This is a genomic window from Mesorhizobium sp. M0159, assembly GCF_040322295.1.
GTDB lineage: Bacteria > Pseudomonadota > Alphaproteobacteria > Rhizobiales > Rhizobiaceae > Mesorhizobium.
In genome coordinates this window covers 54,640-277,094 of sequence record NZ_JAMYTF010000002.1, presented here as the reverse complement: position 1 = coordinate 277,094, position 222,455 = coordinate 54,640, and the positions used below count along the sequence as shown (strand labels likewise).

Here is a 222,455-nt window from a genome sequence, read left to right as displayed (position 1 = left end):
GCGCGCCGCGCAACGCAGTAATCTGCATGTCCTTGGAGAACGGATTGTCGAGCTGCCGGTCGCGGGCGCGGATTTCGCGCTCAACCTGCGCCAGTTCGAGCAGCGGCTCGCCGCCGGCCACTGCGTTCATGCGGGCGACCAGCGCCGGCAAATCAGGCTCGACGATGAAATCCTCGCCCTTCTCCATGAACGCCTTGACCGGCGCGGGCACGCCGCTGGTGGCGCGGCCGAGCACCTGGCGCCAGCTCTTCCCCGTCAGATCGGGGTTCTGCTCGGAGCCCGACAGCGCGAACTCCTTCTGGATGATCTTTTTGGTCAGGATGAACCAGGAATGATCGAAGCCGGTGCTCATGATGTGGCTGAGCGTGGCCAACGTGTCGAAGCCGGGATAGAGCGGGACCGGCAGGCGCTTGCCGCGCGCATCGAGCCACAGCGATGACGGGCCGGGCAGGATGCGGATCGCATGATCGGTCCAGATCGGTGCCCAGTTCCTGACGCCCTCGACATAGTGCCACATGCGGTCGCGGTTGATCAGCCGGCCGCCGGCGGCTTCGGCGATCGCCAGCATGCGGCCGTCGACATGATCGGGAACGCCAGTGATCATGCGTTTCGGCGGCGCGCCCATCCGCTTCGGCCAATTCTCCCGGACCAGCTGGTGATTGGCGCCGATGCCGCCGGAGGCGACGATGACGGCCTGCGCCTTCAGCTCGAAATCGCCGGTGATCTCGCGCGAGCTCTTGCGGCCGCGCTCGGCATCGCTCGCCGCCAATAGGTCGCCGCGCACGCCGTCGACGACGCCGCCCGTCCGCGTCAATTCGTTGACCCGGTGACGGAATTTGAAGCGGATCAGCCCGCGCTTCTCGGCCTCGCGTACGCGCTGCGCGAACGGTTCGAGCACGCCAGGGCCGGTGCCCCAGGTGATGTGGAAGCGCGGCACCGAATTGCCGTGGCCGACGGCATTGCCGCCGCCGCGCTCGGCCCAGCCGACCACCGGAAAGAATTTCAGGCCGCGCTGCATGAGCCAGGAGCGCTTCTCGCCGGCGGCGAAGCCGAGATAGGCCTCGGCCCAGCGGCGCGGCCAGAGATCTTCCGTGCGGTCGAAGGCTGCGGTGCCCAGCCAGTCCTCGAGCGCCAGCTCATACGAATCGCGGATGCGCATGCGCCGTTGTTCGGGCGAATCGACAAGGAAGATGCCGCCGAGCGACCAGAATGCCTGGCCGCCAAGCGACTGTTCCGGCTCCTGCTCGACGATGATGGTCTTCTTGCCGGCCGCAGTCAGTTCGGCCGCAGCGACAAGGCCGGTAAGGCCGGCGCCGACAATGATCACATCCGCATCGTCGGACATCTATTTGGCCATGATCTTGTCCAAAAACCGGTCCCCACTTTTTGGGATCATGGCCGGCCTAGACTGTTTCCCAGCCTTCCTTCTCGCCGGCGCGGAAGATGGCATCGATGACCTTCTGGTTGAGCACCGATTCTTCCAGAGTGAAGACGCGGTCCTTGCCGCCCTGGGCCGCCCGCGCAAAGGCCTCGACTTCCAGCCGGTATTGCTGCGTGCCGGGAAAGCGGAACACCTGCGCCTCGCTGTGGTTCTGGTTGTGCAGCTCGACGCGGTGATGGTCGTAGAGCCCGGCGTTGAACGGTGAGAACACCTCGATGAAGCCCTTCTCGCCGTGCAAGACCATCACCTGGCGTGCCGCCATCTGCGTCGACAGGTAAAACGACAGCTCGAAGTCGCCGAAATCGGCGCGGATCGAGGAATAGATGTCGGTGCCGAATGTCTTGTCGCGCTCGATCGTCGCCTGGACGCGCAGAGGCTCCTTGCCGGTCGAAAAGCGCGTCGATACCGTCGGATAGACGCCGATGTCGGGCAGCGCGCCGCCGCCGAGATCGAGCTTGTTGCGCATGTTGTTGGGGTCGACATTGTAATAGGAGAACGCGCCCTGGACATGGCGCAGCCGGCCGATGGCGCCGTTGGCGATCAGGTCGCGCACCTTGATCCACTGCGGATGGTAGACGACCATGAAGGCTTCGCAGACCAGCACCTTCCTGGCATCGCGCAGCTTGATCAGCGGCGGAATGTCCTTGGCATCGAGCGCCAGCGGTTTTTCGACCAGGACATGCTTGCCGGCCTCGATCGCCTTGGCCGTCCATTCGACATGCTGCGAGGTCGGCAGCGGAATGTAGACGCCGTCGATGTCGCTGGAGGCGAGCAGCTCCTCATAGGAGCCGAACGCGTGGCGCGCACCGAAGCGTTCGCCCAGCGCCCGCGCTTTCGACAGATCGCGGCTGGCAATCGCGGACAGCACGCCGTTCTCCGCCTCGACGATTGCCGGCAAAAGCTGCTCGCGGCCGATCTTGGCCGTCGACAAAACACCCCATCGGAACATCAGATTTCTCCTCTCGATTGCAGGCCTGGAGGTTTGCCTGAAATCGGCGGAAAAGCCAATGCAGGAGCATGGCGGCGAACAGGGCGATCATCTGCGGCTTGTCCGGATGCCGGCGCTGCCCTTGCGGAACCTGGGTCCTGCAAAGGCTATCCCCGCTTGCCGGTCAGCGTCATGTCGAAGTCGACGACGTTGGAATAAATCGGCGTGCCGACATCCATGCCGTAGCGCGACCGCAGCACCTTGCCGGTGACGTGGAATTTTATCGTACCCGCCTTGAGGCCACCGAGATCGGCCGTGAACTTTTCCTGAAAGGTCTTGCCGCGCGCCGTCAGCCGGCCGGTGACAAGGGCTGACGTGTCGCCGGTCCGTTTGACGCTGGTCGAACGGAACTGGATCTCCGGATTGTTGGCCGCGTCGAAGACTGCGTCCGAGCGGAGAAAGGCATCGATGCGGCTTTGGCCGGTACCGACGCTTTCGGGGAAGATGGTGAAATTGACCTGGGACCGGCCGACATCGCTGTTGTCGATGAGGATACTGCCCTTGAAGCGGGAGAAAGCGCCGTCGAGCCCGCCGCCGCCGAGCTTGCCGATGGAGAAGTGGATGCTGGAACTCCCCGGGCGGATGATGTAGCTGCCGGCCGCGTCGCCGAGGGCAACGGCGGCGAAAACAGGCATGGCAAAACAAGCGGCGGCGGCCGCAAATCCGAAGATGCGCGCGTACATGGAAATGGTCCTCTTGGCAGGCAACGCTTTCTTGCGTCCTCGCCCCATCAACGAATGAGCGGTCCGCTCTATTCCCTGTCGTGATGTGACGAAGCCTTGATCATGCGCGTCAGCACGGTATCCCTCAGCCAGAAATGATGGCGCAGCGCTGCGGCGAGATGCAAAGCGACAAGTCCGATGCCGGCATAGGCGAGATACCAGTGCGTCGCTGCCCAGAAGCTTTCTGCCGTGTCCGATTCACCGAGCGGCAGATTGGGCATGACGAACAGATTGAACGGCACGCTCGGGATCTCCAGCACCGAGACCGAGACCAGCGCCCAACCGGACAACGGCAGAGCGAGCTGAAACGCATAAAGCGCGAGATGGACCAGCGGCGCCATCCGGCGCTCGAACGGGCCGACCGAGCGCGGCAGCGGCGGGGCCGGTCTGCCAAGGCGCCAGGCGATGCGCAGGATGACCAGTCCAAGCAGCAGGAAGCCGAAGGATTTATGCAGCTGGATCAGCTCGAAGGCGGTGCGCTGGCTGGACAGCCGCACCATGACGAAGCCGAGCACGAACTGGCCGATAAAGAGCGCCGCGATCAGCCAGTGAAGGATGATCGCCGTCCAGCCGTAGCCGGCCGTCTGGTTTTTGGGCAGTGCTGACATGGTCGGTGAACGAATGCCAGGTCGGCTTTCTTCCACCCTCACCCCTGTGTAGGGTTGGCTTACTCGCCGACCTTGAAAAAATCGACAAAGGCCCTGAGCGCCGGCCGCATCTGGCGGCGGCTGGGGTAATAGACGAAGAAGCCGTCGAAGCGCGGGCACCAGTCCTCCAGCACGCGAACGAGCTTGCCGGCGGCGAGCGCGTCGCGGACATAGTCCTCGAACACGAAGGCGAGCCCGGCGCCGTCGACCGCGGCGTTGGCAATCAGATGGTCCTCGTCGAGGATCAGCGGCCCTTGCACCGGTATCTCGATCTCCTCGCTGTTTTGCTCGAATTCCCAGCGGTAGAGAACGCCGCTGGAAAAGCGGAAACGGATGCAGCGGTGAGCGGCGAGATCGTGCGGATGCTGCGGCTTGGGCACGGTCTCGAAATAGGATGGCGCGCCGACCACGGCGCCGCGAAGGTCTGGTCCGATGCGCACCGCGATCATGTCGCGTTGCAGGCTCTCGCCCAGTCGCACACCGGCATCGAAGCCGCCCTCGACGACGTCGGTGAAGCGGTCCTCGATGACGATCTCCAGCACGATGTCGGGATAGGCAGCAGCAAAGGCGCCGAGCCTTGGCGTCAGCGCCAGGTGGGCGGCGGTGCGCGGCACGGTCAGCCGGAGATTGCCCGCCGGCCGGTCGCGCGCCTCGATCGCCGATTCCAGCGCCAGGTCGATTTCCGACAGCGCCGGCCTGAGGCGCTCGAGCAGTTGCGCGCCCTCCTCGGTCGGAGCGACGCTGCGCGTGCTGCGCGCCAGCAGGCGAACGCCAAGACACGCTTCCAGGCTGGACACCGCATGGCTGACCGCCGATGGCGCGATTGCCAGTTCCTTGGCGGCGCCACGAAAACTGCCGCACTGGGCGACGGTTGCCAGCACCGCGAGCTGTGAAAGATGGGTTCGCTGCATTGATCTATTTCTTGGAACAGCCCGTACACATGAGAGCCGATTATCGAACTCAGTGCAAGACGCTATCTCTGCGGCATCACAACCATCACAACAAGGAGACACGTGATGCAAACCCGCAAGCTTGGCAATAAACTTGACGTCTACCCGGTCGGCCTCGGCTGCATGGGGATGAGCTTTGCCTATGGTGGCCAGCCGGAGGCGGAGGCGATTGCCACGCTGCGCCATGCCGTCGAGATCGGGGTCAATTTCTTCGACACGGCCGAGGTCTATGGCCCTTACGAGAACGAGATCCTGGTCGGCAAGGCGCTGAAGCCGGTGCGTGACAAGGTGACGATCGCAACCAAATTCGGCTTCAAGATCCTCGAAGAAGGCAGCGGCATGGAGCGCATGGCCGGTGTCGATAGCCGCCCGGAGCATGTCAAGGCGGTGGCCGAAGCGTCATTGAAGCGGTTGGATACGGAGGTGATCGATCTCTATTACCAGCACCGCGTCGACCCCAACGTGCCGATCGAGGATACGGTCGGCGCCATGGCCGAGCTGGTGCGCGAGGGCAAGGTGCGGGCGCTCGGCCTGTCGGAGGCGAGTGCGGCGACCATCCGCCGGGCGCATGCCGTGCACCCGATCGCCGCCGTGCAGAGCGAGTATTCACTGTGGAGCCGCGATCCGGAGGGGGAAGTGTTTGCCGTCTGCCGCGAGCTCGGCATCGGCTTTGTCCCCTATAGCCCGCTCGGCCGCGGCCTGCTCACCGGCACGATCGCCAAGCCCGATGTTCTCGGCGCCGACGACTGGCGCCGCGGGTTGCCGCGCTTCCAGGCCGACGCCATGGCGGCCAATGCGGCGGTCGTCGCCGTGCTGGAAAAGATGGCCGCCGGGAAGGGCGTGACGCCGGCGCAGCTGGCGCTCGCCTGGGTGCTGCATCAGGGCGACTTCATTGTCCCGATCCCTGGTGCGCGAAAAATGCGCCATCTGGAGCAGAATACGGCGGCAGCCGATATCGTGCTGAGCCAGGCCGAGGTGGCATCCATCGGCGACGCCCTGTCGCCGGAAAAGGTGGTCGGCAAGCGCTATACCGAGGAGCTGCTGGCGCTGGTTAACGGGTGAACGGCAATCGACGGCCTAATCGAAACGGGGCGTTTCGGCACCCCTTTTTGACTAATGCGGTGCGATGCAAAGCGTTGTGAGACCTCGGCGCGAGGCACCCCCCTCTGTCCTGCCGGACATCTCCCCCTCAAGGGGGGAGATTGGCAGTTCCCGCGCCCTGCCCGCCCTTCCGGCGCCGGTGATTGGCGAAAGCCGAGGCGACATCCGATCTCCCCCCTTGAGGGGGAGATGCCTGGCAGGGCAGAGGGGGGTGCCTCGCGCCGACATTTCCTACCAAGGCACGACACTGATCTCCGGCCAGTTCTCCCTGGCACGCGCGCCCTTCATCTCGTGCGTCTGCCGATTATCCAGTGTACGGTTCGGGGTAACGCGAAACGAGAAGATGTCGTCGAGCCCGAACGGCGCCACGGGCGCGAGTTGCCCATCGGTGCCGAATCTAACCCCGACCGCATGGGTTTTCGAAGCGAAATAGGACAGCGCCTCGGCGGACGACGACAGTCTGGGATAGGAACCGCCAAAGCGCGCCTCAAACCACAGATGCACCCGCGCCTGGTTGCGCACTTCGACCGGCAGCGTCAGTCCTTCAAACTGCTTCGCCGCCCGGCGGATGACCGTGTCCTCGGCTTCATAGGACAGATCGCTCTCATCGAAATAGAACAGGTCGACATCCCGGATGCCGTACCCCGAGGGCTTTCCGGTCAGATGATTCCAGACGCTGTTGTAAAGCGCGCCGGAAACGACCAGCCAGTCGGGGAGGTCGAGACCGCGTACCCGCGACAGCGTCTCACTGACCAGCGGATCGGCTGAGACGATATCGAGAAAGACTGCACGCTGTTCCTCAAAGGGCAGCCCTGAATAGCGCAGATGGTCCATCGCCCTTTGGAGGGCGATTCGCCATATGTCCGCAAGCTCAGCCGCGCAGCACGCCGCCGGTCTGCTTGCCGACATTCTCGACGATGCGCTTGGCCAGCGCCTCGAAATCGTCGTCGGTCAGCGTCTTTTCGACCGGCTGGATCGACACTTCGATAGCGATCGATTTCTTCGCCGCGCCGAGCGCTGCACCCTCGAAAACATCGAACACCGAGACGCCGGAAATCAGCTTTCGGTCGGCGGCAAGGGCGGCGCGAACGAGTGTGCCGGCTTCGACCGCCTTGTCGACGACGAAGGCGAAATCGCGCTTGACCGCCTGGAAGGCGGACAGATCCAGCCTCGGCTTTGTTCGCGTCGGCTTGGCCTTCGGCTCAGGCACGGTATCGATGAACACTTCGAAGCCGCAGAGCGGGCCGGAGACGTCCAGCCCCTCCAGCGTCTTCGGGTGGAACTCGCCAAACGTGCCAAGGATTACCTTCGGCCCAAGCTTGATCGTGCCGGAGCGGCCGGGATGATACCAGGCCGGGCCGCCAGCCTCGATCTGCAGCCGCTCGACCGGCGCGCCGCAGGCTTCGAGTGCTGCGATCGCATCGGCCTTGGCATCGAAGACGCCGACGGCGCCGGCATTGCCGGCCCAATGGCGGCCGGAGCCCTCGAGCCTGGCGGTGCCGCGCCGCACGCCGGCGGCAACACGCCGCTGCTGGTCGGCGCCGTCGCCCTCGTAAGTGCCCGACACTTCGAACAGCGCGACATCGCCGATGCCCCTGTCGGCATTGCGCTGTGCTGCCGCAATCAGCCCCGGCAGCAGCGACGGCCGCATGTCCGACATATCGGCGGCGATCGGGTTGGCAAGCTTCAGCGCCTGCTGGCCGCCGCCGAACAATTCGGCGTGTTTTGCCGGAACGAACGACCAGGTGACGGCCTCCATCATGCCGCGCACGGCAAGCGCCCGCTTGGCGGCGCGGGTGCGGATCTGCAGCACAGTCAGGATCCTGGCGTTGACCGCATCGTGCGAACCAAGCGGCTGCGGCGCGATATTGTCGACGCCGTGGATGCGCATGACCTCCTCGACCAGGTCGGCCTTGCCGTCGACATCCGGCCGCCAGGACGGGACCGCCACATTGACGACATCGCCCGTGCCCTCCGGCTTGAAGCCGAGGCGGGCTAGAATGTCGAGGCTCGTCGCGCGCGGCACTTCGATGCCGGTCAGCCGCTTCACTTCCGACAATGGGAACGAGACGATCTTCGGCTGATGGCCGGCATAGCCGACGACTTCGGTTTGCGCCGGCGTACCGCCGCAGAAATCGAGCACCAGCTTCGTTGCCAGCTCCAAGCCGGGAACCATCATTTCCGGGTCGACGCCACGCTCGAAGCGGTAGCGTGCGTCGGTGATGATGCCGAGCGCGCGGCCGGTGCGGGCGGTGGTGATCGGGTCCCAAAGCGCCGACTCGATCAGCACGTCGGTGGTGTTCTCGTCGCAGCCGGAATGCTCGCCGCCCATGATGCCGGCAATCGATTCGATGCCGTCCTGGTCGGCGATGACGCACATCTCCGGCGTCAGCGTGTATTCGCGGCCGTCGAGCGACAGCACCTTTTCGCCATCACGCGCCCGGCGCACGGCGAGATTGCCGGTGACCTTCGCAGCGTCGAAGACATGCAGCGGCCGGCCGCGGTCGAAGGTGACGTAATTGGTGATATCGACGAGCGCGCTGATCGGCCTCAAGCCGATGGCGAGAAGCCTTTGCTGCAGCCATTTCGGCGACGGTCCGTTCTTGACGCCGCGCACCAGGCGCAGCGCAAAGCCGGGACAGAGCTCCGGCGCTTCGATCGTCACCTTGACCGGCGTCTCGCCCTTGCCGGGGATCGGCTCTATCGGCGCGCTCTTCAGCGTGCCGAGCCCGCTCGCCGCCAGATCGCGGGCGATGCCATGGACACTGGTCGCATCCGGCCGGTTCGGCGTCAGATTGATCTCGATCAGCGGGTCGTCGAGATGGGCATAGGCGGCGAAGCTGGTACCGACCGGCGCATCGGCCGGAAGGTCGATGATGCCGTCATGCTCCTCGGACAATTCGAGCTCGCGCTCGGAGCACATCATGCCGTGGCTTTCAACGCCGCGGATCTTGCCGACGGTCAGCGTCACGTCGATGCCGGGAATATAGGTGCCCGGTGCTGCAAAGGCGCCGACCAGGCCCGCGCGGGCGTTCGGCGCTCCACACACGACCTGCACCGGCGGCTTGCCGTCGCCGGTGTCGACGGTCAGCACGCGAAGCCGGTCGGCGTCGGGATGCTGGACCGCCGTCACCACCTTGGCGATGACGAAGGGAGCCAGGCTCGCCCGGTCGTCGACATGCTCGACCTCGAGGCCGATCGAGGTGAGACGCTCGACGATTTCCGCCAGCGAGGCGTCGGTCTCGAGATGATCCTTGAGCCAGGAGAGGGTGAGTTTCATGACTGTGTTCCGTCTGGTCTGGGCACGCTGCACTTGAAGCTATGCGGCCGCGCGTCGGACATGTGCAGGAAGGCGAGCTGCCCGCGGATTTGCTGGGGCCCGGTCGTCACGCGCTCAAGCCCCCGAACAGCGTCGGCATGTCAAGCGGCCTAAAACCGTAATGCGACAGCCAGCGCACATCGGCGTCGAAGAAGGCGCGCAGATCCGGCATGCCGTATTTCAACATGGCGATGCGGTCGATGCCCATGCCCCAGGCGAAGCCCTGGTATTCGTCGGGATCGAGCCCGCCGTAACGGAGCACATTGGGGTGGACCATGCCGCAGCCGAGGATCTCCATCCAGTCCGAGCCCTCGCCGAAGCGCACCTCGCCGGGCCGCGAACGGTCGCACTGGATGTCGACCTCGAGGCTGGGCTCGGTGAACGGGAAGAAGGACGGCCGGAAGCGCATCTTGACGCTCGGCACTTCGAAGAAGGCCTTGCAGAACTCCTCCAGCACCCATTTCATGTTGGCGACGTTGGCCGATTTGTCGATCACCAGCCCCTCGACCTGATGGAACATCGGCGAGTGGGTGGCATCGGAATCCTGCCGGTAGGTCTTGCCGGGAATGACGATGCGGATCGGCGGCTTCTGCATCTCCATGGTGCGGATCTGCACCGGCGAGGTGTGGGTGCGCAAAAGCTTGCGCTCGCCCTGCGCGTCCGGCTGGAAGAAGAAGGTGTCGTGCATCTCGCGCGCCGGGTGGCCTTCCGGGAAGTTCAGCGAGGTGAAATTGTAATAGTCGGTCTCGATGTCCGGACCTTCGGCGATGGCAAAGCCGAGATCGCCGAAAATCGCCGCGATCTCGTCGATAACCTGGCTGATCGGATGGATGCGGCCGCGCTCGGCCGGCGATTGCCTGACCGGCAAGCTGACGTCGACCTTCTCGGCGGCAAGCCGTGCCGTGATCGCCACATCTTTCAGCTCGGCGCGGCGCGCCGAAAGTGCCTCGGTGACGCGGTTCTTGAGGCCGTTGATTGCCGGGCCTTTGACCTGTCGCTCCTCGGCGCTCATCGAGCCGAGTGTCTTCAGCATCTCGGAAACCGAGCCCTTCTTGCCAAGGGCAGAGACACGCACCGCCTCGATCGCCTGCTCGTCGGCGGCCGAGGCGATCTCGGCCATCAGGGAATTTTCGAGAGTTTCCATGTCACTCATGTTCCAGATCCGATTGGAAGCAAAGAAAAACCCGCGCCAGCCCTGCCAGCGCGGGTTTCCCAAATCAAGTGTCGAATAGCTTGGGAAGCGCTGGTCTTAAGCGACAGCGCTTTCAAAAGCATTCGGCGTGGTATTCTTCAGGTATTCGAGCGCGACCTTGGCCTTGCCCACGAGTGCGGCGAAGGCCTGCGGCTCGTGGATGGCCATGTCCGACAGGATCTTGCGATCGATCTCGATGCCGGCCTTGTTGAGACCGTCGATGAAACGGCCGTAGGTCAGGCCATGCTCATGCGTCGCCGCATTGATGCGCTGGATCCACAGCGCGCGGAACGAGCGCTTGCGGTTCTTGCGGTCGCGATAGGCGTACTGCAGCGACTTTTCCACCGCCTGCTTGGCGATGCGGATGGTGTTCTTGCGACGGCCGTAAAAACCCTTGGCGGCTTTCAGGACCTTCTTGTGCTTGGCGTGCGAGGTGACGCCTCTCTTTACGCGTGCCATGTCATGATCTCCTTAAAAGCAATTCCAGGAAAAGTGCCTGGCGGTTTTCCGTTCGGAATTGCGTAAAACAAATGCGTGCCCAGACCGAATGCTCTTATTTTGGCGCATGATGTTTCCAAAAAGTCTGCAACTTTTTGGCATCATGCCCTAGAGGCCGTTCGGCAGAAAATTCTTGATGACCTTCTTGCCATCCGGTTCAGCCAGAACCATCGTGCCGCGGGCATTTCGAATGAACTTGTTGGAACGCTTGATCATGCCGTGACGCTTGCCGGCCGCAGCCGACAGAACTTTACCCGTACCTGTGATCTTGAACCGCTTCTTGGCGGCCGATTTGGTCTTCATCTTGGGCATTTTGCTACTCCGTTTATATGCGCACCAATGCGCTTTTTGTTCGCTTCAGGCCGACCAAAGCCCGAAAAGCAAATGAAACCGCCACGGCATGCCCTGCCGGGCGGTTTTTTGGGAACGGCGGTCCTATACGTCAAAGCGGGCTGGCGCGCAACACCCCGTGCCCAGCAACACTGTACTCAGCAACACTGCACTCAGGGGAAACGGAACAGCACCGGCAATATGCCGGACTGCTGGGCGCCGTCGATCAGTTCGAAAGCCGGCAAGGCAACCAGGAAGACCAGACCGTCCAGCAGCGTGGTTCGCAGCAGGCGCGGCTTGAAGCTGCCGGTGTCGCCTTCCTGATACAGCGATAGTTTCGGGAAGAAGCGCGGCACTTTCGCCAGGTAGGCCTGGTATGGCGCGCCGAGAACCTGCTTGAGGAATTTCTCCTCGCGCAGGATAACGATGTAAAAGGCACCCGCGCAGAGCGCTCCAAAGCCGATCGTGGCGGAGATGGAGCCGATCTGTGCGCCGACACCGGCGGCAGCTAAAGTGGAGAAAAGGTAGAGTGGGTTGCGCGTAATCGAATACGGTCCGCCGGTCACCACTTCTGAGGATTTGCGTCCACCGATGTAGAGCGTCGACCACAAGCGTCCGACGACGCCGAGAAAGATCAGCACGACGCCGACCATTTCGATCGTTTCATGCACTGGCGTATCGGGCGGGAAAACCGACTGGCCGAACAGCAGCGCCGCAAACATCACCACGATCAGAACGGCAAGTACCATCCTGCGCGTGTGCTGATAGCTGCCCAGTCCATATCTGGCTTCCGAATGCTTGACTTCATTGACCATGTCGGGAATCCGATCGTCGAGGGAACCAGAGCGTCTTTGCTCTCGCCGGCGATCGCAGCGTCTGGCCAAGAAAACAGGCGCCCCGCCGATCGCCGGGACGCCTTGCAACATGATTCAGGCGGATTTTATGCACGTCGCCCAAAAGTGCGCAGCGGTTTTGCGACAACGACATGCACAAAACAGAACTAAAGCGCAACGCGCTTTAGCGGGGCGCCAGCACCATCATCATCTGGCGGCCTTCGAGCTTCGGTTCGGCTTCGACCTTGGCGATGGGCGCCACTTCCTCGCGAACCTTGTTCAGAAGCTGCATGCCGAGTTCCATATGCGCCATCTCGCGACCGCGGAAGCGCAATGTCAGCTTGACCTTGTCGCCTTCCTCGAAAAAGCGCCGGACGGCCTTCATCTTGGTCTCATAGTCGTGGCTGTCGATGTTCGGGCGCATCTTGATCTCCTTGATCTCGATGACCTTCTGGTTCTTGCGCGCCTCGGCCGCCTTCTTCTGGTTGGCGTATTTCAGCTTGCCGAGATCGAGGATCTTTACGACGGGCGGCACTGCATTGGGCGATATCTCGACCAGATCGAGCCCCGCCTCTTCGGCGAGCAGCAATGCATCGTTGATGGAGACATCGCCGCGGTTCTGGCCTTCGGCGTCGATTAGCTGGACCCGGGGAACCCGGATGTCACGGTTGGAGCGCGGGCCTTCCTTGGTGGGCGCCGCTGCTTTGAAAGGTCTGCGAATGGTCGTGGTCTCCTTGAGCCGTTTCGTTAAGGGGTTCTTCAGTTCAGAATTGCGAACGCGCAATGTGGTGAGCGCGCGGTCGGAGTCAATAGCACAGCATTCTCAGGAAATCACCTGCTCGATGGAATGCTCCTCTGCACCAAGCGAAGAAAGTGGCGGAGCACTTTTCGTTGAACCCCCGCTTGTGCCAAAAGACCGGCGTGAGGGAATACACCATGACCACCACCCCGATCTTCCTGGACGTCGACGGGACGAGCATCGCCGTCAGGCATGCGGCAGGTGCCGAGCCCGGCATCGTCTGGCTCGGCGGCTACAAATCCGACATGCTGGGCACCAAGGCCGAAACGCTGTCGGAATGGGCGCGCAAAGAAGGTCGCGCCTTTCTGCGCCACGATTATTCCGGCCACGGCGAATCGGGTGGCGCCTTTGCCGACGGCACCATCTCGAAATGGCTGGGCGAGAGCCTGGCGATTTTCCGCCGCTTCACCCAGGGCAGGCAGATCCTGGTCGGCTCCTCGATGGGCGCCTGGATCGCGCTGCGCATGGTGCAGGAATTGCGCAAGGCGGGCGAAAACAGCATCGCAGGTCTTGTGCTGCTGGCCCCGGCGCCCGATTTCACCGCTGAACTGATCGAGCCGGTGCTGACCGGAGCGCAAAAGCGCGACCTCAGGAAAAAGGGCTTTTTCGAGGAGCCGTCGGACTATTCAGCCGAGCCTTACATCTACACGCGCGCGCTGATCGAGGACGGCCGCAACAACCGGGTGATGACCGGGCCGATCGACACGCACTGTCCGGTCCACATCCTGCAAGGCCTTGCCGATCCCGACGTGCCGTCGAGCCATGCGTTGAAGCTGGTCAGCCTGCTGCCGGCCGACGACGTCACGCTGTCGCTCATTCCCGACGGCGACCACCGCCTGTCGCGGCCGCAGGATCTCGACATGCTGGTGCGGGCGGTGGACGCCATGGTGCGGCAGGCGGGATAGATTCAGCCGTTGCGGAACGCATAAGCATATCCGTTGATGGCCGGAGCGCCGCCAAGGTGGGCGTAGAGCACTTTCGATCCCTTGGGAAAATAACCCTTGCTCACGAGATCGATCATGCCCTGCATGGATTTTCCCTCATAGACCGGATCCGTGATCATGCCTTCAAGACGCGCGCAGAGACGGATTGCTTCCTTCGTCTCCTGCGAGGGGACGCCGTAGACCGGATAGGCATAATCTTCGATCAGGACGACATCGTTCTCATCGAGCTCCTTGCCGAGTTCGACCAGCGTCGCGGTGCTCTGCGCGATCTTGAGCACTTGCGCCTTGGTCTGCGCCGGGGTGCAGGATGCGTCGATGCCGATCACCTTGCGCTCGCGGCCGTCCTTGGCGAAGCCGACCAGCATGCCGGCGTGAGTCGAACCGGTGACGGTACAAACGACGATGTAGTCGAAGGCAAAGCCGAGCTCCTTCTCCTGCGCGCGGACCTCCTCGGCAAAGCCGACATAGCCCAGGCCGCCATATTTGTGTACCGAAGCCCCGGCCGGAATTGGATAGGGTTTGCCACCCTTGGCCTTCACATCCGCGATTGCCTGTTCCCAGCTTTCCCTAATCCCGATGTCGAAACCCTCATCGACCATCTGGACATCAGCGCCCATGATCCGGCTCAAAAGGATATTGCCGACGCGATCGTAGACGGCGTCCTCGTGGGGCACCCAGCTTTCCTGCACGAGGCGGCACTTCATGCCGATCTTCGCCGCGACGGCCGCCACCATGCGCGTATGGTTGGATTGGACGCCGCCGATCGACACCAGTGTGTCGGCGTTTGAGGCGATCGCGTCCGGGACGATATATTCGAGCTTGCGCAGTTTATTGCCACCGAAGGCAAGGCCGGAATTGCAATCCTCCCGCTTGGCATAGAGATCGACCTTCCCGCCGAGATGACCACCAAGCCGCTCCAGTTTCTCGATATGGGTCGGCCCGAATGTGAGCGGATAACGTTCGAATTTCTCGAGCATGAGAGTGCCCTCGCTTGTTCCATTCATTGCGGTGTGGTGCGATGAACACTATCAGCTCTGCCTTGAAATGTGCTCTCAAAGATCGAGCCCAGAATATCCAAAATATCGCTTCATGGCATTGAAATGTCATATATATTCGATTCTTAATCCGAATAACGGAAGAATCTTTCATGCGCGCAGCGCTCGACCGGATCGACCTGAAAATGTTGCGCCTGCTCCAGGGCAATGGGCGACTGACCAATGCGGAGCTGGCGCAGTCGGTCGCTGTTAGCCCGGCGACGTGCCACCGCCGGACGCAACGCCTGTTCGATGAAGGCTACATCAGCCATGTCAGGTCGATGGTGACCCCGCAGAAGGTCGACAGAGGCGCGTTGGTGATGGTTGGCGTCGTACTCGACCGTTCGACCCCGGAGAGTTTCGCGGAATTCGAAAAGGCCGTCGCCAAGCTGAAATTCATCCTCGACTGCCATCTGGTGGCAGGCGACTTCGATTATTTTCTGAAGATCAGGGTTGGTGACATGGCGGATTTCAACCGAATCCACGGGGACCAATTGATCGCACTGCCTGGCGTTCGCCAGACCAGAACCTTCTTCGTGATGAAAGAGGTCGTCGACAATGCGCCTCTGGATTTTTGAACGGACGGCTTCGAAGCGTCAAACCATTGCACTCAGCCAGCAGACGCGATCGGCGCTGGATTTTCACTACAGAACCGTCGGCGGCATTGCCCCCTTACGGGGCCTGACTGCTCTTTTCCTCGAAATGCTCAAAAAGCGATAATCATTTCAGCCGCTTGTCCGGTTTTGGCGGTCGCTGTCTTGAATCGCCGTTTTCTCCATCCCATTTCGATTTCACGCAGCCGGATTTGGCTGTCTCCAACTGAAGGATTGGGAGAAATGAACACATCTGCATTGATCCGTCCGGCCTGGACGCCGGCGACCATCGCGTTGATGGTGATCGGGTTCATGGTGTTCTGGCCGCTCGGCTTCGCCATGCTCGCCTACATCATCTGGGGCGACCGGCTCGAGGGCTTCAAGCGTGACGTCAATCGCGCCACAGACGGCATCTTCGCCGGCTGCCGCCGCGGGTCCGACAAGGCCGCGCGCTGGGGCCATGGCTCCGCCCGCACCGGCAACGTCGCTTTCGACGACTGGCGCGAAAAGGAACTCGAGCGGCTTGCCGAGGAACGCCGCAAGCTCGACGAGATGCTGAGCGAGTTCGACGAATATGCCCGCGAATTGCGCCGCGCCAAGGACCAGGAAGAGTTCGACCGCTTCATGGCCAACCGCAACAAGTCGACGTCGCCCACGACCGGTGGGTCAACCGGCTCGACGACGAACAACAAACGCGGCGGTAATTCCACGCCAGGCCTGCTCGACGAGTAAAGGTCCTTGCCCCGATAAATAATTCAAAAACGGCGTCGCGTCAGCGGCGCCGTTTCTTTTTTGTTCTATTCGTTTCCCTCGAATCGCGTATCGTCCCGGCATGTCATTCGGCTTCTTCCGCACCCCGGCGAAACCCAAGCCCACGCCCGTCGTGGAGCGCGAGCATTGCGTTGCCGGCCGCACGCTGCCGCTCAAGATCGTCGAGAACGACCGCGCCCGCCGCCTGACGCTGCGCATCGACTCCGGCGGCCGCGGCCTGCGCATCACCGTGCCGCCGGGGCTGCGCCGCGGCGAGGTGGAAAAATTCCTCGACCGCCATCAGGACTGGCTGGAGCAAAGGCTGGCCAAGGTACCCAACCGGCCACAGGTGCGGCCCGGCATCAAGGTACCGGTGCGCGGTGTGCCGCATCGCATCGTCCATGAACCGTCGAAACGCGGAACCGTCACGCTGTCGCGCGACGAGCGCGGACCGCTGATGATCGTGCATGGCGAACGCGTGCATCTGCCGCGCCGCATCGCCGATTTCCTGAAGCGCGAAGCCAAGCGCGAGATCGAGGCGCTGGTGACGAAGCACAGCGCGGCGATTGGCAAGCGGGCCAAGGCGATCCGCTTCAAGGATACGTCGAGCCGCTGGGGGTCCTGCACGTCGGACGGCAATCTGTCGTTTTCCTGGCGCATCATGATGGCGCCGCGGCCGGTGATAAACTACCTCGTCGCGCATGAGGTGGCGCACCTCAAGGAGATGAACCACGGCCCGAAATTCTGGAAATTATGCGAGCAGCTTTGCCCGGATACCGAGCGCTGCAAGGACTGGCTCAAGCGCAATGGCGGCGCGCTGCAGGCGATCGCGTTCGAGTGATTGATGCCTGCGCGGATCGAATACCGGCTGATTGGAGCGGGCTGGGCGATGTGCGATGTCACGGTCGGGGACCTTCAGGCGACCGTGGCGGCGTCTTATCTGGGCGATGCCCTCAACGAGCTGCTTGGCGCTACGCTGAACGCGCTGAAAGGCACCAGGTATTCGGTCGCACGCTTCTGTGATGAACCCGGTGAGTATCGCTTCGTACTGGTGCCGGAAGGCGCTTTTGTCAGAGTGCAGATACTGGAATTTTCAGAAATCTGGTCTGACGAGCCAGACGACTTCGGCGAGGTGAAACTTGAAGCCACATGCGGGCTGCGAGAGTTCGCAGAAGCAGTTCTCAGTGCCGCGCGTGAGGTTTTGAACACACATGGCCTCGAAGGTTACAAGGAAAACTGGCGCAAACATGACTTTCCGTTGGAGGCCATGAACAACCTAAGTCGCGCGTTGAGAGGAGGAACACTCCATTGACAGTGTGCGCTTTTGATCAGGGCTCAATTGCTCAATCGTCATTCGCCGCGTTCAACTCCTCCGGCCGCAACCCCTCATCGACATGGCGCGGCCAGGGCAAGAAATCCTTCTCGAAGCCATCGTTGCTGAAATAAGCCAGCGCCCGGTGCGCCTCGGCGCCGTTGAAGGCTGCCTTGTCCATCAAATGAGCGATGACCTCATGGGCCTGCGCCAGCTTTTGCCTGAGTTCCGCGACGGTCTTTTCCGGCATGATCTTTGTTCTCCCGCCTTTGTGCCTGAGCAAGGTAGCGCGTTGCGCTCTTATATTAGCAAGGTAGCGCGTTCCGCGCTTACATTAGCAAGGTAGCGCGTTCCGCGCTGGCGGCAAACGGGATGCTTTTTCTCGACTCTTTGGCCGTTTCGTGCCAATCCCGCGCCATGGCGCTAGACATCAAGATATGCGGGTTGAAGACCGACAAGGCACTGGCCGCGGCATTGGCCGGCGGCGCCAGCCATGTCGGCTTCATTTTCTTTGCCAAAAGCCCGCGTTATATCGAGCCGGCGGAAGCCGGCCGCCTGCGCGAAGCGGCGCGCGGCAGGGCCAAGGCGGTTGCGGTGACGGTCGACGCCGGCGACGCGTTTCTGGATGAGATCGTCGAAAAAATGCAGCCCGACATGCTGCAGCTTCACGGCGCCGAAACCCCTGAGCGGGTGGCCGAGGTGAAGGCCCGCTACGGCTTGCCGGTGATGAAGGCGCTGCCGGTCAGCGAGGCCGCCGATCTCGGGCGGGTCAAACCCTTCATCGGCATTGCCGACCGCTTCCTGTTCGATGCCAAGCCGCCTAAGGGTTCGGAATTGCCGGGCGGCAACGGTCTTGCCTTCGACTGGCGCATTCTGGCTGGCCTTGACGCCGGCGTTGATTACATGCTTTCCGGTGGGCTCAATGCCGGCAATATCGGCGACGCCCTTCGGCTGGCGAACCCGCCCGGAATAGATGTTTCCTCGGGCGTGGAGAGCGCGCCGGGCGTCAAGGAACCGGCGCTGATCGAACAATTTTTCCGGGCCGTCGGGGCAGCACGCGACAACCGCGCCGCCTGACCGCGTTTCAAACCACAGACCAGGAGATCGGCGATGGATAAGCCGGCGATACCGAATTCCTTCCGCACCGGCCCCGACGAGCAGGGCATGTTCGGCATTTTTGGCGGTCGTTTCGTTGCCGAAACGCTGATGCCGCTGATCCTCGAGCTGGAGCGGCACTGGAACGAGGTCAAGAACGATCCGGATTTCAAGGCCGAACTGACCGATCTCTCGACGCATTACGCCGGGCGGCCGTCGAAGCTCTATTTCGCCGAAGGCCTGACCCGGCATCTTCGCGGGGTTTCCGCGGCTAAGGGCCTCGGGGGCGGCGCAAAAGTCTATTTCAAGCGCGAGGACCTGAACCACACCGGCTCGCACAAGATCAACAACTGCCTCGGCCAGATCCTGCTCGCCAAGCGCATGGGCAAGACGAGGATCATCGCGGAGACCGGCGCCGGCCAGCATGGCGTCGCGTCCGCTACAGTGGCGGCGCGCTTCGGCCTTCCTTGTATCGTCTATATGGGTGCAACCGACGTCGCCCGGCAAAGCCCCAACGTCTTTCGCATGAAGCTTCTGGGCGCCGAGGTGCGGCCGGTGACCGCCGGCCACGGCACGCTGAAGGACGCCATGAACGAGGCGCTGCGCGATTGGGTGACCAATGTCGAGGATACCTATTACCTGATCGGCACCGCCGCCGGCCCGCACCCCTATCCGGAGCTGGTGCGCGACTTCCAGTCGGTGATCGGCACCGAGGCGCGTGCCCAGATCCTCGAGCAGGAAGGCCGGCTGCCGGACACCATCATCGCTTGTGTCGGCGGCGGCTCGAACGCCATCGGCCTGTTCCATCCCTTCCTGGATGACAGGCAGGTGCGCATCATCGGCGTCGAAGCCGGCGGCCGCGGGCTCGACGGCATCGAGCATTGCGCCTCGATGAGTGCCGGCGCGCCCGGCGTGCTGCATGGCAACCGCACCTACCTCCTGCAGAACGCCGACGGCCAGATCATGGACGGCCACTCGATCTCGGCCGGCCTCGACTATCCCGGCGTCGGGCCGGAGCACTCATGGCTGCGCGATTCCGGCCGCGTCGACTATGTGCCGATCCTCGACGACGAGGCGCTGGAGGCGTTCCAGCTGACGACACGCGTCGAGGGCATCATTCCGGCGCTGGAATCGGCCCATGCCATCGCGCAGGCGGTGAAGATCGTGCCTGATATGGACAAGGACCAGATCGTCATCGTCAACCTGTCCGGCCGTGGCGACAAGGACGTGCACACAGTGGCCAATATGCTGGGCATGGAGATCTGATCATGGCCACTCGCATCGATCGCCGCATGGCAAAGCTGAAGGCCGAAGGCCGACCGGCGCTCGTCACCTATTTCATGGGCGGCGACCCCGACTACGACACGTCCCTGTCGATCATGAAGGCGCTGCCTGGCGCCGGCAGCGACATCATCGAGCTCGGCATGCCGTTTTCCGATCCAATGGCCGACGGTCCGGCGATCCAGGCGGCCGGCCTGCGGGCACTGAAGGGCGGCCAGACTCTCGTCAAGACGCTGAAGATGGCCTCGGAATTCCGCGCCGGCGACAATGAGACGCCGATCGTCTTGATGGGCTATTACAATCCGATCTACATCTACGGCGTCGAGCGCTTCCTGAGCGACGCGCTGGCCAGCGGTATAGACGGGCTGATCGTCGTCGACCTGCCGCCTGAGATGGACGAGGAGCTTTGCATCCCGGCGCTCAAGGCCGGCATCAATTTCATCCGGCTGGCGACGCCGACCACCGACGACAAGCGCCTGCCCAAGGTGCTGCAGAACACGTCGGGTTTCGTCTACTACGTCTCGATGACCGGCATTACCGGTTCGGCGCTGGCCGATACCGGCAAGGTGGCGGCAGCGGTCAAGCGCATCAAGAGCCATACCGACCTGCCGGTCTGCGTCGGCTTCGGCGTCAAGACCGCCGAGCAGGCGCGCATCATCGGCGCGTCGGCCGACGGCGTCGTCGTCGGCACCGCGATCGTCAATGCCGTCGCCAACGTGCTCGGGCCGAAAGGCGAAAAGACTGCCGATCCGGCCGAGGCCGTCGCCACGCTGGTCAGCGGGCTGTCGCAAGGGGTTCGAGCGGCTCGCCTTGCTGCCGCCGAATAATCTTCCTACGTCTTCGTAAGGACAGGAGCCGAAGCGATGAACTGGATCACCAATTACGTCCGCCCGAAGATCAATTCGATGCTCGGCCGGCGCACCGACATGCCGGAAAACCTGTGGATCAAGGATCCCGAGACCGGCGAAATGGTGTTCCACAAGGATCTGGAGCAGAACCAGTTCGTCATCCCGTCCTCCGGCCACCACATGAAGATCTCGGCCAAGGAACGGCTGAAATTCTTCCTCGACGACGGCAAATACGAGACGCTGGAAAACCCCAAGGTGGTGCAGGATCCACTCAAGTTCCGCGACGAAAAGCGCTACATTGACCGGCTGAAGGATGCCAAGGCCAAGACCGGCCTGGAAGATGCCATCATCAATGCGCTGGGTACGGTCGAAGGCCTGCCGGTGGTGGTGACGGTGCAGGATTTTGCCTTCATGGGCGGCTCGCTCGGCATGGCGGCCGGCGACGCCATCGTGCATGGTTTCGAGGTCGCCTTGCAGCGCAAGCGGCCGCTGATCCTGTTTGCGGCCTCCGGCGGCGCCCGAATGCAGGAAGGCATCCTGTCGCTGATGCAGCTGCCACGGACCACGATCGGCGTTGACAGGCTGAAGGAGGCCAGCCTTCCCTATATCGTCGTCCTGACCAACCCGACAACCGGCGGCGTCACCGCCTCCTACGCCATGCTGGGTGACGTGCATATTGCCGAGCCCGGCGCCCTGATCGGCTTTGCCGGACCGCGCGTCATCGAGCAGACGATCAGGGAAAAGCTGCCCGACGGCTTCCAGCGTGCCGAATATCTGATGGAACACGGCATGGTCGACATGGTGGTGTCACGGCTGGAGATGCGCCAGACGATTGCGCGGCTGCTGAGAATGCTGCTCAAGCTGCCGGAAGAGCAAAAACCGCAGGAGCCGGAAATCCTGCCGCCGTCGGTGATCCCGGTCGAAGCCCGGCCGCACGCCTGACGCATTCGCCACGAACTGCGATTGCGCGCCGTCCGTGGCGCGCCTAGGATTCGCCATGACCACGCTTGCCGCCGACCGCGAAATCGAAAGCCTGATGGCGCTTCACCCGAAGGGCTTCGACCTTTCGCTCGACCGCATTTCGCGGCTTCTCGAGCGGCTCGGCAATCCGCAAGACCAGCTGCCGCCGGTCATCCACATCGCCGGCACCAACGGCAAGGGCTCCTGTGCTGCTTTTTCACGGGCGCTGCTCGAAGCCGCCGGCTACCGCGTCCACGTCCACACCTCGCCACATCTGGTGAACTGGCACGAGCGCTACCGGCTGGCCGCAGATGGCGGCGGCAGGCTGGTGGACGACAAGGTCTTCGCCGAAGCCATCGCCCGCGTCGCCAAAGCCAATCAAGGCCAGAAGATCACCGTCTTCGAAATCCTCACCGCCGTCACCTTCCTGCTGTTTTCCGAACATCCGGCCGATGCCGTCATCCTCGAGGTTGGCCTTGGCGGCCGCTTCGACGCCACCAATGTCATCGCCGAGCCGGCCGTGTCGGTGATCATGCCGGTGTCGCTCGACCACGAAGCCTATCTCGGCGACCGCGTCGAGCTGATCGCCGCCGAAAAGGCCGGCATCATCAAGCGCGGATGCCCGGTCGTCATCGGCGCGCAGGAAAGCGAGACGGCCCAGCAGGTGCTCATCGAAACCGCCGAGCGGCTCGGCTGCCCCGCCTTCGTCTATGGCCAGGATTTCCTTGCCTATGAGGAAAACGGCCGCATGGTCTATCAGGACGAAGACGGATTGATGGACCTGCCGCCGCCGCGCCTGCCGGGGCGCCATCAATTCGCCAATGCGGCGGCGGCGATCGCGGCGGTCAAGGCGGCGGGCTTCGAAATCAGCCACCGCGCTGCCGAGAAGGCGATGGCGAATGTTGCCTGGCCGGGCCGCATGCAAAAGCTGCCGCAAGGGCGGCTGAGCGAACTGGCGCCGAAGGGCGCCGACATCTGGCTCGACGGCGGCCATAATCCCGGCGCCGGCGTGGTCGTCGCTGAGGCCCTGGCCGAGCAGGAGGAAAAGAACCCGCGGCCGCTGTTCCTGATCTCGGGCATGATCAACACCAAGGACCAAAGCGGCTATTTCCGCGCCTTCAAAGGGCTGGTGCGGCACGTCTACACCGTGCCGGTGAGCCTGAGCGACGCCGGCGTGCCGAACGACGAGCTGGCGACCCGCGCCATTGAGGCAGGCTTGTCGGCCGAACCGGTTAGTTCCGTTGCAAACGCACTGATGCTGCTGCGCGACACATGGGACGGACCGCCGCCGCGCATCCTGATTGGCGGGTCACTTTACCTGGCCGGCGCGGTATTGGCCGAAAACGGCACGCCGCCGGTTTGAGGCGTGCTTCAGCCGGGCCACGGTGACGCCACACTTATCAGACCACCGCGAGGAGCCAATCATGATCAAGGTAAAGCAGCTCGCTCACGTTTGCATTTTCGCGAATGACCTGGAGATGACGCGAAGCTTCTATCGGGACGTCCTCGGCATGGACACCCAGTTCAATTTCCTGCGCGACGGGAAGATTTTCGGCTTCTACCTCAATTGCGGCAGCCGTAGCCATGTCGAGGTGTTCCAGAAAGACGGCGCCAGCTATGGCGACTTGAACCAGATCAACCACTTCTGCCTCGAAGTGGAAAACATCGACGCCGCGATCGCCCATCTGAGGTCAAAGGGGGTTGATGTCACTTCAAAGAAACGCGCGTGCGATGACACCTACCAGGCTTGGATCCGCGAGCCCAACGGCGTGAAGATCGAACTGTTCGAATATACTGAGAAAAGCGCACAATTCGTCGGTGGCGATCGTATCGCGGATTGGTGATCGCGCCTCGCCGGGACAATTGTAGCGGCGCAGCCGATGGTTGGTGGACTACTTCAGCTCGACCTCGATGAAGGCGAATTCGCCATCGTTTGCGCTGATGACATCATGTTCGACGCCCTCGTTGCGGAAATACGGCGCGCCCTTCTTCATCTCGGCAAAGGATTCGCCGTCCTTGGTCAGGAGCTTCACCTTGCCGTCGGTCAACGGCACGATCACATAGTCGTGGCCATGGCGATGCCAGCCGGTGTTGTCTCCCGGGGCGAAGCGGTATTCGGTGACGATGACGCGCTCATTGTCGATGAAGACGGTGGCCTTGGCGGATCCGGTCATATCGCTTCTCCTTTGAATTCAGAAGAGAAGAATACCGGGCGGCAAGCCGCGAGTGCCAGAGCGGCCCACCAATGACGCCAGCAAAAGAAGGCCCGGCGCGAGGCCGGGCTTTTCTGCAAAATTTTGATCGGATCAGGCGAGGCTGCCGTTGATCCAGTGCGACAATGCCGTTTTCGGCGCAGCACCGACCTTCATGTCGGCGACTTCGCCGCCCTTGAAGATCATCAGCGTCGGGATCGAGCGTACGCCGAACTGCGCGGCCAGCTCAGGATTCTCGTCGATGTTGAGCTTGGCGATCTTTATCTTACTGCCGAGTTCGATGGCGATGTCCTCGAGCGCCGGGGCGATCATCTTGCACGGGCCGCACCATTCCGCCCAGAAATCGACCACGACCGGCTCCTTGGCGTTGAGCACGTCGGCCTGGAAATTGCTCTTGTCGACCTTGACGGTGGCCATGCTGAGATCCTTTCGATTTGTTCGTCGCACCAAATGTGGTGGTGATCGCGTCCGTCTTCAAGCAAGTGTTGTGTCACGCTCCCGTGAGTCTAGCAAGCGCATCGTCCAAGGCCGCCGCCGGCAGCTCGATCAGCCGCGGCGCCTCGGTGAACAGCAGCGCCGCCGAGACCTCGCGTCCCGGATAGAGCGGCTGAAGCAGCGCGCGATAAAGTGCGAGCTGCAGAACATAGGCTTGCGGCACTTCGGCGAGCGTAGCTGGCGCTGGCCGATTGGTCTTGTAGTCGACGATCGAAACCTTGTCCGGCGTTACTGCCAGCCGGTCGATCTTGCCGGAAATCGAGCGCAGTTTGCCCCTTACCTCCAGGCTGCCCATGATGGCGACTTCGGCGCGCGAGTTTGGCGCAAACAGCGGCGCGAAGCGGCTGTCGGCAAGAATTCTGAAAACGCCAGCCAAGGCCTTGTCGTGCTCGTCGTCGAGCCATTCCGCGCCGGCTCTTGCCAGATAGCGTTCGGCGGCATCCCGGCGTTTTCCGTCGGCGATGCCGGGCAGCATCTGCAGCAATTTGTGCAGCGCCAGCCCGCGCATGACGGCAAAGCCGGGCTCGGCGTCGGCATCCAGTACCGGCGAACGCGTGTCGGCCACCGCTTGCCGCGCCTCCTCGATCAGCACCGAGGCGCCGGACGGCGAGAGCGGCCGCGGCAATTCCTCGAAGGGCGGCAGAGGCCGGAACAGGGTTTCAAGCAGTGGTGCAAAGCGTTCCGCCTGTCGTGCCTCATTCACTGCCGCCAGTGGCATGGGCGGCAGTTTCGTCACCTGGAAACGATGCACGGTCTCGCCAGTGGCGGGATGCCGGCGTTCTTTGCTCTCCGCGGCACCGACCAGTGCGCGGCTGACGATCGAATGCCAGGTGCCGGTATTCGGCGCCCGCTTGCCATGGTAGCCGCAGACGATCAGCCGATCCTCGGCGCGGGTCATGCCGACATAGAGCAGCCGGCGGTATTCGTCGTCGGCGAGCTCGCGGGCGCGGGCCGATGCGGCGCGTGAAAACCCATTGGCGACATCGCTGGCCGAACGCCAGAGATAGCCCTTGCCCTCCCAGCAGTCGCCCGAGCCTTCGAACGGCATCAATCTCGGCAGATGCTGGTCGCTGAACGGCGCGGAGCCGCCATCGACAAGGAATACCACCGGCGCTTCCAGGCCTTTGGCGGCATGCACGGTCATGACGCGAACCTCGTCGCGGGTCTGGTCCATTTCGCGCTTGATCTCGGGGCCGGCGTTTTCCAGCGTCGACAGGAAGGATTCCAGCCCTGGCAGGCCGGTTCGCTCCTCGGCCAGGCAGAAATTCAGGAATTCGTCGAGGATATCGCCGGCCTCCGGACCGAGCCGCGCGATCATCTTCTTGCGCAGGCCGTCGCGGGCGAGAGCTGCGGCATAGAATTCGAACACCGGCTTGAATGCGGCCTCGTTCGACCATGTGTCGAGCCGGCTGACGACGGCGGCCAACGCCTCGCTTTCGCCGACATGCCGGCGCAGCGAGGCGATCAGCGAGACGCCCGACGGCCTCTGGGCAGCAAGCGCGAAAAGCTGCTCTTCCGAAACATCGAAGATCGGGCTGCGCAGCACGGCGGCCAGCGACAGATCGTCCTCGGGCTGGATGAGAAAATGGCCAAGTGCGATCAGGTCTTTCACCGCGACGTGGCCGGGCAGGCTGAGCCGGTCGGCGCCGGCCACCGGAATGTCGCGGCGCTTCAGCGCCCGCGTCAGCGCATGGACGAAGCGATCGCGCTTGCGCACCAGCACCAGCACGTCGCCGGGGCGGAGTTTCTTGCCGCGGCCTTCGATGACCTCACCGTTGCCGATCCAGCCGGCAATCGTTGCGGCGACGTTTTCAGCGACGCGGACTGCCGGCGCGTGGGCATGGTCGACCGCTTGCGTCCAATCGTCTGGTTCGTCGACGACGTTGGCGCCGATCGACGGCCAGACCTCGACATGACCCGGCGCATCGGTGCGGATCGCCTTGTGGTCGAGCGGATCAGGATCGTGGCTGATGCCGCGCCGCACGTTCGGGTCGGCAAAGACCCGGTCGACGGCGGCAAGAACATCTTCGGTCGAGCGGAACGACCAGGTCAGCTTGAGATCGGCGAAGGCGGCGGCGGCGGATCTAACTTTGCCGGCAAACAAAAGCCGGCTGTCGGCAAAGGAATCCGGGGCGGCTCCCTGGAAGGAATAGATCGACTGCTTTTCGTCGCCGACAGCAAAGATGGTGCGGTGGACCGCGTCGCGTGCGCCGAGCCCGGCAAAGAACTCCTCTGCCAGCCGCTTGACCACCTCCCACTGGTCGGGACTGGTGTCCTGCGCCTCATCGAGCAGGATGTGGTCGATGCCCTGGTCGAGCTTGTACTGCACCCAAGGGCCGGCATCGGGCCGTGCCAAAAGGTTGACCGTACGGGTGATCAGGTCGTTAAAGTCGAGGAAGCCGCGGGCGCGCTTCAATTGCTCGTAACGGGCGATCAGCCAGTCGGCGATGGTCAGCGCCGCACGCGTGCCTTCCAGCATCCTGAACAAGGCCAGCCGGTCGGAGATTTCGAGAATGGCGTCGACCGCCGCCAGATAACGTTCGGCAAGATCGGGTAGCCGGTCAAGCAATGCCCTTTTAAATGTCTTTGCCGGATCGTAAGGCTCGCCGTCGGCCCTCAGGAAAGCCTTGGAGAGCAAATTCAGGCGACGTACCGGATCCTCCTCGGCAAAGGCAAGGCGGGCGTATGGCAGCAGATTGTTCAGCACGATGCGCGCATCGGCGGCCTCGGCCGCCCGTGAAAAGATGACGAGATAATCCGGCAGGAAGCCGGGCAGCGGCCAGACCGAGGCGGCTATACCTTCGGCCGTCTGGCCGGCGCGGAAATGGAACTCGTCGAACAGCGCCTGAAAACCATCGCCGCCGGCCGCGGTGATGAACGCACGCAAACCATCGCGCTTGCGCACGATCTCGGCCAGCAATGCGTCGAGCCCATGCTCGCCGCCGCGCTCCAGCACGGTGGCGAAGGCGTCGGACAATGCCGCATCGCCTGCAACGCCGCCCGAAATCATGTCGCGGCGGGCGGCGGCAAACAGCGATGCCTCCATTTGCGGATCGAGCATTTCGAAATGCGCAGGGATATTGGCTTCCAGCGGGAACTGATGCAGCACCGATTCGCAGAAGGCGTGGATGGTCTGGATCTTCAGCCCGCCCGGTGTTTCCAGAGCCTCGGCAAACAACCGCCGCGCCCGGCGCATGGTTTCGCGGTCGGGCTGGCGGCCGTCCAGCGCCTCTATCCGTGTCGAGAGCTCGGCATCGCCCAGGGCCGTCCATTGCGACAGGGTCGAAAACACCCGGTTCGACATGTTGGCGGCGGCGGCACGCGTATAGGTCAGGCACAGGATCTTGGACGGATCGGTGCCGCGCAGCAACAGCCGGATAACGCGCTGGGCGAGTACATGGGTCTTGCCGGATCCGGCATTGGCCGACACCCATGCGGAATTGCGCGGATCGGAGGCGCTTGCCTGACTGGCGACAGTGTCGCTTGGAATGGGATAGGCCTTTTTCATGCCTCCCCTCCCTCGTCGTCGGCATCGCCGCCGGCCGACCATTCGAGCACGCGGGCGAGATGGTCGTAATCGCCGTCGGTCTCACCCTCGCGGAACGGCAACGCCCGCGACAAATACCCGGTCGTCGGGTCGGCATAGTGGATCAGCAGCTTTTCCAACCTCGCCCAGGCCTCTTCGGCGAGATCGGCGGCGGTTCGCGGCTTGCGGTTGTATTCGAGGATCGATTCTTCGAACACCTCGCCATTCGGCCTCAGCCGCACGAAAGCCAGTTGCGACGGCTCACAGGCGCCAAGCTCCTTGAAGGCGCCGCGACGCAGCAGCGCGCCCTCCAGCGCCAGTTGCGGCGCGAGCAGCGTGTGCGCCTGCGCTTTGGATGGCGAGGAGCCGGTCTTGTAGTCGAGGATGTCGGCCATGCCGCCAGCCAGCAGATCGATTCGATCAGCGTAGCCGGACAGGGTCACGCCGGATCGGCCGACACCGGTCTTTTCGGCGCGTTCCTCGGCGTGCCGCCGTGCCACGGCGGCGGCCCGGCCGCGCTCCCATTCGATGATGCCGGCGGCAAGCTTTTCAAAACGCGGCCACCACACCGCCTCGACATCGGCCGGCAGGGCCGCCTCGGCAAAGCAGGAGCGGCCTGCGGCGATGAGCCCGTCCAGCGCCTCCGGCGCGCGCGGGTCGGCCACCCTCGCCGAGAAGAGGTGCAGAATGGCGTGAAACAGCGTGCCACGCTCGGCGGCGCCCGGATCGCGAATGACCGGATCGAGCGGCATCAGGCCGAGTATCCTTCTGGCATAGACCGCATAGGGATCGCGGCGTAGCGTTTCGATCTCGGTGACCGAGAAGTGGTGCGGCCGCGCGGCGAGCGGCGGTTTCGGCTGCGGCCTCGGCGCAAAGTCCTGCTTTTCGCCGGCATCGAGCGCACGCGCCCAGGCAAGCAGTTCGTCGCCGCGCCGGCGAAGTGCAGCAGCGTGGTCCTCGCCGACGAATGTAAGGATGCGCTGCAGCCAGCGCGAAGGTACCGACGGTCCGTCGCCGGAGCGGCCGGAGCGAGCCAGCACCACTTTTTTGGCGCCCATGGCCATCTGGAAATCATGGGCGGCAAGGCCGATGCGCCGCTCGGGCGGTTCAAGATCGATGCCGGTCTTCATCAGCCGCGACATGAAGCGGTCGCTCTCCGGCTTGCGCGGCCACACGCCTTCGTTGAGCCCGCCGACGACCAGCGTGTCGACATCCTGAAGCCGCGCTTCCAGCACACCCCAGATGGCGATGTTCCTGTCGGTGCCCTGCGCCGGCTTGACCGTCTCGGGCGCGATCAGCGCCTCCATGACGTCAGGCCATTCGTCAGCGGCGAAGGAGAACGACACCGAGGCCGCGACCAGCCCGCGCAAGAGCTCGGCGAGCTTTTCGCCGGCATCGCCCGCATAGAGTTCGCTCAGGCTGCCGTCAGCGGCGCGGCCGAGACTTTCGAGCGCAACGACGCTGGCGCGCACAAGGGTGGCAAGATCGGCATTCTCGTCGCCGCGAAAAGCAACCAGCGGCGCCAGCGCGGCCGTTAGCCGGATCAGCAGGTCGCGCGCCTGTTCGATGCGCCTGACCGAAAGCCGCGGCCACCAGAAGGGTGGGCGGCGATTGCCGCCGCCGTCGAATTCGAGGAGCCGGGTGTCGAAGAGCTGCGGCAGCGACGCCACGTCCGGACGCCCTGTGCCGCCGCGCAGCCCCACGAGTTCGACGATTTCGGCCGCATAGCGCACGCTTGCCCGCTCCAGGCCGAGGCCAAGCAGGGGATGCTTGAGCAGCGACAGCAGGGCGACGGGGTCGCCCGGGCGGAAGGCTGCCTGAAGCGCCAGCCTGAGCAGGCTGGCGGCTGGTGTGTTGATCAGCGGCGTGCCGCCGGAATCGTCGGCGGCAACGCCGAAGCGCAGCAGCTCGACTGAGACGCGCCGCGCCAGAGCGCGGTCGCCGGTGACGAGTGCGGCGCGCTGGCCGGGCCATTCGACGGCCTGTTTGAGCGCGACGGCGATCGCCACGGCTTCGTCGCGTTCGCTGGCGGCTTCGAGAAGCGTCACATCGGCGAAGGCCTCGGCAATATCGCCGGCCCTAAAGCGAGCGCGCGTCTCGGCCCAGAGCTCGGTGGTCTCCGCCGGGCGCAGCGCTTCGCCGACAAGTGCGGCGCGCAGCGCAAGCGGTCGCGGCGCAACAGCAATCTCCTCGACATCGGCGCGCGGCACGCCGATCTTGCCGATCAACTTTGCCAGGCCGTATTGCGGGTGGCCAAGCACGGCTGGGCGCGCGCCCGGTGTGGTGATCGCGACAAAGGACGGCTCGTCCAACGCCCGGTCGAGCCCGGGCAGCACGACGGCGCCATTGGGCAGACCGGCGATCACGGCAAGCAGCTCGGCCGTGGCGGGAATGGAGCCGGTGGAACCGGCGGCGATCACCGGTCCGGCTGGCGGATTACGCTTCAGCCGCGCCGCCTCCAGCCTTATCAGGGCATTACGATGCGCGGCCGGATTGGAACGATGGCGTTCCTCGAGCAGGTTCGGCCAGTTCTCCGTCACGATGGTCAGGAAGTCGAGTGTCACCTGCCACCAGCCTGCAAGATTGCCGGTTACAAGGTCGGCGAGCCTTGCCCAATCCGTGCCTTCGGTGTCGATCTCATCCATCAGGCGTGCAAGGTCGCGCGCCAGCCAGATGGCGTCGGCGGCGGAGGCCGGTATGACAATCTCCTCGTCGAACAATGCCGCGACATGTGCCGGCAGGCGGCGTTTCCACGCCCGCACCAGCGGCGCAAGCAGCAGAAGACGCTCGACCGCGGCGATCGGCGGCGCAAGGTCGATGGCGACCGAAGCTCCTGCCTCGAAGGCGGCTTCATCTTCATCGAACTCACCAAGCGGGCGGATGACCGGCAGGATCGCCGAGCGGCTTCCCGAGCGCGAGAGAGCATCGACGAAGACGCCGCGAAGCGCCCGCGCCGCACGGCGCGTCGGCACATAGATGGTGAGATCGGCCAGCGCCAGCGGATCGCCGTCATAGGCGAAGCCGGGAACCAAGCGCCCCGCAAGCAGCGCCTCGGCCAGCGTCGGCAGGAACGGCGCTCCGGGCGGGATCGAGAAAACGCGGCGGGAGCCGCTCATTTCGACTCGGTAAGAGCGCCGGGTGCCTCAGCAACAGCATTGGGCGTGCCGGCAAGCGCGGCGGCGACCGCTGCTTCCGCCCGCGAGATCGCGTCAGGTGTGCCGACAGTAATCCAGTGGCCCTGCATTTTCATGCCGAACAGGCGGCCGGCGGCGATTGCCGCATCGAAATAGGCGTTGAGAGAGTGTGGACCGGCCGGCGCATCCTTGAAGATGCGCGGATGGACGATTGCGGCGCCGGCATAGATCAGGCCGGCGGGATCGTTGTTCGCACGCCGCAAGGCGCCGTCCGGCGCCACCAGGAAATCGGTGCCGCCGCTATGTCCGGTTGCCGACTGGAGATCCGCAAGCATCAGCAGAATGTCCATTGTCGCGCCCTCCCATGCAAGCGCAAGACGCCTGAGATTGGAGACGCCGCTGTCGATCCAGAAGGTGTCGGCGTTGAGTACGTAGAAGGGCACCCCTAAACTGGGCAATGCCTTGACGATACCACCGGCGGAGTCAAGCAAGCCCCTACTCTCATCCGAGATGACGATTCTCGGCGCACTGCGGCGGGCTACATGGTCCACGATCTGTTGCGGGAGGTAATGGACGTTGACGACGGCCTTGGCGACGCCGGCTTCGGCTAGGCAGTCCAGCCCCCAGTCGAGCAATGTCTTGCCGGCGACCTTGACCAGCGGCTTCGGCATGGTGTCGGTGATCGGCCGCATGCGCTTGCCGAGCCCGGCGGCGAGCACCATGGCGGTCGTCGGCATCGGCTGCTCATCCGACGCCCTCGGGCCCAAATCCTTAGCCGTCAAATCGAGCGTTCCTCCAGCAAGCCGTGGGCGATGTAGAAATCCTGCAGCCCGGCCAGCGCCGGATGCGCCAGTGCCCGGCGAAGATAGTCGCGGATGCGCGGCAGATGCTTCAGATAATAAGGCTTGCCGTCGCGTTTTTCGAGCCGCACGAAGATGCCGAGGATCTTGGAATTGCGCTGTGCGGCCATGATTGCATAGGTTTCGCGGAATTCGTTCTCATCGAAGGCACCGGCAGCGCGTCGCGCGGCGATGTAGGCGGCGAGCGTGTGCTTTTCGATTTCGGGTGAGATAGTGACGCGCGCGTCCATGGCGAGCGAGGCGACGTCGTAGGCGGACGGCCCGATCAGCGCGTCCTGGACATCGACGACGCCGAGGCGATCGTGACCGGAACGGTCAGCGCGCCAGATCAGGTTGGGTGAATGGAAATCGCGCAGCATCAGCGTGTATTCGCGCCCCTCCAGCCGATCGAGCACCGCACTCCATTCGCTGCGGTAACCGGCGCGCAGCGCCTCTCTAGGCGGAGCGCCTGATATCGCCGGGACATACCAGTCGACCAACAATTCGGCCTCGATCATCATGGCGTCGCGGTCGAAAGGCGGCACCTCATGGAAGACGCCGGGGCCGGCCTGCATGCGGGCCGGCCATGTTTTGCCGTGCATCATGGCAAGCAGTTCGGCCGCCGCAGCGTAGCGCTCGGCCACCGGCTGGCCGCGCTTGTCGAGAAACCCTTGGGAACCGAGATGCTCCAGCAGGAGAAAACCCTGGTCGAGATCCTGGGCATAGATTTCCGGGACGCTGACGCCGCCGGCCCGCAAGGCCCGGTCGATGGCGACGAACGCCGAAACGGATTGCGCGGTGTGAGCGATCTCGGCATAGGGTTTGCCGTCGCGGACTGGCGGTCCGAGCACCAGCCTTGGCGAGTTCATCAGCACCCGCGGCGGAAATCTGGCGAGCGTGACGATCTCGTAGGAGCGAGCCGAGGCATCACCGATGAAATGTCGTCGCTGCGCTTCGCCCCAACCGGCCTGCCCGAGAAAATCGCGCATTGCCAGCGATCGCGCCGCGCGCTCGAAGGCGGCGCCCTCTCCCGATAGTCTCGCCAGTCGGCCGTCGCCCTGCTGGAGAAGTTCGACCAGCACCGAGGTTTTCGGCAGATATGCCTCTGCCCGCTCCGGCCATTCGACCAGCGCGGCGCCTTGCGTCAGCGCCTCGTCGAAGCCCAGCTCGTCCAGCTCGGATGCCGTGCCCAAGCGGTAGAGATCGAAATGATGAACCGGCACACGCGTGTCGTAGCTCTGGACCAGCGTGAAGGTCGGGCTCGGCACGTCGAGTCCGGCATCGTCGGCCAGTGCCTTGATCAGCGCCCGTGCCAAGGTCGATTTGCCGGCGCCGAGATCGCCCTTGAGGGCGAGCACGTCGCCAATGCGCAGCGACATGGCGAGATCCTCGCCGAACCTTGCCGTCGCAGCCTCGTCGGCGAGAAAACGCTCCAGCACCAATACCGCCATCGAACGCGCTACTCGGCCGCCGCGCGGATGCCGGACGGCGTGTCGGGAAAGGCGCAAACAACCGTGGTGCCCTTATCCCTGCCGGTCTCGATGCGGACGCTGCCGCCATGCAGTTCGACAAAGCTCTTGACGATCGACAGGCCGAGCCCGGCGCCACGGCGGCGGCCGCCATTGGTGCGCGGCTCGAAGCGCCGGAACACTGAGTCAAGCAGGTCCGGCGGCATGCCGGGGCCGTCATCGTGAACGGAAAATTCCACGCCGTCGGCAAGTTGGCGGCAGGCGAGCGTTATGGTGCTCGCCTCCGGCGCGTAATTGGCGGCATTGCTGAGCAGATTGTAGAGGATCTGGCGGACGCGGATCTCGTCGCCGTGGAAGGTTTTCGGCGCGGCCGCCGCGTCGATCCTAAGCTTGATCGCATGTTCCTCCAGCCGGTCGGCGACCAGTTCGGCGGCAGCCGTAATGGTTCGATCGATGTGAACTTCGGAAATGTCGAGTTCCATGATGCCGGCATCCACCGTCGCCAGGTCGAGGATGTCGTTGACGATGGTGAGCAGGACCGAGGAAGACGAGCCGACATGCCCGATATATTCGCGTTGCTTCTGGTTCAGCGGACCAGTCGACGGCAGTGAAAGAAGCTCGGTAAAGCCGATGATGTTGGTGAGTGGCGAGCGCAGCTCATAGGAGACGTGCTGCACGAATTCGTTCTTGATCTGGTCGGACTTTTGCAGCGCCTCATTCTTGTCCTTCAGCGCCCGCTCGACATTGACGCTGTCGGTAACGTCGACGAAGGTCATCATCACCTGGCCGTTGGGCAAAGGGATGACGGCGTAGCGCAAAACGGTGCCGTTGTTCAATTCGGTTTGGCCGTGGCGGTCGCGGCGCTCGTCGTCGAAGCCGGTGATGGCGGCAACGAACCCGCCCCACGGACTGTCGACGGCACGGCGGTCGCAAAGGTTGCGGATCGTCGAGACATGGACGTTGGGTTTTGAGGCATCGGCATCCAGCCCCCACAATGCCGCGAACGCCGGGTTCGACAATCTCAGCTTGCCGTCGGGGCCGAACACAGCGACGCCTTCGGCGAGGTTGTCGAGCGTCTCGCCCTGGACCCGGACGGCGGTCTGGTAGCGGCTTTCAAGGTCCATCTTCTCGGTCAGGTTCTCGAACACCCAGGTGACGCCGCCCTTGGGCTGCGGATTGGCGACGACGCGAATGGTCTTGCCGTCCGGCAGATGCCACCAATGCTCCTGCGATTCAACCGCGCGGTAAGCGCCGAGCAGGCTCTCTTTCCAGCGCCGCCATTCGGGCTGCTCGGCGATCCTGCCTTCGCTGCGCAGGCGGTCAAGCAGCAAGGCGTTGTCCGGCGCGCTGTGCAGGAAGCCGCTGTCGAGGCCCCATAGCTTCTGGAACGCCTGATTGAAAAACCGCAATTTCTCGTCGGTGTCGAAAATCGCCACGGCGGTGTTGAGCTGATCGAGCGTGTCGGCGTGGCTCTGCATGGTCCGCTCATATTCGGCGCGAATGGCCTCGATAGCGCTGATGTCGCAGGCAAGACCAGCCGAACCATCCGCCCCGGCAAAATCGGTCACGGCAAACATACGGCGGTCGCCTTCGATGACCGTGGAGAGCGTCTGTTCAAAGACCGCGCGCGACTTGTGCTGCGCAGCGATCGTGTCGCGCGCCTGGCCGCCGAGGAATTCCTTGCCATCGCGGACCGCCGCTTCGGCATTCTCGGCCTCGACCGCTTCGGCATAGGCGCGGTTGACCCATTTCAGCCGCCCGTCGACAGTACGCAGCCATGACGGCATCTTGAGCGCATCCAGAAGACCGATCAGCGTCTCATGGTCGGCGGCTAAGCGTTGGTTCTCGATCTTCAGCCTGGCCTGGCTTCGCTGTGTCTCCGAAAGCGAGACGAAGCGAACCAGCACATGCGCCGCACTCTTGCGGCCGTGAACCTCGAGCGGCTGGCCGGCCTGCGATTCGATGACCAGATCGAACGGCTTTGCCTTGTCCCGCAGTGCCGCTACGGCATGTTCGAGTGCGGCCGCCGAACGCGGCATCAGCCAGCGGCCGAAAGCCAGGAAGGCCGCCCGGTCCTCCGGCGCGCCGCTCTCGATCGGCAATGTCCCGACAAGTTCGGGCTTCTTGTTCTCGGCCGCCCATACCACCACGCGCTGATCGCGAGAATGGAGCAGCGCCTCCGAGCGCTGCAGCGCGGCATTGACGTCGGCGATGCGGGTCCTGAGCTCGGCATTTTCCGCCGCGGTGCGCGCCCGTTCGCGGATCAGAAAGATGGCCGACAGCAATGCCGCCCCCATGACGCCGACGAACATGGCGAGTTGCATGACCTCGACCGTGCTGACCGACAGCCCGGCCTTTTGCGCCACGCGGGTTTGGGCATGTGCAGTAAAGCCAAGCAGCGGACCAACCAGCGCGGAAGAAGCAAGCAGCACACCGACACGGCTGCCGGCGCGCCATAGAAGGCTGCCGCCTCTGGCAGCGGAGCCCGTGATCGAATCGTTATGGCCGCCGGAAACGGCCTGTCCCGCGCAAGGCGGGTTATCCCCCGGCATGTCTTGGTCCTCTTCGCCGCCTGAATGCAAGACCGCCCTGATGCGTGCGCCCGGGCCTCGTCCCCGGACCGCGAATCAGCACCATAGCGCTTGCGCGAATCGGCGTGAAGAATCAATCAGCGCAAAAATAAAGCCGGGCGAAAAGTCAATTGCCCGGCTTCAATATCTAGTGGCAAGTTTCGCCGTGGTTAATAGCGGTAGTGTTCCGGCTTGAACGGTCCCTGCGGAGTGACGCCGATATAGGCGGCCTGTTCGCCGGACAGTTCGGTCAGGCGGGCACCGAGCTTGTCGAGATGCAGGCGCGCGACCTTTTCGTCGAGATGCTTCGGCAGGACATAGACCTGGTTCTCGTACTGACCGGGCTTGGTGTACAACTCGATCTGGGCCAACACCTGGTTGGTGAAGGACGCCGACATGACGAAGCTCGGATGGCCGGTGGCGTTGCCGAGGTTGAGCAGACGGCCCTCCGACAAAAGGATCATCCGCTTGCCGTCCGGGAAGGTGATCATGTCCACCTGAGGCTTGATGTTGGTCCACTTCAGATTGCGCAGCGAGGCCACCTGGATCTCGTTGTCGAAGTGACCGATGTTGCCGACGATCACCATGTCCTTCATCAGGCGCATGTGGTCGAGGGTAACGACGTCCTTGTTGCCGGTGGTGGTGATGACGATGTCGGCCGTCGGCGCCGCGTCCTCGAGCGTGACCACCTCGAAACCGTCCATCGCCGCCTGCAGCGCGCAGATCGGATCGACCTCGGTGACCTTGACGCGGGCGCCGGCGCCCTTGAGCGAAGCCGACGAGCCTTTGCCGACGTCGCCATAGCCGCAGACAACCGCGACCTTGCCGGCCATCATCGTGTCGGTGCCGCGGCGAATGCCGTCGACAAGCGATTCCTTGCAGCCATATTTGTTGTCGAATTTCGACTTGGTGACGGAATCATTGACGTTGATCGCCGGGAACGGCAGCAAGCCTTTTTTCTGCAGCTGATAGAGCCGGTTGACGCCGGTCGTCGTCTCTTCAGTGACGCCGCGGATCGCTTCCTTCTGCTTGGTGAAGAAGCCGGGCGATGCCTGCATGCGCTTTTTGATCTGGGCAAACAGGATCTCTTCCTCTTCGCTGCCCGGATTGGACAGCACATCCTCGCCGGCCTCCGCGCGGGCGCCGATCAGGATGTACATGGTGGCATCGCCACCGTCGTCGAGGATCATGTTGGAGGTGCCGCCATCGGCCCACTGGAAGATCTTGTCGGTGTAGACCCAATAGTCCTCCAGCGTCTCGCCCTTGACGGCAAACACCGGAATTCCGGCCTCGGCAATGGCCGCGGCGGCGTGGTCCTGGGTCGAGAAGATGTTGCAGGAAGCCCAGCGGATATCGGCGCCGAGCGCCTTAAGCGTTTCGATCAGCACCGCCGTCTGGATGGTCATGTGCAGCGAGCCGGTGATGCGCGCGCCCTTGAGCGGCTTCTTGTCGCCGAATTCCTCGCGGCAGGCCATCAGGCCCGGCATTTCGGTTTCGGCGATCTCGATCTCCTTGCGGCCCCAGCCGGCAAGCGCGATGTCTGCGACCACATAGTCCTTGCTACCCGTCATGGCAGTGCTCCGATGCGAATTGATTGCGGGACGCGCCCGCCCCGAAGGCGTGTCGGAGGGCGCGAGTTGCCGGCCTGACTAGCAGATCGGGAGTCGGACGACAATGGGATATAAAGAAATCTTTATCCGTGCATGTCTTCAGCTACGGCGGCCATGAGAGCGCGCAGAAGGGGTGCTGTCCAAGGTGGCCGTCCCTCAGACCTCAGATCGGCAACACTTTCAAAGCCGGAAACAAAAAACCCGCCTCGGCGGGCGGGTCTTCGGGGCCAATTGGCACCATAGCGAGATTAGTAGCATAGCTGCCGGCACAAAGCAAGAACAAAATACGCGACGGTCGCGCAAAAATGCGATTTCCTTCACCGCCGCAAGGTTGCGCCCGAACATGCCGCAGCAGGTGCCGTCGGCGAAGCCGTCAGCACTCCTCGCCGAAACGGGAAGCAACCAGTTGCTCCAGCGCATCGATGACCTCTTCGGCCTCCGGGCCGGTGGCGGTGACGCGGATCGAATAACCGGGGCTCGCCGCCAGCATCATCAGGCCCATGATCGAGGTGCCGCCGACCTTGACGCCGTCCTTCTCGACCTGGACCGTGGCGTTGAAGCCGCTGGCGATTTGAACGAACTTGGCCGAGGCGCGCGCATGCAGGCCGCGCTGGTTGACGATCGGAAAGTCGCGAACGATCTTGTCCTTTTCCGGCAACAGGGCACTCATTTGCTGCTCAGGAGCTGACTGGCGACATTGATGTATTTACGGCCGGCAGCCTGCGCCTCATCCAGCGCGGCCGTCATGTTGTCGCCTTTGCGAACGCTGGACAGCTTGATCAGCATCGGCAGGTTCATGCCGGCAATGACCTCGATGCGCCCGGATTCCATCACGGAAATGGCGAGGTTGGAGGGCGTGCCGCCGAACATATCGGTCAAAACGATGACGCCTGATCCCGTATCGACGCGGCCGACCGCGTCGATAATGTCGCGGCGGCGCTGTTCCATATCGTCGTCGGCACCGATCGCCACGGTCTCGAAATTGTCTTGTGGCCCAACGACATGTTCCACGGCATTGCGGAACTCGGCGGCCAGTTGACCGTGCGTTACAAGCACGAGTCCGATCATTCTTTGGTGGCTCCCGTCATCGCCGCTTCACAGGCGCATTTTATGCTCGCCGACCGTTCCAGGTGGCGGGAGCGCTATCTTGTCGACGCAAGGCCTGTTGACAAGCCCAAAATTGCGCCGGCCCAAGCCAATTTGACGCATTGCAGCAAAAAATCGAAATCGGATCACAGGAAAGGCGCAATCGACAGGCGCGACATCACTGCCGGCAAGGCCGCCGCTACATTGCGCCCGGCAAGATCAATGCGCGGCACTGGTACGCCGACAACGAGTTCGCTGCAGTCTTCCTGGAAGCGGGCCATTTTGCCGGCTGGCACCAGCCGGATAATGAGGTCGATCACGCAGCTTGGCTCGAACCGTATCGGTTTGGGGCCGAATCCCGGCACCTCGACGAGGCCGGCTATGCTGGCTGGTGCGCGGCAGACCAGCCGCCCGTCGCAATCTGCAGCATAGAGCTGGTCATCGCCGATCAGCCGGGAAAACAGCCCACGCTGGCTGCAATGATCGATCAAGGCGAGCGCCAGCGTCGTCTTGCCCAAGCCGGACGGTCCGGTGATGAGAATGCCGCGATCACCTATCAGGATCGCGGTGCCGTGAATATTTTCAGGCTGCACAATAGGACCAGGCGTGATTGGAATTCATCCGTCAGCCTTCCGCCGGCAGCGTCACCACGAAGCGCGCGCCCTTGATCTCGCCAGGCTTGGTGCCCGGGATGTTCTCGGCGCTCAGCGTGCCGCCATGGGCTTCAACGATCTGCCTGGATATCGACAGGCCAAGGCCCGAGTTCTGACCGAACGCCTCGCCGGCCGGCCGATCGGTATAGAACCGCTCGAAAATGCGGTCGATGTTATCGGCACGGATACCGGGTCCATTGTCGTCGATGGTGACGATGTTGAACTTGCCGGCGCGCGCCAGCGATATGGTGATGTGGCCACGTTCCTCGGGAACGAACGAGCGGGCATTCTCGATCAGGTTGGTGATCACCTGGCCGATCCTCAGGTCATGACCGACGACGAAGTAGCCTTTCACGCCCTGTGGCAGTTTGGCGACCTTGAATTCGATCTCGACCGCCTTCTTGTTGCGCGTGGCCTCGCGCGAGACGGCGACCAGATCGGTGATGAACTTCTTGAGGTCGACGGTTCCCGCATCTTCCCGCGCCAGCTCGGCATCGAGACGGGAGGCATCGGAAATATCGGTGATGAGACGGTCAAGCCGCCTCACATCGTGCTGGATGATATCCATCAGCCGGCTGCGCGAATTGTCGTTCCTGGCCAGCGGCAATGTCTCCACCGCGCTGCGCAGCGAGGTAAGCGGGTTCTTCAACTCGTGCGAGACATCCGCGGCAAAACTTTCGATCGCCTCGATGCGGGCGTAGAGCGCATTGGTCATGTCGCGCACGGCGATCGACAGATTGCCGATCTCGTCCTGGCGGTCGGAGAAGTCGGGGATTTCCTCGCGGTTCTTGACGCCGCGGCGAACCCTGACCGCCGCCGCGGAAAGCCGGCGCAGCGGGTTGGCGATGGTGGAGGCCAGCAGCATCGACAGGATGGCGGTAACCAGGGCGGCAATGCCGAACACGCGCAGGATCGCCTTGCGCTCGGCCGCGACGATCTTGTCGATGTCGCCGCCTTCGGTCGACAGCATCAGCACGCCGAGAACGGCACGGAAGCGCTGGATCGGCACCGCCACAGAAACGATCTGCTCGCCCTGCTCCGAGATCCGCACGATCGTCGACGGGCTGCCGGTAAGCGCCTTGACCACTTCCGGAAACGCGGCGCCGTTGCCACCCGGCTGCTCGCGATAGACGGGCAGCTGCTTGTTGCGGAAGAAATCGAAGACGAATTTCTGGATGCGCTCCAGAAGGTCTGGCTGTTCCTCTTCGACCGGCGGCAGGTCGTAGCGAAGGATCTGGCCGCGCGAATAGAGATGGCGGGAATCGAGCAGCAGGTTGGCGTCGCGGTCGTAAATGCGGGCGCGGGTGCGCGTCGGCGAGATCAACCGCCTGAGCACCGGCGCCACGCGCTCCGGATTGATCGGGAAATCGAGGTTATCGAGCTGATCGGAGCCCGGGCCGAGGCTTTCGCCGGCCTGTAACTCGAGCAGCTTCTCCGGATCGATGCTGATCGAATCGGTCTCGACCGTCGCCGAGGCGGCGATCGCGCCGGCGATGATCTCGCCTTGAGTCATCAGGCTCTCGACACGGGCGTCGATCAGCCCGTCGCGAAAGGTATTGAGATAGAGAATGCCGGTGACCAGGACGGCAAGGCCGGCAAGGTTGAGAAAGAGGATACGCCGCGTCAGGCTGGAAAAGATGTGATGGCCGAGAAACCGGCGCATCGGCACCGTAATTTTCGACACGAAGGCGGGCAGAATCCGCGGCGGGCGCCTGGCGGCGCCCGACCGTCTCACTCGCTCTACTTGCACTGCCATCGAATAGCAGCTCCCGCTCGACTCAAGCTTCGCGGAACCGATATCCGACTCCGTAAAGGGTTTCGATCATTTCGAAGTCATCATCAACGGCCTTGAACTTTTTGCGTAGCCGCTTGATGTGACTGTCGATGGTGCGGTCATCGACATAGACCTGCTCATCATAAGCCGAATCCATCAGCGCATCACGGCTTTTTACAACGCCCGGACGCTGGGCCAGCGAATGCAGGATGAGGAACTCGGTGACGGTCAGCGTCACCGGCTCGCCCTTCCAGGTGCAGGTGTGGCGCTCCTGGTCCATGACAAGCTGGCCGCGCTCAAGCGACCGGGCCTGCTGGTTGGGCGCCTTGGCAGCCGCCTCGCGGGTGCTGGCGCGTCGCAGCACGGCGCGGACGCGTTCGACAAGAAGACGCTGCGAGAAGGGTTTGCGGATGAAGTCGTCGGCGCCCATCTTGAGGCCGAACAGTTCATCGATCTCATCGTCCTTGGAGGTCAGGAAGATCACCGGCAGGTCGGATTTCTGACGCATCCGGCGCAGCAACTCCATGCCGTCCATGCGCGGCATCTTGATGTCGAGGATGGCGAGGTTCGGCGGGCGCGCCGCCAGTCCCTCCAGCGCCGATGCCCCATCCGTGTAGGTTTCGACCCGATAACCCTCGGATTCGAGGGCGATCGAAACCGAAGTCAGAATGTTGCGATCGTCGTCGACAAGCGCGATTGTTGCCATTTCAAGCGGCTCCCTCATGAGCTGTCCCTTCTTTCGTCGAGAAGGGGCTTTTGCAGGACAAATTAGGTACAAAATGTGGCATAGGCTGTATCCGCTGTCACGCACGGCATGTCGACGGCCACAATTGTACCTCGATATGGATTGGACGAATGAACATCGCCAATCCTTTGGGCAACCATCAGTGTTTTTGCACATATAAACGATTTAAACAACTTTCAAAATATTTAAATCGATTAATGATTTGATATCATTCGCCTTTTCTGGTTTTGACGTTTTTAGCTCCTGCAATGGGAGTTCCGGAATTCGCCGGTAAAGACGCGGTAAATCGAAGAAGGGACACCCATGTCGGAAGCCGGCAAACGCAATCCTGCATGTGCAATCGATCGGATCGGCCTAAGAACCACGGGCGTGGTGCGCTATAATTTCGGCGCGGCCGCGCTCTACGAGGAGGCAATCCGCCGTGGCGAGGCCCGACTCACCGCGCATGGCGCGCTTGCCGCCGAGACCGGGCAGCACACCGGCCGCTCGCCCAGGGACAAATTCGTGGTGCGCGACGAAAGCACCGCGCCGCATGTATGGTGGGACAACAACAAAGCGATTTCGCCGATCCAGTTCGATACGCTGCTTGCCGATTTTCGCGCCCACGCGGCTGGAAAGGACCTTTATGTGCAGGACCTGGTCGGCGGCGCCGACGAGGAGCTGAAGCTGCCGACCAGGGTGATCACGGAGCTTGCCTGGCACTCCTTGTTCATCCGCAATCTGCTCATCCGACCGGCCGCCGCCGAACTCGAGCATTTCATGCCCGATTTGACGATCATCGACCTGCCGTCGTTCCGCGCCGATCCCACCCGCCACGGCACGCGCGGCGAAACGGTGATTGCCGTCGATCTTTCGCACATGATCGTGTTGATCGGCGGTACCTCGTATGCCGGCGAGATGAAGAAGTCGGTGTTCACCGTGCTCAACTATCTGCTGCCGGCAAAAGGTGTGATGCCGATGCACTGCTCGGCCAATGAAGGGCCCGTCGGCGACGCGGCCGTTTTCTTCGGCCTTTCCGGGACCGGCAAGACGACGTTGTCGGCCGACCCGTCGCGCACGCTGGTCGGCGACGACGAGCATGGCTGGGGACCGCACGGCATCTTCAATTTCGAGGGCGGCTGCTATGCCAAGACGATCAAGCTTTCGGCCGAAGCCGAGCCGGAGATCTTCGCCACCACCCAGCGCTTCGGCACGGTGCTGGAGAATGTGGCGCTCGACGCAGGCCGCGTGCCGGATTTCGACGACGGCGGGCTGACCGAAAACACACGCTGCGCCTACCCGCTCCACTTCATCCCCAACGCCAGCAAGACGGGGCGCGCCAGCCACCCGAAGAACATCATCATGCTGACCGCCGACGCATTCGGTGTGATGCCGCCGATCGCGCGGCTGACCCCGGCGCAGGCCATGTACCATTTCCTCTCCGGCTATACCGCCAAGGTGGCGGGGACCGAGAAGGGCGTTACGGAACCCGAAGCGACATTTTCGACATGCTTCGGCGCACCGTTCATGCCGCGGCATCCGTCGGAATACGGCAATCTGCTGCGCGAGCTCATCGCCCGCCACGGCGTCGATTGCTGGCTGGTCAACACCGGCTGGACCGGCGGCGCCTACGGCACCGGCAAGCGAATGCCGATCAAAGCAACGCGGGCGCTGCTTGCGGCGGCGCTCGACGGCTCGCTGAAAGCGGCCGACTTCCGCACCGACGCCAATTTCGGTTTCGACGTACCGGTGACGGTTGCCGGCGTCGACCGCGCCATTCTCGACCCTAGATCGACCTGGATCGACAAGCCCGCCTACGACCGGCAGGCGGCAAGGCTGGTCGGTATGTTCGTCGACAATTTCGAAAAGTTCGAAGCCCATGTCGACGCCACCGTGCTCGGCGCCGCACCACGCATGCAGATAGCGGCTGAATAGCCGTCGCCCCTGGTGATGCTTCAAGGCCCGGCTTCGATCGGGCCTTTTCTTTTTTCGCCTGCCGCGCCATGAGTGCGGCATGAACGCCGACGACAAGATCATCATTACCGACGATGCGGTGATTAATCCGGGCGACCTGCACGAGGACTTCATCCGTTCGTCCGGCCCGGGCGGCCAGAACGTCAACAAGGTGGCGACGGCAGTGCAATTGCGCTTCGATGCCGCCAATGCGGCCGGCCTGTCGGAGCGGGTGCGCGAACGGACCATCAAGCTTGCCGGCCAGCGCGCCACCAAGGACGGCGTCATCGTCATCGAAGCTGGACGCTTCCGCACCCAGGAGCAGAACCGGGCGGACGCCCGGGCGCGGCTGACGGCACTGGTCGCCAAGGCCGCCGAACCACCACCACCGCCGCGCAAGAAGACCAGGCCGTCCAAAGGCGCGGTCGAAAGACGACTCAAGAGCAAGGCCGGGCGCGGCTCGATCAAGAAACTGCGCGGCCGGGTCGGGGATGAGTGACAGCCGAAGCGGCTTCGGATCTCAGATCGCCGGTTAAAGCGCGCAGCCACCGTCGGAGGCGGCTTTCAGGTCGCCGTTTTCATTTGACGGTGGCATTCTGATTTCTCCAGACCAACGGATTAAGCGACGCGATGCTCGTACTGCCCAAAGGCGTCCGCCATATGCCCGGCTACCTGTCGCGCGCCATGCAGGAAGTGCTGGTGGAAGATATCAGGCAGGTCGTGCAGAAGGCGCCGCTGTTCGTGCCGGCGATGCCGCGTACCGGCAAGGAGATGAGCGTGCGCATGACCAATTGCGGTCCGCTGGGCTGGGTCACCGACAAGGAGCACGGCTATCGCTACCAGCCGACCCACCCGGTGACCGGAAGGCTTTGGCCGCCGATCCCGGAGATGCTGCTCGAACTGTGGCGGGATGTATCTGCCTATGCGCACCCGCCGGAAGCCTGCCTGGTCAATTCCTATTCGCAGGATGCCAAGATGGGTCTTCACCAGGACCGCGACGAGAGCGATTTCTCCGCGCCTGTCGTCTCGGTGTCGCTCGGCGACGATTGCCTGTTCCGGGTCGGCCAGACGACGCGCGACGGCGCCACCAAATCGTTCAGGCTGAGGAGCGGCGACGTCGTCGTGCTTGGCGGCGAAGGGCGGCTCTGCTTTCACGGCGTCGACCGTATCTACCCGTCGACCTCGGCATTGCTCAGGAGTGGCGGCCGCATCAATCTGACGCTGCGACGGGTGACGATGCCGAAATAGGCTGTTCGGGTGGCCGGTGGCCCGGGCGGACATAATCGTCGCGCAAATAGATGCGCTCGGTCTCGTCCTCGATAAGAATGCGGTAGTGCGCCAGGATGGCGTCAAAGCCAAAACGCCCCATCAGTTGGCTTGTCCACATTGTGTTGTTTTTCTTGAAGACGACGATATCCGGGCGCAGACGCGCGAACTCTTCGCGTTTGCTTTCGACGTAGCGCGCCATGATGGCCTGGTAACGCGTGGCTTCGGCGGTGTCACCCGAGAGGGCTGCGTGCCGGGACAGGGAAAGTGCGAACGCTCCAAGCCAATCGCTGACGTGGGTCGAAACGAACTGCCCATCGATCATACGGTTCAACGGATGTCCCGAGGAAATATCCGAACTGACCAACGCTACGGTCGGCCGATCGGTGGCGGCGCGAATTGCGGCAACCAGCGCCGGCCCTGGTTTCTGGGTGCTCCAGTACGGCAAGAAAGCGATTGCCACCGCCGCCAATGCCCAAGCTCGCGAAGGAGCCGTCACGAACGTCAACAGCTTCGACGGCTGCTGCACGATCCTGGGCAGTGCCAGCAGGCAGAAAATGGCTGCCACAGCGCAAAAGATCGCGGGATAGGCATGATAAGACCAGCCTTTGGCTTGGTAGAACAGGGGAAACATGCCAGCGATCGATGCCGCCAACGCTACCGCCGCCAGCTCTGGAAACCGCCTGGCAGGCCACAGCCACCAGATCAGGAAGACAAGGAAACACCACGAGAAACCGTAGCCGATCACAATCGGCCAAAAGATGCCGATCTTTGCATAAACGTCCGCCAAGAGGGGATAGATGTCGCGCATGAATTCCGGATGGATCAGCGTGACCGTGCTGAGATAGACAACGCAGATGCCGCCAATGACCCAGTGTTCCAGGGCGAAGATCGATTTCAGACTGCGCCGGCGCACTGCAACGACCAGTGCCGGCGCCAACACCATGATCGCATAGTAGGGCTTGACCAGCAGCAGAATGCTGCCCGACAGGCCGGCGAGTACGGCGAGCCCGGGGTCTGGTTGGGCAGCTGCATCTCTGCGCGCGCGCCAGGCATGAAGCGCAAGCAGCGGCATGAAAAGTGCCATGCCGATATGCTCCCGCTCGCTGAAGGCATTTCCGGGGAAGACCACCAACATTGCGCAAAACGCTGGCCCCAGTGCAAACAATGATGCAGTTTCGGTGAAACCCGCACGCTTGACGATCACGCCCGAGAGCGAAAGTCCGATAAGCACGGCAAGGTATGTCCAGGCCTCAACCAGGATTTCCGGGGCGGTGCCCAGCAATCTGGCCGCAGCCACTGGCGGCAGATAGAGCCAGACGCTGAATGGGGGATTGGTCTCATAGATTTGCGAGTAAAGCCGCTCACCGGACAGCATACGCTCGCAGACCGTGATCAGCCAGCTAGTGTCGGGAACAGTCCCCCAACGTCGCTGCCAGAAGATCGAGAAGACGGTGACTGCGGCAATGGCCAGGACATTGCGGCTAGGAAGCAGCGACGCCGCAATATCCCGGTCGCGCCAGCGGCTCAAGCCGCCAATGTCGTTCGAGACGCTCATGCTGTTGCACCGAGGCTCTCGAGATCGAGCCATATGTCGTCCAGCGGAGCGATTGGATCCAGCCGTGTCATGGGTTTCCGGGGGCTCCTGCTCAATCGGTTTGGAGCGGCGCAGGCGCCGTGTAACGCAGATAGACAGTGATTTCCGGCTCGGCGTGCAGCAGACGATAGTCGGCCAAGGCAACCTGGATCCGCTTGTCCTGCAGCATCAGGGCAGTCCACGCGGGCGAGCCTGACAGCACGATATCGGGCTTCTTCGCTGATATCTCGGCGGCGTTTTCGCCGATCACCCGATCGCGGATGCTTTCAAGTTCCGGTCTCCGTTCGAGATCGCCGGTGACGCGGGCGAGCGTGTCCGCGTTGGAGACCGCCCAGGCGCTCGGATGGCGTGATATGAACCTGCCGCCGACCAGCCTGGCGAGGGGATGGGCAACCTGCATCTGGTCGGCAATAGACATGATGGTCGGGGTTTCGACCGTTGCGCGGATCGCGGCGACAGACCGGGCGATCGGGCCGTTATCCGTCGTCAGCGCCGCGTACTGTGCCCTGACCGCTATTTGCAGCACCAGCACGCAGCCGAAGATCAGGGCGGCCTTGCGAACGAAGCCTGCACTGCCGAATGTGCCGAACCGCACAAGCTGGATGCCAAATGCAAGTGTCGCAACAACGACCATCGGCAGCGCGTGATTGGGCCAACCCTTGCCCATGACGATGAAGGCCGGAATGAACCCCAGGGCGGTCAGGAGCGGAATCCTGACGTCCCAGTTCGTCTTTCTCAGGCCGCCGGCCGCAAGCACGGTGGCGGCGGCCAGAAGCAGCACCACTTTCGGCCAGTTTGCCAGCATATCGGCGGCAGAGGCCCTCAACGGAAGATAGACCTCCCTGACCAAGGGCAGGACGTCGCTGACGTAAGCGCGGTCGAAGAGCGCGATGGACGCGATATAGGCGGCCACGATCGCAGCGCCCACCAGGTTCTCTGCGACGAAGAGCGGTTTCAGCGACCGCCTTTCAAGCGCAAGACAGAGCGACGGCAACATGAAGGCCAGCACAAAATAGGGCGGCTTGACCATGACCACGACCGCCGCGCCGAAGCCCGCGACCATGTGCTCCAGGCGCGAGCCGGCGCTGAAATCCAGGTTCCGCTGACGTGTGCATTGCAACGCCACCCAAGGCAGAATGGCAACCAATGCGAAGTGCTCGCGTTGGCCGAATTGATCCGGCATGAAACACAGGATCAAAAACAGGGCCGCCGCTGCCGCCCACAGCGCATGGGGCTGCCGATAGACCGGTTCATCGCGCGCGAGAATGCGGACGGAAACGGAAAGACTGGCCAGGCTCAGGCAAACGACGCCAAGCGTCAGCCAGAATTCCGCACGCATGCCAGTGAGCTTTTCCAGGAGCATGAACGGCATGTAGAGCCAGATCGAGAAAGGGGGGTTGGTCTCCACGATGTCGGTGTTGAGCCGCTCTCCGCCAAGCAGGCGGTCGCAGACGACCAGAAGCCACGACACGTCAACATTGGTCGGAATTGCAACGGTCGATAGCCAGACGGCGTATGTGACGACCAGACTGGCCAGCAGCAACGGAGCACCCGCTACGCCCACAAAGGGCGAGAAGCGGTTGGCGCCGGGCAGCAGTTCACTGAGGGATCGCGCGCTAGAGACCACGAAACACCCACCGCCCGAGGACGACATAGTTGATGACCGGCACGGCAATGCAGGTGAGCAGGATCGGGATTGCGGCAGGGACGCCGAGCATCTGGGTCAAAAGCCCCGGCAGGGCGATCGCGACGGCGAGGCCGGAAGCGGTGAGCAGGAGGAAGCGGGGCAATTCCATAGCGTGGCTGCCGCCCGAGGTGAACGTGAAATATTTATGCCCGGTGTAGGAGAACAGCGCGGCGACGGCGTAGGCCGCAAACGATGTGAGCGCCGCCGGCAGGGCCGCCGTTGCCTGTCCACGCGACAGCAGAAAAGCGCAAACGGCGTAGATCAGCGTCGACGCGATGCCAATCAGCGCAAAGCGCGATAGTCGACGATACGAGCCGGTGCCCATGACGCGGTCAAGCTGCCAATTTCTCGTCGAGGCGAGCGGTTTCGACGGCGCTGTCCTTGCGGAATACCGCCAGCAGCGAAACCCCGAAGGGCAAGCTTGCATTTGGTATGATGCGGCCTTCCGCCGAAAAGACTGCCTTCATCGCCGCATTCAGTGGTTTTGGCGGCGTGGCATGGCCGGCTGGCAAGGCCGACTTGCGCAACCTGTCCACCAGTCGTGCCAGCGCCGCTACCGGGAAGAGCGCGGCATTTGTGTAGCTCAGCCGGTCGATCGCGAAACCAGCCCTTTCGATTCGTTCACGCAGCAGATTGCGTGAATAGCGCCGCATATGATGCAGCCCCACATCATGCGTGCTCCACAACCATTGGTGTGCGGGCACAGTGAGGACCACGCTGCCGCCCGGTTTCAGCACTTGGCGGATCGCGGCAAGCGACGCCTCGTCTTCGGCGACATGCTCCAGCACGTCGAACAGGCAGACGAGGTCGCAGCTTTGCGGCGCGACAGGAATGTTGTCCGGCAGATGTCCGGCGAGGAAGTCGCGGCCGGTCTTTTCCCAGGCAATCCTGCGCGCGAGATCGCTCATCTCGACTGCCGTCACTGCGCCGAACTGCTCCAGCATCCGGATGTTGCCGCCGGTGCCGGCGCCGATCTCGACGATGCGCGCGTTTTCAGGCAGGCCGATGCTGCGAATGACCGCCTCGGCGATGGCGCGACGCCCGCAGAACCACCAATGCTCGTCTTCGGTGGCGGCCATCTGTCGGTAGGCGTCGATCTCCATCAGCTCATTCCCTCATATTTGCGGCGCACGATGTAGATCGGACGCTGCTTGATCTCGGCGTAGACCCTGCCGAGGTATTGTCCGATGATGCCGATGCCGAGTAACTGGATGCCGCCAAGGAAAAGAACACTGACCAGCAGGGAGGCGTAGCCGGGCACATCAACGCCAAAGATCATTGTCTTGGCGACGATCAGCAGGCCGTAGAGGAACGACAGCGCGGAAATCGTCGCGCCGACATAGGTCCAGATTTCAAGCGGAGCGGTGGAGAAGCTGGTGATGCCTTCGAGCGCGAAGTTCCACAGCTTCCAGCCGGAGAATTTCGACTGGCCGGCGATGCGCTGATCGCGGACATATTCGACGCTTGCGGTGCGGAACCCGACCCAGGCGAACAGGCCCTTCATGAAACGACGGCGTTCGGGCAAAGACCGCAGCGCCTGGATGACCTGGCGGTCGATCAAACGGAAGTCGCCGACATCGTGCGGGATCTTCTGCTGCGCGATCCAGTTGTGAACGCGGTAGAACATCGAGGCGGAGCGCTGCTTGAGAAAGCTGTCGCTCGACCGATTGGCTCGCTTGGCCAGAACAACCTCAAAACCCTCGCGCCACTTTTCCACAAGCAGCGGAATGACATGCGGCGGATCCTGCATATCGACATCCATCGGAATCGCTGCATCGGCATCGCAGCTGTCGAGCCCCGCGGTCATCGCGGCTTCCTTGCCGAAATTGCGTGAAAGGTCGATTACGTGGATGCGTGGATCGGTTTGTTGGGCTTCGATCAGCTTTTCGAGCGTCGTATCGCTGCTGCCGTCGTTGACGAAGATGAACTCGAGGGCAACGCCTTTGTCCTTCAGCGGCGCGGTGCTTTCGCATACCGCCTTCAGGAATGGAGCAATTGCGCCTTCCTCATTGTGGACAGGCACGATCAGGGCAATCGTTGCGCCGCCGCTGCCCGGACGTGCGATGCGGTCAGCTGCCGGCTGATCGATGTTTAGGAATGGCGCATTCATTTGTTTGCCGAGCCCGCAGATCAGGCCCGACAATAGAAAGACTGGGTTAAGATGACTTTAAGGAATGTCCCGGGATTTCACAGTTTCCTAAGCGCCACTTCCTCGACCAGATGGTTGGCGCCCTTGCGCAGGATGAGATCGGCACGGGCGCGGGTCGGCAATATATTCTCGCGCAGATTCTTCAGGTTGATGTTGGTCCACAGGCCCTCGGCGATGGCGCGGGCCGCATCCTCGGAAAGTTGCGAATAGCGGTGGAAGAAGGAGGCCGGGTCGCGGAAGGCGGTTTCGCGCAGCCGCATGAAGCGGGCGATATACCAGTGATGGATCAGCGCCTCCTCGGCATCGATATAGATGGCGAAGTCGAAGAAATCCGACAGGAAAGGCACGATCTTGCCGTCCTTGGGCAGCTTGCCCGGCTGCAGGACATTGATGCCTTCGAAGATCAGGATGTCGGGCCGGTCGATGGTCTGGAACTCGCCCGGAATGACGTCATAGGTCAGGTGCGAATAGACCGGCGCGCGGACGTTGCGCTGCGCCGATTTGATGCCAGACAGGAAGCGCAGCAGCGCGCCGACGTCGTAGCTGTCCGGAAAGCCCTTGCGCTCCATCAAATTGTTGCGGCGCAGGATTTCGTTCGGCAGCAGGAAACCGTCGGTGGTGACCAGGTCGACCTTGGGACTCGACGGCCAGCGCGCCAGCAGCTCCTTTAGCACGCGCGCCGTGGTCGATTTGCCGACCGCCACGGAACCGGCAATGCCGATGATGAACGGTGTCTTGGCCGCGTCCAGCGCGTTGAAGAAGGCCTGGCGCTGCCTGAACAGGAGTTGACTGGCTTCGACATGAGCCGACAACAGCCGCGACATCGAAAGATAGATGCGCTCGACCTCGTGGAGATCGACCGGATCGTTCAGCGACCGCAGACGACGGACCTCGTCCTCGGTGAGCGTCATCGGCGTATCGGCGCGGAACCGCGACCATTGCTCGGCCGAGAAGAAACGATAGGGTGAATACTTCTCGGTAGGAGCGAGCTGGTCCATCGAGTTCCTCCGCAGCGATCAGCCCCGGTCCAGCCGAGACGCCTTTTCGGCGATGCCCGAACGACCGGTGCGGCGTTCAAGCTCGTTGAGCACATCGCTCAGCGGAATGTCCGCTATGCCGAGAACGACAAGCCAATGATAAATGAGATCGGCGCTTTCCGAAACAAGCGCGTCCCGGTCGGCGCTGACGGCTGCGATCACCGTTTCGACCGCCTCTTCGCCGAGTTTCTGCGCTGCCTTGCTCATGCCGCGCTGAAAGAGCTTGGCCGTCCACGAATCCGGATCGCCGGAACGTGCGCGTTCGCCAATGATCTTCTCCAGATCGGAGAGCGAGAACTCGGTCATGACGGCGTTTACAGCCTCTTCTTAGCCGGAAAGGCTCTAGGACCGATTACCCGGCGAGTCCAGCCGCATCGGCAGTCCGGCCTGAGCCATGTGCAGCTTGGCTTCGGCGATGCTGTAGGTGCCGAAATGGAAGATCGACGCCGCCAGCACCGCGCCGGCATGGCCGTCGCGAATGCCTTCGACAAGGTGGTCGAGCGTGCCGACGCCACCGGAAGCGATGACCGGCACGCGTACGGCATCGGCGACCGCGCGGGTAAGGGCTATGTCATAGCCGGCCTTGGTGCCGTCGCGGTCCATCGATGTTAGCAGGATCTCGCCGGCGCCGAGATCGACCACCCGCCGAGCGAACTCGACGGCGTCGATGCCGGTCTTCTCGCGGCCGCCATGGGTGAATATCTCCCAGCGATCAGCCTCGCTCGCAGCGGACACTTTCTTGGCATCGATGGCGACGACGATGCACTGGTTGCCGAATTTGTCGGCAGCCTCGGCGACAAAATTTGGGGTCTTCACCGCCGCCGTGTTGATCGACACCTTGTCGGCGCCGGCCAGTAGCAGCTTCCTGATGTCGGCGATCTGACGGACGCCACCGCCAACGGTCAGCGGCATGAAACATTGTTCGGCGGTGCGGGCGATGACATCGAAAATGGTCTCGCGGTTTTCCGACGAGGCGGTGATGTCGAGAAAGCAGAGCTCGTCGGCGCCGGCCGCGTCATAGGCTTTTGCCGCTTCGACGGGATCGCCGGCATCGACCAGGTCGACGAAATTGACGCCCTTGACGACACGGCCGTTCTTGACGTCGAGACAGGGGATGACGCGGGCTTTCAGCATCAGATCCTCTCGATCGCCGCAAGAAAGTCGACAAGCAGCTGGCCGACGACGGGCGGAACTTCGGACTGGGAATCAAAGGCCGGGTCGTAGGCCGAGAGCGTCACGCCGACGATTGGGATTGACCTGGCCAGTCCGCAGGCAAGCTGCCGTAGCTGTTCCGGACTCGGGCCGCCCGGGTGCGCGTAGCGGTTCACCTGCAACACATCCGGATCGAGGACATCCAGGTCGAGATGCAGATGCGCCCGCACAGTCCCTGTCGCCGTGAGCTTTCCGATCATATCGAGTGCACCGGCACATTCGGTGCGCACGATCGGCAAAGTTTCCAGCAGTCGCTTTTCGTCGGGATCGAGGTCGCGGGCATCGACCAGCATGCAGCGCGCCGGGTCTATCGGCCGGAACCCCGGAATTGCTGCCGCCATCGGATGCCAGCAGAGCCCGAGCGTCGCCGCCAGCGCCATGCCGTCGAGAAAGCCGTAGGAGGACGTCTCCGGCGTGTTGAGATCGCCATGCTGGTCGATCCAGATGATCGAATCCGCAACTTCGCCGGCGACCGCACCGGCGGCGGTCAGGCAATTTCCAGCAAGGATAATGGGGAAGCGTCCTCCATCGCGGGCGAGGTTAACCTTGGTCGCGATGGCGTTGCAGACGGCGAAGCCGGTTGCAATTTCGCGCCCCTGCTCGTCTCCGACCTTGCCGATATCTTCGACGGCGACGTCATGGCCAGCCACGGTCAGGGCTTCGACCAGCCCACCGCCGATGATGGCGTCCGGCCCCTGGCCGCACCCTTCGTGATAGTGCCCGCTGTCGTAGGGAGCAACGATAATCGAGACCTTCACGTTTCACACCCCTGCCATCGGTTTGCCACGCAGGATCGCCAATGCCTCGGCCGGGTCGATGCGGCCGTCGTAGAGGGCGCGTCCGGAGATCGCACCTTCGAGCTTGCGGGCATCGGGCATGGTCATGCGCACGATGTCGGCGATCGAGGCGAGCCCGCCCGAGGCGATAACCGGGATCGACACCGCGTCGGCGAGATCGATGGTGGCGTCCCAGTTGATGCCGGTCAGCACACCGTCGCGGTCGATATCGGTGTAGATGATGGCGGCGACGCCGGCACCCTCGAATTTCCTCGCCAGTTCAATGACGCCGAGGCTCGAGGCTTCAGCCCAGCCTTCGACCGCGACCTTGCCGCCCTTGGCGTCGATGCCGACGGCGATCTTGCCCGGGAATGCCTTGCAGGCCTGCCTGACCAGATCCGGATCGCGCACCGCCACGGTGCCAAGAATGACGCGGGCCAGCCCACGGTCGAGCCAGTCCTCGATCTGCGCCAGGGTGCGGATGCCGCCGCCGAGCTGCACCGGATTGCTCGTCGCCTTCAGGATGGCGCCGACCGCGGCGCTGTTGACGCTCTGGCCCTTGAAGGCGCCGTTGAGGTCGACGACGTGCAACCATTCGAAGCCCTGCTCTTCGAAAGTGCGCGCCTGAGCGGCGGGATCGTCATTGTAGATGGTGGCGGTCGCCATGTCGCCATGCCTGAGGCGCACGCATTTGCCGTCCTTGAGGTCTATCGCCGGAAACAGAAACACCTTCAGGCGCCTTCGACGATGACAAAGTGGCCGGTCGAGCCGGCGAGCCTGTACTTCAAGGCCTCCTGGTATTCAGGCGAGCCGTAGCATTCCAGCGCCTTTTCATAGGATTCGAATTCCACCAGCACGTGGCGATTGCCTGCCGGTCCTTCCGGGCTGGTGTACCGCCCGGCGCGCACCGGGAACTTCGCGCCGTATTTCGCGAAAGCCGCGGCATTGGCCTCGATGTACTGCTTGTAGATCTCGGGATCGTGGACATCGACCATTGCCATCCAATAGCCCTTCTTGCTCATGGTTCAGGGCCTCCAGCCTAGGAAATTGGTGATCAGCGCCAGGCCCAGCGCCTGGCTCTTCTCGGGGTGGAACTGCGTTCCGGCTAGGTTGTCGCGGGCGACAGCGGCCGTTACCGGGCCGCCATAGTCGGCAACCGCCAGCACCTCATCCTCCTTCCGTGCATCGAGATGGTAGGAGTGGACGAAATAGGCGTGCAGTCCCTTGCCACCCGTCGCAATGCCGGAAAACAGCGGATGCTTGCGCTTCAGGTCAATCGTGTTCCAGCCGATCTGCGGGATCTTCAGTGTCGGATCGGCCGGCGTGATCTCCTTGACGTCGCCGGCGATCCAGCCAAAGCCCTTTGTGACGGTCTTTTCCAGGCCTCGCTCCGACATCAGCTGCATGCCGACGCAGATGCCGAGGAACGGCCGAGCCTTGGCGATCGCCACCTCCTCGACCGCTTCCCACATGCCGGCGACCGCACGCAGTCCAGCGGCGCAATCGGCATAGGCACCGACGCCGGGCAGGACGATGCGGTCGGCGGTCCTGACCCGCTCGGCATCGGCGGTGAGTTCGATCGCGGCGGCAATGCCGGCTTCATGCGCGGCACGCTCGAAGGCCTTGGTGGCCGAGCGCAGATTGCCCGACCCGTAATCGATGATCGCCACCCTCATCTCAGGGCTTTCCCGGAATATGGTTCAGCCCCAGCGCCAGGCCCATCTGCGCCGACCGGGCATGTGCTGCGTCTGGGACGATGCGTTGCACCGTCGGTTGTTCAGCCGACTGAGCATCGGCTTCCAATGCATAGCGGACGTCTGCGTCGTCGAGCCTGTCGGCCTCGACCACGCCCCATTCATGCCAGCCGCGACGGCGCAGGGCTGCGATCCGCAAGCCCTGCCCTTCCAGTCCGACAAAGAGCATGACAAGCAGGGATAAAAGCGAGCCGGCTGTTTCCAGGTCCAGCCTTTCGCCCAGCATCGAGAGCAGGCCCATGGCGACAAACGCCAATGCCGCCTCGACCCACAGCCGGTGCCAGGCCAGCCACAGCGGCGGCACCAAGAAGCCGAGCCAGGCAAAGCCGTCACGGATAAAGGTAGTGTCCACGCTTTCGCTGCGGCCTGGCGGCTCCATCACGACATAGATGGCCATGACGCTATCCTTTCAGGGATCCCTTGGTGGAGGGAACCGCGTCCGGCTGGCGCGGGTCGCGCTCAAGCGCCGAACGCAGCGCACGCGCCACGGCCTTGAAGCAGGTCTCGGCGACGTGGTGGTTGTTGGCGCCGTAATGATTGGTGACATGCAGCGTGATGCCGGCATTCTGCGCCAGCGCGTGGAAGAATTCGCGCACCAGCTCGGTGTCGAACGTACCGATCTTCGGCGACGAGAATGAAACATTCCAGACCAGAAAAGGCCGGCCGGAGACATCGATTGCCGCCCGCGTCAGTGTCTCGTCCATGGCGAGATCGATCGAGGCGTAGCGCATGATGCCGCGCCGCTCGCCCAATGCCTTGGCCAGCGCCTGGCCGAGCGCAATGCCCGTATCCTCGACCGTGTGGTGGTCGTCTATGTGCAGGTCGCCCTTGGCCTTCACGGTCATGTCGATCAGCGAATGGCGCGACAACTGGTCCAGCATATGGTCGAAGAAGCCGACGCCCGTCGAAATGTCGGATTTGCCCGAGCCGTCGACCTGAACCGATACGGCGATGTCGGTTTCCCTGGTCTTGCGACTTATCTCGGCGGAACGGGGCGCCATGACCTCATCCTTGTCTCAGATTTTGCACGATTCAGGCGTTCACATGCCTGAAAACGAAAGCCTTCTAGCAGCATGATCCGGCGATTGCCAGTTACCGCTGCGGAGCCCGATCCGACCCGGTGGATGGCCGGTTTGCAATCATCCGGCCTATACATACATATGGCCGATCAAATCACTCGTAACGCGCCAATCGCCTTGATGGGATCGGTGCTGATCGGAGCAGAAAATGTCGAATGAACTGACCATGCATGCCACGACCATCCTGACCGTGCGCAAGGGCGGCAAAGTGGTGATCGCCGGCGACGGCCAGGTCAGCCTCGGCCAGACCATCATGAAGGGCAACGCCAAGAAGGTGCGCCGCATCGGCAAGGGCGGCAACGTCATTGCCGGTTTCGCCGGCGCCACCGCCGATGCCTTCACTCTGCTCGAGCGGCTTGAAGCCAAGCTCGAACAATATCCCGACCAGCTGACACGCGCCTGCGTCGAGCTTGCCAAGGACTGGCGCACCGACCGCTATTTGCGGCGGCTGGAAGCGATGATGCTGGTGGCCGACAAGTCGGTGTCGCTGGCGCTGACCGGCACCGGCGACGTGCTGGAGCCCGAATTTGGCGTCATGGCCATCGGCTCGGGCGGCAATTACGCGCTGGCAGCGGCACGCGCGCTGGTGGACAGCGACAAGGGCGCAGAGGAGATCGCCCGCAAGGCGATGCAGATCGCGTCAGACATTTGCGTCTACACCAACAACAACTTCGTCGTCGAAACCCTCGATGCCGCCTGAGCGGAGCCTCCGCTATGGTTTTCGGCCGGTGACCCAGAGGGACCTGCCGATGATCGCCGGCTGGCTTGCCGAGCCGCATGTCGCCGAATGGTGGAACGACCCAGAGACCGAGATTGCGGAGATCCGCGAGCATATCGACAGCATTTCGGTCGAGCCGCTGATTATCGAGCTCGACGGAAAGCCCATCGGCTATTTGCAGAGCTACGATCCGCATCTGGAGGACGGCCATCCCTATAGCGACCAGCCGTTCGGCACGCTCGGCATCGATCTGTCGATCGGCGTGCCGGAGCTTGTCGGGGTCGGCCACGGCTCGGCGATCGTCCGGCAGTTCGTCGAGCAGCTTTTCGAGGAAGGTACGCCGCGCGTCATCATCGACCCGGAACCCGCCAATGCACGGGCTATCCGTGCCTATGAAAAGGCCGGTTTCACGGCTATCGATCGCAGGAAGTCGGAATATGGCGATGCCGTGCTGATGGCGATTGATGCCCCAGAGGGTGATGCCGGACAGGGTGACGCAGAAGAGGGGCAATAGCAGCATGAGCGTATCCAGCGACAAAACCGTCTCGGCCTACTACGACAGTTGGCGAATGGGGCTTCTGCTGGTTCTCGGCCTGGTCATCTTCCAGGCCGGGGTCCTCTACGGCATGGGGCGGACGCCGATCTGTACCTGCGGCTACGTCAAGCTGTGGCACGGCATTGTGCAAAGCTCGGAGAATTCCCAGCATATTTCGGACTGGTACAGCTTCTCGCACATCATTCACGGCTTCCTGTTCTATGCGCTGGCGTGGTTCGTTTTCCCGCGCTCGCCGATCGGGCTCAGGCTGGCCTTTGCGGTGGTTATAGAGGGCGGCTGGGAGCTGCTCGAGAACAGCCCTTTCATCATCGATCGCTATCGCGCCGGCACGATCTCGCTCGACTATTATGGCGACAGCATCATCAATTCGGTGTCGGATACGCTGGCCATGGTGCTGGGGTTTGTCATGGCGCGAAGGCTTCCTATATGGGTGGTCGTAACCCTCGCCCTCATCTTCGAATTCGGTGTCGGCTATCTCATCCGGGACAATCTGACACTCAACGTGATCATGCTGCTGCATCCGTTCGAGTTCATTCGGCAGTGGCAAAGTGGAATTTAGTGACATGAGCACCTTCTCTCCTCGCGAAATCGTTTCGGAACTCGACCGCTTCATCATCGGCCAGAAAGACGCCAAGCGTGCCGTGGCGATTGCCTTGCGCAACCGCTGGCGCCGCCAGCAGCTCGAGGGCCAGATGCGCGAAGAGGTGATGCCGAAGAATATCCTGATGATCGGCCCGACCGGCGTCGGCAAGACCGAGATTTCGCGCCGCCTGGCACGCCTTGCCGGTGCGCCTTTCGTCAAGGTCGAAGCCACCAAGTTCACCGAGGTCGGTTATGTCGGCCGCGATGTCGAGCAGATCATCCGCGACCTGGTCGAGATCGCCATCGGGCTGGTGCGCGGGAAGATGCGCGAGGACGTCAAGGCGCGTGCCCACATCAACGCCGAGGAACGGGTGCTCGAAGCGCTTGTCGGCAAGACGGCGAGCCCGGCCACCCGTGACAGTTTCCGCAAGAAGCTGCGCGACGGCGAGCTCGACGACAAGGAGATTGAGATCGAAGTGGCCGATACCGGCAATGGCGGCATGCCCGGCTTCGAGATCCCCGGCATGCCGGGCGCCAATATCGGCGTGCTCAACATCAACGACATGCTGTCGAAGGCAATGGGCGGCCAGAAGACCAAGATGCGCAAGACGACCGTCAAGGAGTCCTACGGGCTGTTGATCAGCGACGAGTCCGACAAGCTGCTCGACCAGGACGAGGTGGTGCGCAGGGCACTCGAATCGACCGAGAACGACGGCATTGTCTTCCTTGACGAGATCGACAAGATCGCCTCGCGCGAAGGCGGCATCGGTGCCGGTGTTTCGCGTGAAGGTGTGCAGCGCGACCTGCTGCCGCTGGTCGAAGGCACCACGGTTGCGACCAAATACGGACCGGTGAAGACCGACCACATCCTGTTCATCGCCTCGGGTGCGTTCCACGTCGCCAAGCCCTCCGATCTGCTGCCGGAATTGCAGGGCCGCCTGCCGATCCGCGTCGAGCTGCGGGCGCTGGAGAAGGGCGATTTCGTCCGCATCCTCACCGAGACCGAAGCCAGCCTGATCAAGCAGTATATTGCGCTGATGAAGACCGAAGGCGTCGATCTGGTCTTCACCGACGACGCCATCGATTCGTTGGCCGGCATCGCCGTGGACCTCAACGCCAGCGTCGAGAATATTGGCGCCAGGCGGCTGCAGACGGTGATGGAACGGGTGCTGGACGAAATCTCCTATGACGCGCCGGACCGCAACGGCACCTCGGTGACAATCGATGCCGCCTATGTCGAGAAGCATGTCGGCGACCTCTCCAGAAACACGGACTTGTCGCGTTTCATCCTGTAGGAGACGCTTCATTCTCGAAGAGGGTCGGGGAATTGCTCCCGGCCTCCCCAATTTGGCCCAGCATTCCCGATGTGTGGCCAAATGGAAGCATCCGGCAAGCTTTCGTCCCGTCGGGTGCAGGCGTCTCTCGACTCCCGGTGGAGCATTACCTAGTTTGCCGGCGACTATTTGGGCGGCGGCGCATGAAAAAACTAATCCTCGTCATTTTGGGGCTGACGCTGGCGGCAGCCATGTTCGCCGCACAAGCGGCAACGATGGTGCCGCCGGGCAACCGCAACACCGAGCAGCCCGACATACCGGGCGCTTCGAGCCGGCGCACCCAGGCGACCAACACCACCTTCCAGGCGAAATACCGCAAAGTCTTTGCGCTGCTCCAGAACGATGCCGAGCTGCGCGGTAAGATCAAGCAGGCAGCCGCGGCCTATGACATCGACCCAATGCATATCGTTGGAGCCATCGTCGGCGAGCATACCTATAATGTCGATGCCTATGACCGGCTGCAGACCTATTACGTCAAGGCGATCTCGTATCTGTCGAGCAAGCTCTCCTTTGCCTACGATGGCGAGGACATCACCGATTTCGTGCAACGGCCGCAATTTGCGAAATGCGCAGGGAAGTCCGACAGCTACGATCTGTGGGAGTGCCGCGAACAGGTGTGGAACCGGTCGTTCCGCGGCAAAACCGTCAACGGCGAGAGCTTTCCCAACGACCGCTTCGGCGCCACTTTCTTCCAGCCTTATTATGCCGGCCAGACTTTTGGCCTTGGCCAGCTCAATCCGCTGACGGCACTGCAGATGAGCGATCTCGTGCACAAGGTTTCCGGCCTGCCGGAACTCGACGTCGGTGACCCCAATGCGGTCTACAAGACGATCATGGACCCTGACCTGACACTGCCTTATGTCGCGGCGACGATAAGGAAGTCGATCGACGCCTATAGAAGCATTGCCGGCTTCGACATCTCAGGCAATCCCGGCATCACGTCGACGCTCTACAATGTCGGCAACCCCGAACAGCGCGCCTATGCGCTGAAGGCCGAGAACGACAAGCGCCGCGCTGCGGGCGAGCCGGAAAAACTGCCCGAGGAAAATTACTATGGCTGGCTGGTCAACGACAAGCTGCCGGAGCTGAAAGCGCTGTTTTAGCCGAACGCGTTCGGCCAATTATCCACGCGGCGGATCAAGCCGCCAGCAGCGATTTTAATTTGACCGCCTGCGAGACTAGCGCTTCCGGCGCCGGCCTTGCCTGCTTTGCAATCAGCATCTCGGCCAGCCTTATGTCGCGGGCGACCGCGTTGCCTGGGCCGATGCCGCTTGCCGCAACCAGCCTGCCGTCCTCGGCGAGGTGGAACAGGATGAAGGCGCCGTAGCCGAGGTCGCGGCGCACGATGCTGCGGCCTTCGTCCGACAGGCCGGCGATCTGCAAGGTCAGGCCGTACTGATCCGACCAGAACCACGGCACCGCCGCATGGGACTCGCCGGCGCCAAGCATATTCCTTGCGGCGAGCGCGCCCTGCTCCTGTGCATTGCGCCAAGCTTCGAGCCGCACGCGCCGGCCGCCATAGATGGCGAGCGGAAACGAACAGCAATCGCCGGCGGCAAAGATATCCCGGTCGCTGGTGCGAAGCTCGGCGTCGACGGCGACACCATTGTCGACGGTCAGCCCCGCCTCCGCGGCAAGTCCGGTCACCGGCACGGCGCCGATGCCGATCACGGCAAGATCGGCGACAATGTCGTGTCCACCGGCGAGCGCGATGCGCACTTCGGCGCCATCATCGGCAATGGCGGCGATGCCCTCGCCGCACAGGATTTTCACGCCTTCGGCTTCATGCGCCTGATGGATGATCTCAGCGATCTCGGCCGGCACGCCGCGCATCAAGATGCGCGGCTGCGCCTCGATAACTGTGACCGCCGCACCCAGTCTGCGTGCCGCCGCGGCAAGCTCAAGCCCGATGAAGCCGCCGCCAATGATGGCGATGCGATTTCCGGCGCTGAGATGGGCGCGAATGGCCAGCGCGTCGTTGAAGGTCCGGAGGTAGACGCAGCGCCCGCCAAGGCCCGGCATCGGCAGCTTGCGCGGCACCGAACCGGTCGCCAGCAGGAGCTTGTCGTAGGCCAGGACGGAACCGTCCGAGAGGCGCACGACATGCGCCGCGCGGTCGATCGCCACCGCCTGAACCGAATGGATATGCCTGATCGATCTTTCGGCCAGGATCGCGTCGGTGGCGATTGCCTTGAGCAGCGGCGCGTCGGCAACCATCGCGTCTTTCGACAGCGGCGGCCGCTCATAGGGAAGATGCGGCTCGTCGCCGACCAGCGTCACCGGGCCATCATAGCCGAGCTCGCGCAGCGCAAGGGCGGCGCGCCCGCCGCATTCGCCGGCGCCAATGATGACCATTCCCTTCGTCATCATCAACCAATCCGGACAAGGACTTTGCCGGCGTCGACTTTGACCGGATAAGTTCTTAGATCGACGCAGACCGGCGCGCCCCTGGCAGCCCCTGTCTTGTAGTTGAAGCGGCCATTGTGCTTCGGGCATTCGATGATATCGTCCATCACCAGCCCGTCGGCCAGATGCACCTTCTCATGCGTGCAAAGCCCGTCGGTGGCGAAATACCCGTCGTCGGGGCTGCGATAGATGGCAAAGGTGCGGCCGCCATGGTCGAAGCGCATCACGTCCTCTTCGTCGATGTCCTCGGCGTCACAGGCCTCGACCCAGTCGCTCATTTACGGGTCCCTCGATGTTTGATGCCTTGGCATGGGCTTGTCATTCAGCAGCCACCGCAACAGCAGCGTTATCGCTGTGGAAATCCTCGCGATAGGGCCTCGCCGTCGGCGGCAGTTCGCGCTTGATGAAATAATCCTCATTGCGCAGCTGGCGCAGGAAAGCCGGTATCATCTCGCGGTAGCCGGCCAGGATGGACGGTGTCGGCGCCGGCAGATCGTGCTTGATCAGTTCGTGCAGCCTGGGCAGCGCATGATAGGGCACCATGGGAAACATGTGATGCTCGACATGGTAGTTCATGTTCCAGTAGATGAAGCGGCTTATCGGGTTCATGTAGACGGTGCGGCTGTTGAGCCGGTGATCGGTGACGTTTTCAGCCAGGCCGCCATGCTGCAGCAGGCCGACCATGACATGGTGCCAGGCACCGTAAAGCCTGGGCAGACCGACCAGCATCAGCGGCAGGAACGAGCCGGTATAGAGCGCCAGCGCAATGGTCGCGGCATAGATTGTCGTCCAGATGCGGGCAATGCGAATTGCCTTCGGCTGCTCCTGGTCGGGAATGAAGGTTCTTTCGGCCGGACTGACGATACCGGCTGCATTGCGCAGCATGTCGCTCATCGCATGCCAGGCGTCGAGAATGCCGACGAAGTTGAGCACCACGCGCAGCAGATCGGGCGGACGCATCACCGAGATCTCCGGATCGCGGCCGACGATGATGGTATCGGTATGATGGCGCGTGTGGCTCCAGCGCCAGGTCACCGGGTTGCGCATGATCATGAAGCAGGCGATCTGATAGACCACGTCGTTCATCCACTGCGTCCTGAAAGCGGTGCCGTGGCCGCATTCGTGCCAGCGTGAATCGGTGGAGGAACCGTAGAGGACGCCGTAGACGAAGAAGAACGGCACGCACCACCAGCTGCCCCAGAACCAGGCGGCGCCGGCGCCGCTGAGGATCATGGCGCCGAGCCAGACGATGGTATCGCGGATCGCCGGGCCGTCGGAGCGCTGCATCAGCTCCTTCATCTGCTTGCGCGGCACGTCGGTGTGATACCACTCGGCCGCCGCCAGCCCGCTCTCGACGGCAAGCTTCGCGTCGCGGCCGATCAGGCTATAGTCGCGTCGGGACGCCGCTGCGGAGCTCGTATTCCCGGTTCGGAGTCCAATATCCACCATAGCGGAGGCCTCGATCATATTCGGTCAGCGTTCAAAATAACGCCGAGCCCTGATAGGCTCAATATCACAAAGATAGTTTCTATCATTTTCCATCAGAATGGTGTAAAAGGGCCAAACAGTGGAATGAGGCAGCGATGGCGAAACGGCCGACGATCACCGACCTGGCGCGCATTTCGGGGGTCAGCGTTGCCACCGTCGACCGGGTGCTGAACAACCGCTTGCCGGTGCGCGAGGAAACCGCGCGCCGCGTCTATGAGGCCGCGACCAGCATCGGTTATCACGCAGCCGGATTGATCAAGCAGCGGATGCGCCATGAATTGCCCGAATACCGGCTCGGGTTCCTGCTGTTGAGACGGGAGGACGTCTTCTACAGTGAATTTGCCCGCGAGCTTGAACTGGCGGTATCGCAGTCGCCGCGCTTTCGCGGCGTGGCCACCATCGACTTCGCCGCTTCGCTGGCGCCGGACGAGATCGTCGAGCGGATGCGCAAGCTGGCCGCCAAATCCAGGGCCGTCGCCCTGGTCGGGCCTGATCACCCGACGCTGACGGTCGCCGTCGAGGCTCTCAAAGCCAATGGCGTACCGGTGTTCTCCCTGCTTTCCGACTTTGCGTCCGGTATTCGCGAGGGCTATGTTGGCCTGGACAATCGCAAGGTCGGCCGCACCGCTGCCTGGATGATCTCGAAGGCCGCGAAGAGACCTGGCAAGGTTGCCCTGTTCGTCGGCAGCCATCGCTTCCATGGCCATGAGCTTCGCGAGATCGGTTTTCGCTCCTTCTTTCGCGAGCAGGCGCCGGAATTCACTCTCCTCGAGACGTTGGTCAATCTGGAAGCGAACCAGATCACGCATGATGCAATGATCGAGCTTCTGGCCCGCCACCCTGATCTCGCCGGTTGCTATGTCGCCGGTGGCGGCATGGAAGGCGCGATCTCGGCGCTGAGGGAGGCAAAGCCGGCTGAGATGCCGGCGGTCGTCTGCAACGAGATCACGCCCGACTCCCGCGCGGCGCTGGCAGATAATTTCCTGACCATGGTGATCTCGACGCCACTGGCGGCGCTTTGCCGCGAGCTTGTCGGGCTGATGGCGCATGCCATCGAGACCGGCGCTGCGAATGCGCCGGGCCAGACCTTTCTGCCCTTCGACATTTATCTGCCGGAAAACATCTGACGTCGCGGTCATCGGCGGCAGACATGATGTAATCTATCAGAACGCTTTCAGGCCTGGCTTGCGTTAGCGTCCGTCTAAAAGCGCTCGAAATGCCGAAAATCCATTCCTCATGGCGAAATCTCGCTTGACGCCCAAGCGAAATGGAATAAATATTTCACCAACTGAGAATTTTGGTTCTTTCGTTCCGGAAGATCTGTTTCAGGCAAATGCCTCCGGAACTAAAAATGGCAATCGGGAGAGAATTCCCTGCGAGATCGGGGATTCCGGGTAGATCGGTGCAGCCGGACACCAATGTGGAGGAGAAATAAAATGAAAAAACTGCTTTTGGGCGTCGCGTTCGCGGCGCTGATGAGTTCGTCCGCCTTTGCTGCCAAGATCGGCGTGTCGATGGCGTTGTTCGACGACAATTTTCTCACAGTGCTGCGCAACGGCATGATTGAACAGGCCAAGGGCATGGACGGCGTCGAGCTGCAGGTGGAGGATGCGCAGAACGACGTCGCCAAGCAACTCGACCAGATCAAGAACTTCGCCGCCTCAGGCGTCGACGCCATCATCGTCAACCCGGTCGACACCTCGGCGACTCAGGCGATGTCGGACGCAGCCGCCGCTGCCAAGATTCCACTGGTCTATGTCAATCGCGAGCCGGTCAACGTCGACACGCTGCCCGAAAACCAGGCCTTCGTCGCCTCGAACGAAGCCGATTCCGGCACGCTCGAGACCAAGGAGGTCTGCCGCCTGTTCAAGGAGGCCGGCAAGACTGAAGCCAACGTCTATGTGATCATGGGCGAGCTGTCGAATCAGGCAGCGGTGCAGCGCACCAAGGACATTGACGACGTGATCGCCACGCCGGAGTGCAGCTTCATCAAGATCATCGACAAGCAGACGTCGAACTGGAAGCGCGAAGAAGCGCAGAACCTGATGACCAACTGGCTGTCGACCGGCAAGCCGTTCGACGGCGTCATCGCCAATAATGACGAAAGCGCCATCGGCGCCATCCAGGCGATGAAGGCCGCCAACATCGACATGAAGTCGGTTGTCGTCGGCGGGGTCGACGCTACCCAGGATGCGCTTGCCGCGATGCAGGCGGGCGACCTCGATGCGACGGTGTTCCAGGACGCGGCCGGCCAGGGTGCCGGCGCGCTTGACGCAGCGCTCAAGCTGGCGAAGGGCGAGAAGGTCGAGCACAAGGTCTACATCCCGTTCCAGCTGGTCACGCCGGCAAATATCGACAAGTTCCTGAAGAAGAACTGAGGCGGACCTGTCCGATACGGAGCGGCGCGCCAAGGTAAGACAGCGCCGCTCCGCTTTTTCCCTCTCGGCCTGAACAGCGCCGAGTGGAGACCGTGGCTGACGGAGGAAGCACGATTGGCACAGACATCTCACGGCGTCGGCGGGCTCAGCTATGATGCGAAGCGGCGCGCATGGCCGGCCGAATTCAACGTCTTCCTGGCGCTCGTCATCCTGGTCGGCGCTTTCGAGCTGATCGGCCGGGTTTTCCTGGGCGACAGCTTCCTGTTCAACACCCGCGACAATATCGATGCGATCTTCAACGAAGCGCGCCTGCAGATCATCATCCTGCAGGTGTCGATAGTCGGCATCATTGCCATCGGCGTGACGCAGGTGATCATTACCGGCGGCATCGACCTGTCCTCAGGTTCGATCGTCGGCGCCACGGCGATGATAGCCATGAGCTTCGCCCAGGTGGCGACCGTCAATGGCAACCCGAACCCGAAGGCGATGTTCATCGCGCAGGGCTGGACCGACCTGCCGGTGATCGTGCCCGTGCTGGTCGCGATCGGCTGCGGCCTGCTGGCCGGCCTGGTCAACGGCGCTTTGATCGCCTACACGCGCATCCCGCCGTTCATCGCCACGCTCGGCATGATGGTCACCGCGCGCGGCATCGCCAAATGGTGGTCAAAGGGGCAGCCGATCTCGTTTCCGACCGAGAGTTTCGCCGCCATTGGCAAGGGGCTGATGCCGGTCATCATTTTCATATCGCTCGCAGTGCTGTTCCAGCTGATCCTGAGTTACACCAAATATGGCAAGCACTGCTATGCAATCGGCTCCAATGAGGACGCCGCGCGCATGTCCGGCATCAACATCGCCAACCACAAGATCCTCGTCTACGTCATTGCCGGCGTCCTCGCCGCGCTCGCCGCCGTGGTGCTGAGCTCCAAGAATCTCACCGCCCAGGCCGGCATGGGTGTAATGTACGAGCTCGACGCGATCGCCATGGCGGTTATCGGCGGCGTCTCGCTGTCGGGCGGCCGCGGTTCGATTATCGGGACAGTGATCGGCTCGCTGATCTTCGGCGTCATCATCTCCGGCTTCACCTTTCTGCGCCTCGACGCCTATTATCAGGAGATGGTCAAAGGCGTGATCATCGTCGGCGCAGTCGTACTCGACCAGTGGCGCCAACGCCTGCGGGCGATGAGGGCTTGATCATGTCAGACATCGTCCTGAAGACCGAAAACCTGACCAAGTATTATGGCGGCGTCCATGCGCTGGAGGGTGCCAACTTCGAGCTGCGCAAGGGCGAGCATGTCGCCATCATGGGCGACAACGGCGCTGGCAAATCGACCTTCGTACGCCAGATCACCGGCGTCGAGCAGCGCACCAGCGGCAGGATGTGGTTCGACGGCAAGGAAGTGAATTTTGCCGGCCCCATCGAAGCCCGCGAGGCGGGCATCGAGACGGTGTTCCAGAACCTGGCGCTCGCCGACGACCTCGACGTGCCGTCGAACCTGTTCCTCGGCCGCGAGCGGGTGCTTTTCAATCTCGGGCCCTTCTCGATCCTCGATCGCAAGTTCATGCGCAAGGCGACCGAGGCAGCCTTGGTCCGGACAGCGGTCAAGATCCCCAATCTTTCCAATACTATCCGCCACATGTCGGGCGGCCAGCGCCAGTGCGTAGCAATTGCCAGAACCGCGACCTTTGCTTCCAAGCTCATCATCATGGATGAGCCGACGGCGGCACTCGGCGTGCAGGAGACGATGCAGGTCGAAAACATCATCCGCACGCTGAAGGAGAATGGCGAACCGCTGATCCTGATCTCTCACAACATGCGCCAGGTGTTCGACCTGGTCGACCGCATCGTCGTTTTCCGGCGCGGCCGCATCGTCGCCAATTTGCGCAAGCAGGACACCGACGGCAACGATATCGTCTCCTACATCACCGGCGCCAAGACCGGGCAGGCGGAACTTGCGGCGTAACGGCCAACGCCGAGCACAGGCGCTGACACGCCCTCCCTTCCGAACCATCCTCAAAGGAAAACTCTTCATGCCTCTTCGCTTTGCTCTTCTCGGTGCCGGCCGTATCGGCAAGGTCCATGCTCGCGCCGTCGGTTCCAATCCTGAGGCCAGGCTGGTCGCAGTTGCCGACGCCTTCGAGAAGGCGGCGACCGATCTGGCCTCTGCCTATGGCGCCGAAGTGCGCAGCATCGATGCCATCGAGAAGGCCGGCGATATCGATGCGGTCGTCATCTGCACGCCGACCGATACCCATGCCGATCTGATCGAACGCTTCGCCAAAGCGGGTAAAGCGATTTTCTGCGAAAAGCCGATCGACCTCGACGCCGCCAGGGTGGAACGTTGCCTGGCCGTCGTCGACAAGGCCGGCGCCACCCTGATGGTCGGCTTCAACCGCCGCTTCGATCCGCATTTTGCCGCCGTGCGCAAGGCGATCGACGACGGCGCCATCGGCACTGTCGAAATGGTGACAATCACCTCGCGCGATCCCGGCCCGCCGCCGCTCGACTATATCGGCCGCTCGGGCGGCATCTTCCGCGACATGACCATTCATGATTTCGACATGGCGCGCTTCCTGCTCGGCGAGGAGCCGGTGGCGGTCAGCGCGCATGCTTCGGTGCTGGTCGACAAGAAGATCGGCGAGGCCGGCGACTTCGACAGCGTCAGCGTCATCCTCGAAACTGCCTCCGGCAAGCAATGCGTTATCTCCAACTCACGCCGCGCCACCTACGGCTACGACCAGCGCATCGAGGTGCATGGCTCGAAAGGCATGATTGCGGCCGAGAACCAGCGGCCGGTGTCGATCGAACTGGCCAATGAGAAAGGCTATACGCGGCCGCCGCTGCACGATTTCTTCATGACCCGTTATCTCGACGCCTATGCCAACGAGATCGCTGCCTTCATCGCGGCAGCGACGTCAGGCAAGAAGGCGGCGCCGAGCGGCAAGGACGGGCTGGTGGCGCTCAGGCTGGCGGATGCGGCGCTGAAATCGGCCAAGAAAGGCAAGACCGTCCGCCTCGACAAAACAATCTGACTATCAAGCACAGGAGCAAGGCGATGAACGGTTCAGCCGGTCGCAATTCCGAAACACGCGCCATCGTCACCGGCGGCGCACAAGGCATCGGCTTTGCCGTCGCCGAAGCGCTGGCCGATGAGGGCTGCCGGGCGCTGGCGCTGATCGGCCGCTCGCAGGAGAAGGGCGACAAGGCTGTCGCCATCCTCAAGGGGGCAGGCGTCGATGCCATCTTCATCAGCGCCGACGTCTCAAAAGTGGCCGACTGCAAGCGTGCGGTCGAAACGGCGATTGGCCATTTTGGTACCGTCAACGCGCTGGTCAACGCCGCTGCCACCTCGGCTCGCGGCTCGCTGGTCGAGACCTCCGAGGATCTGTTCGACCAGATATTCCAGACCAATGTGCGCGGCCCGTTTTTCCTGATGCAGGGCGTGGTGGCGCATTTGCTGGCGCGCCAGGTACCGGGCTCGATCGTCAACGTGCTGTCGATGTCGGCGCATTGCGGCCAGTCGTTCCTGGCGCCCTATTCGTCGAGCAAGGGAGCGCTGGCGACACTCACCAAGAATGTCGCCAATGCCTATCGCGGCAATCGCATCCGCTGCAATGCGGTGCTGCCCGGCTGGATGGACACCGAGGGCGAGGCGATCGTGCAGAAGAAATGGCACGACGCGCCGGAGGACTGGTTGGAGAAGGCCGAAGCCGCGCAGCCGATGGGCCAATTGGTGAAACCGGCGCAGCTTGCCCGGTTGATCAGCTATATGATCAGCCCGCAGTCCGGCGTCATGACCGGGTCGCTGGTCGACTACGATCAGAGCATCGCCGGGGCGTCACCGGAATAACGCCGGCAAGTCTAGCGGAACGCCGCCCATCACTTCGTCATCCACGGGCAGAGCAAGGAGCGCAGCGACGCGGCGCAGACCCGAGGATCCATGCCGTGACATCTAGGCGTCGCTACAATGCAGAATTTAGTTCCGCAGCACTCCTTGGCCAAGGCAACGGCATGGATCCCAGGGTCTCCGCGACGGAGCTCCGCTCCTGCTTCGCCCTGGGATGACGAAGTTCGGGGGGCTTCAGCCAATCGCGAATGGGCTGGAGTAAACCTCCTCCTCACCAGGCACGTGACAAGCGCATCCGCATCGACTATATCAGCCCTCATGATCAACCTGACCGCCACATATTGGTACTTTATGAGCTCGCTGGCGGCGGGAGGATTGCGCTCGATCTGAAGATTGCAGCAATAACATCCGAACAGCCGCCAGACCTGGCGGCTTTTTTGTTTCAGCCGGCAGGTCTCCCAATCAGGAGCAGAAGCCGTGTTGACGACCACAGACGATCTTCGGGTCAAGGAAATCAGAGAACTGAGCACACCCGACGAGGTGATGCGGGAAATACCGCGCACGCTGACGGCGACGCGCACCGTTGCCGCATCACGCAATGCCATCCACGCCGTGCTGACCGGCGCCGACGATCGGCTGGTGGTCGTCGTCGGCCCCTGTTCGATCCACGACCCGGCCGCCGCCGTAGACTATGCCAGCCGTTTGGCATCGCTGCGTGAAAGCCTGTCGGACCGGCTGGAGATCGTGATGCGGGTTTATTTCGAGAAACCGCGCACGACGGTCGGCTGGAAGGGCCTGATCAACGATCCCGACCTCGACGGCAGCTTCAACATCGACAAGGGGTTGCGGATGGCCCGCAACGTGCTCTCCGCCGTCAACAATCTCGGCCTTCCGGCGGCCACCGAATTCCTCGACATGGCCACCCCGCAATATATTGCCGACCTCGTCGCCTGGGGCGCGATCGGCGCACGCACGACAGAGAGCCAGATCCATCGCGAGCTGGCGTCAGGCCTGTCCTGCCCGGTCGGCTTCAAGAACGGCACCGACGGCAATCTGCGGATTGCCGCCGAAGCGGTGAAGTCCGCCGCCCAGCCGCATCATTTCATGGCGGTGACAAAGGGCGGGCGCAGCGCCATCGCGACGACCACCGGCAACGAGGACTGCCACGTCATCCTGCGCGGCGGTATTGTGCCGAATTATGACGCGGCAAGCATTGCTGCTGCCTGCGCTGAGCTCGGCCGGATCGGCGTGGCGCCGCGGCTGATGATCGATGTCAGCCACGCCAACAGCAGCAAGAAGCCGGGAAACCAGCCGCTGGTGGCGGCTGACATGGCGGGCCAGATCGCGGCGGGCGACGAGCGCATCGTCGGCATCATGATCGAGAGCAACCTCGTCGCCGGCCGGCAGGACGTCGTGCCCGGCAAGCCGCTCGTCTATGGCCAGAGCATCACCGATGGCTGCATCGACTGGGCAACCACCGAGACGGTGCTTTACGGCCTTGCCGACGCCGTCGAGCGGCGCCGGTCGGCGAGACGTGCCATGATCGCCGATCGCCCGGGAGCCGCCTGAGGCAGCCAATGCCGGCCCTGTCCCTTCTCCCCTTGTGGGAGAAGGTGGATCGGCGCGCAGGGCCGAGCCGGATGAGGGGTGCCGGAAGGATCTCGGCGTGAAAATTTGAGGGATTTGAAGCGCTTATTTCTTTGCTGTAGCGATCCGTCCAACACCCCTCATCCGACCGAGCTTCGCTCGGCCACCTTCTCCCACAAGGGGAGAAGGGGCTTACTACCGCACCTCCATCCAGCGCTGTTCCGCGAACGAGCGCGCCATCGCGTGCACCGTGCGCTCGATCTCCAGGCCTTCGTCGAAATCGATGATCCGCGCCGGCTTGCCGGCAAGCCGCGTCAACAGCTCCCGGCATTCGATGATCTTGAGATCATTAAAGCCAAGGCCGTGACCGGGCGCCGGCAGGAAGGCGTCATAAGGCTTATGATGCGGCGCCACCAGGATGGTGCGGTAGCCTTGCTCGGTCGGCCGGTCGGCCGTCAGATAGAGTTGGAACTCATTCATCCGCTCCTGGTCGTACAGGATCGAGCCCTTCGAGCCAAAAATCTGGATGGCGATCCGGCCTTTGCGGCCCCAAGCCGAACGGTTGACCAGCAGCGTGCCGGCGATGCCGTTTTCGAGATGCATCAGGATGCTGGCGATGTCGTAGGTCTCGACCGCGCGGCGCCCGCCCGAGGCGACGCGGCGGTCGGCATAGGGTTTGGCCATGTCGCACATGACGCGGGCAACGCGGCCGAACAGTACGGCGATGAGCGACAGCGGGTGCACGGCGAAATCGTCGAGCGCGCCGTAGCCGGACGCCGCCTCGTGCTTCCAGAAGAACAGCGCCTCCGGATCGGCCATGAAGTCCTCGTCCATCTCGATACGCAGATGGTTGACCTCGCCGATGATCTTCTCGTCGAGCAGCGCGCCGATATGGCGGATCGCTGGGTTCTGAATATAGTTATAGCCGAGCGCGGCCACCTTGCCGGACTTTTGGGCCGCCGCAGCCATTGCTTGCGCCTCGGCGAAGCTCGGCGCCATCGGTTTTTCACACCACAGATGCTTGCCGGCTTCGAGGATGGCGATGGCCATTTCCGGGTGGAACTGGTTCGGCGTGGTCAGCGAGATGACATCGACTTCCGGGTCGTCGACGACAGCGCGCCAATCGCCGGAGGCCTTGGCGAAGCCGAATTCGCTGGCACGGCGTTTGGCAAGATCCTCGTTGACCTCGCCCAGATGGACCAGCCTTGGCTTGGCCACTTCGGGAAAGACGGTGCCGACCGCGTTCCAGGCAATGGCGTGGCACTTGCCCATGAAACCCGTGCCGATAAGACCTACCCCGACCATCCGCTTGCCTCCCTGTGTGCAAAATTTGTGTGGATGAATTAGTCCATTTTGTCTGCAGATGGAACGCTTGTCTCATTTTTTATGGTGTTCTTGCACAGGCCCGCTATGATGGGGCACAGAGGGAACCAGACGATGAGCCTGGGCGGAGCGACGATGGACGAACGGGTGCCGCGCGATTTCGAGACGCTGCGGGCGACGATCCTGGAGCGGCGCCACAGCTTGCCGAAACGTATCGCCCAGATCGCCGCCTATGCGCTCGACAACCCAGACGATATCGCCTTCGGCACCGCTGCCAGCATTGCCGCTTCCGCCGGTGTCCAGCCTTCGACCCTGATCCGCTTTGCCCAGCAGCTTGGTTTTGATGGTTTCACCAGCCTGCAGTTGGTGTTTCGCGAGCGCCTGCGCGAGCGCAACTCATCCTATGATGAAAGGCTGGCGGCATTGCGCGCCAAGGCCGAGGAAGGCGCCGGCCACCGCGCGATTTTCGACGGTTTTGTTGCCGCAGCCAGTACCTCGCTCAACGACATTTCGCGCACGCTGAATGAAGACCATTTCGAAGATGCAATCACCGTGTTGGCCAAGGCCGAAACCATTTACGTGCTGGCCAAGCGGCGCTCCTACCCGGTCGCCTCCTATATCGCCTATGCATTGGGCAAGCTCAAGATCCGCAACCAGCTGATCGAATCGGCCGCCGGCCTCAATGCAGAGATGATCGGCTTTGCCTCTCCAAGGGACGCCGTGATCGCCATCAGCTTTTCGCCCTATGCCCCGGCCACCATTGAGGAGGCGCGCGTCATTTCGGAGCAAGGCGTGCCGATCGTGGCGATTACCGACAGCTCCTTTTCGCCACTCGCCCAATTCGCCAGGGTCTGGTTCGAGGTCGCCGAGGCCGATTTCGCCGGCTTCCGCTCGCTGTCGGCGACGATGGCTTTGGCTATGGCGCTGACCGTCGCGGTCGGCGAGAAGCGGCGCGATACTGGCAAGAAGCGCAAGCCTTAGATCACCTCTATTGCGGTTTCGCCTTCTGCCGAAAGCCGCGCTGCGTCGCGGGCAGGCGGCGACCCGAACTGGCGGGCATACTCCCGGCTGAACTGGGAAGCACTCTCATAGCCGACGGCGAAGGCGACACGTGCGACGTTGCCCGGCTGGGCAATCAGCAGATGGCGGGCTTCCAGCAAGCGGATTTGCTTTTGATACTGGATTGGGCTCATGGCCGTCGCCGCCTTGAAGTGACGATAAAACGCAGCGCTGCTCATACGGGCAATCTCGGCCAGATCGCCGACCCGGACCGGCTGATGGGGATGCGAACGGATCCAGGCGATCGCCCGGCCAATCCGGGACAGATGGCCATCGGCGCGCGCAAGTTCACGAAGCTTTCCGCCTTGGGGGCCTTGCAGGAGCCGAAACAGCATCTCTCGCTCGATCATGGTCGCGAGCACGGGAATCTCCGCTGGCCGGTCAAGCAGCCGCATCATTCGACGCAACGCGTCGAGCAGATCGTCATCAGCGGGAGAGGTGGAGAAACTGTCGCCACTGAGGGCCGGCGCGTGCTCGACGAGGAGCGCGGCGACGGCCTGCAGGTCAAGGGTCAAGCCAATGGCCAGGTAAGGACGCGCCGCGCTCGCTTCGATTATCTGGCTGATGGTGGGCGTCTCGACAGTATAGATGAAATAGCTGGCCGGATTGTAACGAAGAGCTCGGTCGCCGATCAGAACCGTCTTCGCGCCCTGCAGTACGAATAAGATCCCCGACCCCCACACCCCTGACAATGGCGGCGTGGCGACTTCGCTGCGGCCGATCGAAACGCGGGGAACCGCCGTTCTTGTTCGTCGCCCGCGCGCATGGCGGCCGGCGATCTCGATCAACTCCTGCAGCGCCTTGCTCATTGCGCCAGCATCGCGCATTCGCACCGGCGGCGCAACAGCGTGAGAGGATTAGGCAAGAGCCGGAGAATTTCCGGCGCGCAACGCCCGCTGCCTCGCACCATTTGTGGGTCTTCCACAAGAAAAATGGAGACACCGATTATGAGAACATCGAAAAGCGCGCTGGTGACCGGCGCCAACAAGGGTATAGGCCATGAAATCGCCCGGCGACTGGCGACCATGGGCTTCAAGGTCTGGCTCGGCGCCAGGAGCGCCGAACGCGGCATGGCGGCGGCGCAGGCATTGCGCGCCGAAGGCCTCGACGTGGAGTGGCTTGAGCTGGACGTCACGCGGGATGACAGGGTGAAGGCGGCAGCCGAGGCATTCAGGCAGGCCAGCCCCTGCCTCGACGTGCTGGTGAACAACGCCGGCGTCGCCATCAATTACGACCTGCCGCCGAGCCAGCAGCGGATCGCCGACATCCAGGCCACCTACGACGTCAATGTCTTCGGCCCGATCCGCGTGACCCAGGCATTCCTGCCGCTGCTGCTAGCAGCACCTGCTGCCCGGATCGTGATGGTGAGCAGCTCCACCGGGTCCATCGGCCGGGCGCTCGATCCCGCCACTGCGAACCACGCCGTTAACATGATGGGCTACGGCAGCTCCAAGACAGCCTTGAATGCCATCACGGTGGCGTTCGCCAGGGAGCTCGCGCCCCAAGGCATCAATGTCAACGCCGCGGCGCCCGGCTACACTGCCACCGATCTCAACGGGTATAAAGGTCACCGCACGGTGCAGCAGGCGGCCGAGATCGTCATTCACCTGGCGACCTTGGACGCCGATGGCCCGACCGCCGGGTTCTTCAACGATGATGGCCCGCTTCCTTGGTAAATCAGCTGGTTTCAGCGGTAGATACTTGACGTTCGTCTGACTTCAAAGTTTCTGAACGCGCGAGCCTTGCACAGCACTTTTCAGCTTTGGGAATGCTCGTTCCATATTGACTATGGATTGGAATTATTATTTCATATTGCTGGCGCCACGCTGCCGCTCGCGCGTGTTACCCAAGACAACAAAGCCGATGGGAGGTTCGAATGGGCGAAGCCGTGGAAGCGAAATATTCGCCGCTCGACATTATCACGATCGGCCGCGCTTCCGTCGATCTCTACGGCCAGCAGATCGGCTCGCGCCTCGAGGACATTACTTCCTTTGCCAAGTCGGTCGGCGGCTGTCCGGCCAATATCGCGGTCGGTACTGCCAGGCTCGGCCTGCGCTCGGCGCTGCTCACCCGCGTCGGCAATGAGCAGATGGGCCGCTTCATCCGCGAGCAGCTGACCCGCGAGGGCGTTTCGGTCCAAGGCCTCAAGACCGATCCGGAGCGGCTGACCGCCCTGGTGCTGCTGTCGGTCGAGGATGAAGGCGTCTCGCCGATGATCTTCTATCGCAGCGATTGCGCCGACATGGCGCTTTCGAAAGACGATATCGATGAGGCGTTTATCGCTTCGGCACGCGCGGTCGTCGTCACCGGCACGCATTTTTCACGGCCCAACAGCGACGCCGCCCAGCGCAAGGCGATCCGTGTCATGAAAGCCAAGGGCGGCAAGGTGGTGTTCGACATCGACTACCGCCCCAACCTCTGGGGTCTCGCCGGCCACGCCGAAGGCTTCGAGCGCTATGTGAAATCCGACCGCGTCTCGGCGCAGTTGAAGACGGTGCTGCCCGATTGCGATCTCATCGTCGGCACCGAAGAGGAAATCATGATCGCCTCGGGCGCAGACGATTGCCTGAGCGCGCTGAAAACCATCCGCTCGCTGTCGGCGGCAACCATCGTGCTGAAACGCGGCGCCATGGGCTGCATCGTCTATGACGGGCCGATCAGCGACGACCTCGAGGACGGTATCGTCGGCAAGGGATTTCCAATCGAGGTCTACAATGTGCTCGGCGCCGGCGACGCCTTCATGTCGGGCTTCCTGCGCGGCTGGCTCGGCGAGGAAAGCCTGGCGACGGCGGCGACCTGGGCCAATGCCTGCGGCGCCTTTGCCGTGTCGCGGCTGCTCTGCGCACCGGAATACCCGACTTTCGAGGAATTGCAGTTCTTCCTGAAAAACGGCAGCAAGCATCTGGCGCTGCGCAAGGACGAGGCGATCAATCACATCCATTGGGCGACCACGCGCCGGCGCGACATCCCCTCGCTGATGGCGTTCGCCTGCGACCACCGCGTCCAGCTGGAGGATGTCGCGGCAAAAGCCGGCGCCGATCCGTCGCGAATCCCAGCTTTCAAGGTGCTGACGGTCAAGGCTGCGGCCAAGGTTGCGGCTGGCCGCGCCGGCTACGGCATGCTGCTCGACGAAAAATACGGACGCGAGGCGATGTTCGAATTCGCCCACCATTCCTTCGCCTGGCTCGGCCGGCCGGTCGAGTTGCCGGGTTCGCGGCCGCTTCGCTTCGAGTTCTCGCAAGACATAGGTTCGCAACTGACCGAATGGCCGGTCGACCACTGCATCAAGTGCCTGTGCTTCTATCATCCCGACGATCCCGCGGCGCTGAAGAGCGAACAGCAGCAGAAACTGCGCGCTTTGTTCGAGGCCGCGCGGAAAGTGGGCAGAGAACTTCTGGTCGAGATCATCGCCGGCAAGCACGGCAGGCTCGACGACATGACCATCCCGCGCGCGCTTGAGGAACTCTACGCACTCGGCATCAAGCCCGATTGGTGGAAGCTCGAACCGCAGGCATCGGCCGGCGCATGGGCAAAGATCGAGGCGGTGATCCTGAAGAACGATCCGTGGTGCCGCGGGATTGTGCTGCTTGGCCTCGAAGCGCCGCAGGACGAATTGGAAGCGGCCTTTGCTGCCACCGCCAAGGCGTCTATCGTCAAGGGCTTTGCCGTCGGCCGCACCATCTTCATCAACGCGGCCGAACAATGGCTTGCCGGCAAGATGTCAGACGATGAAGCGGTTGCCGACATGGCATCTCGCTTCGAGAGACTGACCGAGGCATGGCTTGCGGCGCGCGGCCGCAAAGCGGCATAAGAAGGCGCGGCATAAGGACTGCGGAGGAACCGACATGACCAAGACAATCCGCCTGACGATGGCGCAGGCGCTGACCCGCTTTCTTGCTCGACAGATGACCGAGATGGACGGGAGGAAAGTGCCGATCTTCGGCGGCGTCTGGGCGATCTTCGGCCACGGCAATGTCGCCGGCGTCGGCGAGGCGCTCTACCAGGTTGGCGACGAACTGCCGACCTTCCGTGCCCATAACGAGCAGGCAATGGCGCATGCGGCGATCGCCTACGCCAAGGCCAATTTCCGCCGTCGCTTCATGGCCGCGACCAGTTCGATCGGCCCCGGCGCGCTCAACATGGTGACCGCTGCGGCACTTGCGCATGTAAACAGGTTGCCTGTCCTGTTTCTGCCCGGCGACGTCTTCGCCAATCGCATTCCCGATCCCGTCCTGCAGCAGGCCGAGGATTTTTCCGACGGCACGGCGACGGTCAATGACTGCCTCCGCCCGGTGTCGCGCTATTTCGACCGCATCACGCGGCCGGAGCAGATCATGCCGGCGCTCAACCGCGCCATGCAGGTGCTGACCGATCCCGCCGAATGCGGCCCGGTGACGCTGGCGCTGTGCCAGGACGTGCAGGCCGAGGCCTATGACTACCCCGAGAGTTTCTTTGCCGAGCGACTCTGGACGCCGCGACGGCAGCGCCCGGACCGCAACGAACTGGCGGCCGCAGTCGCGGTACTCAAAGCGGCGAAAAAGCCGCTGGTGATCGCGGGCGGCGGCGTACTCTATTCGCAGGCATCCGAGGAGTTGGCAAAACTGGTGCAAGGCGCCGGCGTTCCAGTTTGTGAGACGCAAGGCGGCAAATCCTCGCTCCCGGACGATCATCCGTTGAACATGGGCGCGGTCGGCGTTACCGGCACTTCGGCGGCCAACAGGCTGGCCGAAGAGGCCGACGTCGTGCTTGCCGTCGGCACCAGACTGCAGGATTTCACCACCGGCTCCTGGGCATTGTTCAAGCATGCCGGCAGGACCATCATCGGGCTCAACGTGCAGCCTTTTGACGCCGGAAAGCACCAGGCGCTGCCGCTGGTCGCCGATGCGGCGGAAGGGCTCGCCGAACTCGCTGCGGCGCTGAAAGGCTGGAAAGCCCCTTCAGGCTGGACCGACAATGCGATCACGGGCAAGAAGAACTGGCAAGCGGATGCCGACAAGGTGACGGCGTCGACCAATGCCGCCTATCCGTCCGACGCGCAAGTGATCGGCGCAGTACAGCGCGCCATGGGCTCCGGCGTGGTACTGCTTCATGCCGCCGGCGGCTTGCCCGGCGAATTGCACAAGCTATGGCAGGCGGGCGCGCCCGGCTCCTATCACGCAGAATACGGCTTCTCGACAATGGGCTACGAAATCGCCGGCGGGCTTGGCGTCAAGATGGCCAAGCCGGACGAAGAGGTCGTGGTGATGATCGGCGACGGCTCTTACCTGATGCTCAATTCCGAGATCGCGACCTCGGTGATGCTCGGCCTCAAGCTGACCATCGTGCTGCTCGACAACCGCGGCTATGGCTGCATCAACCGGTTGCAGATGGCGACCGGCGGCGCCAACTTCAACAATCTGCTGAAGGACGCCCGTCACGAAACCTTGCCCGAGATCGACTTCGCCGCGCATGCTGCGAGCATGGGTGCGATTGCCGAAAAAGTGCCATCGATCGCCGGGCTGGAAACGGCGCTGGCGCAAGCGAAGAAGAACACGCGAACGACCGTGCTGGTCATCGACACCGACCCGCTGGTTTCGACCGAGGCCGGTGGAAGCTGGTGGGATGTCGCAGTGCCGGAAGTCTCGGCACGGCCGCAAGTGAATGCGGCGCGCAAGAAATATGAGGAAGCGCTGAGCGGGCGGGTTCTTTAGCCATCCGCGAACGCGCCTCGAATGTCTGAAACTGGAGCGACGACTTGAAAGCCAAACTGGGCATGTCCCCCATTGCATGGTGGAACGACGATCTTGCCGAACTCAGCGATGATGTGTCGCTGGAGGAGTGCCTGCGCCAGTCGCGCTCGGCTGGCTTTACCGGAATGGAAATGGGCCGCCGCTTTCCCAACGATCCGCAAATCATGCTGCCGATCCTGAAAGAGGCCGACGTGACGCTTTGCGGCGGCTGGTTCTCTGGGACGCTGGTCGACGAAGACATGGCGAAGAACAAGGATCGTATCCAGCCGATGATCGACCTGTTCAAGGCGGTGAACGCGCCATGCATCGTCTATGGTGAAGTCGGCCGCTCCATCCAGGGCGACCGCTCGAAGCCGCTCGCCAGCAAGCCCAGGCTTTCGGACGAGGAAATGAAAGCCTACGCCCGGCGGCTCACGCAGTTCGGCGAATGGTGTGCAGAGCAAGGCATGCCGCTCTCCTACCATCATCATATGGCGGCAGTAGTTGAGACCGAGCCAGAGCTAGATGCCTTCATGCGCTATTCGGGAGAAGGCATTCCATTGCTGCTCGACGCGGGTCACCTGGCCTTTGCCGGCGGCGATGTGCTGCGCGCTATTGATAACCACCACCCGCGCATCAACCATGTGCATGTGAAAGATGTGCGCATGGAGGTGATCGCGGGACTGGATCGCGAGAAGCAATCGTTCCTCGACGCGGTGGCACTTGGCGCCTTCACCGTGCCGGGAGATGGCTCGCTGGATTTTGGCGCCATCGTCCAGAGGCTCGCCGACCATGGCTATGAAGGCTGGTTCGTGGTCGAGGCCGAGCAGGATCCGAAGAAGAACCCGCCGCTCAAGATGGCGCAGGTCGGCTACAAGGAATTGATGCGGGCTATGACGGCGGCCGGCTATACGGTGGAGACACAGGGCTTTCCCAATGCTTGAGAGTTCGCAAGGAAAGGTGTTGATCCGATGAAAGACTCCGAGCACCCGTTTTTCCGGCCGCTGTGGCGGCGCGTCGCCGTTGTCGCGGTCTGCCTGGTCTGGTCGGTGATCGAATTCGCCACCGGCACGCCGTTCTGGGGCGTGATCGCGCTCGGCTTCGCCGGCTATGCCGTCTGGCAGTTTTTCTACCTCTACAAGCCGGCTGACGAGGACGAGCCATCGGCAGACGCCAAACCGAAGGAATGACCATGTCGAAACTGCTCGTCAAAGCCAATAAGGGCCACGGCCGCATCGCCCATGTGACGCCGCAAAGCGCCGGCTGGACCTATGTCGGCTTCGATCTGCATCGGCTCAGGCCCGGCGAGAGCGCTTCCGGGCAAACCGCGGATCGTGAGGTCTGCCTGGTGTTCGTCACCGGCAAGGGCAAGGCCAAGGCCGGCGGCAAGGATCTCGGCTTGCTCGGCGAACGCATGTCGCCCTTCGACGGCAAACCTTGGTCGGTCTATGTGCCGCAGGGCTCGGAGTGGTCGGTGAGCGCCGATACCGATCTCGAACTTGCCGTCTGCTCGGCGCCGGGACTGGGCGGCGGTCTGCCGGTCCGTGTCATCGGGCCCGACGATCTCGGCCAGGAGGTTCGCGGCAAAAGCACCAACACGCGCTATGTCACCAACATCCTGCCGGAAGGCAAGCCGGCCGATTCCTTGCTGGTGGTTGAGGTTATCACACCCGGCGGCCACACATCGAGCTATCCGCCGCACAAGCACGACCAGGACAATCTGCCGGCTGAATCCTATCTCGAGGAGACCTATTACCACCGTCTCAACCCGCCACAGGGCTTTGCTTTCCAGCGCGTCTACACCGATGCCGACGAGAACGGTGCTCGTTCGCTCGACGAGACGATGGCGATCGAGGACGGCGACGTCGTGCTGGTCCCCAAGGGTTATCACCCCTGCGCAGCCTGCCACGGCTATGATCTCTATTATCTCAACGTCATGGCCGGACCGAAGCGGACGTGGAAATTCCACAACGCGCCCGAGCACGAATGGCTGATGAAGGCCTAACCACTTCCCCTTCGCCCCAACCGCTGGTCCAAGCGAAAAATCGTCGGCTAACGACCCGGCTGTGTGGTTTTGTTACCGAAAACGCCGCAAAGCTTCGTCAATTCGTCATGGAAATCACCTATGGCAGCGGGGCTGACGAGGACTTTCGATGCGCTACGCGATCTATTTCACCCCCCGACAAGACGAACCGCTGGCACGGATCGCCGCCAACTGGCTCGGCCGCGACCCATTCGGTGCCGCCACAAAGCCGGTCGAGGCTGCGGGCGAGTTGTCGGCGGCAGAAGTTGCCTTCCATACCGCCTCGGCGCGCCGCTATGGCTTTCATGCGACACTGAAGGCGCCCTTCAGACTGGCCTCCACCGAGACGGAAACCTCGCTTCGTGCAGCACTCGACGATTTTGCCGAGGCGACGCCGGTGGTTACGATCCCGCGCCTCGTCGTCAGCCAGATCGACGGCTTCTTCGCGCTGTTGCCGGAAGCACCGCTGCCGGCGCTCAACCGCTTCGCCGACGACGTGGTGCGCGACTTCGACCGCTTCCGCGCGCCGTTGACGGAAGTCGAGATCGAACGGCGCAGCCCCGATTCGCTGAAGCCCGACGAGTTCCGCAATCTCTGCCAGTGGGGCTATCCCTATGTCTTCGAGACGTTTCGCTTCCATATGACGCTGTCCGGCCGGGTGTCGTCACAGGAAAGCCCTCGTCTTCGCCTAGCAATCGACAGCCTGTTTGCGGACGTGCTGCAACGGCCGGTGGCGGTGGACGCGCTGACGCTGTTTGTGGAAACTGAACCGGGCGCACCGTTCATGGTGCTGTCCCATCACGCGCTCGGGCGCCGCCCGGCCAGAAGAACTGCCTGACCAGAAGAACTGCCTAAATGACTATTTGTTCTAACCGCATTTGTACGACGCCAATTGGTTCCAGTTGGCTGCAAAATCCTGCAAGGACTGCTTGAAATGACCGCCGAGACTGTTCTTGACAACGCCCGGATCGTGCTCGCCGACCAGATCGTCGAAGGGTCGATCGTGCTGCGCGACGGCATGATCGCCGCCATCGATGCCGGACCCGGCCGCAGCGGCGAGGACATGGGCGGCGACTTCATCATCCCTGGCCTGGTCGAGCTCCACACCGATCATCTCGAAGGCCATTACGCGCCGCGGCCGAAAGTGCGCTGGAACCCGATCGCAGCTGTGCTCGCGCATGACGCGCAGGTGGCGACCGCCGGCATCACCACCGTGCTCGACGCTTTGCGTGTCGGCATGGACGAGGATGCCGACCTGACGGCCGCCGACATACGCAAGCTGGCCGACGCGATCGAGGACAGCGTGCAGCAGGACCGGCTCAGGGCCGACCATTTCCTCCATCTGCGTTGCGAGGTTTCGGCGCCGGACTGCCTCACGGCCTTCGCCAATTTCGACGGCGACGAGCGGGTCAGGCTGGCGTCGCTGATGGACCATGCGCCCGGACAGCGGCAATTCGTCGATCTCGAAACCTATGCCTATTATTACCAGCGCAAGCTGAAGCTGACCGATCGCGATTTCCAGAAATTCTGCGAAAAGCGGATGGCGGAATCGGCGAAGAACTCGAGCCCGAATCGCAGCTTCATCGCCGCTGCCTGCCAAGAGCGCGGCATCGTGCTCGCCAGCCATGACGACGCGACCGTCGGCCATGTCGACGAAGCGATCGAGCAAGGCGTCCGTGTCGCCGAGTTCCCAACCACCGAGGAGGCGGCTCGGGCTTCGAAAAAGGCAGGGCTCGGCGTTTTGATGGGCGCGCCGAATGTCATGCGCGGCGCTTCGCATTCGGGCAATGTCTCGGCCCGCACGCTGGCCGGCGATGGCCTGCTCGATATCCTGTCGTCGGACTACATTCCCTTCAGTCTGATCCAGTCAGCCTTCTTCCTCGGCGACGTGGTCGAGGGCATTTCCTTGCCACAGGCGGTGGCGATGGTCTCGAAGAACCCGGCCGAGGCGGTCGGCCTCACCGATCGCGGTGTCATCGAGCCCGGCCGGCGCGCCGATCTGGTTCGCGTGCGCGTCGACGACCATGTCCCGGTCGTCCGCACCGTCTGGCGGCAGGGACGCCGAGTCGCATGATGGTGTCGGCATCGGTCGAGCGTGAATTGTCCGCTACGGGATTTCCGATCCGCGACGGTGTCTTCGTCGCCGTCGTCGGGCCGAGCGGTGCCGGCAAGGACACGGTGATCGGCTATGCGCGCGCCGTGTTTGCCGACGAGAGCCGGCTGGAGTTCGTGCGCCGGGTGATCACCCGGCCGAGCGATGCGGCCACCGAGGATCACGACACGCTCGCCGACGTTGCCTTCGTCGAGGCCGAAGCGGATGGCGCCTTCGCGATTTCCTGGGAGGCGCATGGCCTGCGCTATGGCATCCCGGCCGAAGTCGATTGGTCGGTCTCAAACGGCCGTGTCGCGATCGCCAACGTCTCGCGCGCGATCATCCCGGCGCTGCGGGAACGCTACGCCAATCTGGCTGTCGTCGAAATCACGGCTACACCGGATATCCTGGCCGAGCGGCTGGCGTTGCGCGGTCGCGAATCGCGCGGCGAAGTGCTGGCACGGCTGGCGCGCAGCGCCAATGTGGCGCTGTCCGGACCGGGTGTCACCTCGATCGACAATAGCGGCCCTCGTGAAGCGGCCGGCGAGCGCTTCGCCGAGATGCTGCGCAAGGCCATGGCCTTCTCCGACATGTCGGGCCTTATCTAAAATAGCGCCCACCCGATGCATTCGGTATGGGCGCTACTTGTCTAACCGATATCTTTTTGGAAACCGGTATCCACTTTTCTGGATTATGGCCTCATGCGGCGTGCCGGTCCCGACCAGCATGACGAGTATCCGTGGCAGTGGTTGTCGAAGGCTTCGCTGGCGCATCCGCTGGTGTATCCAGAACTGCAACGTGATGCCGATAGACCATCTCCCAGCCCTTCCAGCCGGTGAACAGCAGTATGCAGACCACTATGAACGACAAGAGCGCGCCCCATGGTCGGACCGCCGCTTCGGCGCCTTGAGCATAGCGAAGGTAGAAATTGATCAGTGCCACAACGACTGCGGTCAAGTTGCCCAGCATGTGGTACCAGGCGTCGGACAAGGCGCGAATGCGCGGCTCGTTGAGGAAGTCGATAAAACCGGCTGTCGCAGCGATAAGGGCCATTACTATGGCTGCCCCGATCAGCCACATCGATGCTCGTGCCCAGAAGGCATCGGCAGTCCCCCAGAAAACCAGGTCGGTGACAAACGCACCGACAAGAAACGCGACAGGAAAAGGTATCAGCATCGGGTGGAGGGGGTGAGTTCCTACTTTGGCGGTACTAACTGGATTCGTGGGCATGGAACGCCTCCGCGTAGCAAAGCTTAAATAAACGCTCAGATACGGGTTTTCGTTCCAAATAGAGACCGACCTGAACTGCTGTCGCGAAGCTCCGGTTGACTCTTTCACGCCACCTGCCATGGCAGTCGGCGTATTTCATCCAGCTATTTTTGCGTCACTCAGCGGCAGCACCCGCCACGCCCTTGCGTGTGGCTTCCAGCATCCGCCGCCGCGCCCTGAACACGCCCCATTGCTGGTCAACCAGCACGCCGATGAGGATCACCCCGCCCATGACGGCGAAGTTGAGCGAGGACGGGATGCCGAGCAGGTTGACGAGGTTCTGCAGCTCCTGCAGCAGCACCGTGCCGAGCAGGACGCCGATCAGCGAGCCTTCGCCGCCACGCAGCGAGAAGCCGCCGAGCACCGCGGCCGCGATGGCATAGAGCTCGTAGAACTGGCCGTGGCTCGCCGGCGAGATCGAGCGTGTGTACATGGCGAAATAGATAGCTGACAGCGCCGTCAGCACGCCGCAGATGACATAGGCGGCCATGACGATGCGGCCGGTGCGGATGCCGGAATATTTTGCCGCTTCCTCGTTCTTGCCGATGGCATAGAGATAGCGCCCGAACACCGACCGGTGCAGCACCACCCACATGACGACGGCGATGACGATCAGCGCGATGAAGCTGTTCGGCACGCCCCAGGACCGCCCCGCCGTCAGGAACTCGAGTTCCGGGAAGTTCTGTCCGAAGGCAAAGCCGGCGGTGCCGTCGGCGGTGTAGAAGCGCGCCACGCCGCGATAGATCAACAGGCCGCACAAAGTCACCACGAAAGGCTGCAATTTGAGCCGGGTGATCAGCCAGCCATGCGCCAGCCCGATGATGCCGCCGAGCACCAGGATCAGCGGCAGGGCGACCGGCCAGGCCATGCCGCGCGTGGCGATGAAGTCGATAAACAGCACGCCGAGCAGCGCAACCACCGAGCCGACCGACAATTCGATGCCACCGGTGATGATGACGAAGGCTTGGCCAATCGACAGGATGCCGAACAACCCGATCAGGTTCGAGGTGTTGGCGAGATTGATCGGCAGCAGGAAGCGCGGGTTGATGATCGCCACCACCGCACCGACCACCAGGATCAGGATCAGCAGGCCGAGATCTTTCTTGCTCATCGTCTTCTCCCAGTGCCTGCGAACTACTTCGGCTGCTTGCCGACCGCCAGCAGCAGCACGTTTTCCTGGCTGAACCGGTCCTTATCGAGAATGCCCGAGATCTGGCCTTCATGCATGACGGCAATGCGGTCGGAAACGCCGATCACCTCCTCCATGTCGCTGGAGATCATCAGCACGGCGACGCCGGCATCGGCCAGCGCCCGCATCAGTCCGTAGATCTCGGCCTTGGCGCCGATGTCGATACCGCGGGTCGGTTCGTCGAGAATCATCACCTTCGGCTTCATCGCCAGCCATTTGGCCAGCACGACCTTTTGCTGGTTGCCGCCCGACAGCGTACCGGTACGCGTCTGCACGGAGGGCGCCCTGATGCCGAGATCGGTCTTCTGCTTCTCGGCGGTGGCGGCCTCGGCGCTGGCCGAGACCAGCGAGCGCCGCGAATGTGCCGGCAGATTGGGCAGCGAGATGTTCTGGGCGATCGAAAGGTCGAGCAGGATGCCGGTCAGCTTGCGATCCTCGGGGACGAGGAAAATACCGTTGGCCACTGCGTCCGCGGCCGAACCAAGAACCAGATCTTTTCCGTCAAGCTGGAACGAGCGGCCAAAGCTCTTGTCGATGCCAAACAGGACGCGCGCCAGCTCCGTCCGACCGGAGCCGACGAGACCGGCGAGGCCGAGGATCTCGCCATGCCTGACATCGAGGTCGACGGGCCGGTCGGGATAGGCAGCGGTGCGAATGGCCTTGACCGACAGCGCGACAGAGCCCGGCGGGCGCGCCGATTCTGCGGCCTTCTCCCTCTCCTTCAGCATGCGGCCGATCATCAGCTTGACCATCTGGTCGTGATTGATGGCGCTCTTCGGCAAGGTTCCGGCGAGCATGCCGTCCCTGAGCACGACGACGCGGTCGGCGACGCGCTCGACCTCGTGCAGGCGGTGCGAGATGAAAATGACGCTGATGCCGTCTGCCTTCAGCGCCTTGATGACACCGAGCAGCTTGTCGGTTTCTGCGATCGGCAGGCTCGATGTCGGTTCGTCGAGGATGACCAGCCGCGCCTCGATCGACAGCGCCTTGGCGATCTCGACCATTTGCTGCTGGGCCAGCGACAGCGCCGACACCGGCGTATCGGCCGAGAAATTGGCGCCCACGCGTTTGAGCAGCGGCGCCGCCAGCGCTCGCAGCCTGGCGCGGTCGACCAGCCTGAACGGGCCGGCGCGCAGCGGTTCGCGGCCGAAGAAAATATTGGCGGCGACGTCGAGGTTCTCGAACAGGTTGAGTTCCTGGTGGACGAAGGCGATGCCCGAACCGATGCTGGCTTCGACGGTCAGACTGTCATGGGCGACGCCATCGACGGTGATGGTGCCGGTGTCCGGCCGGGTCACGCCGCCGAGGATCTTCATCAGCGTCGATTTGCCGGCGCCGTTTTCGCCGACCAGGCCGATGACCTCGCCGGGCCTGACCTCGATCGAGAACCCGTCCAGCGCGACAACGCCGGGATAAGTCTTGCGCACGCCGTCGAGGCTCAGGAACGGAGCGGCCGTGGATGCAACGATGGATGGGTCGGAATAATTCATCACGCCTGACAGCAGCCGGTGAGCCGTTTTGGCCTCAGACTGACGGGCCTTGCGAGGCGCGTCAATAGAATCGCCGGCTCAGGGCGAACCCTTGAGCCGGCGCAACTTATTCGCTCAATTTCCCGACATCGCCTTGAGGTTGGCGGCGTAGGCGTCGACATCGTCCTTGCCGATGATCTTGGTCGGCACGATGATCAGGCCATCGGCGGGAACGCCCGACTTGTCGCCCTCGAGATAGGCAGCCATCAGCTTCATGCCCTGATAGGCCCATTCGAAGGGTTGCTGCACGACGGTGGCGGCGACGGTACCTTCCTTGACGCCGCCCAGCGTGATCGGATCGTCGTCGAAGCCGACGACGGTGATCTGGCCGAGCTTGCCGGCATCGCGCAGCGCTTCATAGATGCGCGGCGTGTTGTAGGAGTAGAAGCCGACCATGCAGGTGACGTCGGGGCTGGCGACCAGCGCGTCCTCGACGTTCTTCTTGGCGCGGGCCTGATCGATGTCGTCGCCACGCACGTCGACCAATTCGATCTTGGTGCCCGCGAGGCCGTCCTTCATGCCCTGGATGCGCTCCTTGGCATTGTCGGCGCCGAGCAGGCCAACGAAGCCGAGGCACTTGCCGCCGTCGGGCATTGCCTTCTTGGCGATCTCGGCCGCCTGCTTGCCGGCATCGACATTGGACGAGCCGATATAGGCGACACGCTTGGTCTGCGGCGCGTCGCTGTCGGTGGTGAACAATGCCGTCTCCGAGGCGATCTTGTTCAGCCCGTCGGTCGACGTCTTGGGGTCCACCGCCGAAACCATGATCCCCTTCACGCCGGCCGTCACCAGATCGTCCATCAGGCGCTGCTGTATGGCGACCGAGGACTGTTCCGGATATTTGAGCTCCAGACTATAGTTGGGCAGTTCGCCTTGAGCCTTCTTGACGCCGGCTTCGGCCGCCTTCCAGAAATCGGAAGCGCCGTTGACGACGAAGGCCAGCGTCGGCTTGTCGTCGGCGCGCGCAATTGCCGTGACGGACAGGCCGAGCAGCAGGGCCGCGGCGGCGACGGACGTATTTCGTATCACAGATTTCATGTTCAACCTCCCATTTGAATCAGTCGTGTCGCTGATGTGAATTTGCGGATTGCGGCTTGGACGCCCCTCCTCCTCAAGGGTTCCGGCAGCGAAAGAACGGCGCCAATCCAGCCACGATGCAAACTCTAGACACTCGTTTGCGGTTAGTAAATAGTCCGATTTGTCTGACATTTTCGTGATTGCGCGACGCATTTACGCCGGCCCGAGAGCCGCCAGACATCGCGTCGCACGCTCGATTTGCCGCGCCCAGCATGATCCATGCCGGGCATGACAAATTGACTTTAGAACGTTGCGAGTTATTAGTAAACAGTATTAGTTTCTTGGTTGGAACGTCGCTTGCCATGAGCGGCAAGGCCTTGGCCGCCGCGTGGAGCAGAGAGACGCCAGGGGATCGAGCGGACCGTCGATGGCTTGCGCAGCGGCAGAAATCCGCGAGAAATCAAGCTTTGTGGCGAGATTGTCGTTTGCGCCGCCGTATGGCGGGCGATGGGATTCGATTGATAATAATGATAAATTTGATTTCCGTTTATAAACGCGGCATGTCGGACCGGCTTGCCGCCCGCGACGCGATCCGGTTAGACGGGCCGGGGTGGGAAACATGAAACCATGAGCGAACCGACGGATCTCAGCGATCCCGATGTCTCCAGGCGGCGCAAGCCGTCGGGGAAAAACCCCAAGGGCCGCGTTACCATGACCGACATCGCCAGGGCGGCAGGCTGTTCGCAGGCGACGGTTTCGTTCGTGCTCAACAACACGCCGGGCATCAGGCTGTCGCAGCAAACCCGAGAGCGGGTGATCGAGACGGCGCGAACGCTGGGCTATTCGCCGCCCGTGTTTTCTGCCTTGCGAGCCCCGGTTGCAGCATTCGACGGGCTGGATGGCGTGATCGGCTTCGCCGTCGACCAGTTGGCGACCAGCCCGGAGGCGGTCGTCGCCATTGAAGGGGCGCGGCAAGCCTCGTGGAACGCCGGCAATGTAGTGTTGGTGGCGCAGACCATGGGCGACGAGGTGATGGAGCCCCGGGCCATCGCGGCACTGACCAAGCGGGGCATTTCGGCACTGATCTACATGACCATTTTCACCCGCGAGATCGTCGCGCCGGACTATCTCTACGGCCTCGACATTCCGGTCATCCTGCTCAACTGCTACACCGCCGACTATGCCTTCCCCGCCGTGGTGCCGAGCGAGATCGCCGGCGGCCAGAGCTCCACCCGCCACTTGATCGGCCATGGCCACCGGCGCATCGCCACCATCACCGGCGAGCCCTGGATGCAAGCGGCGCAGGACCGGCTGAAGGGCTACCGCCGGGCGCTGGCGACGGCCGACATTCCGCTCGACCCGGCGCTGGTCGTCGAAGGCGACTGGTCGGCGAGCGCCGGCTATGCCGCGACCGTCAAGCTCTTGGCGCTGAAGGACCGGCCGACCGCGATCTTCTGCCAGAACGACCGCACCGCGATCGGCTGCTACGAGGCGCTGAAGGAGGCCGGCCTGCACATCCCCCGGGATATTTCGGTGATCGGTTATGACGACGAGGAGATCGCGCGGCATCTGTTCCCGCCGCTGACGACGTCGATCCTGCCGCATATGGCGATGGGACAATGGGCGATCGAGCAGCTCGAAGTCCCCGCTGCTCCCGGTCGTGGCCGCTATCCCATCACCAAGCTCGAATGCCCGCTGGTGGAGCGGGAGTCGGTTGGCGCTCTGGCGGGCTGAGGCGAGAGCGCCGGCGATCGACAATGGCACAGGCTTGACATCGGGCCCGGCATATACCCGATTGATTTCATGAGATTGCAAAGCTGCTACAATTTTCAGGACTTCCGCCGGCTGGCAAAACAGCGCCTGCCAGGTCCGATCTTCAATTATATCGATGGCGGCGCGGACGACGAGACGACGCTGCGGCGCAACACGGCGGCGTTCGAGGACTGCGATCTCGTCCCCAACGTCCTTGCCGGCGTCGGACAGGTCGACATGTCGGTCACCGTCATGGGCCAGAAGCTGGCGATGCCGGTCTATTGTTCGCCGACGGCTCTCCAGCGACTGTTTCACCATAGCGGCGAGCGCGCCGTCGCCGCGGCGGCGGAGAAGTTCGGCACGATGTTCGGCGTCTCGTCGCTCGGCACGGTCAGCCTGGAGGAAGTCCGCAAGCACAGGACGCCGCAGGTCTATCAGTTCTATTTCCACAGGGATCGCGGCCTGAACCGCGCCATGATGGAGCGCGCCAAGACGTCCGGCGTCGACGTGATGATGCTGACGGTCGACAGCGTCACCGGCGGAAACCGCGAGCGTGACCTGCGGACCGGCTTTTCCATCCCCTTTCGGCTTACGCTCGGCGGCATGATGCAGTTCGCGATCAAGCCGAGATGGGCTATCGACTATTTGACGCACGAAAAGTTCAGCCTGCCGCAGTTGGACGGCCATATCGATCTCGGCGGCGGCGCGCTTTCCATCAGCCGCTATTTCACCGAGATCCTCGAGCCGTCGCTGGATTGGAAGGACGTCGAAGACATGGTCCGCTTCTGGAACGGCCAGTTTTGCCTGAAGGGGATCATGAGCGTCGCCGATGCCAGAAAGGCGGTCGACATCGGCTGCACCGGTATCGTTCTGTCAAATCATGGCGGCAGACAGCTGGACGGCTCGCGCAGCCCCTTCGACCAACTGTCGGAGATTGCCGACGCGGTGGGCGACAAGATAGACGTGATCATCGACAGCGGCGTCCAGCGCGGCACGCATGTGCTGAAGGCCCTGTCGTTGGGCGCCAAGGCCGTCGGCGTCGGGCGCTACTATCTCTTCCCGCTGGCAGCCGCCGGACAGGCCGGCGTCGAACGGGCGCTCGGCCTGATGCGAACCGAGATCGAACGCGACATGCGGCTGATGGGATGCAGGTCGGTGGCAGAGCTTTCCAGGGGGAATGTGCGGTTTAGGTAATAGAGCCGGGAAGTGGCGCACGGCATAAGCTTTTCGAAGTGCGAAACTATACCGACCTGCCGCTGCTCCTGCCGTCCGTTTCGAAGACAGCCTCGCCGGAAACAGCATCCGTATATCCGCCCTCAAGCTGCTGCAACGTATGGCGGAACCGATCAAGATTGCCCAGCATTTTGTGCCTGGCATCGACCATGTGCTGAAAAGTGTCCCACTCTCCAATCGAGAAGAAGGCGCCATCTCCCGATTTGATGAGAGCCATTTTTCGCAATCCCTCGAAATTGCGCGGAGCGCTGCTGAACAGTTCGACGAATTCGTCTTCACTACCCGGCTTGACCCAGAAGCGGACGCTGTTGAATGCCGTCATGTACGTTCCCCCGTGAAAGAACTGAAAACCTCGAATATGCGAGGCCCTAACGCACCTCGAACCCTTCGAACAGGTGTACAGGAAAATCGGAAGGTTGGCTTCAGTCACCTCTGGCCGAAAGCCCCGTTTCTGGCGCTATTTTGCCAGGAAGAGGACGACGCTCGATCTCAATCGGTACGCCCTTCCGACCGGCAATGAAACGCGCTGTTAACGCCGTTCGCGGGTGACAGGATGTTGGCCGCAGTTCGAAGGTATAATCTGCGTCTCGCTGTCAGTTGCGGAGGCGAAAATGAATTTGCTTCGGATTGCGCTCTTGTGCACGGCCATGATCGACGTTGGAATGCCGGCCGTTCGCGCTGAGGATCGGCCTGTGCCGCAGAACAATAAAGCCGCAACAACGCAGCCGCCCGTTCATTGTGAAGGCCAAAATTGTCTCCCGCCGGCGAAAGATCCCGTGCAGGAATGCACTGGCCAGGATTGCACGCCAGGCCCGCCGACTGAACCGGGCCCGGAGATTAAGCAGGCCGACTGAGCAGCATTAGCTGACGATCCCCTTTTTGGCATGGATGGCGCTCAGCCCTCGCGACTTTCCGGCCACCGGTGGTAGATTCTGTTACTTATGTTCCCGGGGGTAGGCATGAGTTTATTGGCGCGCCCGAAGAGATTCGAACTCCTGACCCCCAGATTCGTAGTCTGGTGCTCTATCCAGCTGAGCTACGGGCGCGCAACAGGCCATGCTTTGCATAGCCCCGCGATCCGATCCTGGCGACCGGCCGCGAATGTGAGCTGTTCCCTAGCGACTGAATTTGCGAAAAGCAAGCCGATCCTGGCCAAAAGTTTTGCCGTCATGTTTTGCCGTCATGCGCCGGCCGGCGAAGGCAAGATCGCGTCACGCGGCGGCCGAGCCGATAGGTCGTCGTCTTGGATCAGTCATTTGCCAATCGGAACGGCCCGTAACGAAAGACGCCGTTGCACGGCGGCCGAGCCGATGGCTCGTAGCCTCGGACCAACCATTTGCGAATTGAAACGGTCCGTAACGAAACGGTTCGTTACGCCGGGCGGCGCAGTCCGTTGCGGGCCTGGTCGAGCCGGACCGGCTGGTCGGGAATGGTGACCGCGAATGTGGTGCGGCCGCCGATGCTTTCGACCAGCTCCACCGTGCCGCCATGGGCGCGGATCAATTCATGGGCGATCGCCAGGCCAAGGCCGGTGCCGCCGCTGCGGGCCGAGCCGCGGAATGCCGCGAACAGGTTTTCTCGCGCCTTTGGCGGCAGGCCGGGGCCGGTGTCGGTGACGACGATGCGGCTGACGCTGCCGATGCGCTCGGCCGATATGGTCAGGCGGCGCACCACGGCGCTCTCGGTGTCGGCCGCCATCGCCTGCACGGCGTTGCGGCTAAGATTGGTGAGCACGCGGAACAGCTGGTCGGAATCGGCGTCGACCTCGAGCACCGGATCGACGGCGTTGACGAATTCGATGCCGCATTCGATGTCGAGCAGGCCCTGGACGTCCTCGACCAGCTGGCGCAGCCGCAGCCTGCGGCGCGACGGCGGCGGCTCCTGGGTGCGGCCATAGGCCAGCACGCCCTCCGAGTAGGACACCGCACGGTCGAGCGCGCGCAGCAGTTTTGGTGCGAAGGCCTGCACGGTCGGGTCCTTGACCTGGCGCAGGCGGTCCGACATCAGTTGCGCCGAGGCGAGGATGTTGCGCATGTCGTGGTTGATCTTCGACACGGCCAGGCCGAGATCGGCCAGGTGCTTCTGCTCGGTCAGCATCTTCTGCAGCCGCTCCTGCATCTGCGACAGCTCGCGTTCGGCGACGCCGATCTCGTCGGCCCGGGCGGCGGGGTGAATGATGCGGCCGGGGTCGTCGGGCGCCTCGGAAAAGGACAGCATCGAGCGTGTCATCGTCCTGATCGGGCCGATCATGATCAGGTCTATCGCGGCGTAGACCAGCATGGCGGTGAACAGCGAGATCAGCAGCGAGACGAAGGCGACGTTGCGCGAATAGATCAGCATGGCATTGCGCAGGCGGTGGTCGGGCATGATCAGCTCGAATTCTTTGTCGCTGTCGCCGACCGGCCCGAAAACGCGCAGCATCCGCTTGCCGCCGAAAAACAGCGTGTCCAGCGCGCCGGTCATACCCTCGATCATGCCGACATTGGCGATATCGATATGCTCGTCGACCTGCGGCGGCATTTCGGCCACGACCAGAAGCCGCGAGACGCCGCCGTCGCGCACGGCGATCGCCTTGGCGCCGATCGCCATCAGTACGTCGTTCTGGGCGGCACGCGACAGCGAGGCAGGTTCGCCCTGCACTAGGACGATGGAAACCGCGGCGGCGGTGCTCAGCCTCTCCTTCAGCCAACTCAGCCTGTAGCTGGCGATCCAGGGCACGAAGATGAGGATTTCGGCCAAGAGCACGAAGACGATGGTGAGCAGCAGCAACTTGGTCGACAGGCCGCGCGCCAGCGGCACCCTGCGGGTGGCCGCCTTCGCCTGGGCGATGCTTTCGTCGGTTGCTGGGACTTCACTCATGCTCGTCGTCACGGCTGCCTGTCATCACGGCTGCTTGTCTTAGGGACTGCTCGTCTTCACGATCGCTTGATCGGGTGAGATTAGGCGATTGCGGCTTTTTTGCCAAATTCATCCTTGGTCGAAGCCGGACAAAGGGCCGCAAGACTTCGATGCCGGTCCGACAATGCCGGCCCGACACGCTGGATTGACTTCCAAAACCCTTCTTTCTATAAGCCCGCTCACGCTCGGGCCATTCGTCCCGGCGCGGTTTCGATCGCGCCTAAACCGGCCCGGCAAAGCTCCTGTTACAAAGTGACAGAATCAAGAAGGGCCGCACCCCGCGGTATTTAAACAAATGAAGCGTACTTACCAGCCGTCCAAACTCGTCCGCAAACGCAGGCACGGTTTCCGCGCCCGCATGGCCACCAAAGGTGGCCGCGGCGTCGTCGCAGCCCGCCGCAACCGCGGCCGCAAGCGTCTCAGCGCCTGAGCACCAAGCGAGAGACAAGATCGTTGCCCGCAACCGGCAAGCCAACGGGTGCCCATCCCAAGCGGCTTCTGAAGCGCGCGGAATTCCTGGCTGTCCGCCGCGGCGAAAAGCGCCGCGGGCGGCTTTTCCTCGTCGAGGTCCTGGGCCGCGGCGACAGCGAGGCGCCGCGCGTCGGCTACACCGTCACTAGGAAGGTCGGCAACGCCGTCGTTCGCAACCGCATCCGGCGGCGGCTCAGAGAGGCCGTGCGCACGCATGCCGCGGATGACATGGCGCCGGGCAATGATTATGTCATCGTCGGGCGCGAAGACGTGCTTACCACTCCGTTCGGCCAGTTGAAGGCCGAACTCTCCCGCAGATTGCGTGGAACACGATAGGCCAAGGGCTTCGATGGAAAACAACCGCAACTTCTTCATCACCATCGCACTGTCGGTGCTGATCCTGGCGCTTTGGCAATATTTCTATGTGATGCCGCGCAGCGAGATGCAGCGCGAAGCCGCCCGCATCGAAGAGCAGCGCGTGGCGGAGCAGAAGAAGGCCGCCCAAGGCACCAGTCCGGGCGCCAGCGAAACACCGGTGCAGCCCGGCGCCATTCCGAGCGCGCCTGGCGGCGAAGCCGTCACCGCGGCTAGCCGCGACCAGGCGATCGCCTCGACCAAGCGCGTCAAGATCGACACGCCGAGCCTCGAAGGCTCGATCAACCTCACCGGCGCACGTCTCGACGATCTCAAGCTCAAGCATTACAGGGAGACGGTCGACAAGACCTCGCCCGAGATCGCGTTGCTCAACCCGGCGTCCCTGCCGAACGGCTATTTCGCCGAGATTGGTTTTTCCGGCACGCCGGATGTGGGCAGGCTGCCGGGTCCCGACACCGTCTGGCAGACCGACGGCAATGCGACGCTGACACCGGCGACGCCGGTGACACTGACCTTCACCAACGACAAGGGCCTGACCTTCAAACGCACCTTCTCGGTCGACGCCCAGTATATGTTCACCGTGTCCGACACGGTCCAGAACGGCGGCTCGGCGCCCGCGACGCTGTCGAACTATGGCCGCGTCACCCGTTTCGACAAGCCGGCTATCGCCAGTACCTATGTGCTGCACGAAGGCCTGATCGGCGTTACCGGAAGCGAGGGCCTGCAGGAGTACAAATACTCCAGCGTCGAATCGGAAAGGGAATACAAGCCAGGCAAGTCGACCGACGGCTGGCTAGGCATCACCGATAAATATTGGGCGGTGACCCTGGTGCCGCCTGGCGGCGGCGAATTTCAGCCCAAATTCTCTTATTTCGAGTTCAAAAGCGGGCCCCATCCGCACAGCTACCAGTCCGATTTCCTGTCCGATCCGGTCACAATCGCTCCCGGGCAATCGACGACCGTGGAGTCGGAGATATTCGCCGGCGCCAAGGAAGTTTCGACGATCAACGCCTATGAAAAGGACCGTCATATCCGTCAGTTCGACCTCCTGATCGACTGGGGCTGGTTCTATTTCATCACCAAGCCGATGTTCTGGCTGATCGACACGCTTTACAAATTCTTCGGCAATTTCGGTCTGGCGATCCTCGCCACCACCGTCATCGTCAAGGCGCTGTTCTTCCCGCTTGCCAACAAGTCCTATGCGTCGATGGCGAACATGAAGAAGGTGCAGCCCAAGATGCTCGAGATCCGCGAGAAATACGCGGACGACAAGATGAAGCAGCAGCAGGCGATGATGGAGCTCTACAAGACCGAGAAGATCAATCCGCTCGCCGGCTGCTGGCCGGTGGCATTGCAGATCCCGGTGTTCTTCTCGCTCTACAAGGTGCTCTACATCACCATCGAAATGCGGCACGCGCCGTTCTTCGGCTGGATCCAGGATCTGGCGGCGCCGGACCCGACATCGATTTTCAACCTGTTCGGGCTGATCCCCGTTACCTTGCCGCACATGCTGATGATCGGCGTCTGGCCGCTGATCATGGGCGTGACGATGTTCCTGCAGATGCGCATGAACCCGACGCCGCCGGACCCGACGCAGGCGGCGATCTTCACGTGGATGCCCGTGATCTTCACCTTCATGATGGCGGGTTTTCCGGCCGGCCTCGTCATCTACTGGGCCTGGAACAACACGCTGTCGATCCTGCAGCAGGGCGTGATCATGAAGCGGCAAGGCGCCAAGATCGAATTGTGGGACAATCTGGTCGCGCTGTTCCGCAAGAAACCGTCGCCGGCGGAATAGCCGGCGCTCCGACGATGCGAGACCAAAAAGCCCCGGTTCGTCCGGGGCTTTTTGCACAAGCTGCCCGCCTGGATTAAGCGATTGGTACTGCCGGACGGATCGCGCTATTTTGACCTGCCTGGCAGTTGCTCGACGGAGCTCGATATGACCGGACCCAATCCATCGATCAAGCATCCGATCCCGTTGCACACACGCGTCGGCTTTCTGAAACCGCTGGTGACGGCGCCGAATATCGAGATCGGCGACTTCACCTATTATGACGACCCTGACGGACCCGACAAATTCGCCGAAAAATGCGTGCTGCATCATTATCCGTTCATCGGCGACAGGCTGGTCATCGGCAAGTTCTGCGCCATCGCCGAGGGTGCGCGCTTCATCATGAACGGCGCCAATCACGCCATGTCCGGCTTTTCGACCTATCCGTTCAACATCTTTGGTCACGGCTGGGAGGAAGGTTTCGACCCGGCGACATGGTCGAAGGAGGTGCGTGGCGACACAATCGTCGGCAACGACGTCTGGATCGGCATGGAAGCGGTGATGCTGCCGGGCGTGAAAATCGGCGACGGCGCTATCGTCGCGGCAAAGTCGGTGGTGACGCACGATGTGCCAGCCTATGCGATTGTCGCCGGTAATCCGGCCAAGGTGGTGAAGATGCGCTTCGACGACAGGACCATCCGGCGGCTGCTGGCGCTAGCGTGGTGGCACTGGCCGGTGGAAAAGATCAGCCGCAATCTCGATGCCATTCGTGGCAGCAACATTTTTCTTCTGGAGGCAGCGGTTTGAACGCGTTGAACAAGACCACGATCGGCATCGAATTGTTCACGCGAGCCTGGATCTTCATCCGCGGCGTGCCGGCGATGAAATTCCTGCCGCCGGAGGGTCCACCCGAGATCGCCTTTGCCGGCCGCTCCAATGTCGGCAAATCGTCGCTGATCAACGCGCTGGTCAACCAGAAGGGGCTGGCGCGCACCTCCAACACGCCGGGCCGGACGCAAGAGCTCAACTATTTCGTGCCTGGCGGATTTTCGGGAGAAGGCGCCGATCTGCCGCCGATGGCGCTGGTCGACATGCCAGGCTATGGCTACGCCACTGCGCCGAAGGAAAAGGTCGACGAGTGGACGAAGCTCGTCTTCGACTATCTCAAGGGCCGGGTGACGCTGAAGCGCGTCTACGTGCTGATCGATGCCCGCCACGGCATCAAGGCCAAGGACGACGAGGTGCTGTCGCTGCTCGACAAGGCGGCGGTGTCGTATCAGATCGTGCTGACCAAGACCGACAAGATCAAAGCGGCGGGGGTACCGCGGCTGATCGAGGAAACGCTCCAGAAGATCAAGAAACGCCCGGCGGCATTTCCCTTCGTGCTCGCCACGTCGTCGGAAAAGAGCGAGGGCCTCGAGGAATTGCGTGCGGCGATCGTGCTCGCCGCCAACGGCGGATAGGCAACGGACTCCGACGGCTGGTCAGGCGGGGCTGGAGGCCCGTTCCTGCTCTGCAAGCTGTTCGGTGCCGTAGGCCTTCAGGAACACATCGACGCCCGACCTGACGATGTGTTCGATCTCGGCCGCACTTGGCGCCTTGGTGCGATAGGCGAAAATGCACTGGCGGAAAAGACCGGCCAGACACAGCTCGGTGAACTGATAGGCGGCAAGCTCGACGTCGTCGATCTTCAGCAGGCCGCGTTCGATAGCCATGTTGAGGAAAACGACGACCCTGTCATGGCCACGCTTCGGGCCGCGTTCGTAGAACCGGGCACCAAGCTCCGGGATGCGTTCCGACGCGCCGATCACCGTCCGCTGCGCCAGGATGACCCTCGCCGAAGTGATCTTCATGGACAGCACGATGCCGAACTTCACCAGCGTCTGGCGAAGGTCGCCAATCTGGTCGAGCACTTCGTACATGTTCTTGAAAATCGTGCCGCGCTCTTCCTCGATCAGCGCTTCGAACAGCTCTTCCTTGTTGGCGAAGTAGACATAGATCGTGCCCTTGGACACGCCGGCCTCGCGCGTAATGTCGTTCATCGACGCGGCTTCGAAGCCCTTGTCGATGAAGACACGGCGCGCACCGTCGATGATCTGGCTGCGCTTGACCGGGTCTTGCCCCGCGGCCGGGCGGCCGCGCGGCAGACTGTCCAGCAGATCGCACTGGTCCTTGCCGGCGCTGGGCAATGGGCCTGAATCAGGCAAAGGAGCGGCCTTGGGGGCTTCGGCCATAATGTCACACCTCGTAAAATAATTCGAACCATCCGGTTCGATTGCTCTTGATATGGTCCTCTTTAAGCGCTAAGTCAACGTCGAGATCGAACCGAACGGTTCAGTCTGACAAAATTCAGCGCCAGTTAATTTAGAGAGATATCATGTCCTCGAACGCGCCCACCAGTGCCGAAGTCCGCCCCTTCCCCAGTGCCAAGGTCCAGCCTGCGATCGAAGCGCCGGAGGCCCCTCTCAAGCCCGCCGACGTCACCCCGCTGGCTCCCGCCAAGAAGAAGCGCTCAATGCGCTCGATGTTGCTGCCCATCATCGGCCTGGCCCTGCTGGGCGCCGGCGCCTGGTATGGCTATGATTACTGGACCGACGGGCGCTTCATGATCACGACCGACGACGCCTATGTCCAGGCCGACACGGCGTTCATCTCGCCAAAAATCTCGGGTTATGTCGATCAGGTCAAAGTGACCGAGAACCAGCAGGTGAAGGCCGGCGACCCGCTGCTGATCGTCGATGACGGCGACTACAAGATAGCCGTTGCCCAGGCCGAGGCGCAGATCGCCACGTTGAGCAAGACGCTCGACCGCATCGATGCCCAGACCGAGGCGGCGCGCGCCTCGCTCAAGCAGGCGCAGGCGGAGAAGACCGCCGATCAGGCCGCGGCCGATAATGCGAAGCGAGCTCAGGTTCGTGCCGCCCAGTTGCTCAAGACCCGCGTCGGTACCCAGGCCCAGTTGGACGATGCCCAGACGGCGGTCGAGCAAGCCAATGCCGCACTAGCCGGCGCCGACGCGCAGATCGCGGCGGCTCAGGCCAATATCGGCGTGCTCCAGGCGCAGCGGGCGGAATCGGCAAGCACGCTGGCCTCGCTGCAGCTTGCCCACGACAAGGCGGTGCGGGATCTGTCCTTCACCGTGCTGCGCGCACCCTATGACGGCGTGGTCGGCAACCGCTCGGTCGAGCAGGGCGACCTGATCAGCCCCGGACAGAAGCTCGCCGTCATCGTGCCAATGGACAAGCTCTACATCGTCGCCAACTTCAAGGAGACCCAGCTTGCCCGGCTGGTGCCTGGTGAAAAGGTCAGAGTGTCGGTCGACGCGATCGACGGTCAGGACATCGAGGGTACCGTGTCGTCGCTGGCCCCGGCTTCGGGAGCAGTGTTCTCGCTGCTGCCGCCGGAGAACGCCACAGGCAATTTCACCAAGGTGGTGCAGCGCGTTCCGGTTCGCATCGACGTGCCCGCGGATGTGCTGAAGACGGGCAAGCTGCGCGCCGGCCTGAGCGTCGTCGTCGCCGTCGACAGCCGCACGGCGCCTTCGGCATCGAAGTAAAGCGGAACCGGGAGCAAAGGTCATGGCGACCGCAACCCTAACTGCAGGATCGGCGCCGACGCCAGCCATGCCGGTGCCGGTTGACCACATCTCGACACGCCGCGTCATCGCCTTCCTGGCAATGGTGTTCGGCATGTTCATGGCCATCCTGGACATCCAGATCGTCTCGGCCTCGCTGGCCGAGATCCAGGCGGGCCTGAGCGCCAGTTCGGACGAGATTCCGTGGGTGCAGACGGCGTATCTGATTGCCGAGGTGGTGATGATCCCGCTGTCGGGCTTCCTCAGCCGGATGCTGTCGACGCGGGTGCTGTTCACAATCTCGGCGGCAGGTTTCACCGCGGCCAGCGCGATGGCGGCGACCGCAACCAATATCGACCAGATGATCGTCTACCGCGCCGTGCAGGGCTTCATCGGCGGCGGCATGATCCCGAGCGTCTTTGCAGCCGCCTTCACCATCTTCCCGCCGTCGCGTCGCGCCATCGTCTCGCCGATGATCGGCCTGGTAGCGACGCTGGCGCCAACCATCGGCCCGACCGTCGGCGGCTATATCAGCCATGCCATGTCCTGGCACTGGCTGTTCCTGGTCAACGTCGTGCCCGGCATTCTGGTGACGACGGCCGCCTGGTCGCTGATCGACTTCGACAAACCCAATCTCAAGCTGTTCAGCAAGTTCGACTGGTGGGGGCTTGCCGGCATGGCCGCCTTCCTCGGCTGCATGGAATATGTGCTGGAGGAAGGTCCCAACAACGACTGGCTGCAGGATCAGGCGGTGTTCATCTGCGCCGTCATCATGACCTTCGGCGCGGTGCTGTTCTTCTGGCGCGTGTTCACCGCCGAGGAGCCGATTGTCGATCTGAGGGCTTTCAGCAATATCAATTTTGCCTTCGGCTCGCTGTTCTCCTTCGTCGTCGGCATCGGCCTCTACGGTCTGACCTATCTTTATCCGGTGTTCCTGGGGCGGATCCGCGGCTACGATTCGATGATGATCGGCGAGGCGCTGTTCGTCAGCGGCCTGGCCATGTTCTTCACTGCGCCGATCTCCGGCATCCTATCGAACAAGATGGACCCGCGCATCATGATGATGATCGGCTTCTTCGGCTTCGCCACGGGGACCTGGTGGATGACGCATCTCACCGCCGACTGGGATTTCTATGAACTGCTGATCCCGCAGATCCTGCGGGGCTGCTCGATGATGCTTTGCATGGTGCCAATCAACAACATTGCGCTCGGAACCTTGCCGCCGGAGCGGCTGAAGAATGCGTCTGGCCTGTTCAACCTGACCCGCAATCTCGGCGGCGCCGTCGGCCTGGCAGTCATCAACACCGTGCTGATCGACCGCAATGCCTTCCACTACGCCAGGCTCTCCGAGCACGTGCAATGGGGAAGTGCCGCTGCGCAGCAGAAGCTGCAGAACATGACGCTCAACTTCGAGCAGACCGCCGGGCTCGACGCCTCCAAGGCGGCCATCTCCAAACTGTCAGGCATGGTCCAGCAGCAGGCGTCGCTGCTGTCGTTCATGGACGTATTCTTCATGCTGACGGTTTTGTTCGCGACGCTTGGGCTCTTCACCCTGGTGATCCGCAAGCCAGCCGCTCAGGGCGGCGGTGGCGGAGGCCATTGAGGCGCGCTGGATCCCCCGCCTGGCGCCCTCGCGCATGACCCCGAAAAGCGATTTTCGGGGTCATGCGCAAAATCAACCATTACGAAGTCCTCTCGCGCTCCGACAAAGTCAGGGTCGCAGCCGTCCTCACGTCGTCGCCGGCTTGAAGGTCAAGGCAACACCATTGATGCAGTGTCGCAACCCGGTCGGCGGCGGACCGTCGTCGAATACGTGGCCGAGATGGCCGCCGCAGCGGCGACAATGGACCTCCGTGCGGGTCATGCCCAAAGACCTGTCCACGGTCTTGCCGACGGAATTCGGGATTTCCTGCCAGAAGCTCGGCCAGCCTGTGCCGGAATCGAACTTGGTCTCTGACGAATAGACCGGCAGGCCGCAGCCGGCGCAAGCGAAGATGCCTTTGCGGTGCTCGTTGAGCAGCGGACTGGTGCCCGGGTATTCCGTGCCCTCCTTGCGCAGCACATTGAAGGCCGCGTCGGACAGGATGGCGCGCCACTCGGCTTCGGTCTTGGTAACCTCGAAAGTCTCAGCCGCGCGTGCATCCTGGGCTCCGCCCATGCGCAGCGCGGTGGCGCCTGCGACAACGCCAATGGCTGCCGCACCACTCAAAAGAAGCTCGCGACGGTTCATGGCCATTCCTCCTGTCATTGCTTGTGCCAAATTCGACCGCCGCACGGAAATCAAAAGCCGGTGACGATCGCTGTCCTCAAAGCGGGACTCCGCGCCTATCCACATCTTGCGTGAACGGCGCGGAGTGTACGCAGGGAGGCCCTTAGCGATATCTTCGCCGGCAGCGTGCGTTTGTTACATCTTCGGCAGGAGAACCTTGTCGACGACGTGGATGACGCCGTTGGACTGCTCGACATCGGCGATCGTCACATTGGCGACGTTGCCGTTCTCGTCGGTCACGGTGACCTTGCCGCCGTCGGCCTTGAGCGACAGTTCGCAACCACCGACCGTCTTGACCTTGTGGGTGCCGCCGTCGTTCTTGACCATCTTGGCGACGTCGGCGGCCATCGCTTTGGCGCCGATGACATGGCAAGTCAGGATCTTGACGAGCTTGTCCTTGTTTTCAGGCCTGAGCAGCGTCTCCACCGTGCCGGCTGGAAGTGCCGCAAAGGCCTCGTTGGTCGGCGCGAACACAGTGAAGGGGCCAGCGCTTTGCAGCGTATCGACCAGGCCGCCTGCCTTGACGGCAGCGACCAGCGTCGTGTGGTCCTTCGAGTTGACAGCATTTTCGACGATGTTTTTCTGGGCATACATGGCGGCGCCGCCGACCATCGGATTTTGAGCATAGGCAATGGTGGCGAGCGCGGAAATGGCGACCGTTCCGGCAAGCAAAAGGGTGGCGGATTTACGCATGATTTCAATCTCCTCGGGTTATCGTTCCCCTCATTTGGGAACGCAAGGAGATACGCGATAGAAATGCTGGAGTTTCGTCCTCTCCGCAAAAAAATATTTGTCGCTGCAATTTGCCCGGCGCGGATCGACAGCCGCCAACAAGCTTTGCAGGCGTTTCAATCGCGGGAGATAGATTTCAGGTCTGCTTCCGGAGATGAGAAGCGGTCAGATGCTCTTCAGATCGCCCGCTGCGACCACCGGTCCAGTCGGCTGGCCGGTCGGTGAACCGCCGGCAGGCTCAACGCTGACCGCAAGCACGGCGCCTTTCGCCAATTTCTCCTGGACGGCGGGCGGGATGGCCAAATGCGCGGTCGCACCGGCCGGGATGACGCCCATCGACACCGGCGCCTTCTTGCCTTCGATCATCCACAGCTCGAAGTCGTTGCCGGCGGCCCGCTCGCCGGAAACGTGGGAAAGACCGACCTCGTGACGGGCGGCATCGTAGACGACGAGATATTTGACGTCGCTGCCTTCGGCCGCCAGCGAGGCGACAAGCCGCGCCTGCGGCGGTTCGGTGGACGGGCGGAAGTAAGGCACGGCGATGTAGATCGCCAGCGCCGCAATGGCGGCGGCGGCAAGACCGCGCCAGAAGCCAAGGCTCGACCACAGGCCGGCGCGCGGCTCTGCAGCGAACAGCCGGCGGTCCAATGCTTCCTTGACCCTGATCGGAGGCTCTGTCTCCGGATAGGCGGCGGCCATCGGCGAAAGATGCGCCTCCCAGGCATCGACAAGGCGCGCGAAGGCGGCGTCCGCATCGATGCGGCGCGACGCGATCTCGCGTTCATCGGCGGCCAGAACGCCAAGAACGTATTCGGCGGCGAACAGGTCGTCGCCCCCACGTTCCGGTCCATTGTCGTCAGCCAGCGTCATCTTTCCAGGCATTCTCTCAGTTTCAACAGGCTGCGGCGCAGCCAGGTCCGCATCGTGTTCAGCGGTACGCCATAGCGCTCCGCCAGTTCGGCATAGCTTTTGCCATCCAGATAGGCGCCCCGGACGGCCGCCGCCCGGTCCTTCTCCAATTCCTTGAGACAATGGTAGATGCGTTCGGACTCACCGCCCGCCACGGCCATGGCCTCCGGCCCCGGCGCCGGATCGGCCACGTCGAGCGCGGCATCGATATAGGCGGCAGGCTCTCGCCGCGCCCTGATCCGATCGATCGCATGATTGCGCGCAATGGCCACCAGCCAGGAGATCGGGCTCAGATCCGAAACGGCGAAACGGTCCGCCTTCGTCCATATCTTGACGAAGACCTCTTGAAGCGCCTCTTCTGCATCTCCCCGATCCTTCAATACACGAAGGCAGACGCCGAAAAGTTTCGCGCTGGTCTGCCGGTAGAGCAGATCGAACGCAGCCCGGTCCTTCATCGAAGTCCGGACAATCAGGTTGCTGATGTCCTGCGGCGTCATCCGCCGCCAAATTAGGCGATTGCAATGTATTTGCAACGACTGAAATGGTCTTGCGCACCGGCAGCGCCAGCGTCGATTGCCAATGAAATCGCCGCCCGCTAGCTTGCAATGAGCGGGAGGGCGACCATGTCGATCGAGCGGGTTCTGTGGGAGCATGACGCAACCGGCCAGGTCGCACTCGTGCACAAGGGAGAGATTACACCGCAAGATCTCGTCGATGCGGCGATCGCCCGGGCCGAGGCCACCCACCCGGAGATCAACGCCATCGCCGAACCGCTCTATGAGGCGGCGCGGGCGCGGGCGAAAACCGTCGACCGCAAGCTGCCGTTTGCCGGAGTGCCCTTTGCGCTGAAGGATCTTGGCATCGCTATGAAGGGCGTGCCGACGCATGGCGGCAGCCGCATCCCGGCCTTCACCCCCGATTTCAGCTCGGTGATGACGGAGCGCTATCTGGCCGCCGGCCTGATTCCGATCGCCACCAGCACCGCACCCGAACACGGGCTGAGGCTGGTGACCGAGTCGGTGGCTTACGGCGTCACCCGCAATCCATGGAACACCGCGCACACGACCGGCGGTTCCTCGGGCGGTGCGGCTGCGCTGGTCGCGGCCGGCGTCGTGCCGGTGGCACATGCCTCGGATGGCGGCGGCTCGATCAGGGTGCCTGCGGCTTGTACCGGGCTGATCGGGCTGAAAACCTCGCGAGGCCGCGTACCCTTGACGCCGCTCGTCACCGAAAGCTGGTACGGCTTCGTCGTCGACCATGCGTTGGCCCGCTCGGTGCGCGATACGGCCCTGCTGCTCGACCTGACCCACGGGCCTGACCCGCTGTCGCCCTACGCGGCACCCTCGCCGAACGGCAGTTTCACTGCGGCGGCTGGGCGCGATCCGGGCAAGCTCAAGCTCGCCTTCTATCGAAAATCGCCGCTCGGTCTGCCGATATCGGAAGAGACGTTGAAAGCTCTGGATGCTGCGATCGGGCTGGCGCGCGAAGGCGGACACAGCGTCGAGGAGATCGACCTGCCCTATATCGATCGCGATTTCATCGCCGATTTCGCCAGAACCGTCGCTGCGGCGGTGGCCGGCACGATGCGTGGCGAGGCCTTGCGCGTCGGCCGCTCCATCTCAGGCGACATCGAACGCGCCACGCGCGTGATGAGCCGGTTCGGTGAAATTCTCTCGGCCGGCGAAATCAATGCCGGCCTGCAGCGGCTGCACGCCACTTCGCGCCGGCTTATCGCCGAAACCGCGCACTATGATGCTGTGCTGATGCCAGTTATCGCGCACCCGCCGGTCGCCTGCGGCACCATGGACCCGAAAGGCGCCGACGAATTCATCGAGAATGTCCTGGACAGACTGCGCCTCGCCGGCCTGCTGAAGTTCAAGCCGCTATTCGGCCAGCTGATGGACAAGAGCCTGTGGTTCACCCACTGGCCGGCGATCCAGAACGTCAGCGGGCAACCGTCGATCACGCTTCCGGTTTACGTCACCGATGCCGGCCTGCCGCTCGGCGTCCAGGCCGCCGGCCGCCCCGGCGACGAGGAAACGCTTTTGTCGTTCGCTGCGCAGATGGAAAGGATCTCGGGCTGGCTGGGCCGACGGGCGCCGCTCCAGCGGCCGGCATAGGCGGTGATTTGATCGATCGTGACAGCAAAGCCGTTTGCCCCCTCGTCCAATTCCCGCTAAGACGCCGCCGTTCATGCCAAGCTGGGAACCACGCCGATGACGGATGTCGCCGCCACCGCCGAAATGCAGGCCGCGCTGCTTTCAAGGGCGCTGCCCTACATGCAGCGCTACGAGAACAAGACGGTCGTGGTGAAATATGGCGGCCACGCGATGGGCGACATCGCGCTCGGCAAGGCTTTCGCCCGCGACATCGCACTTTTGAAACAATCCGGCGTCAACCCGATCGTCGTGCATGGCGGCGGGCCGCAGATCGGCGCCATGCTCAGCAAGATGGGCATCGAATCCAAATTCGAGGGCGGCTTGCGCGTCACCGACCAGAAGACCGTCGAGATTGTCGAGATGGTGCTGGCCGGGTCGATCAACAAGGAGATCGTCGCGCTGATCAATGCCGAGGGCGAGTGGGCGATCGGCCTGTGCGGCAAGGACGGCAACATGGTGTTTGCCGAAAAGGCGCGCAAGACCATGATCGATCCGGATTCCAACATCGAACGGGTGCTCGACCTGGGCTTCGTTGGTGAGCCTGTCGAGGTCGACCGCACATTGCTCGACCTCCTGGCGCGGTCCGAAATGATCCCGGTGCTGGCGCCGGTGGCGCCCGGCCGCGACGGCCATACCTACAACATCAACGCCGACACTTTTGCCGGCGCCATCGCCGGCGCCTGCCAGGCGACGCGCCTGCTGTTCCTTACCGACGTGCCCGGCGTGCTCGACAAGGACAAGAAGCTGATCGACGAGTTGACCGTGGCCGAGGCCAAGGCCTTGATCAAGGACGGCACGGTCTCGGGCGGCATGATCCCCAAAGTCGAGACCTGCATCGAGGCAATCGAGCGCGGCGTCGCAGGCGTCGTCATCCTTAACGGCAAGACGCCGCATGCGGTGCTGCTCGAGCTGTTCACCGAACACGGCGCCGGCACGCTGATCGTGCCGTGAGGCCGGGTGTCTGAGGGGCTCAAGCGTTTGGCGAAATAGCGGTCACGGACTGACGCGACAGGCGTTCGACAACCATCGATTCTTCTTCCTCGTCTTGCGGCGCGCCCCAGAATTCGGCGAGCGTCGGGCCATTTTTCAGGCGGCGGTCGCGGACCAGAAAGCCCCAGACTTCGCGGAACCAGACGCGGCGGCCCATTTTGGTGTACCAGCGCATCGAATGCCGTTGCTCCGGATCCTTGTGGAACAGGATGCGCGCCAGCGCCTTGGGCCGCGACTGCACGGCCAGTTCGATCAGCTTGACGGCGAAGAACAACATCCACGGCTTGAGGCGCGTCATCCGCAGCACCTGGTGCTTGTAGTCCCACAGGCGGGCGTCCAGTTGGATCACCTTGCGGTCCCTGGCAATCCTGAAGAACGGCGTCCAGCGGTGGGGCGTTACATAGAGCGCCTGGATCTGGTCGGGGTCATAAGCGATCAGCTGGCGGAAGCCGCGCCAGAGGTCGCGCAAACTTTCGTCCTCGAAACCGGCCACCCAGGTCGCCATCGACAAGATGCCGTTGAGGCGCAGCAGCCGTATCGCCTCGCGGTCGGACGAGGTGCTGCCGCCCTTGCGGATCAATGCAAGCGTCTGCTCGTCGGTATTTTCCATGCCAAGCAGCCAGCGGATGACGCCGGCCTGGCGATAGAGATGCAGGCTGTCGGCGTCGCGGACGATGTCGTCGGCGCGGGTGGAGCCGACGATCAGCACCGGCACATTCTCGGCGATCATCGCGTCGAGAAAGGCACGCCAGGCTTTTTTGGAGGATGTCGGGTTCTCGTCGGCGAGGTTGATCAGCTCGACGCCATGCTCGCGGTGCAGCCAGGCGATCTCTTGCGCGAATTTCACGGGGTCGCGATGCCGCCATCGCGTCCAGAAGCCGCGCTGGCCGCAATAATTGCACAGATGTGGGCAGCCTCGCGAGAACTGCATGACCACCGCACGCTTGCCTCCCCAATAGCTGTAGCGACTGAAATCGATCAGTTCCCAGCCGATGCGGTAGACGTCGAGGTTGGCGATCGTTCTTGCCGGCTTGGTGGCAAAGGGCTGGCGCAAATCGTCAGGAAAAGCGATCCCCGCCACGTCCGACAGCGGCTTGCGTTTCTCAAGCGCTTCGACCAGCGCGACGATTGTCGCCTCGCCCTCGCCGCGCACGATGAAGTCGAAGGCATGCGTTTCGGCCAGTATGTCGCGCCAGTGATAGGTCGGAAACACGCCGCCATAAATCAGGATTGTCGCTGGCTCGATGTCCTTGACCATGCCGGCGATCAGCAGGGCTGTCGGATGCGCAGAGGTCGAGCCGGAATGGCCGATCAGAATGCAGTCGGGATGATCGCTCAAGGCGTCCCGGACCAGCGTGGCAAGCGGCATCGGCCCGAATTCGGCATCGACGAGCCGCACCTCGTGTCCCGCGTCGATCAGCGGACCGCCCAGTGTCAGCAAGCCGAGCGGCGGCAGATGGTCGTCCGGCACACGGCTGCCGATGGCGGTATGCGGCGGGTTGATCAGGACGATTTTCATGGCGGGCCTTATGCAATGGCGGTCCGCATGTCGTAGTCGGCGATCTAGTTCCGGAGATTGGCTCGCTTCAGCAGTTTGTGTGCAGCTTTTCCGCAGAAATGCCTATCGTCTGAGATGTGCAAGCGGGACATGGCCGGGCCCCTTGATGTTCTGCAGCACAAGCTGAGTGTGTACGTCGCGCACGCCTTCGAGCCGCATCAGCCGGTGCATGACGAAGGCATTGAGCTCGTCGACCGACGGCACCATGACATGCAGCAGGAAATCGTAGTCTCCAGTCATCGTCCAGCACGACGACACCTCGTCCATGCGCTGCACGGCGGCGATAAAGGTTTCGGGCGAGCCGTCGCTGTGGGTTACGAGGCGCACCTGGATGAACACTTCGACCATCAGCCCGACGGCGCGGCGGCTGAGCACCGCAGCAAAGCCCTTTATGATGCCCGCCTGCTGAAGGGCCTCGAAGCGCCGCGCGCAAGGTGTCGTCGACAGCCCAATCTCCTGCGCCAATTCGGAGACCGGCTTGCGCCCGTCGCGCTGCAGGATGTCGAGCATCTTGATCTCGAATTCATCAAACTGAGGCATTTTCACTCTCCCAAAGCTCGATCGTGGAGTCTTTTACCTCCAACCCCGCATTTGAGCCACCATCAAAGCTGATTTGCCTCGCGCCATCCCGCTAGAATTTCCGGCAATCCGTTGATCATGATTTCCAGGGAGAGCAAGCCATGACAATGAACGTTGCCGACTATGCCCGCGAATGCGCGGCGCGAGGCCTTCGCGGCGATTATTCGGTCTGCCGTGCCGATTTCACCGTGGCGCAGGGCTACAATTACAGCGACGAAGAACAGGCGGTGTGGCGCACGCTGTGCGACCGCCAGACGAAGCTGACCAGGAAGCTCGCCCACCACTCCTACCTCGACGGCGTCGCGGCGCTCGGTCTTCTCGACAAGATCCCGGATTTCGGTGCGGTCAGCGAGAAGCTGCGCAAGTTCACCGGCTGGGAGATCGTCGCCGTGCCGGGGCTCATCCCCGCCCAGCCGTTCTTCGACCACCTCGCCAACCGCCGGTTCCCGGTCACCAACTGGCTGCGAACCCAAAAGGAGCTCGACTACATCGTCGAGCCCGACATGTTCCACGATTTCTTCGGTCACGTGCCGATCCTGACGCAGCCGGTCTTTGCCGACTTCATGCAGATGTATGGCAAAAAGGCCGACAGCGTGATTGCGCTCGGCGGCGACGAGATGATCACCAGGCTTTACTGGTACACCGTCGAATACGGGCTGATACGCGAGCCGGGGCAGCCGCTGAAGGCTTTCGGTGCCGGGCTGATGTCATCCTTCACCGAGCTTCAGTTCGCGGTCGAAGGCGGCGAGGCGCACCATGTCCCCTTCGACCTGGAAACCGTAATGCGCACCGGCTACGAGATCGACAAGTTCCAGCGTGCCTATTTCGTGCTGCCGTCGTTCGACGCCCTGCGTGATGCTTTCGAGACCGCCGATCTTGCGGCGATCGTGGCGCGCCGCAAAGGCGAGCCAGCGCTCGACCCGGCGAGCCTATAGGCTGTCGGCTGTTTCCAACGCCTCGGCCTTCAGCCGGGCCAGTTGGTCGCGCTGAAGGTCGAGGGACGCCGTGACGAAGCGCAGGATCGTGGCGAGCTCAGTGTCGCTGAATGTGGCGATCACCTTTTCCCCCTCCTGCGCGATCGCGCCATAATAGCGCGTCGATAGTTCTCGCGTGAGTTCCGTCGCCTCTATGACCACCTTGCGCCTGTCCTCAAGGCTGCGCGTTCGTGTCAGCAGGCCGCGCGCCTCCAGCCGGTCGATCAGCGCGGTGACCGCGGCCGGCGTCAATCCTGTTGCGGCCGCGACCTCGCCAGCCGATCGCGGGCCGCCATAGAGCAGCGCCAGGCAATGGCGTTCCGCCATACTCAGCCCAAGCCTATCGCCCACTGCCTCGTCATAAGCCTGCGTCGCGTCCTGCCAGCCCATAATGGCAAGGCTGATGGCGGTCTTCATGTCGGCCCGATTCATGCTTGACGAATTTATTTCGACCATCTAACTATCAATCTGCCTAACATTACGTCCATTATAGTAATATGCTGCATCAGGCGCAAGGCAAGGCCTGTCGCAGCCTGCAAGGAGTGAAACATGAATCAGACCCCAACGCGCGGCCTACTCACACCGGCCGAGGAGTTCAAATATGCCAAGCTGGCGATGGAGTGGTATGGCTGGGGCTCTCCCATTGGCCTTGGCATCGCTCTGGTCGCGCTGGCGGCGGCCGCCCTGCTGTTCCGCATCGCCATCTTCGGATTTTGACAGTCTGGCAGCGGCGCGGTTGAATGCAGCAGAAGGCTTAGGACCGAGCTCAGGCGGCTTCGGAAATATCGCGGTCGATGATCGACAGATTGCGGCCGCGATGCTTGGCCTCGTAGAGCCGCTGGTCGGCGGCGCGCATTAGCTCCGACACTGCGGCGTCTCTGCCGCAGGTGATGCCGCCAATACTGACTGTCAGCGGAACCGTTCGTTCGTCGACGGGCCGGAAACGGATACGCTCGACTTCACGGCGGATGCGCTCGGCGACGCGCCTGGCCTCGTGTTCGGTGGCACCAATCAGAAGGGCGCAGAATTCCTCGCCGCCGATGCGGCCAAGCACGTCGCCGCTGCGCACGCCACGCTCTATCGCGTTTGCGATCAGCAGCAGCGCATCGTCGCCGATCAGATGGCCGTAGCTGTCGTTGATGGTCTTGAAATGGTCGGCATCGACGATCAGCAATGCCCCGCGATCGGATTTGCGCCGGGAGCCGTCGAGAGCGGCAAAGAAACTTTCGCGGTTGAGCATGCCGGTCATGTCGTCGCGGCTCGCCTTTTCCGCCAAGCGCCTGTGCGCGGCGGCGAGTTGGGCATGGGCGCGGGCGAGCTCGCGATGCGCGGTCTGCAACCTTTCGCCCTGCCAGAACGTATAGGCGCCGATGCTCCAGGCAAGCGCGAGCGGGCACACGGTGGATGTCAGCCAGATGGTGCGATTGATCGGAAACCCCATTGCCGGCACGACAATCAGCGTCAGCAAAAGCGAGACCGCGACGGAGGCGAAAGCGATGGCGGCAGACTTTAGAAATATGCGATTCATCGCTTGCTCCCACTGGTCCGTCTTGGTTCCAGCAAAGCGCTGAATGTCACCTTTCGGCGATGCTTAAGATTTTAATCATGGCGCCATTTTTACCACCCAGGGCGCGCATAGGTTGTGGATAAACCTCCTGTTAGAAAGATCGTTTCGTGCCATAAGGACGTATGACCACACTTCCCGACCCCGCCCGCTTTGCCCATGTCACCGACTGGGTGTTCGATCTCGACAACACGCTTTATCCGCATCATTCGAATCTGTTCTCGCAGATCGATGTGAAGATGACCGCCTACGTCGGAGAATTGCTGACACTGCCGCGCGAGGAAGCACGCAAGCTGCAAAAGGAGCTCTACCGCGAATACGGCACGACGCTGAACGGATTGATGACGCGCCACGGCATCGACCCCGATGATTTTCTTGAGAAGGTGCACGACATCGATTATTCCTGGCTGGTTCCAGATCCCGTCCTCGGCACCGCCATTCGCCAGCTTCCCGGCCGTAAATTCATCTTCACCAACGGGGATCGCCGGCATGCCGAACGCACCGCGCGGCAGCTGGGCATTCTCGAGCATTTCGATGATATTTTCGATATCGTCGCAGCCGGACTGAACCCCAAGCCGGCGCGGCAATCCTATGAGAAATTTGCCGAACTCCACGCCGTTACCGGGCAAAATGCGGTGATGTTCGAAGATCTCGCCCGCAACCTGTCGGTGCCGAAATCGCTGGGCATGACCACGGTGCTGGTGGTGCCGCGCAATTTCGAGCCGACCTTCTCGGAAATCTGGGAACGCGACTCGGCCAACGAGGACGATGTGGACTTCGTCACCGACGATCTCGCCGGCTTTCTCACGGCGATCGTCGAAGTCCCTGCTTGAGGCAGCCGGCGCGCTTCAAGTCCTTGCTTGCATGTCAAAGTTTATAGAAGCGGCTGACGATCCCCCAGGCCTCGTCGGCAGTGTCGACGAAATCGATGATATCCTGGTCGCCGGGCGTGATCGTGCCTTGCTCGGCGAGGAAATCGAGGTCGATCGCCCTTGCCCAGAAAGCCTTGCCGAACAGGATGACCGGCACGCGTTCCATGCGGCCGGTCTGGATCAGGGTCAGCGTTTCGAAGAACTCGTCCATCGTGCCGAAGCCGCCTGGAAACACCGCAACGGCCTTGGCACGCATGACGAAATGCATCTTGCGGACCGCGAAATAGTGGAAGTTGAAGCAGAGTTCCGGCGTCACGTAGGCGTTTGGCGCCTGCTCGTGCGGCAGCACGATGTTGAGACCGATCGACGGCGCGCCAACATCGTCGGCGCCACGATTGCCGGCCTCCATGACGCCCGGCCCGCCGCCGGTCACCACGACGAATTCGCGAAAGTACGAGGTGGCCGATTGCTGCGAGCAGAGGCGGGCGAATTTGCGCGCCTCCTCGTAATATTTGCTGTTTTGCTCGAGGTTCTTCTTCTGCGTCTCGTTCTTGGCCGCCCAGGCTTCGCCGCCGGGCTCGGGAATGCGGGCGCCGCCGAACAGGATGACGGTCGATTGGATGCCGCGCTCGGCCAGGATCATCTCCGGTTTCAGCAGTTCGAGCTGCAGCCTGACCGCGCGCAACTCGCGCCGCGTCATGAAATCGGGATCGTTCCAGGCCAGCCGGTATGTCTCCGCGCGCGTTTGCGGCGTGTCCGGCACGCTTCTCGACCGCTCCAGATCCTCGTCCGAATGCGGCAGCGGCGTCCATCCCGCCTTTTCCATGGGAGTCATATTTGCTTTACCCGTCCAATCATTCACTTGCGCCGTCCCGTGACGCTGCCGCGATTGACCCTCCCCAAGCCTTCACATAGGGTCCGCGCGACTTTCAAACAGGTTAAGGCGCCGGCCCTTAACAGCTTGGTAATGGAGCGAATTCATGTCGAAGCCCGATCTCGCGAGCCTCGAGGAGATTATCGAGAACGCCTTCGAGGAACGCGACACGATTTCGACCGCAACCCGCGGCGAGACGCGCGAGGCCATCCAATCGGCGCTCGACCTGCTCGACCGGGGCGTCGCCCGCGTCGCCGAGCGGCAGGCCGACGGCAAATGGCACGTCAACCAGTGGCTGAAGAAAGCGGTGCTGCTGTCCTTCCGGCTCACCCCGATGGAGATCATAAAGGGTGGTCCCGGTCAGGCGGTATGGTGGGACAAGGTGCCCTCGAAATTCGACGGCTGGAGCGCCGTCGATTTCGAGAAGGCGGGCTTCCGCGCCGTGCCGTCGTCGATCGTGCGCCGCTCCGCCTATGTCGCGCCCGGCGCCGTGCTGATGCCGTCCTTCGTCAATGTCGGCGCCTATGTCGACAGCGGCACCATGGTCGACACCTGGGCTTCGGTCGGCTCCTGTGCCCAGATCGGCAAGAATGTGCATCTGTCGGGCGGTGTCGGCATCGGCGGTGTGCTGGAGCCGATGCAGGCCGGCCCAACCATCATCGAGGACAATTGCTTCATCGGCGCCCGTTCCGAAGTGGTCGAAGGCTGCATCGTGCGCGAAGGCTCGGTGCTCGGCATGGGCGTCTTCATCGGCCAGTCGACCAAGATCGTCGACCGCGCCACCGGCGAGATCTTCTACGGCGAGGTGCCGCCTAATTCCGTCGTCGTCGCCGGCTCGCTGCCGGGCAAACCTTTTCCAAACAACGAGCCCGGCCCCAGCCTCTACTGCGCCGTCATCGTCAAGCGGGTCGACGCCAGAACCCGTTCCAAGACATCGATCAACGAATTGCTGCGCGATTGATCTTTCTCAACGAATACGGACGGAATTCGCTTGCCTGACAGATCAGACCTCATCTGGCTTTTCTTCAGAACTTCGGGCCGCGTCAGCCGCGCGGCCTATTTTCTGGGAGGACTGCTGGTGGCCATCATACAGGCCCTCCCACTCTACCGTTTCACGCTGGTTCCGGAAGGCACTACCGAGAGCAACATGTGGTCGTTCATTTTCTTCATCGCCTTCATTGCCTCGCTTTGGTCGAACGTGGTGCTGGCGGTGAAGCGGTTGCATGACCTCGACAAGCCGGGCGTTGCGGCGCTGGTGCTGTTCGTGCCGGTTGTCTCGATTATCGCTTTCCTCGTGCTTTGCCTGTTTCCCGGGCAGCCGGGACCCAACCGCTACGGCAAGCGCACCAACGCACCGGCCGAACCCTGAGCGCCGATCGGATATTTCGTCATGCGCTACCGCTCGCTTGATTCGAAACTGATCCTCGAAACCGCCGAACGGCTGGAAGAGCGCGTCGCCGAGCGTTTTCCCGATGCCGGCTTGCGCGGCGTCGCCGCCGAGCTCGTGTCGCTGTCGCGCGATCTGGCAAAGGCAGCCAAGGCGCTGGAGGCGCCGATCTGGTGGCTGCGCGGCCTCATCATCGCCGCCTTCGTCGTCGGAGCGCTGATGTTCCTGTTCGTCGGCACAATCCTGCCGCTCGGCCGCATCTCGGGAAACCACGATGCCTTCCAGTCGGTGCAAGGCATCGAAGCCTCCCTCAACATGATCATCCTCGCGGTGCTGGGCTTTCTGGCCCTGATTCGCTCCGAGGAGCGGATCAAGCGCAAGCGGGTGTTTCGCCAGCTCCACGGGCTGCGTTCGCTGATCCACGTCATCGACATGCACCAGCTGACCAAGGATCCGGCAACGCTTTCAGCCAGTTTCAAGCCGACTGCGCATTCGCCAGCCCGCATCACCAACGCCGCCGACCTTGCCCGCTATCTCGACTACTGCTCCGAGATGCTGTCGATCACCGGCAAGATCGCCGCGCTGTTTGCGCAGTCGGTCAATGACGCCGTGGTCATCGACGGCGTCAACGACATCGAGAACCTGGCTTCGAACCTCTCGCGAAAGATCTGGCAGAAGATCACGCTGATCGAAACCCCTCATGGGCAGCCGGCACGTGCGGCGAAGACCGATCCCGAGCCGGGTCCGCCGCGTCGGCCTGCAGTCCGCAGACAACCGGGGCCGGCAAGCTAAAACCGGCCATCCGGCGGCAGATCCGCTAGACCGGTTCATCGTTTCGCAGAAACGCCGAACCGCTCTATCTTTTTGTTTTGACGCAATTCCGGACGGAAAACCGCTTCACACTTTTCCTGGAATTGCTCCAGAGCGGCGGAACGGGGAGTTCCGAAAGCCCGGTTTTGCGCCGGATGCTCTAAGCGAATGTTAATCACCCTGGCCCAGCATGCCGGCGAAGACTGTGTCGACCGGCACGGAGCGCTCGACTGGCAAGCGACCTATCCCTGACCACCAAGGAGCCGCGCAAAACGTGGAGCGCCGCCGCTCGCCTGTTTGCCTGGTTCTCTTCGCCGATGAAATTGGAACCGGAAGCTGTCCGCGCCCGGCTTCTCGACACCACCTTCGAGCGCAAATTCGCGGTCCTGTTCGGCACCATCAGCGTTCTGTTGGTTGCGGTCAGCGCCGCTCTTGCCACCGGGGATTGGTGGCCCTACGCCTGGATTGCCGCCGACCTGATGCTTTTCACCGTCCGCGTTCTGCTGATGCGGGAATGCGAGCAGGCCCGCAGGCGCGGCTCGAAAGGGCCGCTGGCGGGCCTGATGGCAGCCAGCGGCGTCTGGTCGGTCGTTTTCGGCCTCGGCTGCTATGGCTGTGTTGCCAGCGGGAATATGGCGCTTTCCGTACTTGCCGCCTTGAATGTCGCAGGCGTCGTCGGCGTGGTGTCGTCACGCAATGCGGCGACCCCGCGCTTCGCCATATTCGTCATGTTGGCCGTAAGCCTGCCTTACGTGGTCGGTGCATTGTTTTCTGCGGCGCCCGGAATGCCGATCGTCGGAATTCAAACGCCGTTCTATGTGGCCGGCGTCATCATCGTGCTGCTTCAGAACCACGCAATCAATGCCCGCATGATCCGCGCCGAACTGGACAATCGCGACCTGGCCATCAAGGACGCGCTGACCGGCCTGCCAAACCGCATCTTCCTGCAGGAGAAATTGCGCGACATGTGCCGCGACCTTGCGGCGCCGGCCGCCAATGGCGGCAAGCCGTTTGCAGTGCTCAGCATGGATCTCGACGGTTTCAAACAGGTCAACGACCGTTTTGGCCACGCCGTCGGCGACGTGCTGCTGCGCAAGGTGGCCGAACGATTGAAGCGCGGCTTCCGTCCGGGGGACGTGGTCTTCCGTATCGGCGGAGACGAATTCGTCATTCTTTTGCCCGCAACCTCGGAGATCGAGGCCACCTACCTGGCAAAGCGGGCCATCGAAAAGGTCTCGGTGCCCTTCGACCTCGGAGTCGGCTCCGCCATCCATGTCGGCTTGAGCGTCGGCAGCGCATGCGCACCCGCCGACGGAGGCGATCCGGAAATCCTGCTCACCTGTTCCGACCATGCGCTCTACGAAGCCAAGCGCACCGGCAAGGGCCGTTACTGGGCGCCTGTGCGGGCTACGATCTGACGGTCGCGACAACGGCTTCCGGCGTCTGGCAGGGCGATCCGCGCCTCTTCTGCTCGGCCGCGCGCACCAGTGCCGTGACATGCTTCAGCAACGGCGCCGGCGTGCCGGCCTTTTCGGCCAAACGCAGGACCGCGCCTTGCAGTTCGCCGATCTCCGTCGGCCGGCGGCGCTGAAGGTCATCCCACATCGACGAACGCGCGGCAGGGTCGATGGCAAGCATCCGCCGCGCCAAGAACTTGAACAGCCAGTCGGGCAGGCGAAGCACTTTCGGCAGCAGCGCGGGACGCAGGCCGGCGATGCGAGCGGGTTCGATGCCCGTCGCCATCATTGCCGCCAATGCTTCGTCGATCTGGCCGGCCAGGATCAGCCGCCAGCGGCGATCGGCAAGCTCTGCCGCCAGCGGCAGGCCGGAAAGCGCCACCAGCGCGTTGTTGAGGTTGAGCAGCAGCTTGCCCCATAGCACCGCTTCGATGTCACCATGCGTGGCGACGGCAAAGCCCTCAACGTCAAGCAGTTCGTCAAGGCCTGTCGGACCCTGTTCGATCATCACCTGCCGCCGCTGGCGCGGTGCAGACGAAGCGGCAATTCGCCCTCCGCCGATTGGACCACGTTGAACGGCACCATGCCCGCGAGCACCCGCCGGGCGGCGAGATGGGCTCGCAACTTATCGGCATTGTCGACGCCGTTCTGCAGACTGAGTACCACCGCATCCGGTCGGGCATGGGCCGCAATAAGCCCGGCCATGTCCTGCGTCGCGCCGCTCTTGACCGTTAGCAGGATGACATCGGCACCGGGGAATGCCGCGGCCGGATCGGCGGTGACCGACAATGCCTCCGGCTTGACGGATCGGTCGCGGCCATCACGGTCGGTGATGTGCAATCCACCTTTTTGCAGCACCTTCTCGATGCGCGGCCGCGCCAGCAGAACCACCCTTCGCCCGGCAAGTATCAGGCAGCCGCCGGCGTAGCATCCGATACTGCCGGCACCGGCGATTACGATCGTCCTGCCATGCGTGATCATGCGATGGCCCTGTCCTGGTCGAGAGGCCTTGCCGCAACTATACGGCATGAAAACCATAATGTCGGCGGCATGGCTGGCCCTTATGTCTGGCCGTGACAGGCCTTGCGCTTTCGACTATCGCTTTTGCCCATGACGCTGCCTACCAATCCGACCAGAAATCTGGCTGCTCTCATCCGCTGCGCTTCCGTGACGCCCGCCGAAGGCGGTGCGCTGAGCGCGCTGGAAGAAATGTTGAAGCCGCTCGGCTTTGCCGTCGAGCGCCCGGTGTTTTCCGAATCCGGCACACCTGACATAGAGAACCTTTACGCGCGGCGTTCCGGCAACGGCCCGCATCTGATGTTTGCCGGCCATACCGATGTCGTGCCGGTGGGCGATGAAACAGCCTGGACGCACCCGCCCTTTGCCGCCGACATCGCCAATGGCGAGATGTTCGGCCGCGGCGCCGTCGACATGAAGGGCGGCATTGCTTGTTTCGTCGCGGCGGTAGGGCGACATATTGCGCAGAAGGGCGGCCCGAAGGGGTCGGTCTCGCTGCTGATCACCGGCGATGAGGAAGGGCCGGCGATTAACGGCACGACGAAGCTGCTCGAATGGGCGGCCGCCAAGGGCGAGAAATGGGATGCCTCGATCGTCGGCGAGCCGACCAATCCCGACGCGCTCGGCGATATGATCAAGATCGGCCGGCGCGGCTCGCTATCGGGCACGGTCGTCGTCAACGGCCGCCAGGGACACGCCGCCTATCCGCAGCTAGCCGACAACCCGGTGCGCGGCCTGGTGACGCTGGTCGACGCCTTGCTTGACCCCGTCTTCGACAACGGAACAAGGGATTTCCAGCCGACCAATCTTGAGGTCACCTCCATCGATGTCGGCAATCCTGCCACCAACGTCATCCCGGCGAAGGCGGCGGCTACCTTCAATATTCGCTTCAATGACACATGGACCGCCGAGACGATCCAGGCCGAGATCCACAACCGCCTCGACCGGGCGGCGAAACGCAAGAAATACCGCGCCGGCAAGAAGACGCCGGTCGACTACGAGATCGTCTGGCGCGACGGGCCGAGCCATGTTTTCCTGACACGCGACGACAGGTTGATCGAGACGCTTGGCGGCTCGATCAAGGCGGTGACCGGCAGGAAGCCGGCGCTCTCCACCTCCGGCGGCACCTCCGATGCCCGCTTCATCAAGGATTATTGTCCGGTGGTCGAATTCGGACTGGTCGGCAAGACCATGCACATGGTCGACGAACGCGTGGCGATTGCCGACCTCGAGACGCTGACGCAGATTTATCTGCGCTTCGTTGAAGACTGGTTTGCGCAGGACATATCCTAGTGATGCTTTCAGCGGATGAAACCTACGCTTCGCTTGCCGGTGCCTGGCGGCTGATGCTCGGCAAGGCCGACGGATTTCGCCTGCTCGACCTTTCGGCGGACGGATTCTGGAACTCCTTTTTTGCCATCGTTGTCGCGGCGCCGGCACTGATCGTCGGCTGGGTCGGTATTGCCAACGAAATCGGCGATCCCAACGCATTCGTCGGCCGTTTCAGCATGTTGATCCGCCTGGCAACCGTCGATATCGGCGCCTGGGTGCTGCCGCTCATAGGCCTCGCCCTGGTGGCGCCGCGGGTCGGCGTCGGCGGCCGTTTCGTCCATTATGTCGTGGCCAGCAATTGGGCCTCGGCGATCATCGCCTGGATGATGCTGCCATCGGCGTTGATCCGGCTTTTCCTGACGTCGGCCAACGAAGTCTCCGGACTCGTGTCGCTGCTGTTGTTCGCGCTGTCGATGGTCTTGACCTGGCGGATGACCAACGTTGCGATCGGCAGGGGTGCGGCCGCCGGCAGCGCCGTTTTTGCCGGCATGTTCGTGGCGTCGCTGATCGTCCTGTTCGGCCTGCAGGCGCTGCTCGGGATCAGCGTTCCGGATCAGCCAGGCGTCGGATAATCGACGCCGACGAGAAACAGCCCGTCGGGCGGCGCCACCTGACCGCAGGCGGCACGGTCGCGCGCCTCAAGCGCCGCCTTGAGGTCGGCAACAGTCCAGCCGCCTTCGCCGACACGTTTGAGCGAGCCGACCATCGAGCGCACCTGGTTGTGCAGGAATGACCGCGCCGAAGCGCGGACCTCAATGAAATCGCCCGCCCGGCTGACATCCAGCCGGTCGAGCGTGCGGACGGGGCTGGTGGCTTGGCACTGGGTCGAGCGGAAGGTGGTGAAATCATGCCGGCCAAGCAGCACCTTTGCCGCCTCGTGCATGGCACCGGCATCGAGCTGCTTCGGTACCCACCAGATCTTGCCCTTGTCGAGCGCCGCCGGCGCGCGGCGATTGACGATGCGGTAGAGGTAATGGCGGCTGATCGCCGAGAAACGCGCATCGAAGCCATCCGGCACGACGGCGGCCTTCAGGATGGCGATGCGCACCTTGGCCGCCTGCAGATGCGCGTTGACGGCGTCGCGCACCTTGTCGCCGGGCCATGCCTTGATCAGATCGACATGCGCCACCTGAGCGGTCGCATGGACGCCGGCATCGGTGCGGCCGGCGGCGCGCAGCGAAACCTGCTCACCACAGAACTTCTCGATCGCCTGCTCGATCGCCTGCTGCACCGATGGCTGGTTGGCCTGGCGCTGCCAGCCGGCGAAGAGACTGCCGTCATATTCGATGTCGAGGCGAAAACGCGGCATTCCCGGATCGAGGCGAAATCAGGCGGCGAGGGCTGAGCCGAAGGCCGAGGCGTAGACCAGCCTGCCGGTCTCCGGCGCCTCGCCCCAGGCAAGCGCCTGCAAAGCCTCGCTTTGGTAGTCGCTGTCGAATTTCGCGGCACGGGCACGGCTGTAGCCGAAACGCCCATAATAGGCCGGATCGCCGAGCACCACGGCGAGCGTCTCGCCGGCAGCTTTCAGGCGGATATGCGCCTCGCGGACCAGCGCACCGCCGATGCCGGTGCCGTGGAACGACGGCTCGACCGCTAGAGGCGCCAGCGCCACCGCCGGGAAACTCTTGCCGCCATTCTGCACGAAGAGCCGTGAAAACAGGATATGGCCGACCACTTGCCCGTCTTCGTCCGCCACCAGTTCGACGACGGCATCACCGCCGGTGACCAGCGCGTCGACCAGTCCGGCCTCCGTCTGCTGGCCGAACGCGTGTTCTTCGACAAGGCGGATCGCCTCGCGGTCCCGCGGCGTCGCCGCGCGTATGGACATCATGCTCATGACAATTTCATTCCTTTTTCGAGCTTGGCCCCGCGCAGAAACTCCTGCGCGGCAATGGGCCTTCCGCCCGCACGTTGAACTTCGACCGGCCTGATCGCGCCTGACCCGCAGGCGACCGTCAGCCGGTCATCGAGAATTCCTCCCGGTTCGCCGGCGCCTTGCGAGAGCGTCGAGCGAAGCAGTTTCAGCCGTTCCACGCGGCCGCCGATTTCGGCCTCGCACCATGCACCGGGAAAGGGCGACAGGCCGCGAATCTGGTTGTGCACGTCGCCGGCAGGTCGCAGCCAGTCTATGCGAGTCTCCGATTTATCGATTTTCTTGGCGTAGGTCACCCCCACCTCCGCCTGTGTGGTAAATGTCAGCGTATTCCGCTCCAGCCGTTCGAGCGCTTGCACGATCAGCGCAGCACCGAGGACCATCAGCCGGTCGTGCAGATCGCCGGCCGTCATGTCGGGTCCAATGGGACATTTTTCAACCATTGCCACCGGCCCGGTGTCGAGGCCTTCCTCCATCCGCATCACCATAATGCCCGTTTCGGTATCGCCGGCCATGATGGCGCGCTGGATAGGGGCAGCGCCGCGCCAGCGCGGCAATAGCGATGCGTGACCGTTGAGGCAACCGAGCCGCGGCGCCTCGAGAATGGGTTTGGGTAGAAGCAATCCGTAGGCGACGACCACGGCGACGTCGGCACGCAAGGCGCGGAACGCCTCCTGCTCCGCCTCGCTCTTCAGCGACACCGGCGACCGCACCTCGATGCCCAGCCGCTCCGCCTCGCGCTGCACCGGCGACGGCGTCAGTTCGAGCCCGCGCCGGCCGCCGGCGCGCGGCGGCTGCGTGTAGACGGCCGTCAACCCGTGCCCGGCCCCGGCAATCGCCCGCAGCGTCGGCACGGAGAATTCAGGCGTACCCATGAAGATGACACGCAGGGGCATTTCGTCGACGCCTACCCCACCATCTTGCCCGGCGCCTTGTCCCTGGCGAGCTTCTTGAATTTCTTGACCACCATGTCGCGCTTCAGCTTGGAGATGTGATCGATGAACAGCACGCCGTTGAGGTGGTCGATTTCATGCTGCAGGCAGGTCGCCATCAGCCCCTCGGCCTCGATCTCCTGCAGCTTGCCGTCGCGGTCGAGAAACTTCACCCGCACCGCCGCCGGACGCTCGACCTCGGCATAGTAATCCGGGATCGACAGGCAGCCTTCCTCGTAGACCGAACGCTGGTCGGAGCTTTCGAGGATTTCGGGATTGATTAAGACGTGCGGTGCCGGCGTCTCGTCCTCTTTGGCCAGGTCGATCACCAGCATGCGCAAGGGTTCGCCGACCTGGATCGCTGCGAGGCCGATGCCGGGCGCGTCATACATGGTGTCCAGCATGTCGCCGGCCAGTTTGCGCAGATCGCCGTCGACACGCTCGACCGGTTTTGAAACCTGGCGCAGGACGGGATCGGGGAGGATGATAAGCGGCTTGATCGACATGGCGTCTCACCTAAGACCTCGCAGGAAAAGCGTCAACCGGGGCGCCTTCGGGTCGTTCACGTTTTGATCTGTGCCGGCAGACCGAATCATCTATGCTGTCGACATGAACGATCTGGCCACCATCCTGTCCGAACCTGTCGCCCGCCTCGGCGCCACCACGATCACGCTCGGCCAAGCCCTGGGTTTCGGCGCAATGCTGTTCCTCGGCCTGTTCGTGGCGCTCGTCGTTGCGCTCTGGCGATCGGCCAAGGCGCGTGCAGTGGCGGCCGCCGAAGCCGCCGACCACGCCCGCGACGCCGAGGGGCGGATGGCTGGTATCTTGGCAAGCCAGGCGGAAATGCAGGGCCGCATGGGCGCCATCGCCGAAGTGTTCGGGGCGCGCCAGGCGGAACTGACACAGTCGATCGGCCAGCGTCTCGATGCCATGACCGGCCGCCTGGGCCAGACCATGACCGAGCAGACGAGATCGACGCATGAGAGCCTCGCCAAGCTGCAGGAACGGCTGGCGGTCATCGATATCGCGCAAGGCAACATCCAGTCGCTGGCCGGCCAGGTCGTGCAATTGCAGGCGATCCTTTCCAACAAGCAGACGCGCGGCGCCTTCGGCCAGTCGCGCATGGAAGCCATCGTCGCCGACGGATTGCCGCACGGCGCCTATGAATTCCAGGCGACCTTGTCGAATGGCAGCCGGCCCGACTGCCTGGTGAAGATGCCGAACGGCGCACCGTCGCTTGCCATCGACGCAAAGTTTCCGCTCGAGGCGTGGAATGCCATCCGTGCCGCCGAAGGCGCCGACCTGCAGAAGTCCGCCGCACAGGCTTTCCGCCGCGACATCGAGGTGCATGTCCGGGATATTTCCGAAAAATACCTGATCCAGGGCGAGACGCAGGACACCGCCTTCATGTTCGTGCCCTCAGAATCGGTGTTCGCCGAAATCCACGAGAATTTCGAGGCCGTTGTCCAGAAGGCGCATCGATCGCGGATCGTCATCGTCTCGCCATCGCTTTTGATGCTGTCGATCCAGGTCATCCAGGCGATCCTCAAGGATGCCCGCATGCGCGAGCAGGCACACCTGATCCAGGGCGAGGTTATCCGGCTGATGGAAGACGTCTCCCGGCTCGACGAGCGGGTGCGCAAATTGCAGACGCATTTCGGTCAATCGGCCAAGGATATCGAGGACATCCTTGTCTCGACATCGAAGGTGACCAGGCGCGGACAAAAGATCGAGGCGCTGGAGTTTGGCGTGCAGCCGGCGGAGGACACCGCTGGTTCGAATGGCAGCGGAGCAAAAGCGGAAATCAGCCCGCGCGTCGCCGATTCGAAAACCGGGCAGTTGAGGCTAAGGGTCGTCGAAGGCGACGATTGAGAGCTACGCCGGAACCGGAGGCTTCGCCCGGGTCTGGCGCTACTGCTCCTCGATGATGGTTGTGCCTTCGAATTCCGGCAGCCAATGCAGCGCCGAGCGGTGCCAGATCTGCTTTCTCGGCACCAGTTGCTCGCGCTGCCGTGCCGTGCCGACCCTGATACCGTAAACCTTCGGTCCCTCGCCCGCCGACGTGGCGTAGAGATGCGAGCCGCACTCACCGCAAAATGCCTGGGCGCGCTTGGCGCCGCTCGAACCGGTCTTGATGTAGATCTTCGGCGTGCCCTTGGTGATCCTGTAATTGTCCTCGGACGCCGGCACGGTGACGCGAAAGGCCGTTCCGGTTAGCTTCTGACAATCGATGCAGTGACAAATGGTGGTCTTTTCCGGATCGACTTCGGCCTCGTAAGTGATAGCGCCACAATGACACGCGCCGTCGATTTTCATCTTCGTTCCTCCTGGAGCTTTTGCCCGCAATCATAACCGGGACTGCCCGATGGCGCAGCCATTTTCCTCAGGCCGGTTCCCCTCCGGACGCCGCCAAGGTCTTGCTCCGGCGTTCCCAGGTGCCGGTGGTCTGCGGCTTGACGAAGAGCCGCGTCACCTCCGGCATCTCCGCCTTCAGCCGCGTCTCGAGGCGCTCGACACAGGTCTCTATCTCCGGCGCCGACAAATGATCCTCGAACTCGATGCTCAAAGCGGCGACGATCTCCTGCGGACCCATATGCAGCGTCAGCACGCCATTTGCCCGTTGCACCGCCGGGTCCTGCTGGACGATGGCCAGCACCTCTGTTTGCACCTCGGGCGAGGCCGGCTCGCCGAGCAGCAGGCTCTTGCTTTCGCGCGCCAGGAAGATCGCGGTCCCGCCCAGGATGAGCGCGATGCCGATCGACGCGGCGCCGTCGAGCTTCGGCATGTCCAGCAATTCCGCCGCCAATATGCCGGCGAAGGCGACAACGAGGCCGAGAAGTGCCGCGCTGTCCTCGAAGAGTACGGTGTAGACACTCGGATCCTTGCTGAGCTGCACCGCCTCGAGCCAGCCGTGGCTGCCTTTTTGGTGGCGGAACTCCTTCAGCGCCACCAGCCAAGAGGTGCCTTCGAAGAGGAAGGAAAGGCCAAGGACAGCGTAGTTCACCTTGGCGTTGGCAATCGGCTCCGGCGCCATGATGTGCGTCACGCCTTCGTAGAACGATATGCCGGCACCCAGTGCAAAGACGAGGAGCGCAACGATGAAGCTCCAGAAGTACAGCTCGCGGCCATGGCCGAGCGGATGCGTGCGGTCGGCCGGCCGGGCGGCACGGTGCATGCCGTAAAGCAGCAGGCTGCCATTGCCGGTATCGACGAGCGAGTGGACGCCTTCCGAGAGCATTGCCGAGCTGCCCGTGAACAAGGCAGCGGCAAATTTGGTCAGTGCGATCGCAAGATTTCCGGCGAGCGCCGCATAGATCACTTTTTTCGACCCGCCATGCGCCGCCATGGTGTGCTGCCTTGGTTGATGCACCGAGATTGGCGGAGCGCCCGCCCACGCTCCACAGTCCCCACAACGCCCGAAGTGCCCAGTTGTTCACAAGGTCAGTTGTTCAAAAGGGCGGCGCGGGGCTATTCGACGACCTCGTCCGTCCAGACCTTGAAGCCAGCCAGCGCGCCCGGCCCAAAAATGTGGGTCAGCGGCACATCGGCGGCATCGCGTCCGGAGGCAATCAGGATGCGGCCGATGCGCGGCGCGTTATTGCGCGGGTCGAACGCATGCCAGCGGCCGCCGAGATAGACCTCCATCCAAGCGGCGAAATCCATGTCCGACCACGGCTTTGGCAGGCCGATATCACTGATATAGCCGGTGCAGTAGCGGGTCGGAATGTTCAGGGCGCGGCAGAAGGCAACAGCGAGGTGAGCAAAGTCGCGGCATACACCACTCTGCTCGCGATAGGCCTCGGCGGCGGTGCGCGTCGGCCGTGCATTGAAATAGTTGAAGACGATGTGGTTATGGACGAAGTCGCAGACCGCCTGGACGCGCGGAATGCCGAGCGGGGTGTTGCCGAACAGCCGCCACGCTTCATTCGACAGCACGTCGCTCTCGCAATAACGGCTGGGCAGCAGGAACAGCAGCGTCTCCGACGGCAGATCGCGCACCTCGTGCTGCCACGCCGTCAGCTCGCGCGTCTCGAAGGAGCCGGGGTCGCGGATCACCGCGTCCGTGCCGAACGCAAAGCGCCCGGCCGGCGCAACGAAACGGTTGCACCAATTGCCGAAACTGTCGCGGTAGCTTTCGATCGGCACCGGCGGGTTCGACGTCAGGAAGTCCGGCCGCTCAAGATCGGATGCGCGCGAATAATGGACGTTTAGCATCGCGATCAGCGGTGTTTCCTGCGGGAAGTCGAAGCTCATCTGGCAACCGATGTGGATCCGCATTGTCGTCCTGACCGGCCTGCCTGATCATCAGCCGGCGAAACGCAAGGGCTGATGCTGCAGTGCGAAGAAGACCATGGCACGGACCGCTGCGGTTTACGAGGGAATTAGAAACCAGTTGACAGCCATCGGCCAGGGCGACTGCACGGCAGCGGCCTCTTGCAGTCGAGCGTTTTCTCTTGTTTCACTTCGCCAGACATCAACTGGAGGAACGAATCATGGCTAAGGGTGCGATGAAGGCAGGCAAGGAGGCCCGCAAGCCGAAGAAGGACGCGAAGAAACCGGCTCCGGCGCCGGCCCTGAAGGCACCGCCGGTGAAGGCGATGAAGCTGAAGGACAAGTAGGGCCGCAGCTACCGTTTCGGCTTATCTCGACCGGCCGCAAACGCGGCCGGTATGATTGTTCACTAAGCTCACGCGCATCCCCTATGGATGCGGCGAAGGCAATTTTTGCGCTTTTCAAGAAATCGGCCGGAAGCCATCGAAACGGAGCGTTCCGATGTCGTGGATCTTCCTGTTGTTCGCCGGACTGTTCGAGATCGGCTGGGCGATCGGCCTCAAATACACCGACGGATTCTCGAAGCCGCTGCCGACCGTCCTGACGGTAGCCTCGATGATCGTCAGCCTAACCTTGCTCGGCCTGGCGCTGAAGGCGTTGCCGGTCGGCACCGCTTACGCGGTGTGGACCGGCATCGGCACCGTCGGCACGGCGCTGCTGGGGATCTGGCTGCTCGGCGAGCCAGCGACCGCGATCAGGCTGGCCTGCATCGCGCTAATCGTCTGCGGCATCATGGGACTGAAGCTCGCGGCTTAGCCGATTCTGACAGACGAACGCGTTCAGGGCCCCTGCAAGGCGGCCCTGATTCTTGAATTCGGCTGATCAGTGCCGAAAGGCGCTATCGCGCGGAGAAGCCGGGCGGCGTCCTGCCGGTGCGCTGCTTGCGCGCGGCATAGCGTGCGTCACGCTTGGCCTTGCGTTCGGCCTCGTCGGCAAGAAAACGGGCGATCCGCTCGTTCTCTTCAGCTTCCCGGATCTTCGCTTCGGCCTGTGCGGCTTCTTCCGCGGCGATGCGTGCCGCTTCGGCAGCTGCCTCGCGCTCGGCCTTTTCGGCCGCTTCGCGCGCCAGCTTTTCCTGCTTCAGCCTGGCCTTTTCGGCCTCGCGTATCGCGCGGGCCTCGAGGATCGCCTTGCGCTCGGCCTGTCGTGCCAGCACCGCTGGATCATCTGGCGCCGGCTTTGCCTTGAAGCGCTCCAGAAGCGCCTTCTTTGCCTCGTTTGCGGCATTGCGCCGCTCGAAAACGTCTTTTTCCCTATAGATAGCCAAGTCCACTTCCCTGAAGTCAATTTGCGAGGCTTACATACGCGCGAAAACCGAGAGTTCAAGCGCCAAAACGGTATGCCAGCCATGAAATTCTGATCTGTTGCAGCCGGGAGACGCCATTTCGATTGAATTCGGCTGAAAGGCACCCGCACTGTTCACCATCCAGGCATCTGGCGGGGCGGCGGACTGATCGCTACGTGTAGCGCCAAGACAAAACGCTGAGATGACACACTATGGAACTCGGTCTCTACACCTTCGCCGACGTCAGCCCGGAACCAGGTCCCGGTGCGATCGGTGCGCATGAGCGGTTGCGCAACCTGATCGAGGAGATCGAGCTCGCCGACCAGGTCGGGCTGGACGTCTTTGGTCTCGGCGAGCACCACCGTCCCGACTATGCTGCCTCGGCTCCGGTGGTGGCGCTGGCGGCGGCGGCCGAACGGACCAAGCGCATAAGGCTGACCAGCGCTGTCACCGTGCTGTCGTCCGACGATCCGGTGCGCGTCTTCCAGCAGTTTGCCACCCTCGATCTTCTGTCCGGCGGCCGTGCCGAGATCATGGCCGGGCGCGGCTCGTTCATCGAGTCCTTTCCGCTGTTCGGCTACAATCTCGAAGATTATGACGAGCTCTTCGCCGAGAAGCTCGACCTGCTGCTCGCCATCCGCGATCATGTCAAGGTGACCTGGTCGGGCAGTCTGCGCGCGCCGATCAACGACCGCGGCGTCTATCCGCGGCCCTTGCAGGACAAATTGCCGATCTGGATCGCCGTCGGTGGAACACCGCAATCCGTCGCCCGCGCGGGCGTGCTCGGGTTGCCGCTGGCACTGGCGATCATCGGTGGCGAGCCGGCGCGGTTCGCACCGCTGTTCGACATCTACAGGGATGCAGCCAGGCGCGCCGGCAACGATCCGGCAAGCCTTGCCACCAGTCTCAACGTGCACGGCTTCATTGCCGACACCACGGACCAGGCAGCCGACGATTTTTACGGGCCGCAGGCCGAGGTGATGAACCGCATCGGCCGCGAGCGCGGCTGGGGGCCGACATCGCGGGCGCATTTCGACCAATCGCGCGGCCCAAACGGCGCGCTGTTCGTCGGCAATCCAGAACAGGTGGCCGAGAAGATCATTGCCCAGCACAGGATATTCGGCAACGACCGCTTCCTGCTGCAAATGGCGATCGGCACCATGCCGCACGCCAAGGTGATGAAGGCCATCGAACTCTACGGCACCAAAGTGGCGCCGATCGTGCGCCGGGAAACTGCGAAGGCCGTTCCCGCCGTGGCGGCGCCGGTTGCCTGATTCCCAGTCACCTGATTCATTGCCAAGGCCGCGAGGCGGCCTTGCCGGTGACGCCGGCTAACGGAACCTTGAAGCGACAGAGGCGTTTTCGCCAACGGTCTGCACCAATCGCGGTGTGCCGCCGAGGGTCAGAATGAAAGCCGAACCCGACGCTTCGGGCGCAAGCGCTGCCGAAAGCCCGGATCCGCGCGTCGAGGCGCGGGCGGATGCGCATCTGATGCGTTCGCTGCTCGTCGGCATCTTCATTCTCATGGCGATCTACGCGCTTTACTTCGCCCGCGCCTTCTTCATGCCGGTCATTCTGGCTTTCCTGCTGGCGCTGACGCTGACGCCGATCGTTCGCTTCCTGCGCAAGCATGGCATGCCCGATGTCATTTCAGCGACACTGTTGGTGCTGCTTTCGTTCTGCCTCGTCGCCGTCGCGGGATATCTGCTCAGCGGCCCGGTCATCGACCTCATCAACAACACCTCGACGATCGGCCAGCAGCTTACCGAACGTCTGGCACAACTGCGCCGTCCGTTCGAACGGATCGTGGAGATTTCGCGCCAGATCGAGGGCCTGACACAGACATCCCAGGAGCCGGGCGTTCAGAGGGTGGCGACGGCGCCATCCGGTATTCTCTCGCAGGCCGCCGGCAATGTGCTGTCGGCCGGCGCCAGCGTTACCATCGTCTTCGTCCTGTCGCTGTTCCTGCTCGCCTCGGGCACGATGTTCTATGAAAAGATCGTCCAGTCCTTCCCCAGTCTCAGCGAAAAGAAGCGGGCGCTGCGCGTCGTCTACGACGTAGAACGTGAAATCTCGCATTATCTGCTTACTGTCACGGTCATCAATACATGTCTCGGCGTGGTCATCGGGCTCGGCCTGTGGGCGCTCGGCGTGCCCAACGCGCAGGTCTGGGGCGCGGCAGCGGCTCTGCTCAATTTCCTGCCCTATATCGGGGCGCTGACCACCATCACGCTGGTTACGATCATCGCGCTGATAAGCTTCGACACGATTTCCTATGCGCTGCTGGCGCCGGCCTTCGTCCTTATGTGCGATGTCGTCGAAGGCCAGTTCGTGACGCCGACGGTGGTCGGCCGCCGTCTCGAAATCAACGCAGTGGCGATCCTCATCGCCATCGCCTTCTGGTCGTGGCTGTGGGGTTTTGTCGGCGCGCTGCTGGCGGTGCCGCTGCTGGTCGTCATCAAGGTGTTCTGCGATCATTTCGACGGCCTCAGTCATGTCGGCAATTTCCTGGCGGCGCAGCATACGGCAGCGATCGAGGACGAAGAGATTCCCGAGGTGAAAAAGTAGCGGCTTAAAGGGTCAAAAGCGTCCCCCCGATGGGGCAGATCACGACCTTGCATCGGTCGCACGTCCGTTTCCCCCAGCGCTCCATCAACATTTTGAATTTGCCGCCTCGGCAACGGCTTCCTACATCCCTTCGGCCCACAGGAAACCCGCGCCGATGACCGTTCTTTCCGTTCTCGACCTGTCGCCGATCGTCGAAGGCAGCAACGCTTCACAGTCACTCGCCAATTCGCTCGATCTCGCCCGTCATGCCGAGCGGCTGGGCTACCGGCGCTATTGGCTGGCAGAGCACCACAATATGCCGGGCATCGCCAGCGCCGCCACCTCGGTGGTCATTGCCCATGTGGCCGGCGGCACCAATACGATACGCGTCGGCGCCGGCGGCATCATGCTGCCCAATCATTCGCCGCTGGTCATCGCCGAGCAGTTCGGTACGCTCAACGCTCTGCATCCTGGTCGCATCGATCTCGGCCTCGGCCGGGCGCCCGGCACCGACATGGCCACGGCACGGGCGCTGCGCCGTAACCTCGACGCTGGCGCCGACAATTTCCCGCAGGACGTCGTCGAGCTGATGGGTTACTTGCAGCCGGCCGAAGACGGCCAACGCATCCGCGCGGTGCCCGGCGAAGGCGAAAAGGTGCCGATCTGGATTCTCGGTTCCAGCCTCTACGGCGCGCAGCTTGCCGCCATGCTCGGCCTGCCCTACGCCTTCGCTTCGCATTTTGCGCCGGCCGAGCTTGACCATGCTCTGGAGATCTACCGCTCGCGTTTCCAGCCTTCGGAGCAGCTCGACAAGCCTTATGTGATGCTCGGCCTCAACGTCTTCGCCGCTCCTTCCGATGCCGAGGCGCGGCTGTTGTTCACCTCGCTGCAGCAGGCCTTCGTCAATCTGCGCACCGGCCGGCCCGGCCGATTGCCGCCGCCGGTCGAAGGATATGAGCGCGACCTCGATCCAATGGCCAAGACCATGCTCGGCCAAGCGCTTTCCTGCGCCGTCGTCGGCTCCCCGGAAACGGTCAGGCAAGGCATCGAGGCGTTTGTGCGCCGCACAGGGGCCGACGAGCTGATGGTCACAGCGCAGATTTTCGACCATGCGGCGCGGGTGCGCTCGTTCGAGATCCTGGCCGACGCTCACAACTCGCTGTCGGAAGCTGCCTGAGAGTTGGTTCGCCACTTGCCACTGTTGCGGGCAAGGCCGGCCTTAGGCAGGGAACATCGCGAACAGGTGTGCGAAGACATAGCGAACATTTCGCGCGTTTTACGCGGAGGTTTTCGATCCGTCATGCTCGTCCGTTAGCGGGAAACGCGGCGTCCACTAAATGACGATCACCTTGGTGCCGATTGTGGCGCGGTCATAGAGATCGATGATGTCCTGGTTCATGAGGCGAATGCAGCCCGCCGACACAGCTTTGCCGATGGACCACCATTCAGGGCTACCGTGCAGGCGATATCCAGTGTCACCTTCCTCGTTAAAGAGATAGAGCGCCCGCGCCCCGAGCGGGTTCATGAGTCCGCCCTCCATATGGGCCGGTATGATGCGGCCTCGCTTCTGCTCGCGCACGATCATCGCAGACGGCGCGCTCCAATCCGGCCATTCGCGCTTCCTCGCAACGTGAGCAGTGCCATGCCACTCGAAGCCCGCCTTGCCGACGCCGATTCCGTAGCGCAGCGCCTGACCGTCTCCCAACACGTAGTAGAGGAACTTCGCTCCTGTATCGACAATGATGGTGCCCGGCGCCTCTTCAGTCGCATAAGGCACTGTCTGCCGATGGAACTTTTGGTCGACCTTGTAGATCGGAACCGGCGGAACGCGGAAACCGGCGTCGGTGAGGCCGCCATAGGCCGAGGGGAAAGTCTTTAATGCGCCGCCGGTGGTGCAGCCGAAGAATGCGACCATCCCAGCAAGTACCAGCCCGATTAGGATCGATTTCACGCGCATGACTCAAGCCGGCGCCCGTGTGGGCGATCAGCCGCATCTCGTCATATTCCTAAACCGACATGCTTCGATTGCCAAGATTTTCCTGACTGTCGGCTGGCTGATTGTTGGCCACTTGGCTCGATCGGCGCCGCGTCTTTCAATTGCTCGGTTTTCGAAAGACGAACGCCCGTAGTGGCTGCGAAGGCCCGGGGTCGGCAGGACAGAGGGAGCGCTGTCCGTCCGGCATTGCAAGGTTTCTGAACAGAGCCCAAGCGCTACGCGCTGACGCTCTGCGCAGTTGCACCTAGCGGACGGCATGAATTGCGGATCATCAAGCGTCCCTTGAGCGTCAGCTTGCGCGGCGGCGCATCCCTGTTTCCGGCGAGCCGGTCGAGCAGCAGATTGGCCGCCTGTTCGCCAATCGCCTGCACCGGCTGTGCGACCGTGGTCAATTGCGGCCGGAACACATCCGACCACGGAAAGTCGTCGAAGCAGGCGACCGAAATATCCTCCGGACAGGACAGGCCGATATCGCGAATGGCCTTCATGGTGCCGATCACCATCGGGTTGTTGGCCGAAAAGATGGCGCTCGGCCGGTCGTGCAGCGAAAGCAGCTGCATGGTGGCGTTGTAGCCGTCGACTTCATGGAAGTTGCCGAAGCGGACGAGTTCGGCCTCGGCCGGCAGGCCGGCGGCCTGGAGGGCCTCGCGGTATCCCGCCATGCGGTCATGCATCGGCGAGATATCGAACGAGCCGGAGATGTAGCCGATGCGCCGATGGCCGAGATCGATCAGGTAAGTGATGGCGTCGAACACCGCGCGCTGATTGTCGAGAACGACGGCATCGGTGTCGACACCCTGGCAAACACGGTCGAGCAGCACGACCGGCACATTGGCGTCGTCGACAATCCGTTTGAGGATCGCGCCGTCACCGACACGCGCGACGATCAGTCCGTCGACCATGCGGTCGAGCAGCAGCCTGATCTGGTCGTCCTGCGTGTTCAGGTGCTCGTCGGTGCAGCACAGCATGACGGCGTAGCCGGCCCTGTCGAAAGCCTGCTGGATGACCGAAACCACGTCGGTAAAGAACGGATTGGTGATGTGTGGGACGGTGAGCCCGATGGTGCGTGTGGTGCCCATCTTCAGGCTGCGGGCAATGGCGTTGCGCTTGTAGCCGATGTCGCGGATCGCCTGTTCGATGCGCTGGCTGAGCTCGGGGCTGACGGTCGCGGTGCCGTTGATCAGCGCCGATACGGTGGCCACGGAAACACGCGCCGCTTCGGCCACATGAAGCATGGTCGGTGCAGTGGATTTGCGCTGCTTTTTTCGTCCTGACGCTGTCATTTTCGAAACGTTTCACCACTCCGCGGCAGCAATACGTACGGAATCTTATGATTTTGCGCAAGAATTGAAATGGAACAATCTCAAGCTCCAGATATTGCCTTGACATGATCGAAACGTTTAGATTAGCGTTTAAGGCATTCGGTGACGACGGAGGGAGGCCGTCCTTGTCATGCAGCACGGCAATTCCATCCCTGCGGAAGGCGCTACGGCGGACGGCTCGGCTATCGTCCTCGGGGCCGAGCACATCTCCAAGTCCTTCGGCGGTATCGCAGCGCTCGTCGATGTCGGCTTCGAGCTGCGGCGCGGCGAAGTCCATGCGTTGATGGGCGAGAACGGCGCCGGCAAGTCGACGCTGATGAAGATACTGTCCGGCGTCTACACGGATTATAACGGAACGGTCAGTATCGATGGCCACCCGGTGCGCTTTACCGGCGTCCGCGAAGCCGAGCGCGCCGGCATCGCCATCATCCACCAGGAGCTGAACCTCGTCCCCGAACTCAGCGTCGCCGACAACATTTTTCTCGGCCGCGAGAAGCTGATCGCCGGACTGATCGTCGACCGCAAGACGAGCAGCCGCGCCGCCGGAACGCTCTTGCAAAGGCTCGGCATCGAGCTCGACCCGGATGCACGCGTCGGTGCCTTGCGCGTCGGCGAACAGCAACTGGTCGAGATCGCCAAGGCGCTGTCGATGTCGGCACGCATCCTGATCATGGACGAGCCGACCTCCGCCCTTTCGCCAGCCGAATGCCAGCGGCTGTTCCGCATCATCCGCCAGCTCGCCAATAGTGGCGTGGCGATCGTCTACATTTCGCACCGCATCGACGAGGTTATGCATCTGGCCAGCCGCGTCACCGTGTTTCGCGATGGACGCCACGTCCTGACGCAGGCGATGGACAAGCTCGACGAAGACGCCATAATTTCGGCGATGGTCGGGCGAAACCTGCTTGCTTCCTCCCAGGAGCACCGCATCCCCGGTGGCAACACGGTCCTGTCCGTAAGCAAGCTGTCGCTGTCGAAGCCCAATCGCCATGGCTGGCGCACCGTGCTCGATGGCGTCAGCTTCGATCTTGCCGCAGGAGAAATCCTCGGTATCGGCGGATTGCTGGGCTCGGGCCGTACCGAAATCCTGGAAACCATCTTCGGGTCCAGCGGCGGACGTGCCGGCGGTGAGATCAGGCTCGATGGCGAGGCAGTAGAAATCCGTTCGCCGCGCGATGCGCGCCGGCTCGGCATCGCCCTGGTCACGGAAGACCGCAAGACGCAAGGCCTGCATCTCGAGGCCTCGATCACCGACAATGTCGCGCTGCCGCTGGTCGGCGCGCTGGCGCGGTTCGGCGTGCGCTCGCTGGCCGGTGAGCAAGGGCTGGCACGGGACGCCGTCAAGGCGCTCGGCATTCGCTGCGAGACCGTCGAGCAGCCGGCCGGCACGCTGTCCGGCGGCAACCAGCAGAAGGTCGTCATCGGCAAATGGCTAGCGACGAGGCCGCGGGTGCTGCTGCTCGACGAGCCGACACGCGGCATCGATGTCGGTGCCAAGCGGGAAATCTACGATCTCATCTTCAAGCTGGCGCGAGACGGGCTGGCGATCGCCGTCATCAGCTCGGAATTGCCGGAGCTGCTGCATCTTTCCGACCGTATCCTGGTCATGGCCGACGGCCGCCAGACGGGAATCCTGTCCCGCGCGCAAGCCAGCGAGGAGGCCATCATGCGGCTTGCGGCGCCGCGACGGACGATGACGAGGCCTGCCGCATGAGCATTTTGCATATCCTGTCCCGGACGAAGCTCTATTGGGGCCTGATCGCCATCTTCCTGATCGGCGTGCTCGGCTCGCCGATCAGCTCCAAGGGCAACAACATCTTCCTGTCCTACGGCAACCTGCTCGATGTGCTGCGCCAGGTGTCGACCACCGGGCTGATTGCCACCGGCATGACTGCGGTGATCATCACCGGCGGTATCGACCTTTCCGTCGGCTCGCTGATGGCTATCTGCACGGTCGTCTGTGCCATGCTGCTGACGGTCCCCGGCGTGACGCCGGCGGTGGTGCTGGGGGTGCCGACAGTTGCCCTGGCAGCCCTTTGCCTCGGCATTCTCGTCACTCGTTTCATCCTGCTGAACATCGAAAAATCCCGCGCCGGCGCGCAGGCCACGCACGACATCAGGTTGGACAGCGTTCGCGGGCTGGTGACACCCGGCATTGTCGGGGTGATCCTGTGCAGTCTGGTGCTGTGGTTCCTGCTGCCGCAGGTGGGCTCAAAATTCGGCGTGCTCGGCGTGCTGCTGGTGGCGCCTTGCGTCGGCCTGCTGTTCGGCGCGCTCAACGGCTTCATCATCGTCGCCGGGCGGCTGCAGCCCTTCATCGTGACGCTGGCGATGATGGTCACTGCGCTCGGCATCGCCCGGCTGACAGCCGGCCAGAACAATGCGGTGCTGCCGGTCTACACCGGCTCGAATGCCACCGCCGATTTCGAAATGCTGCGCTCGCTGGTATTCGGCGTGATCCCGATGCCGGGCCTGTTCTTCCTCGGCGCCATCCTGATCTACGGCGCCGTGCTGCGCTTCACCCCGTTCGGCCGCTATGTCTATGCGATCGGCGGCAATGAGGAGGCGGCGCGGCTGTCGGGCATCGCCGCAGGCCGCGTGAAGATCGCCACCTATGCCGTGTCAGGGCTGCTGGCCGGCATCGCGGCGGTGCTCTATGTCGCGCAGTACCGGCAAGGCAAGCCGGACGCCGGCGCCGGGCTGGAGCTCGACGCGATTGCCGCCGTGGTCATCGGCGGCACCAGCCTGATGGGCGGACGCGGCAGCTTGACCGGGACATTCTGCGGCGTGCTGATCTTCGGGCTGCTCTCCAACATCCTGCAGCTGCACAACATCAATTCGAACCTTCAGCTGGTGCTGAAGGGGATGATCATCATCGGTACCGTGCTCGTGCAGGAGCGCAATGCCGGTGATCTTCTTTTCTATCTGCGCTTGCCCGGTGGGCAAGCGCACAAGGAAACGGCCGCGGCAAAGCGGCCGTCGCAAGAGACCGCGTCTCTGAATATTGGAGGAAACAAGAAATGAAACGACGTGAATTGTTGAAGCTCGCCGGGCTGACAGCGGCACTCCTGACCACGACCGCCATGCTTGCCGGCGGCGCCCATGCGCAGGACAAGAAGTGGAAGATCGGCTTCTCGCAGGTGACGACCATCGAACCCTGGCGCGCCCAGTTCAACAAGGACATCCTGGCCGAAGCGGCCAAGCATCCGGAAGTCGAGCTGATCATCACCGACGGCGAGGACAAGACCGAGAAGCAGGTCGCCGATGTCGAAAACCTTATCCGTCAGGAGGTCGATGCGCTCTTGGTATCACCGAAAGAATCCGCCGGCCTGACCGGTGTCGTGCAGCAGGCGATCGATGCCAAGATCCCGGTCTTCGTGCTCGACCGGAACGTCGAAACCAACGACTACACGCAGTTCGTCGGCGGCGACAACAAGCTTATCGGCCGGGCTGCCGGTGAATATGCCGTCGAGCTGCTTGGCGGCAAGGGCAAGGCCGCCGGCAACGTCGTCGAGATCTGGGGCGGCATGGGCACCCAGCCGGCACACGACCGCCATGACGGCTTCCATGAATTCACCGACAAGGAGCCAGGCATAAAATACCTGCTCGACCAGCAGTCGGGCGACTGGAAGCAGGACCAGGCCTACAACATCATGGCGACGGCGTTGCGCAACAACGAGAAAATCGATCTTGTCTACGGCCACAATGATCCGATGGCCTATGGCGCCTATCTTGCCGCCAAGGACGTCGGACGTGAGAAGGACATCAAGTTCATCGGCATCGACGGCCTGCCCAATGAAGGCGTGCAGCTGGTCGCCAATGGCGAGCTGACGGCGACGTTCACTTATGTGACGCCGGGCGCCGAAGGGCTGCGGCAGGCGATCAAGTTCCTGAACGGGGAGAAGGTGGAAAAGACCATCACCCTGCCGACGCAGAAGATCACCAAGGAAAATGCCGCCCAGATCCTGAAGGACAACGGCCTCTGAGACGAGGCTTTCCTGCCGGGCGTTCAGCGCCCGGCAGGAACAACAACCAAACGCCGGCAGGCAGCAGATTAAGCCAGCTTGGCCAGCAGCTTCATGAAAATGGCCGCTTCCTTGGCGGAAAGCGGCGCCAGCGTTTCCTGCGTAATCTCACGGGCAAGCGGAATCAGCCGCTCGATCGCGTCGCGCCCGTCGGCGGTCAGATTGACCAGCAGGCGCCGTTTGTCGACTTCGTGTTTGCTAAGTTCGACAAAGCCACGCGCTTTCAGCCGGTCGATGACGCCCTTCACGGTCGCCGCATCCATGGCGATCAGGCTGCCAAGCTGGTTCTGCGAGGTCTCGCCGACGTCGCGCAATTTGGCCAAAGCGGCAAATTGCGGCGGCGTCAGATCGGCGATGTGTGCGGCGAAGATCGAGACATGGCGCTGATGCGCCTTGCGCAGGATGAAGCCGACCTGCTCCTGCAAGCGATAGTCGTTTTCGTCAGGCTCCTCGGCCTCGACCAGCTTGAGCAGATTGTCCTCGGCGCTCACCGCAGCCCATCCCATGCCTTAATGTCCTTGGCCGCCAGCCCACCCATGCGGTCGTGCACGCGCGGGCCGCAGGTCATGGCGAGGCAAAACAGGATCTCGTCGGGACGGGGGCCATCGCTGATGCCGATTTCCATGGCATCGAAATGGCTGCGCACATAGGCGGCGTTGATGTGGCCGAGCGGCACATCGAGCCGCGCGCCGAAGCCGCCGACCTTCTTCGCCGAGGGCACGATCGCCTTGGCGTCGCCGAGCCGTTCGCGCATGGCATAGCCGCCCGGCACATGCCACAGCGCGCCATGCTCCAGCTCGCCCGCCATGCCGACGATGGCGCCCTTGCCGTAACCGTCGATCTGTTTGACGTCGCCGCCCAATGCGGCAATAAGCCTGTCGGAGAGCAGCAGCCCGAGCGGCTTCAAATCCTCCATGGCGCTCTGCAGTTCCTCGACGTAACGGCCGGCGAACGGGTTCTTGACCACAGCCATTGCCGCGGCACGGCGCCGCGGCACCTTCGCCACCGGCCCGCCTTCGTGAAAAATCTCTTCGGTCAGCACGGCGATCTTGCGGATCGGAAACTCAGGCATGAGCAATTTCCCTCTCTAAAACTTTATTGGCGAGCGCCATCGGACCTGCGATGCGCGCCTGACCGCCGAGGAAAAGCGCCGCGGCGGCAATCAGGCCGCGCCGCCGAAACTCCTCGGCAACGGCAAATCCGCCTTCCAGCGCAATAGCGATTTCAGCGGCGGAAAGCAGCCCCACGCCCTGCGTCACCAAACGGTCGCCGAGATCGCTGTCAGGTGCGAGATCGCGCGCCCGTACGCGCCTAACGGCCGGATGACCGGGCAGGTCGACGGCGTTGGCGATCAAGGTCGCGGCGGCATCGGCTTCAGCACCCGTTCGCGCCAGCACCGTGACCGCGTCGGCGATGCCCAGCGAAAAGGAGCGGCCGCGCCAGCCGCTTGTCGCGACACCGCGGATCCCGTCTTCGGGGCGGATCGTGAGACGATCTGCCAACCCATGACCTGTCCCGGCAATGGCAAGCGTCATCGACTGCCCGTGGCCGAGATAGATCGCGCTGTCGCCGCCATTGTTGACATAGGCGCGCTCGAGCCGGCGGCCGGCAAGCAGCGCGCCAAGCACTTCGTCGGCTACCGAGCCGGCGACGGCCGCCATCGGTGTGATGAATTGTTTCGCTAGCGGAACGACCGCCGCTTCCATGTGGCGCGCCGTCGGGCCAGCGAAAGCACGTGGCCGCGAGGCGGCCGGGCGCCGCAGTTCGGGCAACTCTTCGACCAGTTCGGGCAGGATTGTCTGGAAGCGCGCCACTGCCTGACGATATGCGGCGCTGCATTCACTCGCCTCGCCGAATGCCTCGACGATCAGGTCGATCGGCCCATGATTGAGGTGAAGCCTCCGGCCGTCCTCGAGCCAATGCGCCTGCGGGCCGTTCATCGCCCGGCCCCGTTTGCGGCCGCGCGACGCAACTGCGCCAGCGGCGGCCAGGGATTGTCACGGGGTGCGGCCGTGCCGCGGCGCGGATTGAGATATTCGCCGCCCTTGGCCAGGATATCGTCGACGCTGCGGATTTCGCCTTCGTAGCCGCCAAGCCTGACATAATCGTCGCGGCGCATGGTGAACTCGATCGGCGCCACCAGCGCCGGGGTCGGCACATAGCCGAAGGCGCCTTCCGGGACGCGGGTGACGTCGACCATCAGCGTGATGCCGCCGCCCGGCCAGACATAGACCGGCGCGCCGCCGACCGTCACATAGGTCGTCAAGCCCTGCACCGAGCGGGTCAGATTGACCGGGTTCTCGGTGACGCCGGCGCGCAGCGAGCCGCCGGCGCCGCCGACGAAAAGCACGGTGCAGAGCGCCGGCTCGCAATTGTCCTCGATCAGTTCGACCGACTTCCGCAGCCGCTCCGGGAACGGTTTCTGGACCGGCTTCAGTTCGTCGTCGAGCTCGTAATAGGCGAATTGCTCGCCGGTGGTCGAGACCATCAGCAGCGACATGCCGGGGCGCGCACCCTTTTTGGCGTTCCATTCACCAAGGATCGACAGCGGGTCGGAAATGCTGGTGCCGCCCCAGCCGAGGCCGGGCTCCGACACCTTGAAATAACGGCCCGGCGTCGAACGGCGGCCGATGATCTTGATGCCGGTATCCTGCCAGCCAAGCACCTTGCCGGCCTGATGCTCGGAGACGACGCCGGTGATGTGGTCATCGACCACCACCACCTCGTCGACAAGGCCGCGCCATTGGGTCGCGAACATGCCTATGGTAGCCGAACCGCAGCCGACGCGCATGCGCTGCTCGAGCTTGCCGTCGATGACCGGCGGCTTGCCGGCTTCGACGATGACGGTGGCGCCGCCGTCGATGACGAGTTCAACCGGTTTGCGGTTGCACAGGGCGAGCATGGCGTCGCAGGTGGCGCGCCCTTCAGCCTTCGAGCCGCCGGTCAAATGATGTACGCCGCCCAGCGACAGCATCTGCGAGCCGTATTCGCCGGTCGTGACATGGCCGATCGCCTCGCCTTGGGCACGGACCGTCGCCGTTTCGGGGCCGATATGACGGTCGGTGTCGATCTTCACCTTGACGCCGCAATAGGAGAAGATGCCCTCGGTGACGACGGTGACCAGATCGACGCCCTCGACCTCCTGGCTGACGATGAAGGGCGCCGGCTTGTAATCGGGATAGGTGGTGCCGGCGCCGATGGCGGTGACGAAGCGGCGGCCGGTGTTGACCAGTTCGCCGTCCCATGTCTCGCCTTCTTCGGCAAAGGGTACGATTGCGGCGCCGGTCTCGGCCGCGTGGTCGAGGATGGTCAGTGGATCCATCCGCACGATCCTGCCGCCAACATTGCCGTAGCGGTCGCAGGCGCCGGTGCGGCTTTCGGCGATGTAGCACATGACCGGACAGGCATCGCAGCGGATCTTCTCGGCCACCAGCTTCTCGCCGGGATCGTGTGTCTCGAAGCGTTCGGCAAGCTCGCTCATCGGCGCGCCTCCTTGTCGAGGATGGCGGCGCGAATGCGGGTCGGCGTCGCCGGAATTTTGGTGACCAGCACACCGGTGGCGTGGCGGATGGCGTTGAGGATCGCCGGCGCCGTCGGGATCAGCACATGCTCGCCCAAACCCTTGGCGCCGAAGGGTCCTTCCGGATCCGGAACTTCTATCAGGATGGTCTCGATCGGTGGCACGTCGCCGATCGTCGGGATCAGATAGTCGTGCAGGTTTTCGGTGCGGCCGGGGATATATTCTTCCATCAGCGCCATGCCGATGCCCTGGGCGATGCCACCCTCGACCTGGCCCTCTGCCAGTAAAGGGTTGATGGCCTTGCCGATATCGTGCGCGGCGGTGATTTTTATAAGCTTCACGGTGCCGAGCCTGAGGTCGACCTCCAGTTCGGCGATCTGGGCGCCATAGCCATAGACGGCATAAGGCTTGCCTTGGCCCTTGGCATCGAGCGGCAGCGTCGGCGGGTCATAGCTTTCCTCGGCACGGAAGACAAAGCCTTCGGCGTCTGCCTTCAGCGAGGAAAGATCGATGCGGCGCGTCGCTTCGCCTTCCCCGATGCTCAGACTTGTGCCGTCCAGCGCAATCGCCGCCTTTTCCGAGACATTGGCGAAACGCAAGATCTCATCGCGCAAGGCGCGGCCGGCCTTTTCGGCGGCCTTGCCGGTGACGAAGGTCTGGCGCGAGGCCGACGTCTTGCCGGCGTCGGGGGTGATCGCCGTGTCGGCGCCTTTCAGCCGCAGCTTTTCAAGCGGAAGACCCAACGCGTCGGCGCAGATCTGCGCGATGACAGTGTTCGAACCTTGCCCGATATCGACCGCCCCCTGATGCAGGACGACTTCGCCCGATGCCGAGATGCCGACCTTGATGGTCGACGGATTGGGCAGCGAGGTGTTGCCGCAACCGTACCAGCAAGAGGCGACGCCGACGCCGCGTTTTTTTTCGCCGCTGCTACGGGCGTTGAACGCGTCGGCGTCAGTTAGGGCACGCCGCCAATGTGAGCGCAGGGCCGCCAGGCAGTCGGCGATGCCGACGCCCGACTCGAGCCGCTGGCCGGTGACTGTTTCGGATCCGTTCCGAAGGCAGTTCTTCAGGCGAAAGTCGAGCCGATCCATGCCGAGCTTGTCGGCCAGGTCGTCATAGAGGGTCTCCTGCATGATCGTCGCCTGCGGCACGCCGAAACCGCGAAAGGCGCCGGCAATCGGGCCATTGGTGTGGATGGCGCGGCCTTCGGCGCGATAGTTCGGCGTCGCATAGGGGCCGGAGGCGTGCACCGGCACGCGGTTGGCGACCGTCGGCCCCCAACTGGCATAGGCGCCGGTGTTGAAATCGCCGGCGAAGACCATGCCGGTGATGCGGCCGTCGGCATCGGCGCCGATGCTCGCTCTCATCTGAGCGGGATGGCGCTTGGTGGTCGAGATCATCGATTCGGTGCGGCTGTAGGCGAGCGCCGCCGGCCGGCCGGTTTTCATGGCGACGAGGCCGATGAGCGGTTGCAGCGAGACGTCGAGCTTGGAGCCGAAGCCGCCGCCGGTGGCGGTCGGCACGATGCGCACCTGTTCCGGGGCAAGGCCGAGCACTTTTGCCGTGTCGTCACGGTCCATATAGGGCGCCTGCGTGCAGGCGACGACGACCAGCGTGTCGCCGTCCATGAAGGCATAGCCGGCTTCCGGTTCGATATAGGCGTGCTCGACATAGGAAGTGTGGATGGCGCCGGAAACGGCGAAAGCCGCACCGGCGAGCGCGGCTTCGGGGTCGCCACGCTCCACGAAGCCGGAGGTGAGCAGGTTCGAGGGCCGGTTTTCATGGACTAGTTGCGCACCGCCGGCCTGCGCTTCGCCAGTTTCCAGAAAATGCGGCAACTCGGTCCAACTGACAGGGAAATCGGCTAGGTCGAGATCGAGGATAGCCTCGCGTTCGCCGGCGACCAGCGCCACCGCCTCACCGCGAAAGCGCGAAACCCCTTCGGCCAGCGCCGGCTGGTCGGCGAAGGGCGCGATGACGCCGAAACAATTCTTTCCCGGAATGTCGGCGGCGGTGAAGACGCCGGCAATGCCAGGACGGGATTTCACCCAGCTGCCGAGATCGCCAAAAGTGAAAGCGGCATGATAATGCGGCGAGCGGACCACCAACACCGACAATGCGTCGGCCGGGAATGAATCACCGCCGAATTTTTCGCCGCCAGTGACTTTCGGAAGGCCATCGAGGCGGATCGGGGAGGAGCCGACGGCATGGCCAGAGGATGGCATGCGCTGATCGAGACCGTCGGCGTGGCGCCAAGCATCCATCACCGCGGCGACGATCTTGCGGTAGCCGGTACAGCGGCAGAGCACGCCGCCCAGTGCATCCTGCGTTTCGGCCTCGCTCGGGCAAGGCGTCCTGTCCAGGAGTGCCGTTGCCGCGACCAGCAGGCCGGGCGTGCAGGCGCCGCATTGCGCTGCGCCATGGCTGAGGAACGAAGCCTGCAGCGCCGACAACCGGCCATTGGCGAGGCCTTCGACGGTCGTCACCACGGTGCCGGAGGCGGAAGCCGCGGGCATCAGGCAGGCGCAGACCGGCTCGCCGTCGACCAGCACCGTGCAGGCGCCGCAATCGCCGGCATCGCAGCCGATCTTGGTGCCGGTCAGCCGCAGTTCGTCGCGCAACACCGCGGACAGCCGCCGCACCGGCGGCACGCAAACGCTGACGGCGGCGCCGTTGACTTCGAAGGCGATGTCGGCGCGCTCCATGTCCATCAGGCCGCCGCCCTTTCGTCGGGAACAGCGCCCATCGCACCAAGCACGGCGCGGGCGACGATCTCGCGCGCAGCGTCCAGCCGATATTCGGCGCTGCCGCGCACGTCGCCGATCGGCGACAGCTCGTCCATCGGTGCGGATTGGATCGCAGTGGCCAGCGCGTGGCCGACGGGCCGGCCGCGTAGCGCCGCCTCGACACCCGCCAGGCGCCTGGCGACAACCGAGCAGGAACCGACGGCGACGGCCGCGTTCCTGACCCTACCATCTTCGACGGCCAGGCGTGCGGCGGCCATGGCGATGGAGATGACGAGATAACGCCGCGCGCCGAGTTTCACGAAGGCGGAGCTGCCGGCGGTCGCGGGTTTGGGAATGCGGATTGCCATGACCATTTCGCCGGGCTGCAGTGCGGTGCGACGGTTGCCGAGGATGAATTCTGCAAGGGGCAGATGCCGGGTCGCCACAGCGGAACGCAGTTCGACTTCGGCATCGAGCACCAGCAGCGGCGGCACGCCGTCGGCGGCCGGCGAGGCGTTGCAGAGATTGCCGGCAATCGAGGCAACGTTCTGGATCTGCACCGAGCCGACTTCCCGCGCCGCCTGCTTCAGCGCGTCGAAAGCCGCCGGCAGAGGATGGCGGACGAGATCGGTCCAGGTGGTGCGCGCGCCGACGAGCCAATGGTTTTCGGCTTCGGCAATGCCGCGCAATGCCACCAGGCCATTGATATCGAGGACATTGTCGCGGAAAGGCTTGCTGCCCTGTGCCGGATAGAAGTCGGTGCCGCCGGCGAGGATGCGCCATTGCCCTTCGCCCAGCAAAGCGAGGGCGTCGTCGACCGTGGTGGGTTTTGCGTAACGGATCACGCTTTGCCTTCCCAGAATGGGCTTCCCGAGAGGGGATCCTGCCGAAAGATTTTCCCGAGCATTCAAGGCAGGAAATTCATTCGTATGCAAATGATATCAAGCCGGCAGGAATTGTCAAAGCCAGAGTTTGCACGGCTGTTGGCACCGGTGCACCCGGAACGCATTTGTTATGCCATGAGAGGTTGACGCAGCCGGCCATCTGGTCAAGTTTCTGCGTCCGGTCGCGTTTTCATTGGAGCCTAAGCTCAAGACCAAGAAAATAAGGAGGCTCCATGGCCGACGAAGCGCTTGTCGTTATCGACCTGCAGAACGATTTCTGCCCGGGTGGCGCCCTTGAAGTGGCCGGTGGCGACGAAATCGTGCCGTTGGTCAATGACCTGATCCGGCGGACCGAGCACGTCCTGCTGACGCAGGACTGGCACCCTGCCGGCCATTCGAGCTTTGCCTCCAGCCACCCCGGCAAGCACCCGTTCGAAACGATCGACGTGCCTTATGGCCACCAGACGCTGTGGCCGGATCACTGCATCCAGGGCAGCCTGGGATCGGATTTCCATTCGGGCCTCGCCTGGAGCAAGGCCGAGCTGGTGATCCGCAAGGGGTTCCGTCCTGCGATCGACAGCTATTCCGCATTCTTCGAGAACGACAGGACGACGCCGACCGGCCTTGCCGGCTATCTCCGGGATCGGAACATCGAGACGCTGACCCTGGTCGGCCTGGCGACGGATTTCTGCGTCGCCTTTTCGGCGCTCGACGCAGTCAAGCTCGGTTTTGAGACATCCGTGCGGCTCGACGCCTGCCGCGGCATCGATCTCAACGGCTCCGTGGAGAGGATGCTGGGCCGGATGCGCGATGCCGGCGTGACACTGATTTGAACGTCATCCAGCCGAACCTGACAGACTTTTGAGGGGCTTCATGCGGTTTGCGGCGTTGACGGCAAGTGCTGCACTTATTGCAGCAATCTTTTCTCCGAGAGCGGTTCTCGCGGCCGAAGCGCACGAATTGCCGGGCGCCGCCATGTCGCTTTGGTGGGTGCTGCCGTTTGCCGGGCTCTTGCTTTGCATCGCGACCGGGCCGTTGCTCTTCCATCATGCCTGGGAGCACCATTACGGCAAGATTGCCGCGTTCTGGGCAGCATTGGTGATCGGGCCGCTGGCAATCGCCTTCGGCATCCCGTCGGCGACGCAGGCGGTGCTGCACGCGCTGCTCACCGAGTACATGTCGTTCATCATCCTGCTGTTTGCGCTGTTCACCATTTCGGGCGGCATCTTCGTTGCCGGCAACATACACGGCACGCCGCTGGTCAATGCCGGGCTGTTGCTGGGAGGGGCGCTGCTTGCCTCGATCATTGGCACAACCGGCGCCTCGATGATCCTGATCCGGCCGCTCATCCGCGCCAACGACAACCGGCGCTTCAACGCCCATGTCGTCATTTTCTTCATTTTCCTGGTGTCCAACATCGGCGGGTCTCTGACGCCGCTCGGCGATCCGCCGCTGTTCGTCGGCTTCCTGCGCGGCGTCGATTTCTTCTGGACGACCGTTCACCTGCTGCCGGAGACGCTGTTCGTCGCCGGCGTGGTGCTGGCCGTTTTCCTGGCGATCGACATCATCCTGCATCACCGCGAGGAAGGTGCGCCGAAGATCAAGGATCCGACGCCTGACACCAAGGTGCGCATTCGCGGCCTGGCCAACATACCGCTGCTGGCCGGCGTAATCGCTGCGATCCTGATTTCTGCTGCCTGGAAGCCGGGAGTGAGCTTCTCTTTTCAGGGCGTCAGCCTCGAGCTGCAGAACCTGGTGCGCGACGCCGCCATCATGATACTGGCCTTCACTTCGCTTGTCGTCTCGCCGAAGGAGTTTCGCGGTGCAAACGCCTTCAGCTGGGGGCCGATCGCCGAGGTGGCGAAGCTGTTCGCCAGCATCTTCATCTGCATCGTGCCGGTGGTCGCCATATTGCGGGCCGGCCTCGACGGCGCGCTGGCGCCGTTGGTGCTGCTGGTCAGCTCGCCGACCGGCGCGCCTGACAATCTCGCCTATTTCTGGCTGACCGGGGCGCTGTCGTCCTTCCTCGACAATGCGCCGACCTATCTGGTGTTCTTCGAACTCGCCGGCGGCGACCCGCAGCATCTGATGACCGAGCTCGCCTCGACGCTGGCGGCGATCTCGGCCGGCGCGGTGTTCATGGGTGCCAACACCTATATCGGCAATGCGCCGAATTTCATGGTCTATGCTATCGCCAGGCATCGCGGCATCAAGATGCCGAGCTTCTTTGGCTACATGGTATGGTCGGGTGCCGTGCTGATCCCGACTTTCCTGCTCGCCGGCTTCCTGTTCTTTCGCTGATCAGCCAACGCCGACATAGCGGCGGACGGCCGAGGGATCGGCACGCAGTTCCTCGACGTCGACCGTCTCGCGGTTGCGGCCGTTTTCAATGAAGCAAACACGGTCGGCGACCGACAGCACGGCATCGACGCGCTGCTCGACGAGGATTGTCGACACGCCAAGCGCGCGCAGCTTCGACACGGTTTCGCGGATTTTTGCGATCATCGACGGCATCAGCCCCTCGGTCGGCTCGTCGAGCAGAAGCACCTGCGGCTCCAGACACAACGCCCGCGCCATAGCCAGCATCTGCTGCTCGCCGCCGGACAGCGTGCCGGAACACTGCCTGAGGCGCTGGCGCAGCAGCGGGAAAAGATCGAGCACGTTTTCGCGCGTCGCCTTGCCCTTGTTGCGGGCCATCAGGCCGATTTCGATGTTCTCCGCCACCGTCATCTCGGCGAATAGCCGCCGGCCCTGCGGCACGTAGGCGACGCCGGCCTTGGGCACCTCATGTGCCGGCAGGCCGGTCAATTCCCGCCCTTCGAGCCTGATCGAGCCGGCGGCTGCCGGCACCAGGCCCATGATCGCCTTCAGCATCGTCGTCTTGCCGGCGCCGTTGCGGCCGAACAGGCAAAGCACCTCGCCCTCGTTCAGAACCAGATCCAGGCCATAGAGCACCTGGACCTCGCCGTAGAAGCAATCGAGCCCGGAAACGGTCAGTGCCTTGGACTGGACCTCAGCCATGCGTGGTCCCCAGATAAGCGTCCTGCACCGCGGCATTGGCGCGGATCTGCTCGGGCGTACCTTCGGCCAGAATCCTGCCGGCGTTGAAGACGGTGATGCGGTCGGCGAGTTGCATGACCACCGGCATGTTGTGCTCGATCAAAAGCACTGTGGCGCTATCGGCGATCTCGCGCACCAGCTCGATGAAATTGTCGATCTCGCTGTCGGCCAGCCCTTGCGTCGGTTCGTCGAGGATCAGCAGGCGCGGCTTCAGCGCCAGCCCCATCGCCACTTCCAGCAGGCGCTGGTGACCGTAGGACAATTGCCCGGCCGGCATTTGAGCGCGATCGGCAAGGCCGGTGCGCTCGAGAGCCGCCATGACGCCGCTGTGAACCGCGCCCTTCGAACGGCCATCGGTCAGCGTGCGCTGCACCGGCAGGGCGACATTGTCGTAGGCGCTGAGATTGGCAAAGACACTGGTGATCTGGAAAGTGTAGGCGACGCCAAGGCGAACCCTGGCGTAGGCCGGCAGATTGGTGATGTCCGCGCCGTCGAAGACGATCATGCCCGACGAGGGCTGGATACGGCCGCTGACCAGGCTGACGAAGGTGGTCTTGCCGGCACCGTTGGGGCCGATGACAGCGCGGACCTCGCCCGGCATCAGCGCGAAGTCGACGCCGTCGACGGCACGCAGGCCGCCGAAACTGCGGGACAGGCCTTTGGTGGTCAGCAGCGGCATCATGGCAGCCACCCCAGCCAGCGCTGGCGGATGCTGCCGAGGATGCCCTTGGGGAAGAATAGCACCAGCAGGATGAGCGCGATGCCGACGATCAGCAGATAGGCGGAGGTGTAGCCGCTGGCGACGTCGATGACATAATACATGAACAGCGTGCCGATCAGCGGCCCGAGCGTGGTAGCGGCGCCGCCCAGCAGCACCCAGAGCAGCGGCAGGATGGAATACTGCACGGAAGCGAAGCTCGAGCCGACATAGCCGAACAGCAGCGCATAGGCGGCACCCGAAGCCGCGCAGATGGTGCCGGAGACGACGACGGCGGCGAGCTTGTTGGAGAACGTGTTGTAGCCGAGCATTTTTGTCCGCTCCTCGTTCTCGCGGATGGCGACCAGCACACGACCGTAGCTGGAGCGGACTATAGCCAGGCTTATGAGCAGCACGATCGAGAACAGCGCCAGCGCGCTCATGTAGCGCACGGTCGGGTTGGTGAGGTCGAACGACGCGCCGCCGAGGACAAGGACACGCATCGGCTGCGGCACGACCATGCCCTGGTCGCCGCCGGTCCAGGCGGCGAAATAGAGGATGACGAGGTAGAATACCTGCGCGAACATCATGGTGACGATCATGAAGGCGACGCCGGAGGTGCGCAGTGCCAGGAGCCCGATCACCAGCGCAAGCAGCGCGCCGCAGGCAAGCCCGGTTGCGAAGGCCGCCGGCACGCTCCAGCCGAGATGGATGATGGCAAGGCCGGCGCCATAGAGCCCGGCTGAAAAGAACATGGCGTGGCCGAGGCTGAGCAGCCCGACATAGCCGAACAGCAAGTTATAGCCCATGGCGAAGACCGCCAGCACCATGATACGGGCGAGCAGCCCGTGATGGTATTCCGGCAGGACAAAGCTAAGTGCGAAAAGCAGGGCGATGACGCCGAGATGCAGTGCATAGGGCTTTGCCGGCGAAGCATCCTTCATCGCGATGCCGTCCCGAACAGGCCCTGCGGCCGGAACACCAGCACCATGGCGACCAGCAAGGTGGCGATGATCTTGGCCAGCGTCGGCGAGAAGAACACCGAGATGATGCCGTCGGAAAGGCCGATCAGCACCGCCGCGACCACCGTGCCGCGCAACGAGCCGAGGCCGCCGATGATGACGACGATGAACGAGAGCAGCAGCGGGTCTTGTCCCATCAGATAATGCGCCTGGCTGATCGGCACGATCAACACCGCGGCGATAGAAGCCAGCATGGCGCCGAGCGCGAAGACGCCGGCATAGACGCGATCGACCGGAATGCCGAAGGCCTGCGCCGTCTCGCTGTCATACTGGGTGGCGCGCATAACAAGGCCGATTTTCGTGCGCGTCAGCACCAGCCAGGTTGCGATCAGCAGCAGCGCAGACGCTGCGATGATCGACAGCTTGTAGCCGGAATAGCCGAACCACGGCAGAAGAATGCGGTAGCTGAAGGGCGGCTCCACCGGCCGCGCCTCCGGACCATAGAAGGTCAGCGCCAATTGCTGGATGATGTAGAGCATGCCGATGGTGGCGACGATGGTGGCTTCCGGATTGTAGTTCAGCCGGCGCAGCACCAGCCGTTCGGCGACCAGTGCGATCAGGCCGACGATCAGCGGCGCCAGCACCAGGGCGACCAGGAAGCCGAGCGCCGGATGGCCCGATATCGCCGTAGAGATCGCCCAGGCAAGCACGGCGCCCAGCATGAAGAATTCGCCATGCGCGACATTGACGACGCGCATGACACCGAACACCAGCGACAAGCCGAGCGCCGTCAGCGCCAGCACGGCGGAGGTGACGAGGCCTTCGAGGGCGGCGAGGAGAAGGTGGGGTCCGAAGTGCATCGGTTACGCCCCCAAGGGAGGTGCCCAGAGCACCCCCCTCTGGCCTGCCGGCCATCTCCCCCTCAACGGGGGAGATTGGCAGTTCCTGCGAAGGCGGCCGTCTACCGACCTCGGCGATTGGCGAAAGCGGTGGGGTGGCTCGAAGCGCACTACGGCCAAAACAGCTAAGCTCACAGCGCCTGGGTCGTGTAATCCCCTTCCGGCTCGTAGAGGCCGTCCTCGATCTTGGTCTTGTGGACGACATTCAGCCGGCCGCCTTCGACCTTGGAGATGTTCTGGATACCAAAACACTGGTGGATCTTGCCGTTGAAGGTTTTCGGGCCCTGCGGGTGCTCCGGTCCCTCGGCGAACTCGGTCAACGCCTCGGTCGCCTCGACCAGCTTGGCGCGGTCTTCCGGGCCCTTGTAGCCGGCATCTTCCATCGCCTTCTTGACGACATAGAGCGTTTCCCAGCAGCCGAACATATGCGCGGCGGTGGAGACGTCCTTGGGATCGCCGACGGCGGCACCATTGTCGTCGATGCCGACGGCGGCACGATAGGCCTTCTGCGCGGCGGAATCATCAGGCTGCGCATAGCGCGGCGAGCCTTCCCAGAAATGGCTGCCATCGAGGAATTCGAGGCCGGGGCTGTTGATGTCGGTGGCTTCGAGAGAATCTATGAAGCCAAACAATTGCGGCCGGTTGGAGCCGTAGAACTCGCCAAGTTCCTTGACGAAGGTGAGCACGGCCGGGCCGACCATGACGTGGTAGATCACCTCGGTCTCGGCCGGGATCTGCGGGAAATATTTGGTGAAGGAGGATTCCGTCGGCGGGATGGCGATCTGGGCGATGACCTCGGCGCCTTGCGCCTTCAGCGCCGGCGGCAGGTAATCGCGATGGTCGTAGCCGAAGGCGAAATCGGGGAAGATCTGCGTCACCTTCTTGCCGGCATTGGCGGCAATCCACGGCGCCATCGACTGGATCTGGCTCTTCACGTCGGTGATGCCGGGCTGGAAGACGTAGCGGTTCAATTTGGTCGAGGCGACGTGGTGGCCTTCGCTGACAACGAAATAGGGCATCTTGGCCTCGCCGGCGGCCGGCGCCGAGCCGATGACGACATGCGAAAACAGCGTGCCGTAGACGATGTCGGTCTTGTGCTGGGAGGCGAACTTGCCGACGACTTCGGCGCCCCGGCCGGGATCGGTGCCGTCATCCTCGATGATCACGTCGACCGGCCGGCCGTTGATGCCGCCGGCTTCGTTGATCGCCTTGACGGCAGCCGCTGTGGTCTTCTCGTACCAGCGGCCATAGGCGGCGCCGATGCCGGTGCGGTGCGACTGGAAGCCGATCTTGATCGGCGCCGAGCTCTGCGCCTGGCTGTAACGCACGAAACCCGGCGCGACGGCAAGACCGGCGCCGGCGGCAAGGCCCTTCAGCGCCGTGCGGCGGGTGAGAGCGGATCTGGAGAGATCGAAAAACCCATTCTTGTCAGTCACGGCAGTTCCCCTTGTTTTTGAGCTTTGACCAATGGCTGTAGCAGGCAGGCCACTCTTGTTAAGAGGGGCGAAAATTGCATGTGTACAAACTAAATCACCAAAGCTCTGACGTGGCAAGCGAGCTTTCCCCAAGGTTCGATTGGCGGGCATCGCACACCTCGTTCATCCGGCGCTCGGCGTCGCAAGCAGCCATAGGCCGAGGACGGTGTAGGCGATCATCAGCACGGTGAGCGGGAACTGGCTGAGCGCGGCGCGAGCCGGAATGGCGTGCAGCCGCCAGGCCAAGCCATGGGCGACAAGCACAGCAAGCATGTGGCCGGCTATGATGACGCCGGCCTGGAGGTTCCACAGCCACCACGCCGAACCGGCACCGGCGACGACGCCGGCTTCAATTGACATGTCGGCGGTACCGAACAGGTTCCAGCCCAGCGCAAACGGGTCGGAGAGACCGGCAATCGCATATTGGCCGTCGACCAGCAGCGCCGTCAGATAATGCGCGAAGTGGTAGGCGAGCGCGATCGGTACGATCGACCAGACCAAAAGCCCGGCGGCGTGACCGAGCGAATGCTTGCTGCCGGCAAGGTTCTGGCCAAGAAAGACGGCGAGCGCGAACACGGCCGCAAGCACGGCAAAGCTCAGCACAAGGCCGAAGCTGCCGATGCCGATCAAAGCGGTGCGTCCCGGAAACTCCAGCGGATTGATGCCGAACCAGCCTAGCCAGAAGAAGGTTTTCGACAGGCCGTCGAAGGACACCGACGACAGCGCAAGCAGCAGGAAAGCGACGCCGCTGCGCGGTAGCGGCGCGGCACCGAGCAGCTTGGCGCCCGGCCAGCAGAGTTTTAGCCGGCCGTCTGCGCTACGTTCGACGATGGCGAAGCGCGCCACCATGGAAAAGAACACGGTCAGGAACTCACCGCGCAGGGTCCAGTCGCGGTAGCCGAAGACCTGCATGGCGGCGAAGCTCAGCAGCCAGTAGAGGCCGGCGGCCCAGGCCAGCCGCGCCGGATCGTCGGGCGCAGGGTCGATCAGCTCGAACCAGGCGAAGGCGAAGAACAGCAGGAAAGCCGGCCAATAGCCGAGCCGTTGGGGGAGCAGATACGGCTGCGTTCTGCCGGACAGGCGCGAGGCGACGCGGCATGGCCCGTACCAGGGGTTGAGCCACGACCAGAGATCGCCGCCGAGCCCCTGCAACAGAGCCAGGCCAACCCAGAGAAGCGTCCATACGGTCAGCGGCATCGGATTGGAAAGCGGATCGCGGCTGCCGAACAGGCCGGCGGCAATCAGAATTGCAAAGCCGGCAAAGGATACCAGGCTGACGGCAGTCCGCGCGCCGTCGCCGAAGGTAAAAAGCGGCAGGCGTTTGCGCCAGAAGCGGTCGAGGGAGTCCGGCGGCAGTAGCGCCAGGACAAGGAAACTGGCGGCAACCGAGAGCGCGCCACCGACGACGTAGTAGCCGGTGGGGAGGAGCAGGACGTGGCCGCGGTCGGAGGCGTGGGCGAAGGCGGGCGTGGATGGGAATGCCAAGGAAGCGACGAGACCGGGAAAGGGCCTGATTGCAGAAATGCAGCGCTCTACGGCGCCCCCCTCTGTCCTGCCGGACATCTTCCCCTCAAGGGGGGAGATCGGCGGTTCCGCCGTCGGCTCTCCTTCTGCAACTTTAGCGATTGGCGAAAGCAGCAATGAGGGCGCAATCTCCCCCCTCGTGGGGGAGATGTCCGGCAGGACAGAGGGGGGCGCGAAGGAACTCATACTACGCAAGAGTTCCCCTACCTCACACCTTCACCAACTGCTCCACGCGGTCCTTCTGGCCGAAGATGCGCAAATAGCGCTCGATCTCTTTCTCGTCGCCTGTCGACTTGGCCGGATTGTCGGAAAGCTTGACCGCCGGCCTGCCGTTGGCTTCGGTGACCTTGCAGACCAGCGAGATGGCGTCTAGCCGGTTGGTCTCGGTCGGCGCGCAGCCCTCGAAATCGTTGGTCAGGTTGGTGCCCCAGCCGAAGGACATGCGCACCTTGCCGCGGAAGTGGCGGTAGGTTTCCTCGATGGTCTCGACCTCCAGCCCATCCGAGAAGATGAGCAGCTTCTGCTTGGGGTCCTTGCCCTTTTCGCGCCACCAGGAAATGATTTTCTCGCCGCCTTCGATCGGCGGCGCGCTGTCGGGGCGGAAGCCGGTCCAGTCGGCGACCCAGTCCGGTGCATCGCGCAGGAACGCCGCGGTGCCGAAGGTGTCCGGCAGTACGATCAGCAGGTTGCCGCCGTAGTAGCGCTGCCAGTCCTGCAGCACGTTGTAGGGCGACTGTTTCAATTCCTTTTCCGAATTGGTGAGCGCGGCGAACACCATCGGCAGTTCATGCGCATTGGTGCCGAGCGCCTCGAGATCGTTGTCCATGGCGAGCAGCACGTTGGAGGTGCCAGTGAAGGCCTCGCCGATGCCCTCCTTCAACGCTTCGACGCACCAGCGCTGCCACAGGAAAGAATGACGGCGGCGGGTGCCGAAATCCGAGATGCGGATGCCGGGCAGCGCCTTCAGCCGCTCGGTCTTGGCCCACATCTTGGCCTTGGCGCGGGCATAGAGCACGTCGAGCGCGAACGGCCCGAACGCCCGCATGGCCGCGCGAGATCGAAGTTCATTGATAATTGCCAGCGCCGGGATCTCCCACAGCGTCGTGTACATCCACGGACCGCTGAAGGCGAGTTCGTATTGACCGTCGCGCTTGGAAAGCTCGTATTCGGGCAGCCGGAAATTTTCCAGCCAGGCGAGGAATTCCGGTTCGAATATCTGCTTGCGGCCATAGAAGGTGTTGCCGCCGAGCCAGATCATCTCTTTCTTAGAGAAGCGCAAGGTGCGGGCATGGTCGAGCTGCTCGCGCAGCTCCGTCTCATCGATCTCCTCGGCAAGGCGGACCGAGGTGGTGCGGTTGATCAGCGAGAAGGTGGCGTCGACCTTGGGATACATGCCCCAGATCATCTGCAGCATCAGAAGCTTGTAGAAATCGGTGTCGAGCAAGCTGCGGACGATCGGGTCGAGCTTCCAGGTGTGATTGTAGACGCGCCGCGCTATATCGGTCTTTGCCATCGCTCAATGCGCCTTCGCTGCTCGGTCTAGCTTTTGTCTAGCGCAATTCCGGACGGAAAACCGCTGCGCACTTTTCCTGGAATTGCTCCAAATGCCTCTTAGCATCGAATTTTTGAACGCGCCTCCCGCTTTGCGGGCTGGCCCGACAAAAAGAAGCCCCTGCGGCAAGCGGCGCCTACGGCAGTTTCGGCCTCAGGATGCGGTCTTGGCGCCGACCACCTTGAGCGCTGGACGCTTGCGGCGAATGCCGATGCGGCCTGCCACCGGCGCGTCGGCGCGGCGGTCGGCCTGCTCTTTCTCGGCAAACAGCCAGTCGATGAACAATTGCACGATCGGCGCCGACCGCATCTCGTTGCGGCAGACGATGTAGAAATCGTCGACGGCCGGCACGGAAAGACTGAACGGGGCGACAAGCAGGCCCCTGGCGAGCAGTCCGCTTGCCGTCACCGTGTCGCCGAGCGCCACGCCATGGCCGTGGACAGCGGCCTCGGTCGCCATGCGCGCGTCGCCAAGATGGTGGCGGCGGCCGCGCTCCAGGTCCAGCGCGTCAGCGGCGGCCAGCCAGGTATGCCATTCGCGGCCGTCGTCGCCATGCAGGAAGACGTGATCGGCGAGGTCGCGGACGGTGCGGATCGGGCGGTTGTTGATCAGCGTCGGGCTGACCACCGGGAACAGTTCGAGGCCCGACCATTTGCGCATCCAGCAGTCGGTCCAGCTGCCGTCACCATAGTGCACGCAGACATCGATATGCGGTGCGCGGACGTCCTTGGCATCATTGGATGGGATCAGCGTCAGCCTGATATCCGGATATTGCGACGTGAAGCTGCCCAGCCGCGGGATCATCCACAGCAACAGTAGCGCCGGCACGCAGGATACAGAGAGAACGCCGGTGCTGGCCGGCCTCGTCATGCGCTGCGTGGCGGCGGCAATGCCGTCGAAGGCGGTCGACACCGCCGGCAGCAACTCGGCGCCGTGTGGCGTCAGCTTCACCCGCTGACCGGCACGCTCGAACAGCTTGACACCCAACGATTGCTCGAGCGCCTTGATCTGATGGCTGATGGCGCCGTGGGTGACGTTGAGCTCAGCCGCCGCCTTGGTCAGCGAGGCGTGGCGCGCCGTCGCCTCGAAGGCGCGCAGCGGGTTGAGCGGTGGCAAACGCTTGGCCATTTGGACCCGAGGCTCTGTGAGATTTTCTCACAGATAACACACTAACAATATCAATTGATTTTTCAATGCAGCTACGGGACACTTTGCCCAGGCATTGCATCAAGACGTGAAATCTGCAGGCAGCCGACGGCTGCGGCTATCGGGACCGCTGTCCGCGCGCCGCACCAGCCATGGAGGACCGACATGGGTTACGACCGCGGCAAGCTCGAAGCGTTGCGCCGCAAATACGGCGAGAGCCATGGCGGCGAAATGTTCGACCCGAAATTCCAGCGTGTCGCCGACAAGATCTTCTCCAAGACCGGCACGCGACTGGCGCCCTATTCCGGCATCCCGACCTTCCTCGCGGCGCCCTATCGTGAAATCGCCGCCGACAATCCGGATTTCGGCGATCTGCAGGTGGCGATGATCGGTGTGCCGATGGATCTGGGCGTCACCAACCGGCCGGGCGCCCGTTTCGGGCCAAGGGCGCTGCGCGCCATCGAGCGCATCGGCCCCTACAATCATGTGCTGGAATGCGCACCGACGCATGAGCTGAAGGTCGCCGACATCGGCGATGTGCCGTTCCAGAGCCGCTACCGGCTAGAGACCAGCCATGACGACATCGAACGCCGCACCAACCAGATCGTCGACGCCGGCGTTCTGCCGCTTTCGGTCGGCGGCGACCATTCGATCAGCCACCCGATCCTGAAGGCTGTCGGCAAGAGGGCGCCGGTGGGCATGATCCATATCGACGCGCATTGCGATACCAGCGGCCTGTTCGACATGACCAAGTTCCACCATGGCGGGCCGTTCCGTAACGCGGTGCTGGACGGCGTGCTCGACCCGAGCCGCACCATCCAGATCGGCATTCGCGGCTCGGCCGAGTATCTGTGGGAGTTCACCTATGAGTCCGGCATGACCGTCGTGCATGCCGAAGAGGTGACCGGCCTCGGCATTCCCGCCATTATCGACAAGGCGCGCAGGATAGTCGGCGACGGCCCGACCTATGTCTCGTTCGATATCGACAGCATCGATCCTGCCTTCGCGCCGGGCACCGGCACGCCGGAGGTCGGCGGGCTGACGACGCGCGAAGTGCTCGAGCTGCTGCGCGGCCTGAAAGGCCTCAACATCGTCGGCGGCGACGTCGTCGAGGTGGCACCGCAGTACGACGCGACCACCAACACGGCGCATGCCGGCGCGCAGGTGCTGTTCGAGATCCTCAGCCTGATCGTCTTCAGCCCGGCAATCACCAGCAAGGCGGGCTGACACGCTCGACCATGATCCCGAAAAGTGGGAACCGGTTTTCGGAGAAGATCATGGTCCACTAGAGAACCCAAAGGCGACCGCCGCGCTGGAGTCGGCGGTTGCACTCAAACAAACAAGCTTCCAGCAGGGGAATGACAATGACACTTCACATGAAGCTCAAATCATCCATCGCCGCCGTGCTGATGCTCGGCGCGACCGGTCTTGCTTTCACCAACCAGGCCGCCAATGCCGACGCGATCGACGACATCGCCAAGGCCGGCGCCATCAATGTCGGCATCTTTTCCGACTTCCCGCCCTTCTCCTCGGCCAGCGCCGACATGAGCATCAAGGGCTACGACATCGACGTGGCGCAATCCATCGCCGACCAGCTCAAGGTCAAGCTCAATCTGGTCAGCGTGACCGGCCAGAACCGCATTCCGTACCTGACCGACAAGCGGGTCGACCTGCTGATGAGTGTCGGCTATTCCAAGGAGCGTGAGCAGGTGATCGATTTCGCCGCCGCCTACGCGCCCTATTACATCGCAGTCATCGGCCCGGCAGCTCTTGCGGTCAAAGGCAAGGAAGACCTCGCCGACAAGTCGATCGCCGTCAATCGCGGCACGCTGGAGGATACCTCGCTGACCGAGGCGGCACCGGCCTCGGCCGACATCCGCCGTTTCGACAACTATAATTCCGTCATCCAGGCCTTCATTTCGGGCCAGACCCAATTGATGGTGGTCGGCAACGATGTCGGCGCCCAGGTGCTTGCCCGCCAGGAGGAACTGAAGCCGGAGCAGAAATTCCAGCTTCTCACCTCGCCCTCGCATATCGGCCTCAACAAGAAGGAAGACCGCCTGAAGCAGGCGGTCAATGACGCGGTTGCCAAGATGCTGGCCGACGGCAGACTGGACGAAAGCTCGAAAGCCTGGCTGAAGACGCCGCTCGATCCCGCCAATCTCAAGGATTGATGGCCGGTGAGCTATAGCCTCGACTTCGGCTGGCTTGCCGGGGCGACAGGGGCGATCGCGCGCGGCGCGGCCACGACGATCCTGTTGATCACTGTCACCACGCTGGCGGGAACGTTGCTCAGCATCCTCGGCGCCGCAGGGCGGCGGAACGGTCCGCTCCTGCTCAAGCGGGCGATCGGCGTCTATGTCGAGGTGATCCGCAACACGCCGTTCCTGGTGCAGCTATTCTTCATCTTCTTCGGGCTGCCCAGCATCGGCGTCAGGCTCGATCCGATGCTGGCAGCCATGCTGGCGATGACGCTCAACATGGCCGCCTATACGATCGAGATCGTTGGCGCCGGGCTCGACGCGGTGCCGCCCGGGCAGACGGAAGCGGCACTGGCGCTTGGGCTCAGGCCGCGCCAGGTCTTCATCAAGATCGTGCTGCCGCAGGCGCTCAAGGTGATCTATCCGGCGCTGACCAGCCAGATCGTTATCATGATGCTGGAATCCGCCGTGGTATCGCAGATCGCCGTTCGCGAGCTGACCTATGAAGCCGACATGCTGCAGGCGCGCACGTTCCGGGCTTTCGAGACCTATCTCATCGTGACGATGGTCTATCTCATCCTGTCGATTGGGCTGCGCCGGCTGCTGGTCGGCGGCGGGCGCCGGCTTCTCGGAGCCGGCGTGTCATGATCGAATTTACCTTCTGGGACATTCTGCGCAACCTGCTGCTGGCGGCGCGCTGGACGGTGCTCTTGTCGCTGGCCGCCTTTGTCGGCGGGGCCGTGGTCGGCATGATCGTGTTGTTCTTCCGGATCGCCAAGAATAAATGGGCGCGCCGGTTTGCCTCCGGCTACATCGCGCTTTTCCAGGGCACGCCGCTGCTGATGCAGCTCTTCCTGATGTTCTTCGGCTTGCCGATGCTGGGCCTGCGCATCGAGCCGTGGACCGCGGCGGTGCTTGGCCTGACCTTCTTTGCCAGCGCCTATCTCGCCGAGATCTGGCGCGGCGGCGTCGATGCACTGCCGCGCGGCCAGTGGGACGCCGGCGCCAGCCTCGGCCTGCACTATCTGCAGGAACTCCGGCTGATCATCTTGCCTCAGGCGTTTTCGATCACCCGCGCACCGACCGTCGGCTTTCTGGTGCAGCTGATCAAGTCGACCGCGCTGACGTCGATCATCGGTTTCGAGGAGCTGGTGAGGACATCCAACGCGATCAACAATGCGACCTTCGAACCGTTCAAAGTCTATGGGCTGGTAGCGCTGATCTTCTTCGTCATGTGCTTTCCGCTGACGCAATACGCACGTTCGCTCGAGCAGCGGGCGGCGGCCCGCTGAGCGGGCGACCAGCAATTCAACGCCCGAATACCAGCGGCGGCGCGATCCTGTCACGCCGCAGCCAGCGCCCTAGCAAGAGCGCCGCAACTACCGCCAGTCCCGACGACAGGCCGATCCAGATGCCGACGCCGTTGAAGCCGAAACGAAAGGCCAGCAGCACGCCGAGCGGCAGCCCGATGCCCCAATAGCCGATCGCGGCATAGATCATCGGCACCTTGGTGTCGTGCAGGCCGCGCAGCATGCCGCTGGCGACCGCCTGCGCACCGTCAAAAACCTGGAACAGCGCGGCAAAGGCGAGGAACGACACGGCAAGCGCCACCACCTCGGCATTAGCCGGATTGCCGAGATCGATGAAGGCGCCGATCAAGAGATGCGGCCACAGGATCATCACTAGCCCCATCAGCGCCATGAAGGAGACACCGACGACATAGGCGGTCCAGCCAGCCCGGCTGACACCTTCCGGATTGCCGGCGCCGTGGGCAAGTCCGACGCGCACCGTCACCGCCTGGTTGAGGCCGAGCGGCACCATGAAGGTGATCGAGGCGATCTGGATGGCGATCGCATGGGCGGCAAGCGAAGCTGCATCGATCAGGCCCATGAGAAAGGCCGCCGCGTTGAAGATCGTCACCTCGAACGCCAGCAGGCCCGCGATCGGCAGGCCGAGCCGCAGCAGGCCCTTGAAGCGCGGCCAATCGGCGCGCCAGAAGCGTCCGAACAGACGATAGCGCCGGAATTTCTTCTCAAGCATCACCACCGCCGCCATGCCGGCGAACATCAACGTGCTGGACAGAGTGGTGGCGAGGCCGGAGCCGGCGATGCCCATCGATTGGATGCCGAGATTGCCGAACATGAACAGCCAGTTGAAGAAGGCGTTGCAGGCGACGGCAACGAACACGATGATCAGCGCCCAGCCCGGCCGCTCCAGCGCCGAAATGAACGAGCGCAGGACGATGTAGCCGAAAAAGGGCAGCACCGCCCATTCGAGCCAGCGCAGATAGATGCCGGCCTGGTGCGCCAGCGCCGGTTCCTGACCCATGGCCAGCAACACGCTCTCGCCGTGCCAGAGAAGGGCCCAGATCGGAATGCAAATGAGGATCGCCAGCCACAGACCCTGGCGCACGGTGCGGCGCAGGTCGCGCACCGAGTGCCGACGGCGGCCGAGCTCGGTCGCCATCATCGGCGAGGTCGCCAGCATCAGGCCGAGCCCGAAGATAAGCGGCATGAAGTAGAGGTTGGCACCAAGCGCACCGCTGGCCAGCGTGTCCGGCCCCAGCCGCCCCATCATCATGACGTCGGTAGCGGTCATCGCGGTCTGGCCGAGATTGGTCAGCACCATCGGCCAGGCGAGCGCCAGCATCGCCCTGATTTCCCGACGCCAAAGGTTTTCCGGCGCGCGAGCGTCGGCTTCGATCGCAGACATTCTAGTTTTCCGCCTATCCGATTGCGGCACGTCGGCAAGAGCCGGAAGCCGCGTCTCAGCGCGGAAAATGGCCAAGATCGGCCGGATTCCGCATTACGACGGGTTTGTCTATCAAATGGGCACCGGTGGCAAGAGGCTGACTTGCGGAAGGGTTAAGCCAGTCGGTTCAATGCAGGCTATTGGAGAGGCTATGGAAGCCGCTATGGTCGCGGCAGAATCCATTTGAAAGGCAGCCTGATGAGCGCGTTTCCCGAAATCTATCTGGTTCGGCATGGCGAGACGGAATGGAGTGCGTCCGGAAAACATACCGGCCGAACCGACATACCGCTGACGCCGGCCGGCGAGGAAGCGGCAAGGCGGATCGCTGAGCGGCTCAAGGGCCTGTCCTTCTCGGCGGTGTGGTCGAGCCCGTCGCAGCGCGCCTTCAACACCTGTGCGCTGGCCGGCTTCGGCTCGTCAGGCGTGAAGAAGGACGATCTGGCGGAGTGGGATTATGGTGCCTATGAGGGATTGACCACCAAGCAAATCCTCGCCGAGCGCCCCGGCTGGCGTCTCTTTCGCGACGGCTGCCCGAGCGGCGAGTCCGCCACGGATGTCGGCTCGAGGGCGGACCGGATCGTCAGCCAGTTGCGCGAGGTCGGCAGCAATGTCCTGGTCTTCTCAAGCTCGCATTTCCTTAGGGTGCTGGCCGCACGCTGCCTCGGCCTGCCGCCGCAAGCCGGCGCGTTTTTCGTGCTGGATACCGCCGGCATAAGCGTGCTCGGTTATGAGCACGACCTTGACGAGCCGGTCATCCGGCGCTGGAACCAGAGATAGCAACCGATCCCGATTTATCGGATCGCGTCCAGCGCCTGCCTTTGCCTGTGCATTTCGAGAAACACGCGGTAGTCGCGATCGAACCGGCCGGCGGCAGCCGGATTGGGCTCTCGCGTCCTGCCGCCCTGTTGCATGGCGACGCAGGCAGCGTTCAAATCGGGAAAAAGCCTGGCCGCGGTGGCGGCAATCATGCCGGTGCCGAGCAGCACCGCTTCATCCGCCAGCGGCTCGACCACCGTGCAGCCGGTGGCATCGGCATAGAGCTCCATCAACAGCGGGTTCTTGGTGTGGCCGCCGGTGACGTGCAGCGTGTCGATCAGATAGCCGTTCTCGTTCAGCGCTTCCAGCACATGACGGACGCCAAGCGCGATGCTGACGGCGGTGCGCCAGTAGAGCTTGCACAGACTGTCGAAGGAGGCATCCAGCGTCAGCCCGCTGATGACGCCGACGGCATGCGGGTCGGCGAGCGGCGAGCGGTTGCCGTGGAAATCGGGCAGTACGTGCAGCCTTGCGGCGAGGTTGTCGCCCTCGGCGGCGCGCAGCTCGGCGACGCGGTGGGCAATCCTGGCATGCATGGCGGCATCCGGCTCGCCGCCGGCGCCATGCCAGCGGATGATGTGGTCGAGCAGCGCGCCGGTGGCCGACTGGCCACCTTCCGACAGCCACAGGCCGGGAAGGGCTGCGCCATAATATGGGCCCCAGACACCGGCGAAAGGCTGCGGATCGGGCGACATCGCCATGACGCAACTCGACGTACCTGCAATCAGGGCCAGATGTCGGCCGATGTTCGTCGCGTCACCGGCGAAACCGCCGAGCACGCCAAGCGCGCCGGCATAGGCATCGATGACGCCGGCGCCGACCCGGCATTTTTCGGTGAGGCCAAGCTCCGTCGCGGCTTGCGCGCCGAGCGGGCCGATATCGGCACCGACCGGGCTTGCCTTTTCCGGCAGGTTGCCGTGCTCAAAGATATCGCCGAGCCCGACGGCTTCGAAGAAGTCGCGCCGCCAGCCGGTCGCTTCATGGGCTAGATAGGTCCATTTGGCGGTCAGCGTGCATTGTGAACGGGAGAGCGAGCCGCTTGCCTTCCAGGTGAGGAAGTCGGTGAGGTCGAATAGATAGCCGGCTTCGTTCCATGTTCCGGGCAGGTTGCGCTTCAGCCACATCAGCTTCGGCGTCTCCATTTCCGGCGACATGACGCCGCCGATATAGTCGAGCACAGCGTGGCCGCTTTCAGTGCATTCGTCGGCCTCGGCAATTGCGCGATGGTCGAGCCAGACAATGGTGTCCCAGCGCCTTTCACCAGTGACGGACACGCTGAGCTGGCCGCCATGCCGGTCTCGCACCACCAGCGAGCAGGTGGCATCAAAGGAGATGCCGACGATATCCTCGGCCCGCACGCCCGCCTTTTCGCGGGCAGCGCGGACGGCCATGCACACCGCCGACCATATATCCTGCGAATCGTGCTCGGCATGGTCGGCCTTCGGCTGTTGCATGGCGATCGGGTGCTCGGCGCGGCCGAGCAAGGCGCCACCGGTGTCGAGAATGCCGGCACGAGCGCTTCCGGTGCCGACATCGACCGCGCAAACGAAACTGTTGGTCAAGGTGTTCTTGCTCTCGCTCCCAGGCCTGCAATCAGATCGGGCAATTGCAGCATGTCAGCGAATATAAAGTCCGGCTCACTCGACGCAAGCCGCGCTTTCAATGCCGGGTTGCCGGTGTGCGAGCCGCCGGTGAAGGCAAGGACGCGCATGCCGGCCGCCCGCGCCGCCTCGATGCCGGCCGGGCTGTCCTCGACGACGAGGCAGTTTCGCGGGGCCGCTCTCATTTTATCTGCTGCGTGGAGAAAGAGATCGGGCGCCGGTTTGCCCCGCGCCACCATGGCGGCGCTGAACAAATGCGGCTCCAGCAGCCCAAGCAACCCGGTGACGGCGAGCGCATAGCGGATGCGTTCCAGGGTGCCGGAGGAGGCGACGCAGCACGGTACGCCGAGCCTCGGCAGGACCTGTGCGATACCTGGCATCGGTTTCAGCTCCTCGCGGAATCTGCGCATCAGTTCGGAGCGCATCTCGGTCAGATGCTGGTCGGTGAGATCGAGCCCGAAGTCGCTTGCGAGGATTTCGCGGACGCTCTTCATGCTCTTGCCGAGGAAGTGCTCGTAGGCAATGTCCTCGCTGACGTTGCCGCCGGCAAGCGCGATCATCTCCAGCAATGCCGAGACGGACAGCATCTCACTGTCCACCAGCACGCCGTCACAGTCGAAAATGACTAGTTCAGGCGTCATCGCGCTGGATCGGCTTCAGAGGTCGCCGGCGAGATAGCGCGTCAGTGTCGCGCGCGCGCCGTCCGCCCACAGCAGTCTCAGCGCTTGGCCGAAGGCTTCAGCGAACGGCGGCGAGCGGCCGACATCGCCATAGATGTCCTCCATGGCAAGCCAGGCGGCAGGCATGTCCCTGGCCGCCTTGGCCGTCGCCTGCAACCGGCCCCAGTTCGGGTCGTTGGGCTCGGTGACGGCACCGGAATCCGTCGTGCCGAAGCAGTAGCGACACCAGAGCGCCGATTCCAGCGCAAGGCCGGTGACACTTTTGCCAGCCTTCAGCCGGTCGGCGATGGTCGGGATGATGAATTTCGGCTGGCGGTTGGAGCCGTCGAGGCAAAGCCGGCGTATGGTGTCGCCGATCTTCGGATTGGAGAAGCGGTGCTCGATGAGCTGGTAGTAATCTTCGAGGTCGGTGTCCGGAACCGGCGGCACGGTCGGGATGATTTCGTCATGCTCGAGCTTGTCGAGGAAGCCGCGTACCAGCGGCTCCTGCATCGCCTCATGGACGAAATGGATGTCCATCAGCCCGGCCGGATAGGCGATGGTCGCATGGCCGCCATTGAGGATGCGGATCTTCATCAGCTCATAGGGCGCGACGTCGCTGACGAACTGCACGCCGACCTTTTCCAGCGGCGGGCGGCCGTCGGTGAAACGGTCCTCCAGCACCCATTGCTTGAACGGTTCGCAAAACACCGGCCAATTGTCGTCGAGGCCGAACTCGCTGGAGAGAATGCCGCGCTCGCGGTCGGTGGTGGCCGGCGTGATGCGGTCGACCATGCCATTGGGAAAGGCAACGTTCTCGCTCACCCAGTTTGCCAAACCTTCGTCGATCAGCCGCGCAAGGCCGATGACGCCATCTGAGGTGACGTGGCCGTTATGGGGGATGTTGTCGCAGGACATAATTGTGAAGGGCACGATACCGTCGGCGCGGCGGCGCAGCAGCCCGGCGAGGACGAGGCCGAAGACGGTCTTCGGCGTCGCCCCCGGCTCAGCGTCGGCAACGATGTCGGGATGTGTCGGATTGAAGACGCCGGATGCCGGATCGATGAAATATCCGCCCTCGGTAATGGTCAGGGAGACGATCTTGATCGACGGATCGGCAAGCCGCTCGACGATTGCGACCGCATCGCCCGGCACCAGAAAGTCGATCATGACGCCGGTGACGCGCGCGCTCATATGGCCGCTGTCCTGCTCGACCACGGTGGTCAGCCAGTCCTGCTCCTGCAACTTGCCGCGGCCGACCTTCTCGCCCTCGAAGACGCCGGCGCCAACAATGGCCCAGTCGTGGCCGACACCCGAATTGAACAGGTCGTCGAGATAGACGGCCTGGTGCGAGCGATGGAAATTGCCGACGCCGAAATGCACGATGCCGGCCTTGAGCGCGGCGCGATCATATTTCGGGCCGGCGACCTTGGGCGGCAGCTTGGCGAGGATGGAAGAAGAGAGTTTCACGGTCATCTGCTTTTACCCTTTAGCGGGACGGCTCTTCCCCCCGTGGAGGAGACGGGGGGAAGAGCGCCTTCGCCCCCTCAACTCATCCACTGGCCGCCATCGACATTGTAGGTCTGGGCGACGATGTACTCGGCCTCATCGCTGGCCAGGAACACCGCCATGCCGGTGAGGTCTTGCGCCGTGCCCATGCGGCCATAAGGCACGGCTTCGCCGACCAGCCTCTTCTTCTCGCCCCTCGGCCGGTTCTCGAACTTGGCGAACAAGGCATCGACATGGTCCCAATGCTCGCCGTCGACGACACCCGGGGCGATGGCATTGACGTTGATGCGGTGTTTGATCAGATCGAGCCCTGCCGACTGGGTGAGCGAGATGACCGCCGCCTTGGTGGCGCAGTAGACGGTGACCAGCGCCTCGCCGCGGCGCCCGGCCTGGCTTGCCATGTTGATGATCTTGCCGCCCTTGCCCCGGGCAATCATCGAACGGGCGGCGGCCTGCAACGTAAACAGCGTGCCGGCGACGTTGACCGAAAACAATTTGTCGTAGCTTGTCTTGGTGATCTCGATGATCGGCGCCAGGTCGAACAAAGCAGCGTTGTTGATCAAGATATCCAGGCCGCCGGCCCTGGCTTCGACCGCCTTGACGGCCTCATCGATAGACGCGAGATCGGTGACGTCGAGCTTTACCGCGTAGGCGTTGCGGCCGATTTCCGAAGCCGTCTTCTCGGCGGCTTCGAGATTGATGTCGCCAATCGCGACCGTCGCCCCTTCGCGCATGTAGGCTTCGGCAAACGCCCTGCCGATGCCGCGCGCCGATCCGGTAATCAGCGCCGATTTGCCCCGGAGCCTCATTGCAGCATCGCCTTCCCGTCGGCGCCGAAACGATGCAGCTTGGCCTTTTCCGGCGTCAGGTAGATCGTGTCGCCGTGATGGGCGGCCAACTCGCCGTCGGCACGCACCGTCAGCTGCCCGACACCATCCGCCTGGACGTGCAAAAACGTGTCGGAGCCGAGATGCTCGGCAACCCCGACCGTCGCCTTCCAGTCGCCTGACGTCTTCGAAATGTTCATATGCTCCGGGCGGATGCCGACTGTCTTGGCGCCATATTTGGCGGCCGGCGCGCCTTCGATCAGGTTCATCTTCGGCGAACCTATGAAGCCGGCGACGAACAGGTTCTTCGGTGTCTTATAGAGCTCCATCGGCGAGCCGACCTGCTCGATATTGCCGGCATTGAGCACGACGATCTTGTCGGCCATGGTCATCGCCTCGATCTGGTCGTGGGTGACGTAGACCATGGTGGTCTTGAGCTGGTGATGCAGCTCGCTGATCTCCAGCCGCATGGTGCCGCGCAGCGCCGCGTCGAGATTGGACAAAGGCTCGTCGAACAGGAAGGCCGACGGCTGGCGCACGATGGCGCGGCCGATGGCGACGCGTTGCCGCTGGCCGCCGGAGAGCTGGCCGGGGCGGCGGTCGAGGTAGTTGGTGAGGTTCAGGATCCGCGCGGCGTCCTTCACCTTCTTGTCGATGGTCGCCTGGTCTTCGCCCGCCATCTTCAGCGGGAAGGCGATGTTCTTGGCCACCGTCATGTGCGGGTAGAGCGCATAGGACTGGAACACCATAGCCAGCTTGCGCTTGGCCGGCGCCTCGCCGGTGACGTCGCGACCATCGATGATGATGGTGCCGCCGCTGGTATCCTCGAGACCGGCGATCAGACGCAACAGGGTGGATTTGCCGCAGCCCGACGGGCCGACGAAGACGACGAACTCTCCGTCCTCGATGACCAGATCGAGGCCGGGGATGATGGACGTCGCCCCGAAGGATTTGGAGACGTTCTTGAGCGTGATGTTTCCCATGGTTTCCTCCCCCGAAGGGCTATCTTTTCGTTTTGCGTCAGGCGATGCCCGCTACTTTACCGCACCGAATGTCAGGCCTCGGACCAGCTGCTTCTGGCTGAACCAGCCCATGATCAGTATCGGCGCGATCGCCAGCGTCGAGGCGGCCGAAAGCTTGGCCCAGAACAGCCCCTGCGGGCTGGAGAAGGAGCTGATGAAAGCGGTGAGCGGCGCGGCCTCGGTGGTGGTCAGCCGGATCGTCCAGAACGCCTCGTTCCAGGCGAGAATGATGTTGAGCAGCATGGTCGAGGCGATGCCGGGGACCGCCATCGGCGTCAGCACATAGATGATCTCGTTCCAGAGCGATGCGCCGTCCATGCGCGCCGCTTCCAGGATCTCGCCCGGGATCTCGCGAAAATAGGTGTAAAGCATCCAGACCACGATCGGCAGGTTGATCAGCATCAGCATGACCATCAGGCCGATGCGGCTGTCGAGCAGACCGGTATCGCGGAAGATCAGATAGATCGGAAACAGCACGGCGACGGCCGGCATCATCTTGGTGGAAAGCATCCACATCAGGATGTCCTTGGTGCGTTTGCCCGGCGAAAACGCCATCGACCATGCCGCCGGTATGGCGACGAGCAGAGCCAGGATGGTCGAGCCGACCGACAGGAACACCGAGTTCAGGAAGAATTTGAAATAGCCGTTCTGCGCCTGGACCTCGGAATAGCTCTCCGTGGTTCCCGACGGGAACAGGTTGAAGCCCTGGATAGCCTCCTGCTCCGACTTGAACGAGGTGATGATCGTATAGAGGATCGGGAAGAAGATCAGCAGCGCGACGATCCAGGCGGCCGCGGTAGCAATCGTCTTGTGCTGGGTGGTGACTGCACGTGCCATGGTCAGGTCCTCCCTATCGGCGATGTTGGCGGCAGGGTCGACCCCCACTCCGGTTTGCTGCGCAAACCACCTCTCCCCCGATCGACGGGGTAGAGGAAGGGCGCGGCTTCGATGCAGGCCTTTCCTCTCTCCCGGGCAGGGGGAGAGGTGTCCCGCGCAGCGGGACGGAGTGGGGGTGGTTCAGCGCACGTGCCATCTTATCCTCCCTTATTTATCCAGGTTCTTGCCGACAGCGCGCATGGCGAAGAAGGCAACGATGTTGGCGAGAATGACGGCAATGATACCGCCGGCGGACGCCTGGCCGATTTTGAACTCCAGCAATGCCTTCTGATAGACGAGGAAGGGCAGGTTGGTGGAGGCGTAACCCGGGCCGCCATTGGTGGTGACGAGGATCTCGGCATAGACCGACAGCAGGAAGATCGTCTGGATCAGGATGACGACGGTTATGGCGCGCGACATATGAGGCAGCGTCAAATAGATGAAGCGGCTGATGAAGCCGGCGCCGTCCATTTCGGCGGCTTCCTTCTGCTCGACGTCGAGCGACTGAAGCGCGGTCAACAGGATCAGCGTAGCAAACGGCAGCCATTGCCAGGCAACGATGATGATGATCGCCAGGAGCGGGTGCTGCCCGAACCAATCGATCGGCTGCCCGCCGAAGAAGCGCGCAATATCGGCGAAAACCCCGTACTGCGGATGCATGATCATGTTCTTCCAGACCAGTGCTGCCACCGGTGGCATGACGAAGAACGGCGAGATGACAAGGATGCGGACGATGCCCTGTCCCCACATCGGCTGATCAAGCAGAAGGGCGAGCAGAATACCGCCGATCACCGTGATCAAAAGCACGCTGACGACGATGGTGAGCGTGTTGAGGATCGACTGCAGGAATGCCGGGTTGGAATAGAACAGCGCGTAGTTCGAAAACCCGACGAAGCCGTCGCGCATCGGATTGAGCGGGTTGTATTGCTGGAAGGAAAACCACAGCGTGAATGCCAGCGGCACAATCATCCAGACCAGCAGCAGCACCACGGATGGCGCCATCATGAAACGGGCAAGCGAACGGGTCTGCTGAGTAGCCATGACGGTCACCCTTCGAGGTCGGCCAAGTTTTTCAGCGGTGTGAAAGCTGGCCGCCCGAACTGGGATTCGGGCGGCCGTTGCCGGTCGCCATTGGCAACCGGCACCGGGAGGAGCTTACTTGATGTAACCGCCCTCGGTCATCGTCGCGGTGGCGGCGTCCTGCGCCTGCTTCAAGGCATCGTCGACGCTCGACTGGCCGGCAAGTGCCGCCGAGAAGAGCTGGCCGACGGTGGTGCCGAGACCCTGGAACTCAGGAATGGCGACGAACTGGACGCCGACATAAGGCACCGGCTTGACGGTTGGGTGCGTCGGATCGGCGGAGTTGATCGAGTCCAGCGTCATCTTGGCGAAAGGTGCTGCCTTCTGGTATTCGGGATTGGCATAGAGCGACGAGCGCGTTCCCGGCGGAACATTGGCCCAGCCTTCCTTCGAGGCGACGAGCTCGGCATAGTGCTTGCTGGTTGCCCAGGATACGAACTTTTGAGCGGCGTCGGCCTTCTGCGTGCCGGCGGGGATGGCTAGCGACCATGCCCACAGCCAATTGCCGCGCTTGCCGAGGCCATTGTCCGGCGCCAGCGCATAGCCGACCTTGTCGGCGACGGTGGAGTTCTTCGGGTCGGAAACGAAGGAGGCAGCGACGGTAGCGTCGATCCACATGCCGCATTTGCCCTGCTGGAACAGCGCCAGGTTTTCGTTGAACCCATTGGACGACGCGCCCTCGGGGCCGTCGGCTTTCATCAGGTCGACATAGAACTGCAGCGTGTTCTTCCATTCGGGCTGGTCGAATTGCGGCTTCCAGTTCTCGTCGAACCAGCGCGCGCCGAACGAGTTCGACATGGCGGTCAGGAAGGCCATGTTCTCGCCCCAGCCGGCCTTGCCGCGCAGGCAGACGCCGTTCACGCCGTTGGCGCGGTCGGTCATCTTGTCGGCGGCCTGCTTGATGAAGTCCCAGGTCGGTGCATCGGGCATCTTGAGCCCGGCCTTTTCCACCAGGTCCTTGCGGTACATGACGAAGGAGCTTTCGCCGTAGAACGGGGCGGCGTAGAGCTTGCCGTCGACCGACAGGCCGCCGGCTATGGCCGGGATGATATCCTTGACGTCGTAATCGTCGCCGAGCTTGTCGAGCGGCAAAAGCCAGTTCTGCTTGGCCCAGATCGGCACTTCATAGGTGCCGATGGTCATCACGTCGTACTGGCCACCCTTGGTGGCGATGTCGGTGGTGACGCGCTCGCGCAGGACGTTTTCCTCGAGCGTGACCCACTGCAGCTGAATGTCGGGATTTTTGGCGGTGAAGTCGTCGGTCAGCTTCTGCATGCGGACCATGTCGCCATTGTTGACCGTGGCGATGGTGATGGATTCGGCATGCGCTGCGAAAGCGAGGGCGCTGGCCGAGAACAGGCCTAGGGTGAACGTGCGAAGTTTCATCAAAATTCCTCCCATAAACCAAGATGAGCATTTGCCTTGGCTGTGAGCAATTACTCACTTGCGATGAATTATGTCAAGACGGATTCGTTGCTGCAGCGCAGCACGCCGGGTCTCGTGCAGCGGCAAGCCTGGGACGTTTGCGGCATGTCTGACGAAGGATTCGGCCGGGCTGATTGGGCCCGGCGCTTTGCTCGGGCTTGCTGGGATTCAGCCTACTGGCAAGCGATCTCGCTCAGGATCCAATCGCGGAAGGCGCGGATCTTCGGCACGTTGCGTCGTGCCGTCGGATAGACCAGCCAATAGGCGTGGCCGTCGTCACCGACCAGATCAAAGGGCTGGATCAGGCGGCCGTCGGCAAGTTCGGTCTTGAACAGCGCCTTGGTAACGATCGCCACGCCGTGGCCGGCAATCGCGGCATTGGCCTCGTAGGCCTGCGCGCCCATGCTGGTGCCGGGACGCTTGGCCAGCTCCTCGACCGGCAGGCCGGCGGCGGCAAACCAGTCCCGCCACCAGATGTCACCCGGGTCGAGGATCGGCAGCCGCAGCAGGTCGGCCGGCTCCTTGACGCCGCCGATGCTTGCCGCGAGCTTTGGACTAAGGACCGGCGTGAAATCGGCCCTGAAAAGCATATGGGTCTCGACGCCCGGCCAGTTGCCGCCGCCGGAGCGGATGGCGATGTCGATATCCTCTCTGGCAAAGTCGACAACCCTGTTCGAAGTATCGACGCGCACCGCCAGCGACGGATGCGCGACCTGGAACGAACCGAGATGCTGCGCCAGCCAATTGGAGGCAAATGTCAGCAGCGTCGAAACGCAAAGCACGCCGTCGGCGCCGGTGCGCGCGGCGGCATAGGCGCCGCTCAACAGCGCGAACGCCTCGCTGACCGCGGGCGCCAGGCGCTGGCCGGGTTCGGTCAGCACGATCTGTTTTGGCTGGCGCAAGAACAGGGGCGCGCCGATGCGCTCCTCCAGAAGCTTGATCTGATAGCTTGCCGCCGCCTGCGTCATGCCAAGCTCCTGGGCGGCCTTGGTGAACGAGAGATGCCGCGCCACCGCCTCGAACACCCGGATCGCCTGAAGCGGAGGAAGCTGCGAAACCAGCTGTCGTGAATTGAGCTCCGGCATAAGCCCTCCTTATGGGCAGTGATCGACGTTTGATTGGCGGCACCGGCCGGTCCTACCGATATTCCGTATTGAAGATCAATTACGCCTAGAGATAGCGAAGGCTGACGATCATGACCACAATACAGGAAAAGCTGCTTCTTGCTCCAGCCCATGGCTGGTTTTCACGGTTGGCGCGGGGGTTGGCAAGGCACGCGGCGCGGAAACGGGCCTATCTCGACGTCCGGGAGCTGCCGCCGCATCTGCAGCGCGACATGGGCTTTCTCGACGGCAACGATCCTTGCGGCCGGCACCAGTAGTGACGCTCGTTTTATCGGGGATTCAGATGCGTTTCGACTTCACATGATCGTTTCCGACCGCCAGCGGCTCGGAGATCATGCGCCCGCCAGCAAGGCGGCGGCGGTCCGCTCATCGGTGATGAGGCCGTTGACCAGCCGCCGGTTGACGGCCGCGAAGATGCCCGGCAGCTTGCGGTCGCCCATGGCAAGCGCGATCACCAGCGACTTTTCGCGCGACGGCAGCGGCGCCGACGACACCCGATCATTGGTGATGCCCTCGATCATGCGGCCGTCACGATCGAATACCCAGCCGACGATCTCGGCGACGCCGCCGGCCTTCTGCAGCGCCTTTAATTCACCCTCCGAAATGAAGCCGTCCTCGTAAAGCGGCGCCTTCGGGCCGAGATCGCCGATGCCGACAAAGGTGACGTCGGCCTCGGCCGCAAGCGCCAGCGTCGGCTGGATCATCGGCTGGCTGAGCAGCATCTCGCGCTCCTCGGGCGAGGAAGCGATGACCGGCAAAGGCATCGGAAACGAACGCGCCTTGACCCTGTCGGCCATGGTGAAGATGACGTTGTAGAAGGCCGCCGAGCCGTCCGGCGAGATGTTGCCGGTCAGCGACACCACTTTGTGCTGCGGGCATTCCATCGGCGGCAGTTGCTCGATCGCGGCCTTCAGCGTGCGGCCGGTGCCACAAGCCATGACGAGACGCACCAGCCCCCGCAGCCGCCCGGCGAAGTCGGGCGCCCCCCCCACGGCGACGCCCATGACGGTGGAGGAAGAAGAAGGGTCGCTCGGCACCACCTCGACCAGATCGAGCGCAAAGCGCGATTTCAGCCGTGCCGCAAGGTCGAGGCAATTGGCGATCGGATGGTCGACGCGCACCTTGATCAGCCCTTCGGAGACTGCGAGCGACACCAGCCGCTGCGCCGTCTGCCGCGAGATGCCAAGCGTGGCGGCGATCTGGTCCTGGGTGTTGCCTGCGACATAATAGAGCCAGCCGGCACGCGCCGCGTCGTCCAGCCTGTTGCCGCCGCTGTCCTGCCGCGAATTCAAGTTCCTGCCTCCCAACCCCGCCGAGCATAAGAGGCGGAGCGCAGTAGTTTCGCAGGGAATGAACTTGCGCGCAATTGCCTATTGTAAGAGCAATTGCTTAGTGATGAAACTTGGGTGTTTGGAGCGAAGTGACAGGTCGACCCAGTCTCGTTGCAACAGCAAGACTGTCGAGGTCGCACCAATCCCGGTTCTAAAGCGCGTTGCGTTCGATCGGCCTCATGCGACGCGTTTTAGGTTCCTTTTTATGCATGTCGTCATTGCAAAACCGCTGCACACTTTGCGCGACATGCATTAGCGGGGGACGCGGCGGTTTATCTCGCGCGCTAAACGCTTTAAGGAATTTTTTGAGAATGGAGCCTTGCATGACGCCGAAAGCGGTTTTCTGGGATATGGACGGCACGCTGGTCGACAGCGAGCCGCTGCACGAGGCGGCGCTGATTGCGGCGCTGCACAGCGTCGGCATCGCGCCGCCGGCCGACCTGCATGAGCGCGTGCTCGGCATCGCCGCATGGCCGGTCTACGAAATGCTGCGCGACGAGTTCGGCCTCGACCTGCCTTTCGACGACTGGATCGTGCGCAAATACGATCACTATCTGCCGATGGCCGAAACGCTGACGCCACGCACCGGCGCGATCGAGATTTTCAATGAGCTGCTCGCGCTTGGCGTGCCGCAAGCGGTGGTGTCCAACTCGGACAGGCTGATCGTCGATGCCAATCTGCGCGCCGTAGGCCTCGTATATCCCGGCATGAAGACGGTCAGCCGCAACGACGTGCGTGAAGGCAAGCCGCATGCCGAACCTTTCCTGCGCGCCGCCTGGTTGGCCGACGTCGATCCCGCCGAGGCCGTGGCGGTCGACGACAGCGTGACCGGCGCCACGGCGGGGCTGGCAGCTGGAATGAAGACGATTTTCTGGCCAGAGGTGCCCATGGAGGGGCCGCCGGGGGCGATTGTCATCAACAGCGCCGGCGAATTGCGGGCCGAACTCGGGCTTTAAGCCAGGCCCGGCGGGACCGCGCTCAACTCCGGTAGGCAGGCTCCTGCTCGTCGAGGATCGCCTTCAGTTCGGAAAGGTGGCGCTCGGCCTGGCCGGGATAGTCTTCCTGTTCCCTTGCCGCTTTCTCCGCGATCTCATCCGACAGTACCCGCAGCGGCCGGCCGGTCCACAGCGCCTTGATATAGGTTTCGGCGGCGCGCTCGAAATAGAACATGCGGTTGAAGGTGTCGGCGACGCTGTCGCCGATGACCAGCACGCCATGGTTGCCCATCATCATCACCTTGACCTTCGGGTCGACAAGAAGCTGGGAGCAGCGCTCGCCCTCTTCCTCGAAGGCCAGCCCGCCATAATGAGCGTCGACGACATGGCGGTTGAAGAAGATCGCCGAGTTCTGGTCGATCGGCGGCAACGTCGAGTCGGCGAGCGAGGCAAGCACGGTGGCGTGGATCGAGTGGACATGCATGACGCAGCGTGCATGACGCACGTTGCGATGGATGGCACCATGCAGGCCCCACGCCGTCGGGTCGGGCGCATTCAGGCCGACCAGCGTGTCGGGATCATTGGCGTCGATCAGAAGCAGATCGCTCGCCTTGATGCGCGAGAAATGCACCTGGTTGGGGTTCATCAGGAATTGCGAGCCATCGTCGTTGACCGCCAGCGAAAAATGATTGGCCACCGCCTCGTGCATGTTGAGCCGCGCCGTCCAGCGGAAGGCGCAAGCCAGATCGACGCGCTCCTCATAGAACGGCAGGTTGGTCAGCACTTCCTTCTGCAGGCGGGCGATGCTCATCGTAACCTCCGTGAAAGAGGCGAGGATGCCGCGCGACTGGAACGCGCGCAACCGGTTTCGTTTGGTGCAGGCGAACGCGATTGCTATGCCGCCGTGCTGGTGGCAGTGCCGGCTCTCAGCCCGCCATACTCGACGATGAAATCTATCACCTCCTGAAGCCCTTTGCCGCGCGACAGGTCGGTGAAGCCAAACGGCCGTTTGCCGCGCATGCGGGCAGCGTCGCTTTCCATCACGTCGAGATTGACGTTCACATAGGGCGCAAGGTCGCTCTTGTTGATGACCAGGAAATCCGACCGCGTGATTGCCGGGCCGCCCTTGCGCGGGATCTCCTCGCCCTGGCAAACCGAGATGACATAGAGCGTCAGGTCGGCAAGGTCCGGCGAGAAGGTGGCGGCTAGGTTGTCGCCGCCCGATTCGATGAAGACGATGTCGAGATCCGGGAATTTTCTGGTCATTTCGGCGATCGCCTGCAGATTGATCGAGGCGTCCTCGCGGATGGCGGTGTGCGGGCAGCCGCCGGTCTCGACGCCGATGATGCGATCCTCGGGCAGCGCCTGAAGCCGGGCCAGCATCATGGCATCTTCCTTGGTGTAGATGTCGTTGGTGACGACGGCGATGGAAAACTCGTCGCGCAGCGCCTTGCAAAGCTTTTCGGTGAGCGTCGTCTTGCCGGAGCCGACCGGGCCGCCGATGCCGATGCGAAGAGGACCGTTGGCTTGTGTCATCTAGGGAACTCCGTGATGGCAAGAATGGCGAAGCCGAGCCCAATCAACAGACAGAGCGGCGAATAGTAGCTGACATCAAGCCGCGCGAAAGGCTGTTCGGGCGCCAGCCGGCGCCACCAAGGCGTGAAGCCGGCAATGCCGCGCGCCAGGAAGACCAGTGCGATGAGCAGCGCTGTGGCGGCGAGCCCGGCCTTGGGAAAGGGCGTGGCAAACACGCCTTCGAGCGCCATCGGCCACAGCGTCGCCAGGCCGAGGCAGGCGGCGACGGCGAAGCTGGCGAAGGGCGCCGGCATTTCGTCGACGCCACGGAAGCCGACCACCGCGCGGGCGCAGGAGGCAGCGTCCCTGCCCGGCCGGATGCCGCCAATGCCCCAATAAACATGCAGCGTGGTGATCAGCAGCAGGACCAGCGAGAGCGCGAAAGCGAGGACGATCATGAGCGGAACAGCCGCGAATACTGGGCCTCGTGCTTCATCGCCGTGACGTCGGAGATGAAAGCGCAGCCGCCGAGATCATCGAGGGTCGAGCCGGCAGCGCGGTCGGCCGTCGCCAGGGCAAGCGGTTCGAAGGCGGCCAGTAGCGTCATCGCGGCACTCTGGCCAACGATGCCAAGCCGGATCGCAGCCTGGACGAGATTGGAGAAGAAGGCCTGCAGAAAGGCCGCCAGGGCGTCCCGCAGCGCAATGCCGTGATCGCCGGCAACGGCGCCGACGGCAACGCAATAGGCGCATTCGGCCGGCAGGCGATCCAGCACTTGGCACGGCCAGGCGAAGGCCGCCTTCAGGAAAGCAGCGCCCTGCAGCATGGTCTCGGCATGGCGCTCGCGCGAGCCTGCCAGAGCTTCGGCAAGGGCGACGATTTCATCGAGATCGCCGGTTTCGCGCGCCCTGCGCCAGCTTTCGGCAAACAGCACCGCATCATTCCAGCCCGAACCCATCTCGACCAGCGTTTCCAGCCACGCGGCGAGCTCTTTGCTGTCGGCAACCAGCCCGGCATGCACGGCTTGCTCGAGACCATGGCTGTAGGAAAAGCCGCCGACCGGGAAGGAAGGCGACAGCCACGCCATCAGCCGCAACAAAGCAATATTGGAAGGCTGGGCAACGTTGGAAGGCTGGTCAGTCATGGTCATGGTCATGCGAATGGCTGTGGGAATGCGATTCGCTATGGCCATGGGAATGCGCTTCGGCGTGGCTGTGCGCATGCGCCTCGGCATGAGCGTGGCCGTGGCCGCCATGCCCGGAATAGGCGCCGCGCACCGGCTTGAACGGCTCGGAGACGTCGCTCACCGTGGCGCCCAATCCCTCCAGCATCGCCTTGATGACATGGTCGCGCAGAATGAGGATGCGCCCAGCTTCGATGGCGGCTGCGAGATGGCGGTTGCCGATGTGCCAGGCAAGCTCTGCCAGATGGACAGGGTCGCTGGCCCGGACGTCGTAGAGCGGCTCCTCGGCCGCGACGATCTCGATGTGGCGGCCATCCTCCAGCACCAGCCGGTCACTATGGTTCAAGGTCACCGGTTCGGGCAGGTCGACCAGCACCTTGTCGCTACGGGCCGTTTCGATGGCGCGACGGCGCAGATGCCGCTCGTCATGGGCAAGCACCGCACTGTCGTATGGCGTGGTGGTTCCGGCTTCGCCTGCGGCCAGGACGGAGACGGCGCGCGGGAATTTGGTGAAGTCGGTGCGAATATCGAGCTTCATGTAAAAACTGCCTCTCCCAAAAAGCCTAGCCTATCGCGTCCGCCGCCCCAATGGGGCTCAGACGATCGTGTCGAAGAGCCGCAGGATGAACGATATCTGATAGACGAGCGCGCCGGCGACAAAGGCGATGTGAAAGCGGCGGTCGCGCAGCAGGATCGCAATGACGCAAAGCGCGACGAAAACCGGCGTGCGGATCAGATATTCGACGCCAAAATGGGCGAAATGCTCCGGCCCTTTCAGCAGCGTATCGATCACGTCGAGCAGATAGGTCGCCGCCAGCAGGCCGAAGAACCAGGCCCGGCGCGAATAAAAGAAATCCTCATAGCTGGTGTAGTCCAGCATCGAATCCGGAAACAGCAGCGCGCAGAGCAGGAACAGCGTGACGGCGTAGAAGATGATGAACAGGTATTTGCCGAAGGTCCAATTCTCGATCTGGAACAGGCCGAACTCCCACCACCAGAAATGCACCAGCATTAAAAGCACCGACGCAACCCAGGCGAGGTGCACGGGATAGAGCCGGTATTGGCCGGGATGCTGGACGATGCGGGCGACCCCCGACAGCAGGCGGGTGACGCCGAGGCCGATCACCATGCCCAGGACGATGCGGATATGCGGGAAAATGTCGTGGGCGTAGGGGAGTTGCGGGTCCATAGGCCTGGCGCGGCATGTTCTACATCGGTCGTTCTAACGCCTGTGGTTCAGAACAGGAAGTAGCGTTGCGCCATCGGCAGCACGGTAGCCGGCTCGCATGTCAGGAGTTCGCCGTCGGCGCGGACCTCATAGGTTTCGGGGTCGACCTCGACATGCGGCGTGGCGTCATTGAGCACCATCGAATGCTTGCCGATGCCGCCGCGGGTGTTTTCGACCGCGACCATCTGCTTGTCGACGCCGAGCCTGCCGCGCAGGCCGGCGTCGAGCGCGGCCTTCGAAACGAAGGTCACCGACGAATTGGTCATCGCCTTGCCGTAGGCCCCGAACATCGGCCGGTAATGCATCGGCTGCGGCGTCGGGATCGAGGCGTTGGGATCGCCCATCGGGGCGGCGGCGATCATGCCGCCGATCAGCACCATGTCCGGCTTGACGCCGAAAAAGGCCGGATTCCACAGCACGAGGTCGGCGCGTTTTCCCACCGCCACCGAGCCGATGTCCTTCGACAGGCCATGCGCGATGGCCGGATTGATGGTGTATTTGGCGATGTAGCGGCGGACGCGGAAATTGTCGTTGTCGCCGGTCTCCTGCGGCAGCGAACCGCGCTGGCGCTTCATCTTGTCGGCGGTCTGCCAGCAGCGGATCGCCACTTCGCCGACACGGCCCATGGCCTGGCTGTCCGACGAGATGATCGAGAAGGCGCCGATGTCGTGCAGAATGTCTTCTGCGGCGATGGTTTCCTTGCGGATGCGGCTTTCGGCAAAGGCGATATCTTCGGGGATCGACGGCGACAGATGGTGACAGACCATCAGCATGTCGAGGTGTTCGGCCAGCGTGTTGATCGTGTAGGGGCGGGTCGGGTTGGTCGAGGACGGAATGACGTTAGGCAGGCCGCAGACCTTGATGATATCAGGCGCGTGGCCGCCGCCGGCGCCTTCGGTGTGGAAGGCATGGATGGTGCGGCCCTTGATCGCCGCGACCGTGTTTTCGACGAAGCCGGACTCGTTCAGCGTGTCGGTGTGGATCATCACCTGCACGTCGTAATCGTCGGCGACCGACAGGCAGCAGTCGATTGCAGCCGGCGTCGTGCCCCAGTCCTCGTGCAGCTTCAGCGAGCAGGCGCCGGCGAGCACCATCTCCTCGAGCGCGGCAGGCAGGGACGCGTTGCCCTTGCCCGACAGGCCGATATTCATAGGGAAGGCGTCGAAAGACTGGATCATGCGCGCCAGATGCCACGGCCCAGGCGTGCAGGTGGTGGCCAGCGTGCCGTGCGCCGGGCCGGTGCCGCCGCCGAGCATGGTGGTGATGCCCGACATCAGCGCTTCCTCGATCTGCTGCGGGCAGATGAAGTGGATATGCGCGTCGAAGCCGCCGGCGGTCAGGATCTTGCCCTCGCCGGCGATGATCTCGGTGCCGGGACCGATGATGATGGTGACGCCGCCTTGGGTATCCGGATTGCCGGCCTTGCCGATCGCGGCGATACGGCCGTCCCTGAGGCCGATATCTGCCTTGACGATACCGGCGGTGGCATCGACGACCAACGCATTGGTGATGACGGTGTCGACCGCGCCTTGCGCGCGCGACACCTGGCTCTGGCCCATGCCGTCGCGGATGACCTTGCCGCCGCCGAACTTCACCTCCTCGCCGTGAAGAGTGAGATCCCTTTCGACCTCGATGAACAGCTCGGTGTCGGCGAGCCGGACCTTGTCGCCGACGGTCGGGCCGTACATCTGCGCATAGGCGGCGCGGGTGATTTTAGCCATCAGCAATTGCTCCCGAAATACAGCCCGAAAATACCGCTTGTCGAAGCCGGGCCCCACATTGCCGCCATCCTATGGTCACGCAATGACCCGCTGAGCGACACTTTCCGATCCCATTTAGCGTTTGAGGTGGCCGGGCCACCCCAAAACGACCATTTGCCAATCGATGGAAAGGAACATCCATGCGCAAAACGACCCTTCTGGCAGCCGCCGCCACGCTGGTGCTCGCAACCGCCGCCAGCGCCCAGCAACAGCCTGCGCAGCAGCCCAGTCCGGCGCCGGCTGCGCCTGCTCCTGCCGCGCCCGGGGCGCAGCCGCAGGCGCCCACCATCCAGGCGATCAACGTCGTCGATATCAAGGATCTGCCCGCGGACACTCAAGCCAAGGTCAACGAGGTGATCGCCAAGCGCAGCGATGCCGACCTGCAGAAACTGCGCGGCTCGATCGACGCGACACCGCAGGTCAAATCCGCGCTCGAAGCCAAGGGGCTCACCTCGGCGCAGGTGATCGCCGCCAGCATGAGCACCAATGGCGCGCTGACGCTGATCACCAAGAAAGCGAGCTGACGAGACGAGGCGGCGGGCCGGCGCCCGGCCAGCCCGCCGCATCACAAAGGGAACCTTCACGGGGGACGTTACGTTTCGGTCCTGTCGCCCTGACACGAGCCTCGAAAAGGACCCTGAGAACGAGCGATGGCGATCACCACCTTCTCCGACACCAGATGGCTGCATGGGATTGCCGCGACCGCGTTTCTGGCAGCCAGCATTCCGCACGCCGCGCTGAACGCGCAGAGCCTCGACAGCGCCGAGACCGTCAACCGGATCGTCGGCTCGGAGGTCGGCCAGGAAGAGACCCAGACAAATGCGGAAGCCGGCAAGGTCAGTTCGGCGATCGACCGCACGCGTGAAAACATCGCCGCCGTGCGCAAGACATCCAAGCTCGACAAGGTCGATATCGTGTTTCTTACCGATGCCGCGCGCACTGAAGGCGGCCCGCCACCGGCGATCGAAAACAAGGTCAGGCAACATCGGGACGACATCGCCGAGCTGCGCAAGGAGATCGAAGCGAACGCATTGCTGTTCAACGCCATCGATTCGCGGCGAGTGCAAACCGAGGACGTTCTGGCGGTGGAATTCGACGATCCGGGAAAGGTCATCATCTATGCGGCGGCCAAGCCGCCCGGCTGAGCCGAAACTGCTCGACGCCTTCGATCTCACAGCGCGCCCATGATCTTCTGTTGAAATCCGTAGACCTCGCGCTTGCCGCCGAACGGCACCAGGGTAACGTCGCGCTCTTGGCCGGGCTCGAAGCGCATGGCGGTGCCGGCAGCGATGTCGAGGCGCATGCCGCGCGCCTTGTCGCGATCGAATCTCAGTCCCTCATTGGTCTCGAAGAAATGATAATGGCTGCCTACCTGGATCGGCCGGTCGCCGCTGTTGGCTACCTTCAAAGTGACCGTCGCCAGACCCTTGTTCAGTTCGATCTCGCCGCTTGCCGTGATGATTTCGCCGGGGATCATCGCGGCCTCACACGACGCCGAAAGCGAGGCCGGCGCCAATCGCGGCACAAGCGGCGCCAGCGGCGCGGGCAAGCCCGCGGAAGCGCCAGCCGAGGCCGAGACCGGCCGCGATGCCGACGGCGTGGAGCAGTGCCGTGGCAACGGCAAAGCCTGCGATATAGCCGAGCCCAGCGGCATTTTCAGGAACCTCGGTGCCGTGGGCGTAGCCATGGAACAGCGCGAACAGGCCGATGACGGCGACGCCGGCCGAGACGGGAAGATCGACGGCGAGCGCAACCAGCAGCCCGAGTGCCACGACGGACGCCAGTATCGCCGGCTCGACGAAAGGCATAGGCACATGCAGCCTGCCGAGCACGCCGCCGGCCAGCATGACGCTTACGAAGGCCAGCGGCCATGCCCAGGTCGCTTTGTCGCCCTTGAGCGCGGCCCATAGCCCGACGGCAATCATCGCCGTCATGTGATCGAGGCCGGAGAGCGGGTGGGAGAAGCCGGCGGTGAAGGACGAAACCGTGCCCACGCCGACATGGGCATAGGCTGGCATAGCTGCCGCCAGCAGCAGGACCGCCGACAGCGTCGTGCGTTTCATCGTAGCGGGGATCATCGGCGTAGCTTCCATCTTCGAGATCATCATGCCTCTCACGCCGCCTTGCGGGCCGGACCACAGCCCTCTGCCTTGAGGACGCGCTTGGTGGAGGCCGGATATTTCTTCAGCAGCGCTGCCGGACGGATAGGGCGGGCCGAGAAGTTGCCGCCGCAATTCGGACAGGCGCCGCCGAGCACGTTTTGTGCGCAGTCGGCGCAAAAGGTGCATTCGAAGGTGCAGATCACCGCATCCGTCGCATCGGGCGGCAGATCCTTGTCGCAGCACTCGCAGTTGGGACGCAGCTCAAGCATTTTCCTCTCCTTGGCGGTGTTATCTGATCGGCTCGTGCACGGTCACCAGCTTGGTGCCGTCTGGAAACGTCGCCTCGACCTGCACATCGTGGATCATTTCTGCAATGCCTTCCATCACCTGGGCCCGGGTGACGACATGGGCGCCGGCCTCCATCAGCTCGGCGACCGCGCGGCCGTCGCGGGCACCCTCGACGACGAAATCGGTGATCAGCGCGATCGCTTCCGGATGATTGAGCTTGACGCCGCGTTCGAGCCGCTTGCGGGCCACGATCGCGGCCATGGCGATCAGCAGCTTGTCTTTCTCCCTCGGCGTCAGATTCATGCTTTTTCCTGCGGTGGCACAATCGAAATCAGAGTGACCATAATTTGGGCAGGCCCGCCCGTCCGTTGAGCAATTCGACAAGCGGCACCAGCCGCTTGCGGAGCTGGTAGCCGTCCTCAGCGAACAGCCTCGCAAGAAGCTTGCCAGATTTCCGCACGCTCCAGAAACTGACGCCGCCCTGGCCGCCGACTATGCCCCGGGCCGGCTCGAGCAAAGCCTCTGCCCGTGGCGATACCATCAGCAGCGTCGCCACGGCGACGGCACCGCCGGCCGCTGCGGGACGGTTCAAGGTGGCCGCAACGTCCGGCCCGATGCGGAACTCCTCTGCATGGACCAGCGCCCCGTCCTGGCGGACGCGCCAGCGGTCGTGGAAATGGCCTTGCGAAGCCCGTTCACCCATGGCCAGGCGGCCGAAGACGGTAGCCTCCAGGATCAGCGCCTCGGCTCCGGTGGCAAGCTCCACGTCAAGGCTGCGGGCAAAGGCCGAGCGGTCGAAGACGATGGTTTCCTGTGGCAGCCAGGCAATGTGGCCGTCTTCCCCGACAGTCAGCTGCACCCGCACTTCGGCGCGGTCGGATGCGGCGCGATAGATTTTCTCGCAGGCCTGCGTTGTTATGGTTGCGGAGGCGCCGGCACCGACATCGACCTCCCAGGCGAGACGGTCGCCACCGGTCAGCCCACCGGCGGTGTTGATCAGGACGGCTTCGAGCGGATCGGCCGAGACCGCCGGCATGCGGATCTTGGCCGAACCGTCCTGGTACAGGCGCCGAAGACGCGTGCGGCCTCCGTTCCAGTCGCAGCCAAGCCGCGCGACGCCGGCAACACGCTGGGCCGGCGGCACTGAAGTCAAGCTATATGCGATCGTATCCACGACACCAACGTTAAGCACTGCGGCGGCTTTGTCGATATATAGCTTGTTGCTTGACAGCGTTTCGGTTTCTATAGAGGGAGCCACCTTGGTACGGTCACCGGCGCCTGGCGGGGGTAAAAGGCGACGATGACGACGTAATCGAGGACAAAAGGGGCGCTGATCAGTTGGCGTCGGGAAACGACAGAGTTGGGGAAGAAACCGAATGGCTGACCAGCTGGCAAACGATATCATCGCCAAGATCAAGGCTCATGCCGAGCCGGGCGGCGAGGAAATCACCACCAGTACCGAACTGACCGCCCTTGGCATCCATTCGCTGGAACTGACGGAGATCATCTTCGATCTCGAGGAAGAGTATGGCATCGAAATCGAGATGAACACTGTCGATGCCTGGAGCAATCTGAAGAATGTCGGCGACATGGTCGAGGCGGTTCGCGCGCTGATCGCGAAAAAAGCCTGACTGAATGCACAAGCGCGTCGTCATCACGGGCATCGGCGGATTATGCGGGCTCGGCACCAATGCACCGGCAATCTGGAATGAAATGCGCGCCGGCCGTTCGGCAATCGGCGCGATCGACAATCCGCTGCTGCATGATCTGAAGGTCAAGGTCGGCTGCGAAATCAAGGCGCTTCCCGAGCACGGCATCGACCGCAAGCAGGTCGTGTCGATGGACCGCTTCAGCCTTCTGGCGACGATCGCCGCGCGGGAGGCGGCACAGCAGGCGGGATTGAACCCGCACGCGGCCAACACCTACCGGATGGGCACCATCGTCGGCGTCGGCGTCTGCGGCTGGGAGGCAATCGAAGAGAACTATCGCGCCATCCTGCTCGAAGGCAAGAACCGCGCCGGCATCTTCACCGTCCCGAAAGTAATGCCGGGCGCTGCAGCCGGCCATGTCAGCATGAATCTTGGTCTGCGCGGGCCGGTGTTCGGCATCACCTCTGCCTGCTCGTCATCCAACCACGCCATTGCCTCGGCGGTCGATCAGATCAGGCTCGGCCGGGCCGACGTCATGGTCGCCGGCGGCACCGATGCGCCGCTGGTCTGGGGCATCCTCAAGGGCTGGGAGGCCCTGCGGGTATTGTCGCCGGACACCTGCCGGCCGTTTTCGGCCGACCGCCAGGGGCTCGTGCTCGGCGAAGGCGCCGGCATGGTGGTGCTGGAAACATATGAGCATGCCATGGCGCGCGGCGCCGCCATCCTTGCCGAAATCGCCGGCGTCGGCCTTTCCGCCGACGCCTCCGATATCGTCGCGCCAACCATCGAAGGGCCTGAGGCGGCGATGCGCTTCTGCCTCGTCGATGCCGGGCTCAATCCCGAGGACGTCGACTATCTCAACGCGCATGGCACCGGCACCAAGGCCAACGATCAGATCGAGACGGCGGCGATCAAACGCGTGTTCGGCGGCCATGCCTACAAGCTTTCGGTGTCCTCGACCAAATCGATGCACGCCCACTGCCTCGGCGCCTCCGGCGCGCTGGAAATGATCGCCTGCGTGATGGCGATCCGCGAAGGCATCGTGCCGCCGACCGCCAATTATCGGGAAGCCGACGCCGACTGCGATCTCGACATCACGCCGAACGTGGCGCGCGAACGCACCGTGCGCACCGCGATCAGCAACAGCTTCGCCTTCGGCGGCACCAATGCGGTGCTGGCGGTCAAGGCCGTGTGACCGCACCCCTTGCGGGTCCTTCACCGGGGCCGGCGAAACTTTCCATGCGCATATTGATCGCGCCAGGCGTCGCGCCTAACTCTCTGCGACCCGCCATGACCGTGCCGCTCGGCGCGGTCCCCCACCAGGAGTTTCGATGACCGATCTGTCCGCGTTTCCGATTGCCAGGCGCTGGCCGGCGAGCCACCCCGACCGCATCCAGCTTTATTCGTTTCCGACGCCGAACGGGGTGAAGATATCGATCGCGCTGGAGGAACTTGGCCTCCCTTACGAGCCGCATGCCGTCGATATCGGCAAGAACGAGAGCTGGACCCCGGAATTCCTGTCTTTGAACCCGAACGGCAAGATACCGGCGATGATCGATCCGGACGGCCCGGGCGGCAAACCGATCGGCTTGTTCGAATCCGGCGCCATCCTGCTTTACCTCAGCGACAAGACCGGCAAGCTGGTCCCGGCAGACGCGACGCTGCGTTATGAGACGATCCAGTGGGTGTTCTTCCAGATGGCTTCGATCGGGCCGATGTTCGGCCAAGTCGGATTCTTCCACAAATTCGCCGGGCGCGAAATCGCCGACAAGCGCCCGCTGGAACGTTATCGCGACGAGTCGCGACGGCTGATCGGCGTCCTCGAAACGAGGCTCAAGGGCCGCAGCTGGATCATGGGCGACGATTACACCATCGCCGATATTTCGATGCTTGGGTGGGTGCGCAATCTGATCGGCTTCTACGAGGCGCGGGAACTCGTCGGTTTCGACGATTTCCCCAGCGTGGGCGCATGGCTGGAGCGTGGCCTCGCTCGTCCAGCGGTGCAGAGGGGCCTCACCATTCCGGCCAGAAGCTGATCTTACGCCGATTCCGCTCGGCTATTTTGCTTTGGTCCGGGGTTTCTTGCCGACTACGGAAGCGGCAAGCGACGCCGCACCTTTGGCGGTGGCAAGCACGGCACCAGCGGCGACGTTGGCCGTCGTTTTGACGGTGCGCATTGCGCTGCCTGCGATCGATCCTCTGCTTGCCGGCTTTTTAGGGCTGGCGGCTTTGGGAGCTGCGGCTTTGGTCGCAGCAGGCATCACCTTTTTCGGCGCTGCCTTGCCAAAGCTGGGCTTTGCCGCCTCCTTGGAACGCGCCGCCGCTGCCGGACCGGCGCTGGTTTTCGCGCGAGTTGCTTTTGATCGTGTTGCCCTGCCCTTGGCGGGCGCAGGCTTTCTTGCCATGGTTTCCATCGAACGGTTCCCTCATGGGCACAATTGCCGTGTCCGGGATAACGGCCTGAAACTGTCAAGGTTCCGGCCGGGCGGTTCCTTGCAAGTCAGGCCAGGTCGCCGACCACCAGGTCGGCGGGCCGCCGACGGGCAAGCACGCGGTCGATGTTCGGCATATCGTTAGAGGCGATCCAGGCGCGCGCGTCCTCGTCGGAGCGGCTGTGCTCGTGCCATCGCGCCAGCAGTCGGCGCTCGAGCTCGGCGCGCGGCACATCGACGAAGATCGAGAAGTCGAACAGCGGCGCCAGCCGCGTCCAGGGTTCCTCGTCGAGCAGGAGATAATTGCCTTCGACCAGAATGAATTTGGTGTCGGCGGCGACAATCGCAGCGGCGGCGCGCGACAGCTCCATGCTGCGGTCGAAGACCGGGATGGCGATATCCGGCTCGCCGGCGCGGATGCGCTTCAGCAGCGTTTCGAAGCCGGCAAAATCAAAGGTTTCCGGAGCACCTTTTCGCGCGCGAAGGCCGCGTCGATCGAGAACGACGTCATCGTAATGGAAGCCATCCATCGGCACGACTTCCGCCGTGCCTTCCGGCAGCAGGTCGTGCAAGCCTGCCGACAATGTCGATTTGCCGGCGCCGGGCGGACCGGCAATGGCAACGATGAAGCGCGGCGCCTTGCCGGCGCGCTTGAAAATGGCAGCAGCGATATGGGCGATTTCTGACATTGGCCCCCTTACGGTGGTTCTGGCGCATTTTGGCGGCAGTTTTCGAAAATTTCAAACGCCGGATTGTGCCAAGCCTTCAATCGGGCCTGGATTGACCGATCCGCAGGAAATCGCCGTCGAAGGCGATGTCGCGCACGGCACCGTCAGCCGCCAGGATGCGCATGCGGCCCGGCGAGGTCGTGACGTCGTGCGGCGGCTCGCCGGATGGCCATGGCAGTGCGCCGATGACATGGCGGAACGAAAAGCGGCGCCCTTCGGAAAGGGCAAAGGCGGTCGCCACGCCTTCGCGCTTCAGCCAATTGTCGCCGAGCGATGCGGCGTGGCCGACGGCCGTGCGGCCGTCCTCGATGCCGAGCACGCCGCGGTGGCGGCCACTCCATGGCGCATAATCGCGCCCGCCATTGCTGACCCACAGCATGGTGACCGGCAGTTCGGCCGGGTTCTTCAGCACCAGCACGAGATCGGCTTCCGCCTGGCGCGCCAGCGCGGTCCAGCCCGGCCCGCCATGATCGGCCTCGACCAGCGTCACGAAGTCCTCACGCAGCTGGTCCATGCGATAGGTGGTCAGGTCAATCGTGCCGCCGTTGGCGGCGGGAAAGCGCGTCAGGTCGGCGGTTCGCGCCGGGTAGGCGAGCAACGAGCGGCCGCGGGCCGGATCGGGCTCCGGCGCCTCACTCGGCGTTGCGGCAAGGCGCTTGGGCGAGAAGGCCAGCCTGCCGCCGGCCGTCATCACCGTCATCGGGTGGTGGGCGACGGGAATGGCGCCGGCGCCGCCGGAAAAGACGTGCTCCTGATAGAGAAAGGGATGATCGTCGCGCACGATCAGGATCTTGTCGACGGTTGCGCCCATGACCGGGCGCTGCAGGCGGAAGACGGCGCGCCAGCCGTCGGCCGTTGCCGCGCTGTCGACGACGTCCCAGCGACTATTTGCCGGCCAGCCATGCAAAGGTGCCGCTTCGACGTCGCTGATCGAGAACGGCGCGCAGAGGAAATCGCCGGACAGGTGGACCGTCCCTTCAGGCAGGTCTTTCGGCAGCATCTCGCGCGGCTCGCCGACCCAGGGTGCGCGATGCAGCGGCTTCAGCCGGCGGCCATCGATATCGACCGTCATGTCGGCGAGATGGCCGACGGCAAGATCGACCGATACCGAAATGCCCTTCGCCGTGATCGTGACTGTATCCATGTGCACCTACCGATTCTGCCAGCCCGATTCTGGCGGCCCGATTCTGCCGGCGCCAGCAAAGCCCACTCGCCGCCGGTTGCGCAAGCGCGGTGGCCGGCAATTCACATCAGGCGGCGCCACGTCGGCCTGTGGACAGGGCACCGTTCGAGGGCCAGACCGATATTAACCAAATGGACTGTGCCTTTGCGTTAAGATAGCTTCGCGTCGTCTCAGAAACTGCCTGCCTTCGGAACTGACTTGTCCGCCTTCCGGTTCTTTTCGTCCATCCACAAATGCGTCGCTGTGCTGGCGCTGCTGCTGTTTGCTGCCGGCTGCACGACTGTCACGCCGCCCGACAGCGTGCTGGCGGTACCGGCGCCGCCGCAGAAATATGCCGCCATGGTCATCGATGCCGGCACCGGCAAGACGCTGTTCGAGGTCAATTCGACCGCGCCGCGCTACCCGGCGTCGCTGACCAAGATGATGACGCTCTATCTCCTGTTCGAGGCGCTGGATTCAGGCCGCATCAGCAAGGAGACGCAAATTCCGGTGTCGGACAACGCCGCCCGGCAGCCGCCGACCAAGCTGCGGTTCAGGCGCGGCGAGACGATCGACGTCGATTCGGCGATCCGCGCCATCGTCGTCAAATCGGCCAATGACGTGGCGGTCGCCGTTGCCGAATATCTCGGCGGTAGCGAAGAGGCGTTCGCCGGCATGATGACCGCCAAGGCGCGCCAGATCGGCATGAGCAGCACCGTGTTCCGCAATGCCTCGGGCCTGCCGGACGGCGACCAGCACACCAGCGCGCGCGACATGGCGGTGCTCGGCATGGCGCTGCACGCCCGCTTCCCGCAGCATTTCCACTATTTCTCCGAAAGCGACTTCATGTTCCGCGGCAGGCTGGTGCGCGGCCACAACGACATGCTCGGCCGGGTGCGCGGCGTCGACGGCATCAAGACCGGCTACATCAGGGCTTCGGGCTTCAACATCGTCACCTCCTATAATGCGGACGGGCACAGGCTGATCGTCGTGGTGATGGGCGCCGACAGCGCGCGCCAGCGCAACGACCACGTCGAGGCGCTGATCCAGCGCAGCCTGTTGCCGACCTCCGAGGCAAAGACGCGGCTGCTGTATGCCGAGGAGCAGTGACAGTTGAAGTCCGAGTGTTGACCGCGTGCGGGTTCAGGCGACAAACGCAGAGCCGCCGTTTTGCGCGACACTGCTGAGATACTTTGCCGGCGGCTTGCCAAGCGCTTTCTTGAACATGGTGATGAAGGCGGTGACCGATTCGTAACCGAGATCGGCCGAAACCTGCTGCACGCTGGCGCCGGAGGCCAGCTCGCGCATTGCGACGATCAGGTGCAGTTGCTGGCGCCAGCGCCCGAAGGTCAGCCCTGTCTCTTTCACCACGAGACGTGCGAGACTGCTCTCGCTGAGCGCGACGCGACTGGCCCATTCCGCCAGGGTGCTGCGATCGGCAGGATCTTGCGCCAACGCCGCCGCGATGCGCCTCAAGCGCGGCTCGGACGAGATCGGCAAATGCAGCTGCTGGACAGGCATGCGCGGCAGTTCGGTGAGCAGAGCCCTGGTCAGGAGCTCGCCCCTCGCGTCATCGTCCTCAACGCGATCCGTCAGCTCTAAGATGAGCTCGCGCAGCAACGGCGTGATCGAAAGCGTGCAGCACCGGTCCGGCAGGTCGGCAGCTCCCGGCTCGATATAGACGAAGAAAATCCGGGCATTGGCGGTCGCGATATTGCTGTGCTCCATGCCACCCGGAATCCACACCGCGCAATGCGGCGGCACCATCCACAGGCCGCTGGGGACCCGACATGTGACGCCGCCGCCCAGCGCGAAGACAAGTTGCCCCTTGCGGTGGCGATGGTCCGGCACCTCCGCCCTGGTTTCGGTAACGTCAACGCGCACGGCGATTGCCGGGACGAGGACATCATCCGGATCGAAAGGCCAGGGGTAGCGGAGAGGCTGTCTCATTTTGACCGATTTTAGCGATCGACTGCCAAGATATCTAAATTACTCAAACAGGAAAGTCGATAGTTTAGGGATGAGTAACTCAGAAGCCGACAGGCGGGCTTCCATTTAGTCATGCCCTGCTTGCGTTCTGAACGTCGGACCAACAAGCCCGGCGCACGAAAACAGGCTGGCGTCCGCCACGCAGCAAGAAGGGACGATACCAATGCTCGCCTTGGTCACATCTTCCGACAGCGCCACCGGGTTGAAACTCGCCGAACTTGGCGAGCCCAAGCCCGCCCCGCATGAGGCGCTGGTCTCGGTCCGGGCAGTCTCGCTGAACCGCGGCGAACTGCGCCTGCTCAACATCCGTCCGAACGGCTGGGTCCCTGGCCAGGACGTCGCCGGAATTGTCGAGCGCGCCGCGGCCGACGGCTCCGGGCCGGCCGTCGGCGCCCGGGTTGCGGCTCTGGTCGACGAGGCCGGGTGGGCCGAACGGGTCGCCGTTCCGACCGACCACCTCGCCGTCCTGCCGGACGACGTCAGCTTCGTCTCCGCCGCCACTGTTCCGGTCGCGGGCACGACCGCGCTGCGGACCCTGCGCCTCGGCGGCGCCCTGGCCGGCCAGCGGGTCCTGATTACCGGCGCAAGCGGCGCCGTCGGCCGTTTCCAGATCCAGATCGCCCGCCGTCAGGGCGTGTCGGTGGTGGCGGTCGCCGCCGACCGGCATGCCGCGGATCTCCGCGGCCTCGGAGCCGAGCGGGTCGTCGAAACGATCGAGCTGGCCGAAGGACTGTTCTCGCTGATTACCGAATCGGTGGGCGGCGATAGCCTCGCCCACGCGATCGAACGGATCGCGCCCGGCGGCACCGTCGTCATGTTCGGCTCGAGCAGCGGCGAACTCACGCCCATCGGCTTCCGCCAGTTCGTGCCGGGGCACGAAGGCGCGCGGCTGCAGACCTTCGCCTACTACGCTTCCGGTCCGGAGGTTGGCGCCGACATCGCCTCGCTGCTCGCGCTGATCGCAGCCGGCCGGCTCGAAACGCGCGTGGTCCTGACCGTGCCGTGGCGGGACGTCGGCCAGGCCCTCGACGCGCTGCGGCAGCGCAGCATCAGCGGCAAAGCAGTGCTTACCGTGGCAGGATGAGCAGGCGGTGGCGCCGGACGGGACGGTGTCTGTCTCCCGCGGGCTGCTACGGCAACTTGAGCCCGTCGGCGATTGCCCGTTGAAGCCCGCCGCCGCTTCCGCTAAGAAGCCGTGGCTGGCCGGTTTACCGGCTGGTTCGTTTTTGGGATCACCGATCCTGAAGGCACCCGTAGCTCAGCTGGATAGAGCGCTGCCCTCCGAAGGCAGAGGTCACAGGTTCGAATCCTGTCGGGTGCGCCAATAACCTGCTGTTTTTGCAATGTATTTTGTCTGTTTGAAGCGCTCGGCGAGTCGGATAGAGAGGTAATACCAGAGCAATCAGTGGTCATGCGTTCGCAATCGCTGGCTTTACGTCGACGTGTCGGGTGTTGGGGAGAGTGCATTTGAACGCCGTCGAGATTGAGGAAGCCGTTTCCGAGCTGGCGGCAGCGCCGTTCGAGGCGGATGACTTTCCGTTCGCCTTCCTCACCGCCTTCGGCAACAAGGAAACGACGATCAAGCGGCTGCGTTCTGGTACGTCAAACCGGTCCGACATGGGCGGCGTACTTCAGACCAACAATATTCATCTCGCTGTCTGCCCGCTGGGCGAAGTCACAAAGACCCTCGCTGGGCTGAGAGCAAGCCCCGCCACGGCTAGGGCGAAGGCGCGGTTTATCCTCGCAACCGACGGCGCGGATCTTGAAGCTGAGGATTTGACGAACGGCGAGACGGTCGCCTGCGCTTATGCCGATTTCCCGGACCACTTTGGATTCTTCCTGCCTCTCGCCGGAATCACGACCGTCAAGCAAATCCGCGAAAGTTCTTTCGACATCCGCGCCACCGGCCGCCTGAACCGGCTCTATGTTGAGTTGCTGAAAGACAATCCCGATTGGGGAACCGCAGAGCGCCGCCCCGACATGAACCATTTCATGGCGCGGCTGATCTTTTGCTTCTTCGCCGAGGATACGGACATCTTCAACGGGTCGCGCCTTTTCACGACAACGATCGAACAGATGAGCGCAAGGGACTCGTCCAATACCCATGAGGTGATCGGCGAGCTGTTCCGGGCCATGAACACCAAAATTGCCGAGCGGGGGAGCGCTACCCTGTCGCGCTGGGCCGACGTGTTTCCTTATGTGAATGGCGGGCTGTTTTCCGGCAGCCTGGACGTGCCGCGTTTCAGCCGTATCGCGCGGTCCTATCTTCTGCATATTGGCAATCTCGACTGGACGAAGATTAACCCGGATATTTTCGGGTCGATGATCCAGGCTGTCGCCGATGACGACGAACGCGGTGCGCTCGGCATGCACTACACCAGCGTGCCGAATATCCTGAAAGTGCTCAACCCGCTGTTCCTCGACGACCTGCGGGCGCAGCTTGATGAAGCGATGGATAATTCCCGGTCGCTGCTCAATCTGCGCAAGCGCATGGCGAAGATCAGGGTATTCGACCCGGCCTGCGGCTCCGGCAACTTCCTTGTCATCGCCTACAAGGCGATGAGGGAGATTGAGGTAGAAATCAATAGGCGGCGCGGCGAGCCAGACCGGCGCACCGAAATTCCGCTGACGAACTTTCGCGGGATCGAGCTGCGCGACTTCCCGGCTGAAGTTGCGCGCCTTGCGCTGATTATCGCCGAGTTTCAGTGCGATGTGCTCTATCGCGGGCAGAAGGAAGCGCTGGCGGAGTTTCTGCCGCTTGATGCAATGAACTGGATCACCTGCGGGAACGCGCTGCGGCTCGATTGGCTAAGCGTCTGTCCACCGACGGGGACGGGCGTGAAATTCCAGGCCGACGACTTGTTTCACACGCCACTTGACCAAGCTCAGATCGACTTCGAGAACGAAGGGGGCGAAACGTACATCTGCGGTAATCCGCCATACAAAGGGAGTCAATCGCAAGATGACACTCAGAAAGGAGATCTGGAGCTAGTCTTCCGCCGAACGAACGTCAACTGGAAGGGCACTGACTATGTGGGAGGATGGTTCAAAAAAGCGTCCGATTACTGCGGTGTTGAGAAAGCTTCCTTCGCCTTCGTTAGTACCAACTCGATTTGCCAAGGCAAGGCGGTATCCAATCTTTGGCCGAACGTGCTTGGGCGGCAATTAGAAATTAAGTTCGCCTACACAAGTTTTAAGTGGGCCAACTTGGCCAACTATAATGCTGGAGTGACGGTTGTTGTGGTTGGCGTTGGACCTCGAAATGGCGCCAAGAAGCACCTCTTTGTAACTACCAAGCACAGCTTAGAAGCGAGGGAAGTGCCTACTATTAACGCTTACCTTGTCAGCGGACCTGAGCTTTACGTGAACCCAAGGAGCGAAAATCTTAGCGGCCTTAATCCGATGGTATTCGGCAATATGCCCATCGACGGCGGCGGCCTTTCATTTACAACAGATGAAATTGAGGCAGCTGGACTGAGCGCCGAGCTTCGCAAGAGATTCATTCGTCGTATCTACGGCGGTGCAGAATTTGTGCGCGGCCAAAGCCGATATTGCTTGTGGATTGCGGATGATGACAGTGATGAAGTCGCTCAGGTGCCCGGCATCAAAGATCGACTCGAAAAGGTGGAGAAGTTTCGAAGATCGTCAGCGCGTCCTGCAACACTCGAGCTAGCGCAAGCACCTCACCGTTTCGGTTGGGTGGCGCAAGCTGGATCCGAGGTGGTAACCCTCTTGCCTCGGATACTTTCCGAACGCCGTGAGTACATCACTGTGGGCCATGAACCAGCCGGAACATTAACGACGGACCAAGCATATGTGCTACTCGACGCTCCTCTCTGGAACATGGCGCTGATCGCTTCCCGCATCCACCTCGTTTGGATCACCACCGTTTGCGGCAAGCTTAAGACGGATCTTCGCTATTCCAACACTCTCGGTTGGAACACATTTCCGGTCCCAACTCTCACGGAAAAGAACAAGGCCGATCTGACCCGTTGCGCCGAGGATATCCTGCTTGCACGTGAGGCTCATTTCCCGGCTACGGTCGCCGAGCTATACGATCCGGAGGCCATGCCGGACGAGCTACGTGCCGCCCACGATCGCAACGACGAGGCGCTGGAGCGCATCTATATCGGCCGGCGGTTCCGCAACGACACTGAGCGGCTGGAAAAGCTGTTCGAACTTTATACCAAGATAACCGCGTCACCGGGCGCGGCCCAAAGAACAGGGGCAGCAAAAAAACGAGAGGCGGGGGCAAGCGCATGAACAAGGACAACTATACACGCAGCGGAGATGCAAGGGTCATTGCCAAGGTCGCAAAGAGCAGGTTCGGCCGATTCGCCGCAATGTTCGAATACCACGGTTGGCCCGAGCGTGGGTCGGACATGATGCGCAAGGTCCAGACCCGCGTAGTCGAGGCCTACGGGAGCGTGCGCGCGTTCGAAGCGCATTTTGCCCAGGAGTCCGCGAATGACTGACCGCGTTGAGAAAGTCCCCTCCGTATCGGTTTCCTATGCCCGCAACGGCAGTTCTACCAAAGCTAATGCGCTTGGCATGCGACCGATGCAGGAGCGCGCCTATGAGAGGCGGGGCGAGCAATACCTTCTCATCAAGTCGCCGCCCGCGTCGGGCAAGAGCCGAGCTCTCATGTTCATCGCCCTGGACAAGCTCCACAATCAGGGCCTAAAGCAGGCGATCATCGTCGTACCCGAGAAATCCATCGGCGCGAGCTTCAATGACGAGCCGCTGACTAAATACGGCTTTTGGGCCGACTGGACCGTCGCGCCGCAATGGAACCTCTGCAACGCGCCCGGTGAAGACAATGGGGGAAAGATCAGGTCCGTTGCGGCCTTTCTGGACAGTGACGATAGGGTTCTGGTCTGCACCCACGCCACTTTTCGATTTGCTGTCGATCAATACGGTGTGGAGAAGTTCGATGACCGGCTACTCGCCATCGACGAATTTCACCACGTCTCGGCCGATCCCAACAGCAAGCTCGGTCAGCATCTTGGACAATTAATCGCCCGCGAACGCACGCATATTGTCGCCATGACCGGCTCCTATTTCCGCGGCGACGCTATGCCAGTGCTGGCCCCACAGGACGAGGCGAAATTCGATACCGTCACATACACCTACTATGAGCAGTTGAACGGCTACGAATATCTCAAACAGCTGGACATCGGTTATTTCTTCTATTCCGGCTCCTATGCCGATGACATTCTGAACGTTCTGGAACCGACCGAAAAAACGATCATCCACATACCGAGTGTCAATTCGCGTGAAAGCACAAAGGACAAGATCAGGGAAGTCGAGCATGTCATCGAGGAATTGGGTGAGTGGCAGGGGACCGACCCCGCGACCGGCTTCCAATTGGTCAAGAAGCCCGACGGCCGTGTGCTTAGGATTGCCGATCTTGTTGATGACGACTCGACAAAGCGGGACCGAGTTTCGGCCGCGCTGAAAGACCCGGCACAGAAAAACAACCGCGACCATGTGGACATCATCATCGCCCTTGGCATGGCCAAGGAAGGTTTCGACTGGATCTGGTGCGAGCACGCGCTGACGGTCGGCTATCGGTCCAGCCTCACCGAGATTGTGCAGATCATCGGCCGAGCGACCCGCGATGCGCCGGGCAAGACCCGCGCACGCTTCACCAATCTGATCGCCGAGCCGGATGCCTCCGAAGAGGCTGTCACGGAGGCGGTCAATGACACGCTGAAAGCCATCGCCGCGAGCTTACTGATGGAGCAAGTGCTCGCGCCCCGCTTCAACTTTACCCCGAAGAACCCGAATAGCGGCCCTGTCGAAGGTTTCGACTATGGCGAGGGTGGGTACGACCCGAACAAGACCAATGTCGGCTTCAACGAGGAAACGGGCCAATTCCAGATCGAGATCCAGGGTCTAGCCGAGCCCAAGAGCAAGGAAGCGGTACGCATCTGTCAGGAGGACTTGAACGAAGTAATTGCCGCCTTCGTTCAGGACAAGACCGCCATCGAGCGCGGCCTGTTTGACGAGGAATTGGTGCCCGAGGAACTGACACAGGTTCGCATGGGCAAGATCATCAAGGACAAATATCCCGAACTGGACGAAGCAGACCAGGAAGCAGTGCGCCAGCACGCCATAACCGCTCTTAATCTGACTCAGCAGGCGAAGCGGATTGCACTGGACGGTGGAAGCGCCGGCGGCGAACCGAGTGCCAATACCGCGCTGATCGATGGCGTGCGGAGGTTTGCGATGGATGTCCGCGAATTGGATATCGACCTCATCGACCGGATCAATCCGTTTGGCGAGGCTTACGCGATCCTCGCCAAGGCCATGAGCGAGGACAGTCTGAAACAGGTGGCGGCGGCAATCGCCGCCAAACGCACGAGCCTGACCCTGGAGGAGGCAAAGGACCTCGCCGTCCGCGCGGTCAAATTCAAGAAAGAGCGGGGGCGACTCCCCTCGATCAGTTCGACCGACGCCTGGGAAAAACGGATGGCCGAAGGCGCCGCCGCCTTCGTCCGCTTCAAGGACGAGGGTCGCTATGAGTGATCTCGACCTCGACGACCTGCGCGCCGAACTCGATGACTTCGCCCAGCCGGAGAAGAGGGGTGGCCGCTCCCCTCGCGAGGAACGCATCATCGCCGGCTTCGGGAAATCCAGCGGTTTGTCGAACGGCACGGCCATCCACCGCTCCATGGCGAGGACCGTGATATCTTCGAGCGGCTCTATGCGGTGCGACTGGACCGCCTTTCCGCGCTCGAAGAATGCAGGTCGCTGCTCCTGCCGCTGGACCATCAGGGCCTTCTCCAGCCGGCCAGCAGTGCCGTGGGCGGCTTTGCGGAACCAGCCAATGACGACGAGTTGCTTGCGGAACTGGCCGGCGCGGCCGGCGCAGCCGACATCACCGAGCTTCGGCATGTCCGCACCGCCGCCGACAAACGCGCGGCCGAGGAGATCGCAAACCGCACGAAATGCGAAGACTTCGACAGGTTCAAACCGTTGTTTGCTCAGGTTCGGAAAGACCTGGACTCCGGTATTCGCCAGACGCGACCATTTCAGACCATGGCCGAGATCAAGAAAGGCGAGTTCTTCATCGTCGGCGGCCAGATCGCCTACATCGCGGAAGTGGGCGAGGAGTTTATGACCGAGTATGACCGGCGTGACAGCCGGTTACGTGTCATATACGACAATGGGACGGAGAGCGATGTGCTTCTGCGCTCGCTCCAGCGTGCGCTTCATCGCGATGAGGCGGGGCGGCGCATCACCGACCCATCGGCGGGGCCGCTCTTTGGCGGCGAAGCCGACGACGGAGACCTCGAAAGCGGGACAATCTACGTCCTTCGCAGCAAATCCAACCATCCGGGCATCGCCCCACACCGAGAACTCATCCACAAGATTGGCGTGACTGGCGGAAAGGTCGAGACCCGAATCGCGAATGCGGCGCTCGATGCTACGTACCTGCTCGCCGACGTCGAAGTGATTGCCACCTATAAGCTGTTCAACATCAATCGAACACGGCTGGAGAACATTCTGCACCGCGTGTTTTCGGCAGCGCAGCTCGACCTCACTATCGAGGATCGTTTCGGCAATCCCGTTAAGCCACGAGAGTGGTTCCTTGTCCCGTTGCCGGTGATCGATGAGGTCGTCGATAAGATTCGAGACAGATCAATCGTCAAGTTCCAATACAGTCCAAAAAGCGCTCGACTGGAACTTGTTGGTCAAGAATAGCGCAACATGACCAGAACCCCCGGCGATCGGGCTGCCCGCCCATGTAGCGTTCGGTCTCAGCTGTCCTCTGGAACTCAATGAGCCTCGAATGGTTTGTTCGTCAGGTAATTTTCAAAGGAGCGCCCCGTGCCCGCACCACCTGAAATGGATGTCGTCCTCGAAAAGCTGCCGTTGAGGATCGGCGCCTATATTCCCGACGACTTGCTGGAGGACTGGTTTGCGCCGGGAACCGGCATGAACCCGGTCAGCAAGGAGGCGCTTGCCACCGCCAAGAACTACGGCTGGCGCTTCGAATGCGAGTTCAAGCATTACCCCGAACGCAAGGAAGGCGTGTTCTGGAAGTGGGTGCCGGCGATCTGACCGGCGCTTGACGGTTCATCGTTCCGCGGAAACGCAGAACCGGTCTATCTTATTGTTTGACGCAAATACCGGACGGAAAACCGCTTCACACTTTTCCTGGAATTGCTCAGCCTCCGCCTATCGGCGTCATCACCTTGCCGGTTCCGCCGCATTCGGGGCAGGTGCGGCCGTCGATCATGCCTGACCCTGCACAGCGGCGGCAAATATTCTCGCCAGCGCCTGGAGTGCCTGCGGGGACTTCGTCCGTGTTGGTCTGACCGGCTTGCTGGGGCTTGCCCTGCAGCTTGTTTCTCAGCCGGGCGACCCAGCCTTCGTCGGCCTCGAGCGGCCTGCTGCTGTCGTCCGGCAGGCCTTCGCCGGATTGGCCGATGGTCTCATTGCGCGGCCGGTCGTTCGCGCCTGTCGTGATCTTCTGAGCCATTGCGTTTGCCTTTACCTTGCAATTTTCGAACGCCTCAGCTGCGCAGAGGTTCCGGTTCGACCGGCAGCCTTTCAGCCGGGTTTTCGCCGCACATTATCTATCCTGAACCCGGATTTCGGCCGCGCCGGCATGCGGGCAAGCGAGACGGTCATATCCTGATCAGGCACCCGGTAGGCCATCGACCGCGTCAGCAGGCGAACCGCTTCCATGATCAGCGCGACGGTGACGGCTTCTCCGGGGCAGCGATGGGTAGTCGCCGGATCTCCGCCGCCATGCGGGATGAAGTCGAAGCCGTGGGTTTTCCAGCTCAAGCCGCGCTCCGGGATAAATCGGGCCGGCTCCACAAACAGGCGGCGATCATGGTTGGTGCCGTGCAGGTCGAGCAGAACCCAGTCGCCTTTGCCGAAGCGGTAGCCCTTCCATTCGAAGGGGTGGCGGGCGCGGCCGCCGATGAACGGGAAGAACGGATAGAGCCGGCGAACCTCCTCGGCGAAGGCTTCCAGCCCGTCGTCATCGCCGGCGGCGAACTTATCGTACCATTGGCGGTGCTGGTGAAGCGCCAGCGCCGCAAACATGATGAAGCGGCCGATGGCGACAACCGGCCGGATGATGTTGATGATCTCGACCGCGGGACTGGCAAGATCGAGCGGCATTCCCTCGGCATCGACATGTTCGCTGACCAGGCGGACCGGGCTGTTTGCCGGCAAATCAAGCGCGCCGCTTCGAACGCGCCGTACAAGCTCGCCGATAGTGCGTTCGGTCCGGCGGCGCCGCCACAGCGCCAGCATGGTCGACGGCCCGATGCCGCCGGCGTTCTCGACCATGCCGCTGAGCTCGCGGCAGAGTTCGGCGCGATCCTTGTCGGCGGGGATGCCGGCCCAAGCCGCTGCCGCCTGGGTCAGGACGAGGTTTACGGCGTCGAGCAGGATGATCTCGTCACGCCGCTGCCAGTCTTCCAGCTGGTCGAGCCAGGCGCGACGGAAGGTTGCGCGGAGCCGCTCGATCTGGTCACCATCCAACAGGATCGACAGGAAAAGCGCCTTGCGGTGGCGGTGAGCGGCGCCGTCGAGCGCCTGGACGCTGCCCTTGTCCTGCAGCAGACGCAGCGTGGTCTGCGGCATCGCGCCAATTCGGGTAAAATGGTCGCCGCCATAAAACATCTCGGCAGCCTCGGCACCGCGGACGCAGATTGCCGGCCGCAGCATCAGGCGCGTGGCAAAGATGTCGGTGTTCATGCGCCGGCAGCGGGCCGAAATGAAGTCATAGCCTTCGCGCAGCAGGGCCAAGGTGCTATCGAACGCGGCGCGCGGAATGGGTTTTGCGGCATGATTGCCGCCGTCGGCATCGATCAGTTCACGTCTGTTCATGGCGTGCTCCCTGGCGTTGAAATTCCTCAACGCACGGCCGGCACTTTCGATCACTCGACTTTTTGACGGCTTTGCCGCGCCGCCCTTCGGCCGCGGCTGGCAAGGATGGTGGTCAGCGTGACCGGACGAAAATCCCAGCTGTCGACGCCGACGTCATACTGGCGCGTGACCGGGGTCAGCCTGCCGTGGGAATGGCCATGCAGGTCGATCGATTTCCTGCCGATCTGGTTCCAGGTGCGAAAAGGGTAGTGGCAAAGGATCAGCAGGCTGCCGTCGAGCGCCAGCTCCTTGTAGTGTTGCGTGCTCGCCCAACCTGTGGCGCCGATGATGGCTGCGCCGTCATTGTTGCCGATGATCAGATGCTTGCTGCCATGAAGAGACGCCAGAAGCGACGACACGAACGTGGCCGATCCCCTGGCAAAATCGCCGAGATGCCAGACCTCGTCCTCCGGCCCGACAGTCTCGTTCCAGATCGCAATGAGCGACCGGTCATGTTCCGCCAGCGAGCCGAACGGGCGGCGGTCGATGCGCAGGATGCGCGGGTCGCTGAAATGCGTGTCTGCGGTGAAGTAGATCATGCGCACTCGCTGGGCCTGTTGTCGAACTGCCGCGCAGGTAGGCGCGTGGCGCACCAAGTCCATGTTGCTCTCCCCGATGCTTGCTCAACCCGCTCGATCGCCGGTTGTTCCTGGAAGCAGGCCTAGGCGGTTTTCGCTCGTTGGCACTTTGAAACGGGGGGCACTTTGAAACGGGGGAACTTTGAAACGGGGGAACTTTGAAATGAGACGCAGGTTAGAATGCTTGAGGCCGATGCTCTGAAAGGACCTCGACGATGACCGACGCAGCACCTCTTGGGCGAAGCCCGGCTCAGGCGCGGGGCGATATCGATGCCGGGCGCGAAGGGGACAAGACCCCGGGCATCGATCCGGCTGCGGCTCCCATGGAAACGGACGCGGAATCCGCCGGCAACGCTCCGCCGAAGAGCCCTGCCGCGCGCCATGAAACGCCGAAGTTTACCAACCAGGCGAGCTATGCCAATGCGATGCGCCCGCTGAAGGATGAGCCCGACGTCCAACCGCGCAGATATTGGCCAGTCCTGGTGATTGCCGCCATCGTCGTGCTGGCCGCGGCGGTTTTCATCGGCGCAGCCATGCTGCGCTGAGTACAGCCGTTCCAGACCCGCGGCGCAGTGGCTGGACATTTTGCTTCCGGTCCGAGAATTTGTTGTCGCGCCAGGTCCAGGCGCGATCAGTCCGGTGCACGTTGGCTACGAACCATCAATTCTTTGCCCGTGACGCCACCACCGTGGCGCGCGACATGATCGGCGCCACGCTGCTTGTGCACGGCGTTGGCGGCGTCATCGTCGAGACCGAGGCCTATCGCCCGGATGACCCGGCTTCGCATGCTTTCGGTGGCAGGACGGTGCGCAACGGCGCAATGTTCGGCGCCCCAGGCAGCGCGTATGTCTATCGCTCCTATGGCCTGCACTGGTGCCTCAATGCCGTGTGCCTGCCCGGCAGTGCCGTGCTTATCCGCGCAATCGAACCGCGATTAGGGCTGGAGGTGATGCGGGCCAATCGCGGCGTTGACGATCCCCGCCTGCTTTGTTCGGGACCGGGTCGCCTTTGCCAGGCGCTGGCAATCGACAAATCCCATGACGGGCTGCCGCTGGACGTGCCGCCATTCGAATTCAGGCAGCCGGGCGACGCCAGCGCCGTTCTAACAGGCCGCCGGATCGGCATTTCCAAGGCTGTCGATGCCGAGTGGCGGTTCGGACTGCGCGACTCGGATTATCTGAGCCGCAAGTTCTGATGCCCGCGGCAGCGGCAGAGCAGTTGCCTGGCATCACTCGTCGGGTTTACCGAGATGCATGGGTGTCGCCTGCTGGCGGGCTTCCCTGGTCACCTCGTCGGCTCCGGCAGGTGAAATCCCTCGCAATGCCTTCGCAGCTACGGTCAGCCGCCCGCGATCATTGCCGAAGCTCTTGATCAGCTGGCGGACCTGGTCGGCCGTGATGCCGTTCTGTTGGGCAAAATACTCGACCTCACGGTCGTCTTCCGCAGCAACGCGATCGCGGTCGCGGAAGTCTCGCTTGCTCTTATCGTCAGCCATTTTTTCCTCCTGGTGGAGCTTCGCATGAATGGCAACGTGGGCAAGCGGCTTTCGTTGCGGGGACCAGGCGGACTTTTGCGCCGTCGTACCGACTGCCCAGGAACCATGAGGCGAGCAGCCGGTTTGGCTTGGATGCAGACACGTTCAGCCTCCAATTCATACCGATGGAGAATACGATGACGCTCGCAAGCAAAACCACTGCAATTGCCGCGGCGCTGGCCATGTTGGCCGCGCCGGCATTCGGCCAGACGAGCCCACCTGCGCCCGCCGCGCCGGCACCGGATCGTGGCGCCGAACGGTCGCCCGGAATGAGCGGGCAGAGCCAGGATGCCATGCGCGAAATGATGCGCCAGATGATGACTGAGATGCTGGAGGAGAGAATGCAGGAAGATCGCGCGCCCCGGACAGAACGGCGAGGTCGCGACCGCTGGCATCGCGGCTACAGGATGGGCCCGCCTGAGCGAGGTTGGGAGATGGGAGGCCGCGGTGACATTGCACGCGGGATGCATGGCGCGAGGATGCGCATGATGTTCGCCATAGTAGATGCGGACGGCGATGGCGCGGTTTCTCAAAGCGAAGTCCAGGATTTCGTCGGGCGAATATTCAACGCCGTCGATGAGAACGGTGACGGCAGCGTCGACATGCAGGAAATCCGGTCCTTCTTCCACGGAGGCGGCGCCGAGGATCAGGAGTAGGTCTCCTAGCGGTCGGCAATGAGGCCCCTAGCGGGAGGTAGCGCTCACGTCAACCGGGGGGCGAAAACCGTCGCTTGCAGATGCATTCCCTGGCTGGCCTTGCCAAGCCGAATGCCGGCGATTCGAGACAGCAGGAATTCAATGGCCATGACAGAGAAAACTCCAACCATCGCCCGTGTCTGGCGCGGCAGAACCGTGCCTGAAAAGGCGGATGCCTATGAGAGTTACAACTATCAAGCCGGCATCAAGCCGCTGATCGAGAAGGCGCTGGGCGTGCAGACCTTTCGCGAGGACACGCCGACCCATTCGGAATTCGTGACGATCTCCTATTGGGAAAACGTCGAGGCGATGGCGGCGTTCACCGGCGGCGATCCGACGAAAATCCACCATCTCGAGCGGGACGAAGAGTTCCTGATCGAGTTGCCGTCGCGGGTGCAGGTGTTGCGCATTCGATCGAGTCACGGGCGGCTGGGATAGGGCAGCGCCGCCCGGTTCGGCCCGATCTAGGAAATCGCCGTCAAGTCGATTTCGGTGATGTGCCAGCGGCCGAGATTTGCGGTGTAGAGCTTGTCGCCCTTGAAGGCGATGTTGGTGGGATGGGCGAGCGTCGTTGCCGCCGGATCCTCGATCAGCACCTCGAGCCCGCTATCTTTTCGCCAACGATAGATGCGGCTCGGCTCGTAGCATGAGATGAACAGCGACCCGTCCGGCGCCAAGGCGACGCCATCGGGAACGTTGCTCACGCCGTCCACGACGAGCTGGCGAGGTCCTGCCGTGCCGTCGGCACGGATCGGCACATAGCTGACGCAGGCCGCATGGCTTTCCACGACGTAAAGCCCATCGCCACCCGGCGCCATCGCCATGCCGTTGGCGAAGGCCATGGTCTCGCTGCACCACAGGCCGCCTTCGCCGGTCTTCAAATCGTAGCGAAAAATGCCGGAGCGGTTGTCTTCGCCTACGCTGTCCGACACGTAGAGCCAGCCGCGCGCCTCGTCGATCACGGGATAGTTCGGCACGCGGATGCCGGCCGAGGCGAAGCGCTGCATACCAGCGGTCGCGGCATCCCAGCGAAAGATCGCCGAATGTCTCAAATCGCATGCAAAACAGTTTCCCGCGCTATCGAAGGCGATGCCGAGCAGAAAGCCGTCCGTGCCGCCCATGCGTTCGACCGAGCCGCCATCGGCGGCGAGGCGCAGCAGGTCGCCGGTTTCGGTGCCGCACCAGATCGAGCCGTCGCGATGGATGGCCACGCCTTCCGGATGGGCGACGCGCGGGTTGGTGAAGATGCCATCGAAGAAGACCCTCGCGGCCGACATTTCGAGCAACGGCTTTGCCATGCGCCGCCCCTCTTCAATCCGGTGCAGTATGCGATCGCTGTGCGGCGATGCAGCGCTCGACCATCCGCCGGTCGGTGGCCAGGATCTCGGCGATCAGGGCGCTGCGCTCCCTGGCGCTGACGAATTCGAGGCGCCGCAGGCCGAGCGGGTCGATGCGGTTTCGCAGGATGTCGAGCGTCTCGTTCGAGGGTAGCGCAACTTGGCGGCAATCGGCATCGAATGTCAGGGCAAAGCCGGTGGCATCCTGGAGCTGCTGGCGCGTCACGCCCGGCATGGTCTCGATGACGGCCAATTGCCGGCTCTCGCCGTCGAGCCGAAACACGCAAAGGTCGGTGAACACCAATGCCGCGCCGGTCCGATAGCCCATCGGCTCGCGTTCGGCCTCAGTCAACAGGCCGCGCGCCGAGCTGGCAATCTCGACCGTCTCGACCAGCGACTGCACGGAATGGCGGGGGACGTAGAGCAGATAATCGCGATGCATGTTGGCGACGTCGGCCATGCCGCCTTGCCCGGGCAGCCGGATAAGGCTGCCGTCACGCTTGCGCAGCGCAATGGTGTTGACGCGCCCACGGCGGTCGACCTGCGCGGCACCGACGATCTCATGCGTCACCGCGCCGGCCTGGTAGTAGGTCGAATAGGTGTCGTCGCCGCCGGCATGCGCCACCGCCGTCTCGCAATCGAGGCTTTCGATCAGCGACAGGATCATCGGGCTCGGTGCTATGTCGAGATGGCCGCAACTCATGGTGGCGATGATCATGTCCGGCGCGTGCGTCGCTTTGGCCAGCCGGTAGGCGACATTGGCGAGCGGCGACACCGCGCCGGCACTGGCAAAGCTCTCATTGTCGAGCTCAGCGGCGATGCGGGCGGCGATGATCTCGTCGATGGACGCCTCCTTGTTGCCGTGCACGAGCCTGGGCATTGCGAGGACTGTTTCAGCGCGGACTTTTGCAGCGTCTTGAACCCGCTCCGGCACGCCTTCCGAAGGCATGCTCAGGCTGTCCGACAAAGGTATTTCCTTGGCCGCGAACGCCCCCGCCAACGCTTGATAATCCGTCACATAGAATGGCAGGCAGGAGGCGGGATAGGCGCCGCCTGGTGCCAGCGCGATCGCCGACACCTGGTTGCGGGTCAAAATGCTCTGCCGACCATCATGCCGCAGCGCTCCGACCGGGACGATTTCCTCGACCGTGACCAGCACCTGGCGCGCCGCCCCGGCCATGGCGAAGTCCAGCGCCCGTGGCCCGATGATCTGGACATTGCCGCTCTCGTCGGCACGCTGGGCATGGACGACGAACGTATCGAGCCGCAAGGCCGGGATGATCCCGGTCGTGATTCCCGCGATCGGATCGGGCGCGGCGATCGCACCCGGCACGCGCGCCAGCATGTCCGAACCCTCCGGAAGCTGAAACGGCATCGACGGCAGGTTCTGCTGCCCCGCCCGCAGCGCCTGGATCATCGCCAGCGCCGTCCAGTCGCGAACCGGCACGGCATTCGTCTCGGCAGCCGCGCGGAAGCGCGGCGGCAAACCAAAAATATCGAGGCTGGAAAAGCAGATATCGACCTCCGCCACGGCATTCGCTTCGAGAAGCAGTTCGAGCGGCAGGCCGCCGGCCCAGCAGACATAGGGAAGATCCTTGACGCCCAAGCGGGCGATGGCCCGCAACAAGGCGATCGGCAGCCGGGCAAAATGATGGCCACCGACACCGAAGACGTCGCCGCCGCCGACCATCGCGGCCAGGCCCTCGACATCGGTGAAGCGCGGCCGGTTTTGCTTGACCAGGGACGTCATTTCGCAGCCTTCGGCCGCGTCGCGCTCTTTTCAGCAAATTCCTTGACGCGCCGCTGGCCGGTCTCGCTGCGGTACAGGCCACCCAGGACATCGCGCTCCATGGCAAGGCCGTCGGCCAGATCGCCCGAAACGGCATGCGCGGTCAGCGCTTTCAGCCCTTCGATCGCTGCGGCCGGTTCGGCGGCGATCATCTCGGCAAGGTCCAGCACCCGCGGCATCAGCCTTTCGGCATCGACGATCTCGTTGACCAGACCGGCGCCGACGAACTCGGAAGCCGGCACGATGGCGCCGGTCATCAGCAGAAAATTGGCGCGGTTGCGGCCGAGCTTCTGGACGCTGCGCTGGGTGCCGCCGCCGCCGGGGACCAGCCCGAGCTTGATCTCGGGCAGGCCGAGCTTCGCGAACTGGTTGGCGATGACGATGTCGCAGCACAGCACCAGCTCCATGCCGCCGCCGAGCGCAAAACCATTGACCGCGGCGATGACCGGCTTGCGGTTCTGCTCGATGGCTGCATACATGCGTGTGCCCGCCGCCTGGAAGGCGTCGAACTCGACAGCTGTCTGGCCCGCGTATTCCTTGATGTCGGCGCCGGCCATGAAGCCGCGCCCCTCGCCGGTCACCACGATCGCGCCGACACCGTCATCCCTTGACAGCGCCTCGAAAACATCGGTGATCTCGCTTTGCATCAGCCGGTTCATGGCGTTGAGCTGATCGGCGCGCCGGAAGGTGACGACCGCGACGCGGCCGGACATTTCCAAGGTGAGTGTCCGGTAAACGCTCATCGTCAGGCAGCGTCCACGGTCATGTCGCCGGACGCCTCCAGCGCTGCAATCTCGTCGCTGGAGAGGCCGAACTCGGCCAGTATCTCGCGGCCATGCTGGCCGACCAGCGGCGCCGGCCGTTCTATGGTAGCCGGCGTCTCGCTCATCTTGACCGCCGGCGCGACCACCCTGACCTTGCCGCCGCGCGGATGATCGTAGCTGGTGATCATGCCCAGGTGCTTGACCTGCAGGTCCTCGGCTGCGCGCCTTATGTCCTTCACCTCGGCACACCAGATGTCGGCTGCCAGCAGCCGCGCCAGCAGGTCCTGCGTGGCAAACTTCCTGGTTTCGGCGTTGACCTTGTCGAACACCTCGTCGCGCCTGTCGAACAGCGTCTTCAGATCGTCGTAGACAGCAAGCTGCGGCGCCTCCAGCACTTCATACAGCGTCTTGAACGGGCTCATGGCGATCGACACATAGCCGCCGTCCTTCGCTTCATAGACACCGAACGGCGCCTGCATGCCGGGGTGGCCGATGCCGGAATTCGGGCGCACGAAATCCTCGCCGAGATTGAGCACGGCGACATATTCCTGATTGAGATGCGCCAGCATGCCGGCGAGCAGATTGACCTCGATCTTCTGGCCCTTGCCGGTCTTCTCGCGATAGTAGAGCGCCGACAGGATACCATAGACCATGTTCATGGCGCCGATCTGGTCGGCCAGGCCGGCACCGGCCGGAACAGGAGCCTGATCGCCGCGGCCGGTGTTGGAGATCAGCCCGGACAATCCCTGGATCAGCATGTCCTGGCCGGGGCGCTCGACGTAGGGGCCCTCCTCGCCATAGCCGGAGCCCGAGCAATAGATGATGGCGGGATTGACCGCCTTGAAGTCCTCGTAGCCATAGCCGAGCCTGGCGAGCACGCCGGGGCGGAAATTCTGCACCACCACATCGGCCTTCTCAGCCATGTCCATGATGATGGCATGCACCTTGCGACTTTTCAGGTTGAGCGCGATGGAGCGCTTGTTGCGGTTCCAGGCGAGGAAATTCGGGCTTTCGGAGCCGCCGACCCATTTGGCGAAGAAGGTCATGCCGCGGAACATGTCGCCGGCGCCGGCACGCTCGATCTTGATGATGTCGGCGCCCATGTCGCCGAGCAGCTGCGTGGCGAACGGCCCTTGCAGCAGATGGCTGAAATCGAGAATGCGGACGCCTTCGAGGGCTTTGTTCATTTCATGTCTCGTTGGTTGTCAAAGCAGGTCGGGTACGTAGCGGGGTGCTGCGGTGAGGCCGCCGTCGACGCGCAGGTCGGTACCGGTGGTGAAGCCGGCGGCGTCGGAGGCCAGATAGACGGCGGCTTCGGCCACCTCGGACGGTTTGCCGATGCGGCCGAGCGGATGCATCTTGACCCAGGCCTTGGCGAGATTGCCGCCGATCTCCTTGACCAATTTGTCGTTCATCGGCGTGTTGATGGTGCCGGGCGAGATCGAGTTGACGCGGATGTTGAGCGGGCCGAACTCGACCGCCATCTGGCGCGTCATCGCCATCACCGCACCCTTGGCGCCGGCATAGGCGGTCCAGCCGTCGAGCCCGATATGACCTTGCGCCGAGGCCATGTTGATGATCGAGCCGGATTTCTGCGCGATCATGTGCGGCAGCGCATATTTGCAGCCGCGGAACACGCTGGTCAGGTTGACCGCGATCAGCCGGTGCCACTGCTCGTCGGTCATCTCATGGACCGGCATGCCGCCGATGGCGATGGCGGCATTGTTGACGAGAATATCGAGATGGCCGGTCTTGCCGACGGCTGCGTCGATCAGGGCGGCGATGTCGGCCTCCTCCGCCACGTCGCAATGGATGTAGTCGGCGCGCTGGCCGGCGGCGCGCAGCTCGGCTGCGAATTTTTCACCCTTCTCGTCGGCGATGTCGCCGAGGAAGACGTGCGCGCCTTCCCTTGCCATCGCCTCGCTGATCGCGTGGCCGATGCCGTCGGCGGCGCCGGTGACAATTGCGGTTTTCCCTTTGAGACGATCCATTTCAGCCTCCAATGGCGCGCCGGCGCTTCGCTTCGTCGAAGGCAACGGCGGCAATGATGATCATGCCCGTGATGACCAGTTGCCATTCGGTCGGCAGGCCGAGGCCGCGCAGGCCGTTGGACAGGAATTGCAGGATCAGCACGCCGAGCGCCATGCCGGTCAGGCTGCCGATGCCGCCGGCAAGGCTCACCCCGCCAAGCACGGTGGCGGCAACGACCTGGAACTCGAAATTCAGCCCGGCCGTATGCTGCGCCGAACCGACGCGGGCGGCCAGAATGATGCCGGCAACCGTTGCCAGCAGCGCGCTGATGATGAAGCAGATGAACTTGACGCGGCGCACGTCGTAGCCTGCCAGCCGTGCCACTTCCGGATTGCCGCCGACGGCATAGATCTGCCGTCCGAACGGCCTGTGCTGCATCATGTAGGCGAAGACGGCGAGCAGGACGATGGCGATGACCGCCGAATAGGGAATGACATTGAACAGGCGGCCGTCCGACAGCGCGATGAAGCTGTCGAGCGCGGCATCGTCTGGAATAGCGCGCTGGCCGGTATAGAGATAAACGCCGCCGCGCATGATGAACATCGTGCCCAGGGTCACGATCAGCGAGTTGATGCCGGCGTAGGCCGTCAGATAGCCATTCACGACGCCGATGATCAGCCCGAACAGCAGCGCGCCACTGATGCCGAGCAGCAGAGAATTCGTGTCGTTCATGATGATGATCAGCGGCAGGGCGATGGTCGCCAGCAGCGAGCCGATCGAGATGTCGACCTCGCCTGATATGAAGACGATGGCGCAGCCGATGCCGGCTGTCAGCGCCAGCGAAGCCTGACCGAGCACATTGGTGATGTTGCGCACGGAGAAGAAATTCTCGGCGGTGAAGGAAAAGAACGCGATCACCAGAATGAGGCAGAGGAGCAATGCCAATTCCTGCCGCGCGACGAGCCGCGCCAGCATGGACGGCCCAGCTTTCATGGTATCGGTGCTTGCCAGGCTCATCGCTTGGTCCCTTTGCGAAGCGTCATCGTCTTAGCCGATTGCCGCATTGAGGATGTTCTCCTGCGTGGCCTCGTCGCGAGGCATGATCGCGGTGAGGCGGCCTTCGCACATCACCGCGATGCGGTCGGCAAGCCCCAGCAGCTCGGGCATTTCGGACGTCATCATGACGACCGCCAGGCCCTCGCCGGCGAGCCGGTCGATGAGCGCAAAAATCTCCGACTTGGCGCCGACGTCGATGCCGCGGGTCGGCTCGTCGACGACGATCACCTTGAGACCGCGCATCAGCCAGCGCGAGATCAGCACTTTCTGCTGATTGCCGCCGGACAGATTCTTGACCTGTTGGAACAGGCTGGGCGTCCGGATGCGGAAACGGTCGACATAGTCCTGCACCGCCTTGCGTTCGCTGACCTTGTCGACGAAGCCCATTCTGGCGAAGGCGCCGAGTGAGGCGAGGCTGGCATTCTGGTAGACCGGCAACTCGCCCATCAGCCCCTCGCTCTTGCGGTCCTCGGTGAGCAGGCCGATGCCGAGCCGGACGCCGGTGTGCGTTTCGTGCGGCAGCAGCCGGCAGCCATCGACCGAAATGGCGCCGGAAGTGATCGGGTCGTAGCCGACGATGGCCTTGGCGAGCTCGGTCCGGCCGGCCCCCATCAGGCCGAAGAAGCCGAGGACCTCGCCGGCATGCGCCTCGAACGACACATCCTTCAGCTTCTTGGCGGTGCTGAGCCCCTCAACGGAAAGCGCGACCTTGCTGCCCGGCGCGCCGCGCTTGCGAGGGAACAGGTTTTCGATGCGCCGGCCGATCATGTCCTGGATCAGCGTGTCGTTGGTGTGCTCGCCGATCGGCCTGGTCGAGACGTGGCGGCCATCGCGCAGCACGGTCACGGTGTCGGCGATCTCGAAGACCTCGTCGAGCTTGTGGCTGACATAGAGCACCGCGATGCCGAGCGCGGCCAGCCGGCGGATGACGGTGAACAGCAGCGAGACCTCGTTAGGCGTCAGCGAGGAGGTCGGCTCGTCCATCACCACGACGCGGGCCTCATGGGCGAGTGCGCGGGCGATCTCGACCATCTGCTGCTGGCTGACCGGCAGCGATCCCGTGCGCGCCGCCGGGTCGACATTGAAGCCGATACGCTTGAACAGAGCGGCCGCATCGACACGGATCTTCTTCCAGTCGATCGAGCCGCCTTTGCCGGTCGGATAGCCTTCGAGGAAGATGTTTTCGGCGACGCTGAATTCGGCGATCAGCGCGATCTCCTGGAACACCACCTTGATGCCCTCTTTCAGGCTATCGCGCGGCGACTTGATGTCGGCCTCGCGGCCGCGCAGGCGGATGGTGCCGGCATCCTTGCCGTAGACCCCGGCCATGATCTTGATCAGCGTCGACTTGCCGGCGCCGTTCTCGCCCATCAGGGCATGGATTTTGCGGGGTTCCAAGGTCAGATCGACATTGTCCAGCGCCATCACGCCGGGAAAACGCTTGCCGATGCCGCGCATCTCCAGCGCCGGCACGCTTTTGTCGACAGCCACGGTTTCGCCGGAGTGAAGGAAATCAACCGACATTGGCTCTGTTCCGCACGATGTCGAGATAGGTCGCCAGGATGATGACGATGCCGGGCACCACCATCTGCAGGTCCTGGTTCCAGCCGAGGATGATGATGCCGTTGTCGATGACCTTCAGCACCAGCACGCCCAGCAACGTGCCAAGCAGCGAGCCGCGGCCGCCAAGCAGGCTGGTGCCGCCGAGGATGACGGCGGCAATCACCGTCAGCTCGAAGCCGCGGCCGGCGGTCGGCTGGCCGGCATTCATCAGCGACGACAGGATCATGCCGGCGACGCCGACGCACAGGCCGGTGACGACGAAGGCGAACAACTTCAGCCGTTGCGAGCGCACGCCGGAGAGGCGGACCGCTCGCTCATTGGCGCCGACCGCGTACAGATAGCGACCGAGCGTGGTGAAGCGCAGCGTTGCCGCGGCCAGCGCGAAAATCAGCGCGGCAACGACCACGGGCAGCGGGATCGCGCCGAGATAGCCGGCGCCGAGATCGGTGAAGCTTGCAAGCCGGTGGTGGTTCTGCACCGCCTCGCGGGTGAACAGATAGACGCCGCCCTGCAGCATCATCATGGTGCCGATGGTGGCGATCAGCGAGTTCACCTTGAGCCTGGTGACGACCAGCCCGTTGAACAGGCCGACGGCACCGGCAAAGGCGAGCGCCGCCAGCAGGCCGAGCGTCAGGCTGTGCGTCGAATTGAGCACGGCCATGCCGATGCAGCCGACAAAAGCCAGCGATGCACCGACCGACAGGTCGACTTCCGCGGTGATGATCAGCATCGTCATGCCGGAGGCGACGATCAGCACCAGCGCGCATTGGCGCAGGATGGCGATGATGTTGGCCTCGGAATAGAATTGCGGCGCGGCAATCGAAATGGCCATGCAGAGCACGGCCAGGATCACGCCGAGCACCAGCTGGCTGCTGCCCAGCAGCTGGCCGCCGATGAAACGCCTTGGCGCGGAGGATTGCGTAAGCTCGCTCATGTCCATTTCATTTCCGGGCCGCATCGGGTGCCGTCGCCGTCTGGAAACTGCCGGCCAAAACAGGGCGGTTGACCTGTTTTGTCGTCGGCATCCGATCCGATGCCCTTCCCGCCGCGCGGGAAGGGCTAGCCGGAATCCTTACTTCTTCAGATCGGCGGAAGTTTTCATGCATTTTTCCGGTGGCTGAAGCGCATTGACGGCATCCCATTTGATTTTGCGTGTGGTGCCATCGTAGTCGTAGAACTTCTTCCAGTCGTCGCCGTTCATCGGCGCGGTCGGGCTGACGATGTGTTCCGGCACCTCTTCGCCGTTGAAGAGCTTAACCGCTGCATCGATGGCGGTGTAGCCTTCCTTTTCCGGGAACATCGCGGCTTCGATGCGATAGGACGGCTCGTTCTGCATTGCATTGATGAAGGCGAGGCCTTCGCCGCCGGTGCCGACCGTCAACAGGCCGTCCTGCGACTTGCCGGCCGCTTTCCAGGCCTGAAGGCCGCCGAGCGAGGAGGAATCGTTGATGCCGTAGATGATGTTGATGTCGGCGTTCTTGGCAAGTGCCGCCGAAGAGACCTCGAGCGCGCGATCGGGATTGCCGCCACCGTCGAGGTCGTGGACCATGACCGCGTCGGGGATGATGGTCTTGAGGCCATCCATGAAACCCTGCGACCGCAGCACCGTGGCGGACAGCAGCGGCAAGCCGACATTCATCACCTTGGCTTTGCCTTCGAGCTTTTCCTTGGCGTATTTGCCGGCTTCGACGCCGGCGGTGTAGCCGGTGTCGTAGTCGCAGATCGCGACCATGGTGGTCATGCCCTTGACCGGATTGCCTTCGAGCACGACCGGAACGTTGTTGGATTTCGCCTGGCGCAGCAGCGGCACGACGCCTTCCTCGTTGACGGGCGTGATGATCAGGACGTCGACGCCCTTGGCCATGAAATCTTCGGCGGCGGAGACCTCCTTGGCAACGTCCAGATTGGCGTCCTGCACCTGGAGCTCGATACCGAGTTCCTTGGCGCGGGACTGCATGCCCTTGATGACGTTCTGATACCACTCATGCGTGGCGTAGTTGGTGACGTAGCCGATGCGCTTCGGCATGTTTTCGGCGTGTGCCGCGGCGGCGCTCAGAGCAAGCACCGCCGCCGAGGCAAACAGCATCGATTTGGACCAGTTCATGTTTCTTCTCCCTGTATTTCTTGTCAGTTGCTGAACGGATAGTCCCGCCGTTCCGGGTCGGCACGTGAAGAGTTGGCAGCTTCGCCCGCGCCCAGCGCCGCCGATATCGTCTCGGCCGCTGCCTTCGTCCGCTCCAAGACGGTGTTGCGATCGAAGCGGGCGGCCTTTTGCGGCAGGAAGGGGACGGTGAGCGCGGCAATGACGGCGCCGGTATGGTCGCGCACCGGCATCGAGATGTTGGTGCAGCCCTCGACAGCCAGCGAGGCGCGCATTTCATAGCCGAGCCTTGCGACCTCGTTCAGCCGCGCTTCGATTTCCGCCCGGCTGCCTTGGCCTTCGCCTGCGGCGACGATCCGTTCGACGATGCGGTCGCGCTCGGCGCGGCTCGAATGCGCCAGCAGCACCGCGCCGGAGCTCGTTTCGAGGATCGGGAAATGCGAGCCAAGGGCAACTGAATAACGCATCGGCAAAGGCGAATCGATCTGCAGCACGACCAGTGCGCTCTCGCCTTCGCGCACGACCAGATGGCAGCTCTGGTCGGCATTGGCGGCGAGGCCGCGCATCACCGGCAGCGCACATTCGACCAGGCGGTTCACCGGGGGATGCATATGCGCCAGCTCGAACAGCTTCAGCGACAGGCGGAAGCGGTCCGATTGCGTCCGGAAAATGTAGCCGCGCTTCTCCAGCAACAGCAGGATGCGGTAGATCTCGTGAATGGAGCGCCCCATTCCGGTGGCGATCTCGGTCTGGGTCAGCGGCTCGCCGCTGGCAGCCATGAATTCCAGTATGTCGAGCGCCTTCTCCACCGCCGGCACCCGATAGCCGTTGCGGCCGCTTTCGCCTTCGTCGACGATCTGGGCAATATCGGCGGCCATTACGCGACGCTCCGTTGCGGCTGGCCATGCCTGGTCTCGCGATAGAGCCGGTTCAGCCGGTCCGCGAGCTCGGCCGCCCGCAATTCGCCGGCGATCGCCGCCGCGGCATGAGGGGCGCATTGGCGGAAGAAGCTGATGAAGCCCGGATGGGTCGGGCGCAGATAGGAGGCTTGGATCGTCGCCAGCGTCGAGGCGAAGAAGCCGCCCGAGAGAGCGTTGACCTCGGTATCCTGCCACGCCGCCAGCGACCCCGGCTGTCCGCCGGATTTCACATAGTCGCCGCGCTGATAGCCGGGCGAGCACAGAAACAGCGCGTAATCGATGGCTGCCTGCTTGTGTTTCGATTGGGCGCTGACGCCGATGCCGGCGCCGCCGAGCAAGGCGCCGGCGGATCGCGGCGTCGGCACGTCGGCGAAGCGCAGATACGGCCTGTCTGCCCTGGAGGCGTAGTTCACATAGCCGAAGGCGAACGGCACGTAGACCACGTCGTCATGCGCGATCATGTGATCGTAGCAACGGATCGGGTTCCATTTCGGCGAGTTCGGATGCGACAGCGCCGCAAGCTGGCGCAATTGCCCGACGGCCCGCTCGATTTTTTCCCCGGCGATGAACTCGTCGCCGTCTTCCCGCGGTTCGCCCAGCGTCAAAAGCAGGCACATGGCGTCAGTCGGCACCAACGGCAGCCCAAGCCATTTGCCGTCCTTCAAGGCGCGCCGGCCGAGCTCCAGCACCTCGTCATGGCTGCGCGGCAGCGGTCCGTAGCGCTCCAGGAGATCGGGGCGATATGAGGCAACCTGGCAGGCAGCATCGATCGGCAACGCCCATTGGCGCCCGTCCCTCGCGTAGGATTGCCAGGATGCGCCGACCGAATCCCGTTCGAAGCCGCGGCGCTGCTCAGCCGACAAATCAAACGGCACCATCAGCCCGCCTTCGGCAATATCGCCGATGAACGGATGATCGAACACGACAAGATCATAGGCGCCGAGCACCGGACCAAGCGCGCCCTCGCCGAACTCATAGAGGCTGCGGCGGTCCCATTCGATCTCAAGACCGGGATTCGCGGCGCAATACGGCCCGATGCTGGCGTCGAGCGGACCCCAGCAGCGTCGGTGATCCCACGCGAGGCCGCGCAGTCTTGTCATGCCGAAATTCCTCCCAGAGCCGGCCATGCGCCGGCCCAGCCGATTAGTAGCAACTATTTTCACCTAGACAAGTAGTTTTTACATACGCAAAGCCAGTCCTCGCTTCCGTTTGGCGAGAAAGCCGCCCAATCATCCTTGGTGCGCATCGCGTTGCCGCCGGCCTGCAACCAAAGGCTGCGATGGATCTGGCTTTTTGGGAACTTTCGCGACGAACATTCGTTCGGTTGGCGCAGCCATCTTGAGCAGCATCATGCGTCACTGGATTCAGCGCCGAGTCGCGGGGAGCGGACTAAATGGACCAACGGTGGGCGCGGCCATGAACCGGTTTACCGCCTTGGCATTCGCCACGTTTCTGGCGATAACTTCGATCTGGGTCCTGTCGCTGGTTTCTTAAGATTTGGCTCTGGTTTTTCAGGATTTGGCTCTGGTTTGTTAGGATTTGGAGGGGTTCTCGACAGGTCGACCGCTTAACGATGACGTCCGCCGCATGTGGTTCTGCCAGCCGGAGCCGCGTGCGTGAAGAAACTGTCGCCAGGAGCACACCGGCGCGCACATTCGGGGTTGGCAGCCACGCTGCCTGCAACGTTCCAATCGGTTTTCAGGAAACGGCGAGATCTCATGCTGCTGAGGGTGATCGTTCGAAACTGTGCCGCCATCCGTCTTGGCTGCCTCGGCGCGACGATTTTGCTGGTCGGGCTGCTTGCCGGCTGCCAGGGCGGCGTGCTCGATCCGCAAGGGCCGGTGGGGGCGGCGCAGCGGGCGATCCTGCTCAATTCGGTTGCTATAATGCTGGCCATCGTCATCCCGACGATCGTGGCGACGCTCGGCTTTGCCTGGTGGTTCCGGGAAACCAACACAAGAGCACGGTACCTGCCGGAATGGGCCTATTCCGGACGCATCGAACTGGTGGTCTGGTCGATCCCCATCCTCGTCATCCTGTTTCTGAGCGGCATCATCTGGATCGGGTCGCATGACCTCGATCCAATGAAGCCGCTGGATTCGCAGCAAAAGCCGCTTGAGGTGCAGGTCGTCTCGCTCGACTGGAAATGGCTGTTCATCTACCCCGAGCAGAATGTCGCGAGCATCAACCAGCTCGTGGTGCCGGCGGGCAGGCCGGTGCATTTCTCGCTTACCTCGGCAAGCGTCATGAACGCGTTCTTCGTGCCTCAGCTCGGCGGCATGATCTATACGATGAACGGCATGACGACGCAGCTTCACCTGCAGGCGGATCAGCCCGGCGAATTCTATGGGCGGTCGGCCCATTTCAGCGGCGACGGTTTTCCAGGCATGCAATTCGTGCTGCATGCCGTCGCAGCGGATGCCTTCGACGCGTTCGTCAATTCGGCGCGAAGCCAGGGACAGGCACTCGACAAGGCCAGCTACCAGGAACTAGCCAGACAGAGCATCGACGTGCCGCCTTCGACCTATCGCTCGGTCGAGCCGGACCTTTTCCATGAAATCGCGACGCAGGGCGTTCCGCCCGCGCCCGGTCCCCAGGCCGGTCGCCTCGAGCCGAGCGTATCGCCCACGACAGGAGGCTGACAATGCTCGGAAAATTGAGCTGGGACGTCATTCCGTTCGATCAGCCTCTGCCGATGATCGCCTCGGCGGTCGTCGCCCTGGCAATCCTCGGCGTGCTGGCCTGGGTCTTCCTGGCCGGCCATTTCCCCTATCTGTGGCGCGAATGGATCACCAGCGTCGATCACAAGCGGATCGGCGTCATGTACACGCTGCTGGCGCTGCTGATGCTGCTGCGCGGCTTCAGCGACGCCGTCATGATGCGGTCCCAGCAAGCCCTCGCCTTCCAGGCGCCCGGCTATCTGCCGCCCGATCACTTCAACCAGGTCTTTTCCGCCCACGGCACCATCATGATCTTTTTCGGGGCGATGCCGTTCGTCATCGGACTGATGAACCTGGTCGTGCCGCTGCAGCTCGGCGTCCGCGACGTTGCCTTTCCGACGCTCAACTCGGTGAGCTTCTGGCTCACCGCCACCGGTGCGCTGCTGGTCAACATCTCGCTGGTGATCGGAGAATTCGCCCGTACCGGATGGCTGCCCTACCCGCCGCTCAGCGAGACCGCCTACTCACCGGGCGTCGGCGTCGACTATTATCTGTGGGCGGTGCAGATATCGGGCGTCGGAACGCTGCTCACCGGGATCAATTTCGTCACCACGATCCTGAAGATGCGGGCGCCCGGCATGAGCTACCTGCGCATGTCGATGTTCTGCTGGACCTCACTCGCCGCCAGCCTGCTCATCGTCGCCGCCTTCCCGATCCTCACCGCCACGCTCGCGATGCTGACGCTCGACCGCTATTTCGGCTTTCATTTCTTCACCAATGAAGCCGGCGGCAACATGTTGATGTTCGTGAACCTGATCTGGGCCTGGGGCCATCCCGAGGTCTATATCCTCGTCCTGCCGGCGTTCGGCATCTTCTCGGAGGTCATCTCCACCTTCTCCAGCAAGCCGCTGTTCGGCTACCGCTCGATGGTGGCCGCGACGCTCTTCATCTGCATCGTCTCCTTCATGGTGTGGCTGCACCACTTCTTCACCATGGGCGCCGGCGCCGACGTCAACGCCGCGTTCGGCATCGCCACCAGCATCATTGCTGTCGGTACCGGCGTGAAGATCTACAACTGGATGTTCACCATGTATGGCGGCCGCATCTGCTTCGCGACGCCAATGCTGTGGTCGCTGGGCTTTATGGTGACGTTCGTCATCGGCGGTATGACGGGCGTGTTGCTGGCCGTGCCGCCGGCCGATTTCCTGCTCCACAACAGCCTGTTCCTGGTGGCGCATTTCCACAACGTCATCATCGGCGGTGTGCTGTTCGGCGCCTTCGCGGGATATACCTACTGGTTTCCAAAGGCATTCGGTTTCCGGCTGCACGAGGGCTGGGGCAAGCTGGCCTTCTGGCTGACTCTGATCGGCTTCTACGTCACTTTCGTGCCGCTCTACGCTGTTGGCCTGCTCGGCATGACCCGCCGAATGCAGCATTTCGACGTGTCGGCATGGTATCCCTGGGTGCTGGCTGCCGGCGTCGGCATGTTAATCACTACCGCCGGCGTGGTCGCGCAGATCGTACAGCTCGTCGTCAGCATCCGGCAGCGCGCGGCGCTTCGCGACGCCACCGGAGATCCCTGGGACGGCCGCTCGCTGGAATGGGCCACGCCCTCGCCGCCGCCGGTCTTCAACTTCGCCGCGCTTCCGCATGTCGAGGGCGAAGAGCCCTACTGGAGCATCAAGCAGCGGGCACGCGAGCAAAACCGGCTGCGCGACGAGCCTGACTACGAGCCGATCGAGATGCCGCGCAACAGTCCCACCGGGTTCATCTGCGCCTTCTTTGCGACCGTAATGGGTTTTGCCCTCATCTGGCACATCTGGTGGATGGTGGCGCTCGGCGCTCTCGGTGCTTTGGCCACCTTCGTCGTATTCGCGTGGCGCGACATCCCCGAATACGTCATTCCTGCCGCCGAAGTCGCCCGGATCGACCGCGCCAACCGAAGTGCCCGCCGCGAGGCGCTGGTTACCTACACAGGGCCAAGGCCATGACCGCGATCGATGTTCGAGAGCGTGACCCTTACCGCCTCCATGGCGGGCACGGCCATGCACCTGGCCACGGCGACGGCGGCCCGGCACCGATCCGGATCGTCGTCGGCTACGGCTTCTGGATCTTCCTCCTGAGCGACATCGTGATGTTCTCGGCCTTCTTCGCGGCCTACGCCGTGCTGGCGGGCAAGACGGCGGGCGGACCAAGCGGGGCCGAGCTGTTCGACCTGCGCAACGTCGCGATCGAGACGGCGGCCCTGCTTTTGTCGAGTTTTACCTGCGGTCTCGCCAGCCTCGCCGTGACAGCGCGGCGAAGCTCCTGGTTCTATGTCGCGATGGCTGTCACTTTCGTGCTCGGCGCCAGCTTCATCCTGCTCGAGTTGCGCGAGTTCGCCCATATGGTTGCCCGCGATGCCGGACCGACGCGCAGTGCTTTCCTGTCGGCGTTCTTCACGCTGGTTGGATGCCATGGCCTTCACGTGACGGCGGGGCTGCTGTGGCTGCTCACGATGATGGCGCAGATCTTCGCCAAGGGATTCCGTGACGATATTCTTCGGCGTTTCATGTGCTTCAGCCTGTTCTGGCACGCCCTCGACATCATCTGGGTCGCCCTGTTCACGGTGGTCTATCTCCTGGGAGCAAGTCGATGAGCAATGCGGACGATCGCCACGCGCAACGGCGCGACACCGATGGGCTGGAGCGCTACGACATCGATACGGCGCCGGGTGACGAATACCTCGGCGACACCGAAGTCGGATCCGGGCTACGCGGCTATGTGATCGGCCTCGGGCTGGCAACGCTGTTGACCATCGCCTCGTTCTGGTTGCTCGGAACCAACCTGATATGGGCACCCGGCATTCCGGTGGCGCTGGTCGTGCTTGCGATCGCCCAGATGGGCGTGCATCTCGTCTTCTTCCTGCACATCACGACGGGGCCGGACAACACCAACAACGCTCTAGCGCTTGCCTTCGGCGTGCTGATCGTAGTTCTGGTGATTGGCGGCTCGATCTGGATCATGGCCAACCTCGACCACAATTTGATGCCGATGAACGCGATCATGAACATGAACCGCTGATGCATGTCGCGCAAAAGTGTGCAGCGGTTTTGTGATAACGACATGCGTAAAAACAAGAATCTAAAGCGCGTCGCATGAGGCCGATCGAACGCGACGCGCTTTAGCGATTATTCCGGCCGTTCGCCGCAGTTCATGCGACAGCGAGCTCCGGTCTCAAGCCCGTTCGAATGTGCCGACGAGCTCGGCCTCTCCCACGACGTGCGGCGCGGCCTGTTTCAGCACGTCTTCGACGGCAGCCTTCTCGTCGAGACGCAGCGTCTCGACGTCGACCGCAAGAAGCCGGAAATGGTAATGGTGGAGCCCATGCCCAGGCGGCGGCTGGGGGCCGTCATAATGAGGATTGCCGAAATCATTGACGCCGTGTCCGAGGCTCTCGGTCTTGGCGCCGGCGGTCGTGCCTTCGGGAAGAAAGTTCCGCTGTGCGTCGATGTCGTAGACCGCCCAATGACGGAACATGCCTGAAGGGGCGTCGGGGTCCTCGACGGCCAGGACGAAGCTTTTGGTTCCTTGCGGCGCGTCCGTCCACTCCAATGGCGGCGAGACGTTGCCGCCGTCGCGGGAATAGCGCGGCGGTATTTTTTCGCCATCGGCAAAGGCAGAGCTTTGAGCGTGAAAGCCATGGTCTCGATCTCCCTGGCTGAGGTTCCCGCATAACAACCGCGAGCCACCGATGTTCCGGGCAGCCACCTGGTCAAACCCGCAGCCGGCCGTTGGCCGGAACATTCGCCGAGGAAGCGGGTTTTTCGGTTCGGACGCATCGCCGCGGAATGGCGGCAAGAGGCTCGGCAATGGACGAAGGGCGCGACATGACCGGGCTAAGCGGTAAGCAACCAAGCGGGGCGAAAGGTGTTGTGGTCGCATTCTCCGTGCCGGGCGGCGAGACAATCTATACCCACGAGCGGGAAACCGTCGCTGCCGTTGCGCGCACGATTGCGGCGTTGAAGGGCTTTGCCTTCCGCCAGGGCCTGCGTGACGGCGGCGGTGACAGTGGCCGACTGTATTTCGTGCCGGACGACAGCCTGCTTGCCGTCGATGCGCTCCAACTGGGCATAAACGGGCCGGACGACCTCTTCGGCGGTGTGGTGCCCTGGCGCCTCGCAACCACCAAGGCCATAACCCACGAGCTGGTGGACGGATCGGCGGCACGGCCAAAAGAATGGCACGCCGGCTTCGGCAGGGCCGTCGCCGCGGCCGTACTGCCCGGTTACACCGCATTTTCACGCCACGACGCGCTGCGCGCAGCGCAACGTCTGCTGGAGCTCGGGCTGGTCCGGTTCAAGCCACCGCGCGCTTCGCGGGGCCGCGACCAGCACACCGCCGCGACGGTCGGCGATGTCGAAAGGCTGCTGGACCAATATCCATCCTCTGACCTAAGCGAATACGGCCTTGTTCTCGAAACGCAGCTTCGCGACATCGTTACGCTGAGCGTTGGCAGAACCATGATCGACGAATTGTCGATCAGCTATTACGGCACCCAGCGGACGACGACCGACAACGACGGACAGCCCGTTTACGGCGGATCCGATCTGGTCGTCGTGCGCGGCGGATGGGAGGCGCTGGATGAGCTGCGATTATCGCCGACGCTGGGTTTGGCCGTGGCGCAGGCGAGAACCTATGACGCAGCGATGGATGGTTATCCCGGATTTTTCGCCTCACGGCGCAACTACGACA

At 63.1% G+C, this 222,455-nt stretch carries 224 protein-coding genes, 2 tRNA genes and 2 pseudogenes (2 of these 228 only partly in view); 97 read left to right on the top strand and 131 right to left on the bottom strand.

Going from position 1 to position 222,455, the window contains the following annotated elements; all coding sequences use genetic code 11:
* From NKJ32_RS03285 to NKJ32_RS03265, 5 genes are all read right to left on the bottom strand, one after another.
* On the bottom strand, window positions 1-1,345 hold the 5' portion of the coding sequence (locus NKJ32_RS03285; protein ID WP_352634875.1) for an FAD-binding dehydrogenase. Its footprint begins 314 nt before the window's first position; only the first 1,345 of its 1,659 coding nucleotides appear in the window; its start codon is at window positions 1,343-1,345; its stop codon lies off the left edge, out of view.
* A gap of 58 nt (window positions 1,346-1,403) precedes the next feature.
* The gene (locus NKJ32_RS03280; RefSeq protein WP_352701698.1) at window positions 1,404-2,390 is read right to left on the bottom strand and encodes a Gfo/Idh/MocA family protein; all 987 of its coding nucleotides are present in this window, start codon (window positions 2,388-2,390) and stop codon (window positions 1,404-1,406) included.
* Window positions 2,391-2,536: 146 nt separating this feature from the next.
* A complete protein-coding gene (locus tag NKJ32_RS03275; RefSeq protein ID WP_352701701.1) occupies window positions 2,537-3,112 on the bottom strand; it encodes a YceI family protein in 576 nt (191 codons plus the stop codon).
* 68 nt (window positions 3,113-3,180) lie between these two features.
* Window positions 3,181-3,759 carry a cytochrome b gene (locus NKJ32_RS03270; RefSeq protein ID WP_352701703.1) on the bottom strand — a complete coding sequence of 193 codons (579 nt, stop codon included), beginning with the start codon at window positions 3,757-3,759 and terminating at the stop codon, window positions 3,181-3,183.
* A gap of 59 nt (window positions 3,760-3,818) precedes the next feature.
* A complete protein-coding gene (locus tag NKJ32_RS03265) occupies window positions 3,819-4,709 on the bottom strand; it encodes a LysR family transcriptional regulator (protein ID WP_352701705.1) in 891 nt (296 codons plus the stop codon).
* Window positions 4,710-4,814: 105 nt separating this feature from the next.
* On the opposite strand from NKJ32_RS03265, the gene NKJ32_RS03260 reads away from it, so the two are divergent.
* Window positions 4,815-5,810, top strand: coding sequence for an aldo/keto reductase (locus NKJ32_RS03260; protein WP_352568464.1), 996 nt, complete (start codon window positions 4,815-4,817; stop codon window positions 5,808-5,810).
* Window positions 5,811-6,080: 270 nt separating this feature from the next.
* Here the strand turns inward: NKJ32_RS03260 and NKJ32_RS03255 are convergent, their stop codons facing one another.
* The 7 genes from NKJ32_RS03255 to infC form a co-directional block, all read right to left on the bottom strand.
* On the bottom strand, window positions 6,081-6,683 hold the full coding sequence (locus NKJ32_RS03255) for a nucleotidyltransferase family protein (protein WP_352701707.1): 603 nt from the start codon (window positions 6,681-6,683) through the stop codon (window positions 6,081-6,083).
* Between the two features lie 37 nt (window positions 6,684-6,720).
* A complete protein-coding gene (gene pheT, locus NKJ32_RS03250) occupies window positions 6,721-9,129 on the bottom strand; it encodes a phenylalanine--tRNA ligase subunit beta (RefSeq protein ID WP_352701709.1) in 2,409 nt (802 codons plus the stop codon).
* Window positions 9,130-9,235: 106 nt separating this feature from the next.
* Window positions 9,236-10,321 (bottom strand): phenylalanine--tRNA ligase subunit alpha, encoded by a 1,086-nt coding sequence (pheS, locus tag NKJ32_RS03245; protein WP_352663440.1) that lies wholly within the window; start codon window positions 10,319-10,321, stop codon window positions 9,236-9,238.
* A 96-nt stretch (window positions 10,322-10,417) separates the two neighbouring features.
* A complete protein-coding gene (gene rplT / locus NKJ32_RS03240; protein ID WP_352826787.1) occupies window positions 10,418-10,819 on the bottom strand; it encodes a 50S ribosomal protein L20 in 402 nt (133 codons plus the stop codon).
* A gap of 147 nt (window positions 10,820-10,966) precedes the next feature.
* Window positions 10,967-11,170, bottom strand: coding sequence for a 50S ribosomal protein L35 (gene rpmI, locus NKJ32_RS03235; RefSeq protein ID WP_006201248.1), 204 nt, complete (start codon window positions 11,168-11,170; stop codon window positions 10,967-10,969).
* Window positions 11,171-11,361: 191 nt separating this feature from the next.
* The gene (locus NKJ32_RS03230) at window positions 11,362-12,003 is read right to left on the bottom strand and encodes a methyltransferase family protein (RefSeq protein ID WP_352697215.1); all 642 of its coding nucleotides are present in this window, start codon (window positions 12,001-12,003) and stop codon (window positions 11,362-11,364) included.
* Window positions 12,004-12,205: 202 nt separating this feature from the next.
* Window positions 12,206-12,742 carry a translation initiation factor IF-3 gene (infC, locus tag NKJ32_RS03225; RefSeq protein WP_023677573.1) on the bottom strand — a complete coding sequence of 179 codons (537 nt, stop codon included), beginning with the start codon at window positions 12,740-12,742 and terminating at the stop codon, window positions 12,206-12,208.
* 215 nt (window positions 12,743-12,957) lie between these two features.
* On the opposite strand from infC, the gene NKJ32_RS03220 reads away from it, so the two are divergent.
* Complete coding sequence (locus tag NKJ32_RS03220; RefSeq protein ID WP_352826786.1) at window positions 12,958-13,725, top strand: alpha/beta hydrolase; 768 nt, start codon at window positions 12,958-12,960, stop codon at window positions 13,723-13,725.
* Window positions 13,726-13,727: 2 nt separating this feature from the next.
* Here NKJ32_RS03220 and NKJ32_RS03215 read toward each other — a convergent pair whose 3' ends face one another.
* A complete protein-coding gene (locus NKJ32_RS03215) occupies window positions 13,728-14,741 on the bottom strand; it encodes a 1-aminocyclopropane-1-carboxylate deaminase (protein ID WP_023677571.1) in 1,014 nt (337 codons plus the stop codon).
* Between the two features lie 170 nt (window positions 14,742-14,911).
* Between NKJ32_RS03215 and NKJ32_RS03210 the strand changes: the two genes are divergently transcribed.
* The 4 genes from NKJ32_RS03210 to NKJ32_RS03195 all read left to right on the top strand — a co-directional run bounded on the left by NKJ32_RS03210 (window position 14,912) and on the right by NKJ32_RS03195 (window position 17,453).
* Window positions 14,912-15,376, top strand: a complete 465-nt coding sequence (locus NKJ32_RS03210) for an Lrp/AsnC ligand binding domain-containing protein (RefSeq protein WP_023677570.1) — start codon at window positions 14,912-14,914, stop codon at window positions 15,374-15,376.
* 258 nt (window positions 15,377-15,634) lie between these two features.
* Window positions 15,635-16,123: a DUF2852 domain-containing protein gene (locus tag NKJ32_RS03205; protein ID WP_023677569.1), complete on the top strand. Its 489-nt coding sequence runs from the start codon at window positions 15,635-15,637 to the stop codon at window positions 16,121-16,123.
* A 100-nt stretch (window positions 16,124-16,223) separates the two neighbouring features.
* Window positions 16,224-16,982: a M48 family metallopeptidase gene (locus NKJ32_RS03200; protein ID WP_023677568.1), complete on the top strand. Its 759-nt coding sequence runs from the start codon at window positions 16,224-16,226 to the stop codon at window positions 16,980-16,982.
* Between the two features lie 3 nt (window positions 16,983-16,985).
* A complete protein-coding gene (locus NKJ32_RS03195; protein WP_352568476.1) occupies window positions 16,986-17,453 on the top strand; it encodes a hypothetical protein in 468 nt (155 codons plus the stop codon).
* A gap of 31 nt (window positions 17,454-17,484) precedes the next feature.
* Here NKJ32_RS03195 and NKJ32_RS03190 read toward each other — a convergent pair whose 3' ends face one another.
* Window positions 17,485-17,703, bottom strand: coding sequence for a hypothetical protein (locus tag NKJ32_RS03190; RefSeq protein ID WP_023718294.1), 219 nt, complete (start codon window positions 17,701-17,703; stop codon window positions 17,485-17,487).
* Between the two features lie 167 nt (window positions 17,704-17,870).
* On the opposite strand from NKJ32_RS03190, the gene NKJ32_RS03185 reads away from it, so the two are divergent.
* From NKJ32_RS03185 to NKJ32_RS03160, 6 genes are all read left to right on the top strand, one after another.
* On the top strand, window positions 17,871-18,530 hold the full coding sequence (locus NKJ32_RS03185) for a phosphoribosylanthranilate isomerase (RefSeq protein WP_352682686.1): 660 nt from the start codon (window positions 17,871-17,873) through the stop codon (window positions 18,528-18,530).
* Between the two features lie 33 nt (window positions 18,531-18,563).
* Window positions 18,564-19,814, top strand: coding sequence for a tryptophan synthase subunit beta (gene trpB, locus NKJ32_RS03180; protein WP_352576311.1), 1,251 nt, complete (start codon window positions 18,564-18,566; stop codon window positions 19,812-19,814).
* Between the two features lie 2 nt (window positions 19,815-19,816).
* Entirely contained in the window at window positions 19,817-20,656 is an 840-nt protein-coding gene (gene trpA / locus NKJ32_RS03175) for a tryptophan synthase subunit alpha (RefSeq protein WP_352682657.1), read from the top strand.
* Between the two features lie 36 nt (window positions 20,657-20,692).
* Window positions 20,693-21,619, top strand: coding sequence for an acetyl-CoA carboxylase, carboxyltransferase subunit beta (gene accD, locus NKJ32_RS03170; RefSeq protein ID WP_352682655.1), 927 nt, complete (start codon window positions 20,693-20,695; stop codon window positions 21,617-21,619).
* 55 nt (window positions 21,620-21,674) lie between these two features.
* A complete protein-coding gene (locus tag NKJ32_RS03165) occupies window positions 21,675-23,000 on the top strand; it encodes a bifunctional folylpolyglutamate synthase/dihydrofolate synthase (protein WP_352682653.1) in 1,326 nt (441 codons plus the stop codon).
* Between the two features lie 61 nt (window positions 23,001-23,061).
* Window positions 23,062-23,481 carry a VOC family protein gene (locus NKJ32_RS03160; protein ID WP_352634865.1) on the top strand — a complete coding sequence of 140 codons (420 nt, stop codon included), beginning with the start codon at window positions 23,062-23,064 and terminating at the stop codon, window positions 23,479-23,481.
* Between the two features lie 48 nt (window positions 23,482-23,529).
* Here the strand turns inward: NKJ32_RS03160 and NKJ32_RS03155 are convergent, their stop codons facing one another.
* The 13 genes from NKJ32_RS03155 to NKJ32_RS03095 all read right to left on the bottom strand — a co-directional run bounded on the left by NKJ32_RS03155 (window position 23,530) and on the right by NKJ32_RS03095 (window position 41,712).
* Window positions 23,530-23,811, bottom strand: a complete 282-nt coding sequence (locus NKJ32_RS03155; RefSeq protein ID WP_023718287.1) for a cupin domain-containing protein — start codon at window positions 23,809-23,811, stop codon at window positions 23,530-23,532.
* Window positions 23,812-23,943: 132 nt separating this feature from the next.
* Window positions 23,944-24,267, bottom strand: a complete 324-nt coding sequence (trxA, locus tag NKJ32_RS03150; RefSeq protein WP_023677558.1) for a thioredoxin — start codon at window positions 24,265-24,267, stop codon at window positions 23,944-23,946.
* A 73-nt stretch (window positions 24,268-24,340) separates the two neighbouring features.
* Window positions 24,341-27,853 (bottom strand): double-strand break repair helicase AddA, encoded by a 3,513-nt coding sequence (gene addA, locus NKJ32_RS03145; protein WP_352826784.1) that lies wholly within the window; start codon window positions 27,851-27,853, stop codon window positions 24,341-24,343.
* Window positions 27,850-30,987 (bottom strand): double-strand break repair protein AddB, encoded by a 3,138-nt coding sequence (addB, locus tag NKJ32_RS03140; protein ID WP_352568481.1) that lies wholly within the window; start codon window positions 30,985-30,987, stop codon window positions 27,850-27,852. The genes addA and addB overlap by 4 nt, the downstream gene beginning before the upstream one ends.
* Window positions 30,984-31,742 carry a nucleotidyltransferase family protein gene (locus tag NKJ32_RS03135; RefSeq protein WP_352568482.1) on the bottom strand — a complete coding sequence of 253 codons (759 nt, stop codon included), beginning with the start codon at window positions 31,740-31,742 and terminating at the stop codon, window positions 30,984-30,986. The genes addB and NKJ32_RS03135 overlap by 4 nt, the downstream gene beginning before the upstream one ends.
* 41 nt (window positions 31,743-31,783) lie before the next feature.
* The gene (gene tsaE / locus NKJ32_RS03130; protein ID WP_023677554.1) at window positions 31,784-33,295 is read right to left on the bottom strand and encodes a tRNA (adenosine(37)-N6)-threonylcarbamoyltransferase complex ATPase subunit type 1 TsaE; all 1,512 of its coding nucleotides are present in this window, start codon (window positions 33,293-33,295) and stop codon (window positions 31,784-31,786) included.
* A gap of 8 nt (window positions 33,296-33,303) precedes the next feature.
* On the bottom strand, window positions 33,304-35,865 hold the full coding sequence (locus NKJ32_RS03125; protein ID WP_023677553.1) for a sensor histidine kinase: 2,562 nt from the start codon (window positions 35,863-35,865) through the stop codon (window positions 33,304-33,306).
* A 188-nt stretch (window positions 35,866-36,053) separates the two neighbouring features.
* Window positions 36,054-37,454, bottom strand: a complete 1,401-nt coding sequence (gene ahcY / locus NKJ32_RS03120) for an adenosylhomocysteinase (RefSeq protein ID WP_023677552.1) — start codon at window positions 37,452-37,454, stop codon at window positions 36,054-36,056.
* A 412-nt stretch (window positions 37,455-37,866) separates the two neighbouring features.
* Window positions 37,867-38,163, bottom strand: a complete 297-nt coding sequence (locus tag NKJ32_RS03115; RefSeq protein WP_023677551.1) for an HPr family phosphocarrier protein — start codon at window positions 38,161-38,163, stop codon at window positions 37,867-37,869.
* On the bottom strand, window positions 38,160-38,561 hold the full coding sequence (locus NKJ32_RS03110; protein ID WP_254815942.1) for a PTS sugar transporter subunit IIA: 402 nt from the start codon (window positions 38,559-38,561) through the stop codon (window positions 38,160-38,162). Before NKJ32_RS03110 ends, NKJ32_RS03115 begins: the two co-directional genes overlap by 4 nt.
* Window positions 38,562-38,725: 164 nt before the next feature.
* The gene (locus tag NKJ32_RS03105) at window positions 38,726-39,172 is read right to left on the bottom strand and encodes an HPr kinase/phosphorylase (protein WP_352568484.1); all 447 of its coding nucleotides are present in this window, start codon (window positions 39,170-39,172) and stop codon (window positions 38,726-38,728) included.
* 31 nt (window positions 39,173-39,203) lie between these two features.
* Window positions 39,204-40,988 carry a sensor histidine kinase gene (locus NKJ32_RS03100; protein WP_023677548.1) on the bottom strand — a complete coding sequence of 595 codons (1,785 nt, stop codon included), beginning with the start codon at window positions 40,986-40,988 and terminating at the stop codon, window positions 39,204-39,206.
* Between the two features lie 22 nt (window positions 40,989-41,010).
* The gene (locus NKJ32_RS03095; protein ID WP_023677547.1) at window positions 41,011-41,712 is read right to left on the bottom strand and encodes a response regulator transcription factor; all 702 of its coding nucleotides are present in this window, start codon (window positions 41,710-41,712) and stop codon (window positions 41,011-41,013) included.
* Window positions 41,713-42,054: 342 nt separating this feature from the next.
* On the opposite strand from NKJ32_RS03095, the gene NKJ32_RS03090 reads away from it, so the two are divergent.
* The 3 genes from NKJ32_RS03090 to NKJ32_RS03080 all read left to right on the top strand — a co-directional run bounded on the left by NKJ32_RS03090 (window position 42,055) and on the right by NKJ32_RS03080 (window position 44,931).
* Window positions 42,055-43,665: a phosphoenolpyruvate carboxykinase gene (locus NKJ32_RS03090; RefSeq protein ID WP_023677546.1), complete on the top strand. Its 1,611-nt coding sequence runs from the start codon at window positions 42,055-42,057 to the stop codon at window positions 43,663-43,665.
* 79 nt (window positions 43,666-43,744) lie between these two features.
* Window positions 43,745-44,182 carry an alternative ribosome rescue aminoacyl-tRNA hydrolase ArfB gene (gene arfB / locus NKJ32_RS03085; RefSeq protein WP_023677545.1) on the top strand — a complete coding sequence of 146 codons (438 nt, stop codon included), beginning with the start codon at window positions 43,745-43,747 and terminating at the stop codon, window positions 44,180-44,182.
* Between the two features lie 131 nt (window positions 44,183-44,313).
* Window positions 44,314-44,931 (top strand): alpha-ketoglutarate-dependent dioxygenase AlkB family protein, encoded by a 618-nt coding sequence (locus NKJ32_RS03080; protein ID WP_352691471.1) that lies wholly within the window; start codon window positions 44,314-44,316, stop codon window positions 44,929-44,931.
* On the opposite strand, the gene NKJ32_RS03075 is transcribed toward NKJ32_RS03080, so the two are convergent.
* From NKJ32_RS03075 to hisB, 14 genes are all read right to left on the bottom strand, one after another.
* On the bottom strand, window positions 44,894-46,507 hold the full coding sequence (locus NKJ32_RS03075) for a hypothetical protein (protein ID WP_352576332.1): 1,614 nt from the start codon (window positions 46,505-46,507) through the stop codon (window positions 44,894-44,896). The two genes, NKJ32_RS03080 and NKJ32_RS03075, sit on opposite strands and share 38 nt — an antisense overlap.
* A 91-nt stretch (window positions 46,508-46,598) precedes the next feature.
* A complete protein-coding gene (locus NKJ32_RS03070; RefSeq protein WP_352826781.1) occupies window positions 46,599-48,173 on the bottom strand; it encodes a hypothetical protein in 1,575 nt (524 codons plus the stop codon).
* On the bottom strand, window positions 48,163-48,558 hold the full coding sequence (locus tag NKJ32_RS03065) for a GtrA family protein (protein WP_023677541.1): 396 nt from the start codon (window positions 48,556-48,558) through the stop codon (window positions 48,163-48,165). Before NKJ32_RS03065 ends, NKJ32_RS03070 begins: the two co-directional genes overlap by 11 nt.
* Before the next feature lie 7 nt (window positions 48,559-48,565).
* Window positions 48,566-49,336: a class I SAM-dependent methyltransferase gene (locus NKJ32_RS03060; RefSeq protein WP_352576335.1), complete on the bottom strand. Its 771-nt coding sequence runs from the start codon at window positions 49,334-49,336 to the stop codon at window positions 48,566-48,568.
* Window positions 49,336-50,343, bottom strand: coding sequence for a glycosyltransferase family 2 protein (locus NKJ32_RS03055; protein ID WP_051406152.1), 1,008 nt, complete (start codon window positions 50,341-50,343; stop codon window positions 49,336-49,338). The genes NKJ32_RS03060 and NKJ32_RS03055 overlap by 1 nt, the downstream gene beginning before the upstream one ends.
* A 77-nt stretch (window positions 50,344-50,420) precedes the next feature.
* Window positions 50,421-51,380: a type I pantothenate kinase gene (gene coaA, locus NKJ32_RS03050; RefSeq protein WP_023677538.1), complete on the bottom strand. Its 960-nt coding sequence runs from the start codon at window positions 51,378-51,380 to the stop codon at window positions 50,421-50,423.
* An 18-nt stretch (window positions 51,381-51,398) separates the two neighbouring features.
* Window positions 51,399-51,725 carry a phosphoribosyl-ATP diphosphatase gene (locus NKJ32_RS03045; RefSeq protein ID WP_254815934.1) on the bottom strand — a complete coding sequence of 109 codons (327 nt, stop codon included), beginning with the start codon at window positions 51,723-51,725 and terminating at the stop codon, window positions 51,399-51,401.
* Between the two features lie 36 nt (window positions 51,726-51,761).
* Window positions 51,762-52,556: an imidazole glycerol phosphate synthase subunit HisF gene (gene hisF / locus NKJ32_RS03040; protein WP_352755341.1), complete on the bottom strand. Its 795-nt coding sequence runs from the start codon at window positions 52,554-52,556 to the stop codon at window positions 51,762-51,764.
* Entirely contained in the window at window positions 52,553-53,389 is an 837-nt protein-coding gene (locus NKJ32_RS03035) for an arginase family protein (RefSeq protein WP_352697229.1), read from the bottom strand. The genes hisF and NKJ32_RS03035 overlap by 4 nt, the downstream gene beginning before the upstream one ends.
* Before the next feature lie 3 nt (window positions 53,390-53,392).
* Window positions 53,393-54,136 carry a 1-(5-phosphoribosyl)-5-[(5-phosphoribosylamino)methylideneamino]imidazole-4-carboxamide isomerase gene (hisA, locus tag NKJ32_RS03030; RefSeq protein ID WP_352755313.1) on the bottom strand — a complete coding sequence of 248 codons (744 nt, stop codon included), beginning with the start codon at window positions 54,134-54,136 and terminating at the stop codon, window positions 53,393-53,395.
* A 2-nt stretch (window positions 54,137-54,138) separates the two neighbouring features.
* Window positions 54,139-54,429: a DUF1330 domain-containing protein gene (locus tag NKJ32_RS03025; protein WP_023677534.1), complete on the bottom strand. Its 291-nt coding sequence runs from the start codon at window positions 54,427-54,429 to the stop codon at window positions 54,139-54,141.
* Window positions 54,430-54,432: 3 nt separating this feature from the next.
* Window positions 54,433-55,083, bottom strand: a complete 651-nt coding sequence (gene hisH, locus NKJ32_RS03020) for an imidazole glycerol phosphate synthase subunit HisH (protein WP_352505976.1) — start codon at window positions 55,081-55,083, stop codon at window positions 54,433-54,435.
* Between the two features lies 1 nt (window position 55,084).
* Window positions 55,085-55,558, bottom strand: a complete 474-nt coding sequence (locus NKJ32_RS03015; protein WP_352755312.1) for a DUF2628 domain-containing protein — start codon at window positions 55,556-55,558, stop codon at window positions 55,085-55,087.
* Between the two features lie 4 nt (window positions 55,559-55,562).
* Window positions 55,563-56,162: an imidazoleglycerol-phosphate dehydratase HisB gene (gene hisB / locus NKJ32_RS03010; protein ID WP_352590768.1), complete on the bottom strand. Its 600-nt coding sequence runs from the start codon at window positions 56,160-56,162 to the stop codon at window positions 55,563-55,565.
* 226 nt (window positions 56,163-56,388) lie between these two features.
* Here hisB and hslV point away from each other — a divergent pair, with 226 nt between their 5' ends.
* The 5 genes from hslV to NKJ32_RS02985 all read left to right on the top strand — a co-directional run bounded on the left by hslV (window position 56,389) and on the right by NKJ32_RS02985 (window position 60,533).
* On the top strand, window positions 56,389-56,940 hold the full coding sequence (gene hslV / locus NKJ32_RS03005) for an ATP-dependent protease subunit HslV (RefSeq protein WP_023677530.1): 552 nt from the start codon (window positions 56,389-56,391) through the stop codon (window positions 56,938-56,940).
* A complete protein-coding gene (locus NKJ32_RS03000; RefSeq protein ID WP_352755310.1) occupies window positions 56,930-57,472 on the top strand; it encodes a GNAT family N-acetyltransferase in 543 nt (180 codons plus the stop codon). The genes hslV and NKJ32_RS03000 overlap by 11 nt, the downstream gene beginning before the upstream one ends.
* A 4-nt stretch (window positions 57,473-57,476) precedes the next feature.
* A complete protein-coding gene (locus tag NKJ32_RS02995; protein ID WP_352755309.1) occupies window positions 57,477-58,073 on the top strand; it encodes a DUF2585 domain-containing protein in 597 nt (198 codons plus the stop codon).
* Window positions 58,074-58,077: 4 nt separating this feature from the next.
* Window positions 58,078-59,391 (top strand): ATP-dependent protease ATPase subunit HslU, encoded by a 1,314-nt coding sequence (gene hslU / locus NKJ32_RS02990; RefSeq protein ID WP_352826780.1) that lies wholly within the window; start codon window positions 58,078-58,080, stop codon window positions 59,389-59,391.
* Between the two features lie 182 nt (window positions 59,392-59,573).
* Window positions 59,574-60,533 (top strand): DUF1402 family protein, encoded by a 960-nt coding sequence (locus tag NKJ32_RS02985; RefSeq protein WP_352568496.1) that lies wholly within the window; start codon window positions 59,574-59,576, stop codon window positions 60,531-60,533.
* Window positions 60,534-60,567: 34 nt separating this feature from the next.
* On the opposite strand, the gene NKJ32_RS02980 is transcribed toward NKJ32_RS02985, so the two are convergent.
* From NKJ32_RS02980 to NKJ32_RS02970, 3 genes are read right to left on the bottom strand one after another with little or no spacing between them, the layout of a single operon-like run.
* The gene (locus NKJ32_RS02980) at window positions 60,568-61,797 is read right to left on the bottom strand and encodes an NAD(P)/FAD-dependent oxidoreductase (protein WP_352635044.1); all 1,230 of its coding nucleotides are present in this window, start codon (window positions 61,795-61,797) and stop codon (window positions 60,568-60,570) included.
* A 2-nt stretch (window positions 61,798-61,799) separates the two neighbouring features.
* Window positions 61,800-62,114 carry a MocE family 2Fe-2S type ferredoxin gene (locus NKJ32_RS02975; RefSeq protein WP_352454826.1) on the bottom strand — a complete coding sequence of 105 codons (315 nt, stop codon included), beginning with the start codon at window positions 62,112-62,114 and terminating at the stop codon, window positions 61,800-61,802.
* A 40-nt stretch (window positions 62,115-62,154) separates the two neighbouring features.
* Window positions 62,155-63,282, bottom strand: a complete 1,128-nt coding sequence (locus tag NKJ32_RS02970) for a fatty acid desaturase family protein (protein WP_352826778.1) — start codon at window positions 63,280-63,282, stop codon at window positions 62,155-62,157.
* A gap of 137 nt (window positions 63,283-63,419) precedes the next feature.
* Here NKJ32_RS02970 and NKJ32_RS02965 point away from each other — a divergent pair, with 137 nt between their 5' ends.
* From NKJ32_RS02965 to NKJ32_RS02935, 7 genes are all read left to right on the top strand, one after another.
* On the top strand, window positions 63,420-64,451 hold the full coding sequence (locus tag NKJ32_RS02965) for a LacI family DNA-binding transcriptional regulator (RefSeq protein ID WP_023677522.1): 1,032 nt from the start codon (window positions 63,420-63,422) through the stop codon (window positions 64,449-64,451).
* 309 nt (window positions 64,452-64,760) lie between these two features.
* Window positions 64,761-65,702, top strand: a complete 942-nt coding sequence (locus tag NKJ32_RS02960) for a sugar ABC transporter substrate-binding protein (RefSeq protein ID WP_352451673.1) — start codon at window positions 64,761-64,763, stop codon at window positions 65,700-65,702.
* Between the two features lie 114 nt (window positions 65,703-65,816).
* Entirely contained in the window at window positions 65,817-66,893 is a 1,077-nt protein-coding gene (locus tag NKJ32_RS02955; protein ID WP_292655972.1) for an ABC transporter permease, read from the top strand.
* A gap of 2 nt (window positions 66,894-66,895) precedes the next feature.
* A complete protein-coding gene (locus tag NKJ32_RS02950; protein ID WP_254815918.1) occupies window positions 66,896-67,663 on the top strand; it encodes an ATP-binding cassette domain-containing protein in 768 nt (255 codons plus the stop codon).
* Between the two features lie 67 nt (window positions 67,664-67,730).
* Window positions 67,731-68,732, top strand: a complete 1,002-nt coding sequence (iolG, locus tag NKJ32_RS02945; RefSeq protein WP_352568500.1) for an inositol 2-dehydrogenase — start codon at window positions 67,731-67,733, stop codon at window positions 68,730-68,732.
* Window positions 68,733-68,755: 23 nt separating this feature from the next.
* Window positions 68,756-69,550, top strand: a complete 795-nt coding sequence (locus tag NKJ32_RS02940) for an SDR family oxidoreductase (protein ID WP_023677517.1) — start codon at window positions 68,756-68,758, stop codon at window positions 69,548-69,550.
* Between the two features lie 474 nt (window positions 69,551-70,024).
* Complete coding sequence (locus NKJ32_RS02935) at window positions 70,025-71,116, top strand: 3-deoxy-7-phosphoheptulonate synthase (RefSeq protein ID WP_352826776.1); 1,092 nt, start codon at window positions 70,025-70,027, stop codon at window positions 71,114-71,116.
* Between the two features lie 213 nt (window positions 71,117-71,329).
* Here the strand turns inward: NKJ32_RS02935 and NKJ32_RS02930 are convergent, their stop codons facing one another.
* Window positions 71,330-72,439: a Gfo/Idh/MocA family protein gene (locus NKJ32_RS02930; RefSeq protein ID WP_352691450.1), complete on the bottom strand. Its 1,110-nt coding sequence runs from the start codon at window positions 72,437-72,439 to the stop codon at window positions 71,330-71,332.
* A gap of 153 nt (window positions 72,440-72,592) precedes the next feature.
* Here NKJ32_RS02930 and NKJ32_RS02925 point away from each other — a divergent pair, with 153 nt between their 5' ends.
* Complete coding sequence (locus tag NKJ32_RS02925; RefSeq protein WP_023677514.1) at window positions 72,593-73,438, top strand: MurR/RpiR family transcriptional regulator; 846 nt, start codon at window positions 72,593-72,595, stop codon at window positions 73,436-73,438.
* Here the strand turns inward: NKJ32_RS02925 and NKJ32_RS02920 are convergent.
* Window positions 73,435-74,325, bottom strand: coding sequence for an AraC family transcriptional regulator (locus NKJ32_RS02920; protein ID WP_352826775.1), 891 nt, complete (start codon window positions 74,323-74,325; stop codon window positions 73,435-73,437). The two genes, NKJ32_RS02925 and NKJ32_RS02920, sit on opposite strands and share 4 nt — an antisense overlap.
* Before the next feature lie 138 nt (window positions 74,326-74,463).
* Here NKJ32_RS02920 and NKJ32_RS02915 point away from each other — a divergent pair, with 138 nt between their 5' ends.
* The 9 genes from NKJ32_RS02915 to phnN all read left to right on the top strand — a co-directional run bounded on the left by NKJ32_RS02915 (window position 74,464) and on the right by phnN (window position 83,947).
* Entirely contained in the window at window positions 74,464-75,192 is a 729-nt protein-coding gene (locus tag NKJ32_RS02915) for an SDR family oxidoreductase (RefSeq protein ID WP_352826805.1), read from the top strand.
* Between the two features lie 200 nt (window positions 75,193-75,392).
* A complete protein-coding gene (locus tag NKJ32_RS02910) occupies window positions 75,393-77,327 on the top strand; it encodes a bifunctional 5-dehydro-2-deoxygluconokinase/5-dehydro-2-deoxyphosphogluconate aldolase (protein ID WP_352826774.1) in 1,935 nt (644 codons plus the stop codon).
* Window positions 77,328-77,361: 34 nt separating this feature from the next.
* Window positions 77,362-79,206, top strand: a complete 1,845-nt coding sequence (gene iolD / locus NKJ32_RS02905) for a 3D-(3,5/4)-trihydroxycyclohexane-1,2-dione acylhydrolase (decyclizing) (RefSeq protein ID WP_352826773.1) — start codon at window positions 77,362-77,364, stop codon at window positions 79,204-79,206.
* A gap of 44 nt (window positions 79,207-79,250) precedes the next feature.
* Window positions 79,251-80,168 carry a myo-inosose-2 dehydratase gene (gene iolE, locus NKJ32_RS02900; RefSeq protein WP_352453010.1) on the top strand — a complete coding sequence of 306 codons (918 nt, stop codon included), beginning with the start codon at window positions 79,251-79,253 and terminating at the stop codon, window positions 80,166-80,168.
* A 27-nt stretch (window positions 80,169-80,195) separates the two neighbouring features.
* The gene (locus tag NKJ32_RS02895; protein ID WP_023677508.1) at window positions 80,196-80,414 is read left to right on the top strand and encodes a hypothetical protein; all 219 of its coding nucleotides are present in this window, start codon (window positions 80,196-80,198) and stop codon (window positions 80,412-80,414) included.
* 2 nt (window positions 80,415-80,416) lie between these two features.
* Window positions 80,417-81,229, top strand: coding sequence for a 5-deoxy-glucuronate isomerase (iolB, locus tag NKJ32_RS02890; protein ID WP_352619340.1), 813 nt, complete (start codon window positions 80,417-80,419; stop codon window positions 81,227-81,229).
* Window positions 81,230-81,377: 148 nt separating this feature from the next.
* Complete coding sequence (locus tag NKJ32_RS02885) at window positions 81,378-82,085, top strand: DUF1045 domain-containing protein (protein ID WP_352826772.1); 708 nt, start codon at window positions 81,378-81,380, stop codon at window positions 82,083-82,085.
* 96 nt (window positions 82,086-82,181) lie between these two features.
* Window positions 82,182-83,321: an alpha-D-ribose 1-methylphosphonate 5-triphosphate diphosphatase gene (locus tag NKJ32_RS02880; RefSeq protein ID WP_023677505.1), complete on the top strand. Its 1,140-nt coding sequence runs from the start codon at window positions 82,182-82,184 to the stop codon at window positions 83,319-83,321.
* On the top strand, window positions 83,318-83,947 hold the full coding sequence (gene phnN / locus NKJ32_RS02875) for a phosphonate metabolism protein/1,5-bisphosphokinase (PRPP-forming) PhnN (protein ID WP_023677504.1): 630 nt from the start codon (window positions 83,318-83,320) through the stop codon (window positions 83,945-83,947). The genes NKJ32_RS02880 and phnN overlap by 4 nt, the downstream gene beginning before the upstream one ends.
* A 91-nt stretch (window positions 83,948-84,038) precedes the next feature.
* On the opposite strand, the gene NKJ32_RS02870 is transcribed toward phnN, so the two are convergent.
* From NKJ32_RS02870 to NKJ32_RS02855, 4 genes are all read right to left on the bottom strand, one after another.
* Window positions 84,039-84,569 (bottom strand): DUF2231 domain-containing protein, encoded by a 531-nt coding sequence (locus NKJ32_RS02870; RefSeq protein WP_023677503.1) that lies wholly within the window; start codon window positions 84,567-84,569, stop codon window positions 84,039-84,041.
* 154 nt (window positions 84,570-84,723) lie between these two features.
* Window positions 84,724-85,719: an ABC transporter permease gene (locus NKJ32_RS02865; protein ID WP_023677502.1), complete on the bottom strand. Its 996-nt coding sequence runs from the start codon at window positions 85,717-85,719 to the stop codon at window positions 84,724-84,726.
* Between the two features lie 23 nt (window positions 85,720-85,742).
* The gene (locus NKJ32_RS02860; RefSeq protein WP_352826804.1) at window positions 85,743-87,287 is read right to left on the bottom strand and encodes a sugar ABC transporter ATP-binding protein; all 1,545 of its coding nucleotides are present in this window, start codon (window positions 87,285-87,287) and stop codon (window positions 85,743-85,745) included.
* Window positions 87,288-87,401: 114 nt separating this feature from the next.
* Window positions 87,402-88,364: a sugar-binding protein gene (locus NKJ32_RS02855; RefSeq protein ID WP_352588525.1), complete on the bottom strand. Its 963-nt coding sequence runs from the start codon at window positions 88,362-88,364 to the stop codon at window positions 87,402-87,404.
* A 606-nt stretch (window positions 88,365-88,970) separates the two neighbouring features.
* Here NKJ32_RS02855 and NKJ32_RS02850 point away from each other — a divergent pair.
* Window positions 88,971-90,077 (top strand): LacI family DNA-binding transcriptional regulator, encoded by a 1,107-nt coding sequence (locus NKJ32_RS02850; RefSeq protein ID WP_352826771.1) that lies wholly within the window; start codon window positions 88,971-88,973, stop codon window positions 90,075-90,077.
* Between the two features lie 69 nt (window positions 90,078-90,146).
* Window positions 90,147-91,289, top strand: a complete 1,143-nt coding sequence (locus NKJ32_RS02845; protein WP_352724652.1) for an alpha-hydroxy acid oxidase — start codon at window positions 90,147-90,149, stop codon at window positions 91,287-91,289.
* A 46-nt stretch (window positions 91,290-91,335) separates the two neighbouring features.
* Here NKJ32_RS02845 and NKJ32_RS02840 read toward each other — a convergent pair whose 3' ends face one another.
* The 3 genes from NKJ32_RS02840 to NKJ32_RS02830 form a co-directional block, all read right to left on the bottom strand.
* Complete coding sequence (locus NKJ32_RS02840) at window positions 91,336-91,650, bottom strand: antibiotic biosynthesis monooxygenase family protein (protein ID WP_352697242.1); 315 nt, start codon at window positions 91,648-91,650, stop codon at window positions 91,336-91,338.
* 647 nt (window positions 91,651-92,297) lie between these two features.
* Window positions 92,298-92,374, bottom strand: a tRNA-Arg gene (locus NKJ32_RS02835).
* 325 nt (window positions 92,375-92,699) lie between these two features.
* Window positions 92,700-94,187, bottom strand: coding sequence for an ATP-binding protein (locus NKJ32_RS02830; RefSeq protein WP_352455990.1), 1,488 nt, complete (start codon window positions 94,185-94,187; stop codon window positions 92,700-92,702).
* A gap of 334 nt (window positions 94,188-94,521) precedes the next feature.
* Here NKJ32_RS02830 and rpmH point away from each other — a divergent pair, with 334 nt between their 5' ends.
* The 5 genes from rpmH (at window position 94,522) to yihA (ending at window position 98,309) form a co-directional block, all read left to right on the top strand.
* Window positions 94,522-94,656 carry a 50S ribosomal protein L34 gene (rpmH, locus tag NKJ32_RS02825; RefSeq protein ID WP_008833937.1) on the top strand — a complete coding sequence of 45 codons (135 nt, stop codon included), beginning with the start codon at window positions 94,522-94,524 and terminating at the stop codon, window positions 94,654-94,656.
* Window positions 94,657-94,679: 23 nt separating this feature from the next.
* A complete protein-coding gene (gene rnpA, locus NKJ32_RS02820; protein ID WP_352539960.1) occupies window positions 94,680-95,033 on the top strand; it encodes a ribonuclease P protein component in 354 nt (117 codons plus the stop codon).
* 13 nt (window positions 95,034-95,046) lie between these two features.
* Window positions 95,047-96,870, top strand: coding sequence for a membrane protein insertase YidC (yidC, locus tag NKJ32_RS02815; protein WP_352769521.1), 1,824 nt, complete (start codon window positions 95,047-95,049; stop codon window positions 96,868-96,870).
* A 144-nt stretch (window positions 96,871-97,014) separates the two neighbouring features.
* The gene (locus NKJ32_RS02810) at window positions 97,015-97,653 is read left to right on the top strand and encodes a CatB-related O-acetyltransferase (RefSeq protein WP_352452996.1); all 639 of its coding nucleotides are present in this window, start codon (window positions 97,015-97,017) and stop codon (window positions 97,651-97,653) included.
* Window positions 97,650-98,309 (top strand): ribosome biogenesis GTP-binding protein YihA/YsxC, encoded by a 660-nt coding sequence (gene yihA / locus NKJ32_RS02805; RefSeq protein ID WP_031193748.1) that lies wholly within the window; start codon window positions 97,650-97,652, stop codon window positions 98,307-98,309. Before NKJ32_RS02810 ends, yihA begins: the two co-directional genes overlap by 4 nt.
* A 21-nt stretch (window positions 98,310-98,330) precedes the next feature.
* Here yihA and NKJ32_RS02800 read toward each other — a convergent pair whose 3' ends face one another.
* Window positions 98,331-99,080 carry a TetR/AcrR family transcriptional regulator gene (locus NKJ32_RS02800; protein WP_292655902.1) on the bottom strand — a complete coding sequence of 250 codons (750 nt, stop codon included), beginning with the start codon at window positions 99,078-99,080 and terminating at the stop codon, window positions 98,331-98,333.
* Between the two features lie 143 nt (window positions 99,081-99,223).
* Here NKJ32_RS02800 and NKJ32_RS02795 point away from each other — a divergent pair, with 143 nt between their 5' ends.
* Both NKJ32_RS02795 and NKJ32_RS02790 read left to right on the top strand, forming a co-directional pair.
* Window positions 99,224-100,402 (top strand): HlyD family secretion protein, encoded by a 1,179-nt coding sequence (locus NKJ32_RS02795; RefSeq protein WP_352826770.1) that lies wholly within the window; start codon window positions 99,224-99,226, stop codon window positions 100,400-100,402.
* A 67-nt stretch (window positions 100,403-100,469) separates the two neighbouring features.
* Window positions 100,470-102,023, top strand: coding sequence for a DHA2 family efflux MFS transporter permease subunit (locus tag NKJ32_RS02790; RefSeq protein ID WP_352826803.1), 1,554 nt, complete (start codon window positions 100,470-100,472; stop codon window positions 102,021-102,023).
* A 126-nt stretch (window positions 102,024-102,149) separates the two neighbouring features.
* Here NKJ32_RS02790 and msrB read toward each other — a convergent pair whose 3' ends face one another.
* The 4 genes from msrB to NKJ32_RS02770 all read right to left on the bottom strand — a co-directional run bounded on the left by msrB (window position 102,150) and on the right by NKJ32_RS02770 (window position 104,827).
* Entirely contained in the window at window positions 102,150-102,650 is a 501-nt protein-coding gene (msrB, locus tag NKJ32_RS02785; RefSeq protein WP_352826769.1) for a peptide-methionine (R)-S-oxide reductase MsrB, read from the bottom strand.
* A 174-nt stretch (window positions 102,651-102,824) separates the two neighbouring features.
* Window positions 102,825-103,382 (bottom strand): fasciclin domain-containing protein, encoded by a 558-nt coding sequence (locus NKJ32_RS02780; protein WP_352682581.1) that lies wholly within the window; start codon window positions 103,380-103,382, stop codon window positions 102,825-102,827.
* 204 nt (window positions 103,383-103,586) lie between these two features.
* Entirely contained in the window at window positions 103,587-104,291 is a 705-nt protein-coding gene (locus NKJ32_RS02775; RefSeq protein WP_352826802.1) for an anti-sigma factor, read from the bottom strand.
* Window positions 104,288-104,827: a sigma-70 family RNA polymerase sigma factor gene (locus NKJ32_RS02770; protein WP_023677484.1), complete on the bottom strand. Its 540-nt coding sequence runs from the start codon at window positions 104,825-104,827 to the stop codon at window positions 104,288-104,290. Before NKJ32_RS02770 ends, NKJ32_RS02775 begins: the two co-directional genes overlap by 4 nt.
* Window positions 104,828-104,953: 126 nt before the next feature.
* Between NKJ32_RS02770 and NKJ32_RS02765 the strand changes: the two genes are divergently transcribed.
* Window positions 104,954-106,450 carry an amidase gene (locus NKJ32_RS02765; RefSeq protein WP_352826768.1) on the top strand — a complete coding sequence of 499 codons (1,497 nt, stop codon included), beginning with the start codon at window positions 104,954-104,956 and terminating at the stop codon, window positions 106,448-106,450.
* 96 nt (window positions 106,451-106,546) lie between these two features.
* On the top strand, window positions 106,547-107,440 hold the full coding sequence (gene argB, locus NKJ32_RS02760) for an acetylglutamate kinase (protein ID WP_023677482.1): 894 nt from the start codon (window positions 106,547-106,549) through the stop codon (window positions 107,438-107,440).
* Window positions 107,441-107,459: 19 nt separating this feature from the next.
* Here the strand turns inward: argB and bchE are convergent, their stop codons facing one another.
* On the bottom strand, window positions 107,460-108,998 hold the full coding sequence (gene bchE / locus NKJ32_RS02755; RefSeq protein WP_352826767.1) for a magnesium-protoporphyrin IX monomethyl ester anaerobic oxidative cyclase: 1,539 nt from the start codon (window positions 108,996-108,998) through the stop codon (window positions 107,460-107,462).
* Between the two features lie 102 nt (window positions 108,999-109,100).
* Complete coding sequence (locus NKJ32_RS02750) at window positions 109,101-109,577, bottom strand: Lrp/AsnC family transcriptional regulator (RefSeq protein ID WP_023677481.1); 477 nt, start codon at window positions 109,575-109,577, stop codon at window positions 109,101-109,103.
* A 140-nt stretch (window positions 109,578-109,717) separates the two neighbouring features.
* Between NKJ32_RS02750 and phhA the strand changes: the two genes are divergently transcribed.
* Window positions 109,718-110,551 (top strand): phenylalanine 4-monooxygenase, encoded by an 834-nt coding sequence (phhA, locus tag NKJ32_RS02745; RefSeq protein WP_254815886.1) that lies wholly within the window; start codon window positions 109,718-109,720, stop codon window positions 110,549-110,551.
* On the opposite strand, the gene NKJ32_RS02740 is transcribed toward phhA, so the two are convergent.
* A complete protein-coding gene (locus NKJ32_RS02740) occupies window positions 110,546-111,046 on the bottom strand; it encodes a MarR family winged helix-turn-helix transcriptional regulator (RefSeq protein WP_023677479.1) in 501 nt (166 codons plus the stop codon). The two genes, phhA and NKJ32_RS02740, sit on opposite strands and share 6 nt — an antisense overlap.
* 93 nt (window positions 111,047-111,139) lie before the next feature.
* Here NKJ32_RS02740 and NKJ32_RS02735 point away from each other — a divergent pair, with 93 nt between their 5' ends.
* Window positions 111,140-111,307 (top strand): hypothetical protein, encoded by a 168-nt coding sequence (locus tag NKJ32_RS02735; protein WP_352588558.1) that lies wholly within the window; start codon window positions 111,140-111,142, stop codon window positions 111,305-111,307.
* 49 nt (window positions 111,308-111,356) lie between these two features.
* Here NKJ32_RS02735 and NKJ32_RS02730 read toward each other — a convergent pair whose 3' ends face one another.
* Window positions 111,357-112,118, bottom strand: a complete 762-nt coding sequence (locus tag NKJ32_RS02730) for a GGDEF domain-containing protein (RefSeq protein WP_352701789.1) — start codon at window positions 112,116-112,118, stop codon at window positions 111,357-111,359.
* Between the two features lie 161 nt (window positions 112,119-112,279).
* Between NKJ32_RS02730 and NKJ32_RS02725 the strand changes: the two genes are divergently transcribed.
* Entirely contained in the window at window positions 112,280-112,987 is a 708-nt protein-coding gene (locus tag NKJ32_RS02725) for a pyrimidine 5'-nucleotidase (RefSeq protein ID WP_352826765.1), read from the top strand.
* 34 nt (window positions 112,988-113,021) lie between these two features.
* On the opposite strand, the gene NKJ32_RS02720 is transcribed toward NKJ32_RS02725, so the two are convergent.
* Entirely contained in the window at window positions 113,022-113,861 is an 840-nt protein-coding gene (locus NKJ32_RS02720; protein ID WP_352701793.1) for an LOG family protein, read from the bottom strand.
* 145 nt (window positions 113,862-114,006) lie between these two features.
* Between NKJ32_RS02720 and dapD the strand changes: the two genes are divergently transcribed.
* From dapD to NKJ32_RS02700, 4 genes are all read left to right on the top strand, one after another.
* Window positions 114,007-114,861, top strand: coding sequence for a 2,3,4,5-tetrahydropyridine-2,6-dicarboxylate N-succinyltransferase (gene dapD / locus NKJ32_RS02715; protein ID WP_023677474.1), 855 nt, complete (start codon window positions 114,007-114,009; stop codon window positions 114,859-114,861).
* A gap of 30 nt (window positions 114,862-114,891) precedes the next feature.
* On the top strand, window positions 114,892-115,269 hold the full coding sequence (locus NKJ32_RS02710) for a DUF805 domain-containing protein (protein ID WP_023677473.1): 378 nt from the start codon (window positions 114,892-114,894) through the stop codon (window positions 115,267-115,269).
* Between the two features lie 21 nt (window positions 115,270-115,290).
* Entirely contained in the window at window positions 115,291-116,079 is a 789-nt protein-coding gene (locus tag NKJ32_RS02705; RefSeq protein ID WP_352826764.1) for a hypothetical protein, read from the top strand.
* A 335-nt stretch (window positions 116,080-116,414) separates the two neighbouring features.
* Complete coding sequence (locus NKJ32_RS02700; protein ID WP_023677471.1) at window positions 116,415-117,515, top strand: GGDEF domain-containing protein; 1,101 nt, start codon at window positions 116,415-116,417, stop codon at window positions 117,513-117,515.
* Here NKJ32_RS02700 and NKJ32_RS02695 read toward each other — a convergent pair.
* Window positions 117,505-118,535: pseudogene (locus NKJ32_RS02695) on the bottom strand (2-dehydropantoate 2-reductase). The gene NKJ32_RS02700 and the pseudogene NKJ32_RS02695 sit on opposite strands and share 11 nt — an antisense overlap.
* A 129-nt stretch (window positions 118,536-118,664) precedes the next feature.
* Between NKJ32_RS02695 and dapE the strand changes: the two are divergent.
* Together dapE and NKJ32_RS02685 are read left to right on the top strand one after the other, a co-directional pair.
* Complete coding sequence (dapE, locus tag NKJ32_RS02690) at window positions 118,665-119,864, top strand: succinyl-diaminopimelate desuccinylase (protein WP_352826762.1); 1,200 nt, start codon at window positions 118,665-118,667, stop codon at window positions 119,862-119,864.
* A gap of 2 nt (window positions 119,865-119,866) precedes the next feature.
* Entirely contained in the window at window positions 119,867-120,475 is a 609-nt protein-coding gene (locus NKJ32_RS02685; RefSeq protein ID WP_023677470.1) for a hypothetical protein, read from the top strand.
* On the opposite strand, the gene truA is transcribed toward NKJ32_RS02685, so the two are convergent.
* The 4 genes from truA to def are packed head-to-tail and all read right to left on the bottom strand — an operon-like array spanning window position 120,457 to window position 123,214.
* Window positions 120,457-121,212, bottom strand: coding sequence for a tRNA pseudouridine(38-40) synthase TruA (gene truA / locus NKJ32_RS02680; RefSeq protein ID WP_023677469.1), 756 nt, complete (start codon window positions 121,210-121,212; stop codon window positions 120,457-120,459). The two genes, NKJ32_RS02685 and truA, sit on opposite strands and share 19 nt — an antisense overlap.
* Before the next feature lie 18 nt (window positions 121,213-121,230).
* The gene (locus NKJ32_RS02675) at window positions 121,231-121,740 is read right to left on the bottom strand and encodes a GNAT family N-acetyltransferase (RefSeq protein ID WP_023677468.1); all 510 of its coding nucleotides are present in this window, start codon (window positions 121,738-121,740) and stop codon (window positions 121,231-121,233) included.
* Complete coding sequence (fmt, locus tag NKJ32_RS02670; protein WP_352635036.1) at window positions 121,737-122,666, bottom strand: methionyl-tRNA formyltransferase; 930 nt, start codon at window positions 122,664-122,666, stop codon at window positions 121,737-121,739. Before fmt ends, NKJ32_RS02675 begins: the two co-directional genes overlap by 4 nt.
* A 17-nt stretch (window positions 122,667-122,683) precedes the next feature.
* Window positions 122,684-123,214: a peptide deformylase gene (def, locus tag NKJ32_RS02665; protein ID WP_352826761.1), complete on the bottom strand. Its 531-nt coding sequence runs from the start codon at window positions 123,212-123,214 to the stop codon at window positions 122,684-122,686.
* Window positions 123,215-123,317: 103 nt separating this feature from the next.
* Here def and NKJ32_RS02660 point away from each other — a divergent pair, with 103 nt between their 5' ends.
* Complete coding sequence (locus tag NKJ32_RS02660; protein ID WP_023676951.1) at window positions 123,318-124,580, top strand: DNA recombination protein RmuC; 1,263 nt, start codon at window positions 123,318-123,320, stop codon at window positions 124,578-124,580.
* Between the two features lie 39 nt (window positions 124,581-124,619).
* On the opposite strand, the gene NKJ32_RS02655 is transcribed toward NKJ32_RS02660, so the two are convergent.
* The 3 genes from NKJ32_RS02655 to NKJ32_RS02645 form a co-directional block, all read right to left on the bottom strand.
* Window positions 124,620-125,024: a GFA family protein gene (locus tag NKJ32_RS02655; RefSeq protein WP_023676952.1), complete on the bottom strand. Its 405-nt coding sequence runs from the start codon at window positions 125,022-125,024 to the stop codon at window positions 124,620-124,622.
* A 67-nt stretch (window positions 125,025-125,091) separates the two neighbouring features.
* Window positions 125,092-126,054: a cation diffusion facilitator family transporter gene (locus tag NKJ32_RS02650; protein ID WP_023676953.1), complete on the bottom strand. Its 963-nt coding sequence runs from the start codon at window positions 126,052-126,054 to the stop codon at window positions 125,092-125,094.
* Between the two features lie 122 nt (window positions 126,055-126,176).
* Window positions 126,177-126,986, bottom strand: a complete 810-nt coding sequence (locus NKJ32_RS02645) for a transglutaminase-like domain-containing protein (RefSeq protein ID WP_023676954.1) — start codon at window positions 126,984-126,986, stop codon at window positions 126,177-126,179.
* Between the two features lie 215 nt (window positions 126,987-127,201).
* On the opposite strand from NKJ32_RS02645, the gene NKJ32_RS02640 reads away from it, so the two are divergent.
* Both NKJ32_RS02640 and sugE read left to right on the top strand, forming a co-directional pair.
* Entirely contained in the window at window positions 127,202-127,327 is a 126-nt protein-coding gene (locus NKJ32_RS02640; protein ID WP_013528464.1) for a hypothetical protein, read from the top strand.
* A 154-nt stretch (window positions 127,328-127,481) separates the two neighbouring features.
* Window positions 127,482-127,796: a quaternary ammonium compound efflux SMR transporter SugE gene (sugE, locus tag NKJ32_RS02635; RefSeq protein WP_023676955.1), complete on the top strand. Its 315-nt coding sequence runs from the start codon at window positions 127,482-127,484 to the stop codon at window positions 127,794-127,796.
* A gap of 82 nt (window positions 127,797-127,878) precedes the next feature.
* Here sugE and NKJ32_RS02630 read toward each other — a convergent pair whose 3' ends face one another.
* Complete coding sequence (locus NKJ32_RS02630; RefSeq protein ID WP_023676956.1) at window positions 127,879-128,307, bottom strand: DUF6481 family protein; 429 nt, start codon at window positions 128,305-128,307, stop codon at window positions 127,879-127,881.
* Between the two features lie 230 nt (window positions 128,308-128,537).
* Between NKJ32_RS02630 and NKJ32_RS02625 the strand changes: the two genes are divergently transcribed.
* The 3 genes from NKJ32_RS02625 (at window position 128,538) to NKJ32_RS02615 (ending at window position 132,049) form a co-directional block, all read left to right on the top strand.
* Window positions 128,538-129,599: an LLM class flavin-dependent oxidoreductase gene (locus tag NKJ32_RS02625; protein WP_352683058.1), complete on the top strand. Its 1,062-nt coding sequence runs from the start codon at window positions 128,538-128,540 to the stop codon at window positions 129,597-129,599.
* Between the two features lie 133 nt (window positions 129,600-129,732).
* Window positions 129,733-130,893: an AI-2E family transporter gene (locus NKJ32_RS02620; RefSeq protein ID WP_023676958.1), complete on the top strand. Its 1,161-nt coding sequence runs from the start codon at window positions 129,733-129,735 to the stop codon at window positions 130,891-130,893.
* Window positions 130,894-131,047: 154 nt separating this feature from the next.
* Window positions 131,048-132,049, top strand: coding sequence for an LLM class flavin-dependent oxidoreductase (locus NKJ32_RS02615; protein ID WP_352683056.1), 1,002 nt, complete (start codon window positions 131,048-131,050; stop codon window positions 132,047-132,049).
* Between the two features lie 156 nt (window positions 132,050-132,205).
* Here the strand turns inward: NKJ32_RS02615 and NKJ32_RS02610 are convergent, their stop codons facing one another.
* Together NKJ32_RS02610 and NKJ32_RS02605 are read right to left on the bottom strand one after the other, a co-directional pair.
* Entirely contained in the window at window positions 132,206-132,829 is a 624-nt protein-coding gene (locus NKJ32_RS02610; RefSeq protein ID WP_352449453.1) for a L,D-transpeptidase, read from the bottom strand.
* A 254-nt stretch (window positions 132,830-133,083) separates the two neighbouring features.
* Window positions 133,084-134,103, bottom strand: a complete 1,020-nt coding sequence (locus tag NKJ32_RS02605) for a LacI family DNA-binding transcriptional regulator (RefSeq protein WP_352449454.1) — start codon at window positions 134,101-134,103, stop codon at window positions 133,084-133,086.
* A gap of 217 nt (window positions 134,104-134,320) precedes the next feature.
* Here NKJ32_RS02605 and NKJ32_RS02600 point away from each other — a divergent pair, with 217 nt between their 5' ends.
* From NKJ32_RS02600 to NKJ32_RS02590, 3 genes are read left to right on the top strand one after another with little or no spacing between them, the layout of a single operon-like run.
* A complete protein-coding gene (locus NKJ32_RS02600; RefSeq protein WP_352826759.1) occupies window positions 134,321-135,904 on the top strand; it encodes a sugar ABC transporter ATP-binding protein in 1,584 nt (527 codons plus the stop codon).
* Window positions 135,901-137,214 (top strand): ABC transporter permease, encoded by a 1,314-nt coding sequence (locus NKJ32_RS02595; protein WP_352455946.1) that lies wholly within the window; start codon window positions 135,901-135,903, stop codon window positions 137,212-137,214. The genes NKJ32_RS02600 and NKJ32_RS02595 overlap by 4 nt, the downstream gene beginning before the upstream one ends.
* Window positions 137,211-138,176, top strand: coding sequence for a substrate-binding domain-containing protein (locus NKJ32_RS02590; RefSeq protein ID WP_254815861.1), 966 nt, complete (start codon window positions 137,211-137,213; stop codon window positions 138,174-138,176). Before NKJ32_RS02595 ends, NKJ32_RS02590 begins: the two co-directional genes overlap by 4 nt.
* 68 nt (window positions 138,177-138,244) lie before the next feature.
* On the opposite strand, the gene NKJ32_RS02585 is transcribed toward NKJ32_RS02590, so the two are convergent.
* Genes NKJ32_RS02585 through NKJ32_RS02560 form a run of 6 tightly spaced genes read right to left on the bottom strand, consistent with a single transcriptional unit; the run spans window position 138,245 to window position 145,309 of the window.
* On the bottom strand, window positions 138,245-138,706 hold the full coding sequence (locus tag NKJ32_RS02585; protein ID WP_352456012.1) for a MarR family winged helix-turn-helix transcriptional regulator: 462 nt from the start codon (window positions 138,704-138,706) through the stop codon (window positions 138,245-138,247).
* The gene (locus tag NKJ32_RS02580; RefSeq protein ID WP_023676966.1) at window positions 138,703-139,287 is read right to left on the bottom strand and encodes an amino acid synthesis family protein; all 585 of its coding nucleotides are present in this window, start codon (window positions 139,285-139,287) and stop codon (window positions 138,703-138,705) included. Before NKJ32_RS02580 ends, NKJ32_RS02585 begins: the two co-directional genes overlap by 4 nt.
* Window positions 139,280-140,155, bottom strand: coding sequence for a UPF0280 family protein (locus NKJ32_RS02575; protein WP_352455944.1), 876 nt, complete (start codon window positions 140,153-140,155; stop codon window positions 139,280-139,282). Before NKJ32_RS02575 ends, NKJ32_RS02580 begins: the two co-directional genes overlap by 8 nt.
* Window positions 140,152-141,696 (bottom strand): hypothetical protein, encoded by a 1,545-nt coding sequence (locus tag NKJ32_RS02570; RefSeq protein WP_023676968.1) that lies wholly within the window; start codon window positions 141,694-141,696, stop codon window positions 140,152-140,154. The genes NKJ32_RS02575 and NKJ32_RS02570 overlap by 4 nt, the downstream gene beginning before the upstream one ends.
* Entirely contained in the window at window positions 141,693-144,449 is a 2,757-nt protein-coding gene (locus tag NKJ32_RS02565; RefSeq protein WP_352826757.1) for a molybdopterin-dependent oxidoreductase, read from the bottom strand. Before NKJ32_RS02565 ends, NKJ32_RS02570 begins: the two co-directional genes overlap by 4 nt.
* Window positions 144,449-145,309 (bottom strand): FAD binding domain-containing protein, encoded by an 861-nt coding sequence (locus tag NKJ32_RS02560; protein ID WP_023676970.1) that lies wholly within the window; start codon window positions 145,307-145,309, stop codon window positions 144,449-144,451. The genes NKJ32_RS02565 and NKJ32_RS02560 overlap by 1 nt, the downstream gene beginning before the upstream one ends.
* Before the next feature lie 272 nt (window positions 145,310-145,581).
* Between NKJ32_RS02560 and pncA the strand changes: the two genes are divergently transcribed.
* A complete protein-coding gene (pncA, locus tag NKJ32_RS02555; protein ID WP_023676971.1) occupies window positions 145,582-146,181 on the top strand; it encodes a bifunctional nicotinamidase/pyrazinamidase in 600 nt (199 codons plus the stop codon).
* 40 nt (window positions 146,182-146,221) lie between these two features.
* Window positions 146,222-147,649, top strand: a complete 1,428-nt coding sequence (locus NKJ32_RS02550) for a sodium:proton antiporter (RefSeq protein ID WP_352826756.1) — start codon at window positions 146,222-146,224, stop codon at window positions 147,647-147,649.
* Here NKJ32_RS02550 and NKJ32_RS02545 read toward each other — a convergent pair whose 3' ends face one another.
* The 8 genes from NKJ32_RS02545 to gcvA (NKJ32_RS02510) all read right to left on the bottom strand — a co-directional run bounded on the left by NKJ32_RS02545 (window position 147,650) and on the right by gcvA (NKJ32_RS02510) (window position 156,645).
* The gene (locus NKJ32_RS02545) at window positions 147,650-148,369 is read right to left on the bottom strand and encodes an ABC transporter ATP-binding protein (RefSeq protein WP_352826754.1); all 720 of its coding nucleotides are present in this window, start codon (window positions 148,367-148,369) and stop codon (window positions 147,650-147,652) included.
* Window positions 148,362-149,090: an ABC transporter ATP-binding protein gene (locus NKJ32_RS02540; protein WP_352826752.1), complete on the bottom strand. Its 729-nt coding sequence runs from the start codon at window positions 149,088-149,090 to the stop codon at window positions 148,362-148,364. Before NKJ32_RS02540 ends, NKJ32_RS02545 begins: the two co-directional genes overlap by 8 nt.
* Complete coding sequence (locus tag NKJ32_RS02535) at window positions 149,087-150,049, bottom strand: branched-chain amino acid ABC transporter permease (protein ID WP_352525857.1); 963 nt, start codon at window positions 150,047-150,049, stop codon at window positions 149,087-149,089. Before NKJ32_RS02535 ends, NKJ32_RS02540 begins: the two co-directional genes overlap by 4 nt.
* Window positions 150,046-150,927, bottom strand: a complete 882-nt coding sequence (locus NKJ32_RS02530) for a branched-chain amino acid ABC transporter permease (RefSeq protein WP_352826751.1) — start codon at window positions 150,925-150,927, stop codon at window positions 150,046-150,048. The genes NKJ32_RS02535 and NKJ32_RS02530 overlap by 4 nt, the downstream gene beginning before the upstream one ends.
* Window positions 150,928-151,097: 170 nt before the next feature.
* Window positions 151,098-152,402 carry an ABC transporter substrate-binding protein gene (locus tag NKJ32_RS02525; protein ID WP_352826749.1) on the bottom strand — a complete coding sequence of 435 codons (1,305 nt, stop codon included), beginning with the start codon at window positions 152,400-152,402 and terminating at the stop codon, window positions 151,098-151,100.
* A gap of 162 nt (window positions 152,403-152,564) precedes the next feature.
* Window positions 152,565-154,004: a hypothetical protein gene (locus tag NKJ32_RS02520; RefSeq protein WP_352691404.1), complete on the bottom strand. Its 1,440-nt coding sequence runs from the start codon at window positions 154,002-154,004 to the stop codon at window positions 152,565-152,567.
* Window positions 154,005-154,173: 169 nt separating this feature from the next.
* Window positions 154,174-155,478: a nicotinate phosphoribosyltransferase gene (pncB, locus tag NKJ32_RS02515; RefSeq protein ID WP_254815847.1), complete on the bottom strand. Its 1,305-nt coding sequence runs from the start codon at window positions 155,476-155,478 to the stop codon at window positions 154,174-154,176.
* A gap of 192 nt (window positions 155,479-155,670) precedes the next feature.
* The gene (gcvA, locus tag NKJ32_RS02510; RefSeq protein ID WP_352634764.1) at window positions 155,671-156,645 is read right to left on the bottom strand and encodes a transcriptional regulator GcvA; all 975 of its coding nucleotides are present in this window, start codon (window positions 156,643-156,645) and stop codon (window positions 155,671-155,673) included.
* A gap of 183 nt (window positions 156,646-156,828) precedes the next feature.
* Here gcvA (NKJ32_RS02510) and speB point away from each other — a divergent pair, with 183 nt between their 5' ends.
* The 4 genes from speB to NKJ32_RS02490 all read left to right on the top strand — a co-directional run bounded on the left by speB (window position 156,829) and on the right by NKJ32_RS02490 (window position 160,156).
* On the top strand, window positions 156,829-157,890 hold the full coding sequence (speB, locus tag NKJ32_RS02505; protein ID WP_352826748.1) for an agmatinase: 1,062 nt from the start codon (window positions 156,829-156,831) through the stop codon (window positions 157,888-157,890).
* A 137-nt stretch (window positions 157,891-158,027) separates the two neighbouring features.
* On the top strand, window positions 158,028-158,837 hold the full coding sequence (locus tag NKJ32_RS02500; RefSeq protein WP_352588638.1) for a transporter substrate-binding domain-containing protein: 810 nt from the start codon (window positions 158,028-158,030) through the stop codon (window positions 158,835-158,837).
* Between the two features lie 6 nt (window positions 158,838-158,843).
* The gene (locus tag NKJ32_RS02495) at window positions 158,844-159,512 is read left to right on the top strand and encodes an amino acid ABC transporter permease (protein WP_352826746.1); all 669 of its coding nucleotides are present in this window, start codon (window positions 158,844-158,846) and stop codon (window positions 159,510-159,512) included.
* On the top strand, window positions 159,509-160,156 hold the full coding sequence (locus NKJ32_RS02490) for an amino acid ABC transporter permease (protein WP_023722520.1): 648 nt from the start codon (window positions 159,509-159,511) through the stop codon (window positions 160,154-160,156). The genes NKJ32_RS02495 and NKJ32_RS02490 overlap by 4 nt, the downstream gene beginning before the upstream one ends.
* Before the next feature lie 16 nt (window positions 160,157-160,172).
* Here the strand turns inward: NKJ32_RS02490 and NKJ32_RS02485 are convergent, their stop codons facing one another.
* Window positions 160,173-161,576 carry an MATE family efflux transporter gene (locus NKJ32_RS02485; RefSeq protein ID WP_352634760.1) on the bottom strand — a complete coding sequence of 468 codons (1,404 nt, stop codon included), beginning with the start codon at window positions 161,574-161,576 and terminating at the stop codon, window positions 160,173-160,175.
* A 234-nt stretch (window positions 161,577-161,810) separates the two neighbouring features.
* On the opposite strand from NKJ32_RS02485, the gene NKJ32_RS02480 reads away from it, so the two are divergent.
* Entirely contained in the window at window positions 161,811-162,392 is a 582-nt protein-coding gene (locus tag NKJ32_RS02480) for a histidine phosphatase family protein (protein WP_352635032.1), read from the top strand.
* Window positions 162,393-162,406: 14 nt separating this feature from the next.
* Here NKJ32_RS02480 and NKJ32_RS02475 read toward each other — a convergent pair whose 3' ends face one another.
* The 9 genes from NKJ32_RS02475 to gcvA (NKJ32_RS02435) form a co-directional block, all read right to left on the bottom strand.
* Window positions 162,407-163,993, bottom strand: a complete 1,587-nt coding sequence (locus tag NKJ32_RS02475; protein ID WP_352619426.1) for an FGGY-family carbohydrate kinase — start codon at window positions 163,991-163,993, stop codon at window positions 162,407-162,409.
* Window positions 163,990-164,673, bottom strand: coding sequence for an HAD family hydrolase (locus tag NKJ32_RS02470; RefSeq protein WP_352588650.1), 684 nt, complete (start codon window positions 164,671-164,673; stop codon window positions 163,990-163,992). The genes NKJ32_RS02475 and NKJ32_RS02470 overlap by 4 nt, the downstream gene beginning before the upstream one ends.
* A gap of 15 nt (window positions 164,674-164,688) precedes the next feature.
* The gene (locus NKJ32_RS02465) at window positions 164,689-166,167 is read right to left on the bottom strand and encodes a mannitol dehydrogenase family protein (protein ID WP_352588653.1); all 1,479 of its coding nucleotides are present in this window, start codon (window positions 166,165-166,167) and stop codon (window positions 164,689-164,691) included.
* Window positions 166,168-166,238: 71 nt separating this feature from the next.
* Window positions 166,239-167,009 (bottom strand): L-iditol 2-dehydrogenase, encoded by a 771-nt coding sequence (locus NKJ32_RS02460; RefSeq protein ID WP_352782991.1) that lies wholly within the window; start codon window positions 167,007-167,009, stop codon window positions 166,239-166,241.
* The gene (locus tag NKJ32_RS02455) at window positions 167,006-168,010 is read right to left on the bottom strand and encodes an ABC transporter ATP-binding protein (protein WP_023676991.1); all 1,005 of its coding nucleotides are present in this window, start codon (window positions 168,008-168,010) and stop codon (window positions 167,006-167,008) included. The genes NKJ32_RS02460 and NKJ32_RS02455 overlap by 4 nt, the downstream gene beginning before the upstream one ends.
* 51 nt (window positions 168,011-168,061) lie before the next feature.
* On the bottom strand, window positions 168,062-168,886 hold the full coding sequence (locus NKJ32_RS02450) for a carbohydrate ABC transporter permease (protein ID WP_023676992.1): 825 nt from the start codon (window positions 168,884-168,886) through the stop codon (window positions 168,062-168,064).
* 207 nt (window positions 168,887-169,093) lie between these two features.
* The gene (locus tag NKJ32_RS02445; RefSeq protein ID WP_023676993.1) at window positions 169,094-169,966 is read right to left on the bottom strand and encodes a carbohydrate ABC transporter permease; all 873 of its coding nucleotides are present in this window, start codon (window positions 169,964-169,966) and stop codon (window positions 169,094-169,096) included.
* Between the two features lie 114 nt (window positions 169,967-170,080).
* Window positions 170,081-171,391 (bottom strand): ABC transporter substrate-binding protein, encoded by a 1,311-nt coding sequence (locus tag NKJ32_RS02440; RefSeq protein WP_352826744.1) that lies wholly within the window; start codon window positions 171,389-171,391, stop codon window positions 170,081-170,083.
* 212 nt (window positions 171,392-171,603) lie between these two features.
* The gene (gcvA, locus tag NKJ32_RS02435; RefSeq protein WP_292662413.1) at window positions 171,604-172,515 is read right to left on the bottom strand and encodes a transcriptional regulator GcvA; all 912 of its coding nucleotides are present in this window, start codon (window positions 172,513-172,515) and stop codon (window positions 171,604-171,606) included.
* Between the two features lie 110 nt (window positions 172,516-172,625).
* On the opposite strand from gcvA (NKJ32_RS02435), the gene NKJ32_RS02430 reads away from it, so the two are divergent.
* On the top strand, window positions 172,626-172,811 hold the full coding sequence (locus tag NKJ32_RS02430; RefSeq protein WP_254815832.1) for a hypothetical protein: 186 nt from the start codon (window positions 172,626-172,628) through the stop codon (window positions 172,809-172,811).
* A gap of 75 nt (window positions 172,812-172,886) precedes the next feature.
* On the opposite strand, the gene NKJ32_RS02425 is transcribed toward NKJ32_RS02430, so the two are convergent.
* A complete protein-coding gene (locus tag NKJ32_RS02425) occupies window positions 172,887-173,846 on the bottom strand; it encodes a sugar-binding transcriptional regulator (RefSeq protein WP_352826743.1) in 960 nt (319 codons plus the stop codon).
* A gap of 362 nt (window positions 173,847-174,208) precedes the next feature.
* Here NKJ32_RS02425 and NKJ32_RS02420 point away from each other — a divergent pair, with 362 nt between their 5' ends.
* Window positions 174,209-174,841, top strand: a complete 633-nt coding sequence (locus tag NKJ32_RS02420; protein ID WP_023676998.1) for an HAD family hydrolase — start codon at window positions 174,209-174,211, stop codon at window positions 174,839-174,841.
* 22 nt (window positions 174,842-174,863) lie between these two features.
* Here the strand turns inward: NKJ32_RS02420 and NKJ32_RS02415 are convergent, their stop codons facing one another.
* The 7 genes from NKJ32_RS02415 to ureC form a co-directional block, all read right to left on the bottom strand.
* Window positions 174,864-175,631 carry a class II aldolase and adducin N-terminal domain-containing protein gene (locus tag NKJ32_RS02415; RefSeq protein ID WP_352826742.1) on the bottom strand — a complete coding sequence of 256 codons (768 nt, stop codon included), beginning with the start codon at window positions 175,629-175,631 and terminating at the stop codon, window positions 174,864-174,866.
* 83 nt (window positions 175,632-175,714) lie between these two features.
* Complete coding sequence (gene ureG / locus NKJ32_RS02410) at window positions 175,715-176,356, bottom strand: urease accessory protein UreG (RefSeq protein ID WP_352588667.1); 642 nt, start codon at window positions 176,354-176,356, stop codon at window positions 175,715-175,717.
* Window positions 176,353-176,793, bottom strand: a complete 441-nt coding sequence (locus NKJ32_RS02405; protein WP_352588669.1) for a DUF3995 domain-containing protein — start codon at window positions 176,791-176,793, stop codon at window positions 176,353-176,355. The genes ureG and NKJ32_RS02405 overlap by 4 nt, the downstream gene beginning before the upstream one ends.
* Window positions 176,790-177,479, bottom strand: a complete 690-nt coding sequence (locus NKJ32_RS02400) for an urease accessory protein UreF (protein WP_352577617.1) — start codon at window positions 177,477-177,479, stop codon at window positions 176,790-176,792. Before NKJ32_RS02400 ends, NKJ32_RS02405 begins: the two co-directional genes overlap by 4 nt.
* Entirely contained in the window at window positions 177,472-178,056 is a 585-nt protein-coding gene (locus NKJ32_RS02395) for an urease accessory protein UreE (RefSeq protein ID WP_352588672.1), read from the bottom strand. The genes NKJ32_RS02400 and NKJ32_RS02395 overlap by 8 nt, the downstream gene beginning before the upstream one ends.
* Window positions 178,057-178,113: 57 nt before the next feature.
* Window positions 178,114-178,707, bottom strand: a complete 594-nt coding sequence (locus NKJ32_RS02390) for a hypothetical protein (protein WP_023677004.1) — start codon at window positions 178,705-178,707, stop codon at window positions 178,114-178,116.
* Between the two features lie 47 nt (window positions 178,708-178,754).
* The gene (gene ureC / locus NKJ32_RS02385) at window positions 178,755-180,467 is read right to left on the bottom strand and encodes an urease subunit alpha (RefSeq protein WP_031211834.1); all 1,713 of its coding nucleotides are present in this window, start codon (window positions 180,465-180,467) and stop codon (window positions 178,755-178,757) included.
* Window positions 180,468-180,646: 179 nt separating this feature from the next.
* On the opposite strand from ureC, the gene NKJ32_RS02380 reads away from it, so the two are divergent.
* Together NKJ32_RS02380 and NKJ32_RS02375 are read left to right on the top strand one after the other, a co-directional pair.
* A complete protein-coding gene (locus NKJ32_RS02380; RefSeq protein ID WP_023677006.1) occupies window positions 180,647-181,030 on the top strand; it encodes a hypothetical protein in 384 nt (127 codons plus the stop codon).
* A 126-nt stretch (window positions 181,031-181,156) separates the two neighbouring features.
* Window positions 181,157-181,651, top strand: a complete 495-nt coding sequence (locus tag NKJ32_RS02375; protein WP_352492191.1) for a hypothetical protein — start codon at window positions 181,157-181,159, stop codon at window positions 181,649-181,651.
* Window positions 181,652-181,677: 26 nt separating this feature from the next.
* Here NKJ32_RS02375 and NKJ32_RS02370 read toward each other — a convergent pair whose 3' ends face one another.
* Genes NKJ32_RS02370 through NKJ32_RS02350 form a run of 5 tightly spaced genes read right to left on the bottom strand, consistent with a single transcriptional unit; the run spans window position 181,678 to window position 184,049 of the window.
* Window positions 181,678-181,983 (bottom strand): urease subunit beta, encoded by a 306-nt coding sequence (locus tag NKJ32_RS02370; RefSeq protein WP_023677008.1) that lies wholly within the window; start codon window positions 181,981-181,983, stop codon window positions 181,678-181,680.
* Window positions 181,984-181,990: 7 nt separating this feature from the next.
* The gene (locus NKJ32_RS02365; RefSeq protein WP_352637364.1) at window positions 181,991-182,584 is read right to left on the bottom strand and encodes a HupE/UreJ family protein; all 594 of its coding nucleotides are present in this window, start codon (window positions 182,582-182,584) and stop codon (window positions 181,991-181,993) included.
* A gap of 35 nt (window positions 182,585-182,619) precedes the next feature.
* A complete protein-coding gene (locus NKJ32_RS02360) occupies window positions 182,620-182,877 on the bottom strand; it encodes a DUF1272 domain-containing protein (protein ID WP_352492190.1) in 258 nt (85 codons plus the stop codon).
* Between the two features lie 19 nt (window positions 182,878-182,896).
* Window positions 182,897-183,199 carry an urease subunit gamma gene (locus NKJ32_RS02355; protein WP_023677011.1) on the bottom strand — a complete coding sequence of 101 codons (303 nt, stop codon included), beginning with the start codon at window positions 183,197-183,199 and terminating at the stop codon, window positions 182,897-182,899.
* A 28-nt stretch (window positions 183,200-183,227) separates the two neighbouring features.
* Complete coding sequence (locus NKJ32_RS02350) at window positions 183,228-184,049, bottom strand: urease accessory protein UreD (protein WP_502902685.1); 822 nt, start codon at window positions 184,047-184,049, stop codon at window positions 183,228-183,230.
* Window positions 184,050-184,272: 223 nt separating this feature from the next.
* Between NKJ32_RS02350 and NKJ32_RS02345 the strand changes: the two genes are divergently transcribed.
* The 3 genes from NKJ32_RS02345 (at window position 184,273) to NKJ32_RS02335 (ending at window position 186,581) form a co-directional block, all read left to right on the top strand.
* Complete coding sequence (locus NKJ32_RS02345) at window positions 184,273-184,527, top strand: acyl carrier protein (protein ID WP_023677013.1); 255 nt, start codon at window positions 184,273-184,275, stop codon at window positions 184,525-184,527.
* A 4-nt stretch (window positions 184,528-184,531) separates the two neighbouring features.
* The gene (locus tag NKJ32_RS02340; protein ID WP_352588683.1) at window positions 184,532-185,740 is read left to right on the top strand and encodes a beta-ketoacyl-[acyl-carrier-protein] synthase family protein; all 1,209 of its coding nucleotides are present in this window, start codon (window positions 184,532-184,534) and stop codon (window positions 185,738-185,740) included.
* Between the two features lie 136 nt (window positions 185,741-185,876).
* Entirely contained in the window at window positions 185,877-186,581 is a 705-nt protein-coding gene (locus NKJ32_RS02335; RefSeq protein WP_023677015.1) for a glutathione S-transferase family protein, read from the top strand.
* Window positions 186,582-186,759: 178 nt separating this feature from the next.
* On the opposite strand, the gene NKJ32_RS02330 is transcribed toward NKJ32_RS02335, so the two are convergent.
* The 3 genes from NKJ32_RS02330 to NKJ32_RS02320 form a co-directional block, all read right to left on the bottom strand.
* Window positions 186,760-186,975, bottom strand: coding sequence for a hypothetical protein (locus tag NKJ32_RS02330; protein ID WP_352826741.1), 216 nt, complete (start codon window positions 186,973-186,975; stop codon window positions 186,760-186,762).
* Between the two features lie 70 nt (window positions 186,976-187,045).
* The gene (locus NKJ32_RS02325) at window positions 187,046-187,666 is read right to left on the bottom strand and encodes a nucleoside triphosphate hydrolase (protein WP_352826740.1); all 621 of its coding nucleotides are present in this window, start codon (window positions 187,664-187,666) and stop codon (window positions 187,046-187,048) included.
* A 76-nt stretch (window positions 187,667-187,742) separates the two neighbouring features.
* Window positions 187,743-188,849 carry a hypothetical protein gene (locus NKJ32_RS02320; RefSeq protein WP_352826739.1) on the bottom strand — a complete coding sequence of 369 codons (1,107 nt, stop codon included), beginning with the start codon at window positions 188,847-188,849 and terminating at the stop codon, window positions 187,743-187,745.
* A 237-nt stretch (window positions 188,850-189,086) separates the two neighbouring features.
* Between NKJ32_RS02320 and NKJ32_RS02315 the strand changes: the two genes are divergently transcribed.
* Window positions 189,087-189,977, top strand: a complete 891-nt coding sequence (locus NKJ32_RS02315; RefSeq protein ID WP_352826737.1) for a D-alanyl-D-alanine carboxypeptidase family protein — start codon at window positions 189,087-189,089, stop codon at window positions 189,975-189,977.
* 33 nt (window positions 189,978-190,010) lie between these two features.
* Here the strand turns inward: NKJ32_RS02315 and NKJ32_RS02310 are convergent, their stop codons facing one another.
* Window positions 190,011-190,817: an AraC family transcriptional regulator gene (locus NKJ32_RS02310; RefSeq protein WP_352826736.1), complete on the bottom strand. Its 807-nt coding sequence runs from the start codon at window positions 190,815-190,817 to the stop codon at window positions 190,011-190,013.
* Between the two features lie 202 nt (window positions 190,818-191,019).
* Between NKJ32_RS02310 and NKJ32_RS02305 the strand changes: the two genes are divergently transcribed.
* The 7 genes and pseudogenes from NKJ32_RS02305 to NKJ32_RS02275 all read left to right on the top strand — a co-directional run bounded on the left by NKJ32_RS02305 (window position 191,020) and on the right by NKJ32_RS02275 (window position 198,926).
* Window positions 191,020-191,940: a zinc-binding dehydrogenase gene (locus NKJ32_RS02305; protein WP_352826734.1), complete on the top strand. Its 921-nt coding sequence runs from the start codon at window positions 191,020-191,022 to the stop codon at window positions 191,938-191,940.
* Between the two features lie 163 nt (window positions 191,941-192,103).
* Window positions 192,104-192,180 (top strand) — tRNA-Arg (locus NKJ32_RS02300).
* Between the two features lie 143 nt (window positions 192,181-192,323).
* A complete protein-coding gene (locus NKJ32_RS02295; protein ID WP_352826733.1) occupies window positions 192,324-195,119 on the top strand; it encodes a class I SAM-dependent DNA methyltransferase in 2,796 nt (931 codons plus the stop codon).
* The gene (locus NKJ32_RS02290; protein ID WP_352826732.1) at window positions 195,116-195,331 is read left to right on the top strand and encodes a hypothetical protein; all 216 of its coding nucleotides are present in this window, start codon (window positions 195,116-195,118) and stop codon (window positions 195,329-195,331) included. The genes NKJ32_RS02295 and NKJ32_RS02290 overlap by 4 nt, the downstream gene beginning before the upstream one ends.
* On the top strand, window positions 195,324-197,387 hold the full coding sequence (locus NKJ32_RS02285) for a DEAD/DEAH box helicase (protein ID WP_352826731.1): 2,064 nt from the start codon (window positions 195,324-195,326) through the stop codon (window positions 197,385-197,387). The genes NKJ32_RS02290 and NKJ32_RS02285 overlap by 8 nt, the downstream gene beginning before the upstream one ends.
* Window positions 197,380-198,566, top strand: a pseudogene (locus NKJ32_RS02280) (GIY-YIG nuclease family protein). Before NKJ32_RS02285 ends, NKJ32_RS02280 begins: the two are co-directional and overlap by 8 nt.
* A gap of 126 nt (window positions 198,567-198,692) precedes the next feature.
* Window positions 198,693-198,926 carry a hypothetical protein gene (locus NKJ32_RS02275; RefSeq protein ID WP_023677026.1) on the top strand — a complete coding sequence of 78 codons (234 nt, stop codon included), beginning with the start codon at window positions 198,693-198,695 and terminating at the stop codon, window positions 198,924-198,926.
* 106 nt (window positions 198,927-199,032) lie between these two features.
* On the opposite strand, the gene NKJ32_RS02270 is transcribed toward NKJ32_RS02275, so the two are convergent.
* The 3 genes from NKJ32_RS02270 to NKJ32_RS02260 form a co-directional block, all read right to left on the bottom strand.
* Window positions 199,033-199,347, bottom strand: a complete 315-nt coding sequence (locus tag NKJ32_RS02270) for a hypothetical protein (protein ID WP_352826812.1) — start codon at window positions 199,345-199,347, stop codon at window positions 199,033-199,035.
* Window positions 199,348-199,418: 71 nt separating this feature from the next.
* Entirely contained in the window at window positions 199,419-200,714 is a 1,296-nt protein-coding gene (locus NKJ32_RS02265) for a cytochrome P450 (protein ID WP_352826729.1), read from the bottom strand.
* 50 nt (window positions 200,715-200,764) lie between these two features.
* Complete coding sequence (locus NKJ32_RS02260; protein WP_352826728.1) at window positions 200,765-201,292, bottom strand: metallophosphoesterase; 528 nt, start codon at window positions 201,290-201,292, stop codon at window positions 200,765-200,767.
* Window positions 201,293-201,546: 254 nt separating this feature from the next.
* Here NKJ32_RS02260 and NKJ32_RS02255 point away from each other — a divergent pair, with 254 nt between their 5' ends.
* Window positions 201,547-201,876: a hypothetical protein gene (locus NKJ32_RS02255; RefSeq protein WP_352682364.1), complete on the top strand. Its 330-nt coding sequence runs from the start codon at window positions 201,547-201,549 to the stop codon at window positions 201,874-201,876.
* Between the two features lie 101 nt (window positions 201,877-201,977).
* Window positions 201,978-202,526, top strand: a complete 549-nt coding sequence (locus NKJ32_RS02250; RefSeq protein WP_352468266.1) for a DNA-3-methyladenine glycosylase — start codon at window positions 201,978-201,980, stop codon at window positions 202,524-202,526.
* A 33-nt stretch (window positions 202,527-202,559) separates the two neighbouring features.
* Here the strand turns inward: NKJ32_RS02250 and NKJ32_RS02245 are convergent, their stop codons facing one another.
* Entirely contained in the window at window positions 202,560-202,826 is a 267-nt protein-coding gene (locus NKJ32_RS02245) for a DUF3606 domain-containing protein (protein WP_352468265.1), read from the bottom strand.
* 176 nt (window positions 202,827-203,002) lie between these two features.
* Here NKJ32_RS02245 and NKJ32_RS02240 point away from each other — a divergent pair, with 176 nt between their 5' ends.
* Both NKJ32_RS02240 and NKJ32_RS02235 read left to right on the top strand, forming a co-directional pair.
* Window positions 203,003-203,521, top strand: coding sequence for an EF-hand domain-containing protein (locus NKJ32_RS02240; protein ID WP_352826726.1), 519 nt, complete (start codon window positions 203,003-203,005; stop codon window positions 203,519-203,521).
* A gap of 147 nt (window positions 203,522-203,668) precedes the next feature.
* The gene (locus NKJ32_RS02235) at window positions 203,669-203,998 is read left to right on the top strand and encodes an antibiotic biosynthesis monooxygenase family protein (protein WP_352826725.1); all 330 of its coding nucleotides are present in this window, start codon (window positions 203,669-203,671) and stop codon (window positions 203,996-203,998) included.
* A gap of 26 nt (window positions 203,999-204,024) precedes the next feature.
* Here NKJ32_RS02235 and NKJ32_RS02230 read toward each other — a convergent pair whose 3' ends face one another.
* The 11 genes from NKJ32_RS02230 to NKJ32_RS02180 form a co-directional block, all read right to left on the bottom strand.
* The gene (locus tag NKJ32_RS02230; protein WP_352826724.1) at window positions 204,025-204,858 is read right to left on the bottom strand and encodes an SMP-30/gluconolactonase/LRE family protein; all 834 of its coding nucleotides are present in this window, start codon (window positions 204,856-204,858) and stop codon (window positions 204,025-204,027) included.
* 13 nt (window positions 204,859-204,871) lie between these two features.
* Window positions 204,872-206,647, bottom strand: coding sequence for a CoA-transferase (locus NKJ32_RS02225; protein ID WP_352588736.1), 1,776 nt, complete (start codon window positions 206,645-206,647; stop codon window positions 204,872-204,874).
* Window positions 206,644-207,429: an enoyl-CoA hydratase/isomerase family protein gene (locus NKJ32_RS02220; RefSeq protein ID WP_352826723.1), complete on the bottom strand. Its 786-nt coding sequence runs from the start codon at window positions 207,427-207,429 to the stop codon at window positions 206,644-206,646. The genes NKJ32_RS02225 and NKJ32_RS02220 overlap by 4 nt, the downstream gene beginning before the upstream one ends.
* A 2-nt stretch (window positions 207,430-207,431) precedes the next feature.
* Complete coding sequence (locus tag NKJ32_RS02215; RefSeq protein WP_352826722.1) at window positions 207,432-208,637, bottom strand: CaiB/BaiF CoA transferase family protein; 1,206 nt, start codon at window positions 208,635-208,637, stop codon at window positions 207,432-207,434.
* Between the two features lie 18 nt (window positions 208,638-208,655).
* Window positions 208,656-209,441, bottom strand: coding sequence for an SDR family NAD(P)-dependent oxidoreductase (locus tag NKJ32_RS02210; RefSeq protein WP_352826721.1), 786 nt, complete (start codon window positions 209,439-209,441; stop codon window positions 208,656-208,658).
* A 1-nt stretch (window position 209,442) separates the two neighbouring features.
* The gene (locus NKJ32_RS02205; RefSeq protein WP_352468257.1) at window positions 209,443-210,438 is read right to left on the bottom strand and encodes an ABC transporter permease; all 996 of its coding nucleotides are present in this window, start codon (window positions 210,436-210,438) and stop codon (window positions 209,443-209,445) included.
* A 30-nt stretch (window positions 210,439-210,468) separates the two neighbouring features.
* Window positions 210,469-212,001: a sugar ABC transporter ATP-binding protein gene (locus tag NKJ32_RS02200; RefSeq protein WP_352826719.1), complete on the bottom strand. Its 1,533-nt coding sequence runs from the start codon at window positions 211,999-212,001 to the stop codon at window positions 210,469-210,471.
* A complete protein-coding gene (locus NKJ32_RS02195; protein WP_352577648.1) occupies window positions 211,991-212,974 on the bottom strand; it encodes an ABC transporter permease in 984 nt (327 codons plus the stop codon). The genes NKJ32_RS02200 and NKJ32_RS02195 overlap by 11 nt, the downstream gene beginning before the upstream one ends.
* A 138-nt stretch (window positions 212,975-213,112) precedes the next feature.
* Complete coding sequence (locus NKJ32_RS02190; protein ID WP_352826718.1) at window positions 213,113-214,144, bottom strand: sugar ABC transporter substrate-binding protein; 1,032 nt, start codon at window positions 214,142-214,144, stop codon at window positions 213,113-213,115.
* A 23-nt stretch (window positions 214,145-214,167) separates the two neighbouring features.
* Complete coding sequence (locus NKJ32_RS02185; RefSeq protein ID WP_352826717.1) at window positions 214,168-215,019, bottom strand: IclR family transcriptional regulator; 852 nt, start codon at window positions 215,017-215,019, stop codon at window positions 214,168-214,170.
* Entirely contained in the window at window positions 215,019-216,161 is a 1,143-nt protein-coding gene (locus tag NKJ32_RS02180; protein WP_352588755.1) for an ABC transporter substrate-binding protein, read from the bottom strand. The genes NKJ32_RS02185 and NKJ32_RS02180 overlap by 1 nt, the downstream gene beginning before the upstream one ends.
* A 618-nt stretch (window positions 216,162-216,779) precedes the next feature.
* On the opposite strand from NKJ32_RS02180, the gene cyoA reads away from it, so the two are divergent.
* From cyoA to cyoD, 4 genes are read left to right on the top strand one after another with little or no spacing between them, the layout of a single operon-like run.
* A complete protein-coding gene (cyoA, locus tag NKJ32_RS02175; RefSeq protein ID WP_352588758.1) occupies window positions 216,780-217,703 on the top strand; it encodes a ubiquinol oxidase subunit II in 924 nt (307 codons plus the stop codon).
* A 2-nt stretch (window positions 217,704-217,705) separates the two neighbouring features.
* A complete protein-coding gene (gene cyoB, locus NKJ32_RS02170; RefSeq protein ID WP_352826716.1) occupies window positions 217,706-219,712 on the top strand; it encodes a cytochrome o ubiquinol oxidase subunit I in 2,007 nt (668 codons plus the stop codon).
* A complete protein-coding gene (gene cyoC / locus NKJ32_RS02165; RefSeq protein ID WP_023677048.1) occupies window positions 219,709-220,359 on the top strand; it encodes a cytochrome o ubiquinol oxidase subunit III in 651 nt (216 codons plus the stop codon). Before cyoB ends, cyoC begins: the two co-directional genes overlap by 4 nt.
* Window positions 220,356-220,784: a cytochrome o ubiquinol oxidase subunit IV gene (gene cyoD, locus NKJ32_RS02160; RefSeq protein ID WP_023677049.1), complete on the top strand. Its 429-nt coding sequence runs from the start codon at window positions 220,356-220,358 to the stop codon at window positions 220,782-220,784. Before cyoC ends, cyoD begins: the two co-directional genes overlap by 4 nt.
* Window positions 220,785-220,937: 153 nt before the next feature.
* On the opposite strand, the gene NKJ32_RS02155 is transcribed toward cyoD, so the two are convergent.
* Window positions 220,938-221,441, bottom strand: coding sequence for a YbhB/YbcL family Raf kinase inhibitor-like protein (locus NKJ32_RS02155; RefSeq protein ID WP_352588960.1), 504 nt, complete (start codon window positions 221,439-221,441; stop codon window positions 220,938-220,940).
* A gap of 131 nt (window positions 221,442-221,572) precedes the next feature.
* On the opposite strand from NKJ32_RS02155, the gene NKJ32_RS02150 reads away from it, so the two are divergent.
* Window positions 221,573-222,455: the 5' portion of a DUF3182 family protein gene (locus tag NKJ32_RS02150; protein ID WP_352682955.1), read on the top strand. Its footprint extends 308 nt past the window's final position; 883 of the gene's 1,191 nt are visible here — the first part of the coding sequence; the start codon lies at window positions 221,573-221,575; its stop codon lies off the right edge, out of view.

Excerpts from the sequence above, each read along its gene's own strand:
- NKJ32_RS03280 (WP_352701698.1), bottom strand. The coding sequence starts at position 2,390 with ATGTTCCGATGGGGTGTTTTGTCGACGGCCAAGATCGGCCGCGAGCAG.
- NKJ32_RS03275 (WP_352701701.1), bottom strand. The coding sequence starts at position 3,112 with ATGTACGCGCGCATCTTCGGATTTGCGGCCGCCGCCGCTTGTTTTGCC.
- NKJ32_RS03270 (WP_352701703.1), bottom strand. The coding sequence starts at position 3,759 with ATGTCAGCACTGCCCAAAAACCAGACGGCCGGCTACGGCTGGACGGCG.
- NKJ32_RS03265 (WP_352701705.1), bottom strand. The coding sequence starts at position 4,709 with ATGCAGCGAACCCATCTTTCACAGCTCGCGGTGCTGGCAACCGTCGCC.
- NKJ32_RS03260 (WP_352568464.1), top strand. The coding sequence starts at position 4,815 with ATGCAAACCCGCAAGCTTGGCAATAAACTTGACGTCTACCCGGTCGGC.
- NKJ32_RS03255 (WP_352701707.1), bottom strand. The coding sequence starts at position 6,683 with ATGGACCATCTGCGCTATTCAGGGCTGCCCTTTGAGGAACAGCGTGCA.
- pheT (WP_352701709.1), bottom strand. The coding sequence starts at position 9,129 with ATGAAACTCACCCTCTCCTGGCTCAAGGATCATCTCGAGACCGACGCC.
- pheS (WP_352663440.1), bottom strand. The coding sequence starts at position 10,321 with ATGAGTGACATGGAAACTCTCGAAAATTCCCTGATGGCCGAGATCGCC.
- rplT (WP_352826787.1), bottom strand. The coding sequence starts at position 10,819 with ATGGCACGCGTAAAGAGAGGCGTCACCTCGCACGCCAAGCACAAGAAG.
- rpmI (WP_006201248.1), bottom strand. The coding sequence starts at position 11,170 with ATGCCCAAGATGAAGACCAAATCGGCCGCCAAGAAGCGGTTCAAGATC.
- NKJ32_RS03230 (WP_352697215.1), bottom strand. The coding sequence starts at position 12,003 with ATGGTCAATGAAGTCAAGCATTCGGAAGCCAGATATGGACTGGGCAGC.
- NKJ32_RS03220 (WP_352826786.1), top strand. The coding sequence starts at position 12,958 with ATGACCACCACCCCGATCTTCCTGGACGTCGACGGGACGAGCATCGCC.
- NKJ32_RS03215 (WP_023677571.1), bottom strand. The coding sequence starts at position 14,741 with ATGCTCGAGAAATTCGAACGTTATCCGCTCACATTCGGGCCGACCCAT.
- NKJ32_RS03210 (WP_023677570.1), top strand. The coding sequence starts at position 14,912 with ATGCGCGCAGCGCTCGACCGGATCGACCTGAAAATGTTGCGCCTGCTC.
- NKJ32_RS03205 (WP_023677569.1), top strand. The coding sequence starts at position 15,635 with ATGAACACATCTGCATTGATCCGTCCGGCCTGGACGCCGGCGACCATC.
- NKJ32_RS03200 (WP_023677568.1), top strand. The coding sequence starts at position 16,224 with ATGTCATTCGGCTTCTTCCGCACCCCGGCGAAACCCAAGCCCACGCCC.
- NKJ32_RS03195 (WP_352568476.1), top strand. The coding sequence starts at position 16,986 with ATGCCTGCGCGGATCGAATACCGGCTGATTGGAGCGGGCTGGGCGATG.
- NKJ32_RS03190 (WP_023718294.1), bottom strand. The coding sequence starts at position 17,703 with ATGCCGGAAAAGACCGTCGCGGAACTCAGGCAAAAGCTGGCGCAGGCC.
- NKJ32_RS03185 (WP_352682686.1), top strand. The coding sequence starts at position 17,871 with ATGGCGCTAGACATCAAGATATGCGGGTTGAAGACCGACAAGGCACTG.
- trpB (WP_352576311.1), top strand. The coding sequence starts at position 18,564 with ATGGATAAGCCGGCGATACCGAATTCCTTCCGCACCGGCCCCGACGAG.
- trpA (WP_352682657.1), top strand. The coding sequence starts at position 19,817 with ATGGCCACTCGCATCGATCGCCGCATGGCAAAGCTGAAGGCCGAAGGC.
- accD (WP_352682655.1), top strand. The coding sequence starts at position 20,693 with ATGAACTGGATCACCAATTACGTCCGCCCGAAGATCAATTCGATGCTC.
- NKJ32_RS03165 (WP_352682653.1), top strand. The coding sequence starts at position 21,675 with ATGACCACGCTTGCCGCCGACCGCGAAATCGAAAGCCTGATGGCGCTT.
- NKJ32_RS03160 (WP_352634865.1), top strand. The coding sequence starts at position 23,062 with ATGATCAAGGTAAAGCAGCTCGCTCACGTTTGCATTTTCGCGAATGAC.
- NKJ32_RS03155 (WP_023718287.1), bottom strand. The coding sequence starts at position 23,811 with ATGACCGGATCCGCCAAGGCCACCGTCTTCATCGACAATGAGCGCGTC.
- trxA (WP_023677558.1), bottom strand. The coding sequence starts at position 24,267 with ATGGCCACCGTCAAGGTCGACAAGAGCAATTTCCAGGCCGACGTGCTC.
- addA (WP_352826784.1), bottom strand. The coding sequence starts at position 27,853 with ATGAAAAAGGCCTATCCCATTCCAAGCGACACTGTCGCCAGTCAGGCA.
- addB (WP_352568481.1), bottom strand. The coding sequence starts at position 30,987 with ATGAGCGGCTCCCGCCGCGTTTTCTCGATCCCGCCCGGAGCGCCGTTC.
- NKJ32_RS03135 (WP_352568482.1), bottom strand. The coding sequence starts at position 31,742 with ATGCCGACGACCGCCATGGTGCTCGCCGCCGGGCTCGGCAAGCGCATG.
- tsaE (WP_023677554.1), bottom strand. The coding sequence starts at position 33,295 with ATGGCGGTATTGGTGCTGGAGCGTTTTCTCGCCGACGAGGCTGCGACG.
- NKJ32_RS03125 (WP_023677553.1), bottom strand. The coding sequence starts at position 35,865 with ATGCCGGGGGATAACCCGCCTTGCGCGGGACAGGCCGTTTCCGGCGGC.
- ahcY (WP_023677552.1), bottom strand. The coding sequence starts at position 37,454 with ATGACGGGTAGCAAGGACTATGTGGTCGCAGACATCGCGCTTGCCGGC.
- NKJ32_RS03115 (WP_023677551.1), bottom strand. The coding sequence starts at position 38,163 with ATGAGTGCCCTGTTGCCGGAAAAGGACAAGATCGTTCGCGACTTTCCG.
- NKJ32_RS03110 (WP_254815942.1), bottom strand. The coding sequence starts at position 38,561 with ATGATCGGACTCGTGCTTGTAACGCACGGTCAACTGGCCGCCGAGTTC.
- NKJ32_RS03100 (WP_023677548.1), bottom strand. The coding sequence starts at position 40,988 with ATGGCAGTGCAAGTAGAGCGAGTGAGACGGTCGGGCGCCGCCAGGCGC.
- NKJ32_RS03095 (WP_023677547.1), bottom strand. The coding sequence starts at position 41,712 with ATGGCAACAATCGCGCTTGTCGACGACGATCGCAACATTCTGACTTCG.
- NKJ32_RS03090 (WP_023677546.1), top strand. The coding sequence starts at position 42,055 with ATGTCGGAAGCCGGCAAACGCAATCCTGCATGTGCAATCGATCGGATC.
- arfB (WP_023677545.1), top strand. The coding sequence starts at position 43,745 with ATGAACGCCGACGACAAGATCATCATTACCGACGATGCGGTGATTAAT.
- NKJ32_RS03080 (WP_352691471.1), top strand. The coding sequence starts at position 44,314 with ATGCTCGTACTGCCCAAAGGCGTCCGCCATATGCCCGGCTACCTGTCG.
- NKJ32_RS03075 (WP_352576332.1), bottom strand. The coding sequence starts at position 46,507 with ATGAGCGTCTCGAACGACATTGGCGGCTTGAGCCGCTGGCGCGACCGG.
- NKJ32_RS03065 (WP_023677541.1), bottom strand. The coding sequence starts at position 48,558 with ATGGGCACCGGCTCGTATCGTCGACTATCGCGCTTTGCGCTGATTGGC.
- NKJ32_RS03060 (WP_352576335.1), bottom strand. The coding sequence starts at position 49,336 with ATGGAGATCGACGCCTACCGACAGATGGCCGCCACCGAAGACGAGCAT.
- NKJ32_RS03055 (WP_051406152.1), bottom strand. The coding sequence starts at position 50,343 with ATGAATGCGCCATTCCTAAACATCGATCAGCCGGCAGCTGACCGCATC.
- coaA (WP_023677538.1), bottom strand. The coding sequence starts at position 51,380 with ATGGACCAGCTCGCTCCTACCGAGAAGTATTCACCCTATCGTTTCTTC.
- NKJ32_RS03045 (WP_254815934.1), bottom strand. The coding sequence starts at position 51,725 with ATGACCGAGTTCTCGCTCTCCGATCTGGAGAAGATCATTGGCGAACGC.
- NKJ32_RS03025 (WP_023677534.1), bottom strand. The coding sequence starts at position 54,429 with ATGAGCAAGAAGGGCTATTGGATGGCAATGGTCGATGTCCACGATCCC.
- hisH (WP_352505976.1), bottom strand. The coding sequence starts at position 55,083 with ATGAGGGTGGCGATCATCGATTACGGGTCGGGCAATCTGCGCTCGGCC.
- NKJ32_RS03015 (WP_352755312.1), bottom strand. The coding sequence starts at position 55,558 with ATGGCCATCTATGTCGTGATGGAGCCGCCAGGCCGCAGCGAAAGCGTG.
- hisB (WP_352590768.1), bottom strand. The coding sequence starts at position 56,162 with ATGGCGCCCCGTTCCGCCGAGATAAGTCGCAAGACCAGGGAAACCGAC.
- hslV (WP_023677530.1), top strand. The coding sequence starts at position 56,389 with ATGTCGAATGAACTGACCATGCATGCCACGACCATCCTGACCGTGCGC.
- NKJ32_RS03000 (WP_352755310.1), top strand. The coding sequence starts at position 56,930 with ATGCCGCCTGAGCGGAGCCTCCGCTATGGTTTTCGGCCGGTGACCCAG.
- NKJ32_RS02995 (WP_352755309.1), top strand. The coding sequence starts at position 57,477 with ATGAGCGTATCCAGCGACAAAACCGTCTCGGCCTACTACGACAGTTGG.
- hslU (WP_352826780.1), top strand. The coding sequence starts at position 58,078 with ATGAGCACCTTCTCTCCTCGCGAAATCGTTTCGGAACTCGACCGCTTC.
- NKJ32_RS02985 (WP_352568496.1), top strand. The coding sequence starts at position 59,574 with ATGAAAAAACTAATCCTCGTCATTTTGGGGCTGACGCTGGCGGCAGCC.
- NKJ32_RS02980 (WP_352635044.1), bottom strand. The coding sequence starts at position 61,797 with ATGACGAAGGGAATGGTCATCATTGGCGCCGGCGAATGCGGCGGGCGC.
- NKJ32_RS02975 (WP_352454826.1), bottom strand. The coding sequence starts at position 62,114 with ATGAGCGACTGGGTCGAGGCCTGTGACGCCGAGGACATCGACGAAGAG.
- NKJ32_RS02965 (WP_023677522.1), top strand. The coding sequence starts at position 63,420 with ATGGCGAAACGGCCGACGATCACCGACCTGGCGCGCATTTCGGGGGTC.
- NKJ32_RS02960 (WP_352451673.1), top strand. The coding sequence starts at position 64,761 with ATGAAAAAACTGCTTTTGGGCGTCGCGTTCGCGGCGCTGATGAGTTCG.
- NKJ32_RS02950 (WP_254815918.1), top strand. The coding sequence starts at position 66,896 with ATGTCAGACATCGTCCTGAAGACCGAAAACCTGACCAAGTATTATGGC.
- iolG (WP_352568500.1), top strand. The coding sequence starts at position 67,731 with ATGCCTCTTCGCTTTGCTCTTCTCGGTGCCGGCCGTATCGGCAAGGTC.
- NKJ32_RS02940 (WP_023677517.1), top strand. The coding sequence starts at position 68,756 with ATGAACGGTTCAGCCGGTCGCAATTCCGAAACACGCGCCATCGTCACC.
- NKJ32_RS02930 (WP_352691450.1), bottom strand. The coding sequence starts at position 72,439 with ATGGTCGGGGTAGGTCTTATCGGCACGGGTTTCATGGGCAAGTGCCAC.
- NKJ32_RS02925 (WP_023677514.1), top strand. The coding sequence starts at position 72,593 with ATGGACGAACGGGTGCCGCGCGATTTCGAGACGCTGCGGGCGACGATC.
- NKJ32_RS02920 (WP_352826775.1), bottom strand. The coding sequence starts at position 74,325 with ATGAGCAAGGCGCTGCAGGAGTTGATCGAGATCGCCGGCCGCCATGCG.
- NKJ32_RS02915 (WP_352826805.1), top strand. The coding sequence starts at position 74,464 with ATGAGAACATCGAAAAGCGCGCTGGTGACCGGCGCCAACAAGGGTATA.
- NKJ32_RS02910 (WP_352826774.1), top strand. The coding sequence starts at position 75,393 with ATGGGCGAAGCCGTGGAAGCGAAATATTCGCCGCTCGACATTATCACG.
- iolD (WP_352826773.1), top strand. The coding sequence starts at position 77,362 with ATGACCAAGACAATCCGCCTGACGATGGCGCAGGCGCTGACCCGCTTT.
- NKJ32_RS02895 (WP_023677508.1), top strand. The coding sequence starts at position 80,196 with ATGAAAGACTCCGAGCACCCGTTTTTCCGGCCGCTGTGGCGGCGCGTC.
- iolB (WP_352619340.1), top strand. The coding sequence starts at position 80,417 with ATGTCGAAACTGCTCGTCAAAGCCAATAAGGGCCACGGCCGCATCGCC.
- NKJ32_RS02885 (WP_352826772.1), top strand. The coding sequence starts at position 81,378 with ATGCGCTACGCGATCTATTTCACCCCCCGACAAGACGAACCGCTGGCA.
- NKJ32_RS02880 (WP_023677505.1), top strand. The coding sequence starts at position 82,182 with ATGACCGCCGAGACTGTTCTTGACAACGCCCGGATCGTGCTCGCCGAC.
- phnN (WP_023677504.1), top strand. The coding sequence starts at position 83,318 with ATGATGGTGTCGGCATCGGTCGAGCGTGAATTGTCCGCTACGGGATTT.
- NKJ32_RS02870 (WP_023677503.1), bottom strand. The coding sequence starts at position 84,569 with ATGCCCACGAATCCAGTTAGTACCGCCAAAGTAGGAACTCACCCCCTC.
- NKJ32_RS02865 (WP_023677502.1), bottom strand. The coding sequence starts at position 85,719 with ATGAGCAAGAAAGATCTCGGCCTGCTGATCCTGATCCTGGTGGTCGGT.
- NKJ32_RS02860 (WP_352826804.1), bottom strand. The coding sequence starts at position 87,287 with ATGAATTATTCCGACCCATCCATCGTTGCATCCACGGCCGCTCCGTTC.
- NKJ32_RS02855 (WP_352588525.1), bottom strand. The coding sequence starts at position 88,364 with ATGAAATCTGTGATACGAAATACGTCCGTCGCCGCCGCGGCCCTGCTG.
- NKJ32_RS02850 (WP_352826771.1), top strand. The coding sequence starts at position 88,971 with ATGAGCGAACCGACGGATCTCAGCGATCCCGATGTCTCCAGGCGGCGC.
- NKJ32_RS02845 (WP_352724652.1), top strand. The coding sequence starts at position 90,147 with ATGAGATTGCAAAGCTGCTACAATTTTCAGGACTTCCGCCGGCTGGCA.
- NKJ32_RS02840 (WP_352697242.1), bottom strand. The coding sequence starts at position 91,650 with ATGACGGCATTCAACAGCGTCCGCTTCTGGGTCAAGCCGGGTAGTGAA.
- NKJ32_RS02830 (WP_352455990.1), bottom strand. The coding sequence starts at position 94,187 with ATGAGTGAAGTCCCAGCAACCGACGAAAGCATCGCCCAGGCGAAGGCG.
- rpmH (WP_008833937.1), top strand. The coding sequence starts at position 94,522 with ATGAAGCGTACTTACCAGCCGTCCAAACTCGTCCGCAAACGCAGGCAC.
- yidC (WP_352769521.1), top strand. The coding sequence starts at position 95,047 with ATGGAAAACAACCGCAACTTCTTCATCACCATCGCACTGTCGGTGCTG.
- NKJ32_RS02810 (WP_352452996.1), top strand. The coding sequence starts at position 97,015 with ATGACCGGACCCAATCCATCGATCAAGCATCCGATCCCGTTGCACACA.
- NKJ32_RS02800 (WP_292655902.1), bottom strand. The coding sequence starts at position 99,080 with ATGGCCGAAGCCCCCAAGGCCGCTCCTTTGCCTGATTCAGGCCCATTG.
- NKJ32_RS02795 (WP_352826770.1), top strand. The coding sequence starts at position 99,224 with ATGTCCTCGAACGCGCCCACCAGTGCCGAAGTCCGCCCCTTCCCCAGT.
- NKJ32_RS02790 (WP_352826803.1), top strand. The coding sequence starts at position 100,470 with ATGCCGGTGCCGGTTGACCACATCTCGACACGCCGCGTCATCGCCTTC.
- msrB (WP_352826769.1), bottom strand. The coding sequence starts at position 102,650 with ATGAACCGTCGCGAGCTTCTTTTGAGTGGTGCGGCAGCCATTGGCGTT.
- NKJ32_RS02780 (WP_352682581.1), bottom strand. The coding sequence starts at position 103,382 with ATGCGTAAATCCGCCACCCTTTTGCTTGCCGGAACGGTCGCCATTTCC.
- NKJ32_RS02775 (WP_352826802.1), bottom strand. The coding sequence starts at position 104,291 with ATGACGCTGGCTGACGACAATGGACCGGAACGTGGGGGCGACGACCTG.
- NKJ32_RS02770 (WP_023677484.1), bottom strand. The coding sequence starts at position 104,827 with ATGACGCCGCAGGACATCAGCAACCTGATTGTCCGGACTTCGATGAAG.
- NKJ32_RS02765 (WP_352826768.1), top strand. The coding sequence starts at position 104,954 with ATGTCGATCGAGCGGGTTCTGTGGGAGCATGACGCAACCGGCCAGGTC.
- argB (WP_023677482.1), top strand. The coding sequence starts at position 106,547 with ATGACGGATGTCGCCGCCACCGCCGAAATGCAGGCCGCGCTGCTTTCA.
- bchE (WP_352826767.1), bottom strand. The coding sequence starts at position 108,998 with ATGAAAATCGTCCTGATCAACCCGCCGCATACCGCCATCGGCAGCCGT.
- NKJ32_RS02750 (WP_023677481.1), bottom strand. The coding sequence starts at position 109,577 with ATGCCTCAGTTTGATGAATTCGAGATCAAGATGCTCGACATCCTGCAG.
- phhA (WP_254815886.1), top strand. The coding sequence starts at position 109,718 with ATGACAATGAACGTTGCCGACTATGCCCGCGAATGCGCGGCGCGAGGC.
- NKJ32_RS02740 (WP_023677479.1), bottom strand. The coding sequence starts at position 111,046 with ATGGTCGAAATAAATTCGTCAAGCATGAATCGGGCCGACATGAAGACC.
- NKJ32_RS02735 (WP_352588558.1), top strand. The coding sequence starts at position 111,140 with ATGAATCAGACCCCAACGCGCGGCCTACTCACACCGGCCGAGGAGTTC.
- NKJ32_RS02730 (WP_352701789.1), bottom strand. The coding sequence starts at position 112,118 with ATGAATCGCATATTTCTAAAGTCTGCCGCCATCGCTTTCGCCTCCGTC.
- NKJ32_RS02725 (WP_352826765.1), top strand. The coding sequence starts at position 112,280 with ATGACCACACTTCCCGACCCCGCCCGCTTTGCCCATGTCACCGACTGG.
- NKJ32_RS02720 (WP_352701793.1), bottom strand. The coding sequence starts at position 113,861 with ATGACTCCCATGGAAAAGGCGGGATGGACGCCGCTGCCGCATTCGGAC.
- dapD (WP_023677474.1), top strand. The coding sequence starts at position 114,007 with ATGTCGAAGCCCGATCTCGCGAGCCTCGAGGAGATTATCGAGAACGCC.
- NKJ32_RS02705 (WP_352826764.1), top strand. The coding sequence starts at position 115,291 with ATGCGCTACCGCTCGCTTGATTCGAAACTGATCCTCGAAACCGCCGAA.
- NKJ32_RS02700 (WP_023677471.1), top strand. The coding sequence starts at position 116,415 with ATGAAATTGGAACCGGAAGCTGTCCGCGCCCGGCTTCTCGACACCACC.
- dapE (WP_352826762.1), top strand. The coding sequence starts at position 118,665 with ATGACGCTGCCTACCAATCCGACCAGAAATCTGGCTGCTCTCATCCGC.
- NKJ32_RS02685 (WP_023677470.1), top strand. The coding sequence starts at position 119,867 with ATGCTTTCAGCGGATGAAACCTACGCTTCGCTTGCCGGTGCCTGGCGG.
- truA (WP_023677469.1), bottom strand. The coding sequence starts at position 121,212 with ATGCCGCGTTTTCGCCTCGACATCGAATATGACGGCAGTCTCTTCGCC.
- NKJ32_RS02675 (WP_023677468.1), bottom strand. The coding sequence starts at position 121,740 with ATGAGCATGATGTCCATACGCGCGGCGACGCCGCGGGACCGCGAGGCG.
- def (WP_352826761.1), bottom strand. The coding sequence starts at position 123,214 with ATGTCGATCAAGCCGCTTATCATCCTCCCCGATCCCGTCCTGCGCCAG.
- NKJ32_RS02660 (WP_023676951.1), top strand. The coding sequence starts at position 123,318 with ATGAACGATCTGGCCACCATCCTGTCCGAACCTGTCGCCCGCCTCGGC.
- NKJ32_RS02655 (WP_023676952.1), bottom strand. The coding sequence starts at position 125,024 with ATGAAAATCGACGGCGCGTGTCATTGTGGCGCTATCACTTACGAGGCC.
- NKJ32_RS02650 (WP_023676953.1), bottom strand. The coding sequence starts at position 126,054 with ATGGCGGCGCATGGCGGGTCGAAAAAAGTGATCTATGCGGCGCTCGCC.
- NKJ32_RS02645 (WP_023676954.1), bottom strand. The coding sequence starts at position 126,986 with ATGCGGATCCACATCGGTTGCCAGATGAGCTTCGACTTCCCGCAGGAA.
- NKJ32_RS02640 (WP_013528464.1), top strand. The coding sequence starts at position 127,202 with ATGGCTAAGGGTGCGATGAAGGCAGGCAAGGAGGCCCGCAAGCCGAAG.
- sugE (WP_023676955.1), top strand. The coding sequence starts at position 127,482 with ATGTCGTGGATCTTCCTGTTGTTCGCCGGACTGTTCGAGATCGGCTGG.
- NKJ32_RS02625 (WP_352683058.1), top strand. The coding sequence starts at position 128,538 with ATGGAACTCGGTCTCTACACCTTCGCCGACGTCAGCCCGGAACCAGGT.
- NKJ32_RS02620 (WP_023676958.1), top strand. The coding sequence starts at position 129,733 with ATGAAAGCCGAACCCGACGCTTCGGGCGCAAGCGCTGCCGAAAGCCCG.
- NKJ32_RS02615 (WP_352683056.1), top strand. The coding sequence starts at position 131,048 with ATGACCGTTCTTTCCGTTCTCGACCTGTCGCCGATCGTCGAAGGCAGC.
- NKJ32_RS02610 (WP_352449453.1), bottom strand. The coding sequence starts at position 132,829 with ATGCGCGTGAAATCGATCCTAATCGGGCTGGTACTTGCTGGGATGGTC.
- NKJ32_RS02605 (WP_352449454.1), bottom strand. The coding sequence starts at position 134,103 with ATGCTTCATGTGGCCGAAGCGGCGCGTGTTTCCGTGGCCACCGTATCG.
- NKJ32_RS02600 (WP_352826759.1), top strand. The coding sequence starts at position 134,321 with ATGCAGCACGGCAATTCCATCCCTGCGGAAGGCGCTACGGCGGACGGC.
- NKJ32_RS02595 (WP_352455946.1), top strand. The coding sequence starts at position 135,901 with ATGAGCATTTTGCATATCCTGTCCCGGACGAAGCTCTATTGGGGCCTG.
- NKJ32_RS02590 (WP_254815861.1), top strand. The coding sequence starts at position 137,211 with ATGAAACGACGTGAATTGTTGAAGCTCGCCGGGCTGACAGCGGCACTC.
- NKJ32_RS02580 (WP_023676966.1), bottom strand. The coding sequence starts at position 139,287 with ATGCCTGAGTTTCCGATCCGCAAGATCGCCGTGCTGACCGAAGAGATT.
- NKJ32_RS02575 (WP_352455944.1), bottom strand. The coding sequence starts at position 140,155 with ATGAACGGCCCGCAGGCGCATTGGCTCGAGGACGGCCGGAGGCTTCAC.
- NKJ32_RS02570 (WP_023676968.1), bottom strand. The coding sequence starts at position 141,696 with ATGAGCGAGCTTGCCGAACGCTTCGAGACACACGATCCCGGCGAGAAG.
- NKJ32_RS02565 (WP_352826757.1), bottom strand. The coding sequence starts at position 144,449 with ATGGACATGGAGCGCGCCGACATCGCCTTCGAAGTCAACGGCGCCGCC.
- pncA (WP_023676971.1), top strand. The coding sequence starts at position 145,582 with ATGGCCGACGAAGCGCTTGTCGTTATCGACCTGCAGAACGATTTCTGC.
- NKJ32_RS02550 (WP_352826756.1), top strand. The coding sequence starts at position 146,222 with ATGCGGTTTGCGGCGTTGACGGCAAGTGCTGCACTTATTGCAGCAATC.
- NKJ32_RS02545 (WP_352826754.1), bottom strand. The coding sequence starts at position 148,369 with ATGGCTGAGGTCCAGTCCAAGGCACTGACCGTTTCCGGGCTCGATTGC.
- NKJ32_RS02540 (WP_352826752.1), bottom strand. The coding sequence starts at position 149,090 with ATGATGCCGCTGCTGACCACCAAAGGCCTGTCCCGCAGTTTCGGCGGC.
- NKJ32_RS02535 (WP_352525857.1), bottom strand. The coding sequence starts at position 150,049 with ATGAAGGATGCTTCGCCGGCAAAGCCCTATGCACTGCATCTCGGCGTC.
- NKJ32_RS02530 (WP_352826751.1), bottom strand. The coding sequence starts at position 150,927 with ATGCACTTCGGACCCCACCTTCTCCTCGCCGCCCTCGAAGGCCTCGTC.
- NKJ32_RS02520 (WP_352691404.1), bottom strand. The coding sequence starts at position 154,004 with ATGTCCGGCAGGACAGAGGGGGGCGCCGTAGAGCGCTGCATTTCTGCA.
- pncB (WP_254815847.1), bottom strand. The coding sequence starts at position 155,478 with ATGGCAAAGACCGATATAGCGCGGCGCGTCTACAATCACACCTGGAAG.
- gcvA (WP_352634764.1), bottom strand. The coding sequence starts at position 156,645 with ATGGCCAAGCGTTTGCCACCGCTCAACCCGCTGCGCGCCTTCGAGGCG.
- speB (WP_352826748.1), top strand. The coding sequence starts at position 156,829 with ATGGGTTACGACCGCGGCAAGCTCGAAGCGTTGCGCCGCAAATACGGC.
- NKJ32_RS02500 (WP_352588638.1), top strand. The coding sequence starts at position 158,028 with ATGACACTTCACATGAAGCTCAAATCATCCATCGCCGCCGTGCTGATG.
- NKJ32_RS02490 (WP_023722520.1), top strand. The coding sequence starts at position 159,509 with ATGATCGAATTTACCTTCTGGGACATTCTGCGCAACCTGCTGCTGGCG.
- NKJ32_RS02485 (WP_352634760.1), bottom strand. The coding sequence starts at position 161,576 with ATGTCTGCGATCGAAGCCGACGCTCGCGCGCCGGAAAACCTTTGGCGT.
- NKJ32_RS02470 (WP_352588650.1), bottom strand. The coding sequence starts at position 164,673 with ATGACGCCTGAACTAGTCATTTTCGACTGTGACGGCGTGCTGGTGGAC.
- NKJ32_RS02465 (WP_352588653.1), bottom strand. The coding sequence starts at position 166,167 with ATGACCGTGAAACTCTCTTCTTCCATCCTCGCCAAGCTGCCGCCCAAG.
- NKJ32_RS02460 (WP_352782991.1), bottom strand. The coding sequence starts at position 167,009 with ATGAGGCTCCGGGGCAAATCGGCGCTGATTACCGGATCGGCGCGCGGC.
- NKJ32_RS02455 (WP_023676991.1), bottom strand. The coding sequence starts at position 168,010 with ATGGGAAACATCACGCTCAAGAACGTCTCCAAATCCTTCGGGGCGACG.
- NKJ32_RS02450 (WP_023676992.1), bottom strand. The coding sequence starts at position 168,886 with ATGGCACGTGCAGTCACCACCCAGCACAAGACGATTGCTACCGCGGCC.
- NKJ32_RS02445 (WP_023676993.1), bottom strand. The coding sequence starts at position 169,966 with ATGGCTACTCAGCAGACCCGTTCGCTTGCCCGTTTCATGATGGCGCCA.
- NKJ32_RS02440 (WP_352826744.1), bottom strand. The coding sequence starts at position 171,391 with ATGAAACTTCGCACGTTCACCCTAGGCCTGTTCTCGGCCAGCGCCCTC.
- gcvA (WP_292662413.1), bottom strand. The coding sequence starts at position 172,515 with ATGCCGGAGCTCAATTCACGACAGCTGGTTTCGCAGCTTCCTCCGCTT.
- NKJ32_RS02430 (WP_254815832.1), top strand. The coding sequence starts at position 172,626 with ATGACCACAATACAGGAAAAGCTGCTTCTTGCTCCAGCCCATGGCTGG.
- NKJ32_RS02420 (WP_023676998.1), top strand. The coding sequence starts at position 174,209 with ATGACGCCGAAAGCGGTTTTCTGGGATATGGACGGCACGCTGGTCGAC.
- NKJ32_RS02415 (WP_352826742.1), bottom strand. The coding sequence starts at position 175,631 with ATGAGCATCGCCCGCCTGCAGAAGGAAGTGCTGACCAACCTGCCGTTC.
- ureG (WP_352588667.1), bottom strand. The coding sequence starts at position 176,356 with ATGACACAAGCCAACGGTCCTCTTCGCATCGGCATCGGCGGCCCGGTC.
- NKJ32_RS02405 (WP_352588669.1), bottom strand. The coding sequence starts at position 176,793 with ATGATCGTCCTCGCTTTCGCGCTCTCGCTGGTCCTGCTGCTGATCACC.
- NKJ32_RS02400 (WP_352577617.1), bottom strand. The coding sequence starts at position 177,479 with ATGACTGACCAGCCTTCCAACGTTGCCCAGCCTTCCAATATTGCTTTG.
- NKJ32_RS02395 (WP_352588672.1), bottom strand. The coding sequence starts at position 178,056 with ATGAAGCTCGATATTCGCACCGACTTCACCAAATTCCCGCGCGCCGTC.
- NKJ32_RS02390 (WP_023677004.1), bottom strand. The coding sequence starts at position 178,707 with ATGGACCCGCAACTCCCCTACGCCCACGACATTTTCCCGCATATCCGC.
- ureC (WP_031211834.1), bottom strand. The coding sequence starts at position 180,467 with ATGGCTAAAATCACCCGCGCCGCCTATGCGCAGATGTACGGCCCGACC.
- NKJ32_RS02380 (WP_023677006.1), top strand. The coding sequence starts at position 180,647 with ATGCGCAAAACGACCCTTCTGGCAGCCGCCGCCACGCTGGTGCTCGCA.
- NKJ32_RS02375 (WP_352492191.1), top strand. The coding sequence starts at position 181,157 with ATGGCGATCACCACCTTCTCCGACACCAGATGGCTGCATGGGATTGCC.
- NKJ32_RS02370 (WP_023677008.1), bottom strand. The coding sequence starts at position 181,983 with ATGATCCCCGGCGAAATCATCACGGCAAGCGGCGAGATCGAACTGAAC.
- NKJ32_RS02365 (WP_352637364.1), bottom strand. The coding sequence starts at position 182,584 with ATGATCCCCGCTACGATGAAACGCACGACGCTGTCGGCGGTCCTGCTG.
- NKJ32_RS02360 (WP_352492190.1), bottom strand. The coding sequence starts at position 182,877 with ATGCTTGAGCTGCGTCCCAACTGCGAGTGCTGCGACAAGGATCTGCCG.
- NKJ32_RS02355 (WP_023677011.1), bottom strand. The coding sequence starts at position 183,199 with ATGAATCTGACGCCGAGGGAGAAAGACAAGCTGCTGATCGCCATGGCC.
- NKJ32_RS02345 (WP_023677013.1), top strand. The coding sequence starts at position 184,273 with ATGGCTGACCAGCTGGCAAACGATATCATCGCCAAGATCAAGGCTCAT.
- NKJ32_RS02340 (WP_352588683.1), top strand. The coding sequence starts at position 184,532 with ATGCACAAGCGCGTCGTCATCACGGGCATCGGCGGATTATGCGGGCTC.
- NKJ32_RS02335 (WP_023677015.1), top strand. The coding sequence starts at position 185,877 with ATGACCGATCTGTCCGCGTTTCCGATTGCCAGGCGCTGGCCGGCGAGC.
- NKJ32_RS02330 (WP_352826741.1), bottom strand. The coding sequence starts at position 186,975 with ATGAGGGAACCGTTCGATGGAAACCATGGCAAGAAAGCCTGCGCCCGC.
- NKJ32_RS02325 (WP_352826740.1), bottom strand. The coding sequence starts at position 187,666 with ATGTCAGAAATCGCCCATATCGCTGCTGCCATTTTCAAGCGCGCCGGC.
- NKJ32_RS02320 (WP_352826739.1), bottom strand. The coding sequence starts at position 188,849 with ATGGATACAGTCACGATCACGGCGAAGGGCATTTCGGTATCGGTCGAT.
- NKJ32_RS02310 (WP_352826736.1), bottom strand. The coding sequence starts at position 190,817 with ATGAGACAGCCTCTCCGCTACCCCTGGCCTTTCGATCCGGATGATGTC.
- NKJ32_RS02305 (WP_352826734.1), top strand. The coding sequence starts at position 191,020 with ATGCTCGCCTTGGTCACATCTTCCGACAGCGCCACCGGGTTGAAACTC.
- NKJ32_RS02290 (WP_352826732.1), top strand. The coding sequence starts at position 195,116 with ATGAACAAGGACAACTATACACGCAGCGGAGATGCAAGGGTCATTGCC.
- NKJ32_RS02285 (WP_352826731.1), top strand. The coding sequence starts at position 195,324 with ATGACTGACCGCGTTGAGAAAGTCCCCTCCGTATCGGTTTCCTATGCC.
- NKJ32_RS02270 (WP_352826812.1), bottom strand. The coding sequence starts at position 199,347 with ATGGCTCAGAAGATCACGACAGGCGCGAACGACCGGCCGCGCAATGAG.
- NKJ32_RS02265 (WP_352826729.1), bottom strand. The coding sequence starts at position 200,714 with ATGAACAGACGTGAACTGATCGATGCCGACGGCGGCAATCATGCCGCA.
- NKJ32_RS02260 (WP_352826728.1), bottom strand. The coding sequence starts at position 201,292 with ATGATCTACTTCACCGCAGACACGCATTTCAGCGACCCGCGCATCCTG.
- NKJ32_RS02255 (WP_352682364.1), top strand. The coding sequence starts at position 201,547 with ATGACCGACGCAGCACCTCTTGGGCGAAGCCCGGCTCAGGCGCGGGGC.
- NKJ32_RS02245 (WP_352468265.1), bottom strand. The coding sequence starts at position 202,826 with ATGGCTGACGATAAGAGCAAGCGAGACTTCCGCGACCGCGATCGCGTT.
- NKJ32_RS02240 (WP_352826726.1), top strand. The coding sequence starts at position 203,003 with ATGACGCTCGCAAGCAAAACCACTGCAATTGCCGCGGCGCTGGCCATG.
- NKJ32_RS02235 (WP_352826725.1), top strand. The coding sequence starts at position 203,669 with ATGACAGAGAAAACTCCAACCATCGCCCGTGTCTGGCGCGGCAGAACC.
- NKJ32_RS02230 (WP_352826724.1), bottom strand. The coding sequence starts at position 204,858 with ATGGCAAAGCCGTTGCTCGAAATGTCGGCCGCGAGGGTCTTCTTCGAT.
- NKJ32_RS02225 (WP_352588736.1), bottom strand. The coding sequence starts at position 206,647 with ATGACGTCCCTGGTCAAGCAAAACCGGCCGCGCTTCACCGATGTCGAG.
- NKJ32_RS02220 (WP_352826723.1), bottom strand. The coding sequence starts at position 207,429 with ATGAGCGTTTACCGGACACTCACCTTGGAAATGTCCGGCCGCGTCGCG.
- NKJ32_RS02215 (WP_352826722.1), bottom strand. The coding sequence starts at position 208,637 with ATGAACAAAGCCCTCGAAGGCGTCCGCATTCTCGATTTCAGCCATCTG.
- NKJ32_RS02210 (WP_352826721.1), bottom strand. The coding sequence starts at position 209,441 with ATGGATCGTCTCAAAGGGAAAACCGCAATTGTCACCGGCGCCGCCGAC.
- NKJ32_RS02205 (WP_352468257.1), bottom strand. The coding sequence starts at position 210,438 with ATGAGCCTGGCAAGCACCGATACCATGAAAGCTGGGCCGTCCATGCTG.
- NKJ32_RS02200 (WP_352826719.1), bottom strand. The coding sequence starts at position 212,001 with ATGTCGGTTGATTTCCTTCACTCCGGCGAAACCGTGGCTGTCGACAAA.
- NKJ32_RS02195 (WP_352577648.1), bottom strand. The coding sequence starts at position 212,974 with ATGAGCGAGCTTACGCAATCCTCCGCGCCAAGGCGTTTCATCGGCGGC.
- NKJ32_RS02190 (WP_352826718.1), bottom strand. The coding sequence starts at position 214,144 with ATGAACTGGTCCAAATCGATGCTGTTTGCCTCGGCGGCGGTGCTTGCT.
- NKJ32_RS02185 (WP_352826717.1), bottom strand. The coding sequence starts at position 215,019 with ATGGCCGCCGATATTGCCCAGATCGTCGACGAAGGCGAAAGCGGCCGC.
- NKJ32_RS02180 (WP_352588755.1), bottom strand. The coding sequence starts at position 216,161 with ATGACAAGACTGCGCGGCCTCGCGTGGGATCACCGACGCTGCTGGGGT.
- cyoA (WP_352588758.1), top strand. The coding sequence starts at position 216,780 with ATGCTGCTGAGGGTGATCGTTCGAAACTGTGCCGCCATCCGTCTTGGC.
- cyoB (WP_352826716.1), top strand. The coding sequence starts at position 217,706 with ATGCTCGGAAAATTGAGCTGGGACGTCATTCCGTTCGATCAGCCTCTG.
- cyoC (WP_023677048.1), top strand. The coding sequence starts at position 219,709 with ATGACCGCGATCGATGTTCGAGAGCGTGACCCTTACCGCCTCCATGGC.
- cyoD (WP_023677049.1), top strand. The coding sequence starts at position 220,356 with ATGAGCAATGCGGACGATCGCCACGCGCAACGGCGCGACACCGATGGG.